Raw genomic sequence first — 174,560 nt, 5'->3', positions numbered from 1 at the left:
GAGCAGCAACTAGATGAAGGGCTGATTTTACAGGGCCCGGCAGACACTCTCCGTCATCGACTTTATTGGAGATTGGCAGCAAAAAATCAAGAACGACAGATGCTTCCATGCTTCTATCGACCGCATCGAACAAACCCGCGAAGATAACTTCAAGTTTTGCGCCTTTGTAGGTAGTAGTACCAGGGTCGCACGCTTCGAATATCTTATGAGCAAAGGCTCGCGCCAGTGTTGCGCCATAATCGAATCCGAATATCGACACAGATATTTTCTTGATCGAAATCGGATTTGCCTTTTTCACATCTTCAACGAGTTTTTCGAATCGATTTGTTGCGGCTTCTAATCGAGTATCCACACCAGTTTTGAGTAAGCTAAAAACAACTTCGTCGTCACGGACCGGCGAGACACCTTCGACTGACGCTTTTGCTGCTGCTGTGGCAATCGTGGAAATAATATTCTTCGGTCTTATATTGTTCGTGAGGTTTTCCCACCAGTTTTTTCCCGTCAAAAGGTCCTTGCCAACATCGACGGCCGCTTCTGTAGCGTTATCCTTAGGCAGCTTGGAGACATCTTCCTTGACTTTACTCACTGCGCCATTGAGGTCGGCGGAACTGGTAGTTGCGTTTGTTCCTAAAGTAGCGTCGAAAGATGTAGCGAGCCCGGATATGTAGAATTTATGATACTGGTTGGCCGGGTCGGAGGGCGCAGCCGTCTTTTCATGAGGATAGGCAAGAAAAAGCCGTCCAATATTCGTAACTCGGTCCTCTCTCAAGTCCTTCTCGAGATTTCGACTGACGCCGTCAAAAAAAAATCCTACGTGAAGAGTTCCTTCACAGGGCAATACCGAACTCTTCTTACCCGCCGTGTCCGTGTTTGAACGCGCGCTGATAGCTTGTGCATCAGACAAGTTTTTTGGTGTGCTCATGGATGACTTCCTTGTCCGTCAGATGGAGGGTTTGCTGAGTTTTCCGGAGCGTACCTCGTATCCAGGGTCGTGGCAGACCACAAAAGCTCAATCTTGTTTTCGGGGAGAAAATAGACGTGCAGTGTATCGTCTCCGGCTTTACGTTTTGGCAGGGGCAACAGAGCCTCATGTCTCTCTATTTTCATGCCCTGGTCCTCCTGAGCTTTTGACATGCTCAGGATCCAAACTAATTTGGCATTTTCTCCGGATATGTCCCAGCAGCAGGTGACGCCTCCGTTTCCACCCCAGTTATCATTTACCCAGTAGCTACCGACAGGTCTGTCCATATAGTTATGAGACGTCAACGCCGCGCCGGGCATTCGGTTTTGGCTATAAATGAAAAATGCTAAAAAAGGGACAGCAATAATAAGGATGCCGATAGCTAAGGCTCGGTTCTTCCATCTGCGTTGATTCAAATTATTCAGGCTTAACGACATTGAAAATTTCCAAGGCTCTTTTTCACCAATCGGCTTTCTACGGAAAATTGTTGACTCATTCAGACAACTCCCTCATCACAACCCCAAGCGGCAACTTCTCCCCAACAGCCCGCTCTTTGGCTTTGTTCCACATTGGCCAATTCGCCGGGAACTCGGGATCCATCAATTGCAGGCTGGCAAACAGGCTGACGTCTTCCGGGTCCGACAAGCCTTCTGCGCGACCTGCGTCCAGCGCCTGCTTGACCTGGTTCAACCGGTCGCCATGGCAGCTACTGGTGAATACCTCTGGCGCGTCTTTTTCCAGTTCGGTGGTCAGGTTGTAGGGCAGGGGATCGACCTCCATGTCCTTCCATAACTTTGCGTCCAGGAGAATCGGCTGGTACTTGCCCGGCTTTTCCAGGTTAAGCCCTTTGAAGCATTGCCACTCATCATCCGCCGCTGGCACCCACCACTCCTGCAACGGGCCGAAAAGCCAGGCATGCCAGGACAGATCGTCGCGGGCGTGGAGCATCGTCAGTACTTCAGGGGCGTAGCTGCGGATCATCAGGACTTCGCCGGCTTCATTTTTTGCCAGCAAGGCATCGCTCAGGTGCGCAGCGAGTTTGTCGGCAGGGCAGTCGGTGCGGATCCAGCTGGCCATGGCGGTGCAGCCGGTGAAGTATTCGTGGGCGAGAAAGGCCTCGAATTCCATGTCGCTGACGTCCACGAGCCATGGGCCGTAGTTGCGCAATTCGGCGAACTCAGGTTGAAGCATCAAGGGGCGGCGCGACGGATCGGATTTGAGGAATTGCTGTCGAGCCGGCTCGGAGAGCAGGCCCGCTTCAACGATTGCGAATCGCGACTGTGCATTTTTATGCGCCTCTGCCCAGGCTTTCGCTGCGTCGTCCTTCGTCATCAATTGGCTCCCGATTGCAGGGCCAGTTTTTCCCGCATGGCTTTCTTCAGGCACTCAACGCAGATGCCTTTCGGCGCCTTCAGCTTCGGCACTACGGCCAGCGATTCAGCCTCGATCTTTTGATTCAGCCGGGTTTGCATCAAGCGTCCGGCCTTGTCGAGGGCTGCCAGGCCAGGAATGAAAGGCACGAGGATCTGAATGCCTGAACCCACCCCCGGCGCACCGCCGGTATTGGCCTTCACCTCGGCACCGCTGATGGTCACGCCGCCAGCATCGACCTTGACGAAACTGCCGCCAGCCTTCGCCGTCAGTTCCATCCCGCCTTCGATCACCACTTTTTCGCCGGCGTGGTAATGAATCTCCGTGCCCGCTTCGACAAACTGCCCGGTGCCGACCTTCACATGCTGGGTCACGCCCACGGTCAGGTGATCATTCGCCCGCATCTCACTGACACGATCCAGATGAGTGATGCGGTGCTCTTCAACCTTGAATTCACTTAAAACATTGGCTTCGACCGTGTCATGCCGCTCATTGCCAACCCGAATCTTCTGGTCGTGCTCAATGTTCTCGTCCCAGTCGCGCTGGGCGTGGATGTAGATCTGTTCCGCGCCTTTCTTGTCTTCGATGCGGAATTCGTTGTAGCCCTTGCCGCCCGGGGAACTCAGGGTCTTGAAGGTGCTGCGGGTCTTGTTCGCCGGCAAGTCGTAAGGAACAACGTTTTCCTTGTGGTACAGGCAACCGGTCACCAATGGCTGGTCGGGGTCGCCTTCGAGGAAGGTCACCAGCACTTCCATGCCGATGCGCGGGACGGCGATGCCGCCGTAGGCTGCGCCGGCCCAGCCGCTGGCGACGCGTAGCCAGCAGGTGGTCTTGTCGTCGGCCTGGCCGTCGCGGTCCCAGTGGAATTGCACTTTCACGCGGCCGTACTGGTCGCAGTGAATCTCTTCGCCAGCGGGGCCGGTGACGATGGCGGTCTGGCTGCCGAGGACTTTCGGTTTCGGGTGATCGAGGGCAGGGCGGTAGTGGGCGTCCCACGGGGTGGCCACGAACGAGTTGCGGTAGCCCTGGTGGAAATCGCTCTTGTTGTCGGTGACGTCGCTGGTGACGTTTTCGCCCAGCACTTGCGGCTGTTTGCCTTCGTGGAAGACTTCCAGCAGCAGCCACAAATCGTTCCATTCGGCGCGCGGGTGTTCGGCCAGGGTCATGAAGTGGCCGCTGGTCAGGGTCGGTTCGTCACCTTTGCCTTCGGCGAGTTTGTAGTCGCTGCGATGGCGTTCCAGCGCTCGCGTCGAGAGGAACTTGCCGCGCTCGCGCGTGGTGAAGCGGCCGGGGTAGTCGTAGTCCTCCAGATCCGGCATGAACGCGGATTTGACCGCGCTTTCAGGCAGGATCTTTGGTTTCTCGAAATCGTAGTCGCGGCGGCTGACGCTGCTGGTACGGGTTTCCAGACGCAGGTTGAAGCGCTTGATCACCGGTTTGTCGGCGGTCATGCCGGAGTCTTGCTGGTAGTTGACCGGTTTCAGTTTGCGGAACACGGTCTGGTCGTCGCCGAACACCAGTTTGTGGCCGCTGCTGCTGTGCTGGAAGTGGAAGTGAATGCCTTCCTCTTCGCACAGGCGCTGGATGAAATGCAGGTCGGATTCGTCGTACTGCACGCAGTAGTCGCGTTCCGGGTATTCGGCGCCGAGCTGGAAGCTGTAGGCGTTGGCCAGGATCCCGCGATCTTCCAGAACCTGGGCGATGATCTTCGGCACCGTCAGTTGCTGGAAAATCTGCTGGTCATGGTTGTGCCGCAGGTAGGCCAGTTGCGGCACCAGGCTCAGGCTGTAACGGGTCAGGGTCTTGCCGGAATCGCCTTGCTCGATGCGATACACCAGACCATGAATCTTGCCCTCGCCAGTGGCGCCGAACGTCAGGCAGCCAGGCTTGTGCAGGAGTTCTTCAAGTTTGAGGTCGGGACGGGCGCTGACCAGTTCGATGTCGAAACGGAACGGTTCGTTGAGGGCTTCGCGACCGGTGAAACTGAGGACTTGCAGGTCGGCGGAAGCGCCTTCGAGCGTGAGGGTAATGTGGGTAGCGTTGGCGTCCAGCATGCCTTGATTTCCGTCCTTTGGATTAGCGTGGGCGGATGGTGCAGGATTAAACGGCCTCGTTCAAGGCGCAAATGCCGTAGAGGCAGTGGTCCGAACCCATAGGGAAAACCCTTAGGCCCACGGTTGGGCCCAGTAAAACAGGCACTTGCGGATGGACCGATCTGCCGCGAAGGCCGCATCCGGCATCCGGGAACAACCAGTCAGTTTCAGACTAAAGTCGTCTGTGGCACGTCAAAGCCATCTGCCATCATTGCCCTTCACCCCTGCGTGTTCACTGCCTCCCGGTTCTTTATCGATCCGGGACGGGAGCTATTTCTGGTTGTTTGCGCCTCTGCGCAATCGTTGTTCTGTTGGAGTTTTCAATGCGTCCCCCATTTCCCCTCATCACCCCGCGCCAGTCGCTTGGCTTCGGAGCCTTTGTGCTGTGCGCCGGTTTTACCGCGCAGGTCCAGGCCAGCGGTTTTTTCGAAGACACCACGGCGAAGATCGAATCGCGCACGGTGTACTTCAACCGCGATTTCCGTGACGGGCACACCTCCAGTGATCAGGGCGCGTCCAAGCGCGAAGAGTCGGCGCAGGGCTTTATTCTCAATCTGCAATCGGGCTACACCGAAGGCACCGTCGGTTTCGGGATCGATGCACTGGGCATGGCGGGTTTCCAGCTCGATTCCAGCCCGGATCGCAGCAACAGCGGCCTGTTGCCGTCCAGCGGCGAGAACCCGCGCGGTTCGAAAGGTCAGTACGCGAAGATGGGGCTGACCGCAAAGGTAAAAGTCTCGGATACGGTGCTGAAATACGGCGCGCTGCTGCCGGATCTGCCGCTGCTCAAGTACAACGACGGCCGTCTGCTGCCGACCATGTTCAACGGTGCGATGCTGACCTCCAAAGAGGTGAAGGATCTGACCTTCATGGCCGCGCGTCTGGACAAATACACCGCGCGGGATTCGACCGATTCGCAGGACATCCGCGTGCACTGCAAGAACAAGCGCTACGCCTGCAACACCACCGCCGATCATTTCGACATGTACGGCTTCGACTACAAGATCAACGATCGCCTGACCGCGCAGTACCACTACGCCGAGCTGGAAGACATCTATCGCCAGCACTTCGTGGGTCTTTTGGCCAATCAGCCTCTGGGTGACGGTGTGTTGAAAGCCGATCTGCGTTTGCTGAAAAGCGCCGACAGCGGTGATGCAAAAGCCGGCTCCATCGATAACCGGGCGTTGAGCGGCATGCTGTCCTACGGCATCAGTGGTCACACCTTCAGCGCTGGCTGGCAGCGCATGAACGGTGACAACTCGATGCCGTATCTGGATGGCAGCAACCCGTATCTGGTGAACTACGTGCAGGTCAACGACTTCGCCGCCGCGCAGGAACGTTCCTGGCAGCTGCGTTATGACTATGACTTCAAGGCGATCGGCATCAACGGCCTGAGTTTCCTGACCCGTTATGTGAATGGCGATCACATCAAGGTGCCGGGCAGCGATCAGGAAGGCAAAGAGTGGGAGCGCGACAGCGAGTTGAAGTACGTGATTCAGACCGGGACGTTCAAGGATGTCAGCCTGCGGTTGCGTAATGCGACTTACCGTACCAACTACGAGAAGTTCGCCCGGGATGTGGATGAGACCCGGTTGATCGTGAGTTACAACTTTTCGGTGTTGTAACACATAGGTCGGTGGTGTCTGGACTGACGCCTTCGCGGGCAAGCCCGCTCCCACAGGTTTTCCGGGTGCTCACTAAATTGTGGTCACTCTAAATCCCTGTGGGAGCGAGCTTGCTCGCGAATGCGTCCTTAAGGGCTCTGAGGGTCAGAGCCAATGCCAGAACCGGCTCCAGAACCCGCGATTCAGATCATCCTTGCACGCCGCGTATTGCTGACCGTACATGTCCGAGCGGTTCTGCACCTTGCGCGCCACCGGCGGCAGCCAAGCCTTGCTGGCGTAGGTCTTCTGGCGAAAGCCGCCCCAACCTTCGTGGTAGTTGAGGTACTGGTTGTAGGCGTCGTACTTGTACACGCCGTTGATCGAGGTGGTCTTGTCCATGTACCAGCCGACGAAGTCGATGGCGTCATCGAAGTCTTCGCGATCGGCGCCATATCGGCCGGTGCTTTTCTGGTAGTCGGACCAGACTTCATCCTTGGCCTGGGCATAGCCGGAAGCCGTCGAAACCCGGCCCCACGGGATCACCCACAACAGGTATTTGCGCGGCGTCTTGGCGTCGTAGCGGTAGCCGGACTCCTGATACATGATCGCAAACGGCACCTGGATCGGTACGCCCCAGCGTTTTTGCGTGACTTGCGCCGCGTCGTACCAATCACTTTTTTCGCGGAAAATCTCGCAGAGGTTTTCCGGTGAACGCGGTGGCGATGTTCCGCAACCGGTCAATAGTGCCGCCAATACCAACAGTCCAACCGTGCGCCCCGAATTCAAAAGCCGTCATCCCGTCGTGCAAAAAAGGGCGCCAGTCTACGCGGTCAGGTCAACTGGTGGCGATAAGGCAAATCCGGACCTGTTTTACTGCATGTAAGGGCGGCGGCCTGTACGGCAAACCTGAGCATGCCGTCGATCTGTTCGCGGCTCAGGCGCTGCACGCCTTCCACCGAATCCAGCTCGTGCTCGGTCAGCCAGTTGATCAACGCGGCCTGAAAGGTATCGCCAGCACCGACGGTATCGGCGATCTTCACCGAGCTTGCCGGCACCGACCATGAACCGTGAGCGCGGCTGAAGACTGTTGCACCTTCACCGCCACGGGTCAGGAACACCACCTGGCAGCGATGCTGCAGCCAGCCTTCGATGACGCGCGCCGGATCCTGCTCGGGAAACAGCAGGCTCAGATCCTCGTCGCTGACCTTGATCAAGTCCGCCAACGGCACCAGCGTAGCGATTCGTTCGCGCCACAGGTCGATGTTCGGCTCGGGGTTGAGGCGCACGTTCGGGTCGAGGCTGATCAGGCGTTTACCGCTTTCGCGCTGCACCAGCGCAAGCAAGGTATCGGCAACCGGTTGCACCACCAGCGAGAAGGAACCGAAGTGCAGGCCGCGCACTTCAGGGCCCAACGTTGGCAGGTGCGCCAGACTCAATTGGCGGTCGGCGCAGCCTTCACCGCGGAAGCTGTAGTGCGGCGAGCCATTGGCGCCTACCGCGACCATCGCCAGGGTGGTCGGCGCAGCGAAATCCACCAGGTAATCCGGGCGCACGCCTTCATCCCGCAGCACTTGATGCAGGCGTCGGCCGAGGTAGTCGGTGGACAGCCCGCCGAACAGCGCTGAATCCACGCCCAGACGGCGCAAACCCACCGCCACGTTGAACGGCGAGCCACCGGCAATCGCCTTGAAATTGACTTTCGATGCCTGCCCACCGGCATCGTCTTCGCTGAAGAAATCGAACAGCGCTTCGCCACACACCAGGTACATAGTTGTTTGCTCTTTATAAGGTTGCGACATGCAGTCGATAGCGTTCATAGGCCTGCTGGAACGCCGCGACATTCGCGGCAACCGGCAGGGTTTCACTGTTCAGGTCGAGCTTCACGCAGCGCTGGCACAAGTCGGCCAGGGTGTCTTCGTGGCCGTTCGACCACGACTTGCACCACGCCGCCTGAATTGCCGCGCCGAGGGCTGCGGCTTCGCTTTGCTCGGTGCAGATCACCGGGGTGTTCATGATGTCGGCGACGATCTGCCGCCACACCGCACTTTTCGAACCGCCGCCGATCAGGCAAATGCTGCGGCTTTGTAAACCATTCTGGCGCAACAGATCCAGTCCATAACGCAGGCCGAAGGTGGTGCCCTCGACGGCGGCGCGGCACAGATTGGCTTGCGTCAGGTTATCGATCGTCAGGCCATGCAGGCTGCCGGTGGCATGGGGCAGGGGAGGCACGCGTTCGCCGTTGAGGAACGGCAACATGCTGACGCCTTCTGCGCCAATCGGGGCCCGGGCAACCAAGGCATTGAAGGCGTCGAGATCGAGGTCGAACAGTTCGCGGATCGCGCCGGTGGCGTTGGTCAGGTTCATGGTGCAGATCAACGGCAGCCAGCCGCCGCTGGACGAGCAGAAGGTCGCGACCGACGCGTCCGGGCTGACCTTCGGCGCTTCGGCGTAGGCGTACACCGTGCCGGAAGAACCGAGGCTCATGGTGATCGCGCCCGGCTGAATATTGCCGGTGCCGATGGCGCCCATCATGTTGTCGCCACCACCACTGGACACCAGTGCGTTGGGGTTGATCCCCAGCTGCTCGGCAATCGCCGGCAGAATCGTGCCGACCGTTTGATGGGCATCGATCAGCTCTGGCAGCGCGGATTGCAGACGGCCGCTGGCGTCGATGTCGCGCAGCAGCTGTAAATCCCATTGGCGAGTGCGTACGTTGAAATAGCCGGTGCCGGATGCGTCACCGTATTCGCTGCACGAACGGCCGGTGAGCCAGAAGTTCAGGTAGTCGTGGGGCAGCAGGATTCGTGCGATGCGGGCGAACACGTCCGGATGTTGCTCCTTGGTCCACAGCAATTTGGAGACGGTGTAGCCCGGCGCGATGACCACGCCGAGGCGTTCCAGCGAGCCTTGTTCACCGCCCAGGTGAGTCAGCAGGCGGTCGTTTTCAGGCGTGGTTTCGGTGTCGCACCAGAGCTTGGCCGGGCGCAGGACCTGGCCTTGGTCGTCGAGCAGCACCAGGCCGTGTTGCTGGCCGGAAACGCCGATGCCGATGATTGACTGGCCATCGACATTTGCCGCCAATAAAGCGCGGCGGGTGGCGAGGGCGAAGGCTTCCAGCCATTGCGCGGTGTCTTGCTCGCGACGACCGTTGGCGCCGCTGATCATCGTGTGGGCGGCGGCGCCCTGGCCCAACACCTGACCGCTGGTGGCGTCGAGGATGATGGCTTTGGTGCCTTGGGTGCCGCAGTCGATGCCGAGGAACAGTTGCTGGGTTGTCATATGCTCTCCACAAAGATCGTTCCCATGCTCCGCGTGGGAATGCCTCAATGGACGCTCTGCGTCCGCTGTTGAATGGGACGCGGAGCGTCCCGGGCTGCATCCCCACGCAGAGCGTGGGAACGATCAGGCGACGAGAATTTTTTCCAGAGTTCGTGTCACGCCGTCTTCTCGCAAGCTGTTCAGACACCACTCGAACGCCGCAACAAACTCTGGCGAACGCGGTATCGCCACGCCGAAAATCTCCTCAACCCCCAACAACCGCTCAGTAATCAGCGCATCCTCCGCCACCAACGCCTGACAGAACGCCGCCCGAGGATCCGGAATCGAATAAGTGTCGCCATTCTCATCCACACCCTTCAAGTAAAGCGCCCAAGCCGCCACCACCAGCGCCGCACGCTTGGTCTCCTGCCCATCGGCAATCAACCGATTGATCGTCGGAATGGTGAACTTGGGAAACTTCGACGACCCATCCGAACACACCCGCTCCAACTGATCGGCAATCGCCTGATTGGAAAACCGCGCCACCAACGTGTTCTTGTACTCGGTCAGGTCGATCCCCGGCACCGGTGCCAGTTGCGGGGTCACGTCCAGGTCCATGTAGGCGCGCATGTAGCGCACGAACAGCGGGTCGTTCATGGTCTCGTGAACGAAGCGGTAACCCTTCAAAAAGCCCAGATAAGTCAGTGCCAGATGGCTGCCGTTGAGCAGTTTGATCTTCATCTCTTCGTAGGGCGAAACATCGTCGGTGAACTGCACGCCGACCTTTTCCCAGGCCGGGCGGCCGTTGACGAAGTTGTCTTCCAGCACCCATTGCACGAACGGTTCGCAGACCACCGGCCAGGCGTCGTCGACGGCGTGTTTGTCCGCCAGTTGCAGGCGATGCGCGGTGCTGGTCATCGGCGTGATGCGGTCGACCATGGCGTTGGGGAAACTGACGTTGGTGTCGATCCACTCGCGCAGGTCCGGATCCAGCAGCGCGGTGAAGGCCAGCAGTGCCTTGCGGGTCACGGCGCCGTTGTGTGGCAGGTTATCGCAGGACATCACGGTAAACGCCGGAATGCCCGCCGCGCGGCGTCGAGCCAGTGCGGCACAGAGGAAACCGAACACGGTTTTCGGCTGTTGTGGGTACGTCAGGTCGTGCTGAATCTGCGGCAGGTGTGCCATGAACTCGCCGTTGCTGTCGTCGATGCAATAACCGCCCTCGGTGATGGTCAGCGAGACGATGCGGATCTGCGGATCGGCGAGTTTGTCGATCAGCACCTGGGCGCTGTCCTCGGCCAGCAGCATGTCGCGGATCGCACCGATGACACGGACTTCAGTGTCGTCGCTGTCGCCGAGTTCAAACAGGGTGAACAGGTAATCCTGCTCCTTGAGGTCGTCGCGGGCGCGGCGGTCTTCGGCGCGCAGGCCTACGCCGCAAATGGCCCAGTCCAGCGCTTCGCCAGTGTTCATCAGCGCATCGGTGTAATACGCCTGATGCGCGCGATGGAAACCGCCGACACCAATGTGAGCGATGCCCTGGCGGGTGTCGCTGAGGCTGTAGGCCGGTAGTTTCACTTCGGCGGCGAGGCGATTGAGGTTTTGCTTGTTCAGTTTCATCGGGTCAGTCTCGAAATCAGGCGGCTGCGCGCAGCGGGCGAGTCAGCGCCACGCCGTCGGCATCGAACAGATGGCAGTGGGCAGCGTCCAGGTGCAGGTTCAGTTGTTCGCCGTAACGGCTCGCCAGATCACCGCGCACGCGCATGGTCAGGGCTTCGCCGGCGTTGGTCTTGACGTGGCAGAAGGTGTCGCTGCCCAGCCGCTCGCTAACGTCAGCGGTGACTTGCAGGGTGCAGTCGCCCGCTTGCGCCAGTTCCAGATGTTCCGGGCGAATGCCCAGGGTCACGGCGCTGCCGACGCTCAGGTTCGACGCGTTGAACGGCAGGGTGATGCGGGTGCCGGCGTCCAGCGAGACTTCGCAGCTCGCGCCATCGATCCGCGTGATCTGGCCCTTGAGGAAGCCCATTTTCGGCGTGCCGAGGAAACCGGCGACGAACAGGTTGGCGGGGTTGTGATACAGCTCCAGCGGCGAGCCGACCTGCTCGATCTTGCCGCCATTGAGCACCACGACCTTGTCGGCCATGGTCATGGCTTCGACCTGATCGTGGGTCACGTAGATCATCGTCGCTTTCAAATCTTTGTGCAGGCGTAGCAGTTCCAGTCGCATCTGCACCCGCAGGGCGGCGTCGAGGTTGGACAGCGGCTCATCGAACAGGAAGATTTTCGGGTTGCGCACGATTGCCCGGCCGATGGCCACACGCTGACGCTGTCCGCCGGAGAGTTGTTTCGGCTTGCGCTCGAGCATCGGGCCCAGTTCCAGAATGCGCGCCGCTTCACCGACTTTTTTCTCGACGTCGGCCTTCGGAACGCCGGCCAGATCGAGAGCGAACGACATGTTTTTCTTCACGGTCATGTGCGGGTACAGCGCGTAGGTCTGGAACACCATCGCCAGATCGCGCTTGGCCGGGCTGACTTCGGTGATGTCGCGCCCGTCCAGTTCGATGGTGCCGCCGCTGACTTCTTCAAGGCCGGCGATCAGTCGCAGCAGGGTGGATTTGCCGCAGCCCGACGGGCCGACGAACACCACGAATTCCTTGTCGTTCACCTCAAGGTCGATGCCCTTGATGATGGAAAAACCTTCAAAGCCTTTTTGCAGATTCTTGATTTTCAGGTTGGCCATGGTGGCGCTCCTCATGCGAATTCTTATTTGACGGCGCCGAACGACAGGCCGCGCACCAGTTGTTTCTGGCTGATCCAGCCAAAGATCAGGATCGGCGCGCAGGCCAGGGTCGAGACAGCCGACAACTTGGCCCAGAACAATCCTTCAGGGCTTGAGTAGGAGGCGATCAGCGCGGTCAGTGGCGCGGCTTTGGACGAGGTCAGGTTCAGCGACCAGAACGCCTCGTTCCAGCACAGGATCAGCGACAGCAGCACGGTCGACGCGAGGCCGCCCTTGGCGATCGGCAGCAGCACGCGGAGCATTTCCTGGGCGAGGGTGGCGCCGTCGAGGCGGGCGGCTTCGAGGATGTCTTTGGGGATGTCCTTGAAGTAGGTGTAAACCATCCAGACCACGATCGGCAGGTTGATCAGCGTGTAGATCACGATCAACGCAATGCGTGTGTCGAGCAGGCCGAAACTCTTGGCCAGCAGGTAGATCGGCATCAGCACGCCCACCGGCGGCAGCATCTTGGTGGAGAGCATCCACAGCAGCGTGCCTTTGGTGCGCTGGGTTTCGTAGAACGCCATCGAGTAGGCCGCCGGCACCGCGATCAGCAGGCAAAGAGCCGTGGCGCTGAAGGAAATCACCACCGAGTTCCAGGCGAAACTGAAGTAGTCGCTGCGCTCATTGATGTGCAGGTAGTTCTCCAACGTCGGCGTGAAGATGAACTGCGGCGGCGTGGCGAAGGCGTCGATTTCGGTCTTGAAGCTGGTCAGCACCATCCAGAAGATCGGGAAGAAAATGATGATCGCGATGGCCCAGGCCAGCGTGCCGAGCAGCAGGCTTTGCAGCCGGCGGGATTGTTGAAGAGTCATGGCAGGCCTCAGGCTTTGTCAGTCAGGTTTTTGCCGATCATCCGCACCAGAATGATCGCGGCGATGTTGGCGATGACCACGGCGATCAGGCCGCCGGCCGAGGCCATGCCGACGTCGAACTGCACCAGCGCCTGGTTGTAGATCAGGTAGGCGAGGTTGGTCGACGCGTAGCCGGGGCCGCCGTTGGTGGTGGTGAAGATTTCGGCGAACACCGACAGCAGGAAGATGGTTTCAATCATCACGACCACGGCAATCGGCCGTGCCAGATGCGGCAGGGTCAGGTGCCAGAAGATTGCGATGGGGCCGGCGCCGTCGAGGCGGGCGGCTTCTTTCTGTTCCTGGTCGAGGGACTGCATCGCGGTCATCAGGATCAGGATCGCGAAGGGCAGCCATTGCCACGAGACAATGATGATGATCGACAGCAGCGGGTAATGGGCCAGCCAGTCCACCGGCTGCGCGCCGAACAGTTTCCAGATGTAGGCGAGGATCCCGGACACCGGATGGAAAATCAGGTTCTTCCAGATCAGTGCACCGACCGTGGGCATGATGAAGAACGGCGAAATCAGCATCACCCGCACGATGCCGCGACCGAAGAACTCGCTGGCCTCCAGCAGCGCACTGATCAATACGCCGAACACCACGCTGATCAGCAGCACGCTGCCAACCAGCAGCAAAGTGTTGGTGGCGCCGGGCATGAAGCCGGAGTCGGTCAGGAAGTAGGTGAAGTTTTCCAGCCCGACGAATTCGTTGGTGCCCGGGTCGAGCAGGTTGTAGCGGATCATCGAGAAATAGACGGTCATGCCCAGCGGCACGATCATCCACAGCAGCAACAGGGCCACCGAAGGGCTGACCAGAAACCAGCCGGGATTGGCCACACGGCTTTTGCGCCGGGGCTGCGACAGGTCGATGTGGGCTTTGGCAGTTGAAGTATTCATGGTGATCACAACCGTTTTAAAAGGCAGACTCGATCCACTGTGGGAGCGAGCCTGCTCGCGATGAGGGTGGTCCATCCGCCACATTTATTGAGACCGGATTACCGCTATCGCGAGCAGGCTCGCTCCCACATGGAAATGCGCAGGATTACTTCGGGTAACCCGCGCGCTTCATCTCGCGTTCGGTGGTTTGCTGTGCAGCGGTCAGCGCCTGGTCGACCGTGGTCTGGCCGATCAGCGCCGCCGAGAACAGCTTGCCGACCTGGGTGCCCACGCCTTGGAATTCAGGAATGGTCACCAGTTGGATGCCGATGTAAGGCACAGGTTTGAGGGTCGGTTTGCTCGGGTCAGCCGCTTTCAGCGATTCCAGCGTGACTTTGGCAAACGGCGCGGCGCTCATGTACGCGTCGCTGTAGGTCGAGGCGCGGGTGCCCGGCGGAACGTTGGCGATGCCATCGGTCTTGGCGACCAGTTCGCCGTATTCCTTGGAAGTGGCCCAGGCGCTGAATTGCTTGGCGGCATCCTTGGCCTTGGAGCTGGTCGGAATCGCCAGCGCCCACGAATACAGCCACGCCGAGCCTTTGTCGGTGACTTGATGCGGCGCGTAGGTGAAGCCGACGTGATCGGCGACCTTGCTTTGAGTCTTGTCGGTGACGAACGAGCCGGCGACGCTGGCATCGACCCACATTGCGCATTTGCCGCTGTTGAACAGGGCGAGGTTTTCGTTGAAACCGTTGCTGGATGCACCGGGCGGGCCGGACTTCTTCATGGTGTCGACGTAGAAGTTCAGCGCGTTTTTCCATTCCGGACCGTTGAATTCCGGTTTCCACTGCTCATCGAACCAGCGCGCGCCATAGGCATTGGCCACGGTGGTGATGAGCGCGATGTTTTCGCCCCAGCCGGCCTTGCCGCGCAGGCAGATGCCGTACTGTTCCTTATCCTTGTTGGTGAGTTTTTCGGCGAAGCCTGCGATCTGTTCCCAGGTCGGACGCTCCGGCATGGTCAGGCCGGCGTCCTTGAACAGGTCGGTGCGGTAATAGGTGATCGAGCTTTCGGCGTAGAACGGCAGGGCGTACAGCGAACCCTTGACCGACAGGCCTTCGCGCACCGACGGGAACACATCGTCGAGGGCGTAATTGGCCGGCAGATCCTTCATCGGTTCGAGCCAGCCTTTTGCACCCCAGAGTGCGGCTTCGTACATGCCGATGGTCAACACATCGAACTGACCGCCCTGGGTGGCGATGTCGGTGGTCAGGCGTTGACGCAGAACGTTTTCTTCCAGCACCACCCAATTGAGCTTGATGTCCGGATGCTCGGTCTCGAAGGTTTTCGAGAGCTTTTGCATGCGGATCATGTCGCTGTTGTTGACGGTGGCGATGGTCAGGGTCTGGGCGCCAAGGCTGACGCTGCTGAGGGTCATGCAGGTGAGGGCCAGCAGAGCTTTTGCAGTGGGTTGCATCGTGCACTCCTTTTCTGCACCCGGCGGGGGCAGAAGGACAGTTATTGTTTTTGTGTTCTTCCGGCAGGGGAAGAATGTGCACTGATTACAGCCTTCTAACGCAGGGCTGACAAATCATCCCTAGCACTTGAATCGATACTTTTTTGCACTCGGGATTGGCGCGATAAACGCAGGGAAGGGCGTTTCAGAAGGGCGGCAGCCATGAATCCGTACAGGTTTTACCCGGTCAGCCGTGGTTTTGCTCGGTCAGGCGCTGCACCACCAGCCGCCGATAATGCGACGGCGTCATGCCTTTGAGCTGCTGAAAGCGCCGATTGAAATTGGAAATATTGTTGAAGCCCGACTCGAAACACACCTCGGTCACCGGTTTGTCACCGTCCGCCAGCAGCTCGCAGGATTTGCTGATGCGCAGGCGATTGACGAATTCGATGAAATTGCGCCCGGTGGCCTGCTTGAACACGCGGCTGAAATACGTCGGCTTCATGCCCAGATGTTCGGCGACTTCCTCCAGCGGCAATTCGCGAGCGTAGTGGGCGAAGATGTAATCCACCGCCCGGTTGGTGCGGTCAATGTTGTGCTCGTCGGCCAATTGCGGGGTGGTTGCGCCGGACAGGAGTTGGTAGTCGTCGGTGGCGGCCAGCAATTCCATCAGGATGAAAAAGTGCCCGAGACGGGTGATGCCCTTGGTATCGGCGATCTTCTGCAGCAGGTTCGTCGCTTGGCGAATGGTGCGCGGGCAGCGGAACTCGATACCGTATTGCGCACGCTCCAGCAGCGGTGCCAGGGTCTTCAGCTCGGCGAACACCTGATGACCGCTTTCGAACAGCTCATCGGTGAAGTTGACCAGCATGTCGCGCTTTTCGACCACTTCATCTTCGGCCACCTGGCTGATCCAGTTGTGCGGTAGATTGGGACCGGTCAGGAACAGCGTCTGCGGGTAGAAATTGCCGATGTAGTCGCCGATGAACACCTTGCCCGAACTGGCCACGATCAGGTGCAGTTCGTATTCCTTGTGAAAGTGCCAGCGCACCAGCGGGCAGGGGAAACCGTGCTGGCGATAGATGATGGACAACCCGTTGTGGTCATCCATCAGTTCATAAGAGGGGTCGGTGACGCGGGCTGTTCGGCTCATGATCGGGCGCTTTTTTTGTTATCGCCCGGCGATCATGCCTCTTGTCGCGCCGGTTGCGCCAGTTTCCATTGCGGCTCAGCGCGAGCGTTGGCCGGCCTTGAGCACGTTGGCGACCCGGCAAAACTCCATCAGGTCGGACTCTTCCATGAAGTCGACGTTAATGATGTTGCACTTCAATGCCCAATCACTTTTATCCAGATCGAACCAGTCGTTAAGCGAACCATGGATATCGACGGGACCGCCCAGCGCGGTGTAACTGGTGGCGGACAGAGACCAGGGTCTCCAGCTGCCTGGCGGGTTTTGCAGAACACGCTCAATGAACTTCTTCAACTCACCGGGGCTGGTGATGCCGTTTCCGGACCATTGATGATCGATATGGCTGTGGAATAACTTGTGGTCCAGTTGCCAGTGCGAGATGGCTGCAGCAAAAACCCGTTGTGTCTTGTTGACTTGCTTGAGGTCTCCAAGGCTGAGGGACTGATTGTTGCGCGGGATCATGCGATGTCCCAGATACTGCACCATCAGTTTGTTGAAGTGTTCGTAATCGAAGTTGTCACCGTCCAGGCTGTGAAAATCCAGAATAATGAACTCGTCGGGGTTGTTTTCAAGAAAAGTATTGATGTCTACCACCAGATTTCCCAACGTTCGGGAGTTTCGATGGCCATTGTGGTGCATGACGAATTTCTCCAGGCCTTCGGCCTTGGCGTTATAGGTCAGGCGAATGTCGAGCGCCCGGGCCCCATGATCCAGCTGCGCATGAAAACTGTCATGCTGACACGCCAGCCAGTGCCGCGGAGGGCCTAAAAGCGGGTAGGAGGCGCTCCAGTCACTGCCTGCGTTGTGAGTGCCGGGCAACGTCAGTTCGCTGATGTTCAGCGAGTCAATGGCGGGGGGCGTCCCCATCCAGTTGGAAGTGCTCATGATTACATCCTGCATAAGTTATTGAATAAGAATGGCGTCTTGTTGAATATTCAAGACGCCACTTGCAGGATGTTTATAAGGTTTAAGCGTTTGGCTGGCTATTCGAGGAGTGATGCAAGTTGTTGGGTATTGTATTTATAGTTTTCCAGAGTATTTATTTGTTCTGGTTTTTGGCCTCGATCCACTGAGCCATATATTGCGTGCTCTTGTGTGAATGATGTCGCAACATGCTTCCAGTAAAATTTTTACGTCTTAGTTGGTTAATGTTGTCTCGGCACTCCAGCAGTTTATTGATCAGTGCCGGCCCATGAATGGCTTGCGGATAAACATTCTTGAGTAGCGCGTACCCCTGAGACTGGGCCGCATGCCAACGGGCTTCGTCGCGATACAGTTCCACCGCGGCATTGGCCAGTTCCTGCGCCGTACGGCAAACAGCGCCCGGCCAAGGCTGATCGGTGTGCATACCCTCGGCGCCGATGGGCGTGGTGATACTCGGCGTGCCGCAGAGCATCGCATCAATCAATTTGCCCTTGATTCCAGCGCCAAAACGCAAGGGCGCCAGGCAGATGCGCGCATCGGACATGACCTGCAACGCATCCTCGGCCCAGTTCATGATGTGAAAGCCCTGGGCGGCATTGTGCAAGGCCGCTGCTTTGGGCGGCGTGTAGGCGCCGTAGAGGTGCAGTTGGGCTTTTGGCAGTTGCTCGCGGATCAGCGGCCAGACGGTGGATTTCATCCACAACACGGCGTCCCAGTTCGGCGCGTGACGGAAGTTGCCGATACTCAGGAAGTGCGCGCGCTCCTCGAAGGGTTTCGCTGGCGTGCTCGGTGGCTCGACCATCAAGGGGCACCAGTGCAACAGCTCGGGTGGCAATTTGAACTGCTGCACCAGCAACTCGATTTCCACCTGCGAGATCATCAGGTTCAGGTCGCAGCGATACAGCGCGGCAATCTCGCGTTTGGCCAGATCGGTGTCCGCCATCAGCTCGAACTCTTCAGCCAGCGCCGGGGCAAACAGCTCAGCGAAGTCGTTGGCGTCATCGCTGAGCTTCAGCCGGTCCTTCAGCCGCTGATGCCGTGCATGCCGCAGGCTTTGCAGATCCGAGGTTTCCAGAACGCGCAGGGCGTTTGGGCAGTGCTTCTCGACGCGCCAGCCGAACTGTTCTTCAATCATGAACTGGTCGAACAGCACGATATCCGGGGCGAGTTCGCTGATGAAGATGTCGAAGCTGCTGTTATTCAGTTCAATCGGGACTTCGCGAATGCCCAGAGCAGTCAGATCGGCGCGATGTTCACCGGTGCCGGCCGGGCTGGCAAAGGTGATTTGCCAGCCCTGTTGCAGGAACGTCTCGAGAATCTGCATCACATGCCCGCTCGCGGCGGAGGAGCGGGGTTCCGGCCAGACGTAACCAATGACGAGGACTTTGGTTGCGGGCTGACTCATGAGAAACGGTTCCTGGGACGAATTGACGGAAAAAAGGCGCGCGGATTAGACCATAACCCACGTGTCGAGTGATCCGTTTTTATCGGGTGTACGTCGGGCAAGTCCGAGCGAGAAAGCCACCGGCAGGGCGCGTGACAGCTCTACTCAGGCATCGACGTCTCGTGCTCAGGATTGCTCTAGAACGGATTTGACCTTGTCACGCAATTGATCAATGGAAAATGGCTTGCCGATCACATGCATGTCCGCCGGCACTTCAATCGTCTCGGCGTAACCGCTGGCGAACAGAATCGGCAGACCAGCGCGAATATTGCGGGCCTCAGTGGCCAGCTGACGGCCGTCCATGATCGGCAGGCCGACGTCGGTCATCATCAGGTCGATGTGCTGGTTCACGTCCTTGAGGATTTCCAGCGCCTGTTCGCTGCCGTCCGCTTCCAGGACCTTGAACTCCAATTCCTCCAGCACGTCGACGATCAGCATGCGCACGATGGCGTCGTCTTCTACTACAAGGATGGTGGACGCGGTGCTGGACATAGTGGCGGCTCTCAAGAATGGGTGATGGGGCGCCGGTCGATCAAAAATGCCGGGCTCTTGCATGAGTAAGTGGCGCATAGCCACAAGTTCCCGGATGGATACAAAAAAGCATAGGCGCAAACGGGCGGGCAAGGATAACCGTTGGCCTGGGATTCGGCGCAGGCAATTGTGGGAAAACAGTACTAAAACTGTGAGAAAAATGGATCCATGCCGCCGTTTTGGGGCAAACTCCCTGGTTTTCAACAGTTCGACAAGGCTGCCACATGTCCTCTCCGTCTTCGGTTGATGAGCAACGGTTTCGCAAACTCCTGAGCCGCAACGTCAGTTTGCCGTTGGGCGTCGGCGTCGTCAGTGCCGTGTTCTTCATTTCGCTGATCACTTATCTGTTGTCCGTGATCCAGTGGGTGGAGCACACCGACCGGGTGATCAATAACGCCAACGAAGCGGTGAAACTCACCGTGGATCTGGAAACCGGCATGCGCGGGTTTCTGCTCAGTGGCGACGAGCATTTCCTCGACCCTTACGAAACGGCCAAGCCGCGCATCGCCGTGGCGTTGAGTACTTTGCTTGAGCTGACCGCCGACAATCCCGCGCAGACCGATCGCCTGCGCCGCCTTCAGGCGTTGCAAGCCGAGTGGGCGACCTATGCGCAATCGATGATCGACCTGCAACGCACCAGCGGTGACTACAAGGCAGCGGTCAAGGCGGGGAAGGGCAAGCGCCTGACCGATGAAGTGCGCAAGCAGTTTGACGATGTGATTGAAACCGAACAGTTGCTGCGCGCCTCACGCAACGAAGACGTGCGCCGCACCACGATTTGGAGTATCAGCCTTTATCTGCTGTTCGTGGCGGGCATCAGCGGTCTGCTGGCCTATGTAGGCCGGCGCGATCTGCTCACCCTGTCCCAAAGTTATGGCGCGACCCTGGCGGCACAAGAAGCCAGTGCCCATCGTCTGGAGCAGCAAGCCTGGCTGCGCAACGGGCAGACCCAGCTTGCCGAGCAGGTCTTGGGGCAACTGACGCTCAACCTGCTGGGACGCAACATTCTGCAGTTCTGCGCCCAGTACCTTGGCACCGCTGTGGCCGCGCTCTATGTACGCGAAGAACATGGCGGCCTCAAGCGCGTGGCGACTTATGGGTTCTCTCGCGAGCAGGAGCAACAGGATCAATCGATCTACAGCGATGAAGGCCTTGTCGGTCAGGTTGCCCAGCAGGCGCGGCTGATTCGTCTCGATTCGGTGCCGTCCGACTATTTCAAGGTCAGTTCCGGTCTGGGTGAAGGCCTGCCGCACAGCGTGCTGGTGGTGCCGACCAGCGATGACGATCGGGTCAACGGCGTGATCGAACTGGGTTTCCTGCGGCCGCTTACCGACCGCGATGTTGCACTGCTGGAGCTGATCGCCGGCAACATCGGCACCTCCATCGAAGCGGCGCGTTATCGCCAGCGCTTGCAGGAAGTACTGGCCGAAACCCAGCAACTTAACGAAGAGTTGCAGGTACAACAGGAAGAGCTGAAAACCGCCAACGAAGAGCTGGAAGAACAGTCGCGGATCCTCAAGGAATCCCAGGCGCATCTGGAAACCCAGCAAGTCGAGCTGGAACAGACCAACGAGCAACTGGCCGAACAGGCCCAGACCCTCGCCGAGCAGCGCGACGCCATGGACCAGAAAAACACCGAGCTCAATCAGGCCCAGGTGCAGCTCGAAGAACGCGCCGAAGAGTTGCAGCGTTCAAGCAAGTACAAGTCCGAATTCCTCGCCAACATGTCCCACGAACTGCGCACACCGCTGAACAGCTCGCTGATCCTGGCCAAGTTGCTGGCGGAAAACCCGCAGGACAACCTCAGCGCCGAGCAGGTCAAGTTTGCCGAGTCGATCTACTCCGCCGGCAACGATCTACTGAACCTGATCAACGACATTCTCGACATTTCCAAGGTGGAAGCCGGCAAACTCGAAGTGATGCCGGAAAACACCAGTGTCGCGCGCCTGGCCGACGGCCTGCGCAGCGTGTTCGAACCGTTGGCGGCGGACAAGAAACTGACCTTCAACGTCGAATTGCAGCCTGATGCGCCGATCACTCTGTTTACCGATCGCCAGCGTCTGGAACAGGTAATCAAGAACCTTCTGTCCAACGCGGTGAAATTCACAGAACAGGGCACCGTCAGCCTGACCATCGCCGGCCAGCCGGACGATCGCATCGCCTTCATCGTGCGCGACTCGGGTATCGGCATCGCGCAGGATCAGCAGGAAAGTATTTTCGAAGCCTTCCGTCAGGCCGACGGCACCACCAACCGCAAATACGGCGGCACCGGATTGGGCCTGTCGATCTCGCGGGATCTGGCAACGTTGCTGGGCGGTTCGATCAGCGTCAGCAGCGCGCCGGGGCAGGGCAGTGCCTTCACGCTGGTGTTGCCGCAGCAATACAGCGAGCCGGGCGACACGCCGGTTGTGCCGCTGACCTTCAGCCCGCCGGCTTCTACGCCGGTCATCGCGCCTGTCGCAGCGGTTTCGCCTCTGGCGCCTGTCGACATCCCGCGTTTCAACGATGACCGCAACAAGGCACCGTTCGCTACCCGTTGCATTCTGGTGGTGGAAGACGAGCCGAATTTCGCTCACATCCTTTACGACCTGGCTCACGAACTGGGTTATCAGTGCCTGGTCGCCCACGGTGCCGATGAAGGTTATGACCTGGCGAAAGAGTTCGTGCCGGACGCGATCCTGCTGGACATGCGCCTGCCGGACCATTCGGGCCTGACCGTTCTGCAACGCTTGAAAGAACACGCCGAAACCCGGCACATCCCGGTGCACGTGATTTCCGTGGAAGACCGCGTCGAAGCGGCAATGCACATGGGCGCCATCGGTTATGCGGTCAAGCCGACCACCCGCGAAGAGCTCAAGGACGTGTTCGCCCGTCTTGAAGCCAAGCTGACCCAAAAGGTCAAACGCGTGCTGCTGGTCGAGGACGACGATCTGCAACGGGAAAGCATCGCCCGCCTGATCGGCGACGACGACATCGAAATCACCGCTGTGGGCCTGGCGCAAGACGCGCTGGAGCTGCTGCGCACGACGATCTTCGATTGCATGGTCATCGACCTGAAGCTGCCGGACATGCTCGGCAACGACCTGCTCAAGCGCATGTCCACCGAGGACATCTGCTCGTTCCCGCCGGTGATCGTCTACACCGGACGCAATCTGACCCGCGATGAAGAGGCCGACCTGCGCAAGTATTCGCGCTCGATCATCATCAAAGGCGCGCGCTCACCGGAACGTCTGCTGGACGAGGTCACACTCTTTCTGCACAAAGTCGAATCGCAGTTGTCCCATGAACGGCAGAAGATGCTCAAGACCGCCCGCAGTCGCGACAAGGTCTTCGAAGGTCGCAAAGTGCTGCTGGTGGACGACGATGTGCGCAACATCTTCGCCCTGACCAGCGCGCTGGAAACCAAGGGTGCAGTCGTGGTGATCGGCCGTAACGGTCGCGAAGCGATTGAAAAACTGAATGAAGTCGAGGACATCGACCTGGTGCTGATGGACGTGATGATGCCGGAAATGGATGGTTTTGAAGCCACCATTGAAATCCGCAAGGATCCGCGCTGGCGCAAGCTGCCGATCATCGCGGTGACGGCCAAGGCCATGAAGGACGATCAGGAGCGCTGCCTGCAGGCGGGCGCCAATGATTACCTGGCCAAGCCCATCGACCTGGATCGCCTGTTCTCGCTGATTCGCGTGTGGTTACCGAAGATGGAACGCATTTAGTGGAACGTAGTAATCCCGTTGAACGAAACAGTGAAATCGAACTGCGGTTGCTGATCGAGGCGATTTACCTCAAGTACAGCTATGACTTTCGCGATTACTCCGGCGCCTCGATCAAGCGCCGGGTGCAACATGCGTTGAGTCAGTTCGAGTGCGCGACCATCTCGGCCTTGCAGGAGAAAGTCCTGCACGACCCGACGGCGTTCATGCAGTTGCTGCAATTGCTGACGATCCCGGTCAGCGAGATGTTCCGCGATCCGTCGCACTTCCTGGCGATCCGCCAGGAGGTGGTGCCGCTGCTCAAGACCTATCCGTCGATCAAGATCTGGATCGCCGGCTGCAGCACCGGCGAGGAGGTCTACTCGATGGCGATCCTGCTGCGCGAAGAAGGTCTGCTCGACCGCACGATCATCTACGCCACCGACATCAACCCGCGCTCGCTGGACAAGGCCAAGCAGGGGATCTTTTCGATGGAGAACGTGCGCGCCTACACCGCCAATTATCAGCAGGCCGGCGGTCAGCGCTCGTTCGCCGACTACTACACTGCAGCCTATGGCTACGCGATTTTCGACAAGAGCCTGTGCGAGAACGTGACCTTCGCCGATCACAGCCTGGCGACCGATAGTGTATTCTCCGAAACTCAATTAATTTCGTGTCGTAACGTGTTGATTTACTTCAACAAAAAACTTCAGGATCGGGCGTTTGGGTTGTTCCATGAATCGTTGTGCCACCGTGGATTCCTGGTACTGGGCAGCAAGGAAACTCTGGATTTTTCCGGCTACTCCAACCAGTTCGAACCGCTGGTGAAACAAGAACGGATCTACCGCAAATCATGAACATTGCAGCGGATTTGCCTCGGGTCGAGGCGATTGTGGTCGGAGCTTCCGCCGGTGGCGTCGAGGCTTTGTTGACGATGCTCGGTTCACTGCGTGCCGGGTTCGGGCTGCCGATCATCATCGTCCTGCATCTGCCGGAAGAGCGCCGCAGTCAGCTCGCCGAGGTGTTTGCCCGGCGAGTGGCGCTACCGGTGGCAGAAGCCATCGACAAACAGGACATCACGCCCGGCACTGTTTATTTCGCGACGCCGGGTTATCACCTGTCGGTAGAGCAGGATTTCAGCCTGTCGCTGAGCCTTGAAGACCGTCTGCATCACTCGCGGCCTTCAATCGATTTTCTGTTCGAATCCGCCGCCGATGCCTACGGGCCGGCGCTGGCCGCCGTGTTGCTGACCGGCGCCAACCACGATGGCGCGCGGGGCCTGGCGCAGGTCAAACGCCAGGGCGGGCTGACCATCGTGCAGGACCCGGACGAAGCGCAGGTCGCGACCATGCCCCGGGCGGCGCTGAAGACGCATCAACCGGATTACATACTTCCCATCCACGGCATCGGCCGTCTGCTTGTCGAGCTGGAACGAATCGCATGCTGAGTAATATCCAGGCAAAACTGCTGATCGTCGACGATCTGCCCGAGAACCTGCTGGCCCTCGAAGCGCTGATCAAACGCGAAGACCGCACCGTCTACAAAGCGCTGTCGGCGGACGAAGCGCTGTCGCTGCTGCTGCAACACGAATTCGCCATGGCCATCCTCGACGTGCAGATGCCTGGCATGAACGGCTTCGAGCTGGCCGAGCTGATGCGTGGCACCGAGAAAACCAAGAACATCCCGATCATCTTTGTCAGCGCCGCCGGCCGTGAACTCAATTACGCGTTCAAGGGCTATGAAAGCGGTGCGGTGGATTTCCTGCACAAGCCGCTGGATATCCACGCGGTGAAGAGCAAGGTCAACGTCTTCGTCGACCTGTACCGCCAGAGCAAGGCGATGAAGCAACAGGTCGAAGCCCTCGAGCAGAGCCGTCGCGAGCAGGAAGCGCTGTTGCAGCAACTGCAAAGCACCCAGGGCGAACTGGAGCAGGCGGTGCGCATGCGTGACGATTTCATGTCGATCGTCGCCCACGAAGTGCGCACGCCGCTCAACGGCCTTATCCTCGAAACCCAACTGCGCAAGATGCACCTGGCCCGGGACAACGCCGCCGCATTCACCCTCGACAAGATGCACGCCATGGTCGACCGCGACGAGCGCCAGATCAAAAGCCTGATCCGCCTGATCGAGGACATGCTCGACGTGTCGCGGATCCGCACCGGCAAGCTGTCGATCCGACCGAGTCGCTTCGATCTCGCGCAACTGGTGAGCACTCTGCTGGAGAATTTCGCCCAGCAGATCGAAGCTGCCGAGACCGAAGTCAGCTTCACCGTGACCGAGCCGGTGGAAGGGCAGTGGGACGAGTTCCGTATCGAGCAAGTGGTGTCGAACCTGCTGACCAACGCCTTGCGTTATGGCGGCAAAAGTCCGATCCAGGTTCGGGTCTATCGCGAAGGCAATGAAGCCCGGGTCGAAGTTCAGGATCAGGGCATCGGCATCAGCGAGGAGAACCAGAAACGTATTTTTCAACAGTTCGAACGGGTCTCTGCCAAGACGGTGGTGGCCGGCCTCGGACTGGGTCTGTTCATTTCCGAGCAGATCGTCGCCGCCCATGGCGGCTCCATCGTCGTCGAAAGCAAGATCAACGAGGGCGCCCTGTTTCGCGTTTGTCTGCCGCTCCAGGAAAACGGCAAAACAAACGCAACCTCTGAGTGACCACACGGTCGTATCAGCAGCTATTGACCGAACAAAGGCTTCCCATGAGCGTAGATGCACAAGATGTAGTACTCGTCGTCGAGGACGAACCGGTGATCCTGATGGTCCTGACCGATTATTTGTCAGGCCAGGGCTATCGCGTATTGCAGGCCGAAAACGGCGAGCAGGCGTTCGAGATTCTGGCGAGCAAGCCGCATCTGGACATGTTGATTACTGATTTCCGCCTGCCTGGCGGGATCTCCGGCGTGCAGATCGCCGAACCCGCCGTCAAGTTGCGCCCTGATCTGAAGGTGATCTTCATCAGCGGTTATCCGCAGGAAATCCGCGAGACCGGCAGCCCTATTACCCGTCGGGCGCCGATCCTGGAAAAACCGTTCGATCTGGATGTGTTGCAGGAGAAGATTCAGGAATTGCTGGCCTGAGGCGTTAACCGCCTCAGCTCTTGATCATTTCCCGCACCTTCGCCGTCAACAGATCGAAGGTGAACGGCTTGGTGATCATCTGCATGCCTGGGTCGAGGAATCCGCCGCGCACCGCCGCGTGCTCGGCGTAACCTGTGATGAACAGGACCTTCAAGTCTGGCCGGTATTGCCGACCGATTTCCGCCAGTTGCCGACCATTCATGCCCGGCAGGCCGACATCGCTGATCAGCAGATCGATACGTTGCTCCGAATCCAGAATCGGCATGGCACCGTCAGCGTCGCCGGCTTCGACAAACCCGTAACCCAATTCACTCAATACCGCGCTGACCAGCACGCGCACGGCCGGGTCGTCTTCGACGATCAAGACGGTTTCGCCTTCCACGGCGTTCGGCGCCTGCTCCGTGTCCGCTGGCGCGTGAGGCAGTGATTCGCCCTGGAAGCGCGGCAGATAGAGTTTGACCGTGGTGCCCTCGTCGATTTTGCTGTCGATCGACACATGACCACCGGATTGCTTGCTGAACCCATAGATCATCGAAAGGCCCAACCCGGTGCCCTGGCCGATTGGCTTGGTGGTGAAAAACGGGTCGAACGCGCGATTGATCACGCTCTCCGGCATGCCGCAACCATTGTCGGTCACGCTCAATACGACGTAATCACCGGGCTCAAGATTGCTATAGGTCGCGGTGTAGTCGCGATCCAGCACCTGATTGCCCGTCTCGACCACCAGATTGCCGCCGTCGGGCATCGCGTCGCGTGCGTTGATCACCAGGTTGAGCAGGGCGCTTTCCAGTTGGTTGGGGTCGGCCTCGGCCACCCACAATTGTTCGTGCAGGCGCATGTCCAGTTGAATGCTTTCGTTGAGGCTGCGTTGCAGCAGTTCGCCCATCGACTGCACCAGCTCGTTCATCTGCACGGCTTTGGAGTCCAGCGACTGGCGACGGGAGAAAGCCAGCAACCGATGGGTCAGGCCGGCGGCGCGGTTGGCCGAAGTCACACCGAGGTCGATCAGGCTGTCGAGATCATCCAGGCGGCCACGGGCCAACCGACGGCGTAGCAATTCAAGACTGCCGATGATGCCGGTCAGCATGTTGTTGAAGTCGTGGGCGATACCGCCGGTGAGCTGGCCGACCGCTTCCATCTTCTGCGACTGGCGCAGGGCTTCTTCGTTGTGCCGTAGTTGCGCTGTGCGTTCTTCGACTTGCTGCTCGAGGGTTTCGAGGGTCGATTGCAGGCGTCGCTCGCTATTGCTCAGATCGATCAGGCGGTCGCGGGCCTCGTACTGTCGTCGTCGCCCGCGCAGGGCGGTGGAAATCAGGCTGACCAACGTTGCCGGATGAAAAGGGCGCTCAAGGAACGTCACGTTGCCCAGTAATTTGCTGAGCTGCGACGAAGGTCCTTGTCCGGATCCGCCGTGATGGGTGAGCAAGACAATTGGCAAGTCCGACCACGCCGGTTGTTGCTCCAGATACAGCAGCAGGCCTTCGAGTTCCGGACCATTCAGGGCCTCGGCCGCGATCAGCAGCAGCCCGGCGCCGGGTTCAAGTTCGGTGCACAGGGTGGCCAGATCGGGCGTGATCAGGCCACCGTAGCCGGCCTCGTTGAGGATCATCAGCGCAACCTGGCTGTCGCGACCCAGGGGCGCAAGGATCAGCGCCCGTTCCGACAGCGGTACGGTGACGGTCACAAGTTGTCATCCTTGAGCAGCGGGTTACTCGCGCCGAGGTAGGTGGGGACTCCGCGCAGCACACCCTGGAAGGCTTCCAGCGGTTCACCGATGGTCATGCCTTGCTTGGAAATGCGGTATTCACGAATGGTCGATTCATGGCTGCCGGTACGTTTCTTGATGATCGAAATCGCCCGGCGTACCTTGCCGAGGGCTTCGAAATAACGCAGCAGAATCACTGTGTCGGCGAGGTAGGTAATGTCTACCGGGGCCTGCATGTCGCCGACCAGTCCATGCTGGGCGACGGTCATGAACGTCGCGGCGCCCTTGCGGTTCAGGTACAGCAACAGTTCGTGCATGTGCAATACCAGCGCGTTCTCTTCCGGCATCGCGGCCTGATAGCCGTTGATGCTGTCGATCACAACGGTCTTGATGTCACCTTCATCGACGCAGCGTCGCACCCGGTGGGAAAACTCGCCAGGAGAAAGCTCGGCAGCATCCACCTGTTCGATCAGCAGATTGCCGGTGGCCTGCAGGGCCTTGAGGTCGATGCCAATGTTATTCATGCGCTCGAACAGCAGGCCCAGTTCTTCGTCGAAAATGAACAGCGCGGCCTTTTCACCACGCGCCACGGCGGCTGCCGCGAAAATCATGGTGATCAAGGATTTGCCGGTCCCCGCCGGACCCAGAATCAGCGTGCTGGAGCCGGTTTCGATACCGCCGCCGAGCAGGGCGTCCATTTCCTTGATGCCGCTGGACAGTTGCAGCCGTGGGTAATCGCCCCGGTGCTCGGCCGCCACCAGGCGCGGGAAGACGTGCACGCCATCGCCCATGATGGTGAAGTCATGGAAGCCTCCGCGGTATTTCTGGCCTCGGTACTTGATCACCCGCACGCGACGGCGTTCGGCGCCATAGTTGGGGGTCAGTTCTTCGAGGCGGATCACGCCGTGCGCGACACTGTGCACGGTTTTGTCGAGGGATTCGGTGGTCAGGTCGTCCAGCAGCAATACCGTGGCGTCGTAGCGCACGAAATAATGCTTGATCGCCAGGATCTGTCGACGGTAGCGCAGGGAGCTTTGCGCCAGCAGGCGGATTTCCGAGAGGCTGTCGAGCACAACCCGCGTGGGTTTGAACCGCTCGACCACTTCGAAAATCTGCTTGGTCGCTTCGCCCAGTTCAAGATCCGAGGAGTACAGAAGGCTCTGATGATGCTCGGCGTTGAGCAGGCTTTCGGGCGGCGTCAGCTCGAAAATTTCGATGTTTTCGTTCAGTTCCCAACCGTGGGACGCCGCGCCCTGGCGCAATTCGCGCTCGGTTTCGGACAGCGTGATGTACAACGAACGTTCGCCGGCACGGGCGCCGGCCAGCAAAAAATGCAACGCGACTGTGGTTTTACCGGTTCCAGGCTCGCCCTCCAGCAAGAAAACATGACTGCGGGACAAACCACCAGCCAGGATATCGTCGAGACCCTCGATGCCGGTGGCGGCTTTTGCACTGATCAACGCGTTCGATGTAGACAAAAAATGCCCTCTCATGACTAGGGGAAACGCGGCAGCGGGCGCCGGACGCCGTTTTGGCACTGCCTGTTTACTTGACCTTTTGCCGTGGCGACGGTTCCGATTTTCTTGCGGGATGTGTCGCGAAGGCCGCTAGAGACCTTGCTGCAAAGAGGGATCGTCCGGGTTCATCTGTTCGAGCTGCGCCAGCAGAATCTGCACGTTCTGCAACTGACCGCTTTCTTTCCAGTAGTTGATCAGCAACACCCGCGCCTTACGATCGGCAGGATGACGCTGGACGATTTCCTGCAACTGCTTTTGCGCCGCTTCCAGTTCTTCGGCGCTGTGCAGGGTCGTGGCGAGGTCGTAGCGATAGTCCTTGTTATCGGGCTCGAGCTCCACGGCTTTGGACAAACCGAGCAGGGCGTACTCGCGTTGATCGTGGTGCAGCAGCCAGAGGCCCAGCGCGTGTTGCAGATAAGCCGAATCGGGTTGGGCCTTCAATTGTCGGGCGAGCAATTGCCGCGCGGCATCGCTCTGGCCTTGGCGGTCGAGTACTTCGATCTGCATCACCAGCGCCGGCAGGTTGCCCGGGTCGAGGCGCAGGGTTTGTTCCAGCGCTTCCTGCGCCTGTTTCAATTCGGCATTGTGCAGATACAGGCGCGCCAGTTGCGCATAGTTGGCGGCGCTTTCCGGCTGGGCCTTCAGCGCCTGTTCCCACACGTCGATGCCTTGCTGGAGCGGCGCGAAATACAAGCCCAGTTGATCCGGAGACAAGCCGAGCAGGGCGTTGATCGCGGCGAAGCGGACGGTTTGATCTTCATCGTCGAGCAACGGACCCAGCAGCAGGCTGCGCTGCCCGCCCGGCACCAGGCCGGTCACGCTTTTGATTGCTGCCAGCCGCACATCCGGCGACTCGTTTTGCAGATCGGCGTCCGCCAGCTTCAAGGCCTGCGGGCTTGGGTAATTGGGCAACTCGGCATGCAGCCAGACACGCCGTTTGACCGACAGATCCGGACGCCCCAGTTGCTGATACAAAACCCGCGCGGCACCCGGTTGGCCAGCCCGAGCGGCGGCCAGCGCTTCGCTGTACCCATGCTTGATCGCTTCCGGCACCACGGGCGCGGTACTGCGCAATGACAGCCAGGCCACGAAGAGGACCAGCACAAGGCCGAGGCTGATGAGCAAATAGCGGCGAGACTGAGGCATGCGAATTTCCGAAACTTTCGTTTTGTAGCGGAGGTCGCAAGCTTCTGTCAGCTCGCGCCGTGAGTCAAACCCTCTGCCCGATATGGCCTACTACAGGCGTTGAATCGACCTACAACTCGTGTCGACCCTGTTCGCCGTCATGCCCTCCTTGCAGTGTCTACGCTTGCAGAAGTTGTTTCGAAGAGGCTACCCATGCAATCCCTGCTTATTTATTTCAAGGCGGTGATCCACCCCAGCCAGGCAGTGCTGCTGTTTGGTTTGCGCACCATTGCCGCCGGATTGCTGACCTTGTATCTGGCGTTCCTGTTCGATCTGGATCAACCGAAGTGGTCGATCATGGCCGTCGTTATCATCAGCCAGCCACTCGCCGGGATGGCGCTGGCACGCAGCTTCGGGCAAATCATCGGCACGACCCTCGGTGCGGCGGTGGCGGTGCTGCTGATGGCGATTTTCCCCCAGGCGCCGTTGCCGTTCATCACGACTCTGGCGCTATGGCTGGCCCTGTGCACAGCCGGCGGCACGTTGTTGCGTTACACCAGCTCCCAGGCGTTCGTGCTTAGCGGGTACACCGCCGTGGTGGTGGCGCTATTGGCGATTCCGGATCAGGACGGCACCTTTCTGCTGGCGGTCACCCGGGTTACCGAAACCTTGCTGGCGGTAGCGTGCGTATGCGTGGTCAGCCTGCTGACGGCGCGGCCAGAGGCGGTATCGCGCAACTATTTCGCGAAGGTCGATCAGGTGATCAAGCTCGCCGCCACCCATGCCGCCGCTGTGCTTCGCACCGAAGAAAGCGACGCGGACTTTCAGCGCCGGCAAATGCAGCTGCTGGGGGAAATCAGCGCCCTTGAAGGGCTGCGCCGGCATTTGTATTTCGACGCTCCGCGCCTGCGCAGTGCCAACAATCTGGTGCTGTTGCTGGGCAATCAGCTGATGCTGCTGACTTCGCGCCTGACCGCTTTGCGCCACCAGCGGGAATTGCTCACCGAACGCTGGGAGGGCGATCTGCCGCTGGACATCCAGCAACTGCGCGCCGAGGAGCTGGCACTTCTTGATCAGCTCGCACAGCAAGGGCGCTCATTGCCGGCCGAGGTTCGGCACCAGTTCATCGCGCTGCAACAGCAATTCGAAGCGCTCGCCTACAAGGCCGAACAACTGACGGAAGACATGAGTGCAACCCTGCGCTCGCTGGCCTGGGCATTGCGCTGGGAACAGGCGCGGCTGTTGCAGCAGCTGGAGCAGATTCTCGAACTGAGCGACGCGATACAGGAAGGGCGGGAGGCCAGCTGCATGTTCCGTGGCCAGTCCAGCCCCTTGCACCTGGATTTTACCCTCGCGACGATGAACGCCATCCGCGCCTTCAGCGCGTTGCTGGTGGCCGGGTTGATCTGGATCGAAACCGCTTGGGACGGCGCGCGGGGCGGGATGATTCTGGTGGGGATTCTGTGTTCGTTGATGGCGACATTTCCACGTCCTTTAATTGCCGCGCAGAGTTACGCCCGAGGGCTGGGACTGGCCTTGTTGGTGTCGGCGTTCTATCAATTCATGCTGGTTCCGGCGATCAGCGATTTCGAAATGTTGGCCTTGTTGCTCGCGCCTTTGCTGTATGTGATCGCGGTCGGACTGTCCAGCCCGGCCACTGCCGGTATCGGAATGGGGCTGGGGCTGTCGAGTTTCCTGATGCTCGGTCCGCAGAACGTCGGCACCGGGCAGAACACCGCCATTCAATGGTTCGAATTCGCCGGAGCCTATGTCAGTGCAGCGATGCTGGCTCTGATTGTCTATGCCTGGATCTTCCCGTTCCGCCCGGCCTTTCGAATCAGGCGCTTTTATAACGAGGCGCGGGAGCAGGTCTACCAACTGACCAAGAGTCCGGCCACCGATGAGCAGCAATTCGCCTTCGAAAGTCGAATGGTCGATCGCCTGACCTCGATGCTGGGCGTGCTGCCGGCCGCCAATGATCGGGATATGCAGCGTTTGTATGAAATCAGTCTCGCCTGTGTAGCGCTGGGCGTGGCCATGCACCAGCTCAGGCAACAGGCACAGAACAATACTCTGCTCACTGACGCATTCGGTCGGCAGCTGTCGACGGCATTGCGTCAGACCGGCCGTTTCGTCGCCGGCCGACCGGACGTGCGCCTGACACCGTTGCTGACTACGCTGCATGCGCTCGGCGATGAGCTGGATGCCTTGCATGTCGCCACCCATGAGCACTTGTGGTCGGTGTTTCGCATGCGTGTGGCCCTGTTGATCGTGGTGTCGTTTCTGGAGCGACATGGCGAGCATTTGCAGCCCAACCGTCCTGAAGGAGAACCCGTCCTTGCCCATTGATTTCGAGATCGGCGGCGTTTACCTGCCACCCATCGCCCAGGCTTTGTTACTGGCCATACCGGTTTTTCTGCTGCTCGACTGGGGTTTGCGCCGGCTTGGCGTCCTGCGTTTTGTCTGGCACGAGGCGCTGTTCGAAGGCGCCTTGTACGCCTGTGTATGCGCCGCATTGATATTGCTGATGGGAGCCTGAAACCTTGAAGACGTTGCTCACTCGATTGACGACATTGGCGGTGGTGCTGCTGGCAATCGTGCTTGGCTGGTTCGCCTGGGAACATTACACCCGGGCCCCGTGGACGCGGGATGCGCGGGTGAGGGCGGATGTGGTGACGCTGTCGGCGGATGTTTCGGGCCGCATCGTCACACTGGCGGTGCAGGACAACCAGCATGTCGACAAGGGCCAGTTGCTGTTTGAGATCGATCCGGCGCGCTACAGCCTCGCCGTCGAGCATGCGAAGCGCTCGGTGGAGGTCTCAAAGGCCACGCTCGGGCAGTCGCAAGCGGCGATTGTCGCCAGCGAGGCATTGCTCAAACAACGCCAGAGTGAAGAGCGCCGGCGACGTACGCTCAAGCAAGGATTCGCGATTTCCGGTGAGGAGTGGGAGAAGTCCAGCACCGACGTGGCGGTGGCCCAGGCCGATCTGTTACGCAATCAGGCGAATCTCGGTCTGGCCGAAGCCAACGTGCAACTGGCGATTGCCGCGCTGACCCAGGCAGAACTGGATCTGCAACGCACCCGTGTCGAAGCGCCGGTCAGCGGTTATGTCACCAATCTGCTGACCCGTCAGGGGGATTACGCGGTGGCCGGCGGCGCGTTGCTGGCGCTGGTGGACAGTAGCTCCTTTTACGTCAGCGGCTATTTCGAGGAAACCAAACTGCCACGGATCGAGGAGGGTGATCGGGTGCGGATCGAATTGATGAGCGGGGAAAAATTCGGCGGCACCGTGCAAAGCATCGCCTTTGCCATTGCTGACCGGGAAAATGCGCCGGGCAGTCGATTGCTGGCCAACATCAACCCCAGCTACACCTGGGTGAAACTGGCGCAACGAGTACCCGTGCGGATCGGCATCGATCCCGATTACGCGGGCAAGGACCGACTGAGAGCCGGCACTACCGCCACGGTCACCGTGCTGGAAAACCATGAAAGACAGGTACAAAAAAGCCCCGCGACCGAATGATACGCGGGGCAAAAAATTTGGTTGGTTGCGGCCAACCAAAGGAGCTCTTTAAAAAACTATTACTTGCTGGCGACCGTCTCTGGCTGCCAACCGCCACCGAGGGCCTTGTAGATCGCGACGATGCCGCGATACAGATCCACTTCGGCCTGGGCCTGGCTGTCTTCGGCGTTCAAACGTTCACGCTGGGCGTCGAGCAACACCAGGAAATCGGTGGTGCCTTCGCGGTAGCGAATCTCAGCGAGGTCGGCAGCCTTGCGGCTGGATTCGCTCTGACGGATCAGCGAGATCAGACGTTGCTGACGTTTGCCGTAATCACTGAAGGCGTTTTCCGACTCTTCCAGCGCGAGCAAGACTTGCTGCTCGTAGGTCGCCAGTGCGCCTTCGGCATCGGCATCGGCGCCGCGCAAACGGGCCCGCACGCTGCCAAGGTCAAACGCTGCCCAGGTGATGCTCGGGCCCAGAGCCCAGGCGTTGGCCGCCGAGGAACCGATCTGCGAACCACGCCCGGCCGTCCAGCCGAGGAAACCGCTGAGGCTGACCCGAGGAAACAGGTCGGCCTTGGCCACACCGATACGTGCCGTGGCCGACGCCAGTTTGCGTTCGGCGCTGAGGATGTCCGGACGACGCTGCAGCAGTTCGCCCGGATCACCGATCGGCAAGGCCTTGGCAATCGCCGGCAGGTCTTTCGGGCTCAGGTCGACGGTCAGTTTGTCCGGACGCTCACCCAGCAGGGTGGCGATGCGGTTTTTCTGCCGGGCCTGTTCCGCCTGCAACTGCGGCACACTGGCTTCGACCGACGCCAGACGGGCATCGGCCCGTTCAACATCGAGCTGATCACCAACGCCGGCGTCACGCAGGCTGATGGTGATCTTGCGCGACTCCTGCTGGTTGTTCAGGTTGGCCAGGGCGATCTTTTCCCGCAATTGAGCGCCGCGCAGTTGACCGTAAGCGTCCACCAGTTCGGCAATCATGGTGACTTGCAGTTGGTACAGATCGGCTTCGGCCGCTTGCTGGTCGGCGTCGCTGGCTTCCAGATTGCGCTGGATGCGTCCGAACAGGTCCAGCTCCCAGGCCATGTCCAGCCCCAGGTCGTAGCGTTCGCTATTGACCCGCTTGGTGGTCTGGCCCGGAATCTGACCTTTGGCCAGATCGCTGCTGGCGCGGCTGGTGATGGTCGGCATCGCATCGTTGCTGGCGTCGTCGCGGATCGCCCGGGCGGCTTTCCAGCGGGCGAACGCCACGCGCAGTTCACGGTTGCCTTGCAGCGATTGAGTCACCAACTGGTTGAGGGTCGGATCGTCGAACTGCTGCCACCAGATGCCTTCGAATTTCGAACGGTCGAAGTTCTTCTGGCCGGCGGCGCCGTCGGTGGCGGACGTGACGTTCGCCGCCTCCGTCGTCGGGGTCTTGTAGTCAGGGCCGACGGCGCAGGCACTCAGGGCCAGCACCAACAGGCTCGGCAGGAAGACTTTCAGACTCATTGGTGCGCCTCCAGTGGCTTTTGAAGATTTTGCGCCTTGGCCGCTTTGCGCGCTTCGCTGCGCTCCACGAAATTGCGGATCAGCACATAGAACACGGGGGTCAGCAGCAGACCGAAGAAGGTCACACCGAGCATCCCGGAGAACACCGCCACACCCATGGCATGACGCATCTCGGCACCGGCACCGCTGGAGAACACCAGTGGCACCACACCCATGATGAACGCGAACGAAGTCATCAGGATCGGCCGCAGACGCAGACGGCAGGCTTCCAGTACGGCGGCCAGCGGATCGAGGCCTTCTTCCTGTTTGTCCTTGGCGAACTCGACGATCAGAATCGCGTTCTTACACGCCAGGCCCACCAGTACGATCAAGCCGATCTGGGTGAAGATGTTGTTGTCGCCGCCAGAGATGATCACACCAGTGATGGCCGACAGCAGGGTCATCGGTACGATCAGGATCACCGCCAGTGGCAGGCTCCAGCTTTCGTATTGAGCCGCGAGCACGAGGAACGCCAGCAATACGCAGAGCGGGAACACGAACAGCGCAGTGTTGCCGGACAGAATCTGCTGGTAGGTCAGGTCGGTCCACTCGTAGGTCATGCCGTTCGGAAGTTCATCCTTAAGCAGTTTCTCGATGGCTTTTTCGGCCTGGCCAGAGCTGTAGCCCGGAGCTGCCGCACCGTTGATCTCAGCGGTGATGAAGCCGTTGTAGTGCATAACGCGATCCGGGCCCGAGGTGTCGCTGACCTTGATGAAGGTCGCCAGCGGGATCATTTCGCCTTTGTTATTGCGTACTTTCAGCTGGCCGATCTGGTCGGATTCGAGGCGGAACTGTTGCTCTGCCTGAACGTTAACCTGATAGGTACGACCGAAGCGGTTGAAGTCGTTGGCATACAGCGAACCCAGGTAGATCTGCAGGGTGTCGAAGATGTCGCTGACGGCCACGCCGTGGGTCTTGGCTTTTTCGCGGTCGATGGCGGCATCGACCTGCGGCACGTTCACGGTGTAGCTGGTGAACAGGTTGGCCAGTTCCGGAACGTTATGGCTCTTGGCAATAATGTTCATGGTTTCCTTGTACAGCTCTTCGTAGCCCAGGTTGCCCCGGTCTTCGATTTGCAGGCGGAAACCACCAATGGTGCCCAGGCCTTGTACCGGCGGCGGCGGGAAGATCGCCATGTAGGCTTCCTGAATCCCGGCGTACTGGCCGTTCAAGGCACCGGCAATCGCACCGGCGGACATGCTCGGGTCTTTACGCTCGTCGAACGGTTTCAGGGTCACGAACACGATGCCGGCGTTCGGGCTGTTGGTGAACCCGTTGATCGACAGGCCCGGGAACGCTACAGCGCTTTCCACGCCAGGCTGTTTCAGTGCCAGGTCGGACATGCGTTTGATCACGTCTTCGGTACGATCCAGGCTCGCGGCGTCCGGCAGTTGCGCGAAGGCCACCAGGTATTGCTTGTCCTGGCCGGGTACGAATCCGGTCGGCGTACTGGAGAAACCGAAGAAGGTCAGCACCATCAGGCCTGCGTACAGGAAGAGGGCGATGCCGCTGCCACGGATAACCCGGCGCACGGTGCCGACGTAGCCATGGCTGGCACGGTCGAAGAAACGGTTGAACGGACGGAACAGCCAGCCACCGAAGATCTTGTCCAGCACTCGCGAGAAGCGGTCTTTCGGTGCGTCGTGACCTTTAAGCAACACAGCGGCCAGCGCTGGCGACAGGGTCAGCGAGTTGAAGGCCGAGATTACGGTCGAGATCGCGATGGTCAGTGCGAACTGCTTGTAGAACTGACCGGTGAGGCCCGAGATGAATGCCGCCGGTACGAACACCGCACACAGCACCAGCGCCGTGGCAATGATCGGGCCGGTTACTTCACCCATGGCCTTTTTGGTCGCATCGAAGGGGTTGAGCCCCAGTTCAATGTTCCGTTCGACGTTCTCCACCACCACGATGGCGTCGTCCACCACGATACCGATCGCCAATACCAGGCCGAACAGCGACAGCGCGTTGAGCGAGAAGCCGAACAGGTGCATCACCGCAAACGTACCGATCAACGATACCGGCACCGCCACCAACGGAATGATCGAGGCGCGCCAGGTCTGCAGGAACAGAATCACTACCAGAACCACGAGGATCAGTGCTTCGAAGAGGGTGTGAACCACCGCCTCGATGGAGCCGCGCACGAAGATCGTCGGGTCATAGACGATGCTGTAGTCCATGCCTTGCGGGAAGCTTTTCTTCAGTTCTTCCATCTTGCCGCGAACTTCGTTCGAGATTTCGATGGCGTTGGAGCCAGGGCGCTGGAAGATCGGGATCGCTACGGCCGGCTGGTTGTTCAGCAACGAACGCAGGGCGTACTGACTGGAGCCCAGTTCGACGCGAGCGATGTCCTTCAGGCGGGTGATTTCACCATTGTCACCGGCGCGAATGACGATGTTCTCGAACTCTTCCTCGGTGACCAGGCGGCCCTGAGTGTTGATCGACAACTGGAAGCTTTGCGCAGTCGGGGCAGGGGGCGCGCCCAACTGGCCGGCGGCCACCTGACGGTTCTGTTCGCGAATGGCGGTGACCACATCAGTCGCGGTCAGATTGCGCGAAGCGGTCTTGTTCGGGTCGAGCCATACACGCAGCGAGTAGTCGCCCATACCGAACAGCTGCACGTCACCGACCCCACCGAGGCGAGCGAGCTCGTCCTTGATGTTGAGGATCGCGTAGTTGGACAGGTACAGCATGTCGTAGCGTTTGTCCGGCGAGGTCAAGTGCACAACCATGGTCAGGTCGGGCGAAGCCTTGTCGACGGTGATACCGATGCGCGTCACTTCTTCTGGAAGTTTCGGCTCGGTACGAGTCACGCGATTCTGAACTTGCACCTGCGCGTTATCCAGGTCAGTGCCCAGAGCGAAGGTGATAGTCAGGGTGATCTTGCCGTCAGCGGTGGACTGCGAGGACATGTACAACATGTTCTCGACGCCGGTGATGGCTTGCTCCAGCGGAGCCGCCACGGTTTCACCGATGACTTTTGGGTTGGCGCCCGGGAAGTTGGCACGCACCACCACGGTCGGTGGCACGACTTCCGGGTATTCGCTGATCGGCAGCTGGAACAGCGAAATCGCACCGGCGATCAGGATCAGCAGCGAAAGTACCGCTGCGAAGATCGGCCGTGAAATGAAGAATTGGGAAAAATTCATCGGAGTTGTCGTCCCTTAACCGCGTGGGGTCGCAGCAGCCAGTTTCACAACCGAACCCGGCGCGCCTTTGGCAGGTGCGACTTTGGGCAGGTTGCTGGCTTCCAGCGCTTGTCGTTGTTGAGCGAGAGCGGCAATGGTTTGCTCGCTGGCCATCGGGATCACTTCAGGCGAAACCGGGGAGCCAGGACGAACCCGTTGCAGACCCTTGACGATGATCGTGTCGTCCTTGTTCAGACCGCTGCGCACGATACGCAGGCCTTCGATCTTCGGACCGAGCTCGACGGCGCGGTAGGCGGTCTTGTTGTCGCCATCCATCACCAGCACGAACTTCTTGCCGAGGTCGGTACCGACCGCTTCATCGTTGATCAACATCGCGTTGTAGGTGCCGCTGCCGACCAGTTTCAGTCGTGCATACAGACCCGGGGTGTAGGTGCCGTCGCTGTTGTCGAACACGGCGCGACCACGGATGGTGCCGGTTTTCGGGTTGACCTGGTTGTCGACGAAGTTCATCTGGCCCAGGTGCGGGTTGCCGTCTTCATTGGACAGGCCCATGTACACCGGAGTGGTTGCACCGCGCTGACCCTGACGGGCGAGTTGGGTGTATTTGAGGAACACACGCTCGTCGGCGTCGAAGTAGGCGTAGACCTTGTCAGTGGAAACCACGCTGGTCAGCGCAGTGGTGTCGGCGGTCACCAGGTTGCCGGCGGTGATTTCGGCACGGCTGACGCGGCCGCTGATTGGCGCAGTGACGCGGGTAAAGCTCAGGTTCAGCTTGGCCAGATCCAGTTGCGCTTGCAGCGCGCCGACAGCAGCACGGGCTTCTTGTGCAGCGCTGGTGCGCGAGTCGGCCAGTTCGGCGGAGATGGCGTTGCTGGCACGCAAGCGTTCGCCACGGCCGGCTTCGTTTTCACTGCGGGTGGCATTGGCGCGGGATTGAGCAACCAGAGCTTCGAGGCGGCGGACCTCGGCCTGGAACGGACGCGGGTCGATCTGGAACAGCAGGTCGCCTTTCTTGACCAGCGCACCTTCGGTGAAGGCGACTTCGTCGATCTGGCCGGAGACCCGCGGACGGATTTCAACGGTTTCCGGCGCCTCGAGGCGCCCGGTGAATTCGTCCCACTCGTTGACCGGTTGTTCCAGCACCTTGGCCACGCTGACTTTGGCAGCAGGCATGGTGGCGGCGGTCTCCGGAGTCTTGCCGCACGCGCTCATCACCAGTACGGCCAACATAGCCAACGGGAAGCGCAAATGTTTGAGTGATTGTTCCATGGATGCATCCGCCAATGTATTGAAGATGGGCGGATGATGCTCGGCGGGTAGATGGCAAACGAATCGAATGACACGAAGGTAACTATCATTCGGAATGATATAAGCCCGAGGAAAGCCCTCTAGCATGCACCTTTCGTTAGGAGGCTATCAAATGGCTTGATGACAATTCTGTGTTGCGCGATCGGCAACTGTCGCAGGCGAAATTGCGCGGTGAGGATTATGCGGCGATTAAATATTCCGCTGAAGTTACCGAGCCTCGACATCCTTGCGGAGCATATGGCGCTTGTTTACAACGACCTCGCCTGGCTGCTGGAGCAATACGCCAACATCAAGAGTCCTGTTACCCGGAACAGGCAACCCACAACATTTCGCTCTAACATGACCTGATACTCATGCCTCGATGTTTTGCCATTCCCGGACCCTGTGTTTATGAGAGATCTACCCCCGACCGCGACCTTGCGGGCTTTCGAAGTATCCACCCGGCACCCGACGTTCACCGCCGCCGCGCAGGAACTGCATGTGACCCAGAGCGCGGTCAGCCATCAACTGCGACACCTGGAAGAACTTTGGGGCTTGCAGCTGTTTGAACGGGGCAAGTCGTTACGCCTCACACCTGCAGGCGCTACGCTGGCGCCGATTGTGCGCGAGTTCTTCATGACCCTTACGGCGACGCTGGCCGATTTGCGCGAGCAAAAGGGCAGGGTGCGGCTCAGCGTCAGCACGACCTATTCCTTTGCGTTGAAATGGTTGCTGCGACGCTTGCCAAGCCTGGCCCGCCAGCACCCGGAACTGTTGGTGTCGCTGGACACCACGGACAAGGTCATCCATTTCGCCAGCAGCGAAGCCGATGTCGCGATCCGCTTGGGCAAGGGCGACTATCCCGGGCTGTATTCACAGTTTTTGTTCGGTGAGCAGGTTTTCCCGGTGGCCAGTCCCGAACTGCTGCAACGCGTCGGAATGCCTAGCAGTCCCGCCGACTTGTTGCAGTTGCCGCTGCTGGCTCGCGACGGTGCCGAACTGGCGCCGAAATGGGAAGCGTGGTTCCAGTCCGTCGGGCTGGCGTTTTTGCCGCTGCGGGAAAGTGTCAGGTTTGGCGATACCAATATGACGGTCGAGGCGGCTTTGCTCGGCCATGGCATTGCTCTGGTGCGCAGCGGGCATGTCGAAAAGGAAATCGACGATGGCCGTCTGGTGCGGCTGTTCGATGTGCCGTTTCAGTCACCGCTTGCCTACTACTTCGTCTGTCCCAAGGGCGTTGAGTTACAGCCGCACATTGTGAGTTTTCGCGAGTGGTTGCTCAGTGAGGCACTTAAAGTGCGCGGCGACCTCGCTTGAAGTATGAAGAATCGCTCATGGCACAGTGAGGAGTCTTCTCTGTAATCCGTCCGTTCGGGCTGCCTAAAATGGCCAATGCCTACTCATCTCGTCCTCCTTGTCCTGTTCGCCGCGCTGCTGCACGCCGGCTGGAATGCATTGCTGCGCGGCGGTGCCGATCGGCTCTGGTCGATGACGGTGATGTGCGTTGCCATCGCCATAGTCTGTGCAGTTGCCGCGATGTGCATGGTGGCGCCTGCGCCGCAGAGCTGGGGGTATGCGCTGCTGTCGGCATTGCTGCACGTTGGCTACAACCTCTTTCTGGTGCGCAGTTACCGGGTCGGCGATCTTGGGCAGATTTATCCGATTTCGCGCGGTTCTTCGCCCGCGTTGATCACGCTGGGCGCCGCATTGTTTGCCGGCGAAACCATCACCCCCGGCGAATTGCTCGGCATTGCGCTGGTGTCAGGCGGAATCATTTCGCTGGCTTTTCGGGGACGCAGGCTGTCGGTGCCCAGCCTGCCTTACGCATTGGGAACCGGCTGCTTTATCGCGGCGTATAGCGTGGTCGATGGCATTGGCGCGCGGCTTTCCGGTGCACCGCTGGCCTACACGGTGTGGATGAGCGCCTTATGGGGCGTGCTGATGCCGGTGGTCTACATCGGTCTGCGCGATGCCCGCAGCCTGTTTTCGATCCGGCCCGGAATGTTTGCTGCGGCAATGGGCGGGCTGGTCTCTCTGCTTGCCTATGCAATCGTTATCTACGCGATGAACGAAGCCCCGCTGGGCGCGGTGTCAGCCCTGCGTGAAACCAGCGTGCTGTTTGCGGCGCTGCTTGGCTACCTGTTCCTCGGCGAAACACTTACCGTCGGCCGGATGCTGGCCTGTGTGGTGATCGCCAGCGGCGCGATCATCATCGGCTGATTCGGCTTTATTTGCTCAGGAGTAGTTTTCATGGTCAACGTCTCGCAGGCTCCGCTGATTCTGATCACGGGTGGCAGTCGTGGAGTAGGCGCCGCCACCGCCCGACTCGCTGCTGCCCAAGGCTACGATGTCGCAATCAGTTACGTTGCCAATGAGTCCGCCGCGCTGGCGGTTGCGGCGGATGTCGAAGCGATGGGGCGCAGGGCGTTGGCGATGCGCGCCGACAGTGCCGATCCCGAGCAGGTCGCGAGTCTTTTTACCGCGATCGACCACACGTTCGGGCGAATCGATGTCCTGGTCAATAACGCTGGGGTGCTGGCGCAACAGTCACGTCTGGAGGACCTCGGCTTCGAACGCATGCAACGCATCTTTGCGGTCAACTCCCTCGGGCCGATACTGTGCGCCCAGCAGGCCGTAAAGCGCATGTCCCTGCGGCACGGCGGTGCGGGCGGCGTGGTGATCAATGTGTCGTCGGCCTCGGCCCGTCTGGGTAGTCCGAATGAATATGTGGACTACGCAGCATCAAAGGGTGCGCTGGAAACGTTCACCATCGGATTCGCCAAAGAGGTCGCCCGGGAAGGAATACGCGTCAACTGTATTCGCCCCGGACATATCTATACCGATATGCACGCCAGCGGCGGCGAGCCGGGGCGGGTCGATCGGGTCAAGGACTCGATCCCTATGGGGCGAGGCGGTCAGCCGGAGGAAGTGGCGCGGGCCATTTTATGGCTGGCTGGCGCAGAGGCATCATTTGTTACCGGTACATTCCTCGACGTAACGGGCGGTAAGTGAGACAGGGGCAAGGATCATCGATTCCTTGCGCTCGACTTCAAGTAATCGCGGGCTGCCTCGCCTTGCGACTCAAGCCCGGTGTCCTGCCCGTAATACGCTTGAATGCACGACTGAACGCAGCCTGGGAGGTATAACCCAAACGCTGCGCCACCTCTTCAATCGGCAGCCTTTCGAGCGTCAGCCACTGGCTTGCAAGCCGCATTCGCAGTTCGGTCACGTAGCGCAGTGGAGTCATGCCAATCGTGACCTGGAAGCGCTCCGCGAATACCGAACGTGAGGTATTGCAGTGCTCTGCCAACTGCGCAACGGTCCAGTCGCGGCCCGGTTGTTGATGGAGCGCAAGCAGTGCACCGGCCAAGCGTGGATCGCGCAAGGCGGCGATCAGACCCGAAGCATTGCCGCAGGCGCATTCCACCCAGCCGCGAACGACCATGGCGGCCACCACGTCGGCCAACCGCGCGAGGATGCCGGCAAAGCCCACGCGGGCGGCGCTGACCTCGCGCTCCATGGTGGCCAGGATCGGTACCAGTCCGGGATAACGCTGGCCACCGGCATCAATCAGCATCAGGCCCGGCATCAGCCGGCCAAGGCCATGGATACTGCCCAGTTCAAACTCCATGCAACCACTGAACAAGATAGTGCTCGGCGTTGGGCTGGCATCCGCTCCGGTATCCACCGCGCTGACGGTGTCACCCAAGGTTTCGCCGCTTAGGCGGTCGATGTCTTGGACAGGCGCATCCGGATGGGAAAACAGTTGATGGGCCGCGCCATGGGAGATGAGTACGGCGTTGCCGGCAGTCAGCGCGTACGTGCTGCCGTCCTCCATTCGCAATACCCCATTGCCGACGGCCATGAAGTGGAACCAGGCGTGCCCAGGTTTTTCCGCGAAGCCCAAACCGAAGGTCGGTCCCGCCTGAATGCGCCGGTATTCGACGCCACGCAGGCGCATACCGCGCAACAGCTCGTTGATGAGATCCGAGGAAAGAGCAAGGTGATCTGCGGTCATCGTTCAGGGGCTTTAGTCAAGAAGTGGAGACTTTTGATCATAGATCATCCGATTTTCGGCGCCTAGACTTCGGCTCGCAATGACCATTTGGAGATCTGTGCAATGACTGACTGTGTATGTAACGCCGTATCCGACCGCCATTCAGGCGTCGGCGCGGACTTGGAACCTGCGACGCCCGCGTGGATGGCCGTCTTCTCGTTGGCAATGGGTGTGTTCGGGTTACTGACCGCTGAATACCTGCCGGCGAGTTTGTTGACACTGATGGCTACCGACCTGGGAGTGTCCGAAGCGCTGGCTGGCCAGGCGGTAACGGTGACAGCCGTGGTGGCGCTGTTCGCGGGCTTGTTGGTGCCAGGTCTGACCCGCGGCATCGACCGACGTTGGGTTTTGCTGGGTTTTTCCACGTTGATGGTGGCCTCGAATCTTTTGGTGGCCGTTTCCTCCAGCTTCGCGGTGCTGTTGTTGATGCGCATCTTGCTGGGTATTGCCCTTGGCGGGTTCTGGAGCATGGCGGCAGCGGTAGCGATGCGTTTGGTGCCGAGTGCCTTGTTGCCTCGGGCGTTGTCGATCATTTTCAGCGGCATAGCCATTGGGACGGTGGTGGCAGTGCCGCTGGGCAGTTATCTGGGCGGGTTATATGGCTGGCGCTGCGCGTTCTTTGCAGCGGCGGCGGTAGGCCTGGTGACCCTGGCTTTCCAGTCGCTCACTCTGCCGCGCCTCGCGCCGCGCCGGCCGGCAAGACTGCGCACCGTTTTCGAGGTGTTGCAGCGTCCGGGCATCGCCATCGGCATGTTCGGCTGTGTACTGGTGCACAGCGGGCACTTTGCGATGTTCACTTATGTTCGGCCATTCCTTGAAGGGACTACCGGCATCGGTCCGCAAGGGTTGTCGCTGATGCTGCTGGGGTTCGGTGCGGCGAACTTCGTCGGCACGCTGTTGACCGGCAGGCTGCTGGAGCGCCACCCGCTGGCGACGCTGGTGTTGATGCCCGCGCTGGTCGGTGTCGCAGCACTGGCGTTGGTGCTGTTGCCGGCCTCGGTGCCGGGGCAGGCGGTATTGCTGGCGATCTGGGGTCTGGCCTTTGGTGGTGTGCCGGTGGCGTGGTCGAACTGGGTCGCCAACGCGGTACCTGATCAGGCGGAAAGCGCCGGGGGCATGGTGGTGGCCTCTGTGCAGTCCGCCATTGCAACGGGCGCGGCCGCTGGCGGTGCGATGTTCAACCTCGGAGGAAGTGCAGCCGTGTTCGTAGCGGCTGCCGTGCTGATGCTGCTGGCCGCGTTACTGATTGCGCTGCGTGTCCGCGTGCCTTCTGTCCATGGCGTTCGCCAGGCCAAGCCTGCGTTGCACCTTTGATGCGGTTTGCCAAACCGCTTCAAGTTCGTCCGTAATCAGGAGATATCCCAATAGAAGCCTAGAGACTATCCGGATCGCCAAAAAACATCCGGAAAGGTCCGTATGTCGAGGGCTGCATGATGCTTTTTGCGGGATATACCCCCAGTCATACTCCCAAGTGAGTCCGCTGAGCGGGTAGGGGCTATCAGGATGGTTTTACGAGCGAAAACGGTCAAGGATCAGGGGTTCAGGACTCGCTCCAGTCGCTTCGTGTGGCGGCGACCAGTGCATACCAGCCATCCGGAGGATTGCCCCGGCCCAGCATTTTCTCGAACACGGCATAGGGATCGGATTTGCTGCCTGCCCGTGGCCTGCGTCAGATCTTCTGGCAGCGCGGTTCGAATGTCGGCCTCCAGTAAGCCGAGGAATACGCCGATGGCAGGGTCTTCATGGGCAGTTTTTACACGACTGACCACGACTTCATCCTCGTGCACATCGAATGCGATCTTGCCCCAGCTATCCAGAGCCAGGAGTTGGCAAACGGATTTGGCATGCCGTCCCCCATTTGGAAGCCGTCAAGGCGCGGATGGGCGCAGCACTCGCATGGAGTCACTCAAATACGAGATCCATGATGCCGGTTGCTCTGAAGCGGGAACTTCGTCGATGCTGTCCATGTACGAGATGATTTTTCTGCTCAGCGGCGAAAGCCCAAGACGCTCCAGATCGCTGCGTCTGTCACAAAAATGGATCGGTGGAGAGCCACTGATGCGACCTTGTCTCATCCACTGATGTCTCAAGCTGCCGTCCTGCTGGCTCGGCAAGCAGGTCTAACGCAGCATCGAGTCCGACTTAGTCTCTGAAGCAGCGCTGCTGAGCAGCCAAATCAGCGCAGGGGATTGCTTGACGTGTTCTGCCATGGTTGTCATTGCAACCTTGAGAGGCGGAATAGTCGACACGACGACATCGTAATTCTCGGCAGGCTGTAGACGAACGCCAATGATGACACTTTTGTCTTCTTGTTCGCGGGCGTAAGCGATAAAGCCATTCTCCAACGGATGCACATATTCTCCAGTCCGCACGTCGGGATAGTTAGGGGTCTTGTGGAAATCACTTCGTAGTGCAATGACTTTGGTCGCGGCCTTGAAGGCCGGACTGAAGTTGTCGGTAAGGTAGCCGTAGCTCATGGCAAATAGCACGCTAATGATCAGTGCCCCTGCGCCATGGAACATGATCATACTGCGCGATTGCTTGAATTTAGATTGAAAGCCGAGGAGCGCCACCAAGCGGATCATATGTTGCCAGGCTGCTTCGAATGGCAGGCTGATCATCGCGATGACCATGATCAGCACTGCTGTCAGACCAAGGAGTATTGCCACCACAAGCAGCCACGATGGAATGTAGAAAAGCAACGCGAGAAAGCCGACTGTCAGATCAAAACTTTGAGGGGGCAGCCCTAACGTCTCGGCAACCGCGAAACGCGCGCATGCTGTCGACATCAGCAGTGCGAGCAGATGCATAATGATGATGGGCGTTTTGGCGAATGGCTTATCCCATGCTGTATGGAGCCAGCGGGCGAAAGGGATGCACCAGGCAATGAATCCGCAGATTATCAATGCAGCCGCGACCGTCGTCCCGATGGTAAACGCGGATATGCCCGTGTATAGGGCAGCTGCAATCGTGATGAGGTACGTAACTACCGAGGCGAGATAGAACCGTTGGGATACGGAATATTGCTGGAATTTGGCGAGCAGTTTTGCTTTCAGAGCTATCATTTTAGTCCTTGAACTTCTTTTCCGTGCTTCTAAAATCCAGGCGGATAGCAATACTTGGCAGTCTTGATGTACGTCTTGTTTTGCCAATTGAGGTGGATGACCCCGTGGCGGCCCATCAAACCACCACGAGTTCAGCTTATTTATGTGGGTACGACTGGCGAATCAATCGGCTTGGCAGACAATTCGCCACATCCCGCGTACGCCGTCTTCTACCCAAGTGCCTTCCAGTACATTCGAGCCTTCGAAGCGGTGCAGCGTTGCTCTGCCGTCGAAGCCTTCGGCTCGCAGTTCGTAATGCCCCGGGCCTTTTGCCTGGCCTCGGTACTGCCAGGTCTGACCCGCGTCGTCATAGGCGACGGTGATAAACTCGCTGTTGATCGTAACCTTGCAGGGTTCATCGAACGAGGCGGCACTGCTGGGGCGGAAGGTGTCCATTTTGGCGTACATGTTGGCGTCCTTGTAAAGATATCAGGAGCGGTTCAGGGCAGCAGCCAAGTGCTGTTTGGGGTGGTTGACCGGATGCCGACTGCCTGGCACTGCTCTAGAATCGGCAGAATGTAGGTGATGTTGGTACGGCCTGGCTTGCCTTCTGCTCTGTAACGAGCCGCCCGGCAAAGTGGGCCGGCTTTTTCGTACGTATGGTTGGAGCTGATTTCCACAGCTTGTGCTTGGCCGAAATGATTGTTACCGGCGAGGTAGTCCAACGTTTGCTGGAAAGCTGCTCGAGTCAGCGCCAACTGCGAGTCTTCCGATCCGGTCTCAATCACAACGCGATTTGCATCAACGGTCGTGATACGGAAACGAGCGCTACGCGACGGTGTTTGCAGTTCCTTGCCTTGCAGGCGGCTGATCAATGCCCAGAGAGTGTTGTCGACTTGAATGATGTGCTGCATGGGATAATTCCTTCGTTGCTGAACGGACGCTAGCTTTAACCTGAAGCGACTTATGGAATCTTGATACCCAACGCATTCAGCGATGGCGTATCCATCCGGCCATTCACGGTCAGCCCACTGTCCATCTGAAAGGCCATCAACGCACCACGTGTCGCCTTGCCCATCACCCCATCAATGGTGCCTTGGTAATACTGGCGCACCATCAGCGCGGTCTGTACACGGGTGACCAGGTTGCTTTTCTGCTCATTGGTCGGGCGGCTCTTTGAAGTGCTCGAACTTGTCCCGCTGGTAGTGCCAGACGACTGATAAAGGCTGTTGCTGCTTGACGTGCTGCTCGAAGCACTCGGCGCGCTGTAGCTTCGGGTACTGGTAGCGGGTGGGCTGTAGTAGCGAGGTGCGCTATAGCTACTCGAGCCGCTGTAGTGAGAACTGTGCGAACTGTGGGATCGGTGTGAACTGTGAGAGCGATGTGCCGCATAGATGTTGACGGTGTCTGGCGCATTGAGCGTATCGGCAAATACCGGGGGCTGTAGCTTGTCGTTGGGTTGCCAGTTCGCATCGGCGAGCGACAGATGGCCCGCCTGTGCCAGGGTGGTACCTGCCATTGGCAGCAAGCTGATCCCACTGATCAGGACTTTCCAGCGGTCGAGCAATTTCACTGTGCACTCCTTGCATAGGCGCTAAAGGCCTCGGTCGATAGTAGTTGTACGCCGCGGCTCTGCCAGCGGTCGGTGTGGGATTTGAAGAAGCCAGAGCAATGTTTGACGGCAGCGCATTGCTGGCAACTATCGATGAACAGGTTCTTCCAGTCCGAGATGCTTTGGCGGGCGAAACGCGAGAGGTGGGCCGGGATCAGGCACAGGGGCAAGTTGTAGATCGAAACCGGCACTCCGCGGTTGAACAGGAAATACACGGCCTGGCTCAACGACTCTTGATAGTCCAGCGGGTCAACCCATAGTTCTTCGTAGTTCTTCCTGGCCAGGCCGGTACTTTCGATACCCATCAGCGCAACATGCCGCACGAAGGGCAGGTTCCTGAACACGTAGTGGGCGAGTTCAGGCAAGCGTGGCGTGGTCAGGCGATTGAGCACCACGCGTATCTCGATGATCTGGTTGGCGCGCGCCAGGTTGTAAAGACCTTGCAGGGTTTCGCTGAACGCGCCTGGAGCCTGCACCACATGGTCATGGTCTTCGGCATTGTCGGCATACAGCGGGATGCCCCAGCTCAACTGAGGGTGGCCGATGGCAGAGAGCGCTGCGATCCAGCTCGGGTCTTGGAACAGACGCCCGTTACTGAGCACATGAATGGGTTTCTGCGGCAAAACGGCTTTGCACTTGGCCAGGATTTCGAGCAGGCCGTCGCGATAAAGCGTTGGTTCTCCGCCGCTGATTCCCAGATTTTCCTCGCCCGGATCCATCAGGTCGATCAGCCGTAGGTTCTCCTCGATGTGCCAACGGTCATCGATATCTTTGGGCGGCTGCGAGCACATCAGACAGAGGCTATTGCAACGATCGGTCATGAACAGCAGGTTGCTGTCTGAGCCTCGTCGATAGAGCACTCGCACCATCGCGTTGCCTGGTGTGATGGCAATGACATCGCCGGGCTGCACGACATCCGCATCTTTAGGGGTGTGCAGGTGTGGCCGCGCGCTGTCGAAGTCGCCAATCAATGGCTCCGGGATCAGGAATCCACCCACTGGTAATGAAAGCAGATGCGGGTTCCGTAGCCGTTCTTCGTTTGGCAGCCAAAGCAGCAGGTCACCGAACTCAGCGCTTCCGGCACAAACAGCCAGGCCTTGTTCGATGAACTCATCCAGAGTGATGACCTTGAGCAGTTTCGGCTCATTCAGGTGATGGATTTCGAAGTGGGTATCTTTGCGCAGCATCGCCATCAGCCCCTGTAACCCGGGAACCGGACATCGTTGTAAGAGCGCCTGTTCAACCAAGACAGCAACACTCTCTGCACGTTGTCGTCGCCATCGCAAAGCAGGCCGAAAAGATGCTTCAGCAGCCCCATGTTCTTCTTGCAGAAGCTGCTGAACACTCGGTGTCCGATCGGGTCAGCCTGGCGGGCATAGTGTTCGACGGGATCAGCACCACAGTACGGGACAAGTGCGCAATCGGAGCAGCCCGGCAGCGCCTCTGCTACACCACTGGCGAGCAACGCATTCATAACGGACGATGCGAGTAATTCAGACAAGGGTTGCTGCACGGTGCCGAGCCTCAAGCCGTCTTCACCCATCTCCAGCAACATTCGGGCTTCGTCCGAGGGATAGACGTAACCGTCATAGTTATAGACCAGCGCCGCAGTCCCTGCGCCAGTGGGGGAGCGCAGGTCTACATAGCCGGAGGAGAAGGGTGTCAGGATATTCTTCAGCAACAAGCTCGTATAACTCTCTGAGAGATATACGCCCTGTTGGTTGATATGCAGCAAATAGGCCAGCGCCTTCTTGTAGAAGGCCAGATATCGCTCAATAGGGTAATCAAGTCGATGGGCACTCTTGGTGGCAAACCCATAAGGGCTCAGAGGCCGAAGCGAGATGCTGGAGAAGCCCTGGCTTACATACTCATCGATGATCGCTTCAGGTTGTTCGAGGCTTCTTGAAGTCAGCGTGGTCAGCGCGGAAACTGCATCATGGCCAAGGCGCTCACGGACCCACTGGATGCCTTTTACAGTGCGTTCGTAGGAGTCTCGTGACGGGGTAGGGCGGTTGGCATTGTGCAAGGGCGCCGGCCCATCGAGCGAGGTCGAAAACTGGATGCGATTTTGTTCTGCGAAATCGAGTATTTCCTCCGTCAGGTGGTGCAGCGTGGTGGTGATGACGAACTGGATATCCCGTTGTTCGACCACGTTCCGTTCAACGACCCATTCGACAATCTGGCGGACGCGCTCGAAGGCCAGAAGCGGCTCGCCACCCTGAAACTCCACAGTCAGGGCGGGAGCGTTCGATTCGAACAGGCGATCGACCGCCGCCAGTGCATCCGCTTCCGACAGGTCGTGGCTGGATCCTCCCAGAGGGGCCCGCGACACCTGGCAGTACTGGCAGGTGTGGTTGCAGCGCAATGTAACCACGAACAAGTGCAGTGCAGGGCCTTGGAAGATGAAGTCCTTGCGGCTGCGATACTGCGCGGCCATTTCCGGGAACGGGTCGTGGCGGCCTGGTTCGTAGATGAAGTGGCGGGCCAGCAGGTCCTTGTAAAAAGGCGTACTTGCTTGAACGTCGAAGTAACTGAGGGCTCGTAATTGCGCGTCGTTCACGTGCATGTACTCACCGGTATCGGAGGTGAGTAGGATGTCACGGTCACGTCCCGTGTTCATGCGCATGAAACGAAAAGGCAGCAAGCGGTAGTGCTTGGCGTCTGTCGCAATCAGTGTCACTGCGAAACCCCACATCCAGCGAGCGCGGCTCGGGCCAGGACTTCGCGCAGCCCTGCTGTTTCGCGGTTGATATGGTCGCGGAGGGCGAAGTCGTTCAGATGCTGAAGGATCAGCGAGTGAGCCTGCTCCGGGGAAAGCGTTAGCCTTGCTTCAGCTGGGTGGGCCGTGAGGCTTATCTGATTGGCTTCAATACCGACCTGGATCGTGACAGTGTCGGCCAGGGAATAAGCGGCGCGTTGCACCACGCTGAGCGGGTAGGCTGCGTTGTCGAGTTTCAGCGTGACTGGCCATGTCATCGGAACCGGTCCTTCAAATCCGTTGGGAACGTGTGGATATTGCCGGTTTCCGAGGCATTGTGCCATCATAATTTTTTACATTTGCACGCATTTGTCCAGCGTGGTGGGTGGTGCGCTAACTACGGCTCGGAATGATACGGGGTAGGGTCGAGGGTTCATATCTCCCTCAGTCAACCCATCCTCATCTATAGCCTGCTTGGCCTTCAGGCTGGGGGCATCCTTTTCAACCCATCCAAAGCATGTCCTCATATATGCCCCCAATGTAGCAATCCATTGGAAGTGAATGGAGCTCCATGGTTTGTGGAAAGGCAGAAATGATCAGCCGAACAGCCTATCAGGCGGCGCCTAAAGACTATCCGGATCCCCGAAAAACATCTGAATCCGCGACCGCAACCACCGCTCACCCGGATCGTTATCCTGCGACCCACGCCACGCCATGTGCAGCTCGAAAGTGCGTGTCGGCAACGGTGGATCTTCCGCGCGAAGACCACCAGCCGCCGTCAGCGCTTCCGCCGTGTAATCGGGAACGGTCGCGACGATGTCGGTGCCCGCCAGCAGCGTACCCAACCCGTTGAACTGCGGCACCGCCAGGACCACATGGCGTTTACGCTCGAGTTTTTCCAGTTCTTCATCGACGAAACCACTGAGGTCGCCGGCAAACGACACCAGCGCATGCGGCCGGGCGCAGTAATCGTCGAGGCTCAGCGGCCCCGGCACAGTATCGGCGCGCAGCAATTTGGGTGCGCTACGGCGCAGGACTTTGCGTTTGGCGTTGGCCGGCAGGTCGGTGGTGTAGCTGACGCCGATCGAGATTTCGCCGGAGGCGAGCAGGCCGGGCATCAGGATGTAGTTGACGCGGCGCACCACCAGCACGATGCCCGGTGCCTCGGCGCGCAGGCGCTTGAGCAGCATTGGCAGCAGTGCGAATTCGACGTCGTCCGACAGGCCGATGCGGAACACCGAAGTGCTGGTCGCCGGGTCGAATTCCGCTGCGCGGCTGACGGCTGTCGAAATCGAGTCCAGGGCCGGGGAGAGCAGGGCGAAGATTTCCACCGCACGGGCGGAGGGCTCCATGCTGCGCCCGGTGCGCACAAACAAAGGGTCGTCGAACAGGCCGCGCAGGCGTGAAAGCGCCGCGCTGATCGCTGGCTGGCCGAGAAACAGCTTCTCCGCCGCACGGGTCACGCTGCGCTCATGCATCAGCGTTTCGAACACGATCAACAGGTTGAGGTCGACACGACGCAGGTCATTACGATTCATCTGGAGTCCTGGCAGAGTCATCAAGCTTGACGAGAGCGACCATATGAGAACAATGGCCGGCATGAATCTTACGGGGAAAGGCTGGTAGTCTGCACCGGGTAATTCAGCTTTACTGAGAAGGCGGCAGCAGTTTTTTCATGGATTTTCTCAATGCTGACCATGCTGCGGAATCAATGACAGGCATGTCGACTATTAATAGCCACTGATAGTCTTGGCTGGAAAGCCCAGATAGAGTTCATGGCATTAGAGGTTACTTTGACGAGGTTTGCGATGTCCCGCACGATCCGTTTTCACAAGTTTGGTCCAGCCGAGGTGCTCAAATGCGAAGAGCATGCGGCTGCTCAGCCAGGTCCTGGCGAAGTGCAGGTGCGTGTCGAGGCGATCGGCATCAGCTGGTATGACACGCTCTGGCGCCAGAATCTGGCGTCGTCCCAGGCGCGTCTGCCTTCCGGCCTCGGTCATGAAATGGCCGGCGTGGTCACGGCCATCGGCGACGGCGTCGAAGATCTGGCCGTGGGCGACAAGGTGGCCAGCTTCCCGGCCGAGAGCCCCAATGATTATCCGGTCTACGGCGAACTGATCGTTCTGCCGCGCACCGCGCTGACCCGTTATCCCGACGTGCTCAGCCCGATTGAAGCCAGCGTGCATTACACGCCGCTGTTGATCGCCTATTTCGGTTACGTTGATCTGGCACGGGTCAAACCCGGGCAGTTCGCCCTGGTGACCGACGCCAGCCACTGTGCCGGTCCGTCCTTCGTCCAGTTGGGCAAGGCGCTGGGTGTGCGGGTGATTGCTGCCACCAAAACGGCGGAGGAGCGTGAGTACCTGCTGTCTCTCGGTGCCGAGAAAGTGATCGTCACCGAAGAAGAAGACCTGTTGATGCGGATCAACAAGATCACCGACAACCGCGGTGTCGACGTGGTGTTCGACGGTCTCGGCGGGCCACAGATGTCGCTGCTCGGCGATGTACTGGCACCGCGTGGCAGCCTGGTGCTGTACGGCCTGCAGGGCGGCAACCAGACGCCATTCCCGGCCTGCGCAGCGTTCCAGAAGAACATTCAGTTCTTCGTGCATTGCATCGGCAACTTCACCGGCAAGCCGGAGCTCGGCATCGTTCAGGATCACGTAGCCTTGCAGCGTGCCTTGCGTGATATCAACCAGCTCACTGCCGACCGTGTGCTGCTGCCGCTAAAAACGCGTGTGTTTCCGTTCAACGAGTTTGTCGAAGCTCACCGCTACATGGACGAGTGCCCATGCCGCGAGCGGGTTGCCCTGCAAATCGAAACTGCCTGACCCTTCCAATCAGAGTCCGTGGCCCCACGGACTCTTGTGCGTTTAATCCTTCAGATATCGAGAAACCCCTGGGCCAGACGCCTGGGGACGTTCAGCAACTGAACTGGTTTTTGCTCTCGATCTGTATCTTCTAATTGCCCTCCAGACCCTGATAATTGAATGACTACTTTCATCTCAAGGAATGAGCTATGTCTGTGCATTCTATTTGTTCTGTGCAGTATCAAACGGCTGTTTATCATCGCACCTCAAACTTCTGTTTAAAGTTTGTAGGGCTGCCATGTAATCCCTTCTTTTTTTCTTGTGCTCATTATGTGCAGGGGCTTGTAAGAAGTTTCCTAGGAAATCCCTGCCTTGCGAGGAGTCCAGCAGCGACGGGGCTTTCAGCCATGTCGCTCGTGATTCTTAAATGCCATGCGCTCAACTGTTTCAAATAACTACAAAAACATAAGTGTTAGCATTTAAGCGTCTATTAATTAATGAAGAATGATTGCGCGTCCGCCATTTTTCGGCCGCGCGATATAAAACCTTTGATACCGGGTGAAGTACTGATGAGCACGATCCATGATCAGGCAATGAACTATGTCTACCAGCAAGTTTTGCAACGACTGCTGAGTTTCTTTTCCCGGGCCGAGCGCACGGCATTGCAGCTGTTGATCCAGCGTCTGGCGGTCGCTGCCGGGGGCATGGATCGCATCGGTGAATTCAAGGTGTTGGTGATTCAGTCCGGCACACGCGACTGTTGCTACAGCCTGGCCCTGTTGCGCGCAGCGCAGTTGAGCATCGCCGGCCGCGCACCTGCCACATTTCAGTTGAGGGTCGCGACCCTGCGGTGCAACGGCGTACCGGCTTCGGCGTTGCACAACCTGCATCGCAGTTTCAGCGCACTGTTTCTGCATGATGACCCGAGGGTCGAGTTGTTGATGGTCGATCATCGGGAAATCCTGCCTTTCAACCATCTGGCGCCCATCTGCGATGAAGGGCGCGAGGCCGGCAGACTCGACCTGCTGATGGTGGGGCATCGCCGTGAATGGGATGAGGATCTGACATTGTGGGATGACCAGTATCTGACCACCGCTGAGTTCTATGGCCAGGTCGCCCGATGGAGCAACGGTGTCGATGCCTTGATCAGCAGCGACAACGCGCGCCGTCAGGAGCAGTTTCTCGATGGTCTGGACAGGGCAGTGCGCAAGGTCGGGATTGGCGAGTTGTCGCGAAAGGGCGGCGGGTTCGATGAGCTGTTCAGTCTGCTCGACAGCCTCGGCGGCGATTGTTATCGCGAACTCTACTCGCAAGACGATCGGGTGCCTTGGCGCCCCCTCGGCGAGTTCGAAGCCTGTCGTCGCACCAGCTATATCGGTATTGACGATATGGTCGTCGGCAAAATGGAGGAACGCTGGCCCTTGCTCAGCGATTTCCTCGGGTTTCAGGCCGACGATCTGATGCTTGAAGCGCGCACCGGCGAGTGCGCTGATCCCCTGGTCGACGCCTACCTGAAAGGGTTGCAGGCCAGTTACACCGAAGGCCGGACCTATGAGACCGGCGTATCGGACTATCTGCAGCAATGCTTGGCGACGATGCGCCGCAGAAACACGCCAGAGCAGGTTTGCGAACGTTTTGTCTCCACATTCGGCAACTCTTGCGATCTAGCCGAGCAACGGTCGCTGGCAGCGTCGTCCCTGCAAAAGAATCTCGGCCTCAACGAGTCGCAACTGGTGTGTCTCCTGTTCGCTCCCTTCAACGATGCCGGTGCCGGCCTTGAGCGATTCCTGCGCACCTGTCATCCGGGGATGCTGGTCGCCATGCCGGACCTGCACCGCGCCATGCAGGGCCTGCACGCACCGGAGCAGGTCTTGCAATGGATGACCGATGTCAGCGGCTTGCCACTGCGACTGATCTGCCGGTTGTATGCAATGGGGGCTGTCCGGACAGGCGAGCACGTCGCACAAGCGCAGGAGTTGCCCGAGCGCGAGGTGACTCTTGGCGACCGCTCGGCGGAAGGTTGAATGGGATTTTGCTGCCCGATCACACGGACGTCTCAGCGGACGTACCCTCATGAGTGAGCCGAGAGAATCTGATTTTGCCTACCAGGCTGTCTATCGCTACCTGACGCAACTGATCAGCGAGCCGGGCAACCAGGGAGCGATTCGACTGCCATCGTTGAGGCAACTGGCCGAGCGGTTGAACGTGTCGATCTCGACCATTCAATACGCCTACGCACTGCTGGAGAAAGAAGGCCGGGTCTATTCCGTAGCCAAATCCGGATATTTCGCGCAGCCTGCATCGTCGTTCATGCCGCCCGGACGCGGCGGTGATTTGCTGGAAACGGTGTACGTCAATGCCAGATGCACTGGCATGCAGGTATTGAGCGCCGATGAGCCGGCGTCGATCCAGCCTCTCGATCGTCCGTTGCTGATGCTTGAACGAGAGCTGTTGCGCCAGTATCCCCGGCACCTGCAAACGCCGGCCCAGCCTTGCGGCGAGCTGGAGTTGCGCACGCTGCTGGCGGCCCGCTACACGTCATCGGCTGCCCATTGCTGGCACGCTGAAGATGTCTACATCGGTGCCGATCTGCGAGGAGTGCTGGAAATCCTGATCGCCGTCCTTGAGTTGCGCCACGCAACCGTGGTGATCGAATCGCCGTGTGACTGGATGATCCTGCGCTTGTTTCAGTCCGCCGAGGTTCAGGTGATCGAGTTGCCGCTGCAGCCAGACGGGGCATTCGATCCGCAGAAACTCCAGAGACTGCTTGAAAGCGAGCGGGTCCGATTGATCCTGCTGTCCTCCCGATTGAACATGCCCCACGGGAGTCGTATCCCGCCGGCCAGCCGTGAGGCCATTGCGCATTTGCTGCTGAGTCATGGCACCTGGTTGCTGGAAAATGACTGCCACGGCGACTTGCTGGACGACGCCGAAGGGGAGCCGCTGCGCGAGTTGGTGGATCCCGACCGTCTGCTGGTGTTTTCCATGTTCGAAAAAATCATCGGGGTCGAAGCCCCCTACGGTTTTGTCCTGTCGCGGCAATGGCGCGCGGACCTGCAGCGTCACTTTCTGTTGCGTTCGTTTCGCCTTTCACCAATCCGCCAGAAAGCGATTGCACGACTCTATGCGAGCGGGCGGGTCGACCAGCATCTGCCGATGCTCAAGCGCTTGCTCAAGGAGCGCCGGACTCAATGGATCAATTTGATACGCGAACGTCTGGGGGACATTCTGCACGTCATCGAACCTGAGGGCGGTGCGACGATCTGGCTGCATTCTGCGCGCCCGGTCGTGATGGACGCGGTGTTTCAGCGGCTGCTCAAGCAACATGTGCTGATTGCGCCGGGGGAGTTGTTCAGCCTCAGAGGGTTGCACGCGCAGCACATGCGTTTGAGCGCGATTGGTGGCACGGAACACGAGTTGTTAAGACTTGTCGGACTGCTTGGGGATGCGTTGCGACTGGCTCCGCGGACAGATGCGCGAAAACACTCGGCTTGTACGCAATAGACCCCATCGCACTCCGGACAAACTGCCAGTAAACTCCGGTGTAATTTCCTGAACCACTCTATTTCAGAGGTTTTGCATGACACTCAGTCCTTTTGCGGGCAAACCGGCACCGGCAGAATTGTTGGTCGACATCCCGCGACTGGTTACGGCGTATTACACCGGTCAACCCGACGCCTCGGTTTCCACCCAGCGCGTGGCGTTCGGCACCTCCGGGCACCGGGGCAGTTCCTTTGATTTGAGTTTCAACGAGTGGCACGTTCTGGCCATCAGCCAGGCGATCTGCCTGTATCGCGAAGCCCAGGGCATCACCGGGCCGCTGTTCGTCGGCATCGACACGCATGCGCTGTCGACCCCGGCCGGGGCGAGCGCCCTGGAAGTACTGGCGGCAAACGGCGTGACCGTTATGATCGCCGAAGGCGATGAATACACGCCGACCCCGGCGGTTTCTCACGCCATCCTTTGCTACAACCGTGGTCGCACCACGGGGCTTGCCGACGGCATCGTCATCACCCCGTCGCACAACCCGCCACAAAGCGGCGGCTACAAGTACAACCCAACCAACGGCGGCCCGGCCGACACCCACATCACCAAGTGGATCGAAGCCAAGGCCAACGAACTGCTGGCCAACAAACTGGCCGGCGTCAAACGCATCAGCTACGAGCAAGCGCTCAAGGCCGAAACCACCCACCGTCACGACTACGTCAACACCTACGTGGCCGACCTGATCAACGTCATCGACTTCGATGCCATTCGCGGCGCCAAACTGCGCCTGGGTGTCGATCCGCTGGGCGGAGCAGGGGTGCGCTACTGGTCGGCGATTGCCGAGCACTATCGTCTTGACCTGGACGTGGTGAACAAGGAAGTCGACTCGACGTTCCGCTTCATGACCGTCGACTGGGACGGGCAGATCCGCATGGACCCATCGTCCAGCCATGCCATGCAAGGCCTGATCGGTCTGAAAGAGCGCTTTGACGTGGCGTTCGCCTGCGACCCGGATCACGACCGTCACGGCATCGTCACACCGTCCGGCGGCCTGCTGGCACCGAACAACTACCTGGCGGTGTCGATCGACTACCTGTTCCAGAACCGTCCGCAATGGCGTGCCGACGCAGCCGTGGGTAAAACCGTGGTCAGCAGCGGTCTGATCGATCGTGTGGCCAAGCGCCTGGGCCGTCGCCTGTACGAAGTGCCGGTCGGCTTCAAATGGTTCGCCGATGGTCTGTTCGACGGCTCGCTGGGTTTTGGCGGCGAAGAAAGCGCCGGTGCCTCGTTCCTGCGCAAGGACGGCGGTGTCTGGAGCACTGACAAGGACGGTCTGATTCCAGCCCTGCTGGCTGCTGAAATGACCGCCCGTACCGGCCGCGACCCAAGCCAGGCCTATCGTGCGTTGACCGATGAGCTGGGCGAGCCGTTCTCGGTGCGTGTCGACGCCAAGGCCAATCCGGAACAGAAAGCGCTGCTGAGCAAACTGTCGCCGGAGCAGGTCACCTCGACCGAACTGGCGGGCGAGAAGATCCAGAGCATTCTCAGCAAGGCTCCAGGCAACGATCAGGCCATTGGCGGTCTGAAAGTGATGACCGAAAACGGCTGGTTCGCTGCACGTCCGTCGGGCACCGAAGATATCTACAAGATCTACGCCGAAAGCTTCATCGGCGACGACCACCTCAAGCAACTGGTGGCCGAAGCGCAAACTCTGGTAGACGGTGCGATCAGCACCAAATAAATCCAGACAACGGAAAAGGGCGACCCTGAGGTCGCCCTTTTTTGTGCCCGCGATTCGCCGATCAGGCCAGATCCACCAACACGATCTCGCTGTCTTCCAGCGCCGTGACGGTCAACATCTGTTCATCAGCCACCGCCACACCGTCGCGAGCTTGTGCACGCAAGCCATTGACTTCAATGACACCCGTAGCCGGAACCAGATAGGCACGACGTCCGGCGTCGAGGCGGTATTCAGCGGTTTCCCCGGCCTTGATATTGGCCGCCACCAAACGCGCGTTGGCGCGGATGCGCAGGCTTTGATCGTCACCGTCTTTGCCGCTGGCGAGGGTCACGAAACCTTCGCGGTCGCCTTTCGGGAACGGTTTGGCGCCCCAGGACGGTGGTGCGCCGGTTTCGGTCGGCAGAATCCAGATCTGGAAGATCTTGGTGTCCGTGGCTTCCAGGTTGTATTCGCTGTGGGCGATCCCGGTGCCGGCGCTCATGACCTGCACGTCGCCAGCCTCGGTGCGGCCTTTGTTGCCCAGGTTATCCTGGTGGCTGATCGCGCCTTCACGCACGTAAGTGATGATTTCCATGTCGCGGTGCGGGTGAGTAGGGAAGCCCGTACCGGCGGCAATGATGTCGTCGTTCCACACGCGCAGGTTGCCCCAGCTCATGCGTTGCGGATCGTAGTACTCGGCGAACGAAAAATGGTGATGGGCATCCAACCAGCCGTGATGGGCGCCGCCCAGCGAGCTGAAAGGTCTGAGTTCAAGCATGATCGTCTCCTCAAAAGGTTCGTCATGGGGCGTGATGCCTGAGCCACGAAGCGAGACCGGTGATTGATGGCAGGCATCATCTATCAGTCAACCATCGAGAAAAAGCGTAAAAAGTGCGGCATTCCCATCGAATCGATTGATGTTAAAAAAGCTCGAAATCGTCTCATCCGACCTTCAATTCATCGCCTAAACCAATGACCTGTAAGCATTTCGCTAGAACAAAAAAGCAAATGCAGACACCATAGCCCTCAACAGCCTCACATCCGGAGTCCGTCAGCGTGGCGCAACACACCCCCGATCTTCCCCCCGAACTTCGTCCCCTGGCCGAGATGCCCTGGTTCAAACGCCTGGCGGCGCGTTTCCTTGGCCATGGTCTGACGCAACTGCGCGCCCAGCACCGGGCTTCGTGGCTGCACGGTCAGGCCGACGGTTTTCGCAGCGGGCATACCGCCGGCGTGGATTACGGGTACAAGGAAGGCAAGGCTGACGGGCTGGAAGAGGGCCGCCAGGTCTTGTTGATCCGCGACAGCCGCAATACCGAGCATCGCCCGCCGGGTATCGACAATCATCTGTTCGACGACTGGCGCCTGCCGCTCAGCGCAGAGTTGAAGAAACGCATGAAAGCCGACGTCGCACGCCTGCTGCCTGCGCACGCCCAGCCAAGCGTGGCGCAGTGGAAGATGATTTTCAGCGATACCCCGTCAACTTCTGTGATTGCCGGCGCCGGAGCCGGCAAGTCGACCACGCTGGTGCTGCGGATCCTGCTGCTGACTCACTACCTGGGCTTTGAGCTCGATTCGATGACTGTAGTGACGTTCACCCGCGAGTCGCGCAAGGACTTCATCAACAAACTGATCGAACTGTTCGCATTGTGGGGCCGGGCACTCAGTCAGAAAGACGCGCGGGATCTGGTGCGCACCTTTCACTCGCGGATCCTGCCGATGGTCCGCAGCCTGCCGGGATTCGAGCGCTTGCAGGCATTCGAAAACCTCAGCCACCGCGCGCCGGGTGGAGATGAAGACGTCGACAGCAATCCGTTCGATCTGCGCATCAACGATGCACAACGCCAGCAGCTCAACGCCTGTTACCACCGTCTCTACAAAGAAGACCCGCGCTTTGCGCAACTGATCCAGCCGCTGTCCCGGCACGCCTTGCAGCTCAAGGAGCTGGAACGCGATCACCCGGACGTGCAAAAGCGCGTCGCTGTAACGGAGCTGGCAGCTCGCCGCGATGAAGAGCTGTGCGACATGATCGAAGACATGTGGCTTCGCGCCGGCGCCTGGCCGATCAAGGGCATCGAACCGAGCCGCCAGACATTCGAAATCAACGGCGCGTCCTTCCATTGCCACGGCTACATTCCGAGCCTGGACGCTTGGGTCGTGCTGGGCTTCGATCCACGGGAAAATCCGCAGGTCTGCCGTCCCAACGCCAAGCTGACGGTGCGTGCAGAGTGGGCGGTCAAGCGCACCCTGTTTCAAGCTTTCTGTCGTAAGCCATTGATTTGGCTTGATAGTTACGAGTCATCAAAACGTTTGTTGGCCACGCTGGCAGGTGATGTCAGCGCCGGTCCGGGCTTCGACTACAAGGTCAAGGGTGAGCTGGCGTCCGCGCCATTGCTCGACTGTTTTGTCGCCGCCGCAGGCTTCATCGAGAACCTGGGCCTGGATGTGCCGGACGCCGTTGGCCACATGAGTTTCGCCAAGGACGATCCGGACCGGTTTTTCTTCGAAGCCTTGAGCCTGTTCTGGCGCGCGCTGGAAGACCATTTGCTGGATCAGAAGCCGCCGGTCATGACCTACAACCGCATGTTCGCACTGTTCAGCGAGCATTCGCCGGAAAACTTCAAGCTGCTCAGCGATGAGTTGCTGCGGCCGATGTCGCACCTGATGATCGATGAGTTTCAGGACGTTTCGCCGCAGATCGTCTCGTGGATTCGCGCCAGCCTCTCGGAAATCCGCAGTCGCGGCCCGGCCATGCACGTTGGACGAGGCGCGCAGCGATCCTCGCTGCTTTGCGTAGGCGATGACTGGCAATCGATCTACGGCTGGCGCGGCAGTTCGCCGAGCTACTTCATGGAATTCAACAAGGAATTCCCGTCGCCGAGCACGACGCGGGTGATGCTCAGCGATAACTATCGCAGCCATCAGCACATCATCGACGCGGCGGAGCACATCGTTCGCGCGGCGCCGGCGATTCCGGGCAAGAAGGCCAAAGCCAGCGGCGAGGAGAGGCCGTTGCAGCCAGTCAACGTGCTGGAGCGCGACGATCAGGCGCTCGGCGAGCGCCTGGCAGAACACTATCGAAAGGGCGACTCAATCTTGATGCTCTATCGAAAAAGCAGCGATAAGTTATTGATAGAACAGCATATTCAGTCTGTAGTTAATGTAGATTCGAGCTTGCCGTACGAGTCCCGTCGACTGAAACAACTGACCTATCACAGCGCCAAAGGCCTGCAGGCCGACGCGGTTTTTTTGCTGGGTGATTGCCAGCACTTGACCAGTTCGCCTTACAAGAATCAGGTGTATCGCATGGCCGGACTGGGCAAGGCCGGTGACAGCGAGCCGTATGACAGCGCGCAGAAAGGCGAAATCCTGCGCCTGGCCTATGTCGGTATCACCCGTGCAGTCAGCCATTGCTACTGGTATGTCGAGCCGCAAGACACTCAAGCGGTCAACATGCCTCGGGCGTCGGACCGGGTCGCCAAAGGCAAACCGTTCTTCGTCGATCATCGTCCGGAAAAGAAAACGGCCTGAATCCAACGCCCATGAAAAAGCCCGCACAAAGCGGGCTTTTTTTATTTTGAATCAGCTAGTTACGCATAACTCTTGAGAGATTCCGGAGGAATGAAAGCCTCCAGCTCATCCTCAACGGCTTCGATTATTCTTTCCACATCCGCCGCGTTCATCACTGTGGCACAGGGAATGCCGGCGATCGCGATCAGGGTTTCGCCGCTGGCCCGATCGAACAGGCGCGCGACCAGACTGCCCGGCGCATCCATGGTCGCCTCGAAACCCATGGGATGAAAATGCCAGCGCATCAGCTGGCAGGCATTGGGGAACGTGACCTTGCTTGACCCTTTATTCATGTGTTGCCCGCCTTCTTCATCGAGCGCTTCCGTTTGCTCATGGTAGGTGGGAAGAGCCTTCATTGGCCCAACCGGTGATTGCCTTTAAAAGTAGCATCTGGATGTGAAATTCCTGTGAGAATTTTCAGTTCATTTAGCGATTGCGCGGATTTTTTTGATGTAAGTCACGCTCCACCCCAGTCGTCACCAAAGTGCCATTACGACGGGTTGTTGATGCAGGGCCAGAAGTTGGGCAAGCTCGGTTCTTTTTCCAAGAGTCCCTTATGCACGCCGATGATGACGGCCCGGAACAGACGCGGGCCACGGCCGAAACGGTCATGCGCTATCACCTGTGCTGGAAACACCGGGACCTGGATGGCGTGATGGCGCTGTACCACCCGGACATCCAGTACAACGATTTCTTCCAGAACCGCGTGCTCGGCCTCGACGAGTTGCGCGAGTACGTCCGGGTCAGCATGCCGCGCGAGTCCGACGAAGCGCTGGAGCATTGCGACCGCATCCGCATCGACGGCAACACCGCCTTCATTCAGTACGAAGTGACGTTGCGCGGCGGCAACGGGCTGGTGTCGTTTCGTTCCAGCGAAGCGATCACGGTCAAGGACGGGCAGATCTGGCGGGTCAACGAATATGCTTCGCTGGTGCGCGAGCAGGCCGAAAGCCCGACGGCAAGCAGCCAGCGCCCGGCGGTGAGTCGACTGGGGCTGTCGCCGCGTCAGCTGAGTTTCATGGCCGATGACTTGCAGCAGTATTTTCAGCGTCAGCAGCCTTATCTCGACCCCGAACTCGACCTGCAACGGGTGGCGAAGGAATGCGGGTACAGCCGCAACCAGATTTCCTATTTGCTGAATCAGGTGCTGGGGCAAAGCTTTTACCGTTACGTCAATCAGGCGCGTCTGCAACATCTATTGCAGTCGCTGAACAACGCCACGCCGCCGTTGCGCATCGATGAACTGGCCTTCGCTGCCGGTTTCAATTCGCTGTCGGCTTTCTATAGCTGCTTTCGCCAGCACACCGGCCAGTCACCCAAGGCCTACGCCAAGCAAATTTCTTTGCGGACACGCGCGCAAGACAATCCCTGAGTTCTGCCTCTAGGATCGACGCCATCGAAACCTGGATTGGCGGAGTCTTGCATGCCGGCGTGGCGCACTATCAGTTTGTGGATGGATCAACTCGACGAGCCGCTGACCGCGCGCCCGTCGCTTGCGCAGGACCTGGACGTCGACGTGGCGATCATCGGCGCCGGTTACACCGGGTTGTGGACTGCGTATTACCTGAAACAGCAGGCGCCGAGCCTGAACGTCGTCATCATCGAAGCGCAAACCGCCGGGTTCGGCGCGTCAGGTCGCAACGGCGGCTGGTTGATGGGTAATCTGCTGGGCGAGGATCGCCTGCTGGCCGGTCTGTCGCCACAACAACGCCGCGCTTCGTTCGACCTGTTGCACGGCATTCCTGATGAAGTAGAAGTCGTCCTCGAACGCGAAGGCATCGACTGCGATTACCGCAAAGGCGGGGTGCTGTACTGCGCCGCGCGCTATCCCGAGCAGGAAGCCAGTCTTCGCGACTACCTGAAGAAACTCCACGCTCAGGGCCTGACCGACGACGATTACCGCTGGCTCAGCCCCGAACAACTGGCGCAGCAGATTCGCATCGCCAAGCCTTACGGCGGCATCTTCGCGCCACATGTGGCGACCATTCACCCGGCGAAACTGGTGCGCGGCCTGGCGCGAACCGTTGAAAGCATGGGGGTGAAGATCTACGAAAACAGCCCGGTGACCCATTGGCAGGCCGGCAGTTTGCGGACCGACAACGCCAGCGTACGCAGCCGCTGGATTGTCCCGGCCATCGAAGGCTATTCCGTCACGCTGCCACCGTTGGGCCGTTATCAATTACCGGTGCAGAGCCTGATCGTCGCCACCGAGCCGTTGTCCGCCGCGACCTGGGACGCAATCGGCCTCAGTCGGGGGCAGGCTTTCAGCGAATTCAGTCGTCAGGTCACTTACGGCCAGCGCAGCGCCGACAACCGGCTGATCTTCGGCGCCCGTGGCGGTTATCAGTTCGCCGGCAAGCTGCGCCACAACTTCGACCTGACCCGCGATGAAGTCGAGCTGCGCCGCTACCTGTTCGGTGAGCTGTTCCCGCAGCTGAAAAACGTCCAGATCACCCACGCCTGGGGCGGCAACCTCGGCATGTCCCGGCATTTCAAACCGCACATGCTCTGCGACCGGGCCAACGGCATCGCGCTGTCCGGCGGCTATGGCGGGGAGGGTGTCGGCGCTTCCAACCTGGGCGGGCGGACGCTTGCGGATCTGATTCTCGAGCGCGACACCGAGCTGACGCATCAGCCGTGGGTGCTGCCCGACGGCGGGATCCACGCGCTGCGGGCCTGGGAGCCGGAACCGTGCCGCTGGCTTGGCTACAACGCGATCATCAAAAGCTTCGTCCACGAAGACCAGACCCTGGCCAACCCGGCGACCGCGCCCTGGCGGCGCAAGCTTGCCAGCCAGGTGGCCGGGTTCATGGAAGGTTTCATGCACTAAACGTTGTTTACTACGAGACAGGTAACGCCATGAGCATCACCCAATTCAAGAACACCGCCACGTTGCAACTGGATGAGTCCAACCCGGTGGCCGTGCCGCTCGGCACGCCGGTGGCGATTGCCTCGACCACCAGCGTCGAGCGCGACGACGGCGTCGAAACCGGCGTCTGGGAATGCACCCCCGGTCGCTGGCGCCGGCAGATCACTGCTCAAGAGTTCTGCCATTTCATTTCCGGTCGCTGCACGTTCACACCGGACGACGGCGGCGAAACCCTGCACATACAAGGTGGCGACGCACTGATGTTGCCGGCCAACACGCTCGGGATCTGGGACATCGAAGAAACCGTGCGCAAGACCTATGTCCTGATTTTCTGACGTTTTGATCCTTTTGATTGCCTGCCAACAACAATAGCCAATACAGGAATCGATCCATGATCCGAAAGACCCTCGCGCTCGCACCCTTGATGCTCGCCGTTTCCCTCGCTCAGGCGGCGGATACGGTCAAGGTTTACAACTGGTCCGACTACATCGCGCCGGACACCGCCAAGAACTTCGAAAAGGCCAGCGGCATTGGCGTCACCTATGACGTCTACGACAGCAACGAAACCCTCGACGGCAAGTTGATGACCGGCAAATCCGGTTACGACGTGGTGTTTCCGTCCAACCACTTCATGGCGCGGCAGATCGAAGGCGGGGCCCTGAAGAAGCTCGACAAGAGCCAGTTGCCCAACTGGAAGAACCTCAACCCGGTGTTGCTCAAGGCCTTACAGACCAACGATCCGGGCAACGAACACGGCTTTCCGTACCTGTGGGGCAGCACCGGCATCGGCTACAACATCGCCAAGGTCAAGGCCGTGCTGGGTGACAACGCGCCGGTGGACTCCTGGGATCTGATCTTCAAACCCGAATACATGGAAAAACTGCAGAAATGCGGCGTGGCGATCCTCGACAACGGCCCGGAACTGCTGCCGGCGGCGCTCAACTACCTGGGTTTGCCGCATCACAGCAAGAATCCCGAGGACTACAAGAAGGCTGAAGCGCTGCTGATGAAAGTGCGGCCGTATGTCAGCTACTTCCATTCCTCGAAATACACCAGCGATCTGGCCAACGGCGACATCTGCGTGGCGGTCGGTTTCTCCGGCGACATCCTGCAAGCGGAAAACCGCGCCAAAGAAGCGAAGAACGGCATCGAAATCGGCTACGAGATTCCCAAGGAAGGCGCCGCCATCTGGTTCGACATGGTCGCCATGCCCGCCGACGCACCGGACGAGAAGGCCGGCTACGCGTTCATGAACTACCTGCTGCAGCCCGACGTGATGGCCGGCATCAGCAACTACGTGCACTACGCCAATGGCAATGAGCAGGCCGACAGCCTGATCGACCCGGCGATCAAGAATGACACCAAGGTTTATCCGAGCCCGGAAATGATGGGCAAGCTGTTCGCACTGGAAGCGATGCCGCTGAACATCGACCGGATCCGCACGCGGGTGTGGAACAAGATTCGCACTGGCAGCTGAAAAAAACAGGCGAGGGCGGTACAGCCCTCGCCTGATATGCACTGTTGAATCAACTTGATATCAAACCACTGGCATTGCACTGATAAAGTGCAGCAAAGTGAGACGCTGCTAACAAAATACAACTTACCGATATTTAATATTTAAATAAGAAATCGTCAGACAATTAGGCAAATTCACCACACTTACAAACTTCTTTCGGCGGCACGCGCTTTGTTTACGGGAGTTTTCCGGAACAGTTCAATTTGATCTCAAAAAAACGCTAGACGTTAGATTTCAAATTGTGTCAGGTTTCTTACGCCTTCATTGGGCGAGTGATAGGACAATCTCGCCAGAGGTTGTCGCTATCGGACAAAAACTGTTCCATTGCTAAACAAGGAAGTGTGTTTATGTCGAAAGTAAAAGCTAATGCTGTTGATACCGCCGAACAGGCTTTCCAGCTGGGCGCGGCGCCGCAACCTCTGGCAGCGACCAGTACGGCGTATAACCAGATCAATAGCTTCAGCCATCAGTACGATCGTGGCGGCAACCTCACGGTCAATGGCAAACCCTCCTTCTCCGTCGACCAGGCCGCAACCCAGTTGCTGCGCGACGGCGCTGCCTACCAGGACAAGGATGGCAGCGGCAAGATCGAACTCACCTACACGTTCCTGACTTCGGTATCGTCCAGCACGATGAACAAGCACGGGATCACCGGGTTCAGTCAGTTCAGTGCTCAACAGAAAGCCCAGGCCGTGCTCGCCATGCAATCCTGGGCCGACGTGGCCAATGTCACCTTCACCGAGAAAGCCTCGGGCGGTGATGGCCACATGACGTTCGCCAACTACAGCGGTGGTGTGGACGGCGCAGCAGCGTTCGCCTACCTGCCGGGTACCGGTCCGGGTTACGACGGCACTTCGTGGTACTTGATCAACAGCGGTTACACGCAGAACAAGACCCCGGACCTGAACAACTACGGTCGTCAGACCCTGACCCACGAAATCGGCCACACCCTTGGCCTGGCGCACCCGGGCGACTACAACGCCGGCAACGGCAACCCGACCTACAACGACGCGACCTACGGGCAAGACACCCGCGGCTACAGCGTCATGAGCTACTGGAGCGAAAGCAACACCAGCCAGAACTTCAGCAAGGGCGGCGTGGAAGCCTATTCCTCCGGCCCGCTGATGGATGACATCGCAGCGATCCAGAAACTCTACGGCGCCAACATGACCACCCGTACCGGTGACACCACCTACGGCTTCAACTCCAACGCCGGTCGCGATTTCCTCAGCGCCTCGTCGTCGGCCGACAAGCTGGTGTTCTCGGTGTGGGATGCGGGCGGCAAGGACACCTTCGACTTCTCGGGTTTCACCCAGAACCAGAAGATCAACCTCAATGAAGCCTCGTTCTCCGACGTTGGCGGCCTGGTGGGCAACGTGTCCATCGCCAAGGGCGTCACCATCGAGAACGCGATCGGCGGTTCGGGCAACGACCTGCTGATCGGCAACAGCGCGGCCAACGAGCTCAAGGGCGGTGCCGGCAACGACATCATCTGGGGCGCCGGCGGTGCCGACAAGCTGTGGGGCGGCGCGGGTTCGGACACCTTTGTGTTCGCGGCCAGCTCCGACTCCAAGCCGGGTGCGATCGATCAGATCCTCGATTTCGTCAGCGGTCTGGACAAAATCGACCTGACCGGTATCACCAAGGGCGCAGGCCTGCACTTCGTCAGCGCCTTCACCGGCGCGGCGGGTGATGCGGTTCTGACGTCCTCGGGCGGCAACAGCCTGCTGTCGGTGGACTTCTCCGGTCACGGCGTGGCTGATTTCCAGGTCAGCACCGTTGGCCAGGCAGCCACCAGCGACATCGTGGCGTGATGTAACACGGGAAAGCGGCGCGTCGTGCGCCGCTTTCTTCACTTGCATCGCCGTGACCGGTAAGCAAGGCTACGTGCCGGAGTGAAATTTCCTATGAACCAATTCGCTTTTACCCGCAAAGCGGCGGCGTATCTGTTGCCGATGCTGATGATGATTTCTGGAGAAACAACCATGGCAAGCAGCCTGAGACTCGAAGACCCATCGGTATTTGCCGGACAGTGGCAAGCGACCCTGAGCGACCGCAACGACGCTCCAGAGGCCCAGGCTTTGCAGGACAAACCGTCGAACACTTGTCTTATCGACCTTGAAGCCAACCAGACGCTGGGCAACGGTGCCGATTGCCTGAGCGCGTGGCTGCAAGACAGCGCCATCGGCTGGTTCCCCGATCCGGACGGTCTGTCGATCACCGGCAAGGAAGGCTCAAGAATCCAGTTTTTCAGCCGACAACGTGATGGGCTTTATCTGAGCACTTTGAAGTCGGGCCTGGTGATTACACTCAAGCGTGCTGTACAGCAACCTTGATGACCGAAACCGACTGACAGTTTAAATATAAAGCACCCCGTTACAGTTATAAGCCATAGCGCAATAACACGCAGGCCGGTGTTAATCGGCAAAGTTGTTATTGAAGTGTAAGCAAGTACTGGCGGTGTATGTCCCGCACTCAATGCGGACAATTAATTGAAGTCTCGCCAAGCAGGGCGGGAAATACCATTTCAGGAATAATCAATGAAGATGGCGAAGGCCCCAGCCACCGCTCCCTTATTCAAGGCATTGGGTGACTATAAAAGCATTCTGATCAGCGTCGGATGCTTTACCGCACTGATTAACGTGCTGATGCTGGTGCCCTCCATATATATGCTTCAGGTCTATGACCGGGTGCTGTCTTCGCAGAACGAAACCACCCTGGCGATGCTGTCGCTGATGGTCGTCGGTTTCTTCGCCTTCATTGGTCTGCTGGAAGTGGTGCGCAGCTTTATCGTGATCCGCATCGGCAGCCAGCTCGAGCGCCGTTTCAATCTGCGGGTCTATCAGGCGGCGTTCGAGCGCAACCTGTTCAAGGGCGAGGGCAACGCCGGGCAGTCCCTGGGCGACCTGACCCACATTCGCCAGTTCGTCACCGGGCCTGCGCTGTTCGCGTTCTTCGATGCGCCTTGGTTCCCGGTCTACCTGTTCGTGATTTACCTGTTCAACGTCTGGCTCGGCGTGCTCGCCACGGCGGGTGCGTTGTTGCTGATCGCGCTGGCGTGCCTGAACGAATACATGACCAAAAAGCCGCTGGGCGAAGCCGCCGGCTTCTCGCAGAAATCCAGCCAGTTGGCCACCAGCCACCTGCACAACGCCGAAACCATTCAAGCCATGGGCATGCTCGGCGCCTTGCGCAAACGTTGGTTCCAGGTGCATTCGCGCTTTCTCGGTCTGCAAAATCAGGCCAGCGACACCGGCGCGGTGATCAGCTCGCTGAGCAAGACCCTGCGTCTGTGCCTGCAATCGCTGGTGCTGGGCCTTGGCGCACTGCTGGTGATCAAGGGCGACATGACCGCCGGGATGATGATCGCCGGCTCCATCCTGATGGGCAGGGTGTTGAGCCCGATCGACCAGTTGATTGCCGTGTGGAAGCAGTGGAGCGGCGCGAAGCTGGCTTACCGTCGCCTCGATGCGCTGCTGCAAGCCTTCCCGCCGAGCGATGACGCCATGGCGCTGCCGGCGCCGAAGGGCCAGATCACCTTCGAGCAAGTCAGCGCCGGCCCTCCGGGTCAACGTGCTGCGACCCTGCATATGGTCAACTTCAACCTGGCGGCCGGTGAAGTGCTCGGCGTGCTGGGTGCCTCCGGCTCCGGCAAATCGACTCTGGCGCGAGTGTTGGTCGGTGTATGGCCGGCCTTGGGCGGCACGGTGCGTCTGGACGGCGCCGACATCCACCGCTGGAACCGCGATCAGCTCGGCCCGTACATCGGCTATCTGCCGCAGGACATCGAGCTGTTCAGCGGCAGCATCGCCGAGAACATCGCCCGCTTCAGCGAAGCCGATCCGCAAAAGGTCGTGGCCGCTGCGCAACAGGCCGGCGTGCACGAACTGATCCTGCGCATGCCGCAAGGCTACGACACCCAACTGGGCGAGGACGGCAGCGGTTTGTCCGGCGGCCAGAAACAGCGCGTGGCCCTGGCCCGTGCGCTGTACGGCAACCCGAGCCTGGTGGTGCTGGACGAGCCGAATTCCAACCTCGACACCGTCGGCGAAGCTGCGTTGTCCAGCGCGATTGTGCAGCTCAAGGCCCAAGGCACCACCGTGGTGCTGGTGACCCACCGTTCTTCGGTACTGGCCCAGGCCGACAAGCTGCTGGTGCTCAACGACGGTCGCCTGCAAGCCTTCGGCCCGAGCCACGATGTGCTCAAGGCGCTGTCCGCAAACCAGCCCGGCAATCAGCCCGGCAACCCATCACAACAAAATGAAAAACCTGCGCAAGCACCGGCCGGGCTCAGCATGAGCCGACAGTATCAGCCGACGACAAGGAATTCGGGTGTATGAGCAGCGCGAGCATGAACACGCAAAACGAAGCAACCATGGAACACGCGTACATCACCGAACGCCCGGAGCGCGATGCGAAGTTCTTCGCCCGCATGGGCTGGATTCTGGCGCTGGTCGGTGCTGGCAGTTTCTTCACCTGGGCGGCATTGGCGCCGCTGGATCAAGGCATTCCGGTACAAGGCACCGTGGTGGTGTCGGGCAAGCGAAAGGCCGTGCAGTCGATGAGCAGCGGCGTGGTCAGCCGGATTCTGGTACGCGAAGGCGAAATCGTGAAACAGGGCCAGCCGCTGTTCCGCCTCGACCAGACCCAGGTCGCCGCCGACGTGCAATCGCTGCAGGCGCAATACCGCATGGCCTGGGCCAGCCTCGCACGTTGGCAGGCCGAGCGTGACAACCTCAAGCAAGTGACCTTCCCGGCAGAACTGAGCGACAACGCCGATCCGCGCCTGGCGCTGGTACTGGAAGGCCAGCGGCAATTGTTCAGCAGCCGCCGCGAAGCGTTCTCCCGCGAGCAAGCCGCACTGCGCGCCAGTATCGAAGGCGCCACCGCGCAACTGGCAGGCATGCGCCGCGCGCGTACCGACCTCAACGCGCAGGCTGACTCGCTGCAACAGCAGTTGAGCAACCTGCAACCGCTGGCCGACAACGGCTACATCCCGCGCAACCGCTTGATGGAATACCAGCGTCAGCTGTCGCAGGTTCAGCAGCAACTCGCCGAGAACACCGGCGAAAGTGGCCGAGTGGAGCAGGGCATCCTTGAGTCCCGCCTGAAGCTGCAACAACACGGTGAGGAATACCAGAAGGAAGTCCGCACCCAGCTGGCCGACGCGCAACTGAAAAGCGTCACGCTGTCCGAGCAACTGACTTCCGCCGGTTTCGACCTGCAACACAGCGAAATCCTCGCCACCGCCGATGGCGTGGCGGTCAACCTCGGCGTGCACACCGAAGGCGCCGTGGTCCGTCAGGGCGAAACCCTGCTGGAAATCGTCCCGCAGGGCACGCGCCTGGAAGTCGAAGGGCACCTGCCGATCAACCTGATCGACAAGGTCGGTACGCACTTGCCGGTCGACATCCTGTTCACCGCGTTCAACCAGAGCAAGACGCCACGGGTTCCCGGCGAAGTCAGCCTGATTTCCGCCGACCAGATGGTCGACGAGAAAACCGGCGTGCCGTACTACGTGTTGCGCAGCAGCGTCAGCGATCAGGCCATGGAAAAACTCAACGGTCTGGTGATCAAACCCGGCATGCCGGCGGAAATGTTCGTGCGCACTGGCGAACGTTCACTCCTCAACTACCTGTTCAAGCCGCTGCTCGACCGCGCCGGTTCCGCGTTGACCGAAGAATAAGGATGTTCCGCTGTATGAATAAGCTTTCCATGCTGGCGGCAGCGTTCGCGCTGCTCGCGGGCAACAGTGCAGTGGCGGCCATGGGGCCGTTCGAGATCTACGAACAGGCGTTGCGCAATGACCCGGTGTTCCTCGGTGCGATCAAGGAGCGCGACGCCGGCCTTGAAAACCGCGCCATCGGCCGCGCCGGCCTGTTGCCGAAACTGGGTTACAACTACAACAAGGGTCGCAACTCGTCGAAAGCCACTTCACTCGACTCCCGCGCCCGCAACAACACTGACGAGCGTAACTACAGCAGTTACGGCTCGAGCCTGACCCTGCAACAACCGTTGCTCGATTACGAAGCCTACGCGGCGTATCGCAAGGGCGTAGCCCAGTCGCTGTTTGCCGACGAAAACTTTCGCGGCAAGAGCCAGGAACTGCTGGTTCGCGTACTGGATAACTACACCAAGGCCTTGTTTGCCCAGGATCAGATCGACATTGCGCAGGCCAAGAAGAAGGCCTACGAACAGCAGTTCCAGCAGAACGAGCACATGTTCAAGCAGGGCGAGGGCACTCGCACCGACATCCTCGAAGCCGAGTCGCGTTACGAACTGGCGACCGCCGAGGAAATCGAGGCCCGCGACGAGCAGGACGCCGCGCTACGGGAGCTGGGCGCATTGGTAGGCGTGCCGGCGATGGACATCAGTGATCTGGCACCGCTGGATCAGAACTTCCAGACATTCGCCTTGATGCCGGCCAATTACGACACCTGGCACGAGCTGGCGGTCAGCAACAACCCGAACCTCGCGTCCCAGCGTCAGGCGGTGGAAGTGGCGCGTTATGAAGTCGAGCGCAATCGCGCCGGGCACCTGCCGAAAGTCAGCGCTTACGCCACGATGCGCCAGAACGAATCGGAAAGCGGCAACACCTACAACCAGCGTTACGAAACCAACACCATCGGTTTCGAAGTCAGCGTGCCGCTGTATGCCGGCGGCGGGGTGTCAGCCTCGACCCGTCAGGCCAGCCGCACCATGGAACAGGCCGAGTACGAACTGGACGGCAAGACCCGCGAGACGCTGATCGAATTGCGTCGCCAGTTCAGCGCCTGCCTGTCCGGAGTCAACAAGCTGCGCGCCTATCAAAAGGCCCTGGCCTCGGCCGAAGCGCTGGTGGTGTCGACCAAGCAAAGCATTCTCGGTGGGGAGCGAACCAACCTCGACGCACTGAACGCCGAACAACAACTATTTACCACCCGCCGTGATTTGGCTCAGGCACGCTATGACTACCTCATGGCCTGGACCAAATTGCATTACTACGCGGGCACCTTGAGCGAACAGGATCTGGCGCGGGTGGACGAGGCCTTCGGACAGGGCCCACGGACGCAATAACACCGTAGCTTCATCGCAAAAAGCTTCGACCCAAAACAACAAAAAGAGTGGTGAACATGGACGTACGCATCAAGCCGGTTTCGGTCGGCACCCTGCTGCTTGTGATTTCTGCAACCCAGGCTCAGGCCCAGTACCTCGAAGCCGGCAAACCCGGCGATCCCGCCAGTTGGCGCAGCGCCGAATTCCTGCGTGACTGGGGCCTGGGCCGAATGCAGGCCGATCAGGCCTACGCCGCCGGCATCACCGGCAAGGGCGTGAAGATCGGCGCGCTGGACTCCGGTTTCGACGCCGCCCATCCCGAGTTCGCCAGCGACCGTTATCACCCGGTACTGGCCAGCGGCAGTTACATCGACGGCACGCTGTTCAATGTCAACGGCACCCTCAATCCGAACAACGATTCCCACGGCACCCACGTGGTCGGCACCATGGGCGCGTCCCGTGACGGCACCGGCATGCATGGCGTGGCGTACAACGCGCAGATCTACGTCGGCAACACCAACAAGAACGACAGTTTTCTGTTCGGCCCCAACCCCGATCCGCGCTACTTCAAAGCGGTGTACGACGCCCTGGCCGACGCCGGTGTGCGGGCGATCAACAACAGTTGGGGCAGCCAGCCGCCGGATGTCAGCTATCGAACCCTCGCGGATCTGCACGCCGCTTACGCCCAGCACTGGAACAAAGGCACCTGGCTCGACGCAGCGGCGGACGTTTCCCGTCGTGGCGTGATCAACGTGTTCAGCGCCGGCAACAGCGGCTACCCGAATGCCAGCGTACGTTCGGCGCTGCCGTACTTTCAGCCGGATCTGGAAGGCCACTGGCTGGCGGTTTCGGGACTCGATCAAAGCAATCAGCAGAAGTACAACCAGTGCGGCATCGCCAAATACTGGTGCATCACCACGCCGGGGGCGAAGATCGACAGCACCATTCCCGACGGCGGTTATGCGATCAAGTCTGGCACCTCGATGGCCGCGCCGCACGCCACCGGGGCACTGGCGCTGGTGATGGAACGCTACCCGTACATGAACAATCAGCAGGCTCTCGAAGTGCTGCTGACCACCGCCACCCAACTCGACGGTTCGGTGACCGACGCACCGACCGAGCGAGTCGGCTGGGGCGTGGCCAACCTGTACCGGGCGATGCGCGGGCCGGGGCAATTGCTTGGTGCTTTCGACGCGAATCTGGCGGCCGGGCAAAGCGACGTCTGGAGCAATGACATCAGCGATAAAGCGCTGATCCAGCGCCGGGGCGAAGACCTCGCCGAACACAGCGCCTGGCAGCAAACCCTGCAAAGCAAAGGCTGGCAGAACGGCGTGCCGACCGGCGCCAGCCAGCAGGATCAGACTGATTACGCCGTGGGCATGGCCCGTGACGCAGCAGCTTCCGCTCGGGTTTATCAAGGCAGTCTGATCAAGTCCGGCGACGGGCGACTGATTCTGACCGGTGAAAACACTTATCGCGGGCCGACCACGGTCAATGGCGGTCTGCTGACGGTGAACGGATCGCTGACCTCGGCCGTGACCGTCAATGACGGCGGTACCCTCGGCGGCTCCGGACGAATCGGCGCGTTGACCGCCAACAGCGGCGGCCGGGTGGCTCCGGGCAATTCGATCGGTACTTTGAATATCGCCGGTGACGTGACCTTCGCGCCGGGTTCGACCTACGCCGTGGAGTTGTCTCCCACCAGCAGCGACCGCATCGTTGCCGGCGGCACAGCGTCCATCAACAGCGCTACCGTCAGCCTGTCGCTGGAAAACAGCCCGACGCTGCTCAGCACCACCGAGACCAGAAGCCTGCTCGGCCGGCAGTACGACATTCTGCAAGCGGCGGGTGGCATTCAGGGGCGGTTCGGTGCGGTGCTGCCGGATTATCTGTTCATCGGTGGCAGCCTGGCCTACAGCGGTAACGGCATCGGCTTGAATGTCGAGCGCAACGCGACTTCGTTCGCCAGCGTCGGCCAGACACCGAATCAGCGCTCCGTGGCCACTGCCGTCGAAGGACTGGGCGCGGGCAATTCCGTGTACGAAAGCCTGCTGTTGTCGGCCACCGCCAGTGATGCGCAACAAGCCTTTCAACAGTTGAGCGGTGAAATCTACCCGGCCCTTGGCTCCGTGCTGATCAACGACAGCCGGCAACTGCGCGACGCCATCGGTTTACGCCTGCACGATGCGCAAGCCACGCAAAGCAACGGCTGGATCAAGGCCCTCGGCGCCTGGGGCAGCACCGATTCGCGCCACGACACCGCCGGTTACAGCACCTCCATTGGTGGGCTGCTGGCCGGTGTCGACGGAGCGCTGGACGAGCAGACCCGCATCGGTCTGCTCACCGGTTACAGCGACAGTTCGCTGAGCATGGGTTCGGGCACGCATTCTTCGGCCAAGGTCGACAGCTATCACCTCGGCGCCTACGCGGGTCACGACATCGGCGCCTGGCGCCTGAGCACCGGCGCCGCTTACAGCTGGCACCGCGTCGATGTGAAACGCGACTTGCAGTACGGCAACGTCAGCGCCAAGCAGAAAGCCAAGGTCGATGCCGCCACCACCCAGGTATTCGGCGAAGCGGCTTATCGACTGAACCTGCAACCGCTGGCCCTGGAGCCGTTCGCCAACCTGGCCTACGTGCATCTCGACACCGACGGCTTCACCGAGAAGGGCGACGCGGCCGCGCTGAAAAGCGGCGACGACCAGCGCGACGCGGTGTTGAGCACCCTCGGTGTGCGGGCGATCAAGACCTTTGACCTGCCGTCCGCGCAGAAGCTGCAAGTGAGCGGGCATCTGGGCTGGCAGCACAGCCTGACCGACATCGAATCCGAACAGCATTTGCGTTTCGCCAGCGGCAGTGCGCCGTACACGGTCGAAAGCTCGCCACTGGTGCGCGACGCCGCGCTGGTCGGCGTGCAGGCCAGCCTGGCACTGACCCGCGACGTGCGGGTGAACCTCGATTACACCGGACAACTGGCCAGCCGCGAGAAGCAACACGGCGTGGGCCTGAGCCTGAACTGGCAGTTTTGATTGATCGCAACTGATCGTTCCCACGCTCCCGCGTGGGAATGCAGCCCGTGACGCTCCGCGTCACTGGACGCGGAGCGTCCCTAGAGGCATTCCCACGCAGAGCGTGGGAACGATCAACGGGGAAGGCGTGGGAACGATCACTTCAATAGACGGATTTTTCGCAACATCACTAAGGAAGGTCGCTGGATGAAAAACAACAACACCCCCGCGCAATCGGGTGGATGCTTTCGCCTGAAAACTCTCAACGTCGCCTTGCTCTGCGCGATGACCACCTGGGGCAGCGCACACGCGGCGCCCTACGTGGAAAGCGGTCGGGCAGGGGATCCGGGCAGTTGGCGCAGTGCCGAGTTCAAGGCCGACTGGGGCCTGGGCGCCATCGGCGCGGATTACGCCTACGCCGCCGGTTACACCGGTAAAGGCGTGAAACTGGGAATTTTCGACCAACCGGTCTACGCCGCGCACCCGGAGTTTTCCGGCAGCAACAAGGTCATCACCCTGGTGACCTCGGGGATCCGCGAATACACCGACCCGTACATCCCGGTCAAAGCGGGGGACGCGTTCCGCTATGACGGTTCGCCCTCGGTCGGTTCCGACGGCAAACTCGGCGCCCACGGCACCCACGTTGGCGGTATCGCTGCCGGCAGCCGTGACGGCGGGCCGATGCACGGTGTGGCGTTCGGCGCGCAGATCATCAGCGCCGACAACGGCGACCCAGGCCCGGAAGACGGCATCGTGCGCGGCAACGACGGCGCGGTGTACAAGGCCGGCTGGGATGCGCTGATTGCCAGCGGCGCGCGGATCATCAACAACAGCTGGGGCATCGGCATCACCGACCGTTTTGACCTCGGCGGCCGTGACCCTGCGTACCCGCACTTCACCGTCAACGACGCGCAATTGCAGTTCAACGAGATCCGCACACTGCTGGGCACCAAACCCGGCGGCGCCTATGACGGCGCAATCGCCGCCGCGCGCAGCGGGATCGTGACGATTTTCGCGGCGGGCAACGACTACAACCTGAACAACCCGGACGCCATCGCCGGCCTCGGTTACTTCGTGCCGGACATCGCGCCGAACTGGATCACCGTCGCCGCATTGCAGAGAAACCCGGATCAGGCCAGCGCCAATCCGTACATCATGAGTGCGTTCTCTTCGCGCTGCGGCTACACCGCCAGTTTCTGCGTCTCGGCACCGGGCACGCAGATCTACAGTTCGATCATCGAAGGTACCAACGCCGACAACCTGACCACCGGCTACAAGAACTACAACGGCACCTCGATGGCCGCGCCGCACGTGGCCGGTTCCATGGCGGTGCTGATGGAGCGCTTCCCGTACATGTCCGGCGATCAGGTCGCCAGCGTGTTGCGCACCACGGCCACCGACCTCGGCGCACCGGGCATCGACGCCCTGTATGGCTGGGGCATGATCAACCTGCGCAAGGGCATCGACGGCCCGGCGATGTTCGTCACCGAGCAGGACATTCCTGAAGAATTCCGCATCCAGGGCGCCTACGGTTCCGGCCAGTTCGTGGCCGATCTGCCAGGCATCGGCGCGATCATCGATGCGGGCAAACCCACCGAGCGCGTGTGCAACGACATCACCTGCGGCCTCGACACCTGGCGCAACGACATCTCCGGCCATGGTGGTCTGACCAAACAAGGCATCGGCACCCTGGTGCTGACCGGCACCAACACCTACAGCGGCCCGACTCTGGTCAATCAGGGGCGACTGGCAATCAATGGCTCGCTGCAATCGGCGGTGACGGTCAATGACGGCGGCATCCTCGGCGGTAACGGCCGGATCGGTGCGCTGACCGCCAACAGTGGCGGCACCGTGGCGCCGGGCAATTCCATCGGCACCTTGAACGTGGCCGGTGACGTGACCTTCGCACCGGGTTCGACCTATGCGGTGGAAGTGTCGCCGACCAGCAGCGACCGCATCGTCGCCGGCGGCAAAGCGGTGATCGAAGGCGCAACCGTGACCATGTCGCTGGAAAACAGCCCGACGCTGTTGACCACCGGTGAAGTGAAAAGCCTGCTCGGCACCCAGTTCAACATCTTGCAGGCAGCGGGCGGCATTGAAGGGCAGTTCGGACAAGTGTTGCCCGACTACGCGTTCCTCGGCGGCACCCTGGCGTACTCGGCAAGCGGTGTGCAACTGGACGTCGGTCGTAATGGCGCCTCATTCGCCAGTGTCGGCCTGACGCCGAACCAGCGTGCTGTCGGTGCTGCCGCCGAACGCCTCGGCGCCGGCAATGCGTTGTTCGAAACCCTGTTGCTGTCGCCGTCGGCGGCCGCTGCGCAGGATGCCTTCCAGCAACTGTCCGGCGAGATTCACCCGGCCATCGGCACGCTGCTGATCAACGACAGCCGCTACCTGCGCGATGCCGTGGGCGAACGTCTGCGCGAGCGTGACCTATTCGATGCCGGCGCGCCGACCGATGACCGCAGCAACGCCTGGCTCAAAGTGCTGGGCGCCTGGGGCAAGAGCGATGGCGGGTCGAAATACGCCGATTCCACCAGCTCCATCGGCGGCCTGCTGGCCGGTGTCGACGGCTTGATCGCTGAAGATACCCGTCTGGGTTTCGTTACTGGTTATAGCGACAGCTCGTTGAGCATGGGCGAGGGTACGCATTCGTCGGCTTCGGTCGATAGCTATCACCTGGGCGCGTACCTGGGGCATCAGATCGATGCACTGCGTCTGACCGCCGGTGCGGCTTACAGCTGGCATCGCATCGACGTCAAACGTGACCTGCAGTTCGGTGGCGTCAGCGGCAAACAGAAAACCAAGCGCGATGCGACCACCGCGCAACTGTTCACCGAAGCGGCCTACGACCTGGGCCTGCAACCGATGAACCTGGAGCCGTTCGCCAATCTGGCCTACGTGCACCTCAACAGCGACAGCTTCACCGAGAAGGGTGATGCCGCCGCACTGAAGGGCGGCGAAGACAACCGCGACGTGGTGTTGTCGACCCTCGGTGTGCGGGCCAAACGCACGTTTGCCCTGTCGGAGAAACACCAGCTGGAACTGGGCGCAAGCCTGGGCTGGCAGCACAATCTGAGCAGCGTGGATTCCGACAGTCACTTGGCCTTCGTCAATGGCAACAGTGCATTCACCGTGCAAAGTGTGTCGATGGATCGAGATGCAGCGGTAGTCGGCGTGCGCGCCGGGCTGGCGCTCAATCGCGATGTCCGGGTCAACCTGGACTACAACGGGCTGATCGGCTCCAACGAAAAGGACCACGGTGTGGGCCTGACGCTGGACTGGCAGTTCTAAGAGGTAGCGGCAGTTCTTTCGAGAACTGCCGTTTTTGAAAGGAAGAGAGAGCACAACATGGGATTGTTCGATTACAAAAATGCCGACGGCAAAGCGCTGTACAGCGACGCCATCGCCCTGACGCTGTATGCCTACACGCCGACCGGGCAGGCCTTGCCCGGCACTGGCTGGAAGCCGATCGGCGCCACCGCGCTGGGCTATCAGGGCAAGGTCGGGGCGCAGGGCACGTTCTTCGGCGAGAAGGACGGTTTCACCAGCGCCGAAGCCGAAGTGCTCGGCAAGTACGACGCCGCAGGCAAGCTGATCGGCATCGGCGTGGCCTTCCGGGGCACCGGCGGGCTGGGTTACAGCGACACCTTCGGCGACATGAAAAACAATCTGCTGGCCGCCATCGGCCCGACGGATTACGCCACCCAGTACGCGAAAAATGCTTTCGACAACCTGCTCAAATCGGTGGCGGCTTTCGCCATCGCCCACGGCATCGCGGCCAAGGACGTGCTGGTCAGCGGCCACAGCCTCGGCGGTCTCGGGGTCAACAGCGTGGCGGAGTTGAGCGCGAGCAACTGGGGTGGGTTCTTCAAGGACGCCAACTACATTTCGTTCGCCTCGCCGACCCAGAGCAGCACCGGCACCAACGTGCTGAACATCGGTTACGAGAACGACCCGGTGTTCCGCGTGCTCGACGGCACCACGTTCAGTACTGCGTCGATGGGCAAGCACGACAAGCCGCACGACTCGACCACCGACAACATCGTCAACTTCAACGACAACTACGCGTCCACCGCGCAGAACTTGGTGCCATTCAGCATCGCCAATCCGCTGAACTGGTCGGCCCACAGCTCGCTGGGGTATGCCGACGGACTGAACCGGGTGATCGCGTCGAAGTTCTACGGCCTGACGCACAAGGATTCGACGATCATCGTCTCCAACCTTGAGGAAGCGTCGCGGGGCAAGACCTGGGTCGAGGATCTGGGCCGCAGCGGCGAGCCGCACACCGGCAGCACGTTCATCATCGGCACCGACAGCGGTGACTGGCTCAAGGGCGGGGCGGGCAACGACTTCCTCGAAGGCCTGGGCGGCGATGACCGTTTCCGTGACGACGGCGGCTTCAACATCCTGCTCGGTGGCCAGGGCCACAACACCTTCGAGCTGCAAAAGCCGTTGCAGAACTTCAGCTTCGCCAACGACGGCGACGGCACGCTGTACGTGCGTGACGCCTACGGCGGCATCAGCATGACCCGTGACATCGGCGCGCTGGTGAGCAAGGAGTCGGGCTCGTGGTGGGGCAGCAAGGAAATCACCTGGACCGTCACCGCCAAAGGCCTGGCCAACGGTGCCGAACTGACCCAGTACAACCATTCGCTCAGCGGCGGCGCCATGGGCGACACCCTCAAAGCCACCGCTGACGGCGACTGGCTGTTCGGCCTGGGCGGCAACGATCACCTGCAAAGCGACAAGGCCCACGTGACCTTCGTCGGCGGTGCCGGCAACGACGTGATGAGCGCGGTGGGTGGCAATAACACCTTCCTGTTCAGCGGCGCCTTCGGCTTCGACGCGATCAATGGCTACCAGGGCAGCGACAAACTGGTGTTCATGGGCGTCGAAGGCGCGGGGCAGGGCTACGACTACAAGCAACACGCGTCGCAGTCCGGAAGCGATACCGTGCTGAAGATTGGCGACTTTGCCGTGACGCTGGTCGGGGTAGGTGTGGCTAACCTGTCGGATTCGAGTTTCGTCTTCGCCTGACAAACGAAAGTTGTACTGAAATGCTCCGGGGCGCCTCGGGAGGGGCGTTCTGGTTGTGAGCTATCTCTGAACAATTCCAACAAAGAGAGAGGCAACAGCAATGGGTGTGTATGACTACAAGAATTTCGGTACGGCGGAATCCAAGGCGCTGTTCAGCGACGCCATGGCAATTACGCTGTATTCCTACCACAACCTCGATAACGGCTTTGCCGTCGGTTATCAGCACAACGGCTTCGGCCTCGGCTTGCCGGCCACGCTGGTGACCGCGCTGATCGGTGGCACGGATTCCCAGGGGGTGATCCCCGGCATTCCGTGGAACCCCGATTCGGAAAAAGCCGCACTCGACGCGGTGAAAAAAGCCGGCTGGACCCCGATCACCGCCTCGCAACTGGGTTACGAGGGCAAGACCGATGCCCGCGGCACCTTCTTCGGCGAAAAGGCCGGCTACACCAGCGCCCAAGTGGAAATCCTCGGCAAATACGACGCTCAGGGCCATCTCACCGAAATCGGTATCGCCTTTCGCGGCACCAGCGGCCCACGGGAAATCCTGATCGGCGATTCCATCGGTGACGTGATCAACGACTTGCTCGCTGCATTCGGGCCCAAGGATTACGCCAAGAACTACGTCGGCGAAGCCTTCGGCAACCTGATGAACGATGTGGTGGCGTTTGCCAAGGCCAACGGCCTCACCGGCAAGGACGTGCTGGTCAGCGGTCACAGCCTCGGCGGGCTGGCGGTCAACAGCATGGCGGATTTGAGCACGAGTAAATGGGGCGGGTTCTTCCAGGACTCCAACTACATCGCCTACGCCTCGCCGACCCAGAGCAGCACCGACAAGGTGCTCAACGTCGGCTACGAAAACGATCCGGTGTTCCGCGCCCTCGACGGCTCGACCTTCACCGGCGCCTCGCTCGGCGTGCACGACGCGCCCAAGGAGTCGGCGACCGACAACATCGTCAGCTTCAACGACCACTACGCCTCGGCGGCGTGGAACGTGCTGCCGTTTTCGATCGTCAACATTCCGACCTGGATCTCGCATCTGCCGACCGCTTATGGCGACGGCATGAACCGGGTGATCGAGTCGAAGTTCTACGACCTGACCAGCAAGGACTCGACGATCATCGTCGCCAACCTGTCGGATCCGGCGCGGGCCAACACCTGGGTGCAGGACCTGAACCGCAACGCCGAAACCCACAAGGGCAGCACCTTCATCATCGGCAGCGACGCCAATGACCTGATCCAGGGCGGCAGCGGCAACGATTATCTGGAAGGCCGCGCCGGCAACGACACGTTCCGCGACGGCGGGGGCTACAACATTCTGCTCGGCGGCTCGGGCAACAACACTCTGGAGTTGCAGAAGTCGGTCAATAGCTTCCATTTCGCCAATGACGGCGCCGGCAACCTGTACATCCGCGATGCCAACGGCGGGATCAGCATCACCCGTGACATCGGCAGCATCGTCACCAAGGAGCCGGGTTTCCTCTGGGGCCTGTTCAAGGACGACGTGACCCACAGCGTCACAGCGACCGGTCTGAAGGTCGGCAACAACGTCACCCAGTACGAATCGAGCGTGAAGGGCACCGGCGGCGCCGACACCCTCAAGGCCAAGGCCAGCGGTGACTGGCTGTTCGGTCTGGACGGCAACGACCATCTGATCGGCGGGACGGGCAACGACGTGTTCGTCGGCGGCGCCGGCAATGATCTGATGGAGTCGGGCGGCGGGGCGGATACCTTCCTGTTCAGCGGCGCGTTCGGTCAGGATCGCGTGGTGGGTTACACCGCTAACGACAAACTGGTGTTCCTCGGCGTGCAGGGCGTGTTGCCAAACGACGACTTCCGCGCCCATGCCACGGCGGTGGGGCAGGATACGGTGCTGAAATTCGGCGCTGATTCGGTAACGCTGGTCGGGGTTGCGTTGAACAGCCTGAGTGCCGACGGGATTGTGATCGCCTGACGGTAAGGGTGGGGAGGGGCGCGCTCCTCCCCATATCAAAAGTGACTCACCAGCCATTCCCTGACTCCAATCCCTGCACCAACAGGAAATGCGGCCTAAAGCCATGACGGCAACGTTCGTCATCCAAGGGTCGCCAACGAGTACAGGAGATTCACACGTGAAAGGTTTCAAGAGGTTTATCGGTATCGCGGGACTGGCGCTGCTGTCGGCCAATGCCTGGGCTGATCTGCCTCACAGCTCGATTCTGAGCCGCTATGGCGTCACCACCGATCAACTGCCAAAACCGGCCGAAAGTGATGACGTCAAACCCGTCGAAGAGAAAAGCCGCTTTCATATCCAGCCCGAACAACCGTTCGTGACCGTTCGCATCGGCGAAAACAATGAGCCGGAGATGACCGGCAACCTGAGCATCGATCGCATGGCGCAGCAGGAGCGTCAGCGCTGCCAGCGCTTGCAGGAAGAAATGGTCCGGCGCGGCGAGCGCGCGCTGAACTGCGACGGCTCCCTACCGGGCATGGCATTACCCCGCTGATCAATGCAAAAAAGGCTGCGCTCCTACAGGAACGCAGCCTTTTTTGATGGGGTAACCGTCAGTCTTCCTTGCGCACCGTGGCCACTTCGTCGGCACGTACGCGGACTTTGGCGCCGGAAATATCCTTGAACTCGTAGAAGCCGTCCTCGTTTTTGGTATCGGGCATGTCCTCGGTCAGGTACTGGGTGCCGTTCTGCAGGGTGACCACCGTCGGGGTCGAGCAACCGGCCAGGGTCAGCAGGGCTGCAACAGCCAACGGAATCCCGAGAGTCTTGATTTTCATAAGCAGCGTTCCTGTTCATTTCGACCATTGTCGGCCTCTAACGCGGTTGGTGCCATTACGCCGGGAAAAGTTCGATGGCCACCTGAAAAAATCCGCAATGAAGGTGCCATTGATCTTTTTCCGTTTGCGCCCGCCGAGGCAGGCTGGTATCTGTACGCATAACCAGTACTCGCTTGCCATGGCCCCGAAATCACCGTGACTGCCAATCCCCTTGACGACCCGTTCTATTACCTCAACAACTTCCGCCAGGTGCTTGATTGGCTTGAGCTTCGTTACGCCGATGTCATGAGCGAAGCGGAGCACGCCTTCATCCGCGACTTCAAGGCACTGCCGCGCGGATCCCAGGGATTGCTGGTACGGATGGTGATGCGCAAGGGCGTGCATTTTCGTGCCGGTAAGCTGAATTATCCGGAAATCGGCGACATCGCCGAAGCGGCGCAACCGCTGCTGGAGCAGGGCTGGCTCGATGAACAGGCGCCGTTGTCGATGGCGGATCTGTTCGAGGTGTTGCTCAAGGCCGAGATCCTGCAAGCCTTCGGCCCGGCCATCGATCAGCCCCGAGGCAAGAAAGTCGACTGGTTGCCGCTGCTGCACGAACAATTCCCCGAGCCCCGCAGTTTCCTGCAATGGTGCCCGGCGCTGGCGGATCGGCTGTTCAGCCTGACGCTGATGGACCTGTGCGACCGTTTTCGCCTGATGTTCTTCGGCAACCTCTATCAGGACTGGTCGGAGTTCGTGCTCGCCGACCTCGGCATCTTCACTTATGAAAAAGTTGAATTCAGCGCTGATTCCCGGGGCTTGCGCAGCCGTGCCGACGTCGATGCCTGCCTGTTTCTGCACGACTGCCAGCTGTATTTTGAAGCCGGCGAGCCGCTGGAGCCGATCGTCGAACAGGTCGCGGCGCTGCATTTCGACAACCCGTGGCTGCAACGCCGGCGCGGCAAGCTGTTGTTCCAGATCGGCCAATACTGCGAGCGCCTCGGCGAATTCGCTCTGGCCCTGAAGATCTATCGCGACTGCGCCTATCCCGGCGCACGGTTGCGGATGATCCGCGTGCTGGAGCGCAGCACCGAATATGCGTTGGCTCTGGAACTGGCGGTCATTGCCGAGCAGGCGCCGGAAACCGCCACCGAACAGCAGGGGCTGCAACGGGTGTTGCCACGCCTGCGGCGCAAGCTCGGCGGGCCACCGATCAAGCGCACGGCGCCCGGCCTGGTGGAGCGGCTGGACCTGCACCTGCCGCGTCTCGATCCGGCGTTGTCGGTGGAATATCACGTTCAGGCGCACCTGCATGAAGAAACAGGGCCGGTGCATTACGTGGAAAACAGCCTGATCAATTCACTGTTCGGCCTGCTGTGCTGGCCGGCGATCTTCGCGCCATTGCCGGGCGCATTCTTTCACCCGTTCCAACGCGGGCCGGTGGATCTGCTCAACGAAGACTTCCAGCCCCGACGCGCCGAGCTGTTTCAGGCCTGTCTGGCCGAACTCGACGATGGTCGCTATGCCGACACCATTCGCGCGCGGTTCGCCGCCAAATGGGGCGTGCAGTCGCCGTTCGTGTTCTGGGGCGCGCTCAATGAAGAGCTGCTGGAACAGGCGCTGGCCTGCCTGCCGGCCGAACATCTCAAGCACTGGTTCAGCCGTCTGCTGCTGGACATCAAGGCCAATCGCGCCGGCATGCCCGACCTGATCCAGTTCTGGCCGCAGCACAAGACCTACCGGATGATCGAAGTCAAAGGCCCCGGCGACCGCTTGCAGGACAACCAATTGCGCTGGCTGGAGTTCTGCAACACCCACCGCATGCCGGTCGCCGTGTGTTACGTGCAATGGGCGGAGCAGGGCGCTTGAGCTACAGCATCGCGGTGCGGGCGTTGTGCGAATTCACCGCGAAAACCGGTGACCTCGACTTGCGCTTCACCCCGTCACCGACCGCGCTGGAGGGAATTGCCGGGCATCGCACCGTGGCGTCCCGGCGCAACGACGCCTACCAGAGCGAAGTGGCACTGGAAGGCGCATTCGGGCCATTGAAGGTCAAGGGCAGGGCGGACGGCTACGACCCGACGCAGAACTGCCTGGAAGAGGTCAAAACCTACCGCGGCGATTTGAGCAAGCAACCGGCCAATCACCGTTCGCTGCATTGGGCCCAGGCGAAAATCTACGGCTGGTTGATGTGCTGTCGATTGCAGCTTGAGCAGATCAATCTGGCGCTGGTGTATTTCGACATCGTCACGGAAAAGGAAACCTGTCTGGTCGAGGCATTCAGCGCCGATACGCTGCGGCAGTTCTTCGAACAACAGTGCGGTTTGTTCCTGGCGTGGGCCGAACAGGAAATGTCCCACCGCGACGCGCGCAACCGGGCGGCGCAGCAGCTGGGTTTTCCCCATGCCACGTTTCGCCCCGGCCAGCGCCACCTTGCCGAATCGGTGTTCAAGGCTGTCAGCACCGGCCGCTGCCTGATGGCCCAGGCCCCGACCGGGATCGGCAAGACCCTCGGCACCCTGTTTCCGATGCTCAAGGCGTTGGCGCCGCAGCAACTGGACAAGGTCTACTTCCTCACCGCCAAGACACCCGGACGCAAACTGGCGCTGGACGCGGCGCAAGTGCTGTTCGATCACAGCGAAACCTTGCCCCTGCGGGTGCTGGAAATGGTCGCCCGGGACAAGGCCTGCGAACACCCGGACAAGGCTTGCCACGGCGAGTCCTGCCCGTTGGCCCAAGGCTTTTACGACCGCTTGCCCGCTGCCCGTGAGGCTGCCAGCCGATTGCGTCTGCTGGATCAGGCCGCCCTGCGAGACGTCGCGGCGCAGCACGCGGTGTGTCCGTATTACCTGAGCCAGGAAATGGCCCGCTGGGCCGACGTGGTGGTGGCGGACTACAACTATTACTTCGACTTCAGCGCGCTGCTGTTCGGCCTGGCCCAGTTCAACCAATGGAACGTTGCGGTGCTGGTGGACGAGTCGCATAACCTGGTCGAGCGCGGGCGGCAGATGTACAGCGCCACCCTCGATCAGGCGACACTGGGCAGCGTGCGCAAAACCGCCCCCGAGGCGTTGAAAAAATCGTTGCAACGGGTCAACCGTGAATGGAACACCCTGCACAATGACCAGCTGGCGCCGTATCAGGCCTACGACAAGGCGCCGGAAAAACTGCTGCAGGCGCTCTCTTCTTGCACGGCGAGCATCGGTGACTACCTCAACGATCACCCGCAAGGGCTCGACAGCGCCTTGCAGAACTTCTATTTCGAAATGCTGCAGTTCGGCCGGGTGGCGGAACTGTTCGACGCGCATTACCTGTTCGACATCAGCAAGCGCGACCTCGAACGCAAACGCCCGCTGTCACAACTGTGCCTGCGCAACGTGGTGCCGGCGGCGTTCATCGGCCCGCGCCTGACGGCGGCGCGCAGCAGCGTGCTGTTTTCCGCAACCCTCAGTCCGCGCCACTATTACGCGGATTTGCTCGGCACGCCGGCTGACACGGTCTGGATCGACGTCGAGTCGCCGTTCAGCGCCGAACAATTGCAGGTGCAGATCGTCAGCCGGATTTCCACGCGTTTCACGCACCGTCAGGCATCGCTGGAGCCGATTGTCGAGTTGATCGCCCGCCAGTTCAGCGAACGTCCGGGCAACTATCTGGCGTTCTTCAGCAGTTTCGATTACCTGCAACAGGTCGCACAGTTGCTGGCCGAGCGGCACCCGCACATCACCCGCTGGCAGCAATCCCGAGGCATGACCGAAGGAGCGCGCCAGGAATTTCTCGATCAATTCACCGCCGACAGCCAGGGCGTCGGTTTTGCCGTGCTCGGCGGCGCGTTCGGCGAAGGCATCGACCTGCCCGGCGCGCGGCTAATCGGCGCGTTCATCGCCACCCTCGGGCTGGCTCAGCTCAACCCGGTCAATGAACAGATGAAGCGGCGCATGGCCGCGATCTTCGGCGCCGGTTACGACTACACCTACCTGTTCCCCGGCGTGCAGAAAGTGGTACAGGCCGCCGGACGGGTGATCCGCACCCAGCAGGATCGCGGCGTGGTGATGCTGATCGATGATCGCTTTGCCGAAAGCCGGATCCGCCAGTTGCTGCCGCGCTGGTGGCAAATCGATCAAACAGAAGCGGCTGTCCATTCCACCGGTTTGACGCATACTCCTGTCATTGAGAATTTGCTTTGAGCCAAGCCTGATGAGCGAGAACAAGAAGTCCGCTGCGATCGAAGAGATGCGCTTTCGTTTGCTGATCGATGCGGTGGTCGATTATGCGATCTACATGATCGACCCCGACGGGATCATTACCAGCTGGAACTCCGGCGCCAAGCGCTTCAAGGGTTACGAAGAAGCGGAGATCCTGGGCGAACACTTTTCCCGGTTCTACACCGATGAAGACCGTGCCAACGGCTTGCCGCAGCGGGCGCTGGACACGGCGATCCGCGAAGGCCGGTTCGAGGGTGAAGGCTGGCGGGTACGCAAGGACGGCACGCATTTCTGGTGCCACGTGGTGATCGATCCGATTTGCAGCCCGAGCGGGCAACTGCTCGGGTTTGCCAAGATCACCCGCGACCTGACCGACCGCAAGATGGCCGAAGAAACCCTCAAGCAGAGCGAACAGCAATTCCGCCTGCTGGTGCAGGGCGTCACCGACTATGCGATCTACATGCTCAGCCCCGAAGGCCGGGTGACCAACTGGAACCCCGGTGCCCAGCGGATCAAGGGTTACAAGCCGGATGAGGTCATCGGCAAGCATTTCTCGATGTTCTACACCCCGGAAGACCGTGAGGCCGGTGAACCCCAGCGTGCCCTGGAAACCGCGGTCCGCGAGGGCCGTTTCGAGAACAAGAGCTGGCGCCTGCGCAAGGACGGCACGCGGTTTCTGGCGCATGTGGTGGTCGATGCGATTCGCGGCGACACCGGCACCTTGCTCGGTTTTGCCAAGATCACCCGCGACGTGACCGAGGCTACCCAGGCGCAACAGGCTCTGGAGAAAACCCGTGAAGCGTTGTTCCAGGCGCAGAAAATGCAGGCTATCGGCCAACTCAGCGGCGGCATCGCCCATGACTTCAACAATCTGCTGACGGTGATTCTCGGCAACCTGGAAATCTTGCGCAAACGCGTGGGCGACGACCCTAAAGTCAGCCGTCTGCTGGAGAACGCCACGCAGGGCGCATTGCGCGGCGTGTCGCTGACCCAGCGCATGCTGGCCTTCGCCCGGCGTCAGGAGCTCAAGACCGAACCAATTGAAATCCCGAAACTGGTGCAGGGCATCACCGGGCTGTTGCGCAGCTCACTGGGGCCGGGGATTCGCATCGAAACGCAGTTTCCCGAAGACCTGCAAGCGGTGCTGGCCGACAGCAACCAACTGGAGCTTGCGGTGCTCAACCTGGCGACCAACGCCCGCGACGCCATGCCCGACGGCGGTAGCGTCACCATTAGTGCCGAACCCGAGGTGGTGCTTGAGCAGCACGATTCAACGATGGCGGCAGGACGCTATGTCTGCCTGAGGGTGACCGATACCGGTGAGGGCATGGACGCTGACACGCTGGCGTCGGCAACCGATCCGTTTTTCACCACCAAAGGCTTGGGCAAGGGCACCGGGCTGGGGTTGTCGATGGTTCATGGCTTCATCGAACAACTGGGCGGCCGCTTCATTCTGAAAAGCACCCAGGGGCAGGGCACCACCGCTGAACTGTGGTTGCCGGTGGCCGTCGACGGTGTTGTCGCCAAACCGCTTGGCCCGATGGTGTCCACCGATACAGTGCCGCGCCTCAGCGTACTGGTGGTGGACGACGACAGTCTGGTGCGCACCAGCACGGTCCTGCTGCTGGAAGACCTCGGCCATCGCGTGATCAGCGCCACCTCCGGTGCCCAGGCGCTGGAGCTGTTCGATCAGGGCGAGGTCATCGATCTGATGATCACCGACATGGCCATGCCGCAGATGAGCGGCGCGCAACTGGCTCATGCCGTGCGCCTGCTCAAGCCGGATCTGCCGATCATCCTCGCCACCGGTTATGCCGAGCGCCTCGAAGGTTTTGCAGCGGGCTTGCCGCGACTGTCGAAACCGTTCAATCAGCTGAATCTTGTAGAGATCATTGCCCAGTCGATGAAGTGAACCGGGGGCACAATCGGGCTGAACTTGTCCGAGACGTGGCGCCTCCAAACGCTTTGTTTACGGAGCGCTTCCCGTGCCACGCATACTGACTCAACCGACCGCCGAAGAAACCCTGAACGAACATAACGCCAAAATGTTCGGTTCACCCAAGGAGCGGCTGGATTTCTACCGACGGGAAATCCAGTACGAAACCAGCATCCTGGCCAACCGAACCGATGCCTATCTGGCGGCGCAATCGTTTCTGGTGATTGCCTTCGCGTCCTGCATGGCTAACCTCAACCCCGAGTGGGGCAAGTTGTTCACCCTGGTGGTGCCACCGTTCCTGGCCTTGCTCGGCCTGCTAAGTTCGCTCAATGCCTGGCCAGGGATTCGTGCCGCGTACGACATCATCGATCATTGGCATTTCAAGCAGAGTGAATTGCTGCGCAGCGAACCCCTGATGGGCCTGGCGTATGACGAATCGCCGCTGTTCAGCGAAATGGAGTCGAGCCACAAGGGGTATCGCAAGTCACTGCTGTTTTCCATTCGTACGCCGTGGATCTTTGCCACGTTCTGGATGTTGCTCGGCAGTTATGCCTTCTACATTCAGGTGACCAACCCGGGCAGTTGAAGTACCACCGTGCTCTTCGGGGTTGCCCGGTTTTTGACGCCGCTCGTAGCGGGCCAGAATCGGCTGGGTGCTGACGCCGTGCAGCAGAATGCTCAGCGCCACCACCGACAGGGTCAGGTCGGTACAAAGCGTGGCCACGCTGTCGCCCAGCCCATGGTTCAGCGCATAGAAGAGGTAGAACAGACTGCCGATGCCACGAATGCCGAACCAGCCGATCAGCAATCTTTGGCGTCCCGCCAATAGCGACCCCCACGGCATCAACGCCACGCACACGGGACGAATGACACAGAACAGCACGCCGCCGACCAACAGCGCCCGCCAGTCCCAGTGACTGACCAGCACCACACCGAGCAGGGTGACCAGAAACACCTCCATCGCCCGCTCGACCAGACCGCCGAAGGCGAGCATGTCCCCCATCATGATGCCGGCGGCCACCTGACTGTCTTCCAGTCGTTCGGTATCGCCGTGCACCGCGTGCTGCGGCTCGACGTTCTGATGGCCGACCACCGGTTGCACCAGATGCTCGGCGGGCGGTTGGTGGGCACCGGTGGATTTGACTTCCTCCTGCCGCAACCCCAGGCCGGCGGCGAACACCGACAGAAACCCGTAGCCACCAATGGATTCGGCCACCACATAGGCCAGCGCGATCAACGCCAGCGCCAGATAGTCGTTGGGGCTGAGGGTGCTGTCATCGTTGCGGATGCGCAGTGACAAGGTCAGGCGGCCGATGCCGCGGCCCATCCAGTAACCGCAGAGCAATCCGGCGGGCACGGCCCAGAGCAGGCTGCGCAGCACCCAGTCGGGCCATTCGGCGGCAAAACCTTCACCGTTCAGCAGTAACAGGCCGAGGATCACGAAGGGAAAGGCTATCCCGTCATTCAGCCCGGCCTCGCCGGACAGGCCGAACCGTACGCTGTCGACGTCCCGCGCATCGTTGACCTGCACCAGCGCCGCGAGCACCGGGTCGGTCGGGGCGAGGATCGAGCCGATCAGCAACGAAGGCCCCCACGGCATGTGCAGGCCAAAGTGCAACAGCAGGCACACGCCGATGATGGTCAGCACCATCACCGGCCCCGCCAGGCCGAATGCGATCCGCCAGCGCTTATCGCGTAACGGCAAACGCAGCTTCAAACCGCAGACGAACAGGGAAAACAGCACCGCGACTTCTGTCAGGTGCTCCATCCACTTAGAGGCTTTATCCAACGGCAATTCCAGCAGATCGAGCCCGACCGGACCGATACCGATGCCCAGCAACAGACACACCGCCGACGTCGTCACCGGCATCCAGCGCAGGTACGACGACGTCAGTGCGAGGGTCAGCAGCACGGCGCCGAGTACGGCGACCCAAATGATGAAGGTCACGACGGGCGGCCCGCCGCGCCGGTTGGATGCCGCCGCGACATGACCGGCCTAGCTCACAGGCGTGCGCAGGTATTCCGGCGTCAGCACGTTGAACCACAGCAGAATCATCGACACCAACAACGTCACCAGCACCAGCAGCGCGACACCCCAGACGCTGGCCGAATACAGCAGACCCTGTTCCTTGCGCTCGTGCATGAAGGTCGGCAGGCCGACGAACAACAGAAACGTCGAATAGATCGAGGCCGCGCCAAGCACCAGCACCGCCAGCCAGCGGCTCGGGTACAGGCCGGCGAGACCGGCAAGGAAAAACGGGGTGACGGTGTACGCCGCGAAACCGATGCACTGATTGAGCGTCGGCCGGGCATCAAAAGTGCGCGACATCCAGCGGATGAATCCGCCGATAATCGCCACGCCAACCACGATGGTGATGTAGAGCAAAACACTCAGCTGCAAAGCGCTGGCACTGCTGAGCCTGACGGTTTCACCCACCGCCAGGCTCCAGCCAACGTAGGTGGTGCCAATGAACAGGCACACCGCGGGGACGAGGGCCAGCAACAGCAGGTGAGCCAGGTAATGACGCGGATGCGCCTCTTCTTCGCGGCGGATGTCGGTCCAGGCGAAGTTCGGCTGGGTGAAGAGCTTGACGATAGGTGCGGACATGACGACCTCCTGATCTCTCGCAACCCGAACGGGCCATGAAGGTATGGAGAGGCCGTCTTGCCCAGCGGTTCACTTTTTTCGGCAGACGGTTCAGAGCATCGGTTTGCCGCCGGTCACGCCATAGCGCTGGCCGGTGATGTAGCTGGCTTCATCCGACGCCAGCAGCACGTAGATCGGCGCGACTTCCACCGGTTGACCGGGCCGCCCGAGTGGCGTTTGCTCGCCAAAGTTCTGCACTTCCTCATCCGGCATGGTCGAGACGATCAGGGGCGTCCAGATCGGCCCCGGTGCCACGCAGTTCACGCGGATCTCCCTCGGGCCGAGCATCTGCGCCAGTCCGCCGGTGAAATTGGCGATGGCGCCTTTAGTAGTGGCGTAGGCGAGCAGGGTGGGTTTGGGCATGTCCGAGTTGACCGAACTGGTGTTGATGATCGAAGCGCCGGGGCCCATGTGTTTGATGGCAGCCTGGCACAGACGGAAGATCGCGGTGATGTTGACGTCGAAGGTCATCACCCATTCGTCGTCGGGAATCTCCTCGAAGGTTTCGTGGGTCATCTGGAAAGCCGCGTTGTTGACCAGTACGTCGATGCGGCCGAAGCGCTCGACGGTTTGGTCCACCAACGCCTGGCACTGGGCTTTCTGCGCAATGTCACCAGGCAGTAACAGGCACTGGCGACCGGCCTGCTCGACCCAGCGCGCAGTTTCCTTGGCATCTTCATGTTCATTCAGATAGGCGACCGCTACGTCAGCACCTTCGCGGGCGAAGGCAATGGCCACCGCACGGCCGATGCCGCTGTCGGCGCCGGTGATCAGGGCGATCTTGCCGGCCAGCCGACCGGAGCCGGTGTAGCTTTGCTCGCCGCAATCGGGGTAGGGCTCCATCTTGCGCTGGGAGCCGGGAACCGCTTGCGCCTGTTTCGGGAACGGGGGTTTTGGATAGTCAGTCATCGTCAATCTCCGGGTCTCATGGCAGGTAGGCCGGTTGACCCGGCCCGTTTGCGCTGAGTTCGATCGGATTGACGCTCGGGTTTGCCCTGACTTGATTACCGGGACTTGAGGGCTCTCTCCATCCGCGCAATGCCTTCTTCGAGCATCGAACGCGGGCAGCCGAAGTTCAGGCGCACGAACTGCTGGCTTTGATCGCCAAAATCCAGGCCAGGGCTGAGGCCGACCCGGGCGTGGTCCAGGAAGAACTTCTGCGGATCGTCCAGATCCAGCGCCGAGCAATCGAGCCAGGCCAGATACGTGCCTTGCGGCACATTGAGGGTCACGCCGGGCAAACGGCTGCGCACGGCGTCCACCAGCCAGTCACGGTTGGCTTGCAGATACTGCTTCAGCGCCTCTAGCCACGGACCGGCTTCGCTGTAGGCCACGCGGGTGGCTTCCATGCCCAGCGGGTTGACGCTGTCGACCATGCCGCAACGGGCGTGGTTGACGCGTTCGCGCAGGGCGGCGTCCTGGATGATCATGAACGAGGTCTTGAGGCCGGCAATGTTGTAGGCCTTGCTCGCCGACATCAGGGTGATGGTGCGCCGGGCGATTTCCGGGCTCAGGGAGGCGGTCGGAATGTGTACGCGGCCGTCGTAGCACAGCTCGGCGTGGATCTCGTCGGAGATGATCCAGGCGTCCTGCGCCACGCAGATGTCCGCCACCGCTTGCAATTCTTCACGGCCGAAAACCTTGCCGATCGGGTTGTGCGGGTTACTCAGCAGCAGGGCGCCGCCACCGGTCAGGGATTCACGCAGTGCGTTCAGCGGGGTGGCGTAGCTGCCGTCGGCCTGGGCGTTGAATTCCAGCTCGACCTTGTTCAGCCCCCAATGGCCCGGTGCATGGCGCAGCGGCGGGTAGTTCGGGGTTTGCACCACGACGTTCTGCTGCGGTTGCACCAGCGCCTTGAGCGCCATGTTGAAACCCGATTCGACACCTGGCAGGAAGATCAGCTCCTGCGGTTTGACCCGCCAGGCGAACTTGTTCCAGAGGTCGGCGACGATGGCCTCGCGCAGATTGTCCTGGGCCACGCTGTAGCCAACCAATGGGTGCAGCAGGCGCTTCTGCAGCGCCTCGATGACCACCGGCGGCGCGGCGAAATCCATGTCAGCGACCCACATCGGCAACACGTCGGCCGGATAACGGCTCCACTTGGTGCTGCCGGTGTCGTGGCGGTCGAATACCTGATCAAAATCGAAAGTCATGCGCGGTCTCTGAAGGCGGAGATGGGTCGTGCCGGCGATGATAAACCCCCATCCCCTGCGGGCGCGAACTTGTGACCCGAGGGTGGCCGACGGTCGGTTTTCACACAGGCGGCGGGGGCGTTGTCTACAGTGAAAAGGTCGGCACTCGTGTGCCGCAACCGTGATTGTCCAGAACAAACCCGGCACCAGTACCGGGTTCCACCTGATCAGGAGTGCACGATGGATCTCAGCCGTCGTCAGTTCTTCAAGGTCGCCGGTATCGGCCTTGCAGGCTCTAGCCTGGGCGCGTTGGGCATGGCCCCGACGCTGGCCTTCGCCGAGCAGGTGCGCCACTTCAAGCTTGCCCACACCCATGAAACCCGCAACACCTGCCCGTATTGCTCGGTCGGTTGCGGCTTGATCATGTACAGCCAGGGCGACGCGGCGAAGAACGTTGCGCAAAACATCATCCATATCGAGGGCGACGCCGACCACCCGGTCAATCGCGGCACCCTGTGCCCGAAAGGCGCCGGCCTGCTGGACTTTATTCATAGTCCCGGCCGCTTGCAGTACCCGCAGGTGCGCAAGCCCGGCAGCAGCGAATGGACCCGGATCACCTGGGACGAAGCCCTCGACCGCGTCGCCGACCTGATGAAGGCCGACCGCGACGCCAATTTCGTCGAGCAGAACGCCCAGGGCCAGACGGTCAATCGCTGGCTGACCACCGGCTTCCTCGCGGCGTCGGCAGCGTCCAACGAAGCGGGCTACATCACCCACAAGGTGGTTCGCAGTCTCGGCATGCTGGGGTTCGATAACCAGGCGCGTGTCTGACACGGCCCGACGGTGGCAAGTCTTGCCCCGACGTACGGCCGTGGAGCCATGACCAACACCTGGACCGATATCGCCAACGCGAATCTGATCCTGGTGATGGGTGGCAACGCAGCAGAAGCCCATCCTTGTGGCTTCAAATGGGTGACCGAAGCCAAAGCGCACAATGCCGCGCGGCTGATCGTGGTCGATCCGAGGTTTACCCGGACCGCGTCTGTGGCCGATTACTACGCGCCGATCCGCACCGGCAGCGACATCGCGTTCATGGGCGGGCTGATCAATTACCTGCTGACCGAGGACAAGATCCAGCACGAATACGTGCGCAACTACACCGACGTGTCGTTCATCGTCAGAGCCGGTTTCGGCTTCGAGGACGGACTGTTCACCGGTTACGACGCGGCCAAACGCAGTTACACCGACAAATCCACCTGGGGTTACGAATTGGGGGATGACGGCTTCGTCAAAGTCGACCCGACCCTGCAGGACCCGCGCTGCGTCTATCAACTGATGAAGCAGCATTACAGTCGCTACAACATCGACCTGGCGAGCCAGATCTGCGGCATGCCGGTCGATGCAATGAAAAAGATCTGGGAGGAAATCGCCACTTGCTCGACGCCGGGCAAGACCATGACGATTCTTTATGCACTGGGCTGGACCCAGCACTCGATCGGCTCGCAGATCATCCGCAGCGCAGCGATGGTGCAACTGTTGCTGGGCAACGTCGGCATGCCCGGCGGCGGGGTCAACGCCTTGCGCGGGCACTCGAATATTCAGGGCCTGACCGACCTCGGTCTGCTGTCCAATGCGCTGCCGGGTTACCTGACCCTGCCCACCGACATGGAGCAGGACTACGACGCCTACATCAAGAAACGTACGCAAGTACCGCTGCGGCCGGGGCAATTGTCCTACTGGCAGAACTACAGCAAGTTCCACGTCAGCCTGATGAAAGCCTGGTACGGCGCCAATGCCACTGCCGAAAACCAGTGGGCCTACAACTACTTGCCGAAACTCGACATCCCCAACTACGACATCCTCAAGGTGTTCGATCTGATGGGGCAGGGCAAGGTCAATGGCTACATGTGCCAGGGCTTCAACCCGATTGCCGCGTTGCCGGACAAGAACCGGGTGATGGCGGCACTGGCCAAACTCAAATGGCTGGTGGTGATGGACCCGCTGGCCACCGAAACCTCGCAGTTCTGGGAACACGTCGGGCCGTTCAACGATGTGAAGAGCGCCGACATCCAGACCGAAGTCATACGCCTGCCAACGACGTGCTTTGCCGAAGAGGACGGCTCGCTGGTCAACAGCAGCCGCTGGCTGCAATGGCACTGGAAAGGCGCCGACGGCCCGGGCGAGGCGCGCACTGACGTGCAGATCATGAGTGCGCTGTTCCTGCGCCTGCGTGAGCGCTATCAGGCCGAGGGCGGCAAATTCGCCGATCCGCTGTTGAAACTGTCGTGGCCGTACAAGATCGCCGAAGAACCTTCGCCGGAAGAGATCGCCAAAGAGGTCAACGGCTACGCCACCACTGACTTCACCGACGCCACGGGTGCGGCGATCAAGGGCAATTCGCAACTGGCCGGGTTCGCCCAGCTCAAGGATGACGGCAGCACCGCGTCCGGCTGCTGGATCTTCTGCGGCAGCTGGACCGAAGCCGGCAACCAGATGGCCCGCCGCGACAACAACGACCCTTACGGCATGCATCAGCATCAGGGCTGGGCGTGGGCCTGGCCGGCCAACCGGCGGATTCTCTACAACCGTGCTTCGGCGGATGTCGCCGGCAAGCCGTGGGATCCGAAAAAACGCCTGGTCTGGTGGAACGGCAAGACGTGGGGCGGCACCGACGTGCCGGACTACAAGGCCGACGTACCGCCGGAAGCCGGGATGAACCCGTTCATCATGAACCCCGAAGGCGTGGCGCGGTTCTTCGCCGTCGACAAGATGAACGAAGGGCCATTCCCCGAGCACTACGAGCCGTTCGAAACACCGATCGGCATCAACCCGCTGCATCCGGAAAACAAGAAAGCCACCAGCAACCCGGCGGCGCGGATCTTCGATTCGGTGTGGGACAGCCTCGGCGTGGCCAAGGATTACCCGTACGCCGCCACCAGCTACCGGCTGACCGAGCATTTCCACTTCTGGAGCAAGCACTGCAAGTTGAACGCGATTGCCCAACCCGAGCAGTTCGTGGAAATCGGCGAAGTGCTGGCCAAGGAGAAGGGCATCGCTGCCGGCGACAGGGTGCGGGTCAGCTGCAAGCGCGGGTTCATTGAGGCGGTGGCGGTGGTGACCAAAAGGATCCGGCCGTTGCAGGTCAACAATCAGGTGGTGCACCAGATCGGCATTCCGCTGCACTGGGGTTTCACCGGCCTGACGCGCCACGGTTACCTGACCAACACCCTGGTGCCGTTCCTCGGCGATGGCAATACACAGACCCCGGAATCCAAGTCATTCCTGGTCAACGTGGAGAAGCTCTGATGGAGAATCTTTAGATGGCCAGCCAAGACATCATTGCCCGCTCGGCCACCACGACCCCGGCGCCTTCGATACGCGGCCAGGAACAGGTGGCCAAGCTGATCGACACCACCAAATGCATCGGTTGCAAGGCGTGTCAGGTCGCGTGCTCGGAATGGAACGAGCTGCGCGACGAGGTCGGCCACAACCACGGCACCTACGACAATCCGCAGGATCTGAGCGCCGATTCATGGACGCTGATGCGCTTCACCGAGCACGAAACCGACGCCGGTAACCTCGAATGGCTGATCCGCAAGGACGGCTGCATGCACTGCGCCGAGCCCGGTTGCCTGGCGGCGTGCCCCAGCCCCGGAGCAATCATCAAGCACGCCAACGGCATCGTCGATTTCGATCAGGACCACTGCATCGGCTGCGGTTATTGCATCACCGGTTGCCCGTTCAACATCCCGCGCATTTCGCAAAAAGATCACAAGGCCTACAAATGCACCCTGTGTTCGGACCGGGTGGCGGTGGGGCTGGAACCGGCCTGCGTGAAAACCTGCCCGACCGGCGCCATCGTGTTCGGCACCAAGGACGACATGAAGACCCACGCTGCCGAACGCATCGTCGACCTGAAAAGCCGTGGTTTCGACAACGCTGGCCTGTATGACCCGGCAGGCGTCGGCGGCACCCACGTCATGTACGTGCTGCACCACGCCGACACCCCGAAAATTTACGCCGGTCTGCCGGACAATCCCGAGATCAGTCCGCTGGTGGGCCTGTGGAAAGGCATCAGCAAACCGCTGGCGTTGCTGGCCATGGGCGCGGCGGTGCTGGCCGGGTTCTTCCATTACGTGCGGATCGGCCCGAACCGGGTCGAGGAAGATGAACATCCCGAACCGCCCGACACCTCGGTGCACGTCGTCGATCCGGCGGTGCACACCTTCGACCCACGCGAGGAGGGCCGGCCATGAGCAACAAGACGATCCTGCGCTACACCGCCAACCAGCGCACCAATCACTGGCTGGTGGCGATTCTGTTCTTCATGGCCGGGCTGTCGGGGCTGGCGCTGTTTCATCCGTCGATGTTCTGGCTGACCCACCTGTTTGGCGGCGGGCCGTGGACGCGGATCCTGCACCCGTTCATGGGCGTGCTGATGTTCGTGTTCTTCCTTGGCCTGGTGTTTCGTTTCTGGCGCTCGAACTTCTTCATCGACAACGACTGGAAGTGGCTGCGACGCATTGACCGGGTGCTGGTCAACGACGAGGAAACCGTGCCGGCGGTGGGCAAGTACAACGCCGGGCAAAAGCTGCTGTTCTGGACTTTACTGCTGTGCATGCTCGGATTGCTGTTCACGGGGCTGGTGATCTGGCGCGCGTATTTCAGTCATTACTTCGGCATCACCACGATCCGCTGGGCGATGTTGCTGCACGCACTGGCGGGATTTGTGCTGATCCTGAGCATCATCGTTCACATCTATGCCGGGATCTGGATCAAGGGCTCGGTGGACGCGATGATGCACGGCTGGGTCAGCCGCGCCTGGGCCAGGAAACACCATGCACTCTGGTATCGCGAGGTGGAAAGCCAAGATCCGCCAGAGCGGCCGGTCACGAAAAAGGGCTGACGTTTGCCAACCATCCTTGAACCCGGAGAAATCGAAGCGGCGGCCAGTTCGCCGCCGTTTCTGCACCTGCCGCCGCACAACCTGTTCATGCTGCGGGCCCAGCGTCTGGAACGCTTGGCCGAAGAGCATCCGCTGGCCGATTACCTGCGCTTGATCGCCGGTTTGTGCCATGTCCAGCAGCAGATCCTCGATGATCCGCCCTCGACCGCGCCGCTTGATGAACAGCGGCTGGAAGTCTGTCGGCAACACGGGATGCCACCGTTCGCCGCCGACACTTTGATTCGCGAGGACACCTGGCAGCTGTATCTCGAGGCCTTGCTCCAGCGCTATGTCGCCCCCGAACAACCGGCAGTGGTCGAAGCCGTGAACACGCTGCGCATCGCCAGCCCCGGTCATCTACGGGCGTGGGCCGTGGCGCTGGTGAGCGGCCAGTATTCGCTGGTGCCGGCGGCGCTGGTGCCGTTTCTCGGGGCGGCGCTGCAAGCGGCGTGGAGTCACTGGCTGCTCAGCGTTCCAAACCTGCAACTGACGCCCGGCGATAGCCTCAGCCAGTGCCCGGCCTGCGGCTCGCCGGCCATGGCCGGAGTGATCCGCCATCGTGGCAAGCACAACGGCCTGCGTTATCTGGTGTGTTCGCTGTGCGCCTGCGAATGGCATGTGGTGCGGGTCAAGTGCGTGTACTGCGAGCAGAGCAAAGGGCTTGAATACCTGAGCCTCGAGGATGACCGCCACGCCGCCAATCAGGCGCCGCTGCGCGCCGAAGTCTGTCCGGGCTGCAACAGCTACCTGAAGTTGCTGTATCTGGAAAACGACGGGGAGGGCGAGGCGCTGTCGGCGGATCTGGGCAGTCTGTTGCTCGACATGCGCCTGGCTCAGGACGGCTATCAGCGGCTGGCGCCCAATCTGCTGCTGGCGCCCGGCGACGAATAGGCCTCAACGATGGGGCAGTTCAACCCGCGCGCGTAATCCACCACTGCGGCGATTGCGCAGACTCAGCTCGCCACCCTGTTCCCGAACGATCCCCCGCGCCGCCGAGAGACCGAGCCCGACCCCGCCGGTGTCACGGTTGCGCGAGGTCTCGAGACGGAAAAACGGATCGAACACCCGCTCCAGCGCGTCCTCGGGAATCCCCGGCCCCTCGTCAATGACCTCGATGCGGATCGATGCATCATCGCAACTCAGCACCACGCTCGGGCGCTGACCGTATTTCACCGCGTTATCCAGCAGATTGACGATGACCCGTTTGATGCCCAGCGGCCGGCCGTCATACACCACATGTGCCGGACCGATGAAACCGATGTCGAGGTGCTGATCGCGGTAGTCATCGACGATGGTTTGCAGCAACTCCGACAGATCGAACGCGGTGGATTGCTCCAGGTGAGTGTCTTCCCGGAAGAACGCCAGGGCGGCGTTGATCATCGATTGCATTTCCTCGATGTCACGGATCAGTTTGCCCTGATGGTCGAGGTCTTCCATGAATTCGCTGCGTAGACGCATCCGGGTCAGTGGGGCGCGCAAATCGTGGGAGATGGCGGCGAGCATGTGCGTGCGTTCGCCGATGAAATGCTGGATCTGCGCCTGCATCGTGTTGAAGGCGACGATGGCCTGACGGATTTCGTGCGGGCCTTCGAGATGGATCGGCGGCGCTTTCAGGTCCCCGCCGAAACGCCGCGCGGCATGGGCAAAGCGCTGTAACGGCTGGGCCAGTTGCCGTGTGGCGAGCCAGGCGACCAGCAGCGTGGCGACCAGTCCCAGGGCAACGATCACGGCAATCCGCACGTTCAGGCTCAGGCCCCAACTGCGCTCCGGCGGCGTGAAAGACAACCAGCTGTCGTCCGCCAACCGCACCAGCGCCATGTAATGCGCGCGAGGGCTGCCGGCGGGCCAGTCATCGGGGTTGAATACGTCGATTTGTCGGTCATCGCCAAGCAATTGCCGCAGTGCCGGCACTTTTCCGGCCTCGACCTGTTCGCCTTCCCCCGGCAGACCGAAGTCGACCCGACGGGGATTCCACACCACTTCAAGCATCGGGCTGCTGGCGGCACGGGCCAGTTGCGGGCGCAAGTTTGCCGGCGCTGCCTCGATCACCCGCGTGGTGGCGGCGATCTGTTCCAGCAATCCGGTGCGTTCAATCGGCGGCCGGGCCCAGATCCCCGCGACCTGAACGAACAGCGCATTGAGCAGCAGAGAAGCGAGCATCGCCGCGACGATCGTCAGGGCAATCCGCCGACTGAGGGTGTCGCGCCGCAGCATCCGGCCGATCATGAGCGGCTCACCTTGGCAGTGAACATGTAGCCGCCGTTGCGCACGGTGCGGATCAGGTCCGGGCGTTTGCTGTCCGGTTCGATCTTGCGACGCAGCCGGCTGATCTGCACGTCGATGCTGCGGTCATAGGCGTCGTGGCCCTGGCCGTGGGTCAGGTCGATCAGTTGTTCGCGGGTCAGGATGCGTTGCGGATGTTCGAGCAACACCAGCAACAGGTCGAATTCGCCGGCGGACATCGGAATCATCACGCCTTCAGGCGAGCGCAGTTCGCGGCAGGTGATGTCCAGATGCCAACCGGCGAAGGCCATGACCGGGCGTGAAGGCTCGGCGCCGGACGGCGTGTTCTCACCGACCCGGCGTTGCAGCGCGCGTACCCGGGCCAGCAACTCCTGCGGGGCGAAGGGCTTGGTCAGGTAGTCGTCGGCGCCCAATTCCAGGCCGACGATCCGGTCGCTCAGCTCGGCCATGGCCGTGAGCATGATGATCGGGATGCCCATCTGCGCCCGGACCTTCTGGCACAGGCTAAGGCCGCCTTCGCCGGGCAGCATCAGGTCGAGGATGATCGTGTCCGGCCGCGCCTGCGCAATGGCCGCCCACATGGCCTCGCCATGGGCGGCGACATCGACCTGATAACCGTGCTGAACGAAGAACTTCTTCAGCAAGGACAGAATTTCCCCGTCGTCATCGACGATCAGCAATCTGCTCACGTTTGCGCAATCCATGAACCCAAAAAGAAGCGCATCTAAAACCATTTCGATGCGCCGGTCATATATTTCAATCCTGCAACATTCCTTCAGCGCGGACATCAGCCGGACATCGTCGGGCAAACATCCGCAGGCACTCTGCACGCCTTCCAACCAAGGGGGCTCAACATGAAGGACATGAACAGCGGCTACATCACCCGGGACCATGGCGCCGTGCGCCCGTTGATCCTGACCCAGCGCACCACCGCACCGGGCCCGGACACGCCGATCCTGTTCCAGGAAACGTGCCTGGGGCTGGCCAACGATCAGAGCCAGTTGATCCTGCGCCGCTATTTCGAACGATTCAGCCCGACCGAAGCCCATTGGGTCGAATACCTGCACACGATTCCTACCGCCGAATTCATCCAATGGATCATGACCCACGGCCAGTTGCGCATCGAATGCTCAGACAACACCCCGCACAACCACGTCCACGCCTGAAAAAGGAAACACCCTCGATGAGTAACCATCGCTCACTGGCCGTGTTGTTTGCCGCCACCCTCAGCCTGTCGGCGTGCAGCAGCAAGAAGCTTCCGGCGGAGCCGCAGGCCGGGTTTCTACGGGATTACAGCGTGCTCAAGGAAGGGCAGACCGCTTCGGGGCAGAAGATTCTGAGCTGGGTCAGCCCGACATTGGCCAGAGGCCGTTACACCCAGGTTTACCTGGCGCCGAGCGAGTTCTATCCACGGCCCCAGCCTTCGTCGCGCATTCCTCAAAGTACCTTGTCGGGCGTGACGCATTATTACGACGCAGCCCTCAGGCTGGAGCTGGGCAAGGTGCTGCCGCTGGTGTCGAAACCCGGCCCGAACACGCTGATCGTCAAACCGGCCATCACCCAGGTCGCCGCCAGCACTCAGGGTTTGCGCTTTTATGAATGGCTGCCGGTGACGCTGGTCGCGGCCGGTGTGAGCACCGCTACAGGCATTCGTGACCGGGACAGTGAGATCGCCACGGAAGTGTCCTTCGAGGACGGTTCGACCGGGGAGGTCGTGGCCGAGGTGGTGCGCAAGGGCAAGGGCGTGCCGCTGGAGAACGACAAACAGGTCATGACGCCCGATAACGTCAAGGCCGTACTCGATGGCTGGGCCACGGACCTGAGTCAAACCTATGTGCCGGTTCAGAGGGCCGCGCTGCGCTAGAAGCAGGGTGGTCTAACATCATCAGGCGTATTTCGATTTCGGGAGTGCCTGATGTCCGTAAGTGTTGCCCTGCGGTTACCGTCGATTGACAGCCTGTTGCGCCACCCGGCGTGCCAGCCATTGGCCGAGCGTTATGGGCGTGAGGCGCTGTTGACGGGGTTTCGCCAGTTACTGGATGACTTGCGCGAAGCCGTGGTGGCGGGGCAACTGACCGCCGTTGAAATCAGCCCTGAAGCGCTGGCCGGGAGAGTCGCCGAACGTCTGGCGCTGAAGCAGCGCAGCCAGGTGCGCCGGGTGTTCAATCTGACCGGCACCGTGCTGCACACCAACCTCGGCCGGGCCTTGTTGCCCGAAGAAGCCATTGAAGCGGTGCAACTGGCGGCGCGCTATCCCTTGAATCTGGAGTTCGATCTGGCCAGCGGCAAGCGCGGTGACCGCGACGACCTGATCGAAGGCCTGATCCGCGAACTGACCGGCGCCGAAGCCGTGACCGTGGTCAACAACAATGCCGCCGCCGTGCTGCTGACCCTCAACAGCCTCGGCGCGCGCAAGGAAGGCATCATTTCCCGGGGCGAGCTGATCGAGATCGGCGGCGCGTTCCGCATCCCCGACATCATGAGCCGCGCCGGCGTGCGCCTGCACGAGGTCGGCACCACCAATCGCACCCACGCCCGCGACTACGAGGCGGCAATCAGCCCACGCAGTGGCCTGATCATGCGCGTGCACGCGAGCAACTACAGCATCGAAGGTTTCACCGCCCGGGTGCCGACCTCCGAACTGGCGGCGTTGGCCCATCGGCATGACCTGCCGCTGCTGGAAGACCTTGGCAGCGGCAGCCTGCTGGACCTGACCCGCTGGGGCCTGCCGGCGGAGCCTACGGTGCGTCAGGCGCTGCTCGATGGCGCCGACATCGTCACCTTCAGCGGCGACAAATTGCTCGGTGGGCCGCAGGCGGGAGTGATTGTCGGGCGCAAGGACTTGATCGCGAAGATCAAGAAAAACCCGCTGAAACGCGCGTTGCGGGTCGATAAACTGACCCTGGCCGCACTCGAAGCGGTGCTCGGACTCTATCGCGACCCGGATCGTCTGGCCGAGCGCTTGCCGAGCCTGCGCCTGCTGACCCGCCCGCAAGCCGAGATTCTGGTCCAGGCCGAACGCCTGCAACCGGCCTTGGCCGAACTGCTGGGCGAGGGCTGGACCGTCACGGCGGAGCCTGCGTTGGGCATGATCGGCAGCGGCAGCCAACCGGTGGCGCGTCTGCCAAGCGCAGCATTGTGTCTGCGCCCGCAAGTATCGAAACGCCTGCGCGGCCGTTGCCTGCTGAATCTGGAAGCCGCGCTGCGCGCCTTGCCGATCCCGGTGCTCGGACGCATTGATGACGATGCGTTGTGGCTAGATCTGCGGCAACTCGACGATGAACCGGCGTGGCAAGCGCAACTCGGGCAGTTGCCAACGTGATCGTCGGCACGGCAGGGCACATCGACCACGGCAAGACGTCGCTGCTTGAAGCGCTGACCGGGCAGACCGGCGACCGCCGCCCGCAGGAGCGCGAACGCGGGATGACCATCGACCTCGGTTATCTGTACGCAGAACTGGCGCCCGGCGCCGGACTGACCGGTTTCATCGACGTGCCGGGCCACGAGAAATTCACCCACAACATGCTCGCCGGCGCGCAAGGCATCGATCTGGTGTTGCTGGTGGTGGCGGCGGATGACGGCGTGATGCCGCAGACCCGCGAACATCTGGCGATTGTCGAGCTGCTGGGCATTCCACGGGCGTTGGTGGCAATCACCAAGTGCGACCGGGTCGAGGCGGGCAGGGTGGAAGAGGTTCGCCGGCAAGTTGAAAGCCTGCTGTCATCCGGGCCCTATGCCGGGGCGCCGTTGCTGACGGTTTCCAGCGTGACAGGCGAGGGCGTCGACGCGCTGCGCGAAGCGTTGCAGCAAATAGAAAGCGAGGAGCGCAGTCGCGAAGGCGGATTTCGCCTGGCCATCGACCGGGCGTTCAGCGTCGCCGGCGCCGGTATCGTGGTGACGGGGACGGCGCTTTCGGGCTCGGTCGCCGTGGGGGACAAGCTCAGCCTCGGCCCGGCGGGCAAAACCGTGCGGGTCAGGGGCCTGCATGCGCAGAATCAAGCCGCCGAACAAGCCTTCGCCGGCCAGCGCGTGGCCCTGAACATCAGCGCGGATCGTCTGGAACTCGGGCAGATCCATCGCGGCCAATGGTTGCTCGCCGAATGGCTGCACGCACCGACCCAGCGGCTGGACATCGAATTCCGGCTGCTGCCGGGCGAGCGGGTTTTCCAGCACTTCCAGCCAGTGCACCTGCATCTCGGCACGCAGGACGTGATCGCCCGGGTCGCCTTGCTGGAAGGCTCAAGCCTGGCACCCGGCGAGCGCATGTTTGCGCAACTGCTGACGAACGTTCCGGTGCACGGCGTCCACGGTGATCCGCTGATCCTGCGTGACGCCAGCGCCCAGCGAACGCTCGGCGGCGGGCGTGTGCTCGATCCCTTCGCCCCGGCCCGCCAACGGCGCAGCCCGGAACGGCTGGCGCAACTGCGTGTGCTGGCGATCAGCTCGGAGCTGGAACAGGCCTTGCCGACGCTGCTGGAATACAGCGAAAGCGGCCTCGATCCGCAGCGCCTGGAACGCCAGTTCAATCGTCCGCGTGACGGCTGGACGCTGCCGGACAATGTCCGCCTGATCGAAACCCGTCAGGGGCCGGTGCTGTTCAATGCGCAGCGCTGGGGCATGCTCAAGTTCACCCTGCTGGAACAACTGGCGCGCTTTCATGAGCTGGAGCCCGACCAGATGGGCCCGGATCGCGACCGTCTGCGGCGTTTCAGCGGTTTGAGCCTCGAACGCGCGACCTTTATCAGCCTGCTGGAAGAACTGCTCGGCGCCGGCTCGCTGACCGCCAGCGGCCCGTGGCTGCATTTGCCCGACCATCAAGTGCGCCTGAGCGCCGACGATCAAACCCTGTGGCAGGCGCTGCAGCCATTGTTCGAGCAGTCTGGTTTCGATCCGCCGTGGGTACGCGACGTGGCGAAAGTCGTCGGTCAGGAAGACGCGATCGTGCGTTTGCTGCTGCGCAAACTGGCGCGCCTCGGCGTGATGCATCAAGTGGTGCGCGACCTGTTTGTCACCGACATCACGCTGCGACAAATGGCGGCAGTCCTGCTGCGCCTGGCCGAAGAAAATCCGCAGATCGAAGTCACGGCATTCCGCGATGCGCTAGGCTTGGGACGCAAGCGCAGTATTCAGATCCTCGAATACTTCGATCGGCTGGGCCTGACCCGGCGCGCCGGCGAAGGCCGGCAAATCCGCATCGACAGTGCGCTGGCCAACCCCGGCGCCGACTGAGTTCAAGGAAGGCAATCGCGCCCGGTGGCGCGGCCGGGCTTCAAACCCGGTTGGGGACGGCATCCGTTCCCGGGCAGGTTCGACTCCGGCTGCCTTCCGCCAATTTCCCCTTCAAAACCCCAGCGGGTACTGGATCACCAGGTAGATCCGGTCGATGTCATCGCCCGCCTGAGCGCTGTTGGCCCGGTGCGAAACGTGGGACAGCTGCAGCGACAGATCCTTGGCCGCGCCGGACTGGACGATGTAGCGCAGATCGATGTCGCGTTCCCAGTGTTTGCCGCCGTCCCCTTGCTGCGGCTGGTACTGACCGCTGTCCGCGTCGAACGGGTTATAGGCGCCGCCCTTGGGCGCGTGGGTGCCGTCGATGTGGCTGCCAGCGACGTAGCGGGTCATGAAATTCAGCCCGGGAATGCCGAAGGCGCCGAGATCCAGGTCGTAACGCGCTTGCCAGGAGCGCTCGTGGGCGCCGTTGAAGTCGGCGTATTTGATCGAGTTGGCCAGGTAGATCGAGTCGCCACCGACGAAATCGAACGGCGTGTCGCCATTGATGCGTTGCCAGCCAAGCATCACCGCGTGGGCACCGAAGGTGTATTTGCCCGAGAGGCTGAACGCGGTGTTGTCGATGTCGCCGGCCAGTGCCTGACCGGTGTCGCGGGTGTGGTAGACGTTGGCGTCGAGCAGCAGACCGGACTGTTTGAAATGCAGGTTGGCGTAGTACTGGCGCCAGGTGTCGCTCAGGTCGGACGCATACAGCGAGCCGCCCACCGGGCTGTCGCTGAACAGGTCGGTGCCGACAAAGCTGATGCTTTCGCCTTGGGTACTGGCGCCATAGCCCTGAAAGTCGCCTCTGCCGGAAGAGCTGTCCTGATTCTTGAACGCCGTGAAACGCCCGGCCACAACGCGCGCGTTTTCGATCTCGCGGCTGTCGAGCAGAAACCCCGTGGCGTATTCCGGTTGCAGGCGTTTGTCCGAAGTGTCGAACACCGGCGTTTCCACGGTCATTTCACCGAAGGCGAGGGTGGTTTTCGAGGCCTTGAGCTTCAGCGCACCACCCGCGCTGGAGTATTCGCTTTCGCTACGGCCATCACTGTCCACCGGCAACAGTCCCGTGCCGGAATGCCCCTTGCCGCCATCGAGTTTCAAACCATAAAAGGCATGAGCATCGAGGCCAAAGCCGACGGTTCCCTCCGTGAAACCGGATGCGAAAGTGCCGATAAACCCCTGAGCCCATTCCTGTTTGTAGTTTTTCCCGGCGGGCGAGGGCGAGCGGTAGTCGTTGCTCAGGTAGAAATTGCGGCTGAGCACTTCGGTCTTGGCGTCGTCGAGAAATCCGCTGGCGAATGCCGAGTCGGCCATTGCGCAATACAACAGTGCCAGGGCGAAACGCGGTTGCATGAAACCTTTCATGTGTCAGTGACCGGCCGTGATGGAAGTCGCCGGATACTGAAGCAAACCGTCGCGCCGCGATTGAGCGGATGTGCTGAGTCAGCGTCCTCAGGTCACCCGGCCTTTTCGCTGTCTGGAAGGATCGACAACAGCGGCTCTTGATGTTTGCAGAAGACTGGCGAAGGCCGCCTTGTCGATCGGGCGACTCATGTAATAACCCTGGACTTCGTTGCATTGATCCTTGCCCAGAATGTCCAGTTGTTCCTCGGTTTCGACGCCTTCGGCGGTCACGGTCAGCCCCATCGCTTTACCCAGTCCGATGATGGCCTGCACCACCGCCCGATCATTGGCGCCGGTGCTGATGGAAGCAATGAAGCGTTTGTCGATCTTGATGCCATCGAACGGGTAGGCCCGCAGATAGCCAAGGGAGGAATAACCGGTGCCGAAGTCATCCATGTTCAGGCGCACGCCCAGTTCCTTGAGCGCAGTCATGGTGGTCAACGCGCCGTCCGTGTCGTTGAGCATTACGTTCTCGGTGATTTCCAGCTCCAGCCGGCTGGCCGGGAAGCGAGTACCCACCAGCACTTCGCGTACATCTTCGACCACATCGCTGATCGCAAACTGCGCAGGTGACAGGTTGACCGATAGGAGAATGTCCGCCGGCCAGGTCAGTGCGGTTTCACAAGCCTCACGCAGGACCCAGCGACCCAAGGGAACAATCAGGTCTGTCTGTTCGGCCAGCGGAATGAACAAATCCGGCCCGAGCAACCCTTTTGCAGGATGCTGCCAGCGCACCAGTGCCTCGACCGAGACGATTTCCTTGCCATCGACCTTGTATCGGGGTTGATAGTGCAGCACGAACTCGTTGTTCGTCAGGGCCCTTCGAAGGTCGTCCTCCATCTGCCGACGGGTCTGGATCTGATCGCTCATGTGCGCTTCGAAATAGCACCAGGTGTTTTTGCCTTCGGATTTGGCCTGGTACAGCGCAATGTCCGCGCAACGGATCAGCTCACTGGCCACGTACCCGTGACGCCGGCTCAGGGCGATTCCGACGCTGGCGCCGATGTGCAACGGTTGCTGTTCGAAGTGGATGGGCTGATGCAGGCTGCCGATCAGGCGTGTGCAGAATCTGTCGATCTCCTGATGCGTGTCCATGCCGCAGAGCACAACGACGAACTCGTCACCGCCCAGACGGGCGACGATATCGTGGTCACGCGTGCATTCGCGCAGTCGGCCGGCAACCTCCTGCAAAACAGCATCGCCGGCGGGGTGGCCGAGCGAATCGTTGATCGGCTTGAAATTGTCCAGGTCAATCATCAACAGCGACACCGGCGGGGCGTGCTCCTTGAGCAGCAGAGCGTCGTCCAGATAGCGCGACAATTTGTTGCGATTGGGCAATCCCGTCAGCGCGTCATGCAAGGACAGGTGCTGGATCTGCGCATGGGCGGCGACTTCATCGGTGATGTCGCTGGCCGTGCCGCGATAGCCGACCACTGCCCCTCTTTCCACGATGGGCCTGGCCGAGAGGCGGCAGTGGCGCTGTTGTTCCTTGCGGTCACGGTAGGTGCAGCGCAGGTCGCTGGCGTTGCTCTCTTCGTCGAGTTTCTTCAGCCACAGATCCAGCGGAGTGGTGTCGCAGACAAGCAAGTGCCCGATGTGTTTCCCGATCCACTGGGCCTGCGGATAACCGGTGACTGCACTGAACCGGGTCGACAGATAGGTGATGGACAACGCTTCATCCACTTCCCAGATCCAGTCGGACGCCGCTTCGGCCACCGCCCGGAAGCGCTCCTCGCTGGCTTCCAGTGCGCGGTTGGACGCCAGCAGTGCCTGATTCGAGGCCTGCATCGCTTCAAAGCTGTTATCGACATAGCGCGAGGAACGCAACGCATGGCGAAAGAACCAGGCTGTCAGCGCCATCAACACAATCAAAGCAGAGCCGAGGGTGGGCAACAACGACCACAGCAGATGCAGGCCCGGTCGCTCCAGATCCGCAACGAGGCTGTATCCGGTGCTGTCCAGCGGGACGCGGGGCTGGCCCGGGTCGATGCTGTCGTCCGGAGCCAGCGACAGATTGTTCAGCCCGTACCCGCTGCCGATCTTGCGCAACTTGGTGGGCGTCAGCTTGTCGACGAATACCAGCACCGAGGTCTTTTGTGGTTCGCCCACCGGGCGCTCATCGTTGGGAAGGATCGCCGCCGCGGTGACCAGCGCCGGCCAGTCTTCGAACAATGAATAAGTACTGACGGGCTTGGTCAGGTCGGGCTGACTCTGCACTTGCTCAACCAGACTGTTCGCCGAAAGCTGAAGGAACTGGGGCATTTGCGCATCGAGCATTTGCCCGCGAACGACGGCGTATTTGGTGCGTTCCCGATCCAGCACGAACAGACCGTCATAGCCGTCGCTGGTAAACAGGGTCTTGCCCATGTTCTGCTCGGTGTACGCCCAGTTCGTGTCGACCGTACCGCTCAAACGTTCATACGCTGTCGTCCAATAGGCGTAACTGGTGATGTAGTTCTTGGATGCGGTAATCCGGTTTTCCAGCGCCCGGGCCGAATAGAACCGCACGTCGTTGACGTCATCCTCATCCAGTTGAGTAGCAATGCCGAGCAACGCAGCGGTCGCCGCCATCACTCCGGCAATGAACAGCGCGCCCACTGCAATGGCCAGGCGCCGGGTAACAGAGCCTTGCAGGGTGGGTAACGACGTCGCACGGCTGGAGATGTCCATTTGCTCGTCCTTGATCCGGTACTTCTTCAATCTAGAACATCTTCAGCTTCGAGATGTTCAGAAGTTCGCCAAAGGTGTCTGACCACTCAGGCCCCGTTGCGCAAAAGCACAAGACTTCACGCTCAAAAGCCGGATAATGGCGGCCAATTTGTTTAGCCCGCTATTCTGGTAACCCGCATGGAAATCAAGGTCAATTTTCTCGACAACCTCCGACTCGAAGCCAAGTTCGATGACTTCACGGTGGTGGCCGACCAACCGATCCGTTACAAGGGCGATGGCTCTGCACCGGGTCCGTTCGACTATTTCCTGGCGTCGTCGGCCTTGTGCGCGGCTTACTTCGTAAAGTTGTACTGCAGCACCCGCAATATCCCGACCGAAAACATTCGTCTGTCGCAGAACAACATTGTCGATCCGGAAAACCGCTACAACCAGATCTTCAAGATCCAGGTCGAGCTGCCGGCGGACATCTCCGAGAAGGATCGCCAGGGCATCCTGCGCTCCATCGACCGTTGCACGGTGAAGAAGGTGGTGCAGGCCGGGCCGGAGTTCGTGATCGAGGAAGTCGAGAACCTCGACGCGGATGCCCAGGCGCTACTGATGCCGGCTTCCACGTCCGGCGCGGGCACCTGCATTGCCGGCAAGGACCTGCCGCTGGAACAGACCATCGCCAACATGTCGGGGATTCTGGCCGACCTGGGCATGAAGATCGAAATCGCTTCGTGGCGCAACATCGTGCCCAACGTCTGGTCGCTGCACATCCGCGATGCGCAGTCGCCGATGTGCTTCACCAACGGCAAGGGCGCGACCAAAGAGGGCGCGCTGGCCTCGGCGCTGGGCGAGTTCATCGAGCGGCTGAACTGCAACTTCTTCTATAACGATCAGTTCTGGGGCGAAGACATCGCCAATGCCGAGTTCGTGCATTACCCGGACGAGCGCTGGTTCAAGCCCGGCGCCAAAGACGAGTTGCCTGCGGAAATCCTCGACGAATATTGCCTGGGCATTTACAACCGCGACGGCGAACTGCGCGGCTCGCACCTGTACGACACCAACTCCGGCAACACCCAGCGCGGCATCTGCTCGCTGCCGTTCGTGCGCCAGTCGGACAACGAGGTGGTGTACTTCCCGTCCAACCTGATCGAAAACCTGTTTCTCAGCAACGGCATGAGCGCCGGCAACACCCTGGCTGAAGCCCAGGTACAGTGCCTGTCGGAGATCTTCGAGCGGGCGGTCAAACGCGAAATCCTCGAAGGCGAAATGGCCCTGCCGGACGTGCCGCAAGAGGTACTGGCGAAGTACCCGGGCATCCTCGCGGGGATCAAGGCGCTGGAAGAGCAGGGCTTCCCGGTGCTGGTCAAGGACGCGTCCCTGGGCGGTGAATTCCCGGTGATGTGCGTGACGCTGATGAACCCGCGCACCGGCGGCGTGTTCGCCTCGTTCGGCGCGCACCCGAGCTTCGAAGTGGCGCTGGAACGCAGCCTTACCGAGTTGCTGCAGGGCCGCAGCTTCGAAGGCCTCAACGATCTGCCGCAGCCGACCTTCTCGGGCCAGGCCGTGACCGAGCCGAACAACTTCGTCGAGCACTTCATCGATTCCAGCGGCGTGGTGTCGTGGCGTTTCTTCAGCGCCAAGGCCGACTTCGAATTCGTCGAGTGGGATTTCTCCGGCAACGGCGAAAACTCCAACGCCGAAGAAGCCGCGACGCTGTTCGGCATCCTCGAAGACATGGGCAAGGAAGTCTACATGGCGGTCTACGAGCACATCGGCGCCAAGGCTTGCCGCATTCTGGTACCGGACTATTCGGAGATCTATCCGGTAGAAGACCTGATCTGGGACAACACCAACAAAGCGCTGCAATTCCGTGCCGACATCCTCAACCTGCACAACCTGAGCAAAGTCGGTCTGCGCAACCTCGCCAAAGGCCTGGAACACAGCGAACTGGACGATTACACCGACATCACCACGCTGATCGGCATCGAGTTCGACGACAACACCCCATGGGGCAAGTTGACCATCCTCGAACTGCGCCTGCAGATCTACCTCGCCTTGCAGAAGTACGAGCAGGCCAAGGATCTGGTCGAAGCCTTCCTGCAATACAACGACAACACCGTCGAGCGCGGCTTGTTCTATCAAGCGGTCAACGTGGTGCTGGAAATGGAGCTGGACGAAGATCTGGAGCTGGAAGACTACGAAGCCAACTTCCGCCGCATGTTTGGCGACGAACGCATGGATGCGGCGATCGGTTCGGTCAACGGCAGCGTGCGCTTCTACGGTCTGACGCCGACCAGCATGAAGCTGGAAGGGCTGGATCGGCACCTGCGTCTGATCGAGAGCTACAAGAAACTGCACGCAGCGCGGGCCAACTTCGCGGGTTGATTCGTTTGGCGGCACCCACAAAAAAAGCACCTTCGGGTGCTTTTTTTGTGGTCGGCAAATGTTGGTGTCAGAGTGCGGCTTTCACCTGCAATCCAAACACCAATGCATTGTCGATGTCCTTCCCGGAAAACGCGCCCGGCTCGATGATGTACTGCATATTCGGGCGCAGCGTCAGCCAAGGCGTGGCCTGATAGCCGTAACCGAGTTCGATCAATTGCTCGGCGCTGTCCAGGTTTGGAAACGCTGCGCCATTGTCCAGCGCGGCGTCTTGCTGCACATCGCGGCTGCGCGGGTTCGGTACTGCGCGGCCGTAGCCGAGGGCAACGGTGTCGCGAGGGCGGCCTTCGAACGGTTTGTACAGCACCAGGCCGGTGCCGTACCACTTGCTGAACGGCGAGGCTGCTTCGCTGGCCGCCGAGTATTGGCCGAAGGCGTGCAGGCTGCGGCCTTCGGAGGTGTCCGAGGCCCAGACGGCCTGGTCGATCAGGACGTAGTGGCCGCCGCGTCCGGACACTTCCTTGTCACTGCCGATGCGTTTAACGTCGGAGCTGTCGTAGTAATAACCGACCTTGTACTCGCCGGGCAGTTTGCCTGCCTGCTTGTAGACCAGCTCGATCGGCACCACGGTGCCGGTGGTGTGTTTCGGGCCCAGGTGCCAGGCGCGGCTGGAGTTGCCGTTACTTTCCGGGTCGACGTTAAACGCGGCCACGCGCAGTTGCCAGGCAGGGGAGAGGTCATATTTCACCCGCACACCGAGGTGGGCGTTGGGGTAGTTGGTCCAGCCGCTGCCACCGGACATGTTCAGCGGATGGCCGCAGAAACCGGCGTTCATGAAGTTGCAGAGGATGCCGCTGTCGAGGCCGCCGAGGTCGTTGCCCATGGCCATGTAGCCGAGCTTGACGTTCAGCGCCGGGGTAAACAGGCTGCGCTCGTAGCTCAGCTCGGTCAGGCGGGTGTAGAGGCCGCCGTAGTTTTCCTGGATCGGCAGACGGTTGCCGACCAGATCTTCGGAGGCACTGTTGCCGCGTCGGTCGTTGATGCTCAACTGGATCTTGCCGGCGTTGTCGACGCCGTACAGTTTGCTCAGGTCGAACTGCGCACCGAGCTTGATGTTCTGCGAATAACGCGCCGAGCGATGCAGGCCGCCGTCGGCGTTGTAGGCGGTTTCGCCGGTATAGTCGCCGGTGAACTTGATGCCATCTTCATCGAGCTGATGACGCAGGCCGCCCCAGTCGCCGGTCAGGGTGTTGCGGGTGAACACGTTCGAATCGGTATCGGCGAGGGCGGGCAGGGCAGCGCCGCAGGTGAGACCGAACAGCATGCCGGTGAAGACCCCGGCGTGGGAAAAGCGAACAGCCAATGACATTGCTGAAATCCAGAGCGAAGGACATGAAACGACGCGGCACCCGAAGGTGCCGCGCACAAGTGAAGTGAAGGAGGGCGCTGCGGTTTACGGCAGGGCGTACGCCATCACGTAGTCGCCACGGTCGGTCGATTGACGAGCGCCACCAGCGGTGATGACCACGTATTGCTTGCCGGTTTTCGGCGATACATACGTCATCGGGCCGCCCTGGCTGCCGACTGGCAGACGCGCTTTCCAGACTTCTTCACCGTTGCCGCTGTTGAACGCGCGCAGGTAGAAGTCCTGGGTGCCGGCGATGAAGATCAGGCCGCCCTGGGTCGACAGCGTGCCGCCGAGGGTTGGCAGACCGATCTTGATCGGCAGGTGCATGCGGATGCCCAGCGGGCCGGTGTCTTCAACGGTGCCGACCGGAACTTGCCAGGCGACTTTCTGGGTTTTCATGTCGATGGCGGTCAGCGTACCGAACGGCGGGGCCTGGCACGGAATGCCGGCGACCGACAGGAAGCGGTTTTTGTTCACTGCGTAAGGCGTGCCTTTCAGCGGCACGGCGCCCATACCGGTGTTCAACGCTTCGCCACCAGAGGTTGCCTTGCCTGTGTTCTGCGACGGGATCATCTGAATCCACAGACCCAGGCGCATGTCGTTGACGAAGATGAAGCCGTGCACCGGGTCAGTCGAGATGCTGCCCCAGTTCATGCCGCCCAGCGAGCCCGGGAAACTCAGGGATTTGTCAGTACCCGGCGCGGTGTACAGCCCGTCGTAGCGCATCGACTTGAAGTCGATCCGGCACAGCAACTGGTCGTACGGCGTGGCGCCCCACATGTCCGATTCGGTCAGGTGCTGGGCACCGATCTGCGGCATGCCGACCGATTTCGGCTGGGTTGGCGAGTAGGGTTCGTTCGGGATGTTCGACGCCTTGACCGGTACTTCTTTAACGTCGGTCAGTGGTTTGCCGGTGGCACGGTCGAGCACGTAAATCTGCCCGGCCTTGGTGCCGATCACCACCGCCGGAACGGTTTTACCGTCCTTGGTGAAATCGATCAGGCTTGGCTGCATCGGCAGGTCGAAGTCCCAGAGATCGTTGTGCACGGTCTGGTAGACCCACTTTTCTTCGCCGCTGTTGGCGTCCAGCGCCAGGATCGAGGCGCCGTAGGTGTGATCCAGTTTGCTGCGCTCGACACCATAGATGTCGGTGGACGAGCTGCCCATCGGCAGGAAGATCGTGTTGGTCGCCGGGTCATAGGACATCGGCGCCCAGCTGTTCGGCGTGCTGCGCACATAAGTGCTGCCGTCTGCCGGTGCCTTTTTATCCTGCGGATTGCCCGGGTCGAATGCCCAGCGCATCGCGCCGGTCATCACGTCGAAACCACGGATCACGCCGCCCGGCATGTCGGTCTGCACGTTGTCGGCCACACGACCGCCAACCACCACGGTGGTGCCGGCCATCAGCGGCGCGGAGGACAATTGATAGTAGCTGTCCGGGACATCACCCAGACCGGCTTTCAGATCGACCTGGCCGTTGTTGCCGAAACCCTGGCAGAACTCGCCGGTGTCGGCATCGACCGCGATCAGGCGGGCGTCGATGGTGTTGGTCAGCAGACGGCGTGTGCAGTTGGCGGCGGGAGCGGCCGGGGTCTCGGTAACCGGCGAACTGGCCGGTTTGGCGACGGCGGCGCTGGCGTCGAAATACGCCATGCCACGGCAACGCTGCCAGACTTTGGATTGAGCGTTGATCGCGTTTTTCCAGAGTTCTTTGCCGGTATCGGCATCCAGCGCGATCAGGTTGTTGTGCGGGGTGCAGATGAAGACTTTGTTGCCGATCTGCAGCGGAGTCAGTTGGTCCTCGGCACCGTTGCCGTCGCTCTCGGCGATATCGCCGGTGTGGTAGGTCCACGCGACTTTCAACTTGTCGACGTTGCTGCGATTGATCTGGTCCAGCGCGGCGAAGCGGCTGCCACCCTCGGTATTACCGTAGTGCGCCCAGTCTTTCTGCGCCTTTTCCGGCTCGACCGGCGTCAGGCCCGGGCCAGTGCCGGTAGGGGCGACGGTCGGGTGCGCGACGAACATGTTGCCGGCAGCCACCGCCAGTCCAACCGCCAGAACAGCCGCAACGCCGTAAGCACCGCGACCTGCAACGTCACCATTGGCGCGTTTGAGCAGCGGATAGACCAGCGCGACCACCAGACCCACCGCGCTGAACATGAACAGGCGAGAGAACACCGGCCAGAACACCAGCCCTGCGTCGATGACTGCCCAGATCGCCGTCCCCAGCAGGAACGCCGCGAACAGCCAGGCACCGGAAGGCTTGCGGCGTGCGATCAGCAGACCGGAAATGGCCATCGCCAGACCACCCACCAGGAAGTACCAGGAGCCTCCCAGGCTGACCAATTTCACACCGCCAGCGGCCAGTGCCAGGCCGAGCAGGGCGATGATCACGCCCAGCCCGACCAGAATGAATGTTGATATGCCCGAGAGGCGTTGACTCTGCTTCACGTTGAATGTCCCGTTGAAATGAGGAGGGCATTATATAGTTAGGTAACTACCTAGTTAAATCACTAATTCAGAATGAAAGGGGTTTTGGCGCTAAATGGTGCGACGAATCGACGCTGGCCTTGTCATCGCGGATCCTCAGCGGCTATTGGAACGGTGGAAAAGTCTTTTATTTGCCAGCGGATATGGAATTTATGACAGGTTGATCAGGCTTGTTGGTTCCCGCCGCACAGAATCGGCGGGAACGGTATTGGCTGTGGGCGAGGTGAGGGCTTAGCTAACCATCACCTCATCCAGTGCCTGCTCAAGGGTGCTGACCGTACGCTCGATGTTGTACAGCTTTTCGAGTCCGAACAGACCGATGCGGAAGGTCTGGAAGTCAGCCGGTTCGTCGCATTGCAACGGCACCCCGGCGGCGATCTGCAAACCGTGGCTGGCAAATTTCTTACCGTTTTTGATATCGGCATCATCGGTGTAGCTCACCACGACGCCTGGGGCCTGAAAACCGGCTGCGGCCACGCTTTTGAAGCCTTTGCCGGTCAACATGGCGCGCACCCGATCGCCCAGAGCCTGTTGTTCGTCGCGGACCTTTTCGAAACCGTAGGCTTGCGTCTCTTTCATTACGTCGTTGAACCGCGCGAGGGAATCGCTGGGCATGGTCGCATGGTAGGCATGTCCGCCTTGTTCGTAGGCCTGCATGATCTGCAGCCACTTTTTCAGGTCGCAGGCGAAGCTGCTGCTTTGCGTCTGCTCGATGCGTTCGAGGGCCAGAGCACTGAACATCACCAGGGCGCAGCACGGGGAGGCGCTCCAGCCTTTTTGCGGTGCGCTGATCAGCAGGTCGACGGCGCACTTGTGCATATCAACCCAAAGCGTGCCGGAAGCGATGCAGTCCAGCACGAACAGCCCACCCACCGCATGCACGGCGTCGCCGACGGCCCGCAGGTACTCGTCGGGCAGGATAATTCCTGATGAGGTTTCAACGTGGGGGGCGAAGACAATCTGCGGCTTTTGCGCCGCAATGGCTGCCAGCACTTCGTCCAGTGGTGGCGGGGCGTAGGCAGCCTGGCGACCCGTTTCGACCGGTCGGGCTTTCAGTACCGTAGTGGCCGCCGGGATGTTGCCCGTCTCAAGGATCTGGCTCCAGCGATAGCTGAACCAGCCGTTGCGTATCACCAGACATTGCTGGCCGGTGGCGAACTGGCGCGCCACCGCTTCCATGCCGAATGTGCCGCTGCCCGGAACCACCGCAACCGCCTCGGCGCTGTAAACCTGTTTCAGGGTCTGGGAAATGTTCTTCATCACGGCCTGAAATGTCTGCGACATGTGGTTGAGCGAGCGGTCGGTGTAGACCACGGAGTACTCGATAAGCCCTTCAGGATCGATTCCGGGATATAGCTTTGACATGGGGTGGCTCCTTATGCGATTCCCTGGCAGTCAAAAGGTCTGGCGAACATCATTGGGAAGCAAGTCTAGGCAAAGGGCAGGGATGAGCTGATTGAATTACAGAAATGAAGATAGAGTGGTCACCAATGCCTCAATCGTTGTGTGAAAAATGAATCGTCCGCTGTTTATTTCTCTGGATGGGCCAAAAGGAACCGGCAAAACCACATTATTGGAAGCCGTCACGGCAGTACTGAGGGCCGACAACAAGAAAGTCATCCGGCTTTGCGAGAGAAAAAGCGATCCTTACCGGGGTGCCACCATGGCCCTCGTTAACGAACTCGCCAGAAATCCCTCCCGGGACCTGGAGTGGGCTGTGTGTCAGCGCTTTGCTGAGAGCCGCAGTTGGATCTCCCGGCACGTGCTGACTGAACAACCGCTGGACAGCATTATCCTGATCGATCGCTGGTATCCGTCTGACGCCGCGTTTCGCCATACCGTCTCGTTTGCAGAGATTCTCCAGTTGAATATCGAGCAAAACGTGCAGGTGCCAGACCTGCATGTCGGAGTCGTCACCACGCCGGATATTTCATGGGCCAGGGCAACGGCACGATCCAGAGGACTGGGCGGTACTGTGATTCAAAAGCACGCTGAGCATGTCGCGTGTACGGAGATGTTTGAGCAAGCGGCTGCGGATCACGGCTGGGTTTTGTGCCGTAATGAAGGAACGATCGAAGGCGCTACGATGCAGGTGGTTTCTGAGATCTATGAATTGTTTAGCTGATTGCCGAGGTGGGTCACCGAGGTTTCGGTAGGGATTGGTAAAGTTCCGCCCAGACACATCATTTAACATAATATACATTACACGTAACAAAGTATTACGGAGTCAGTACGGTTGCGCACACCATTTCAATCTCTGGCATCTCTCTCAAAGGACCTGATCCTTGATGCCTGCTGATCTCTCTATTTGAAATGTGCTGCTCTCAATCCTCGTCACGCGTCAGCTTTTCAATCAGCGCTCGATACTGCGGATACCGCGCTGTGAGTTTCCGCCGACTCCCCATTTCCATATCCGCGAAATCAAACCCTGGTGAAACCGCTTCGCTGATCAAACCAAATCCGTTCTCGCCATTCAGCAACCTGGAGGCTTTCCAGATTCCGCCCGGTACGTGCAATTGCAGTTGTTGTCCGGCCAGAACGTCGCTGCCCATCACCAGCGTCTGCAGCGAGCCGTCGGCATGAATCAGGCTGTACTCGATGGCATCGCCCATATGGAAATAATGCAGGATGTCTGACTGGTTGAAATGAAACTGGCCAACCGGTGATTCTTCGGTCAACAGGTAATAAATCGACGTCATCAAATAACGCGGCCCACCGGCGGTTTCGAGCATGTCCCGATGATCGGCCTGGTAGGTTCTGCGAAAGAAACCACCCTCGACGTGAGGCTCAAGGTCCAGTGACGCAATCAAGTTCGATGCAGTAATCGGGCGTGGATTCATGACCTGCTCCATCGTTTCAATACGATCTGTAATAACTCGACTAAACATCTATTTAGTGTAGTTAACTGTATTTCGACGATTTTAATCACTTTTATACACCCTTACCTGCCCGTATTCCTGTGGATTCACTCTTGCGTCAATTTCGGCTTGCCCCATTCGCCGACCCTTGCGATTGCAACGCCTCGGCCGTGACGGCAAAAGCGTTGCATATGCATCAAATCGAACAGGCGCTGCCACCGTGCTTTTCAAGGTAGCGCTGATGTTCTTCATCCGCCTTTTGAAATTCACCCAGTGGCAGGATCACCGTAGCCACTGGCTTGCCCAACTGGCCACTGGCGTCCAGCTGCTGCCTGGCGACAAGTGCCAGTCGGGACTGCTCGGTACTGTTGAAAAACAGCGCGGAACGGTATTTCGCCCCGACGTCCGCACCCTGCCGGTCGACTGACGTGGGATCATGCAGTGTCCAGAAGTGCTCGACGAGACGGCTGTAGGAAATGAGCCGGGGGTCGAAGTCGACTTGCACGACTTCGATCAGGGTGGCGTCACCCAAGTCTGACCGCGCGAACCCGACACGGGTGTCGAGCACACCCGGCAATGCCCGGAATGAAGCTTCCGCTCCCCAGAAACAGCCGGCACCCAATGTCGCCTGCTCTGACAGAACGTCGCCTGAAAAATCACTCATGCGCGGCCTCCTCACCCTTTTGATAGTGCAGGTGCAAATGCAATTGGGCGATATGCTCCGGGCCGATTCCACAGCATCCGCCGACAATGCTGGCCCCTGCGGCAACCCATGATTTCGACCAGTCCAGGTAGGACTCGGGGCCCAGATCGCGCCGAATTTCCAACAAATCGCTATTGGCCTCGGCTTTGGCACTGACAGGGGGGAAAGCATTGGCATAAACCCCCAGTTCGACAGGATGATCCAGGTTTTCAATCACAGCGCGTGCCTCAATCAAGGCCGCGGCCATCACTTCCGGCTGGCTGCAATTGAAGAGCACCGCTTTAGCCCCCAGTTCGGCCGCCACGCGAACCGCATCGGCAACGGCCTCGTTTGAGCGTAATCGCGGTTCCCGCCCCTCTTCGTCCAACAGCGTGAATGACACCCAGAGTGGCGCGGGATTCGTTCCGAGGGCTTCGACCACCGCCCGCACTTCAGCAATGGAGCTTTGCGTTTCGGCCAGCCACACATCGACGTGCGCCTGCAATCCAGCAATGAGTTCGCGGTGGATCGCTACTGAACGCTGATGATCGAACAGATCCGGCCGGTACGACCCCAACGCCGGCGGCAACGACCCGGCCACGGTGACCGCATCGGTACTTTCGCCGGCGGCCTGCCGCGCCAAGCGTCCGGCGCGCTCAGCCAGCGCTCTTCCCTGTTCGGCAAATCGCTCATCGCCAATGTGAAAAGGCACCACCGCATAGCTGTTGGTGGTGATGATCCGGGCGCCCGCTGTCACGAACGCCTGATGCGCCTGCAGCACATACTCGGGCGCTTCGATCAGCGCGAGGGCCGACCATTCCGGTTGACGGAACGGCGCGCCGATTCGCTTCAACTCCCGCCCCATGCCGCCATCGAGCACACGTACGTTCGCTCTGGTCATTGGGATGAACTCACTTGCTGCGCCTGCCCTGCAAACCACTGATCAACAGTAGAAGGGTTGGCTTGAACCCAGGCCTTGGCGGCGACGTCTGCTGGCTGTTTTTCCTTTTCGATCTTCTGGATCAGTCCGTTCAACTGTGCCGGGTCGATGGCGAAATTGTGCAGAAACTCGGCAATTTTCGGTGCGCGCTTTTGCAGTGCGGTGGAAGCCAGGACGTACACCTTGGCATCCGGGAAGGCGCAGGTGATGTGGCTCTTGTTCAGCCAGTCGGGATCGACGGTCGGGCTGACGAATTTCCAGCAGCCATCCGCCTTGTAAAGAGGATCTTCTTTTTTGTTGTCCTGGGCGTAGCCATCGAACGCGGGCTCTTCCAGACGACGCAGATCATAGGCCGAGAAAATCCAGTCAGGGGTATAGGCGTAGAACACCACGCCGCGTTGCGCCTTGTAAGCCGAGGCCAGTTTGGCGTAAGTCACCGAGGCTTCCGTCGAGACGGACTCGAATTTATCGGCGAAGCCGTAATCCTTGGCCTTGATCTGGCCGATATAGGTCGACTCCCAGCCCGCCGGCCCCACCAGCAGTTCGGCCTTGCCGCCGCCCAAAGGCTCGAAGAGCTTGGCCACTTCCGGTTTTTTCAGGTCGTAGATCGATTTGACGCCGTACTTGTCTTGCAGATAACCGGGAATGTAGAAGCCTTGTTCGCCGGTATAAGGGTGAGCATTGGGCACCAGTGAGCGGGTGCCGCCGGTGACGTACTTGGCCCACGCCGCCGACTGATTGGGCAGCCAGATGTCCGTCAGCACATCCACAGAACCGTCGCCCTTGGCCGCCGCACTGAACAGCACCGGCACGTCCCCGGCCAGATACGACACATCACCGTCCAGACGGGTTTTGATCACCTCACCCAAAATGTGTTGAATGGCGATAGCCCCCGTCCAGTTCTGCTCGCCAATGACAATTTTGTCCTTGGCCATCACGCTGGCCGGCACGATCAGGGACGCCAGCACTGCAGCCGCACTCAAGTTACGCAATAGATGTTTTGCCACGATAAGTCTCACTGTTCAGTTATGCAGATGGTCTTGCTTGCGCAAGCTCGATTGAATGATTCGATCGGGGATCAATGCACACAGCACGATCGCCACGCCGGCCAGCACGCCCTCGCCGCCCTTGATATTGCGCAACGCCGTCATGACGTCGTAACCCAGTCCTCCAGCGCCGATCAGGGCAGCAACCACCACCATCGACAGGCTCATGACAATGGTCTGATTAATCCCCAGCAACAGTGATCTTCGCGCCAGCGGCAGTTGCACCTTCACCAGGGTTTGCCAAGGGTTCGCTCCATGGGCGATTGCCGCTTCCACGGCATCCTTCGGGACTTCCTGAATGCCCAGGGACGTCAGACGAATCATCGGTGCCAGGGCAAAAATCACCGTCGCAATGACTGCCGGAGTCTTGCCCACCGAGAAGAACGCCACAGCGGGAATCAGGTAGACAAAGGTCGGCAGGGTCTGCATGACATCCAGCAAAGGCGTGAGCAGCCTGCGGGCAAACGGCCGCTTCGCCAGCAAAATGCCGGTGGGTACGCCGATCACCAGTGCGATCAGCACCGACGAACCAACCAGCGCCAGCGTGGCAATTGTCCGCTCCCAAAACCCGAACAGGCCGATATACAACAACGCTGCGCTGCTGGTGAGCGCCAGGGCCATGCCCGCCGAGCGCCAGGCCAGCAATACCAGCGCCAGCGCGCAAACCGGCCAAGGCAGCCAACCAAGCAGGGATTCGATTCCTTCAATGACCGTGCGAACCGCAACGATCACGCCGACAAAAGCGCTCTCGAATGTCACCTGTGACCAACCAATAAAATCATCCAGGCTCTGTGCAGTCAGTAACAGCGCCTGGCGGCTGGCCGGGAACTGCAAGAACGCCTGGGTGGTATCGGGCGTCAACACGCGCCAGATCACCAATGCCTGACTGACCAGCAGCACCGCCAGCGGCAACGCCCAACTCGAAACGGCGCGCCGCACCGGTTGACGGCTCAGCGAATACGCGGTGAAACGACTGGCCGCCAGCAAGGCCAATCCCACCACGACCGATATCCAGGATGCGCTCGCGATGCCCTGCACCGCAGTGGCCAGAGCCGCGAGTTCTGCGGCGAACCCGAGCCAGAACAACCCGCCTCGGCCCCGCGCCGCCAGCGCTGCCGGCCCGAGCAACAGGGCTTGCCAGCCGCGCAAGCCCGGCTGAACCGGTTGCTCCTTCGGTGCCGTTTCGGGAACCTGACGTACCGCGCCACCGGCATCGTGCAATACCGGTGCGGCTGGAAGGCAATCGCGGAAAAAATCCGCGACCTCAGCATCGGCCGGTGTCTCGAGCAGCTGTTTCGGGGTGCCCGACTGCACCAGACGTCCCTGGCGCAATACCGCTATCCGATCAGCGAGACGGACCGCTTCGGCAGGATCGTGGGTGACCAGCAACGTGGTAATCCCGCGCTCGCGTACCAAGGCCAGAAAGTGCCTTTGCAGGTCTCGCCGGATGGTCGGATCCAGCGCGCTGAAAGGCTCGTCCATCAGGAGAATATCCGGATCAGTCACCAATGCCCGCGCAAGACCGACCCTTTGCTGCATACCGCCGGACAACTCGTGGGGATAATGCTCGCCCCATCCCTCAAGGCCCATCGCCTGTAACTGTCGGGTGGCCGCTGCGTGCCGGACGGCCTCGGATTCGCCGCGCAACTCCAGAGGCAGCGCAACGTTGTCCAGCACCGTGCGATGGGGCAAAAGACCAAAATGCTGGAACACCATGCCGATTCGCCGCGAGCGCAAATCCCGCAACGCTTTGTGGCTCAGACCGCTGATAGCCTGACCTTCAATCAAGACCTCACCGCTGGTGGGTTCGATCAAACGATTGATATGGCGAAGCAAGGTCGATTTGCCGCTGCCGGAGGTGCCCATCAGGCACAGCACTTCGCCGCGCCGGACCTTCAAGCTGACATGGTTGACAGCCGGCAACGGCGATCCGCCCTTGCGCAGATAAGCTTTAGTGACGCCTCGCAGTTCCAGGACAACATCGCCCTCCTCGGCGCTATCGTCGGTGAGTGGGGCCAATCGTTCAGGCAAGCCGACCTGTACCGCTGCCAAAGAGGTTTTAATAAGTGTCACGAGGGCTCCCGGCAACGAACCGCTGACGGCCAGATATATGGCCGTTCAGGGTAGAAAAAATGGACAGGAGCCTCAGGCAATAACCGCGGACAGGGTTGGCCTGAGGCAAAAAAACGCCGCAAGCGAGGCGCTGCACGTTTTCTTTGCTAAAAGCTAAACGATCTTAAAAAGATTAAATAAATATCTTTTTGGAATGAGCTTAGGCTTTCCCGCCCGGTTTTCCGGAGGTGCTTTTCAAAGCGATCTGGTTTTGCTGCGTGCCGACCGCCGGACGTGCTGCGCACCGACAACGATCCTGTATCGCAGGCCCAGAGCCGTGCCGGTCAACGCTTGATCGACTCATCGACGGGCTGACATCCAGCAGCAGACTCAGCCCGGTTTTGATGGAGTGTTCCGCGCCTGTGCAGACGCTACCTCAGAGCCCCCTCACTGAGTGAGCGAACATCAAACGGCACGACCTTGATCCCTTTCCAAAGCCGCAAACCCGCGCTGCAGATCTTCAATCAAGTCGGCGACATCCTCCAGGCCGACGTGCAAGCGCAACACCGGATTCAATAAGCGATCCGCCGCACTGTCGCGATCGCCGGTATCGGCCACGGTGATCAGACTTTCAAAACCGCCCCAGGAAGCCCCCAATCCGAACAGTTGCAGCGCATCGATGAAACTTTCCACGTACGCGGCGTCCGTTTCACGCAATTCAAAGGACAGCAGGCCATTGCTGCCAGTGAAGTCCCGGCGCCACAAGGCATGGCCGGGATGATCGTGCAAGGCCGGATGGAACACCTGCTTCACCTGCGGGTGTGCCTGTAACCAGTGGGCGACTTCCAGAGCCTGACGCTCGTGCACTTGCAGTCGTGACGCGAGCGTTCGAGCGCCACGCAGCACCAGATACGCATCGTCAGGGCTGACGGTCGCTCCAAAGCTGTCGCTCATGGCCGCCAGTGCGGGCCATGCGTCTTCGGTCATGCAGACGCTGCCCATGACCACGTCACTGTGGCCGCTCAGGTATTTGGTCAGTGCCATGATCGAGATATCTGCACCGAGCGCCAAGGGACGGTACAGGTAACCGGAGCCCCAGGTATTGTCGACAGCCAGCAGGATACTTCGCGGCTTGCACAGGGCAGCCATGGCCGGCAAGTCGCACAGTTCATACAACAACGAGCCAGGCACTTCGGTGTAGACCATTCGGGTATTGGCTTGCAGCCGGGCCTCCAGGTCACGGCCGTCGGCCGCGAAATAGCTGACTTCAATGCCGAAGGGCTGAAGAAACTCCCGTGCCAGGCGTCGCACCGGCGCGTATACCGCGTCGGTGATCAGCACATGATCACCGGGTCGCAGATAAGCGAGAAACGTCTGTGCGATCGCTGCCAGCCCGGTACCGTACAAGCGCGTGCGATACCCACCCTCCAGCTCGGTGACCAGGTCTTCGAGGGCGAACGCCGTCGGATTGCCGCGCGCGCCATAACTCAGTACCCGCTCGCTATCACGACGAGCACGGGCGTCACGCATTTGCGCCAGGTTGTCGAACAACACCGTACTCAAGCGAGTCACCGGCACATTGACTGCGCGGCCACCGGCCCCCTGGGCCAGTGCCGAATGCACCAGCCGCGTATGCACGTGCGACCCCGGACGTGCCTGCACCTGCAACGGTTCGAGACTGGCGATTTCGTCGGCGTTCATCTGCGCCAGCAAACCGATTTCCCACGTCAGGTATTGACGCGCTGCGTCCTTGTTGCCGGAGTGGCGGTCATGGGTAAAGAACAGAAAATCAATACATTGCTCATCAGTGAGCGCGTCCGGACTTTCCTGCACGGCAAAACCGGCCGCACGCCAGGCATCAAGGCCGCCGTCCAGCAGCCGTACCTGCGCGCGCTGAGCTTGTGGCAGTTCCTGTGAGGCGAGCGCAGCCAGTTGGGCAACCTCGGCCAACAGCACCAGCGGCCGCTGCTCGCCCGCCACGTGTTGTGCGAGCAAGGAGCGAATCGACCAGCGCGCCCCGGCAATGTGGCCCTTGCGATAAGTCATGCTCGGCCGCAGATCGATCAGCGCGACGGCGTCATCCTTCAGTGCATCGGAAAGTGCCTGCGCCGTGATCAGGGGCAATGCCTCGTGGGCGACCCCATCGCTTTCCGGCAGCGACAGCGTGCTGCTCACACCCCCTGCCAGCACATAGGCTTCATGCCCCGCCTGACGCAGCCAGCTCGCGACAATCCGGGCGCGGACACCATCGCTGTCGATCAGCACCAGTCGCGCCTGGCGCACGCCGATATACAGATCGGTCGATTGAACCAACTGACCGCCTGGCGTGTGTTGCGCGCCCGGCAGACTGCCGGCGGCAAACTCTTCGGCGGTGCGCACATCACACAAAAACAGACTGCGATCAGCATCGCCGGCCCATTGCTCGACCTGTGCAGCCGTCACTGTCTCTGCGCCGGCTCTTTCGGCCAGTCGGGCAGCCGCCAGGCGCTGTGTGGTCAATGGCGCTGCGGTCACCGACTCGGCATAACGCCGGGTGCTGCCGTGCTCAAGCTCGAAGTCCTCCAGATACCAGCCTTGTGTGCCGTTTTCCAAGGCGTACACCGGGTTCTTCAATCCGAGGTTGATCAGGGTCTGCGCACCGATAATGCTGCGGGTACGACCGGCGCAATTGATCACGATCGGCGTGTCTTCGTCAGGCACCAGGTCATGGATGCGATACCCCAGTTCGCCATTGGGGCAGCACACGGAACCAGGAATGGTCATTTTGTAGTATTCATCGAACGGCCTGCCGTCGAGCAGCACCAGAGGCTCGCCTCGGGTTTGCCATTCGGCCAGTTGTTGCGCGGTGACATGGGGGGTGTGATTGACCTCTTCGACCAATTCGCCAAATGCCTTGGATGGCACATGCACGCCGGCAAACAACTGATGACCGGCGGCCTGCCACCCATCGGCACCGCCCTCAAGAATATGCACGCGGTCATACCCCAACGCCTGAAGGCGCCGCGCGGCACGCGTGGCAACATCGCCGCCGTTCTGGTCATGAATCACCAGTCGCACTTGAGGGTTGGGCGCCAGTCGCCGAACCTCCAGTTCCAGCCGGCTATAGGGCAGATTGACGGCAAAGAACGGATGGGCTTCGCCATACTGGCCATGTTCACGCACATCGAACAGGGCAATTTCCTGCCCGTCGAACAGCCACTGCTGCAATTGCGCTGGGGTTACGATCTGACTCATGGGGTTGCGCTCGAAAGAAAATTATTGAAGCGCCAGAGCGCGTTCACTGGCCGCCACGTCGCGGCCCTTGGCATACGCACGTTGAATGGCCGGGCGCGCCTTGAGGCGTTCGCGCCAGGCCCGAATGTGCGGAAAATCCTGCAGTTCCTGCCCCTGTCGCTGCGGCTGAATCCACGGGAATATCGCCATGTCGGCGATGGAATAATCACCGGCCACGCAGGGCACTTCGGACAACCGTCGCTCCAGCACGCCATACAAGCGCGCCGCCTCGCCCGCCAGCAGTTCCAGGGCAAACGCCTGCGGTTGCGGCGCCTTCTCCTTGAACAGCTGCAACTGACTCAGGTATGGCGTGACGTGCCCCACTTGCCAGAACAGCCATTCCTGCACCTTCTGACGTTCGGCAGTGCCCGCCGCTGGCAGGAATCGTCCGGCCTTGTCGGCCAGATAATTGAGGATGGCACCGGATTCGAACAGGCTCAGCGGTTCAATCAAGCCGTGAGGCGCATGATCGACAATCGCCGGAATCCGCCCGTTGGCGCTGATGCGCTGGAATGCCGCCTGCTTCTGTTCACCCTCACGGATGTTGACTGGCAGCACGCGGTACTCCAGCCCCAGTTCTTCCAGGAGAATGCCGACTTTCAAACCGTTGCCGGTCGGCCAGTAATACAGATCGATCATGCGTAGGCCTTGATCGACGGCGCCATTTGCGAGGCGTTGTAGTTGAGAATGCGCCCGTCGGCCTCAACGCCGTAACGCCCGTTGAGGGATTCCAGCGGCAAGCCGTACAAATGGATATGCAGGGTCGGCTGTTGGCCATCGACACGAATCCCGTGCAAGTCTTCACCCAAAAACGAGATTGAGGTGCCGGGCTGCACGATGACTTCCTTTTGCAGGTGCAACGTGGTGAAACCAGGCTCGCGGCCCTCATCGCTGCGGGTATAGACGTAGTTGATTTCCTGGCCTTCGATGGCACTGATGATTGCCCAGGTCTCGTGGTTGTGGGGGATGGTGCTTTTGCCCGGCAGCAGCGAGTTCAGGTACAGCGTCGGGGTGTCGCCGTCATCGTTGAGACGGTAGCGGAACGCGGTGCTGCCCTGCCCCGGCACCGGCGCCGGGAATTCATCGAAGTTGAACAGGTCGCGGCGTTCGGCGAGCGTTTCCAGCAGGCTGACGATTTCGTCCAGCGCAGCGCGGTCGACGCCCCGTTGATGGATGACGCGGACTTTCTTCAGGAAGTCCTCGATGACATCGGCACGGTTCACGGTACTCATTAATATCTCCTCGGGTCAGACGGACAGGCTGTAGCGGCTGAGGTTGGTCAACAGATAAGGATCATTGGCAAGCGCCGCGCGCCGACCCGGATCGCCCAGGGCGTGGCGCAAGAAGGTCTGGGTTCGTTCGCTAACGGGGTGCTGGAAAATCTGCGCGGCGCTGCCGTGCTCGACGATGACCCCGTTTTCGGTGAAATAGACGACATCGCTGATTTCCTCGGCAAACCGCATCTCGTGGGTCACCAGCACACAGGTCATGCCTTCCTCGGTCAGTTCGCGAATCACCGTCAGCACTTCGCCGACCGTTTCCGGATCGAGGGCCGAGGTCACTTCATCGAACAGGATCAATTCCGGGCGCATCGCCAGGGCACGGGCAATCGCCACGCGCTGTTGCTGACCGCCGGACAGTTGGCCGGGATAGGCATCGGCCTTGTGGTCCAGACGCACTTTGGCCAACAAGGCGCGCGCGTCTTTCTCGGCGTCGACCCGATTGCGCCCCAATACCTTGCGTGGCGCCACCACCAGGTTTTCCAGCACCGAGAGGTGCGGGAACAGGTTGTACTGCTGGAACACGAACCCCACGCGTTTGCGCAATTGGATGCGCTGCGCTTCCTGCGTCAGGGTGTGGACGTCGGTAGCGCCGACCCGGATGCTGCCGCGCTGGGGCTGCAACAACCCGGTGATGCAGCGCAGAATCGTCGACTTGCCGGAACCCGACGGGCCGATAATCGACACCGCCTGGCCGCGATGCACCTCCAGATCGATGCCCTTGAGTACCGGGTTGCCACTGAACGACAGGTGCAAATCCCGCAGGCGGATCAGCGGTTCGCCGCCGGTTTCAATAGAAGGCATAACGTCGCTCCAGGCGTCGGGTGAGTCGGGATATCGGGTAGCAATAGGCGAAGAACAGCGCGAGCAGGCTGAAGTAGATCACTACGGTAAAACCGGTCATGTTCACGGTATTGCTGGCGATCTGTGCGGTATCGATCACGTCATGCACGCCCACCAGCGAAGCCAGCGCCGTGCCCATGGTGATCACCGCGTACAGGTTCATCCACGGCGGCAGCATGCGTTTGAAACACTGCGGCAGGATGATCGAGCGGAAGATCTGCCCCCGCGTGAAAGCCAGCGAACGAGCAGCTTCCCATTGCGTGGCCGGGATCGACGCCACGGCACCACGAAAGATCTCCGCGACGTTGGCGCTGGCCGGCAGCGCGAGGCCGAGGGTGACCTTGACCCAGTCCGGAAACGCCACGTAAGTGCCGGCAAAACGGATCTCGAACGGAAACACGTAGGTGGTGAAATAGATCAGTACCAGCCAAGGAGCATTGCGAAACACCTGCACCCAGATTTGCGCCGGCAGACGCATCAGGCGCAACGGCGACAAGGCCAGAGCCCCTACCAGCAACCCCAGCAGCGAACCCAGCCCGATGGCCACCAGGCTGATCAGAATGTTCTGCGCGAAGCCCGCCGCCAGTGCCGGCGACCATTGCAGCAAGGCCTTGAGCACCGGGCTCTGCGCGCTGAAATACAGCAGCGCCAATGCGATGCCCGCCACTATCAACAGCTTGCCGAGGTGTCGGCGCGGCAGGGCCGTCATTGCAGTGACGGTCGATTCAGTGGCCATAACCGGGCATCCTCAGGCGCGCTTCGAGGTAGCGCCCCACGCAATTGACGATAAAGCTCAGCAGACCGAAAAAACTCAGGATCAGGATCATCAGTTCCAGCACGTTGTCACTCTGGGTCCAGATCATGATCGCCGCGTACGTGATGTCGCCCACGGCAATGGCCGACGCCACAGCGGTCATCTTCACCAGGTCGATCAGGTTGTTGATCAGCGAGGGCAGCGCAAAACGCAGGGCCAGCGGGAGCTGCACATTCCACAACAACTGCCGGCTGCTGAAAGCCAGCGAACTGGCCGCTTCCAGTGTCACCGCAGGCACCGCCTCGATGCCGGCGCGCAAGGCTTCGGCATGGAACGCGCCCTTGTGCAAAGAGATCACGATCACCACCCAGGCAAACGGTGTCAGCGGATTGGCCGCACCCACCGCCTGGGTCAGCAGCATGTTCAACACCAGGAAGGCGCAGTACAGCTGCACCAGCGTCGGCGTGTTGCGCGTGACTTCGACAAAGATTCGGGCCGGTGTCGCCAGCCACGACTTGCCCGATGTCAGCATCGCCGCCAGTGCGACACCGGCCAACAAACTGCCGACGATGGTGAACGCACACAGCAATGCGGTGGTAAGTGCGCCTTGCCCGAGTGTGCCGCGCTGGTACGCGTCCAGCAGAAAGCTGTAGTTCAGACCCAGCCCCGCCGTCCAGTGAACGAAAAGCTCCAGCCAGTGAGTCATGGCTCGCTCCGTAGCTGCGCGCAGGCTCGTGCGATTCGGCGTCCCGCTTCAACGACATTGTCAGTGGCCGTGGCGATGGACAGGCGGAACCACGGCGACAGACCATAAGCACTGCCCGCCACACCGGCAACGCCCTCCTCCAGCAGATAGTCGACGACATCGACGTCGCTGCTCATCCGCTGCCCGTCAGGGCGATATCGGCCGATCAAGCCGGCGCAGCGGACAAACACAAAGAAGCCGCCCTGTGGCTCAAGCACCTGCAGACCCTCCACCGGGCGCAGCGCGTCGAGCAGCAAATCCCGTCGCAGCTGATAGGCCTCGACCTGCGGCGGCAGAAACCCCAGGCCACCCTCCAGCGCCGCCAGCGCAGCAGCCTGGCCAACGGACGATGCGCCGGATGTGGATTGCGATTGCACCACGGTCATGGCCGTTGTCAGCGCCTGCGGCCCGGCGCCGAAGCCGACGCGCCAGCCGGTCATGGCATAGGTTTTCGAAACACCGCCGACCAGCAGGCAACGCTCTTGCAGATCTGGCGCAACGTTCAGCAGATTCAGCGCCGGACGGTCGTCGAAACGAATGTGTTCGTAGAGTTCATCCAGCAGGATCAGCAATTGCGGATGCCGCCTCAGTACGGTGGCAATCGCTCGCAATTCTGCCTCGGTATAAACCGCGCCGCTGGGATTGCCCGGCCCGTTGAGAATCAGCCAGCGGGTACGCTCGCCAATGCGCTGCTCCAGCTGCGCAGCCGTGAGTTTGCAGCCTTGCTCCAGCGGGCATTCGATGAACACCGGTTCGCCACCGTTGAACCGCACGCTGTCCGGAAACGACGGCCAGTACGGAACCGGAACCAGCACTTGATCGCCGTCGTCGAGGGTGGCAGCAAAGGCATTGAAGATGATCTGCTTGGCACCGTTGGCAATCACAATCGAGGGCAGCGGATAGCTCAGGTGGTTTTCCCGCTCGAGCTTGCGTTGCACCGCCAGGCGCAAGCCTTTGACGCCGGGCGTCGGGGTGTATTTGGTGGCGCCGGCGGCAATCGCTGCGCAAGCGGCCTGCTTGATGTGTTCGGGCGTGTCGAAATCCGGCTCGCCGGTGGTCAGGTCGAGAATGTCGCGACCGCCGTCACGCAGTTCGGTGGCGCGGGATTTGGCTGCCGCGTTGGCGGACAGCGAGACGCGTTGCACGCGTCTGGAGAGACGGAGCGTCATGAGCGGGACACCTCAATGACCTTGCCGGGATTGAGCAGGTTGTTCGGATCCAACGCCTGTTTGATACGGCGCATCAGATCCAGCTCCACCGGACTTTTGTAACGCGTCAGCATGTCGCGCTTGCGCTGGCCGATCCCGTGTTCCGCGCTGATGGAGCCGCCATGGGCGTGGGCACTGTCGTGCACCAGCAGACTCAGCGCGGCGTAATGGGCCATGTGTTCATCGACGGTCGAATGCAGCGGATGGGCGACGTTGTAATGCAGGTTGCCATCGCCCAGGTGGCCGAAGGTGAAGTGCCGCACGCCCGGAAAGTGCACCTGCAACAGGGCATCGGTGTGGGCGACGAAATCCACGACCCTGGAAATGGGTACCGAGATGTCGTGCTTCATATTGCGCCCGGCGCGCTTCTGCGCCTCGCTCATGTTCTCCCGCAGCAACCACAGGGCCTGACTCTGGGCCAGGCTTTCGGCAATCAGTGCATTGGCCAGCAAGCCTTGCTCGAAGGCTTCGCCCAGCACGCTTTCAAAGGCCTCGCGGGCTTGTGCTTCACCGCGATTGTCGGAGAGTTCGAGCAGCGCAAACCACGGCTGTACAGCGCCGAGAAAAGGTTGCGGGGCTTCAGGAAACTGCTCGCGCAGCAACGCCAGGCAATCGGCGTTGAGCAACTCGAATGCGGTAAGCCCGGCGCCGAAACCGGAGCGGGCATGGGAGAGAAATGCTACCGCTTGCACCAGCGAATCGAACGCGAGGAAGGCCGTGGATTGCGCCTTGGGCAGCGGGAACAGTTTCAGGGTTGCGGCAGTGATGATGCCCAGGGTGCCTTCGCTGCCGATGTACAAGTCGCGCAAGTCGTAGCCGGTATTGTCCTTGCGCAACCCACGCAGGCCATGCCAGATCTCGCCCTCGGCCGTTACCACTTCCAGCCCGAGGGTCAGCTCACGGGTGTTGCCATAACGCAGGACAGCCGTGCCGCCGGCGTTGGTGCCCAGATTGCCGCCGATCGTGCAACTGCCCTCGGCCCCCAGACTCAGGGGAAACAGCCGCCCTGCTTCCTCGGCGACCTGTTGCACGTGTTGCAGAATGCAGCCGGCCTCGACGGTCAGCGTGTCGTTGTCGGTGTCCACTGCGCGCACTCGATTCAAGCGATCGAGCAACAGCAACACCGAACGCCCGCTGGCATCCGGCGTCGCCGCGCCCATCAGGCCTGTGTTGCCGCCCTGAACCACGATTGGAGCGCGGGCAGCGACGCAAACCCGCACCACTGCCGCGACTTCTTCGGTATTGCCGGGGTGCACGGCTGCGATCACCGCGCCCACGTAGCGCCCCTGCTTGTCAGTCAGAAAAGCGCTCGCCTCTTCGCTGCGCTGCACATGACGCTCGCCCAGCAGTTGTTGCAACTGCGCAAACAAAACCTCACTCATGGCTGCGACGCCAGCGGTTGAGCGTTGCGATACTGCTCGTGCAGATCACGCAGGGCCTGGGACGGCGCCATGCCGGTGCGCTCGCCCAATGCAATCAGCCAGCCGCTGCGGTGCCAATCGCGCACGATGGCGTCGAGTTTCGCCTGAGTGTCGTGCTCGCCCTTGCGCAGCCAGATCACCGAGTTGGAGGGAATCAGATCATTGGGCAGCGGAATTTCATAACCGGCCCATTCGGCATCGCCGAGCAAGGCGTGCATGGTCGGGCTGACGTGCACCGCCGCCACACAGCCGTTGCCGCGCAGCGACAGCAACGATTCGGACTGGCTGCGGAACGCCTTGATCTGCGCACCGTAGGTTTCCTGCAACGGTTTGATGAAGTTGCTGCCCTGGGACACGCACACCGGCTTGTCCTTCAGGTCTGCCCACCGAGTGATGCCCGCGCCCTTGCGGATCAGCGCCGCCCCGCCCACTTCCTCGTAGGGCGTCGGCACATAGTCGAGAATCTGCGCACGCTCATCGGTGAACTGCATGTTGGCGATCAGGATGTCGACCTTGCCTTGCTGCAGAAACTGCACCCGGTTAGGCGCCAGCACCGACACCGTTTTCGCTTCCACACCCAGAGCCTTGGCTACACCCTTGGCGAGTTCGACGTTGTAACCCAGATGCTCGCCGGTCTTGGGATCTATGGTGCCGAACGGCGGGCCGCTGAGGATCACCCCGACGCTGATTTCGTGGCGTTGGCGGATCTTGTCCAGCGTGGCATCGGCCCGGACGGCACTGGTGCCGATGGCAACCAGGGCGCCGAGGCAAAACGTGGTCAGGGCTTTAGCGGAAAAATGACGTTTCATGCAGGGCTACCTTGGACGACCGTCGAGTGACACGACGGTCGGATGAGAACTCTGAGGGAGGAATTTCAGGCCCCGTTGGCTTGAAACTGTTTTTGCAGTTCGACCAGCGCCGGTGACGCGGGGGTGATGTGGTTGCGAGTCTGGGCTTCGATCAACCAGCCGCTGCGGTGCAGTTCCTTCACAATCGGGTCGAGCCTGGCCTGAGTGTCGTTTTCACCACGGCGTGTCCAGATCACCGAAGGCGCCGGATTGAGCTCCGGGGTGATGGCGCGGTAGCCTCGCCACTCGGCGCTGTCGGCGATTAACGGATTGATCAGGGTGGCGTCATGAACTGCCGCAACGCAGTTGTTGCCACGCAGAGCCAACAAGGACTCCGATGAACTTTTGAAAGCTTTCAACTCGACGCCCAGTTCAGTGAGCGGCTTGATGTAGCTGCTGCCCTGGGAAGTGCAGACCGGTTGCCCTTTCAAATCCTCCCAACGAGCGATCTTGCTGTCCTTCAGCACGGCGGCAGTACCGCCAACTCGATAAAACGGTGTGGGTACGAAACCGAGGATCTCACCGCGCTCCGCCGTCCATTCCATGTTGGCGATCAGCAAATCCACTTTGCCCTGTTGCAGGAATTGCACGCGGTTGGCTGGCAATACCGGCACCAGTTGCACCTCGGCGCTTAGCCGCCGACCCAGTTCCTCGGCCAGTTCGACGTTCAAACCACGCGGTTTCTGTGTGGCAGGATCAATCCCGCCAAAGGGGCCGCCTGACAACAACACGCCGACCACCAGCACATGACGTTGCTCGATCTTGTCCAGCGTCGCATCAGCCAGGGCAGCGGTGCTGGCGGCCAGCGATATGAAGGCGCCCAGCATCAGGGGCAAAAAACGTTTTGAAGGCGCGCGATCGGACAACATGGATTTCCCCTCGTGATTGATCGGCAAACCCCGATCCAGTGAGTGGGCATCCTGCTGACAGCACCGGCATAACGGAAATACAAATATCTAATATCGTTATAACTCAGGCGCCGTCACTTTTTTACCAAACGCATATAAGCCTGAACTTATTGACTCAAGAGAACATCAAGAGAAAAAACTTCCTTCCAATGCATAAAGATATGTAATGTTTAAGTTCGTCCCTTTGATATAAAACCTGCCTATGACGATCCTCGATCTCGAATTGCTGCGCACGTTCATTGCCGTGGTCGATCACCACAGCTTTGCCGAGGCCGGCGTGCAACTGGCCCGCACCCAGTCGTCGGTCACTCAGCACATGCAGCGCCTGGAGCAACAGGTCGGGGTCAACCTGTTCGAAAAGCGCGGGCGGCAAAAGCAGCTGACGGAAGCCGGACAGCAGTTGCTGCGCCATGCCCGGCAGATGCTTTCACTCAACGATGATGCGCTGAACTCCCTGCGCGAAAGCAGCTTGAGCGGCGTGTTGCGTATCGGCTCGCCCCATGACATCGCCGACACCATCCTGCCCCCGATCCTCAGTCACATCGCGCGTTCGGCTCCGCGCTTGCGCCTGGAGATCGATGTCGGCCGCAGCCCGTTTCTCATGGACGATCTGCAACGGGGCAAGATCGACATGGTGATCTCCACCCGCGAAGCACCCAATCTGGAAGGTTTTGCGTTGCGCACTTCGCCGGTATGGTGGATTTGCTCTGCGCAGTTCATTCATAACCCCGGCGAGACGTTGCCGCTGATTCTGGTCGACGAACCGAGTATCTATCGACGGTATGCCCTGGAGGCCCTGGAGCGCGCCAACATTCCCTGGCGTCAGGCTTATCTCGCATCGAACCTGATTGGCATCAAAGCGGCGACGCGCGCAGGTCTTGGCGTCACCGCCAGAAGCATGGAAATGTTGGGCCCGGATATGCGGGTACTGGGGGAAAGCGATGGCTTGCCCCGCTTGCCGGACGTCACCTACTACCTGTGGATCCGTTCGAATACGATCAATCCGCTGGTGCGCCGGGCCTATGAGTTGATTCGCAGCAGCCGCGGGCATTGAATACCGACGATGCACAGGGTGCTCGCGGCGATTCTTCCCGTCCCCGTCAAACAACGTTGCCGAAACGGAACGAGGCGCCATACGAGGATTTTTCTCGCAAGCATTGGCCAATCAGATGGCCGGGCTTCGCAGATTGACTGACGGTTGGCTGCTTCACCAGGGAACTGCCGGTGCCAGGCATCGTCCGAGCTTAAGCGTTTAAGCAAACTGCTCGCCACGAGGTTTCCGTTTGAAAGCTGCCATCGTCAAAAAATACCGCCTGATCATCAAGACCCTGGGCTACGTGGGCTGGTCTCTGTTCTGGTTGCTGCTGTGGGACATCGCCGTCACCGTCGACTTCATGCTGTTCCTAAACGCCAAGCTGAACCTGCCGCTGATGCCGCTGATGCCGCTGACCTTGCTGGGTTCGGCGTTGATCGTATTGATCAGTTTTCGCAACAGCAGCGCCTACAACCGCTGGTGGGAAGCGCGGACGTTGTGGGGGGCGATGATCAACAACTCCCGCAGCTTCGCCCGGCAGGTGCTGACGCTGCTGGACGACGCCGGCGGCGAGGTGAATCCGGTCAAATCCACTCTACTGCGCCGCCACGTCGCGTATGTGAACTGCCTCGCCGCGCATCTGCAAGGCCAGCCTTGTCCTGACGAGGTGCGGGCGTTTATTCCCGCCGAAGAGTTCGCCCGCAGTGGCACGACCAATAACTTTGCCAACGATATTCTCACCGGCTCCGCGACTTTGCTCGCCAAGGAATACAAGGCCGGGCATCTGGACAGTATTCGCCTGGCGCGGCTTGAGTCGACGCTGGTCGACCTGTCCAACAGTCAGGGCGGCATGGAGCGGATCGCCAATACTCCGCTGCCCTACCCTTACGTCTATTTTCCGCGGCTGTTTATTTCGCTGTTCTGCTTGATCGTGCCGGTGGGACTGGTCGAATCCCTGGGCTGGTTCACGCCGCTGGCGTCGACCGTGGTGGGATTCATGCTGCTGGCCATCGAACGCATCGGCACCGATCTGCAAAGCCCGTTTCGCCACAGCGAACACCAGATTCAAATGGAGGCACTGTGCGAAACCATTGAAAAGAACTTGCAGTCGATGCAACGTGATTCGTTGGGTGATGTGCGCAGGCTTGAAGAGCACGCGTAAGGCGCTGCTTTAGCAGCAGCGCGATAGCGGGTCTACCCTTTTCTTTATCAGGTGCAGAGCGACTATTGATGAGACGAGCGTGTGCGCTCCAGGCCAGCCTTGGTGTTTCAGTTCGCGATCCTCGGCGCCTTCTCTTCATCGTCGTAATGGCGGCAAAGAAATTCGCGAACCAGGACGGCAGTTCGTCTAGCGCTGGTCACCACAAAGAAATGTCCCTCACCCTTCAGAAGGCGAAGTTCTGAACGTCCAATTGTGCGGCGCAGGATATGGCCGTTGTACGCCTGTATTAACGGATCGCGGTCGCCGGCAAGAATCAGCGTGCGTTGAAGCAGCCGGGACAACCGAAGCAGGCTTGTCCATCCAATCAAGGCTGCGAGCTGGAAATAGTAGGTTCGCGGATTAACAGAGAGCATGCCTTTCATCACACCGAACCGCAGCAGCGTCTGAACTGAATGGCCGGATCTTTCTTGCTTGTGTGTTTTGGTGTTTTTACTCTTGCGGAAAAAATCCATAACGTCTGCAGGCTTCATCAACAGCAATGGGCCGGGAGAGGTCGCCGCGAGGATCAACCTGCGTACCCTGCTCGGGTAACGAAGAGCGAACTCCTGAGCCAATGCACCTCCCCAACTCACACCGAACACATCGACCTGCTCGATCCCCAATTGCTCAAGCATCCCGGCAATCACGTCGGCATGGCTTGGCAGGCGAAAGGGCCAACGGAGCATTTGCGACTTGCCGACTCCTGGCACGTCCAGCGTGATGGTCATGAAGTCGTCAAGTTCATTGCGCAGCGGATCGAAAGTACGAATCAAACCACCCAAACCATTGAGCAAAAGCAGCGGAGAGCCTTGACCGCAGATCGACACGTTCAACTGCAAGCCCTTCGTTGTCAGCCTGTGCGTTGTCATGATTTCTCCTTGTTGCACGTAATTGAAAGGCAGTGCAGGTGGGATCGCGACGTCTACCGTCGGATTTTTGCTTCTAGTTTCTTCAACCAAACCGTCCAATGATGGATGGGAGGTAAAGGGTCAACCCAAAGCCGTGTCGAGAAACATCATGACCCCGAAACCGAGCATCAACCCCAAGGTTGCAGGTGTCTCATGACCGTTGCGATGGGTCTCGGGAATGACCTCATGGGACACCACAAAAATCATCGCGCCCGCCGCCAGACCGAGCGCTATGGGATATCCCAATGCGAAGCTGCTCGAAATCCCCAAGCCGACGATCGCGCCTATGGGCTCCATCAACCCTGAGCCCACCGCAATAAGCGCAGCGCGAAGCGCTGAAATCCCGGTCACGCGTAACGCAAGGGCCACAGCCAGGCCTTCGGGAATGTCTTGAATGGCGATGGCAGTGGTTAGCGGCAATCCCACCTTCATGTCGCTATTGGCAAAGCTCACTCCAATGGCCATCCCCTCCGGCAGGTTATGCAGCGTGATTGCCAGAACAAACAGCCATACGCGATTGATGCGCTGCACCTCGGGCCCACGGCGACCGCTTTTCTCATGTTCGTGAGGCACGAAGCGATCCAGACCGATCATCAGCGCTACCCCCAATCCCAATCCTGCAACGACGACACAGGCTGCGAGCAGCTGGTTACCGCAGAGCTCCTGGGCGGCTTCGATACCCGGAAGAATGAGCGAAAACGAACTGGCGGCCAGCATCATCCCGGCAGCGAAGCCCAGCATGATGTCCTGCGTTCTGGCGGCGATATCACGTAACGCGATCGCTGCCACCGCACCTATGGCCGTCGCAGCGAAGCCTGACATGCCGCCTAGAAATGCAAAGTGCAGATTTTGTTTGTTGGCGCCGACAAAGGCACCATACCCGCTGATCAGCAAGTAAAGCGTCACGCCAATCAGAATTGACCAGAAGGCTAGCCCGCCCCATCCGGATTTTGAGAACCGAACAAACCGTGAGCGAAGTGTTGCGCCATATGAGGTCAACGGCTCGGACATCGCACCCTCCAGTTGTCTTGAGATGAACAAACCGCACGCCTTTTGTGCGGTCACGTCGTTAAGGTTGTGGTTCGCCTTGCACACCCGCCCCCAAGTCCGCACCCGTCATGTCCATGAGCAGCGCTTCATCCTCGGCGCTCAATTGCACAGTCGCGGTGCCCTCGCCTCCATCCACCGCCGGCGCTGGATTCTCTACGAACTCCCAGTCCTCCCCTTCGTTCCACGGCCCGCGGGGGTAGTGAACAGTGTCGTCGGCAACAGACATGAGCTGAATGACCTCAGTGATAATCCTCACCGGCGACCGCACGCAGATAGGCCACATCTGCCTCCCTTCTCAGGTCACGCCATTCGGAATCGGTCAACATACCCAACCGATGCATCTCATCAGACTGGCGCAATAGTTCCTCGTGATAGGCATCGGGACACTCCATCCGTAACGCTCGGTTCTCCAACGCACGATGCCAGGCATCCAGGGCTTTCAATCTGGATTCCTGCTCAAGCGTCAGTTGATTCTTGAAAGCATTCATTTCACTCCTCACTCCCCCCGAACATTTCCCGGTTGAGCAACAGTTTTCGAATTAGGTTCAAAAGGTCTGACGAAGCACAGCCTTTCGGTAATGTCGATGGAACGTTGCGCCAGGCCCCGTCCTCTATCGCAACACCAGCGAATCTGAGGATTTCATCATGATCGATCCAGCAACCGGTATGAAGGCAGGCGAGCGCTACACCATAGACAGTCTCGAACGCACGCGACATTTCCCGGGTTTCTTCCTCGACGGAAAATATTATCTTGGCCCGGAATTGATGACGGCCATAGGTTGGCTGGAAGGAAAGCAGTTTTATTACGATGAACTTGGTCCCACGGGTGAGCCGGTGTTTCCCGATCGGCTCGCCGGCACTGTCGAGGACCTCATCCTGACTCTCGCGGACGGTGCGCGTTTGCCCTTGAACGAAATGCCGTACAGGGCAGATGTCGAATCGCCTGCCAGTCCAAGCAGTCTTACTCCATCGCTATCACGGCATCGACCTGCTCCGGCAAGCGATCAACTCGGAGTCGAGGGCGTCCGGATGTCAGGTAAACATCCATATCCAATACTTCTGGCGGCAGGCGCCGCGCTAGTACTGGGAATAATGCTTGGAGTCAAACAAGCCAATCGCCTTCCTGCTCGAAAACCGAGATAGCCGTCCTTGCTGATTTTTTGGATAAGTGCTCTTTGAACGGTCGGAGACAGGAATGCATCCAGTGACACCAGACGGTCGCTACTTTGTTGTCAAAGGCCAGCTATGGCGATGTTCCAACCCGTCTTTGGATGAAGATGTGCGCCAGCGTCTTGTCGATGCGCTTATGGCCGCTCGACGAGAGGTCAAGAACGCTAAGAGTGCGCAAGACGGGTCGCAACTGAAGCGCGCTCGGGAAAAGGTACAGATGGCCAAAGTGGCCCTCGGGGAACGGGGGCCTGTCTGGTGGGCTGATGGAAGCCCTGACTTCAACCGGCGGCTGGTCGTCAACTCCCCTTATGCCGAATGGTTCAGCTCGCTCCAAGAGCCTGATTAACTCTCGGCGTAAGGTGCGATTCGGATGATGTTCCAGTGTTGCTCATGATCGACGAACCGAGGCATTGGATGCACCCAATACAACCGCTGGACCTCTGGCATTTGTACGACGTAGCCAAGTTAACGCTGCGGTAGACAGGGAAAGCGCTTATAAGCCTGGCCAGGCTCCACTGGCGCCGGCAGTGCCACTCTTGCACAGGCGAACGGTTGGATCTCACTCCAGGAGTAAGTTGAGACAAAGAGGCAAAGGACTGCCGCGACGGCCTCGGCAGTCCTCTGCTTCGGGCAAAACGCATAGCGCGAGCGCAGGCTTGGCATAAGGTGCCCAGCCCTTGACTCAACGCATGCTTAGAGAATTCTCGTCATCAGCGACGTGCAGTCCTTCCGCGAGTTACAACTGACCAGCATTGCGCGCAGCAACGGCAACGGTGGTCGGTGAATCGGAAAGCTTGACGAAGCGCCGAGTTGCACCATCCAGCGCATCGATGCAGCCCGCCTCGATGTCATAGACCCAGCCATGCAAATTCAAGCGTCCTTGCTCAAGCGCAAGCGCCACCGATGGATGGGTGCGCAGGTTCGCCAGTTGTGCGATCACGTTTTCACGAACGAGGCCATCGAGTTTGTCGCGTGGCGTATCGAACTCATGCGCCGCGTTGATCGCTTTCGCGGCGTCCGAGTGCCGAAGCCAGTTGGCAACTGCCGGAAGATGATCCAGACACGTGCAGCGTGAAATCGCGCCCATCGCTCCGCAATCCGAGTGGCCGCAGATCACAATGTCCCGTACCCCGAGCACTGCAACCGCATATTCGACGGTAGCCGAAACACCACCCGGTTCAGGACCATATGACGGCACAATGTTGCCGGCGTTGCGGATCACGAACAGCTCACCCGGCTCACGCTGTGTGAGCAGTTCAGGCACTACACGACTGTCCGAGCATGTGACAAACAACGCCTTTGGGTTTTGCTCTGTCGCAAGCTGCCTGAAAAGCTCGACGCGTTGTGGATACACCTCGCGCTGAAACCGCAGAAAGCCATCAATAATGTCACGCATAAAGCCCTCCAAAGCCTGATTCCGGATGCCGAGACGAGCACTCGATGCCTTCGCGCCTCAGTGGGGCGTCATTATCGCAGACGTCGCGTGCGAGTGCGCGACCTCACACCGCTTAAGCTTCGTTTCAAACCTGTCAGGACCAAAACCCTCTGTGCGGTTCAGCGGCCTCCCCCTCCAACATCGGCCCCAGCACGCTGACCTTGCGTTGCCCCTTGGCGAACACTTCGCGGCACGGCAGCGAGAACGTCGGGTTCTCCGGGTGGTCCCCCGTCAAACCCAGCAAGGCATGCTCCGACAAGGCATAGACCACCCGCCCGATCCCCGTCCAATACACGGCGCCGGCGCACATGCAGCAAGGTTCGGCACTGGTGTACAGCGTGCACAGTTCCAACTCCTGCGGCGACAGCCGTTTTGCCGCTGCCGCCGCTGCCACTAACTCGGCGTGCTGCGTCGGATCACCTTCCGGGGGCATCGAGTTGTTCCCCGCTTCGACAATCACCTTGCCGTTGCGGTCGGCCACCAATGCCGCGAACGGATGGCGACCGCGTTGCTTCGATGCCTCGGACAAGGCGATGGTCTGGCGCAGTAATTTCAGATCAAGCGCGCTGATGCCAGCCGGGATGAGTTCAGTCAATTGATTCATGGGTAACTCCAGGGCAGTGGAAAACAATAGTCAGTCGGCCAGTTCAGCCGATGTGGCGCCGATGATTTCGGTCGATTTTTTTTCATCGTTGAGCAGGACGTTGAGGACGATGGCGGTGATCGCTCCGAGGAAAATTCCACTGTCGAGCACCAGTTTCAGGGTCGGGCCGACGTGTTCGAACAGCGCCGGAAAGGACATCGGCAGCACCCCGACACTCACTGACACGGCGACGATAATGCCGTTGCGCGTACCCTCGAATTGCACCCGTGACAGTTCCTGAATCCCCGCCACCGTGGTCATGCCGAACATCACAATCGCGCAGCCACCGAGCACCGGCGTCGGCACCGCGGCGATCAACGCGCCGAGTTTCGGGAACAGGCCCATCAGCACCATGATTGCCCCGGCAGCGGCCACGACGAAGCGGCTTTTCACGTTGGAAAGCGCAATCAAACCGGTGTTCTGGGTGAAGGCGTTGTAAGGAAAGCTGTTGAACAAGCCACCGAGCATGGTCGACAAGCCGTCGGCGCGAAATGCGTTGCCGAGGGTGTGTTGCGTGGTCGGTTTTCCGGTCAATTTGCCGATCGCCAGGCAGTTGCCGGTGGTCTCGGCCATGATGACCAGCATCGCCAGGGTCATGATCAGAATCGGCACCGGCGCGAACTCCGGCGCGCCGAACGCCATCGGCGCACTCAGCTCAAACCACGCCGCTTCGCTGACCCGATTGAAGTGAGTCATGCCGCAAGCCGCTGCGATCAGGCTGCCGACAAACAGGCCAATCAGTACGCTGAGGTTGCCGATGAAACCTTTGAATTTGGCGTAGATCACCAGCGTCACGCTGACCGTGGCCAAACCGAGTAACAGGTTGGCGGGATTGGCAAAATCTGCCGCATCGGGATTGCCGCCGCCCAGCCAGATCGCCGCCGCCGGCATCAGCGAAATGCCGATAATGGTGATCAGGCTGCCAATCACCACCGGCGGAAAGAACCGCAGCAAGCGGCTGAACACCGGTGCCAGCGCTATGGTGAGAAAACCCGCCGCGATCACCGCGCCGAAAATCTGATTGAGGCCGAACTCCTTGCCGATCATGATCATCGGCGCCAGGGCAATGAACGAGCAGCCCTGAATCAGCGGCAGGCGGGCGCCGAACTTCCAGAAACCGAGGGTTTGAATCAGCGTCGCCACACCAGAGGTCAACAGGTTCGCGTTGATCAGCAACACCACCTGTGCCGAGGTCAGCCCCATCGCACTGCCAAGAATCAGCGGCACCGCCACCGCTCCCGCGTACATCACCAGAACATGCTGCAAGCCAAACGTGAACAACTGTCGCAGTGGCAAAACCTCGTCCACCGGATGAATGCGTTGTGTGGTCATTTCACACGCTCCTGAAAGTGCGGCATCTGTTGAGATAGCGGGCATGCTCGGGGCGTTTGAAAGGAGGATCCGCCCCGGAGATCGTTTTGACGCGGGGCCATATTTGAACGTTTATTGCGATGAAACAAATTAGCAACCATCGCTTTTTCCGATGGCACGAATCTGGCATCTGCTAGCCACTCCAAACCTTCATTTCGAACCGGGAGTTCAACGCTTGCGCTTCTCACTCGATCAACTGCAGATGTTCGTCCAAGTGGTCAAAAGCGGATCGTTTTCCGCCGCCGGGCGCAAACTGGGCAAGACCCAATCGACCATCAGCGCAGCGATTGCCAACCTCGAAACCGACCTTGGCGTCGACCTGTTCGACCGCAGTAACCGCAGCCCTGCCCTCACCGCCAGCGGCCATAAATTGCTGGTGCAGGCCGAAGCCGTGCTCGAACGCTGCATGACCTTCGAAGCCCACGCCGACTGCCTCTCGGACAACGTAGAACCCAGCCTGACACTGGCCATTGAAACGCCGTACGGCCCGATCATGCCGGTGCTCAAAGCCTTCGAAGCAGCCTTCCCCTTTGTCGACCTGATCATTCGTCATCCGGTCCATGGCGACGTCAGCGAACTGGTCAGCAGCGGCGAAGCGGTGCTCGGTGTGGCGTTCTCACAGCCCGGCTACCCCAAGGAACTGGCGTTCCAGCAACTGGGCAAACTGATCATGCTGCACGTCTGCCATCCCCAGCACCCATTGGCGCAACTCGAAAACGTCACGTTCGAGGATCTGCACGTCCATCGCCGCCTGGCATTCAGCGCCCACGCGAGCAAACTGCCGAGCAGCGAATACCTGCGTTCGACCCAGTTGTGGCAGGCGGAAAGCTATCTGGCGTTAGTGGAAATGGTCCGCGCCGGACTCGGCTGGGCCACCCTGCCCCGCCAGCTCATTCAGCGTGAACTGGCCAAGGGTGAGCTGGTGGAACTGCAGCTCTCGGCGTATCCGCATACGGACTGGCAGATTGGTGTGGATTTGCTCTGGGCGCGGCAGCGGCCGCTGGGTAAGGCGGAGCGGTGGTTGAAGGAGAAATTGCAGGGCAACAAAGTGTATGAACTGGATCGCAACGGGCAGACCACCACGCTTTGAGATCAATGCAGATGGAACAAGTCGCCTTACGCCTGCCCGAAGCTTTACCAATCCCCTGCTTCAGATTTGCGATAAACCACCATCGACCATCAGCTCCACGCCGTTCACGTATCTGGCGTCGTCCGAGGCGAGAAACAGTGCTGCGCTGGCAATTTCTTCGGGTTGCGCCATGTAGCCCAATGGCGTGATTTGCTCGACGTGCTGGCGCAGCGCGGCGATGTCGCTCTCGCTCATTTTCAGCCCGTTGTCCATCAGCGGTGTGCGGGTGAAGCCAGGGCTCAACACGTTTGCGCGGATTTTGCGGTCCTTGAGCTCATTGGCCCACGTGCGTGCAAACGATCGCACCGCCGCCTTCGACGCGTTGTACAGACTCAATCCTTCCATGCCGTTGCTGGAGCAGATTGAGGCAGTCAAGACGATGGACGAAGCGTCTTTCATCAACGGAAGAAGCGTTTGAACGCTGAAGAAAACGCCTTTCACGTTCACGTCGAACATGGCGTAGTAAGCAGCCTCGCTGGTCTCTCCGAGCAGATTTTTCTCACAGATCCCGGCATTTGCGAACACGGCGTCCAGCCGATCGTCGCGCGTTTGGATTGTCGCTTTGAGCGTGTCGAGATCGGCCTGAAGCGAGACATCGGAAACCACCGCTACAGCTTTGTCGCCGAGTCTGGCAACTGCCGCCTCCAGCCTGTCCGCTGCCCGTCCAGTGATGTAAACGCGTTCGGCGCCCTCGGCGATCAAGGCTTGCGCGATGGAAAACCCGATCCCTGTGGAACCGCCTGTCACGACGGCAACCTGATCACTGAATTTACCTGACATGTCTGACTCCTCGGTCGTTGATGAAGGGAATGTCTGAAACGACCTGCGCATGGTGAGCGTCATCGAAGCGGCGCGGCACTGACACGAATGAACGTTGGCCGTGCAGTTTTGTAAGGCGAAAACGCAGGAGCGATTCCCTAAATTGGGACGCGGCGACCTGACCCGGGCAGGCGCGAAGCCTTGCCCTTCAGTCATCGTCAAACCTGAGTTTCCCTACAGGATGCCTGTCATGTCTCGAATCGAAATCGAAGTGCCCGAACCCCGGCGCTGGTTGATGTTTGCCATCTTGCTCGTCGGTGCGTTTCTGCCGCCCCTGGATTTTTTTATCGTCAACGTCGCCCTGCCCTCGATACAGGAGGATCTGGCGACAGGCTCCTCTGCCGAGCAGCTGGTGATTTCTTCCTATGCAACGCTCTATGCAGTGACGCTGATTACCGGCGGACGACTCGGCGATCTATACGGCCGCGGGCGGATGTTTTTCCTTGGCCTGTTGGGCTTCGCCGCCGCGTCGCTGATGTGCGGCCTGGCGGTTTCGCCGTGGATGCTCATCCTCGGACGCGCCTTGCAGGGCGTGACCGCCGCCGTAATGGCCCCTCAGGCACTTGCATCGGTGCAGGCGATTTTCCCGGCGACGGAAAGACCATTGGCATTGAGCATTTACGGGGCCGTATTTGGACTGGCGTCTGTGATCGGTCAGGCACTGGGCGGCTTTTTGATTGAGGTCGACGTGTTGGGCATGGGATGGCGCGCGATCTTCTTGGTCAACCTGCCGATCGCGTTGCTGGTGATTGCGTTTGGCTTCCCTGTGCTCAAAGAAACCCGTGCGCAGCACGCGAGCAAGCTGGATCTGGTGGGCACCGCGTTGTCGATGCTGACCCTGACCACCCTGGTCGTGCCATTGATTGAAGGCCGCGAGGCGGGATGGCCGTGGTGGGCATGGCTGTCGCTGGCCGCCAGCCCCTTGCTAGCGGTAGTGTTCTGGCGCTACGAGAGCTGTTTGCACCGGGCCGGAGGAACTCCCATCCTCGCCCCGGCCGTACTGAATGCACCGGGCCTGGGGCGAGCGCTTATGGTCGCGCTTTGCTTCTATTCAATCGGTGTGTTTTTTCTGATGTTCTCGATGTACATGCAAAGCGCATTGCATATGAGCGCACTGCACGCCGGCCTGATCTTTCTGCCGTTTGGCGCGGGATTTCTGCTCGGTCCCCTGTCGGTTCCGCTCCTCAGGCGCGTTCTCGGGGGCTACGTGAATCCGGTAGGCATGGGGCTGGAAGTAGTCGGATTACTATGGCTGGGCTGGCTCGTGTCAGTGACACCGGCTACCCTCGCCCCGCCCTTCACTTCTCTGACGGTCATCCTGTTCCTGATCGGTCTGGGACAAGGGCTCGGCCTGCCGACGTTGATGCGCATGGTCACGGGCCGGGTAGCGCCGGCGTATGCCGGGATGATCGCAGGCATTACCAGCGCCACGTTGCAGATCAGCACATCGCTGAGCGTCGCACTGATTGGCGGTGTGTTTTATACCTTGCTGGGAGAACCGGCGACGGCGGTCAGCATCACTCATGCGTTCACGATCGCTGTTCTGTGCATCGCCGTTTGCCTGGCCGTAGGGGCAGCGATAAGCCTGACGTTAGCGCGCGAGCCAGCGACGGTAGCGCAAGCCTCGGCTGTTCGCCCGACCTGAGTCGTGTTACCCCGCACCGATCATGCTGGAGGCAAGGTCAGCCAGGGCGCGCAGCCGGTCCATCTGACGCATGTCCTGGTGATACCCCATCCAGATATCCCGCCCTGGCGGTGGCTCGTGTTCATCCAGCAGTCGCAGTCCCGACACGGAGTCACCGAGGACGCGGGGCAAAACGGCAACGCCCAGCCCGTTCGCGCACATCTGTGCCTGAACTGTACGGCTGCTGCTGGTGAACACGGTGCGGGCCAGCGGATAGCGTTGCTGCAGCCATTGCACGTCCGGGTAATGAGACTGGGCGATGTTCATCAGGATCAGGCCAAGCCCTTCGCCGTCCGGCTGCGGCGCCGGGGCATGCAAAGCCGCGTATAGGCCGTACGACAGAGTTGTCAGCTTGCGGTGCACTATGTCGGGTTCGGTGAAAGGCACGATCCGGAAAGCGATGTCGGCATCCCGGCGGGCAAGGTCGAACAGTCGATGCCCGGCGATGACTTCGGGAACGATCAACGGGTAGCGGTGCACCAGTTCGCTGAGAACCGGCGACAAAACATGACAGGCGAACCAGTCGGCTGAGGATATCCGCAACAGGCCTTCAGGCTGATCGCCATGCCCCGCCAGACGCCGCTCGATGGCCAACGCGCTGTGCTCCATGTCCTGCGCCAGATCGAGAATCCTCTCGCCACTGTCCGTGAGCACCAGCCCTTGAGCGGTCCGCAGGAAAAAGGCTTGCCCACTGGTTTGTTCAAGCACCTGCAAGCGCCGTCCAACCGTCGGGTGACTGACCCCCAACTCCCTGGCGGCTCCGCCCAGCGAGCCGTTGCGGGCAATCGCCAGGAAGATCCGCATGTCACTCCAGTCCATGCCCTCGCCCCGTACAAAAATGAACATTGAGTGATCAGCTTATAGTTCAAGTAGATGGCTGTTCATGAATATCGATTCAATCAGCCGATCTGATCAGCCTCGCGACAATGACTTCAAACGCTCCACCAGCGCGGCTTCGAAAATGATGTACAGCCTCTCGGCATCGCCGGCACGCAAGGCCCCGCCGGTTTCCAGTCCCAGCACGAAACCATCCGCCCGCGCCCCTGCCTTGACAGCAATGATCATCGAGTCTGCCCGGACAATCTGCGCCAGCATCCGGTCCGCTTCTCGCTGAATCTTGTCGCCCAACACCACGCCTTCCACATCGCCACCCAATACGTTCAATTAGACATCCAGTACATGACCGCGATAACCGCTGAAACCCAGATGATGGTCAATACAATCGAGTAACCAGCCAGTTGCTTGTCCATTTTCACCACGGCATCAATAGAATCTGAATGATGGGTCAGGATCGTCCCGCTCGCAACGTCAGCTCGTCCCCTTCATCCATCGCGCTACAGGTAAAACGTACGATCTCCGATTCGTAACAGAACCCCTTTCAGCAACAAGGGTCAGCTCTCTTAATACACCTCGGAAATCTCTCCAATGTCCGCGCAACGCAGTCTCGTCATACTCGCTCGGGGCGGATACGCCGCTCGCGGAGTGCTTTATTTGATCATCGGCATATTTGCGTTATTGGCTGCCCATGATTCGACAAAACCCAAGGACAGTCACAAGAGTCTGGAAGCCTTGCTGAGCCAGCCGTTCGGCTATTTTCTGGTGGGCCTTGTGGTGGCGGGTCTGCTTGCGTTCGCAGCCTGGCGTGTCCTGCAAGCGATACGCGATGTCGATCATCACGGCACGCAGCTCAAAGGTCTGGTGATTCGTGCAGGCCTGTTTGCAGGAGGTCTGGTCAACGGTGCTCTGGCGTTTTTTGCATTGGGACTGCTTGTGAGTGGTAGCCGAAGTTCGAGCCATTCCGCAGAGCAGACCAAAGACTGGCTGGCGCATCTTTTGTCGTGGGAACACTCGAATTTATTGTTGTACCTGATTGCGCTCATTCCGCTGGGGGTTGGCGTTGCTCACATCATCAAAGGATGGAAGGCCTCGTTCGAGAAGTATTTTGAGGCCGACGAAGAGGTCATGCGCTATGTCCGTCCGGTGTCTCGCTTCGGTCTGATCGCTCGCGGCGTCGTGTTTATGGAGATTGCTTTGCTGCTGGCCGTCAGCGGTTCAGCCTATCAAGCCATGGACCCGCCTGGCATGAAGGAAGCGCTGGACGCGCTGCAGAATCTGCCCGCTGGATGGCTTCTTTTGATCGTAATGGCCCTGGGGCTGATTGCGTTCTCGGTTTACAGTTTCTCAGAAGCGTGTTGGCGCAAGATCAATATGGATGTGCTTCAGTAACTGAAGTCATGCCCCAACTCACGCTGCATCCATTCCAGAAAACGCCTCACCCGTGGAAACCCCGCATGCGCCTTCGGGAAAACCAGGTGGTGTGCGGTGATCGGGGCGCTCAACCCGGGAATGACTTCAACCAACTCGCCGCGCGCCAGGTAGTCCTGCGCCAGCAGCGTGCTTTCCAGTGCAAAACCAAGACCGTGGCTGGCGGCCTCGAGGGTCATGTAGGAGCGGTCAAAGCTCAAGGTATAGGGGCTTTCAGGGCGCGACAGCCCGTGTTGAGCAAACAGTTGCGGCCACTTGATCAGCGTCGCCTCCGACAGGATCAGGTTGCAGTCCAGCAAGTCGGCGACGGCGCGGATCGGGCGTTTTTCCAGAAGTTTGGGCGATGCGAGGACCGCGATTTTTTCGTTGCGCAACGTGCGCACTTCGAAACTTGGCCAGTTCGGCATGCCGTGGCGGATGTCCACGTCGATCTTGTCCCGACTGAAGTGCAGCGATTCATAGGAGCATGAGAGATTGAGCTGAATGTCGGGATGGCTCTCGCGAAACTGTTCCAGGCGCGGCATCAGCCACAGCAGGCCGAAGCTGGGTGATGAATGCAATCGCAGGCAGTCGAGGCTGACATCACTGGTCGCACGCTCCGTTGCCACCGCCAGGCTGTGCAGGATGCCGGATATCTCGGACAGGTATTGCTCGCCCACGGGCGTCAACGTCACTCCCCTCGCCGTTCTGAGGAACAGCTGTCGCCCGATCATCGCCTCGAGTTTGGCCAGTTGGTGACTGACTGCCGAGGGCGTCAGGTCCAGCACTTCGGCCGCACGTGCGACGTTGCCAAAGCGCGCAGTTTGCTCAAAGGCCTGAATGGCTTTCAGCGGTGGCAGGATCGGCGGTGCTTCGCCAGATGAACTCATGATGATGGTTATTCCGCTGCAAGTGGCTGAGGCCGGGCGTTCGGCTATTCAAACACCGCAATCGCATGTTGGCGAGTGCTGAATTTTTTTCAGCATCCAGTGAAGTTTGCGTTATTGCTCAGGGTCGTTACGGGAGACAAGCTGAGTCATCGGTTCTGCACGGACCGACTCAATAACAACAATCAGAGGTTTTCTCCCATGCTTCTTCAAGGCAAAGTCGCGATCATCACAGGTGCTGCCTCCGCACGTGGTATCGGCCGCGCGACAGCTACGACCTTCGCTCAACATGGCGCCCGGGTGGTGATTCTGGATCTGGACGCATCCGCTGCCCGCGATGCCGCTGCCTCTTTGGGCGAGGGTCATCTCGGCCTGGCTGCCAACGTCGCCGACGAGTCCCAGGTGCAGCAGGCTGTCGCCACCGTCATCGAACACTTTGGCCGGATCGACATACTGGTCAACAATGCCGGCATCACCCAACCCCTCAAGACCCTCGATATCCGCCCCGGTGATTACGACAAGGTGCTGGACGTCAGCCTGCGCGGTACGTTGCTGATGTCCCAGGCGGTGATTCCGCTCATGCGCCAGCAAGCCAGCGGCAGCATCGTGTGCATGTCTTCGGTTTCCGCGCAGCGCGGCGGCGGCATTTTTGGCGGGCCTCATTACAGCGCCGCCAAGGCCGGTGTGCTGGGTCTGGCCAAGGCCATGGCGCGTGAACTGGGGCCGGACAACGTACGCGTCAACTCCATTGCTCCCGGCCTGATTCACACCGACATTACTGGCGGCCTGATGCAGGACGAACGCCGCCACGCGATCATCGACGGCATTCCGCTGGGTCGTCTGGGCGAGGCGCAGGATGTGGCCAATGCGGCGCTGTTCCTGGCCAGCGACCTGTCCTCCTATCTGACCGGCATCACCCTGGATGTGAACGGCGGCATGCTAATTCACTGACACACGTGGCGGGCCTCGCGGCCCGTGCGGTTCTGGATCGATGATACGGCCGGGCATTCTTGCCCGGCGGTCAATAAAAACAAGAGATCAGACCATCATGACTACCCTGTCGCTCGAAGCCGTTTCGGCGGTGCGTTCCAACGCCTACCGTAAAACCGCATGGCGCCTGATGCCGTTCCTGATGCTGTGCTACCTGTGCGCCTACCTCGATCGCGTCAACGTCGGCTTTGCCAAACTGCAAATGATGAACGATCTGGCGCTCAGCGAAACAGTCTACGGGCTGGGTGCCGGCATGTTCTTCATCGGCTACTTTCTCTGCGAAGTGCCCAGCAACATCATCCTGCACAAGGTCGGCGCGCGAGTCTGGATCGCGCGCATCATGATCACCTGGGGCATTGTTTCCGCCCTCTTCGCCTTCGTCGAAACCGCCTGGCAGTTCTACGCCCTGCGCTTTCTGCTGGGCATTGCCGAAGCCGGCCTGGCGCCGGGTCTGCTGCTGTACCTCACCTACTGGTTTCCGTCCTACCGGCGCGCGCGCATGACGGTGTTGTGGTTCATCGCCATCCCGTTGTCGGGCATGGTCGGCGGTCCGCTCTCCGGGTGGATCATGAACCACTTCGCCGGTATGCACGGCTGGGCCGGCTGGCAATGGATGTTTGTGCTGGAGGCTGTGCCTACGGTGGTTGTCGGACTGCTGGTGCTCAGCTACCTCAAGGATGGCGTGCATCAGGCCAGTTGGCTCAACGACGACGAAAAAGCCCTGATCACGCGTGAGCTGGCGGAGGACGATCAGAAGAAGGTGACGCATGCGTCCGTGGGCGAATTCATTCGTGACCGTCGCCTCTGGCTGCTCGCGGGGATCTATTTCTGTGTGGTGATGGGGCAGTACGCAATCACCTTCTGGCTGCCGACCCTTGTGCGTAATGCCGGGGTCTCCGATCCGATGAAGATCGGCCTGCTGACCAGCCTGCCGTACCTCTGTGCCATCGCCGCCATGTTGCTGGTCGGACGCAGTGGCGACAAACATCGCGAACGCCGCTGGCACCTGATCGTGCCGATGATCGCCGGGGCCATCGGCCTGACCCTCGCGGCGCTGATGGGAGGCAATGTGATGCTGTCCATTCTCAGTCTGTGCCTGGCGGCTTCCGGCATCCTGTCAGCGACCTCGCTGTTCTGGATGCTCCCGACCACGCTGCTCGGCGGTGTCTCCGCTGCGGCAGGCATCGCCGCCGTCAACAGTTTCGCCAACCTTGCCGGCTTCTGCTCGCCCTACCTGATTGGCTGGATAACCACACTCACCGGCTCCAGCGCTATCGGCATGTATCTGATCACCGGCGTATTGCTGATCGGCGCCTCGCTGGTCCTGCGCATTCCCCCCGCTCTGGTCAATCGTTGATTTACAGGAGAATTCACCATGACTGCCAACCTTTCATTCACAACACCCCAGACGCTGGCCGAGCGCGCCCACAACATTCGCCGCCATGCCTTGCGCATGGGCCAGGTGCAAGGCCAGGGCTACGTCGGTCAGGCCCTCGGTGCCGCCGACCTGCTCGCGGTCGCCTACTTCCATGCGCTGAGCTATCGCCCCGAAGACCCGGCGTGGGAGCCGCGTGATCGGTTCTATCTGTCGATCGGTCACTACGCGATTGCGCTGTACGCGGCGCTGATCGAAGCCGAGATCATTCCGCTCGATGAGCTTGAAACCTACGGTTCGGATGACAGCCGATTGCCGATGTCGGGCATGGCCGCCTACACGCCGGGCATGGAAATCACCGGTGGTTCGCTGGGTCAGGGGCTGGGCATCGCCGTCGGGGCCTGCCTGGGTCTCAAGCGCAAGGGCTCGACATCGTTCGTCTACAACCTGCTGTCGGACGGCGAGCTGAACGAAGGTTCGACCTGGGAAGCCGTGATGTCGGCCTCGCACTGGAAGCTCGACAACCTGATCGCCATCGTCGACGTCAACAATCAGCAAGCGGACGGCCACTCCAGCGAGATCCTGTCGTTCGAACCCATCATGGATCGCTGGAAAGCGTTCGGATGGTTCACCCAGCGCGTCGACGGCAATGATCTGGACGCACTGGTCGAAGCCTTCGATGCCGCCCGCCACCACCCCGGCGCTCAGCCACGGGTGATCATCTGCGACACCACCATGGGCAAAGGTGTGCCCTTCCTCGAAAACCGCGAAAAGACCCATTTCATCCGTGTGGACGAACACGAATGGGATCTGGCACTGACCACGCTTGAAGAAGGAAAAAACCAATGAGCAACGCAGCCAACACACCGACCTCGACTGGCGAACCGATCAAGAAGCGCCTGACCACCTCGGCGATGATTGCCTCGATTGCCTCCGAAGGCCAAGCCACCCGCTCAGCACCTTTTGGCCATGCATTGACCGCACTGGCGGATCAGCGTCCGGACATCGTCGGCCTCTCTGCTGACCTTTCCAAGTACACCGACCTGCACATTTTCGCCAAGGCCCATCCCGAGCGCTTCTATCAGATGGGCATGGCCGAACAGTTGCTCATGAGTGCGGCCGCAGGCATGGCCCGCGAAGGCTTCGTACCGTTCGCCACCACGTATGCGGTGTTCGCCTCGCGTCGCGCCTATGACTTCATCTGCATGGCGATTGCCGAGGAAAACCTCAACGTCAAAATCGTTTGCGGATTGCCCGGCCTCACCACCGGTTACGGCCCCAGCCACCAGGCCACCGATGACCTGGCGATCTTCCGGGCGATGCCCAACCTGATGATCGTCGACCCTTGTGACGCACTGGAAATCGAACAGGCCGTGCCCGCCATCGCCGCGCATCAGGGGCCGGTCTACATGCGGCTGCTGCGCGGCAACGTGCCGCTGGTGCTGGATGAGTACGGGTATCAATTCGAGATCGGCAAGGCCAAGACCCTGCGCACCGGCAACGATGTCCTGATCATCTCGACCGGGTTGATGACCATGCGCGCATTGGAGGCCGCCAAGGCGCTGCAGACTGATGGCGTCGATGTCGCCGTGCTACACGTGCCGACGATCAAACCGCTGGATGAACAGACCATTCTCGCCGAGGCCCGCAAGTCTGGCCGGCTGGTGGTTACCGCAGAAAACAGCTCGATTATTGGCGGGCTGGGTGAAGCGGTTGCCGGGGTACTGCTGCGCAACGGCGTGACGCCGACGTTCAGGCAGATCGCGTTGCCCGACGCGTTCCTCGACGCCGGCGCACTGCCGACACTGCATGATCGCTACGGCATTTCCACCGAGGCCGTCTGCGCGCAAATCAAGTCCTGGCTTTGACCGCTGGCTGATAGGGGTGCTTACGGATTAGCGCCCCGATGAGGTGTATTCCCCCTGGCCGATCCGCCTGGCATCCCTTCGAACCGCCTGCGGCGGAACGCCAAACCCTCGCATGAATACTTCGCGCATGTGGCGACGGTCTCGAAACCCCGTTTCCTTCGCCACGCGGTCCAGACTGTGACGACTTTGCTCGATCATCACGCGAGCGGCCTCCAGACGCAGGCTTTCAACAGCCTTGGCCGGTGACTGGCCTGTCTCGGCGGTAAACACCCGGGTGAATTGTCTGGGACTCAAGTGCACGACGTCGGCAAGTTCCTCCACGCTGAGCGGGCGGTCCAGGTGCGTGCGCGCATACTCCAGCGCGCTTTGGATACGGTCCGACTTTGGAGCAAGCGTAAGCAGTTCCGAATGCTGGGACTGCCCACCCGAACGCCGTTGATGCATGACCAGTTTGTGCGCCACCGACCTGGCCACATCGGTGCCCAGATCCTTTTCCACCATGCCCAACGCCATGTCCAGCGCGGCTGTCATGCCTGCCGACGTCCAGACGGGACCGTCGACGATAAAGATCCGGTCTTCCTCGACCTCGATTCTTGGATGCAGCTCACGGAGCTTGTTCGCATAGGACCAGTGGGTGGTCGCCCTTCGATCGTCCAGAACCCCAGCCTGCGCCAGAACGAACGAGCCGGTGCACAAACCTGCTGTGCGTCGAGCTCCATCGACGAAGGCGCGCACGCAGGCCAGCACCTCTTCACCTGGCGGGTTCAAGGGGGTCAGCGTACCGGTAATCATCCAGGTGTCGGCCAATCCCGGGGCGCCCAGAGGCAGCGTGTCGATGTACATGCCCAACGAAGAACGCACTGTCCCACCGTCGATCGAGAAGTTCTGGATCTTGTAGATATCTTCCCCCGCAACGATGTTGGTGAACTCGAATACAGCCTGGGTTGCCAGGGACATCACCTGAAAACCCTCGGTAATCAGATAGCCGACGCGATGCATGACTGAACTCCTTTTTTAATGTCCTTAAACACTACCATATACGTCGTTTAAGACATCAGTCCCCTCCTTCATCATGGCTCCACAAACAACCCACGGAGCTTGATCATGACGCAACAATACAAAGGCACTGCGCTCATCACCGGCGCGTCCACCGGAATCGGCTCGATTTACGCCGAACACCTTGCCCGCCGGGGTTACGATCTCGTGCTGGTGGCGCGCAACCGCGAACGTCTGAACGCACTGGCCAGTCGTCTGACCAGCGAAACCCGGCAGAACATCGAAGTGTTGCAGGCCGATCTTGGCCGCCCCGAGGACCTCGCCAAGGTAGAACGCAAGTTGCGCGAGGACGCCAGCATCACCTTGCTGGTCAACAATGCCGGTATCGGCACCCATACCGGCCTGCTGGAGAGTGATGTCGAGCGGATGGCCGAGATGATCACGCTGAACGTCACCGCCCTTACCCGCCTGACCTACGCCGCGATTCCAGGTTTTGTCGCCCGTGAACAAGGCGCCGTGATCAATATTTCGTCGATCGTCAGCCTGGCGCCGGAGTTGCTCAACGGCGTGTACGGCGGCAGTAAAGCCTACGTCACCGCGTTTACCCAGTCCCTGCACAAGGAACTCTCGGATAAAGGCATCCGGATTCAGGCTGTCCTGCCAGGCGCAACCGCGACGGACTTCTGGCAAATCGGTGGATTGCCTGTCGAGCATCTGGATCCGGGCATCGTGATGTCGGCCCAGGACCTGGTCGCCGGCGCCCTGCAGGACTTCGACAACGGCGTGCTGATCTCAATCCCCTCGATGCACGACCTGCAAGGTTACGAGCGTTACGAAGCCAGCCGCCAGGCCTTGTTCTCCGGGCTCTCGAGCAACCGGCTCGCGCCGCGCTACAACGTCAACTGATCGCTATCAAAAGGATATGAATCATGAAACTCAGCGCTCACCGGCGGCACTTCCGGCATTGGCCGCGCTTTGGCCGAGGCATTTCACCAGCGCGGCAATCAGGTCATCATCGCGGGCCGTCGCCAGGCCCTGCTGGATGAGATTGCTCGGGCCAATCCGGGAATCGACACCGTCCAGCTGGACATCAATGACCCGCAGCAAATCAAGGCCGTCGCCCAGGAAGTCATAGAGGAGGACATCTGAAGGCGATGGACGACGAGCGCGCTGAGGACCAAATCAGCAGCAACGCGTCGTGCATTGCCGTCCGCCGTAACGGGCTTTTTGCCGCTCTTCGAAAAACTCTTTGTAGGTCATTACCGGCTCGCCTGGATGACTGGCGGTTCGGAGTGCCAGATCGACACCCATCTATTCTCGTTCGTGGGTAACGTCCACCAAGGGAATGGGCTCAATCGCCCAAGCGCGAACATGACGACGTTCGGGGCCGGGAACCGCGCACGCCATACGCCCCGTAAACGTGCGCGCAAGACGCTCTTCATCGATACGCCAGCCGCGCTGCTCCAGTGCCAGCACGCCTCTGCGAAAGGCAATCTGCAGTGCATCGGATTTCAATGAAACCTCTTGCTGAAACGAGTCCGGCACGCGCTCGGGCCGCACGTTTTTCAGCACAGCGTGATCTTGTTCGAAGATTCGGATATTGCTGGCAACGAACCGGCGATCCAGCAGTCGGGAGCGCAGGAATGTTCTGCCCATCATCCACCAGGTTCGCGTGCGATTGGCGTCAATCGGAACATGCGCCGAGACGATGTAGATCCTCCATCCATTCGGCAATTCAAGCTCCAGCGTTGTACACGGGCCAGACCAATGAAACCCCGGCACAGTGACCACACTGACAAACTCGGTGGACGATTTGCGCCGCAACAGCCCTTTGCGCGCAGGCCTGCGCATAAGCATTTGTGCGCTGCCGCTCCACATATCGCTTTCGACTTCAAACGATTCAATCTCGGGGTGATCCGGATCGCCGAAGGTTGAGCCATGAACAAACGGCGCATGCGCAAAATCAAGACCGTTTTCAATAATCCGGTCCCAACTGGCCTCCCAGTCAAAATGGCCCGATACCACCTGCACGGCAGGATCGTCGATCCAGTCAAGTGCGGGTAGCGGCGGACGCTCAGGCTCAGGCAGGTCTCCTAGAAATGCCCAGATCCAGCCGTAACGCTCCAGCGTCGGATAAGCGTCAACGCGGGCCTTGGCCGGAATTCGCAGGTCCGGCTGCGCAGGTATATGCGTGCAAACCCCATCCGCCCCAAATCGCCAGCCGTGATAGGGGCATTGCACACTGTTGCCCACCCTTCTGCCGCCCGACAACGATCCGCCGCGATGCACGCAAACATCCGAAAGCACGTGAGCGACGCCAGCGTCATCACGGAACGCAACAAAAGGCTGTCCGAGCAAACGAACCGGCATCAGTCCGTCAGTCAACTGCGACGATGGAAGAACGACGTACCAGAGGTTGGTGAGCATGAGTGCGTGCGACCTGTCAGGTTGGAAAGATAAAACAGAGACAACGTCAGCCCCTGAGATACAGCAGATTATCCCTTGCCGACTTCAAGAACGGCATATTTCGACTGAGCCCTTTTGTTAGCTTATTCAAACCACAGGGCACCGCATGTACCGGTGCCCTGGCGCCGCTCTGCCCTCCCTCCTCCTGCTGTTAGCAGCCCCCATCAGTCCTTTAAGGAGCTAGTTGGATGACAACACAATCTTCGAATACCTACGCCGTGGATTCGCATACGTTTCAACAGTTTTATATCAATGGTGGCTGGTGTTCGCCGGCAACGCCTGGCAGTTTGCCCGTGGTCAATCCGGCGACTGAAAGCGTAGTTGCAGAGGTTGCCAGCGGATCGGCCGAAGACGTTGATCGGGCCGTCGCTGCAGCGCGTGCGGCGTTTCCTCGCTGGTCTGCGACTTCCGCCGAAGCGCGCGCGGGTTTTCTTGGGAAGATTTACGACCTGATCCTTGAACGAAAAGAGTCGCTTGCGCAGTCGCTCTCTCTGGAAATGGGTGCTGCCATCGGTTTCGCCCGAGCGATGCAAGTGCCTTTGGCGGCCGAACACGTTCGGATTGCCCGTGATCTGCTGTCCACCTATCGCTTCCAGACGGTTGAAGGCGGCACGGCGATTGAACGCGAACCCATCGGCGTCTGCGGGCTCATCACCCCCTGGAACTGGCCGCTTTATCAAATCACCGCCAAGGTGGCTCCGGCAATTGCGGCCGGATGCACAGTGGTGCTGAAACCCAGCGAACTGTCACCGCTGAGCGCCCTTCTTTTCGCCCAACTGGTACATGACGCCGGCCTGCCACCGGGTGTCTTCAATCTGGTGAATGGCACGGGCTCCGAGGTCGGCGGCGCCATGGCTGCGCACCCGGATATCGATATGATTTCGATCACCGGTTCAAACCGTGCAGGCGCGCTGGTCGCACAGGCGGCCGCCCCTACGGTGAAACGCGTCACTCAGGAACTGGGCGGCAAGTCCCCCAACGTGCTGCTGCCCGATGCCGACTTCGCCAACGTCGTGCCACTGGGCGTGATGACGGCATTTCGCAATGTCGGGCAATCCTGCAGCGCCCCGACCAGAATGATCGTACCAAGGGACCGGCTGGCGGAAGTCGAGGCACTGGCCGCCGCAACCGCCAACGCGATCATCGTGGGGGATCCGCAATCGGAAGAGACGGTACTCGGTCCGATAGCCAATGAGGCTCAGTTCAAGCGTGTGCAAGCCATGATCGAATCGGGCCTGAGTGAAGGGGCCAAACTCGTCTGCGGCGGACCAGGACGGATGCCCGGTCATGAAACGGGCTTCTATGCCCGACCGACTGTATTTTCCGAGGTTGATTCGAACATGCGCATTGCCCAGGAGGAAATCTTCGGGCCCGTGCTGTGCATCATTGCCTATGAAACGCTCGATGAGGCTGTCGCGATCGCCAACGACACGGTGTATGGACTGAGCGCCCACGTTCAATCCCGCGACCTTGATCATGCACGTGCCGTTGCCTCACGCATCCGCGCAGGACAAGTGCTGCTCAACCACCCGGCCTGGAATCCCATGGCCCCGTTCGGTGGCTACAAACGATCGGGCAATGGTCGTGAATTTGGTGTCTACGGCTTTGAGGAATATCTGGAAACCAAAGCCATCGTCGGCTTTGGTGGCTAGCACACAATGGGGGACAGTCAGCTGTCCCCCCTGTTTGCGCCTGATGGATGTAGTGAGCTTCAGTGCCGCAACAACTTGCGCAACGGCACACCGTCCTTGAGCACTGGGGACTTGATAACGATGTAGCTGAAGTACTTGGAAATGCCGATGTTTTTATCCAGCAGGCTTTCAATCACTTCCTGATAGTGCTGAATACTGCGCGTCATGAAGCGCACCAGATAATCGTAGCCACCACTGATCAAATGGCACTCGAGCACCTCATCCACCAACCTAATGTTCGACTCGAACTTGGCGAAGTCTTCGCGCTTGTGGTCACTCAGGGTGATTTCGGTGAAGACCGTTACCGATTCGGTGATCTTCGCCAGGTTCAGGTGTGCCTTGTAGCTGGAAATGTACCCGGCCGATTCCAGCCGCTTGACCCGTTGCAGACAGGGGCTGGCCGACAATCCCACGGCGTCGGCCAGGCTGACATTGGTCATGCGCCCGTCCTTCTGCAACTCAACCAGGATACTGATGTCGATGCGGTCCAGTTTGACTAAACCTTCCATTGCGAACCTCTTGACTGCCATTTGTAGGACAATCTACTAGCAAAATCAGCGCCGTAAAGACAGCTGATGTTGTGCGACCAGGTCAGCCATGCTGTTGATGCAATAATCCGCAGCGCAGGGGGTCGGTTGTTTGCCCCGTTCGCGACCGATCAGACACACATCGGTCAGCGCCGGGCCGCGGGCGGCGGGTCGGGTTACCCGCAGAATGTGTACCGGCTTCAGCTCGTTGGCATTCAACCATTCCTCGTCCCGCAGCGGATCGCTGGCCAGCGAAATAAAGTCATCGGCCACAATCCCCAGATGCTCGCACAACACGGCGCGATCCTCGGCATCCCGGTCGCCCACCACCAACAGGCGATAAAACTTGCGCAAGTACAGCATCGCTCCCGGTGCGTCTTCGAACAATGACCAGTTGGCAGCAGAACGCGCGAAACTCATGCCCTCCTCCCAACTGGCTTTCAGGCTCCAGCGCTCGGCCAATTGGCGATGGGCAAAACACAGCAATCCACTGAAGCCCAGTTCGGCAAAGCGGGGATAGAGCCCCTGCACCACCTCGCGAAACTCGCCCAGCACCTGTTCCTTGTCCGGGCGCCCGCCCCGGCTGTCGAGCAACGGTTGCAACGCTGCCCAGACACCCGAGTCGCGGTCAACCAGGACTTCGTCGCAATCGATGAGCAGTGCTCGATAATCAGTCAGCCCCATGGTGTACACAGCCTCCGATGATGCGTTTCATCAATCAGTGCGCCAAAAAGGTTCAGCGACGCTGGCCAGCGACCGCGCCGCTGAACCCGGCGGACATCAGTTCAATACCCGTGCCAATGCAGCCTGCAGAATCTGCAACGCTTCGTCGATCTGCGCTTCGGTCGTCACCAGTGGCGCGAGGAAGCGCAAGACGTTGCGATAGACGCCGCACTTGATCACCAGCAAGCCACCTTTGCGCGCTTCATCGATCACACGCTGGTTCAGATCCGCATCCGGGGAGCGCGCTTCATCATTCTTGACCAGCTCGATGGCCAGCATGAAACCGGTGCCGCGTACGTCACCGATCTGCGGGTGACGGCGCTGCAACTGCAGCAGACCTTCACGCAGGCGCTTGCCCAATGCATCGCCACGTTCGAGCAGTTTCTCTTCTTCGTAAGCGTCGATCACCGCCAGGGCCGCGGCGCAGGACAGTGCATTGCCGCCGTAGGTGCCGCCGAGGCCTCCGGGCAACGGCGAATCCATGATTTCAGCTCTGCCGACCACGCCCGACAACGGCAGCCCCCCGGCCAGACTCTTGGCGACGGTGACCAGGTCAGGCTGGATGCCGGCGTGCTGGAAACCGAACCACTTGCCGGTGCGGCCGAATCCGGTCTGGATTTCATCGAGGATCAGCACGATGCCGTGCTTGTGGGTCAACTCGCGCAATGCCTGAAGGAACTGTGCCGGCGCCGCAAGGAAGCCACCGTCGCCCTGCACCGGTTCAATGATGATCGCCGCAACCCGCTCCGGCGCAACCTGAGTGGCGAGCAACTCGTCCAGCGCCTTGAGCGCCATTTCGCTGGTAACGCCGCGATAGGCATTTGGATATGGCGTGTGAAATACCTCCGGCGCGAATGGCCCGAAGTTCTGTTTGTAGGGCTGGCTCATGCCGGTCAGCGTGGTGCCGAGCAAGGTGCGTCCATGGAAACCGCCGCGGAAGGAGATCACCGCAGAGCGGTTGGTGTGAGCGCGGGCGATTTTCACCGCGTTCTCCACGGCTTCGGCGCCGGAGGTGAAGAACGCTGCTTTGTAATGTTCCTCGCCACCTATCATTTCGCACAAACGCTGGGCCAGATCCAGATACGGCTTGTAGGCCACCACCTGAAAGCAGGCGTGCGAGACTTTTTGCAATTGGGCCTGCACCGCTGCAACCACTTTGGGATGGTTATGGCCGATGTTCAGCACCCCGATGCCGCCGACGAAGTCCAGGTAACGCTGGCCGTCCACGTCCCACAATTCAGCCCCTTGGGCGCGATCAATCACCAGTGGATGAGCGGTGACCAGTCCGCGTGGCACGAACTGATCACGCTGACGGAGTAAATGAGGCGTTTGGTCGACTTGGCTGTTCATGGCATTTCCCTTCGTGAATCCGGCAGCCCGGAGTGAATGCAGGAGGTGGTTACAGAGGATCTTAAGATTAAGACTTGTGCGGAACGAACAACGCCGAACTTGCCCCCTGAGAAATCCGGATCGACTGTTTTCACCCTGCCAAACGGCAGATTCCTTCAGGCCGCCGAATCTGCCGGCCGCGTGCGTATATGAGGTGACGCGCAGTGTTCGCAGCGCTGCTTTCGACAGATCCTGCTCTGGCGTTGGGCGATCATGGGAGCACCTTCAACCTCCTCAGGAATTGACCATGGCCCTGCTCTACAAAGCTGACCCCGTGCGCGGCGAACGGTGGAAAGCACTGTTCGCCGAACATGCCCCGGACATCGAATGGCGCGCCTGGCCGGACATCGGCGATCCCACAGACATCAAGTACCTGGCGGCGTGGCAGGCGCCGGAAGATCTGCAGACGGTGCTGCCGAATCTGCAGGTGTTGTTTGCATTGTCGGCCGGCGTCGATCAACTGGATCTGAGCCGCATCCCGCCGAATCTTCCAGTGGTGCGCCTGCTCGATCCCGGGATCACTCAAGGCATGTGCGAGTACGCCAGTTTTGCCGTGCTCGCTTTGCACCGGGATATGTTGCGCTATCGCCAGCAGCAGATGGCGCGGTGCTGGCAGGCGCACCTGTTGCAGCCGGCGCATCAGCGTCGGGTGGGGGTGATGGGCCTCGGAACTCAGGCGCAGCAGATTCTCGCCACCTTGCAGCCCTTGGGCTTTGCCCTTAAGGGCTGGGCGCGCAGTGCGCATCGGATTGCCGGCGTCGAGTGCTTTGCCGGTCGCGAGCAACTGCCGGCGTTTCTGAGCCAGTGCGACATTGTGATGTGCGTATTACCGCTGACCGAGCAGACCCGTGGCATTCTCAATCGTGAGTTTTTTCGCCAATTACCGCGTGGCGCGGCACTGATCAACATGGGGCGCGGTGGGCATCTGGTGGAAGAAGACTTGCTCGAAGCGCTGGACAGCGGGCAACTCAGCGGCGCGGTGCTGGATGTGGTGCAGAACGAACCGGCGCCGGCGGATCATCCTTTCTGGGGCCACCCGCAGATTCTGCTGACGCCGCATATCGCGGCAATGACCCAGCCGGATAGTGCATTTGCTGTCCTGCTGGAAAATATCCGCCGCTTCGAACGCGGCGAGTCCATGAGCGGTCAGATCGACCGCAACAAAGGTTACTGATTCAGACCCTCTGCACGAGCGAGCAGGCTCACTCATGCAGAGGATGACGATGCTTCAGAGGAACTCGGCGATGGCCCTGCCGACATCCTGGGTCGAGCCCTTCCCGCCCAGGTCCGGGGTAATCGGTCCCTCGGCGATCACCCGCTCGATTGCCTGCAGGATCCCGTCGTGTGCTGCGCGATAACGCTCGTCACCGTTGCCCAGGAAATCGAGCATCAGCGCCCCGGACCAGATCATCGCAATCGGGTTGGCGATGTTCTGCCCATAGATGTCCGGCGCCGAACCATGCACCGGCTCGAACAGCGACGGAAAACGTCGCTGCGGATCAAGGTTGGCCGACGGCGCAATGCCGATGGTTCCGGCACACGCCGGCCCCAGGTCGGAGAGGATGTCGCCGAACAGGTTGGACGCCACCACCACATCGAACCGATCCGGTTGCAGAACGAACCGCGCGCACAAGATATCGATGTGCTGCTTGTCCCACGTCACTTCCGGGTACTGCGCAGCCATCAGCGCGGTGCGCTCGTCCCAATAAGGCATGCTGATCGAAATGCCGTTGGACTTGGTCGCTGCGGTCAACCGCTTGCGTGGCCGGGTCTGGGCCAGGTCGAAGGCAAACTTGAGAATCCGGTCGACACCCCGGCGAGTGAAGACCGATTCCTGCAGCACGAACTCATGCTCGGTGCCTTCGAACATCTTGCCGCCGACCGATGAATATTCACCTTCGGTGTTCTCGCGAATCACCACGAAATCGATGTCCCCCGGTTCGCGCCCGGCCAACGGGCATGGCACCCCGGGGAACAAGCGCACCGGGCGGATATTCACGTACTGGTCGAAGTCGCGACGGAATTTCAGCAGCGACCCCCACAGGGAAATATGGTCCGGCACTTTCTCCGGCCAGCCCACGGCGCCGAAGTAAATCGCGTCGAAGCCCTTGAGCTGTTCGAACCAGTCCTCGGGCATCATCTGCCCGTGTTCCAGGTAGTAATCGCAATGCGCCCAGTCGAGCACTTCAATGCTCAAGTCCAGCTGCCATTTTTTCGCGGCCTGCTCCAGAACCCGCAGCCCCTCGGGCAGCACTTCCTTGCCAATCCCGTCGCCGGCAATCGCGGCGATCTTGAAGACCTTGCTCATCAGTTATGGCTCCCCGTTGTTGTGAAGTTACAAGCCGCCGATGTGGAAGGCTTTGACTTCAAGGTATTCGTCAAGACCGTATTTGCTGCCTTCACGGCCCAGCCCCGATTGCTTGATGCCGCCGAACGGCGCGACCTCCATGGAGATGATTCCGGTGTTGAGGCCGACCATGCCGAATTCCAGCGCTTCGCCGAAACGCCATGAGCGACGCAAGTCTTGAGTGAAGTAATAAGCGCCAAGGCCAAACGGTGTGGCATTGGCCAGCGCCAAGGCTTCGGCTTCGTCGGTGAACCGCATCAGTGGCGCGACCGGTCCGAAGGTTTCTTCGTTGGCCAGGAGCATGCCGGCGTGGGCATCGCCAAGCACCGTCGGCTGCACAAATTGACTGTCGCCCTGCGGAACGCCGCCGCAAAGCAGCTGCGCACCCTGGCTCAAGGCATCATCGATGTGACGGGCCACCTTGCTCACGGCCGCCTTGTTGATCAGCGGGCCGATGGTCACGTTGTCCTGCAGGCCATTGCCGACCTTGAGCTTGCCGACTTCCTCGACCAGACGCTGGGCAAAACGCGGGTAAATGCCGTTCTGTACCAGAATCCGATTGGCGCAGACGCAGGTCTGCCCGGCGTTGCGAAACTTGCTCAGCATGATCCCGGTAATCGCCTGCTCAAGATCAGCGTCGTCAAACACAATGAACGGTGCGTTGCCGCCGAGTTCCAGGCTCAATCGCTTGATGTGTTCGGCACTCTGGCGCATCAGCAAACGGCCCACCGCTGTGGAACCGGTGAAAGAAATCTTGCGCACCGTCGGGTTGCCGGTCAGCTCTTCGCCAATCCCGGCGGGCATGCCGGTCAGCACATTGAACACCCCGGCCGGAATGCCGACGCGCTCAGCCAACACCGCCAATGCGAGCGCTGACAGCGGCGTCAGATCCGACGGTTTGACGATGATCGGGCACCCTGCCGCCAGGGCCGGTGCACACTTGCGGGTAATCATTGCGTTGGGGAAGTTCCAGGGCGTGATCGCCGCGCAGACACCCACCGGTTGCTTGAGGGTCAACAGTCGGCGGTCGCCGCTGGGCGCCGGCATGGTTTCGCCGTAAATCCGCCGCGCCTCTTCGGCAAACCATTTGACGAAACCCGCGCCGTAGCGGATTTCACCTTTGGCTTCATTCAGCGGCTTGCCTTGTTCGCAGGTCATGATCAGCGCCAGATCGTCGAGGTTGTCGATCATCGCCTGATACCAACGCTCCAGCAGCGCCGCACGTTCGGCGGCCGGTCGTGCTCGCCAGGCGGGCCAGGCCCGTTCGGCGGCATCGATGGCGCGTCGGGTTTCCACGCCTTGCATGGCGGGCACGCGGCCGATCAATTCGCCGCTGGCCGGGTCGACGACATCCAGGGTCGCGCGGTCATCTGCGCCGATCCACTGGCCGTTCACATAAGCGAGTTCTGCGAGAAGACCGGGGTCTTTCAAACGATTCTTGAGCATGGTCGAGTCCTGATCCGAGACAGATTCCAGTCTAGGGAGACTCGACGGATGAGGATGCTGAAAGCGCGTAGCGGACAGTGTCGGCTGCTGAAATTGGCGGTGGAACAGCAGAACTGCTGTTTTCTATCGTTTCAGCGAACCGAGCAAACCCTCCAGAAAGCGCTCCCCCGCCTCCATCTGACTGATCTCGATAAACTCGTCGGGCTTGTGCGCCTGCTCGATCGAACCTGGCCCGCAGACAACCACCGGCACATCCAGACGCTGCTTGAACAACCCGCCTTCCGTACCGAACGAAACCTTGGACGTCGCGGTATCCGGCGCCGCGAAATTTTTCAGGAACCGTACCGCTTCGACGCTCGGGTGGGTGTCCAGTCCGGGGTAGACGTTGACCGTTTCAATCTCGATGGCCGCCACGCTCGAGAGCTTCTGCGCCTCGCGCACGATCACCTCGGCACGCTCCTGCATCTGCGCGAGGATCTGTTCCAGATCATCGGCCGGCAAATTGCGCACTTCAAAATCCACCGTGCACAGATTCGGCACGATATTCAGCGCCCGGCCACCGCCGATCTGGCCCACGTGCACGGTGGTGTAAGGCACGTCGTAATCGGCATCCCGGGCGCCCTGCTCCTGCAGTTGACGCTGGGATTCACGCAACGCTGCAATGAAATCGCAGGCCACGTGGATTGCGTTGACCGAGCGCGGCGCCAGCGAAGAATGCGCCTCCAGCCCTCGACAATAGGTGCGATACGAGCCCTTGCCCTTGTGCCCCAGCACAAACTGCATGTTGGTCGGTTCGCCGATCAGGCACAGGAACGGCCGCACCGGCGCCAGGTGCAGCACATCGAGCAAACGCCGCACGCCAACGCAGCCGATTTCCTCGTCGTGTGACAGCGCCAGTTGCAGCGGACGGCTGAGGGAATGTTCGGCAGCCTCAAGCATGGCGTCGATGGCCAGCGCGATAAAGCCTTTCATGTCGCAACTGCCGCGCCCGTAAATCCGCCCGTTCTGCTCCGTCACCTGGAACGGTGGAACCGTCCACGCCTGCCCCGCTGCTGGCACCACGTCGGTGTGTCCGGACAGCAGAATGCCCGGTTGGTCTTTCGGACCGGTACTGGCAAACAGGTTGGCCTTCTTGCCGCTTTCGTCCTTGACGATCAGCGACTCTATGCCCTTGCTCAGCAGCAGCTCGCGAACGTACTCGATCAACGCCATGTTCGACTCCGATGACACGGTATCGAACGCAATCAATCGTTTGAGAATCTCCAGTACACGGGGTTTCATGAGGCTTTGCTCCGTTGTTCGGCCAAGGGGGCGAACCGGCTTATGGAAAAGGGTTCGATCAACGTGGAAGTGCTGCCGGTGCTGATCAACTCAGCCATGACGTCACCGACGCCCGGCCCCAACTGGAAGCCATGACCACAGAAGCCGAACGCGTAATACAGGCCATCGACCGTACCGCTTGGCCCCATGATCGGCAGCGAGTCCGGCAGATAGCTTTCGATGCCGCTCCAGACCCGGATGATGTTCAGATTGCCGACACCCGGCAGCAGTCGGCGCATTTGCCGGATCTGGTTGAGGATGCTGCGCGGCTCGACATAAGCGCGGCGATTGAGCATGTCCGGTTTGCTGCGATAGCCGCCGCCAATGATGATGTTGCCGCGCGGAATCTGCCGGAAATAAATGACTTCCTCAGGGATTTTGGTGAACACCCCAATCACCGTCGGCAAGGCGTATGGCACCGGTTCCGTCACCGCCATCTGCGGGCCATGGGTGTCCAGCGGAACCGGTTCGCCGAACTGCGCGGACAGTTTCTCGCCCCAGGCGCCGGCGGTGATCAGCAGTTGTGCGGCGCGATATTGCCGGCCATCGGTGGTGGTGACGCTGAACTCGCCTGCGGTTTTCTGCACCTGGGCCACTTCGGTCTGTTCTTCGATACGCGCACCGATCCGCCGCGCCGCCCGGGCAAATGCCGGCGCCGCCAGACGCGGGTTGGCGTGACCGTCATGCGGCGCGTAGGAGCCCCCCTTCACGTCCGGCCCCAGAAACGGAAAGCGCCGATGCAGTTCAGCGCCGCGATAGACCTGCAGATCCAGTTGCGCCGCTTCCGGTGCAGCGGCATACGCTTCGAGCTCGGCAATTTCGTCTTCGCGGTAACACACGCGCATGTGGCCGCTGGCGATGAACTCCAGATCGTCGTCAATCAGCTCCGGCAAGCGCTTCCACAGCGCAAACGAACGGTTGGCCAATTCCAGTTGCCCCAGATAACGGCCCTGACGCCGTACGTTACCGAAATTGACGCCGCTGGCGTATTGGCCAATCTGGTCGCGCTCGAGCAGGGTCACGGAGTGCCCACGCTGGCGCAGAAAAAACGCTGACGCCGCACCCATGATGCCGCCGCCGATAATCAATACATCACTTTTCTGCGGGTTCATGTCGGTTCCTCGATGATCACCATCGGCAACGGTTTGACGGGGGCCTGACCGCGTTGGCGGCCGACCTGCTGAACACTGACGCCGGCCGCGGCGGCAATCACTTCGGCGCCGGCCTGCGAGCAGTAGCGTCCCTGGCAACGGCCCATGCCGACCCGACTGAAGGCTTTGGCCCGATTGACTTCACACGCGCCCTTTTCACTGACCGTACGGCGCAGTTCGCCCGCGCTGATCATCTCGCAGCGACAGACGATCGCCGAATCCGGCAAGGCCCCGGCCTGTTCGGCGGGCCAGGGAAATGCCTGCGCCAGACCGAGGCGGAACTGATCCATCACCGCCAGTGCACGCCGTTGCTCTGCGCGCAAACCGGCATCCACCGGTTGTTGCTGATCCTCCAGCAGCGCCATCGCCACCAGACGTCCGGCATGTTCAGCCGCATCGGCACCGCGAATCTTTGCCCCGTCGCCGGCGGCATACACACCGCTGACCGAAGTGCGGCCCTCTTCATCAAGCGCCAGCCACCATTGGCCGGACGCTTCATCAAAACGCATGCGGCACCCGGCCAGATCGGCCAGCTGGGTTTCCGGACGCAAGTGATACCCCAGGGCCACGGCATCGCAATCGATGTCCAGGGTTTCGCCCTTGGCTGTGCGCACGCGCACGCCACTGACGCCGTGGGTGGCATCTCCCGATATGAGCTCCGGCTTGATCCCCAGATGCACCGGTATTTTCGCCTGATACAACTGCGCCAACAGTTTCATCCCGGTGAGCAACACCCCGGGCCGCGCGAGCATCTTCGGCAGTGCGACAATGCGTTTGCTCATCGGCGATGTATCAAGCACCGCAGCGACGTTGGCGCCGGCCTTCACGTACTGGCTGGCCACCAGATACAGCAGTGGACCACTGCCCATGAACACCACGCGATGGCCGATGGAAACCGCCTGCGACTTGAGCGCGATCTGCGCCCCGCCGAGGCTGTAGGTGCCCGCCAGCTGCCAGCCTTCAACGGGCATCAAACGGTCCGTGGCGCCGGTGCACAGGATCAACGCATCGAAGTCCACCGTCGTATGGTGACCCTGACTGACGCAGCTCAACTGCCTGGGCACCAGATTCCACACCAGCGTGTCGGGCCGGTAATCGATGTGTGGGCGCAAGCGCTCGAAACTCTCGTGCAGGTCGCGCGCCTTGGCCGCTTCAGTCCCGTACAGCGCGCGGTAGTCGCGGGTGAAACCTTCGGGTTGGCGCCGATAGATCTGGCCGCCGTCGCGGCGATTTTCATCGATCAGGACCGGTTTGAAGCCGGCCTTCACCAACGTCTCGGCGCAGCGAATCCCCGCAGGGCCGGCGCCGACGATAACTACCCGTGCAGTGGCCATGTCGCCTCCGGTTGTGTGGTGACGAGATCCAGCCCTTCACGGACTTCACTGGAGCACGCACGCAGACGTTCGCCGCTGCGCGTCCACACCCAGCAATCCTGGCAGGCACCCATCAGGCAGAACCCGGCACGTCGACCGGAATCGAATTCCGACTGGCGCAACGCATTGCCCTGAGTGAGCAATGCGACCATCAGTGTGTCGCCCTGCAACGCCTTGATGGGCACGCCATCCACGGTCAACCCGACGGTCACCCGGCCCTGCTCGGCCAGTCTCACAAAACGAGCACTCATGCATAGGCTCCCTGATTCAAGGTGGTCACGTCCCGCTGGGTTTTCAGCAGTTCGACGCTGTCGTGGTGGCAGAGAATTTCACTGCCACCGTCGATGATTCGGCGCTCGGGTGCAGTACGGTTGCACAGGCCATCGACGCGCACCGGGCAGCGATTGAGGAAGGTGCACAGCTCGGCGACATTGGCTTTGGGCCCGATGGGCGGCAGTTCACCGCAAGTCGTCCCGCAGGTTTCCAGCCAGCCCTGGCGCAGCTCCGGCACCGAGTGAATCAACAGATCGGTGTAAGGATGGTACGGTGCCTGCGCAAATGACTGGCGGCTGCCGGCCTGAACCTTGTGGCCGCTGTACATCACCACCACGTCATCGCACAGCGCGCGTACGGTGGAGATGTCATGACTGATGAACAGGTAGGACACGCCGAGCTGCTGACGCAAATCGCGGAGCAATTCAAGAATCGCTGCACCGACCACGGTGTCCAGCGCCGAGGTCACTTCATCGCAGAGGATCAGATCGGGTTTGGCCGCCAGGGCCCGCGCCAGGTTCACCCGCTGCTTTTGCCCGCCGGACAACTCGTTCGGACGACGTTCGGCCAGGGCTCGCGGCAGGCGCACCAGATCCAGCAATTCGCCGATGCGCTCGCGCAACGCCGCGCCTTTGAGGTTGAAATACATCTTCAGCGGCCGACTCAGAATCGTGCTGATGGTATGCATCGGATTGAGCGCCGTGTCGGCGTTCTGGAACACCATCTGGATCCGCCGGAATTGCTCGTCGGTGCGTTCGGACAGACAACCGCCCAGCGGTTGCCCGTCGAAGGTCAGCCCGCCCAATGCTGGCGTGAGCAAGCCGGCCACCACGCGGGCCAGCGTTGACTTGCCCGAACCCGACTCGCCGATCACGCCAATCGCCTGGCCCCGGCGCACGGTCAGATCAATATCTTCCAGTACACGAATGGCCGGCATGCCCTGGGTGTTCTTGTTGCCGTAACCGGCGGTCAGGCCGCGAATGGTCAGCAGCGGAGTTTCTTCGGCAATTCCGCAAGGTGGACGGATGGTCGTGTCCGGCCGCGCGGCCGCCAGCAGACTGCGCGTGTATTCATGACTCGGGCCTTTGAGCAGCGCCGCCGTGGCGCTTTGCTCGAAGATCTGGCCGCCATTGAGCACGACGATCTGATCGGCCATTTGCGCCACCACGGCCAGGTCATGGGACACATACACCGCTGTCGCGCCACGGTCACGTACCACGCGCTTGAACGCACGCAACACGTCGATCTGGGTCGTCACATCGAGCGCCGTGGTCGGCTCGTCGAGGATGACCAGCAACGGATCACTGATCAGCGCCATTGCCGCCA

General features: G+C 60.4%; 142 protein-coding genes, 1 tRNA gene and 5 pseudogenes. 62 read left to right on the top strand and 86 right to left on the bottom strand.

The window, feature by feature from the left end:
* The 4 genes and pseudogenes from K5E37_RS05450 to K5E37_RS05435 all read right to left on the bottom strand — a co-directional run.
* Nucleotides 1-922, bottom strand: a pseudogene (locus tag K5E37_RS05450) (DUF2235 domain-containing protein); the annotation flags it as partial.
* Nucleotides 919-1,398: a DUF3304 domain-containing protein gene (locus K5E37_RS05445; RefSeq protein WP_221533331.1), complete on the bottom strand. Its 480-nt coding sequence runs from the start codon at nt 1,396-1,398 to the stop codon at nt 919-921. The pseudogene K5E37_RS05450 and the gene K5E37_RS05445, both read right to left, overlap by 4 nt.
* A gap of 55 nt (nt 1,399-1,453) precedes the next feature.
* Nucleotides 1,454-2,347 carry a DUF4123 domain-containing protein gene (locus K5E37_RS05440; protein WP_221533330.1) on the bottom strand — a complete coding sequence of 298 codons (894 nt, stop codon included), beginning with the start codon at nt 2,345-2,347 and terminating at the stop codon, nt 1,454-1,456.
* Nucleotides 2,293-4,386: a type VI secretion system tip protein VgrG gene (locus tag K5E37_RS05435; RefSeq protein WP_221533329.1), complete on the bottom strand. Its 2,094-nt coding sequence runs from the start codon at nt 4,384-4,386 to the stop codon at nt 2,293-2,295. The genes K5E37_RS05440 and K5E37_RS05435 overlap by 55 nt, the downstream gene beginning before the upstream one ends.
* 362 nt (nt 4,387-4,748) lie before the next feature.
* Between K5E37_RS05435 and K5E37_RS05430 the strand changes: the two genes are divergently transcribed.
* Nucleotides 4,749-6,050, top strand: coding sequence for an OprD family porin (locus K5E37_RS05430; protein WP_221533328.1), 1,302 nt, complete (start codon nt 4,749-4,751; stop codon nt 6,048-6,050).
* Nucleotides 6,051-6,194: 144 nt separating this feature from the next.
* Here K5E37_RS05430 and K5E37_RS05425 read toward each other — a convergent pair whose 3' ends face one another.
* From K5E37_RS05425 to K5E37_RS05370, 12 genes are all read right to left on the bottom strand, one after another.
* The gene (locus tag K5E37_RS05425; protein WP_039768240.1) at nt 6,195-6,815 is read right to left on the bottom strand and encodes a lipoprotein; all 621 of its coding nucleotides are present in this window, start codon (nt 6,813-6,815) and stop codon (nt 6,195-6,197) included.
* A gap of 44 nt (nt 6,816-6,859) precedes the next feature.
* Entirely contained in the window at nt 6,860-7,798 is a 939-nt protein-coding gene (locus K5E37_RS05420; RefSeq protein WP_221533327.1) for a carbohydrate kinase, read from the bottom strand.
* Nucleotides 7,799-7,811: 13 nt separating this feature from the next.
* Entirely contained in the window at nt 7,812-9,308 is a 1,497-nt protein-coding gene (gene xylB, locus K5E37_RS05415) for a xylulokinase (RefSeq protein WP_221533326.1), read from the bottom strand.
* Nucleotides 9,309-9,431: 123 nt separating this feature from the next.
* Nucleotides 9,432-10,907, bottom strand: a complete 1,476-nt coding sequence (locus K5E37_RS05410) for a mannitol dehydrogenase family protein (protein WP_221533325.1) — start codon at nt 10,905-10,907, stop codon at nt 9,432-9,434.
* A gap of 16 nt (nt 10,908-10,923) precedes the next feature.
* Nucleotides 10,924-12,027 carry an ABC transporter ATP-binding protein gene (locus K5E37_RS05405; RefSeq protein ID WP_221533324.1) on the bottom strand — a complete coding sequence of 368 codons (1,104 nt, stop codon included), beginning with the start codon at nt 12,025-12,027 and terminating at the stop codon, nt 10,924-10,926.
* Between the two features lie 23 nt (nt 12,028-12,050).
* Nucleotides 12,051-12,881 carry a carbohydrate ABC transporter permease gene (locus K5E37_RS05400; protein ID WP_007957423.1) on the bottom strand — a complete coding sequence of 277 codons (831 nt, stop codon included), beginning with the start codon at nt 12,879-12,881 and terminating at the stop codon, nt 12,051-12,053.
* Between the two features lie 8 nt (nt 12,882-12,889).
* Entirely contained in the window at nt 12,890-13,816 is a 927-nt protein-coding gene (locus tag K5E37_RS05395) for a carbohydrate ABC transporter permease (protein WP_039768250.1), read from the bottom strand.
* 145 nt (nt 13,817-13,961) lie between these two features.
* Complete coding sequence (locus K5E37_RS05390) at nt 13,962-15,272, bottom strand: sugar ABC transporter substrate-binding protein (RefSeq protein WP_221533323.1); 1,311 nt, start codon at nt 15,270-15,272, stop codon at nt 13,962-13,964.
* 226 nt (nt 15,273-15,498) lie between these two features.
* A complete protein-coding gene (locus K5E37_RS05385; RefSeq protein WP_085603832.1) occupies nt 15,499-16,404 on the bottom strand; it encodes an AraC family transcriptional regulator in 906 nt (301 codons plus the stop codon).
* Between the two features lie 75 nt (nt 16,405-16,479).
* Entirely contained in the window at nt 16,480-17,325 is an 846-nt protein-coding gene (locus K5E37_RS05380) for a phospholipase (RefSeq protein WP_221533322.1), read from the bottom strand.
* A 154-nt stretch (nt 17,326-17,479) separates the two neighbouring features.
* The gene (locus K5E37_RS05375; protein WP_221533321.1) at nt 17,480-18,769 is read right to left on the bottom strand and encodes a glycosyltransferase; all 1,290 of its coding nucleotides are present in this window, start codon (nt 18,767-18,769) and stop codon (nt 17,480-17,482) included.
* Nucleotides 18,770-18,934: 165 nt separating this feature from the next.
* Nucleotides 18,935-19,300, bottom strand: coding sequence for a response regulator (locus K5E37_RS05370; RefSeq protein ID WP_085603823.1), 366 nt, complete (start codon nt 19,298-19,300; stop codon nt 18,935-18,937).
* Between the two features lie 263 nt (nt 19,301-19,563).
* On the opposite strand from K5E37_RS05370, the gene K5E37_RS05365 reads away from it, so the two are divergent.
* From K5E37_RS05365 to K5E37_RS05345, 5 genes are read left to right on the top strand one after another with little or no spacing between them, the layout of a single operon-like run.
* The gene (locus tag K5E37_RS05365; protein ID WP_221533320.1) at nt 19,564-23,055 is read left to right on the top strand and encodes a response regulator; all 3,492 of its coding nucleotides are present in this window, start codon (nt 19,564-19,566) and stop codon (nt 23,053-23,055) included.
* Nucleotides 23,055-23,888 (top strand): protein-glutamate O-methyltransferase CheR, encoded by an 834-nt coding sequence (locus tag K5E37_RS05360; RefSeq protein ID WP_085603817.1) that lies wholly within the window; start codon nt 23,055-23,057, stop codon nt 23,886-23,888. The genes K5E37_RS05365 and K5E37_RS05360 overlap by 1 nt, the downstream gene beginning before the upstream one ends.
* Complete coding sequence (locus K5E37_RS05355) at nt 23,885-24,478, top strand: chemotaxis protein CheB (RefSeq protein WP_221533319.1); 594 nt, start codon at nt 23,885-23,887, stop codon at nt 24,476-24,478. The genes K5E37_RS05360 and K5E37_RS05355 overlap by 4 nt, the downstream gene beginning before the upstream one ends.
* Nucleotides 24,472-25,686 (top strand): hybrid sensor histidine kinase/response regulator, encoded by a 1,215-nt coding sequence (locus K5E37_RS05350; RefSeq protein ID WP_221533318.1) that lies wholly within the window; start codon nt 24,472-24,474, stop codon nt 25,684-25,686. Before K5E37_RS05355 ends, K5E37_RS05350 begins: the two co-directional genes overlap by 7 nt.
* A 44-nt stretch (nt 25,687-25,730) precedes the next feature.
* Nucleotides 25,731-26,108: a response regulator gene (locus tag K5E37_RS05345; RefSeq protein ID WP_007954537.1), complete on the top strand. Its 378-nt coding sequence runs from the start codon at nt 25,731-25,733 to the stop codon at nt 26,106-26,108.
* Nucleotides 26,109-26,121: 13 nt separating this feature from the next.
* Here K5E37_RS05345 and K5E37_RS05340 read toward each other — a convergent pair whose 3' ends face one another.
* From K5E37_RS05340 to K5E37_RS05330, 3 genes are all read right to left on the bottom strand, one after another.
* The gene (locus K5E37_RS05340; protein ID WP_221533317.1) at nt 26,122-27,792 is read right to left on the bottom strand and encodes an ATP-binding protein; all 1,671 of its coding nucleotides are present in this window, start codon (nt 27,790-27,792) and stop codon (nt 26,122-26,124) included.
* Nucleotides 27,789-29,291, bottom strand: a complete 1,503-nt coding sequence (locus tag K5E37_RS05335) for an ATPase domain-containing protein (RefSeq protein WP_085603805.1) — start codon at nt 29,289-29,291, stop codon at nt 27,789-27,791. Before K5E37_RS05335 ends, K5E37_RS05340 begins: the two co-directional genes overlap by 4 nt.
* Before the next feature lie 129 nt (nt 29,292-29,420).
* Nucleotides 29,421-30,476, bottom strand: a complete 1,056-nt coding sequence (locus K5E37_RS05330) for a tetratricopeptide repeat protein (RefSeq protein WP_085603802.1) — start codon at nt 30,474-30,476, stop codon at nt 29,421-29,423.
* Between the two features lie 192 nt (nt 30,477-30,668).
* Between K5E37_RS05330 and K5E37_RS05325 the strand changes: the two genes are divergently transcribed.
* Genes K5E37_RS05325 through K5E37_RS05315 form a run of 3 tightly spaced genes read left to right on the top strand, consistent with a single transcriptional unit; the run spans nt 30,669 to nt 33,979 of the window.
* A complete protein-coding gene (locus K5E37_RS05325) occupies nt 30,669-32,804 on the top strand; it encodes an FUSC family protein (protein ID WP_085603800.1) in 2,136 nt (711 codons plus the stop codon).
* Entirely contained in the window at nt 32,794-32,994 is a 201-nt protein-coding gene (locus K5E37_RS05320; RefSeq protein ID WP_039768281.1) for a DUF1656 domain-containing protein, read from the top strand. The genes K5E37_RS05325 and K5E37_RS05320 overlap by 11 nt, the downstream gene beginning before the upstream one ends.
* A gap of 4 nt (nt 32,995-32,998) precedes the next feature.
* Nucleotides 32,999-33,979: an HlyD family secretion protein gene (locus K5E37_RS05315; RefSeq protein WP_221533316.1), complete on the top strand. Its 981-nt coding sequence runs from the start codon at nt 32,999-33,001 to the stop codon at nt 33,977-33,979.
* A gap of 59 nt (nt 33,980-34,038) precedes the next feature.
* Here the strand turns inward: K5E37_RS05315 and K5E37_RS05310 are convergent, their stop codons facing one another.
* Genes K5E37_RS05310 through mexE form a run of 3 tightly spaced genes read right to left on the bottom strand, consistent with a single transcriptional unit; the run spans nt 34,039 to nt 39,917 of the window.
* On the bottom strand, nt 34,039-35,460 hold the full coding sequence (locus K5E37_RS05310) for an efflux transporter outer membrane subunit (RefSeq protein WP_085603794.1): 1,422 nt from the start codon (nt 35,458-35,460) through the stop codon (nt 34,039-34,041).
* Nucleotides 35,457-38,648: an efflux RND transporter permease subunit gene (locus K5E37_RS05305; RefSeq protein WP_085603791.1), complete on the bottom strand. Its 3,192-nt coding sequence runs from the start codon at nt 38,646-38,648 to the stop codon at nt 35,457-35,459. Before K5E37_RS05305 ends, K5E37_RS05310 begins: the two co-directional genes overlap by 4 nt.
* A gap of 15 nt (nt 38,649-38,663) precedes the next feature.
* Nucleotides 38,664-39,917: a multidrug efflux RND transporter periplasmic adaptor subunit MexE gene (gene mexE / locus K5E37_RS05300; protein WP_007954549.1), complete on the bottom strand. Its 1,254-nt coding sequence runs from the start codon at nt 39,915-39,917 to the stop codon at nt 38,664-38,666.
* 429 nt (nt 39,918-40,346) lie between these two features.
* Between mexE and gcvA the strand changes: the two genes are divergently transcribed.
* The 3 genes from gcvA (at nt 40,347) to K5E37_RS05285 (ending at nt 42,947) form a co-directional block, all read left to right on the top strand.
* Nucleotides 40,347-41,252: a transcriptional regulator GcvA gene (gene gcvA / locus K5E37_RS05295; protein WP_221533315.1), complete on the top strand. Its 906-nt coding sequence runs from the start codon at nt 40,347-40,349 to the stop codon at nt 41,250-41,252.
* 75 nt (nt 41,253-41,327) lie between these two features.
* Entirely contained in the window at nt 41,328-42,155 is an 828-nt protein-coding gene (locus K5E37_RS05290; RefSeq protein WP_221533314.1) for an EamA family transporter, read from the top strand.
* A 30-nt stretch (nt 42,156-42,185) separates the two neighbouring features.
* Nucleotides 42,186-42,947, top strand: a complete 762-nt coding sequence (locus K5E37_RS05285) for an SDR family oxidoreductase (protein WP_221533313.1) — start codon at nt 42,186-42,188, stop codon at nt 42,945-42,947.
* 37 nt (nt 42,948-42,984) lie between these two features.
* Here K5E37_RS05285 and K5E37_RS05280 read toward each other — a convergent pair whose 3' ends face one another.
* Nucleotides 42,985-43,953 (bottom strand): AraC family transcriptional regulator, encoded by a 969-nt coding sequence (locus tag K5E37_RS05280; protein ID WP_221533312.1) that lies wholly within the window; start codon nt 43,951-43,953, stop codon nt 42,985-42,987.
* A 102-nt stretch (nt 43,954-44,055) separates the two neighbouring features.
* On the opposite strand from K5E37_RS05280, the gene K5E37_RS05275 reads away from it, so the two are divergent.
* On the top strand, nt 44,056-45,306 hold the full coding sequence (locus K5E37_RS05275) for an MFS transporter (RefSeq protein WP_085745732.1): 1,251 nt from the start codon (nt 44,056-44,058) through the stop codon (nt 45,304-45,306).
* Between the two features lie 226 nt (nt 45,307-45,532).
* On the opposite strand, the pseudogene K5E37_RS05270 reads toward K5E37_RS05275, so the two are convergent.
* From K5E37_RS05270 to K5E37_RS05230, 10 genes and pseudogenes are all read right to left on the bottom strand, one after another.
* A pseudogene (locus tag K5E37_RS05270) lies at nt 45,533-45,649 on the bottom strand (type II toxin-antitoxin system YhaV family toxin); the annotation flags it as partial.
* Nucleotides 45,650-45,656: 7 nt separating this feature from the next.
* Nucleotides 45,657-45,833, bottom strand: a pseudogene (locus K5E37_RS29565) (AbrB family transcriptional regulator); the annotation flags it as partial.
* Between the two features lie 279 nt (nt 45,834-46,112).
* On the bottom strand, nt 46,113-47,057 hold the full coding sequence (locus K5E37_RS05265; RefSeq protein WP_221533311.1) for a hypothetical protein: 945 nt from the start codon (nt 47,055-47,057) through the stop codon (nt 46,113-46,115).
* Between the two features lie 162 nt (nt 47,058-47,219).
* The gene (locus tag K5E37_RS05260) at nt 47,220-47,504 is read right to left on the bottom strand and encodes a hypothetical protein (RefSeq protein WP_221533310.1); all 285 of its coding nucleotides are present in this window, start codon (nt 47,502-47,504) and stop codon (nt 47,220-47,222) included.
* A gap of 32 nt (nt 47,505-47,536) precedes the next feature.
* Complete coding sequence (locus K5E37_RS05255) at nt 47,537-47,950, bottom strand: hypothetical protein (RefSeq protein ID WP_221533309.1); 414 nt, start codon at nt 47,948-47,950, stop codon at nt 47,537-47,539.
* A gap of 50 nt (nt 47,951-48,000) precedes the next feature.
* Nucleotides 48,001-48,609 (bottom strand): His-Xaa-Ser repeat protein HxsA, encoded by a 609-nt coding sequence (gene hxsA, locus K5E37_RS05250; protein ID WP_221533308.1) that lies wholly within the window; start codon nt 48,607-48,609, stop codon nt 48,001-48,003.
* Nucleotides 48,606-49,841, bottom strand: a complete 1,236-nt coding sequence (hxsC, locus tag K5E37_RS05245; protein WP_221533307.1) for a His-Xaa-Ser system radical SAM maturase HxsC — start codon at nt 49,839-49,841, stop codon at nt 48,606-48,608. The genes hxsA and hxsC overlap by 4 nt, the downstream gene beginning before the upstream one ends.
* Nucleotides 49,841-51,328, bottom strand: a complete 1,488-nt coding sequence (hxsB, locus tag K5E37_RS05240) for a His-Xaa-Ser system radical SAM maturase HxsB (RefSeq protein ID WP_221533306.1) — start codon at nt 51,326-51,328, stop codon at nt 49,841-49,843. The genes hxsC and hxsB overlap by 1 nt, the downstream gene beginning before the upstream one ends.
* Nucleotides 51,325-51,624 carry a His-Xaa-Ser system protein HxsD gene (hxsD, locus tag K5E37_RS05235; RefSeq protein WP_221397312.1) on the bottom strand — a complete coding sequence of 100 codons (300 nt, stop codon included), beginning with the start codon at nt 51,622-51,624 and terminating at the stop codon, nt 51,325-51,327. Before hxsD ends, hxsB begins: the two co-directional genes overlap by 4 nt.
* A gap of 345 nt (nt 51,625-51,969) precedes the next feature.
* Nucleotides 51,970-52,884, bottom strand: coding sequence for a LysR family transcriptional regulator (locus K5E37_RS05230; RefSeq protein WP_074690647.1), 915 nt, complete (start codon nt 52,882-52,884; stop codon nt 51,970-51,972).
* 270 nt (nt 52,885-53,154) lie between these two features.
* On the opposite strand from K5E37_RS05230, the gene K5E37_RS05225 reads away from it, so the two are divergent.
* The 4 genes from K5E37_RS05225 to pgm all read left to right on the top strand — a co-directional run bounded on the left by K5E37_RS05225 (nt 53,155) and on the right by pgm (nt 59,383).
* A complete protein-coding gene (locus tag K5E37_RS05225) occupies nt 53,155-54,177 on the top strand; it encodes a zinc-dependent alcohol dehydrogenase family protein (RefSeq protein ID WP_007954559.1) in 1,023 nt (340 codons plus the stop codon).
* A 548-nt stretch (nt 54,178-54,725) separates the two neighbouring features.
* Nucleotides 54,726-56,180: a hypothetical protein gene (locus K5E37_RS05220; RefSeq protein WP_221533305.1), complete on the top strand. Its 1,455-nt coding sequence runs from the start codon at nt 54,726-54,728 to the stop codon at nt 56,178-56,180.
* Between the two features lie 49 nt (nt 56,181-56,229).
* Nucleotides 56,230-57,660, top strand: coding sequence for a PLP-dependent aminotransferase family protein (locus tag K5E37_RS05215; protein WP_085603773.1), 1,431 nt, complete (start codon nt 56,230-56,232; stop codon nt 57,658-57,660).
* Between the two features lie 76 nt (nt 57,661-57,736).
* Nucleotides 57,737-59,383, top strand: coding sequence for a phosphoglucomutase (alpha-D-glucose-1,6-bisphosphate-dependent) (gene pgm / locus K5E37_RS05210; RefSeq protein WP_192561059.1), 1,647 nt, complete (start codon nt 57,737-57,739; stop codon nt 59,381-59,383).
* 61 nt (nt 59,384-59,444) lie between these two features.
* Here the strand turns inward: pgm and K5E37_RS05205 are convergent, their stop codons facing one another.
* Nucleotides 59,445-60,140, bottom strand: a complete 696-nt coding sequence (locus K5E37_RS05205; RefSeq protein ID WP_221533304.1) for a pirin family protein — start codon at nt 60,138-60,140, stop codon at nt 59,445-59,447.
* 278 nt (nt 60,141-60,418) lie between these two features.
* On the opposite strand from K5E37_RS05205, the gene K5E37_RS05200 reads away from it, so the two are divergent.
* Entirely contained in the window at nt 60,419-62,893 is a 2,475-nt protein-coding gene (locus tag K5E37_RS05200; protein ID WP_221533303.1) for a UvrD-helicase domain-containing protein, read from the top strand.
* Between the two features lie 59 nt (nt 62,894-62,952).
* Here K5E37_RS05200 and K5E37_RS05195 read toward each other — a convergent pair whose 3' ends face one another.
* Nucleotides 62,953-63,225, bottom strand: coding sequence for a DUF1652 domain-containing protein (locus tag K5E37_RS05195; protein WP_011334086.1), 273 nt, complete (start codon nt 63,223-63,225; stop codon nt 62,953-62,955).
* A gap of 263 nt (nt 63,226-63,488) precedes the next feature.
* Between K5E37_RS05195 and K5E37_RS05190 the strand changes: the two genes are divergently transcribed.
* From K5E37_RS05190 to K5E37_RS05125, 14 genes are all read left to right on the top strand, one after another.
* Nucleotides 63,489-64,304 carry a helix-turn-helix domain-containing protein gene (locus tag K5E37_RS05190; RefSeq protein ID WP_221533302.1) on the top strand — a complete coding sequence of 272 codons (816 nt, stop codon included), beginning with the start codon at nt 63,489-63,491 and terminating at the stop codon, nt 64,302-64,304.
* A gap of 51 nt (nt 64,305-64,355) precedes the next feature.
* Nucleotides 64,356-65,762, top strand: a complete 1,407-nt coding sequence (locus K5E37_RS05185) for an FAD-binding oxidoreductase (protein WP_127798099.1) — start codon at nt 64,356-64,358, stop codon at nt 65,760-65,762.
* Nucleotides 65,763-65,791: 29 nt separating this feature from the next.
* On the top strand, nt 65,792-66,136 hold the full coding sequence (locus tag K5E37_RS05180; protein ID WP_011334089.1) for a cupin domain-containing protein: 345 nt from the start codon (nt 65,792-65,794) through the stop codon (nt 66,134-66,136).
* Nucleotides 66,137-66,192: 56 nt separating this feature from the next.
* A complete protein-coding gene (locus K5E37_RS05175; protein ID WP_007954580.1) occupies nt 66,193-67,278 on the top strand; it encodes a polyamine ABC transporter substrate-binding protein in 1,086 nt (361 codons plus the stop codon).
* A gap of 386 nt (nt 67,279-67,664) precedes the next feature.
* Entirely contained in the window at nt 67,665-69,131 is a 1,467-nt protein-coding gene (locus K5E37_RS05170; protein WP_007954582.1) for a serralysin family metalloprotease, read from the top strand.
* Between the two features lie 93 nt (nt 69,132-69,224).
* A complete protein-coding gene (locus K5E37_RS05165) occupies nt 69,225-69,653 on the top strand; it encodes an AprI/Inh family metalloprotease inhibitor (protein ID WP_007954588.1) in 429 nt (142 codons plus the stop codon).
* 204 nt (nt 69,654-69,857) lie between these two features.
* Nucleotides 69,858-71,657 carry a type I secretion system permease/ATPase gene (locus K5E37_RS05160; protein ID WP_221533301.1) on the top strand — a complete coding sequence of 600 codons (1,800 nt, stop codon included), beginning with the start codon at nt 69,858-69,860 and terminating at the stop codon, nt 71,655-71,657.
* On the top strand, nt 71,654-73,003 hold the full coding sequence (locus K5E37_RS05155) for an HlyD family type I secretion periplasmic adaptor subunit (protein WP_085603749.1): 1,350 nt from the start codon (nt 71,654-71,656) through the stop codon (nt 73,001-73,003). Before K5E37_RS05160 ends, K5E37_RS05155 begins: the two co-directional genes overlap by 4 nt.
* Before the next feature lie 2 nt (nt 73,004-73,005).
* On the top strand, nt 73,006-74,373 hold the full coding sequence (locus tag K5E37_RS05150; protein WP_221533300.1) for a TolC family outer membrane protein: 1,368 nt from the start codon (nt 73,006-73,008) through the stop codon (nt 74,371-74,373).
* Between the two features lie 56 nt (nt 74,374-74,429).
* Nucleotides 74,430-77,381: an autotransporter serine protease gene (locus K5E37_RS05145; protein WP_221533299.1), complete on the top strand. Its 2,952-nt coding sequence runs from the start codon at nt 74,430-74,432 to the stop codon at nt 77,379-77,381.
* A 186-nt stretch (nt 77,382-77,567) separates the two neighbouring features.
* A complete protein-coding gene (locus K5E37_RS05140) occupies nt 77,568-80,654 on the top strand; it encodes an autotransporter serine protease (RefSeq protein WP_221533298.1) in 3,087 nt (1,028 codons plus the stop codon).
* Between the two features lie 57 nt (nt 80,655-80,711).
* Complete coding sequence (locus K5E37_RS05135; protein ID WP_221533297.1) at nt 80,712-82,400, top strand: polyurethanase; 1,689 nt, start codon at nt 80,712-80,714, stop codon at nt 82,398-82,400.
* A gap of 100 nt (nt 82,401-82,500) precedes the next feature.
* A complete protein-coding gene (locus K5E37_RS05130; RefSeq protein WP_221533296.1) occupies nt 82,501-84,354 on the top strand; it encodes a polyurethanase in 1,854 nt (617 codons plus the stop codon).
* 157 nt (nt 84,355-84,511) lie between these two features.
* Nucleotides 84,512-84,886: a hypothetical protein gene (locus tag K5E37_RS05125; RefSeq protein ID WP_221533295.1), complete on the top strand. Its 375-nt coding sequence runs from the start codon at nt 84,512-84,514 to the stop codon at nt 84,884-84,886.
* A gap of 58 nt (nt 84,887-84,944) precedes the next feature.
* On the opposite strand, the gene K5E37_RS05120 is transcribed toward K5E37_RS05125, so the two are convergent.
* Nucleotides 84,945-85,169: a YgdI/YgdR family lipoprotein gene (locus K5E37_RS05120; RefSeq protein ID WP_011334101.1), complete on the bottom strand. Its 225-nt coding sequence runs from the start codon at nt 85,167-85,169 to the stop codon at nt 84,945-84,947.
* 195 nt (nt 85,170-85,364) lie between these two features.
* On the opposite strand from K5E37_RS05120, the gene K5E37_RS05115 reads away from it, so the two are divergent.
* From K5E37_RS05115 to K5E37_RS05100, 4 genes are all read left to right on the top strand, one after another.
* Nucleotides 85,365-87,017, top strand: a complete 1,653-nt coding sequence (locus K5E37_RS05115) for a VRR-NUC domain-containing protein (protein ID WP_221533294.1) — start codon at nt 85,365-85,367, stop codon at nt 87,015-87,017.
* A complete protein-coding gene (locus K5E37_RS05110; protein ID WP_221533293.1) occupies nt 87,014-89,332 on the top strand; it encodes an ATP-dependent DNA helicase in 2,319 nt (772 codons plus the stop codon). The genes K5E37_RS05115 and K5E37_RS05110 overlap by 4 nt, the downstream gene beginning before the upstream one ends.
* A gap of 10 nt (nt 89,333-89,342) precedes the next feature.
* Nucleotides 89,343-91,262 carry a PAS domain-containing sensor histidine kinase gene (locus K5E37_RS05105; protein ID WP_221533292.1) on the top strand — a complete coding sequence of 640 codons (1,920 nt, stop codon included), beginning with the start codon at nt 89,343-89,345 and terminating at the stop codon, nt 91,260-91,262.
* Between the two features lie 73 nt (nt 91,263-91,335).
* Nucleotides 91,336-91,872 (top strand): hypothetical protein, encoded by a 537-nt coding sequence (locus K5E37_RS05100; RefSeq protein ID WP_007951411.1) that lies wholly within the window; start codon nt 91,336-91,338, stop codon nt 91,870-91,872.
* Here K5E37_RS05100 and K5E37_RS05095 read toward each other — a convergent pair.
* The 4 genes from K5E37_RS05095 to K5E37_RS05080 form a co-directional block, all read right to left on the bottom strand.
* Nucleotides 91,771-93,234: a cation:proton antiporter gene (locus K5E37_RS05095; protein ID WP_221533291.1), complete on the bottom strand. Its 1,464-nt coding sequence runs from the start codon at nt 93,232-93,234 to the stop codon at nt 91,771-91,773. The genes K5E37_RS05100 and K5E37_RS05095 overlap by 102 nt on opposite strands.
* Before the next feature lie 48 nt (nt 93,235-93,282).
* Nucleotides 93,283-93,894 carry a Yip1 family protein gene (locus K5E37_RS05090; RefSeq protein ID WP_085603717.1) on the bottom strand — a complete coding sequence of 204 codons (612 nt, stop codon included), beginning with the start codon at nt 93,892-93,894 and terminating at the stop codon, nt 93,283-93,285.
* 90 nt (nt 93,895-93,984) lie between these two features.
* Nucleotides 93,985-94,842 carry a glucose 1-dehydrogenase gene (locus K5E37_RS05085; protein WP_221533290.1) on the bottom strand — a complete coding sequence of 286 codons (858 nt, stop codon included), beginning with the start codon at nt 94,840-94,842 and terminating at the stop codon, nt 93,985-93,987.
* A 95-nt stretch (nt 94,843-94,937) separates the two neighbouring features.
* Entirely contained in the window at nt 94,938-96,086 is a 1,149-nt protein-coding gene (locus tag K5E37_RS05080) for a MalY/PatB family protein (protein ID WP_221533289.1), read from the bottom strand.
* 219 nt (nt 96,087-96,305) lie between these two features.
* On the opposite strand from K5E37_RS05080, the gene fdnG reads away from it, so the two are divergent.
* Genes fdnG through fdhE form a run of 4 tightly spaced genes read left to right on the top strand, consistent with a single transcriptional unit; the run spans nt 96,306 to nt 101,901 of the window.
* Complete coding sequence (gene fdnG, locus K5E37_RS05075) at nt 96,306-99,371, top strand: formate dehydrogenase-N subunit alpha (RefSeq protein ID WP_221533288.1); 3,066 nt, start codon at nt 96,306-96,308, stop codon at nt 99,369-99,371.
* Nucleotides 99,372-99,385: 14 nt separating this feature from the next.
* On the top strand, nt 99,386-100,321 hold the full coding sequence (fdxH, locus tag K5E37_RS05070) for a formate dehydrogenase subunit beta (protein WP_085603705.1): 936 nt from the start codon (nt 99,386-99,388) through the stop codon (nt 100,319-100,321).
* The gene (locus K5E37_RS05065) at nt 100,318-100,971 is read left to right on the top strand and encodes a formate dehydrogenase subunit gamma (RefSeq protein WP_064381623.1); all 654 of its coding nucleotides are present in this window, start codon (nt 100,318-100,320) and stop codon (nt 100,969-100,971) included. Before fdxH ends, K5E37_RS05065 begins: the two co-directional genes overlap by 4 nt.
* A 3-nt stretch (nt 100,972-100,974) precedes the next feature.
* On the top strand, nt 100,975-101,901 hold the full coding sequence (gene fdhE, locus K5E37_RS05060; protein WP_221533287.1) for a formate dehydrogenase accessory protein FdhE: 927 nt from the start codon (nt 100,975-100,977) through the stop codon (nt 101,899-101,901).
* Nucleotides 101,902-101,904: 3 nt separating this feature from the next.
* Here the strand turns inward: fdhE and K5E37_RS05055 are convergent, their stop codons facing one another.
* Complete coding sequence (locus tag K5E37_RS05055; protein WP_221533286.1) at nt 101,905-103,236, bottom strand: ATP-binding protein; 1,332 nt, start codon at nt 103,234-103,236, stop codon at nt 101,905-101,907.
* A complete protein-coding gene (locus K5E37_RS05050) occupies nt 103,233-103,958 on the bottom strand; it encodes a response regulator (RefSeq protein ID WP_102686172.1) in 726 nt (241 codons plus the stop codon). Before K5E37_RS05050 ends, K5E37_RS05055 begins: the two co-directional genes overlap by 4 nt.
* Before the next feature lie 150 nt (nt 103,959-104,108).
* On the opposite strand from K5E37_RS05050, the gene K5E37_RS05045 reads away from it, so the two are divergent.
* The 5 genes from K5E37_RS05045 (at nt 104,109) to K5E37_RS05025 (ending at nt 108,585) form a co-directional block, all read left to right on the top strand.
* Nucleotides 104,109-104,420, top strand: a complete 312-nt coding sequence (locus tag K5E37_RS05045) for a hypothetical protein (protein ID WP_007951398.1) — start codon at nt 104,109-104,111, stop codon at nt 104,418-104,420.
* Nucleotides 104,421-104,437: 17 nt separating this feature from the next.
* Nucleotides 104,438-105,118, top strand: coding sequence for a DUF3313 domain-containing protein (locus K5E37_RS05040; RefSeq protein ID WP_221533285.1), 681 nt, complete (start codon nt 104,438-104,440; stop codon nt 105,116-105,118).
* Nucleotides 105,119-105,169: 51 nt separating this feature from the next.
* The gene (gene selA, locus K5E37_RS05035) at nt 105,170-106,576 is read left to right on the top strand and encodes an L-seryl-tRNA(Sec) selenium transferase (RefSeq protein WP_221533284.1); all 1,407 of its coding nucleotides are present in this window, start codon (nt 105,170-105,172) and stop codon (nt 106,574-106,576) included.
* Complete coding sequence (gene selB, locus K5E37_RS05030; RefSeq protein WP_221533335.1) at nt 106,573-108,483, top strand: selenocysteine-specific translation elongation factor; 1,911 nt, start codon at nt 106,573-106,575, stop codon at nt 108,481-108,483. Before selA ends, selB begins: the two co-directional genes overlap by 4 nt.
* Nucleotides 108,484-108,489: 6 nt before the next feature.
* Nucleotides 108,490-108,585 (top strand) — tRNA-Sec (locus tag K5E37_RS05025).
* A gap of 9 nt (nt 108,586-108,594) precedes the next feature.
* Here the strand turns inward: K5E37_RS05025 and K5E37_RS05020 are convergent.
* Entirely contained in the window at nt 108,595-109,878 is a 1,284-nt protein-coding gene (locus K5E37_RS05020) for an OprD family porin (RefSeq protein WP_260403935.1), read from the bottom strand.
* 99 nt (nt 109,879-109,977) lie between these two features.
* Nucleotides 109,978-112,599, bottom strand: a complete 2,622-nt coding sequence (locus K5E37_RS05015; protein WP_221533282.1) for an EAL domain-containing protein — start codon at nt 112,597-112,599, stop codon at nt 109,978-109,980.
* Nucleotides 112,600-112,776: 177 nt separating this feature from the next.
* Between K5E37_RS05015 and K5E37_RS05010 the strand changes: the two genes are divergently transcribed.
* Entirely contained in the window at nt 112,777-114,972 is a 2,196-nt protein-coding gene (locus tag K5E37_RS05010) for an OsmC domain/YcaO domain-containing protein (RefSeq protein ID WP_221533281.1), read from the top strand.
* 67 nt (nt 114,973-115,039) lie between these two features.
* On the opposite strand, the gene K5E37_RS05005 is transcribed toward K5E37_RS05010, so the two are convergent.
* The 3 genes from K5E37_RS05005 to K5E37_RS04995 form a co-directional block, all read right to left on the bottom strand.
* Nucleotides 115,040-116,338, bottom strand: coding sequence for a carbohydrate porin (locus K5E37_RS05005; RefSeq protein WP_221533280.1), 1,299 nt, complete (start codon nt 116,336-116,338; stop codon nt 115,040-115,042).
* Between the two features lie 84 nt (nt 116,339-116,422).
* Complete coding sequence (locus K5E37_RS05000; RefSeq protein WP_221533279.1) at nt 116,423-118,828, bottom strand: glucose/quinate/shikimate family membrane-bound PQQ-dependent dehydrogenase; 2,406 nt, start codon at nt 118,826-118,828, stop codon at nt 116,423-116,425.
* 270 nt (nt 118,829-119,098) lie between these two features.
* Nucleotides 119,099-120,232: an aminotransferase class V-fold PLP-dependent enzyme gene (locus K5E37_RS04995; RefSeq protein WP_221533278.1), complete on the bottom strand. Its 1,134-nt coding sequence runs from the start codon at nt 120,230-120,232 to the stop codon at nt 119,099-119,101.
* 148 nt (nt 120,233-120,380) lie between these two features.
* Here K5E37_RS04995 and K5E37_RS04990 point away from each other — a divergent pair, with 148 nt between their 5' ends.
* The gene (locus K5E37_RS04990; RefSeq protein WP_085603664.1) at nt 120,381-120,992 is read left to right on the top strand and encodes a dTMP kinase; all 612 of its coding nucleotides are present in this window, start codon (nt 120,381-120,383) and stop codon (nt 120,990-120,992) included.
* A gap of 199 nt (nt 120,993-121,191) precedes the next feature.
* Here the strand turns inward: K5E37_RS04990 and K5E37_RS04985 are convergent, their stop codons facing one another.
* The 15 genes from K5E37_RS04985 to K5E37_RS04915 all read right to left on the bottom strand — a co-directional run bounded on the left by K5E37_RS04985 (nt 121,192) and on the right by K5E37_RS04915 (nt 137,686).
* On the bottom strand, nt 121,192-121,707 hold the full coding sequence (locus tag K5E37_RS04985; RefSeq protein ID WP_221533277.1) for a cupin domain-containing protein: 516 nt from the start codon (nt 121,705-121,707) through the stop codon (nt 121,192-121,194).
* Nucleotides 121,708-121,921: 214 nt separating this feature from the next.
* The gene (gene msrA, locus K5E37_RS04980; RefSeq protein ID WP_221533276.1) at nt 121,922-122,389 is read right to left on the bottom strand and encodes a peptide-methionine (S)-S-oxide reductase MsrA; all 468 of its coding nucleotides are present in this window, start codon (nt 122,387-122,389) and stop codon (nt 121,922-121,924) included.
* The gene (locus K5E37_RS04975; protein WP_221533275.1) at nt 122,382-123,308 is read right to left on the bottom strand and encodes a homocysteine S-methyltransferase family protein; all 927 of its coding nucleotides are present in this window, start codon (nt 123,306-123,308) and stop codon (nt 122,382-122,384) included. The genes msrA and K5E37_RS04975 overlap by 8 nt, the downstream gene beginning before the upstream one ends.
* On the bottom strand, nt 123,305-124,282 hold the full coding sequence (locus K5E37_RS04970; RefSeq protein WP_258713606.1) for a glycine betaine ABC transporter substrate-binding protein: 978 nt from the start codon (nt 124,280-124,282) through the stop codon (nt 123,305-123,307). Before K5E37_RS04970 ends, K5E37_RS04975 begins: the two co-directional genes overlap by 4 nt.
* 87 nt (nt 124,283-124,369) lie before the next feature.
* A complete protein-coding gene (locus K5E37_RS04965; protein ID WP_221533333.1) occupies nt 124,370-126,424 on the bottom strand; it encodes an ATP-binding cassette domain-containing protein in 2,055 nt (684 codons plus the stop codon).
* Nucleotides 126,425-126,910: 486 nt separating this feature from the next.
* Nucleotides 126,911-129,679: a cystathionine beta-lyase gene (gene metC, locus K5E37_RS04960; protein WP_221533274.1), complete on the bottom strand. Its 2,769-nt coding sequence runs from the start codon at nt 129,677-129,679 to the stop codon at nt 126,911-126,913.
* A 21-nt stretch (nt 129,680-129,700) separates the two neighbouring features.
* Nucleotides 129,701-130,357 (bottom strand): glutathione S-transferase family protein, encoded by a 657-nt coding sequence (locus K5E37_RS04955; RefSeq protein ID WP_221533273.1) that lies wholly within the window; start codon nt 130,355-130,357, stop codon nt 129,701-129,703.
* Nucleotides 130,354-130,950 (bottom strand): cysteine dioxygenase, encoded by a 597-nt coding sequence (locus tag K5E37_RS04950; protein ID WP_221533272.1) that lies wholly within the window; start codon nt 130,948-130,950, stop codon nt 130,354-130,356. The genes K5E37_RS04955 and K5E37_RS04950 overlap by 4 nt, the downstream gene beginning before the upstream one ends.
* Before the next feature lie 15 nt (nt 130,951-130,965).
* The gene (locus K5E37_RS04945; protein WP_221533271.1) at nt 130,966-131,802 is read right to left on the bottom strand and encodes an amino acid ABC transporter ATP-binding protein; all 837 of its coding nucleotides are present in this window, start codon (nt 131,800-131,802) and stop codon (nt 130,966-130,968) included.
* Nucleotides 131,789-132,577: an amino acid ABC transporter permease gene (locus K5E37_RS04940; protein ID WP_221533270.1), complete on the bottom strand. Its 789-nt coding sequence runs from the start codon at nt 132,575-132,577 to the stop codon at nt 131,789-131,791. The genes K5E37_RS04945 and K5E37_RS04940 overlap by 14 nt, the downstream gene beginning before the upstream one ends.
* Nucleotides 132,567-133,301, bottom strand: a complete 735-nt coding sequence (locus K5E37_RS04935) for an amino acid ABC transporter permease (protein WP_064596656.1) — start codon at nt 133,299-133,301, stop codon at nt 132,567-132,569. Before K5E37_RS04935 ends, K5E37_RS04940 begins: the two co-directional genes overlap by 11 nt.
* On the bottom strand, nt 133,298-134,509 hold the full coding sequence (locus K5E37_RS04930; RefSeq protein WP_221533269.1) for an aminotransferase class I/II-fold pyridoxal phosphate-dependent enzyme: 1,212 nt from the start codon (nt 134,507-134,509) through the stop codon (nt 133,298-133,300). The genes K5E37_RS04935 and K5E37_RS04930 overlap by 4 nt, the downstream gene beginning before the upstream one ends.
* Nucleotides 134,506-135,930: an FAD-binding oxidoreductase gene (locus tag K5E37_RS04925; RefSeq protein ID WP_221533268.1), complete on the bottom strand. Its 1,425-nt coding sequence runs from the start codon at nt 135,928-135,930 to the stop codon at nt 134,506-134,508. The genes K5E37_RS04930 and K5E37_RS04925 overlap by 4 nt, the downstream gene beginning before the upstream one ends.
* Entirely contained in the window at nt 135,927-136,778 is an 852-nt protein-coding gene (locus K5E37_RS04920; protein WP_064596663.1) for a transporter substrate-binding domain-containing protein, read from the bottom strand. Before K5E37_RS04920 ends, K5E37_RS04925 begins: the two co-directional genes overlap by 4 nt.
* A gap of 65 nt (nt 136,779-136,843) precedes the next feature.
* Entirely contained in the window at nt 136,844-137,686 is an 843-nt protein-coding gene (locus tag K5E37_RS04915) for a transporter substrate-binding domain-containing protein (RefSeq protein WP_064596664.1), read from the bottom strand.
* 241 nt (nt 137,687-137,927) lie between these two features.
* Here K5E37_RS04915 and K5E37_RS04910 point away from each other — a divergent pair, with 241 nt between their 5' ends.
* Complete coding sequence (locus tag K5E37_RS04910; RefSeq protein WP_064596666.1) at nt 137,928-138,779, top strand: LysR substrate-binding domain-containing protein; 852 nt, start codon at nt 137,928-137,930, stop codon at nt 138,777-138,779.
* A gap of 229 nt (nt 138,780-139,008) precedes the next feature.
* Nucleotides 139,009-139,920 (top strand): bestrophin family protein, encoded by a 912-nt coding sequence (locus tag K5E37_RS04905; RefSeq protein WP_221533267.1) that lies wholly within the window; start codon nt 139,009-139,011, stop codon nt 139,918-139,920.
* A gap of 107 nt (nt 139,921-140,027) precedes the next feature.
* Here K5E37_RS04905 and K5E37_RS04900 read toward each other — a convergent pair whose 3' ends face one another.
* The 4 genes and pseudogenes from K5E37_RS04900 to K5E37_RS04890 all read right to left on the bottom strand — a co-directional run bounded on the left by K5E37_RS04900 (nt 140,028) and on the right by K5E37_RS04890 (nt 142,405).
* The gene (locus K5E37_RS04900; protein ID WP_221533266.1) at nt 140,028-140,828 is read right to left on the bottom strand and encodes an alpha/beta fold hydrolase; all 801 of its coding nucleotides are present in this window, start codon (nt 140,826-140,828) and stop codon (nt 140,028-140,030) included.
* 120 nt (nt 140,829-140,948) lie between these two features.
* Entirely contained in the window at nt 140,949-141,878 is a 930-nt protein-coding gene (locus tag K5E37_RS04895; RefSeq protein WP_221533265.1) for a ZIP family metal transporter, read from the bottom strand.
* Between the two features lie 58 nt (nt 141,879-141,936).
* Nucleotides 141,937-142,110, bottom strand: a pseudogene (locus K5E37_RS29390) (manganese catalase family protein); the annotation flags it as partial.
* A gap of 46 nt (nt 142,111-142,156) precedes the next feature.
* Nucleotides 142,157-142,405: a hypothetical protein gene (locus K5E37_RS04890; RefSeq protein WP_221533264.1), complete on the bottom strand. Its 249-nt coding sequence runs from the start codon at nt 142,403-142,405 to the stop codon at nt 142,157-142,159.
* Nucleotides 142,406-142,562: 157 nt separating this feature from the next.
* On the opposite strand from K5E37_RS04890, the gene K5E37_RS29560 reads away from it, so the two are divergent.
* Both K5E37_RS29560 and K5E37_RS29380 read left to right on the top strand, forming a co-directional pair.
* On the top strand, nt 142,563-143,060 hold the full coding sequence (locus K5E37_RS29560) for a short chain dehydrogenase (protein ID WP_221533263.1): 498 nt from the start codon (nt 142,563-142,565) through the stop codon (nt 143,058-143,060).
* A gap of 52 nt (nt 143,061-143,112) precedes the next feature.
* Nucleotides 143,113-143,433 carry a hypothetical protein gene (locus K5E37_RS29380; protein ID WP_129974205.1) on the top strand — a complete coding sequence of 107 codons (321 nt, stop codon included), beginning with the start codon at nt 143,113-143,115 and terminating at the stop codon, nt 143,431-143,433.
* Between the two features lie 390 nt (nt 143,434-143,823).
* Here K5E37_RS29380 and K5E37_RS04880 read toward each other — a convergent pair whose 3' ends face one another.
* From K5E37_RS04880 to K5E37_RS04870, 3 genes are all read right to left on the bottom strand, one after another.
* Complete coding sequence (locus K5E37_RS04880; RefSeq protein ID WP_127798173.1) at nt 143,824-144,483, bottom strand: carbonic anhydrase; 660 nt, start codon at nt 144,481-144,483, stop codon at nt 143,824-143,826.
* Nucleotides 144,484-144,616: 133 nt separating this feature from the next.
* Nucleotides 144,617-145,126, bottom strand: a complete 510-nt coding sequence (locus K5E37_RS04875) for a nucleoside deaminase (RefSeq protein ID WP_221533262.1) — start codon at nt 145,124-145,126, stop codon at nt 144,617-144,619.
* A 30-nt stretch (nt 145,127-145,156) separates the two neighbouring features.
* Nucleotides 145,157-146,497 (bottom strand): nucleobase:cation symporter-2 family protein, encoded by a 1,341-nt coding sequence (locus tag K5E37_RS04870; RefSeq protein WP_221533261.1) that lies wholly within the window; start codon nt 146,495-146,497, stop codon nt 145,157-145,159.
* A 214-nt stretch (nt 146,498-146,711) separates the two neighbouring features.
* Here K5E37_RS04870 and K5E37_RS04865 point away from each other — a divergent pair, with 214 nt between their 5' ends.
* Entirely contained in the window at nt 146,712-147,626 is a 915-nt protein-coding gene (locus tag K5E37_RS04865) for a LysR family transcriptional regulator (RefSeq protein WP_221533260.1), read from the top strand.
* A gap of 60 nt (nt 147,627-147,686) precedes the next feature.
* Here K5E37_RS04865 and K5E37_RS04860 read toward each other — a convergent pair whose 3' ends face one another.
* On the bottom strand, nt 147,687-148,445 hold the full coding sequence (locus K5E37_RS04860) for an SDR family NAD(P)-dependent oxidoreductase (RefSeq protein ID WP_221533259.1): 759 nt from the start codon (nt 148,443-148,445) through the stop codon (nt 147,687-147,689).
* Between the two features lie 229 nt (nt 148,446-148,674).
* On the opposite strand from K5E37_RS04860, the gene K5E37_RS04855 reads away from it, so the two are divergent.
* Nucleotides 148,675-150,129: an MFS transporter gene (locus K5E37_RS04855; protein ID WP_221533258.1), complete on the top strand. Its 1,455-nt coding sequence runs from the start codon at nt 148,675-148,677 to the stop codon at nt 150,127-150,129.
* Nucleotides 150,130-150,135: 6 nt separating this feature from the next.
* Here the strand turns inward: K5E37_RS04855 and K5E37_RS04850 are convergent, their stop codons facing one another.
* Complete coding sequence (locus K5E37_RS04850) at nt 150,136-150,987, bottom strand: LysR family transcriptional regulator (protein ID WP_221533257.1); 852 nt, start codon at nt 150,985-150,987, stop codon at nt 150,136-150,138.
* 93 nt (nt 150,988-151,080) lie between these two features.
* Nucleotides 151,081-151,311 carry a hypothetical protein gene (locus K5E37_RS04845; protein ID WP_127800904.1) on the bottom strand — a complete coding sequence of 77 codons (231 nt, stop codon included), beginning with the start codon at nt 151,309-151,311 and terminating at the stop codon, nt 151,081-151,083.
* A 282-nt stretch (nt 151,312-151,593) separates the two neighbouring features.
* On the opposite strand from K5E37_RS04845, the gene K5E37_RS04840 reads away from it, so the two are divergent.
* The gene (locus K5E37_RS04840) at nt 151,594-152,394 is read left to right on the top strand and encodes a DUF1206 domain-containing protein (protein WP_221533256.1); all 801 of its coding nucleotides are present in this window, start codon (nt 151,594-151,596) and stop codon (nt 152,392-152,394) included.
* Here the strand turns inward: K5E37_RS04840 and K5E37_RS04835 are convergent.
* Nucleotides 152,388-153,302 (bottom strand): LysR substrate-binding domain-containing protein, encoded by a 915-nt coding sequence (locus K5E37_RS04835; protein ID WP_011334135.1) that lies wholly within the window; start codon nt 153,300-153,302, stop codon nt 152,388-152,390. The genes K5E37_RS04840 and K5E37_RS04835 overlap by 7 nt on opposite strands.
* A 198-nt stretch (nt 153,303-153,500) precedes the next feature.
* On the opposite strand from K5E37_RS04835, the gene K5E37_RS04830 reads away from it, so the two are divergent.
* The 4 genes from K5E37_RS04830 (at nt 153,501) to K5E37_RS04815 (ending at nt 157,532) form a co-directional block, all read left to right on the top strand.
* Nucleotides 153,501-154,250, top strand: coding sequence for an SDR family NAD(P)-dependent oxidoreductase (locus K5E37_RS04830; protein WP_064381592.1), 750 nt, complete (start codon nt 153,501-153,503; stop codon nt 154,248-154,250).
* 97 nt (nt 154,251-154,347) lie between these two features.
* Nucleotides 154,348-155,646 (top strand): MFS transporter, encoded by a 1,299-nt coding sequence (locus tag K5E37_RS04825; protein WP_221533255.1) that lies wholly within the window; start codon nt 154,348-154,350, stop codon nt 155,644-155,646.
* Nucleotides 155,647-155,664: 18 nt separating this feature from the next.
* Nucleotides 155,665-156,513, top strand: a complete 849-nt coding sequence (locus tag K5E37_RS04820; RefSeq protein ID WP_221533254.1) for a transketolase — start codon at nt 155,665-155,667, stop codon at nt 156,511-156,513.
* Nucleotides 156,510-157,532: a transketolase family protein gene (locus K5E37_RS04815; RefSeq protein WP_221533253.1), complete on the top strand. Its 1,023-nt coding sequence runs from the start codon at nt 156,510-156,512 to the stop codon at nt 157,530-157,532. The genes K5E37_RS04820 and K5E37_RS04815 overlap by 4 nt, the downstream gene beginning before the upstream one ends.
* Nucleotides 157,533-157,559: 27 nt before the next feature.
* Here the strand turns inward: K5E37_RS04815 and K5E37_RS04810 are convergent, their stop codons facing one another.
* Entirely contained in the window at nt 157,560-158,531 is a 972-nt protein-coding gene (locus K5E37_RS04810; RefSeq protein WP_221533252.1) for a GlxA family transcriptional regulator, read from the bottom strand.
* A gap of 105 nt (nt 158,532-158,636) precedes the next feature.
* Between K5E37_RS04810 and K5E37_RS04805 the strand changes: the two genes are divergently transcribed.
* Nucleotides 158,637-159,434 carry an SDR family oxidoreductase gene (locus K5E37_RS04805; protein ID WP_221533251.1) on the top strand — a complete coding sequence of 266 codons (798 nt, stop codon included), beginning with the start codon at nt 158,637-158,639 and terminating at the stop codon, nt 159,432-159,434.
* 36 nt (nt 159,435-159,470) lie between these two features.
* Nucleotides 159,471-159,662, top strand: a pseudogene (locus K5E37_RS04800) (SDR family NAD(P)-dependent oxidoreductase); the annotation flags it as partial.
* Nucleotides 159,663-159,710: 48 nt separating this feature from the next.
* Here the strand turns inward: K5E37_RS04800 and K5E37_RS04795 are convergent.
* Entirely contained in the window at nt 159,711-159,839 is a 129-nt protein-coding gene (locus K5E37_RS04795) for a YbdD/YjiX family protein (protein WP_221533250.1), read from the bottom strand.
* Nucleotides 159,840-160,955: an aromatic ring-hydroxylating dioxygenase subunit alpha gene (locus K5E37_RS04790; protein WP_221533249.1), complete on the bottom strand. Its 1,116-nt coding sequence runs from the start codon at nt 160,953-160,955 to the stop codon at nt 159,840-159,842.
* Between the two features lie 227 nt (nt 160,956-161,182).
* Here K5E37_RS04790 and K5E37_RS04785 point away from each other — a divergent pair, with 227 nt between their 5' ends.
* Nucleotides 161,183-162,646, top strand: a complete 1,464-nt coding sequence (locus K5E37_RS04785) for an aldehyde dehydrogenase family protein (RefSeq protein ID WP_221533248.1) — start codon at nt 161,183-161,185, stop codon at nt 162,644-162,646.
* Between the two features lie 59 nt (nt 162,647-162,705).
* Here the strand turns inward: K5E37_RS04785 and K5E37_RS04780 are convergent, their stop codons facing one another.
* From K5E37_RS04780 to gabT, 3 genes are all read right to left on the bottom strand, one after another.
* Complete coding sequence (locus K5E37_RS04780; RefSeq protein WP_027616181.1) at nt 162,706-163,194, bottom strand: Lrp/AsnC family transcriptional regulator; 489 nt, start codon at nt 163,192-163,194, stop codon at nt 162,706-162,708.
* A 45-nt stretch (nt 163,195-163,239) separates the two neighbouring features.
* Nucleotides 163,240-163,896, bottom strand: a complete 657-nt coding sequence (locus K5E37_RS04775; RefSeq protein ID WP_127798190.1) for a 2-haloalkanoic acid dehalogenase — start codon at nt 163,894-163,896, stop codon at nt 163,240-163,242.
* Between the two features lie 96 nt (nt 163,897-163,992).
* Nucleotides 163,993-165,285, bottom strand: coding sequence for a 4-aminobutyrate--2-oxoglutarate transaminase (gene gabT / locus K5E37_RS04770; protein ID WP_085603622.1), 1,293 nt, complete (start codon nt 165,283-165,285; stop codon nt 163,993-163,995).
* A 286-nt stretch (nt 165,286-165,571) separates the two neighbouring features.
* Here gabT and K5E37_RS04765 point away from each other — a divergent pair, with 286 nt between their 5' ends.
* A complete protein-coding gene (locus tag K5E37_RS04765; protein WP_221533247.1) occupies nt 165,572-166,498 on the top strand; it encodes a glyoxylate/hydroxypyruvate reductase A in 927 nt (308 codons plus the stop codon).
* A gap of 54 nt (nt 166,499-166,552) precedes the next feature.
* On the opposite strand, the gene K5E37_RS04760 is transcribed toward K5E37_RS04765, so the two are convergent.
* The 7 genes from K5E37_RS04760 to K5E37_RS04730 all read right to left on the bottom strand — a co-directional run.
* Nucleotides 166,553-167,632 (bottom strand): tartrate dehydrogenase, encoded by a 1,080-nt coding sequence (locus K5E37_RS04760; RefSeq protein WP_074690552.1) that lies wholly within the window; start codon nt 167,630-167,632, stop codon nt 166,553-166,555.
* Between the two features lie 27 nt (nt 167,633-167,659).
* The gene (locus K5E37_RS04755; RefSeq protein ID WP_221533246.1) at nt 167,660-169,117 is read right to left on the bottom strand and encodes an NAD-dependent succinate-semialdehyde dehydrogenase; all 1,458 of its coding nucleotides are present in this window, start codon (nt 169,115-169,117) and stop codon (nt 167,660-167,662) included.
* Nucleotides 169,118-169,240: 123 nt separating this feature from the next.
* On the bottom strand, nt 169,241-170,398 hold the full coding sequence (gene argE / locus K5E37_RS04750; RefSeq protein WP_221533245.1) for an acetylornithine deacetylase: 1,158 nt from the start codon (nt 170,396-170,398) through the stop codon (nt 169,241-169,243).
* The gene (locus tag K5E37_RS04745; RefSeq protein ID WP_221533244.1) at nt 170,395-171,549 is read right to left on the bottom strand and encodes an FAD-binding oxidoreductase; all 1,155 of its coding nucleotides are present in this window, start codon (nt 171,547-171,549) and stop codon (nt 170,395-170,397) included. Before K5E37_RS04745 ends, argE begins: the two co-directional genes overlap by 4 nt.
* Nucleotides 171,546-172,922: an NAD(P)/FAD-dependent oxidoreductase gene (locus tag K5E37_RS04740; protein WP_221533243.1), complete on the bottom strand. Its 1,377-nt coding sequence runs from the start codon at nt 172,920-172,922 to the stop codon at nt 171,546-171,548. The genes K5E37_RS04745 and K5E37_RS04740 overlap by 4 nt, the downstream gene beginning before the upstream one ends.
* Complete coding sequence (locus K5E37_RS04735; protein WP_085603604.1) at nt 172,904-173,212, bottom strand: (2Fe-2S)-binding protein; 309 nt, start codon at nt 173,210-173,212, stop codon at nt 172,904-172,906. Before K5E37_RS04735 ends, K5E37_RS04740 begins: the two co-directional genes overlap by 19 nt.
* On the bottom strand, nt 173,209-174,560 hold a 1,352-nt coding region (locus K5E37_RS04730), incomplete at its 5' end, for an ABC transporter ATP-binding protein (protein WP_221533242.1). The genes K5E37_RS04730 and K5E37_RS04735, both read right to left, overlap by 4 nt.

This window comes from Pseudomonas sp. RIT778 (assembly GCF_019718735.1).
Taxonomy (GTDB): Bacteria; Pseudomonadota; Gammaproteobacteria; order Pseudomonadales; family Pseudomonadaceae; genus Aquipseudomonas; species Aquipseudomonas aphyarum.
The sequence above is the reverse complement of the archived record's forward strand: the minus strand, read 5'-3'. Positions and strand labels throughout refer to the sequence as shown.

What these genes read in the sequence shown, in the direction of transcription:
- K5E37_RS05020 (WP_260403935.1), bottom strand. Translation starts at nt 109,878, where the DNA reads ATGCAACCGCGTTTCGCCCTGGCACTGTTGTATTGCGCAATGGCCGAC.
- K5E37_RS05400 (WP_007957423.1), bottom strand. Translation starts at nt 12,881, where the DNA reads ATGACTCTTCAACAATCCCGCCGGCTGCAAAGCCTGCTGCTCGGCACG.
- K5E37_RS05195 (WP_011334086.1), bottom strand. Translation starts at nt 63,225, where the DNA reads ATGAATAAAGGGTCAAGCAAGGTCACGTTCCCCAATGCCTGCCAGCTG.
- K5E37_RS05065 (WP_064381623.1), top strand. Translation starts at nt 100,318, where the DNA reads ATGAGCAACAAGACGATCCTGCGCTACACCGCCAACCAGCGCACCAAT.
- K5E37_RS04760 (WP_074690552.1), bottom strand. Translation starts at nt 167,632, where the DNA reads ATGAGCAAGGTCTTCAAGATCGCCGCGATTGCCGGCGACGGGATTGGC.
- K5E37_RS04860 (WP_221533259.1), bottom strand. Translation starts at nt 148,445, where the DNA reads ATGTCAGGTAAATTCAGTGATCAGGTTGCCGTCGTGACAGGCGGTTCC.
- mexE (WP_007954549.1), bottom strand. Translation starts at nt 39,917, where the DNA reads ATGGAACAATCACTCAAACATTTGCGCTTCCCGTTGGCTATGTTGGCC.
- K5E37_RS05310 (WP_085603794.1), bottom strand. Translation starts at nt 35,460, where the DNA reads ATGAGTCTGAAAGTCTTCCTGCCGAGCCTGTTGGTGCTGGCCCTGAGT.
- K5E37_RS04945 (WP_221533271.1), bottom strand. Translation starts at nt 131,802, where the DNA reads ATGCCTTCTATTGAAACCGGCGGCGAACCGCTGATCCGCCTGCGGGAT.
- K5E37_RS04835 (WP_011334135.1), bottom strand. Translation starts at nt 153,302, where the DNA reads ATGAGTTCATCTGGCGAAGCACCGCCGATCCTGCCACCGCTGAAAGCC.
- K5E37_RS05305 (WP_085603791.1), bottom strand. Translation starts at nt 38,648, where the DNA reads ATGAATTTTTCCCAATTCTTCATTTCACGGCCGATCTTCGCAGCGGTA.
- K5E37_RS04900 (WP_221533266.1), bottom strand. Translation starts at nt 140,828, where the DNA reads ATGACAACGCACAGGCTGACAACGAAGGGCTTGCAGTTGAACGTGTCG.
- K5E37_RS04780 (WP_027616181.1), bottom strand. Translation starts at nt 163,194, where the DNA reads ATGGAAGGTTTAGTCAAACTGGACCGCATCGACATCAGTATCCTGGTT.
- K5E37_RS05190 (WP_221533302.1), top strand. Translation starts at nt 63,489, where the DNA reads ATGCACGCCGATGATGACGGCCCGGAACAGACGCGGGCCACGGCCGAA.
- K5E37_RS05330 (WP_085603802.1), bottom strand. Translation starts at nt 30,476, where the DNA reads ATGCCTCAGTCTCGCCGCTATTTGCTCATCAGCCTCGGCCTTGTGCTG.
- selA (WP_221533284.1), top strand. Translation starts at nt 105,170, where the DNA reads ATGTCCGTAAGTGTTGCCCTGCGGTTACCGTCGATTGACAGCCTGTTG.
- K5E37_RS04805 (WP_221533251.1), top strand. Translation starts at nt 158,637, where the DNA reads ATGACGCAACAATACAAAGGCACTGCGCTCATCACCGGCGCGTCCACC.
- gcvA (WP_221533315.1), top strand. Translation starts at nt 40,347, where the DNA reads ATGAGAGATCTACCCCCGACCGCGACCTTGCGGGCTTTCGAAGTATCC.
- K5E37_RS29560 (WP_221533263.1), top strand. Translation starts at nt 142,563, where the DNA reads ATGATCGATCCAGCAACCGGTATGAAGGCAGGCGAGCGCTACACCATA.
- K5E37_RS05445 (WP_221533331.1), bottom strand. Translation starts at nt 1,398, where the DNA reads ATGTCGTTAAGCCTGAATAATTTGAATCAACGCAGATGGAAGAACCGA.
- K5E37_RS04735 (WP_085603604.1), bottom strand. Translation starts at nt 173,212, where the DNA reads ATGAGTGCTCGTTTTGTGAGACTGGCCGAGCAGGGCCGGGTGACCGTC.
- K5E37_RS05265 (WP_221533311.1), bottom strand. Translation starts at nt 47,057, where the DNA reads ATGATAGCTCTGAAAGCAAAACTGCTCGCCAAATTCCAGCAATATTCC.
- K5E37_RS04740 (WP_221533243.1), bottom strand. Translation starts at nt 172,922, where the DNA reads ATGGCCACTGCACGGGTAGTTATCGTCGGCGCCGGCCCTGCGGGGATT.
- K5E37_RS05380 (WP_221533322.1), bottom strand. Translation starts at nt 17,325, where the DNA reads ATGAGCACTTCCAACTGGATGGGGACGCCCCCCGCCATTGACTCGCTG.
- K5E37_RS05275 (WP_085745732.1), top strand. Translation starts at nt 44,056, where the DNA reads ATGACTGACTGTGTATGTAACGCCGTATCCGACCGCCATTCAGGCGTC.
- K5E37_RS04895 (WP_221533265.1), bottom strand. Translation starts at nt 141,878, where the DNA reads ATGTCCGAGCCGTTGACCTCATATGGCGCAACACTTCGCTCACGGTTT.
- K5E37_RS04970 (WP_258713606.1), bottom strand. Translation starts at nt 124,282, where the DNA reads ATGGCCAAGGACAAAATTGTCATTGGCGAGCAGAACTGGACGGGGGCT.
- K5E37_RS05225 (WP_007954559.1), top strand. Translation starts at nt 53,155, where the DNA reads ATGTCCCGCACGATCCGTTTTCACAAGTTTGGTCCAGCCGAGGTGCTC.
- K5E37_RS05205 (WP_221533304.1), bottom strand. Translation starts at nt 60,140, where the DNA reads ATGCTTGAACTCAGACCTTTCAGCTCGCTGGGCGGCGCCCATCACGGC.
- K5E37_RS05375 (WP_221533321.1), bottom strand. Translation starts at nt 18,769, where the DNA reads ATGAGTCAGCCCGCAACCAAAGTCCTCGTCATTGGTTACGTCTGGCCG.
- K5E37_RS05005 (WP_221533280.1), bottom strand. Translation starts at nt 116,338, where the DNA reads ATGTCATTGGCTGTTCGCTTTTCCCACGCCGGGGTCTTCACCGGCATG.
- K5E37_RS04870 (WP_221533261.1), bottom strand. Translation starts at nt 146,497, where the DNA reads ATGACCACACAACGCATTCATCCGGTGGACGAGGTTTTGCCACTGCGA.
- K5E37_RS04855 (WP_221533258.1), top strand. Translation starts at nt 148,675, where the DNA reads ATGTCTCGAATCGAAATCGAAGTGCCCGAACCCCGGCGCTGGTTGATG.
- K5E37_RS05395 (WP_039768250.1), bottom strand. Translation starts at nt 13,816, where the DNA reads ATGAATACTTCAACTGCCAAAGCCCACATCGACCTGTCGCAGCCCCGG.
- K5E37_RS04950 (WP_221533272.1), bottom strand. Translation starts at nt 130,950, where the DNA reads ATGAGTACCGTGAACCGTGCCGATGTCATCGAGGACTTCCTGAAGAAA.
- msrA (WP_221533276.1), bottom strand. Translation starts at nt 122,389, where the DNA reads ATGAGTGATTTTTCAGGCGACGTTCTGTCAGAGCAGGCGACATTGGGT.
- K5E37_RS04930 (WP_221533269.1), bottom strand. Translation starts at nt 134,509, where the DNA reads ATGACGCTCCGTCTCTCCAGACGCGTGCAACGCGTCTCGCTGTCCGCC.
- K5E37_RS05410 (WP_221533325.1), bottom strand. Translation starts at nt 10,907, where the DNA reads ATGAAACTGAACAAGCAAAACCTCAATCGCCTCGCCGCCGAAGTGAAA.
- K5E37_RS04765 (WP_221533247.1), top strand. Translation starts at nt 165,572, where the DNA reads ATGGCCCTGCTCTACAAAGCTGACCCCGTGCGCGGCGAACGGTGGAAA.
- K5E37_RS05390 (WP_221533323.1), bottom strand. Translation starts at nt 15,272, where the DNA reads ATGCAACCCACTGCAAAAGCTCTGCTGGCCCTCACCTGCATGACCCTC.
- K5E37_RS04935 (WP_064596656.1), bottom strand. Translation starts at nt 133,301, where the DNA reads ATGACTCACTGGCTGGAGCTTTTCGTTCACTGGACGGCGGGGCTGGGT.
- K5E37_RS05370 (WP_085603823.1), bottom strand. Translation starts at nt 19,300, where the DNA reads ATGTCCAGCACCGCGTCCACCATCCTTGTAGTAGAAGACGACGCCATC.
- K5E37_RS05230 (WP_074690647.1), bottom strand. Translation starts at nt 52,884, where the DNA reads ATGAATCGTAATGACCTGCGTCGTGTCGACCTCAACCTGTTGATCGTG.
- K5E37_RS04955 (WP_221533273.1), bottom strand. Translation starts at nt 130,357, where the DNA reads ATGATCGATCTGTATTACTGGCCGACCGGCAACGGTTTGAAAGTCGGC.
- K5E37_RS04810 (WP_221533252.1), bottom strand. Translation starts at nt 158,531, where the DNA reads ATGCATCGCGTCGGCTATCTGATTACCGAGGGTTTTCAGGTGATGTCC.
- argE (WP_221533245.1), bottom strand. Translation starts at nt 170,398, where the DNA reads ATGAAACCCCGTGTACTGGAGATTCTCAAACGATTGATTGCGTTCGAT.
- K5E37_RS04940 (WP_221533270.1), bottom strand. Translation starts at nt 132,577, where the DNA reads ATGGCCACTGAATCGACCGTCACTGCAATGACGGCCCTGCCGCGCCGA.
- K5E37_RS05155 (WP_085603749.1), top strand. Translation starts at nt 71,654, where the DNA reads ATGAGCAGCGCGAGCATGAACACGCAAAACGAAGCAACCATGGAACAC.
- K5E37_RS04990 (WP_085603664.1), top strand. Translation starts at nt 120,381, where the DNA reads ATGAATCGTCCGCTGTTTATTTCTCTGGATGGGCCAAAAGGAACCGGC.
- K5E37_RS04920 (WP_064596663.1), bottom strand. Translation starts at nt 136,778, where the DNA reads ATGAAACGTCATTTTTCCGCTAAAGCCCTGACCACGTTTTGCCTCGGC.
- K5E37_RS05385 (WP_085603832.1), bottom strand. Translation starts at nt 16,404, where the DNA reads ATGAGCCGAACAGCCCGCGTCACCGACCCCTCTTATGAACTGATGGAT.
- hxsC (WP_221533307.1), bottom strand. Translation starts at nt 49,841, where the DNA reads ATGGCGATGCTGCGCAAAGATACCCACTTCGAAATCCATCACCTGAAT.
- gabT (WP_085603622.1), bottom strand. Translation starts at nt 165,285, where the DNA reads ATGAACAGCCAAGTCGACCAAACGCCTCATTTACTCCGTCAGCGTGAT.
- K5E37_RS04850 (WP_221533257.1), bottom strand. Translation starts at nt 150,987, where the DNA reads ATGGACTGGAGTGACATGCGGATCTTCCTGGCGATTGCCCGCAACGGC.
- K5E37_RS05365 (WP_221533320.1), top strand. Translation starts at nt 19,564, where the DNA reads ATGTCCTCTCCGTCTTCGGTTGATGAGCAACGGTTTCGCAAACTCCTG.
- K5E37_RS04985 (WP_221533277.1), bottom strand. Translation starts at nt 121,707, where the DNA reads ATGAATCCACGCCCGATTACTGCATCGAACTTGATTGCGTCACTGGAC.
- K5E37_RS05090 (WP_085603717.1), bottom strand. Translation starts at nt 93,894, where the DNA reads ATGTCCGCACCTATCGTCAAGCTCTTCACCCAGCCGAACTTCGCCTGG.
- K5E37_RS05405 (WP_221533324.1), bottom strand. Translation starts at nt 12,027, where the DNA reads ATGGCCAACCTGAAAATCAAGAATCTGCAAAAAGGCTTTGAAGGTTTT.
- K5E37_RS04830 (WP_064381592.1), top strand. Translation starts at nt 153,501, where the DNA reads ATGCTTCTTCAAGGCAAAGTCGCGATCATCACAGGTGCTGCCTCCGCA.
- K5E37_RS04875 (WP_221533262.1), bottom strand. Translation starts at nt 145,126, where the DNA reads ATGAATCAATTGACTGAACTCATCCCGGCTGGCATCAGCGCGCTTGAT.
- K5E37_RS04995 (WP_221533278.1), bottom strand. Translation starts at nt 120,232, where the DNA reads ATGTCAAAGCTATATCCCGGAATCGATCCTGAAGGGCTTATCGAGTAC.
- metC (WP_221533274.1), bottom strand. Translation starts at nt 129,679, where the DNA reads ATGAGTCAGATCGTAACCCCAGCGCAATTGCAGCAGTGGCTGTTCGAC.
- K5E37_RS04890 (WP_221533264.1), bottom strand. Translation starts at nt 142,405, where the DNA reads ATGAATGCTTTCAAGAATCAACTGACGCTTGAGCAGGAATCCAGATTG.
- K5E37_RS05015 (WP_221533282.1), bottom strand. Translation starts at nt 112,599, where the DNA reads ATGGACATCTCCAGCCGTGCGACGTCGTTACCCACCCTGCAAGGCTCT.
- K5E37_RS05290 (WP_221533314.1), top strand. Translation starts at nt 41,328, where the DNA reads ATGCCTACTCATCTCGTCCTCCTTGTCCTGTTCGCCGCGCTGCTGCAC.
- K5E37_RS05350 (WP_221533318.1), top strand. Translation starts at nt 24,472, where the DNA reads ATGCTGAGTAATATCCAGGCAAAACTGCTGATCGTCGACGATCTGCCC.
- K5E37_RS05165 (WP_007954588.1), top strand. Translation starts at nt 69,225, where the DNA reads ATGAACCAATTCGCTTTTACCCGCAAAGCGGCGGCGTATCTGTTGCCG.
- K5E37_RS04775 (WP_127798190.1), bottom strand. Translation starts at nt 163,896, where the DNA reads ATGGGGCTGACTGATTATCGAGCACTGCTCATCGATTGCGACGAAGTC.
- K5E37_RS05255 (WP_221533309.1), bottom strand. Translation starts at nt 47,950, where the DNA reads ATGCAGCACATCATTCAAGTCGACAACACTCTCTGGGCATTGATCAGC.
- K5E37_RS05140 (WP_221533298.1), top strand. Translation starts at nt 77,568, where the DNA reads ATGAAAAACAACAACACCCCCGCGCAATCGGGTGGATGCTTTCGCCTG.
- K5E37_RS05130 (WP_221533296.1), top strand. Translation starts at nt 82,501, where the DNA reads ATGGGTGTGTATGACTACAAGAATTTCGGTACGGCGGAATCCAAGGCG.
- K5E37_RS29380 (WP_129974205.1), top strand. Translation starts at nt 143,113, where the DNA reads ATGCATCCAGTGACACCAGACGGTCGCTACTTTGTTGTCAAAGGCCAG.
- K5E37_RS05055 (WP_221533286.1), bottom strand. Translation starts at nt 103,236, where the DNA reads ATGATCGGCCGGATGCTGCGGCGCGACACCCTCAGTCGGCGGATTGCC.
- K5E37_RS05040 (WP_221533285.1), top strand. Translation starts at nt 104,438, where the DNA reads ATGAGTAACCATCGCTCACTGGCCGTGTTGTTTGCCGCCACCCTCAGC.
- K5E37_RS04755 (WP_221533246.1), bottom strand. Translation starts at nt 169,117, where the DNA reads ATGCTCAAGAATCGTTTGAAAGACCCCGGTCTTCTCGCAGAACTCGCT.
- fdxH (WP_085603705.1), top strand. Translation starts at nt 99,386, where the DNA reads ATGGCCAGCCAAGACATCATTGCCCGCTCGGCCACCACGACCCCGGCG.
- hxsD (WP_221397312.1), bottom strand. Translation starts at nt 51,624, where the DNA reads ATGACATGGCCAGTCACGCTGAAACTCGACAACGCAGCCTACCCGCTC.
- K5E37_RS05345 (WP_007954537.1), top strand. Translation starts at nt 25,731, where the DNA reads ATGAGCGTAGATGCACAAGATGTAGTACTCGTCGTCGAGGACGAACCG.
- K5E37_RS05220 (WP_221533305.1), top strand. Translation starts at nt 54,726, where the DNA reads ATGAGCACGATCCATGATCAGGCAATGAACTATGTCTACCAGCAAGTT.
- K5E37_RS05010 (WP_221533281.1), top strand. Translation starts at nt 112,777, where the DNA reads ATGGAAATCAAGGTCAATTTTCTCGACAACCTCCGACTCGAAGCCAAG.
- K5E37_RS04840 (WP_221533256.1), top strand. Translation starts at nt 151,594, where the DNA reads ATGTCCGCGCAACGCAGTCTCGTCATACTCGCTCGGGGCGGATACGCC.
- K5E37_RS04745 (WP_221533244.1), bottom strand. Translation starts at nt 171,549, where the DNA reads ATGAACCCGCAGAAAAGTGATGTATTGATTATCGGCGGCGGCATCATG.
- K5E37_RS05160 (WP_221533301.1), top strand. Translation starts at nt 69,858, where the DNA reads ATGAAGATGGCGAAGGCCCCAGCCACCGCTCCCTTATTCAAGGCATTG.
- K5E37_RS04910 (WP_064596666.1), top strand. Translation starts at nt 137,928, where the DNA reads ATGACGATCCTCGATCTCGAATTGCTGCGCACGTTCATTGCCGTGGTC.
- K5E37_RS05180 (WP_011334089.1), top strand. Translation starts at nt 65,792, where the DNA reads ATGAGCATCACCCAATTCAAGAACACCGCCACGTTGCAACTGGATGAG.
- K5E37_RS04880 (WP_127798173.1), bottom strand. Translation starts at nt 144,483, where the DNA reads ATGCGTGACATTATTGATGGCTTTCTGCGGTTTCAGCGCGAGGTGTAT.
- pgm (WP_192561059.1), top strand. Translation starts at nt 57,737, where the DNA reads ATGACACTCAGTCCTTTTGCGGGCAAACCGGCACCGGCAGAATTGTTG.
- K5E37_RS05120 (WP_011334101.1), bottom strand. Translation starts at nt 85,169, where the DNA reads ATGAAAATCAAGACTCTCGGGATTCCGTTGGCTGTTGCAGCCCTGCTG.
- K5E37_RS05420 (WP_221533327.1), bottom strand. Translation starts at nt 7,798, where the DNA reads ATGTACCTGGTGTGTGGCGAAGCGCTGTTCGATTTCTTCAGCGAAGAC.
- K5E37_RS05435 (WP_221533329.1), bottom strand. Translation starts at nt 4,386, where the DNA reads ATGCTGGACGCCAACGCTACCCACATTACCCTCACGCTCGAAGGCGCT.
- K5E37_RS04975 (WP_221533275.1), bottom strand. Translation starts at nt 123,308, where the DNA reads ATGACCAGAGCGAACGTACGTGTGCTCGATGGCGGCATGGGGCGGGAG.
- K5E37_RS05260 (WP_221533310.1), bottom strand. Translation starts at nt 47,504, where the DNA reads ATGTACGCCAAAATGGACACCTTCCGCCCCAGCAGTGCCGCCTCGTTC.
- K5E37_RS05280 (WP_221533312.1), bottom strand. Translation starts at nt 43,953, where the DNA reads ATGACCGCAGATCACCTTGCTCTTTCCTCGGATCTCATCAACGAGCTG.
- K5E37_RS04790 (WP_221533249.1), bottom strand. Translation starts at nt 160,955, where the DNA reads ATGCTCACCAACCTCTGGTACGTCGTTCTTCCATCGTCGCAGTTGACT.
- K5E37_RS05050 (WP_102686172.1), bottom strand. Translation starts at nt 103,958, where the DNA reads ATGGATTGCGCAAACGTGAGCAGATTGCTGATCGTCGATGACGACGGG.
- K5E37_RS05325 (WP_085603800.1), top strand. Translation starts at nt 30,669, where the DNA reads ATGCAATCCCTGCTTATTTATTTCAAGGCGGTGATCCACCCCAGCCAG.
- K5E37_RS05285 (WP_221533313.1), top strand. Translation starts at nt 42,186, where the DNA reads ATGGTCAACGTCTCGCAGGCTCCGCTGATTCTGATCACGGGTGGCAGT.
- K5E37_RS05045 (WP_007951398.1), top strand. Translation starts at nt 104,109, where the DNA reads ATGAAGGACATGAACAGCGGCTACATCACCCGGGACCATGGCGCCGTG.
- K5E37_RS05145 (WP_221533299.1), top strand. Translation starts at nt 74,430, where the DNA reads ATGGACGTACGCATCAAGCCGGTTTCGGTCGGCACCCTGCTGCTTGTG.
- K5E37_RS05185 (WP_127798099.1), top strand. Translation starts at nt 64,356, where the DNA reads ATGCCGGCGTGGCGCACTATCAGTTTGTGGATGGATCAACTCGACGAG.
- K5E37_RS05105 (WP_221533292.1), top strand. Translation starts at nt 89,343, where the DNA reads ATGAGCGAGAACAAGAAGTCCGCTGCGATCGAAGAGATGCGCTTTCGT.
- K5E37_RS05135 (WP_221533297.1), top strand. Translation starts at nt 80,712, where the DNA reads ATGGGATTGTTCGATTACAAAAATGCCGACGGCAAAGCGCTGTACAGC.
- K5E37_RS04820 (WP_221533254.1), top strand. Translation starts at nt 155,665, where the DNA reads ATGACTGCCAACCTTTCATTCACAACACCCCAGACGCTGGCCGAGCGC.
- K5E37_RS05170 (WP_007954582.1), top strand. Translation starts at nt 67,665, where the DNA reads ATGTCGAAAGTAAAAGCTAATGCTGTTGATACCGCCGAACAGGCTTTC.
- K5E37_RS04825 (WP_221533255.1), top strand. Translation starts at nt 154,348, where the DNA reads ATGACTACCCTGTCGCTCGAAGCCGTTTCGGCGGTGCGTTCCAACGCC.
- K5E37_RS05215 (WP_085603773.1), top strand. Translation starts at nt 56,230, where the DNA reads ATGAGTGAGCCGAGAGAATCTGATTTTGCCTACCAGGCTGTCTATCGC.
- K5E37_RS05085 (WP_221533290.1), bottom strand. Translation starts at nt 94,842, where the DNA reads ATGACTGACTATCCAAAACCCCCGTTCCCGAAACAGGCGCAAGCGGTT.
- K5E37_RS05150 (WP_221533300.1), top strand. Translation starts at nt 73,006, where the DNA reads ATGTTCCGCTGTATGAATAAGCTTTCCATGCTGGCGGCAGCGTTCGCG.
- K5E37_RS04795 (WP_221533250.1), bottom strand. Translation starts at nt 159,839, where the DNA reads ATGGGTGTCGATCTGGCACTCCGAACCGCCAGTCATCCAGGCGAGCCG.
- K5E37_RS05175 (WP_007954580.1), top strand. Translation starts at nt 66,193, where the DNA reads ATGATCCGAAAGACCCTCGCGCTCGCACCCTTGATGCTCGCCGTTTCC.
- K5E37_RS04785 (WP_221533248.1), top strand. Translation starts at nt 161,183, where the DNA reads ATGACAACACAATCTTCGAATACCTACGCCGTGGATTCGCATACGTTT.
- xylB (WP_221533326.1), bottom strand. Translation starts at nt 9,308, where the DNA reads ATGACAACCCAGCAACTGTTCCTCGGCATCGACTGCGGCACCCAAGGC.
- K5E37_RS04815 (WP_221533253.1), top strand. Translation starts at nt 156,510, where the DNA reads ATGAGCAACGCAGCCAACACACCGACCTCGACTGGCGAACCGATCAAG.
- K5E37_RS05430 (WP_221533328.1), top strand. Translation starts at nt 4,749, where the DNA reads ATGCGTCCCCCATTTCCCCTCATCACCCCGCGCCAGTCGCTTGGCTTC.
- K5E37_RS05080 (WP_221533289.1), bottom strand. Translation starts at nt 96,086, where the DNA reads ATGACTTTCGATTTTGATCAGGTATTCGACCGCCACGACACCGGCAGC.
- K5E37_RS04915 (WP_064596664.1), bottom strand. Translation starts at nt 137,686, where the DNA reads ATGTTGTCCGATCGCGCGCCTTCAAAACGTTTTTTGCCCCTGATGCTG.
- K5E37_RS04925 (WP_221533268.1), bottom strand. Translation starts at nt 135,930, where the DNA reads ATGAGTGAGGTTTTGTTTGCGCAGTTGCAACAACTGCTGGGCGAGCGT.
- K5E37_RS05355 (WP_221533319.1), top strand. Translation starts at nt 23,885, where the DNA reads ATGAACATTGCAGCGGATTTGCCTCGGGTCGAGGCGATTGTGGTCGGA.